Source organism: Filimonas lacunae (assembly GCF_002355595.1).
Classification (GTDB): domain Bacteria; phylum Bacteroidota; class Bacteroidia; order Chitinophagales; family Chitinophagaceae; genus Filimonas; species Filimonas lacunae.
In genome coordinates this window covers 3517958-3748643 of record NZ_AP017422.1, presented here as the reverse complement: position 1 = coordinate 3748643, position 230686 = coordinate 3517958, and the positions used below count along the sequence as shown (strand labels likewise).

Genomic DNA, 230686 nt, shown 5'->3' with positions numbered 1-230686 from the left:
CTCCATCAAAATCAGCCGTATCGGTCACTTCCCGGGCCTGGATGGCATTTTTAAAGCCAGCGGCTTCAAATGCTTTTTGCCAGTCGTGAATGCCGGCTATAATGTATGTACGCCATTGCTTAGGCGTAGCAGGATCTATATAATATATAATAGGCTTTTCCGGCTCCACCAGTTCGCCACGCAGGTAACGTGCGCGGTCTGCTGCACGCGGCTCCATACGCCAGCGGGTAATGAGTTCGCGGGTTTCCATCTTTTGCTGGGTATCTGAAAAATACCAGCGGGGAGTGGAGAAGTAGCCAATACGTTTATCCGAAAAGCGTGGCTGCATGGGTTTTTCAGGCAACAGCAGCAGGTTGGTGGTAACGGCCACACTCACAGCTATGGTGGTTTCTCCTTCTGTAACCGAGGTACTTAACAACGAGCGCACTACCACATTCTGCGGAAAGCTTTTGATATGTTCAATGCCTGATAAGGCTGTACGGGCACTGGTGCCTAAGCCTATATCGGTAAATACATCGTTAAAGCTCTTTTCTGTACCGTCAAACACTTTATTCACCTTAATTACCAGTGCGGATGAATCGGGTGAATAGGTTTCTATTTTAAAGTTTTCTATTACCGATCCGGTGAAGTTGTCCTGTACCGATTGGGCAATAGCATCACCGGCAGGCACTTCCACCTGTGGTACAATGGTTTTCACCCAAACAGTACCGGCCTGTTTATTCTGGCTGAAACGAATCACTTTGTTATTCGTGTTCATGCCCTTGTTCACGCCTGCTTCATTAATAGCCAGCGGAACAGACGATACCTTGTTCACTAATAGAAAGTCTTTCTCCAATAATACCAGCGGTATTTCAAAGTAATAATCCATACCCACTTGGTGTACCGTAATCAATCCTTTGCTGGTAATGGCTTTTTTAAACAGGGTTTGATAGCTTTTCAACGTAGATGCCGGTGTGCTATCGGGTGCGTCTTTTTTGTTCTTATCCTGTGCATGCACTGCAGCGGTAGTTATAAAACACAGTGCAGTCAGTGGTAAAACCTTCTTCCAAATCATCACCTAAAATGGCGATTAATTCAAAAACAGGAAAGCGGCCAGGCGTGAACTGGCAGGTTCTGCGGAGTGAAACCGCAGATAGAAAGAGTGAATTTTAGGGCAACAAGGGAAGATAACAGGTGTAAGTATCTCCCTCCACACCATGCCGGAAACCCGGAGTGTCCAGGTAAGTATAGGTGCTGGCCAGGTACTGCAACCCTTGTTTGCCGGAATCCGGCACATCTTTACGCGGTTGCAGGTTGTTGCTTACTACAATCCAGTTGCCTTCGCTGCGTATGCTTATCTGCAAAGGTGCTTCGCGGGAAAGCGCATTATGCTTCACCGCATTTTCTATCCCGGTTTGCAGGCTCATAAAAGGGAGGTGTTGCGCCAGGTGTTTATCAGCTATCTCTATCTGTAAGGGCTCCAATGCCTGCCCAAACCGTATTTTCAGCAGAAAGAAGTATTCATTGGCAAACTGTAGTTCTGTAGCCACCGTTACCAGTCCATTTGGATAATCGTCCAGCACATAGCGGTATACTTTGGAAAGTTTCATTACAAACGACTTCGCCAGTTGCTGGTTCTGATCAATCAGGGCGTTTAACGAGCTGAGGGAGTTAAACAGGAAATGCGGGTTTACCTTTTCTTTCAATGTGTTCAGCTGTAACAAAGCGTTATGCTTTTCCTGCCGTTCTGCTGCCAGGCTCAGGGCCTGCTTTTCTGCCAGTAATTCCTGCCGGTTTCTTTCTGCCTGTTCACGTAATAAAAACTCGTTCTGCCACTTCGTTTGCGCCCAGGCAATCAGCGATAGTATAATGATGGCTGTAGACACAAACAGTATCAGCATATACTTCTCCACCGCTTTTACATCCTCATCCACTGCCAGCACAGGCGTATCTACCACCAGTGTCCAATGTTGCCCCCACAGGTGCAAAGGTGTATAGTATCTGATCACCGGCAGTTGCAGGTAGGTGGAGTTTACCGTTTCGTAGCTGGTAACACTGTCTCCTAAAAAATGCCTGCTATTAGCTGGCTGGGCGACAAGGGATAGCTTTTTACCCAGCTGGCTTTCATCGGGGTGGGTAATGCAAACACTGTCTTCATTCAATATAAAAGCATAGGCGCGGCCGGTAGTGTCAACACTCCATAAATAGTGTTGTAGTTGCACCAGGTTAATATCCAGCCCTAACGCAAGCTCTGTAGCGTTCGCCAACTGGATTTTATGGGCGGTCATCCAGTGAAGCGAATCCGCTACGGATATAATGCCCGCTGTTTGCGCAACGCTGTCTGTTTGTGCCAGTTGCCTGCTAATCCAGTTTACTTGGTATGACTGCAAGGGGGGATGGCTATAGCTGGTGGATAGCTTCTGTACTGCACGCATCAGGGTATCGCCTCCGCGTACAATCGCGTACCAACCATTGTTTATAGCAGGGTGATTGAGCAGCAGCGTTTCAATAAGCGGCAGCTGCTGTTGAAACACCTCAGCAGAAGGGGCCTGCGCTATCACGGGTGCTACCTGGTGTATACCCTCCAGGAAATGGTTAAATTCATTGCGCACTACAGCCGACTTTAACTGGTACACTTTAGTGGCCATATCAATACTAATCTGCCGGGTGCGCTTACCGGATTGTACAGAAATGAAAATGCCGATAACAGCAAAGCAGACGAATAATAATATGCCCGTAAAAATGAAATACCTCGATCTGTAAATGCGGAAGGTCATTTTGTAAAGATAGGGAGCGGTATATTATAGGGAAAGTGATACAGAATCATAATCAGAACATGAGATGAAAATAATCACTAAAAAAAACGGCCATTACGGCAAAGTCATTCTAACATGGCTGGGGAAGCCTGGCCCCAAAATAACCATCGTCCCTCACTGTTGGCTTCATCTTTGCCTGTATTCCAAACTTATATAAAGAAGTTGTTTCCCAAAGCTTCCTTATCCGGGTCAGGAATTTTATTTAAGAAGCTAGAGCACAGGTCATTATGGCAAGTCCAAAAAAGAAAAACATACTCACCAAGGCATTAACAGGCATTTCTGGTTTTGATGAAATAACCCAGGGCGGATTGCCGGCCGGGCGTCCTACGCTTATCTGCGGTAGTGCCGGAGCAGGTAAAACCCTGTTTTCTATTGAATTTATTGTTCGCGGAGCGGTTCAATTGGGCGAGCCGGGTGTTATTATCACGTTTGAAGAGAAAGCAGAAGACCTGGAGTCCAATGTGTCTTCGCTGGGGTTTGATTTAAAGAAACTACAGCGGGACAACCTGTTGCGGATTGATTATGTACACATTGACCGTTCTGAAATTGAAGAAACCGGCGAATACGATCTTTCCGGTTTGTTTATCCGGCTGGATCACGCTATTAACCAGATAGGCGCTAAACGGGTAATGCTGGATACCATAGAAAACCTGTTTGGCGGATTAGGCAATAATGGTATACTGCGGGCAGAACTGAGGCGTTTGTTCGGATGGCTGAAAGAGAAAGGAGTAACCGCCATTATTACCGGTGAAACAGGCGAGGGGCAGTTAACCCGTCACGGACTGGAAGAGTATGTATCGGACTGTGTTATTTTCCTCGATCATCGCGTCATCAATCAAATATCCACACGCCTGCTGCGGGTGGTAAAGTATCGTGGTTCGCTGCATGGCACCAATGAGTATCCTTTCCTGATAGATGAAGAAGGTATTTCTGTATTACCGGTAACCTCGTTGCTGATGGATGCCCAAATATCTTCCCAGCGGGTGTCGTCCGGTATTCCGGCGCTGGACAGGATGCTGGGTGGAAAAGGTTTTTACCGTGCAGGCAGTATACTGGTTTCGGGTACGCCGGGAACTGGCAAAACAAGTATTGCCGCCGCCTTTGCCAAGGCCACCTGCGAAAGGAAAGAACGTTGTCTTTATTTCGCATTTGAGGAATCTGCTCCACAAATTGTTCGCAACCTCCAGTCTATTAATATTGATCTGGGGAGCTATATAGAAAAAGGTTTATTGCAAATACATTCTTCCCGGCCTACTTCTCATGGCCTGGAAATGCACCTGGTGGTGATGCACAAACTGGTTAAAAAGTTCAAACCCCGAACGGTGGTTATCGATCCCATTACCAATCTTAGCACTATAGGGTCAATGCAGGAGGTGAAGTCGATGCTCACCCGCCTGATCGATTTCCTGCAAGGCGAAGGCATTACGGTGATGTTTACAGCGCTGGTGTTTGAAAACCAGACAAACCTGCAAACAGATGAAGGTATTTCTTCGCTGGTTGATGCGTGGATATTAGTGAAGGATATAGAAGCCAACGGCGAGCGTAACCGGGGACTGTACATTATGAAGTCGCGGGGTATGAAGCACAGTAACCAGGTAAGGGAATTTGTAATTACCGATAGTGGTATAGATTTAATAGATGTATACCTGGGTGCCGATGGGGTGCTGGTGGGTTCGGCCCGCGAAGCACAGCAACTCAATGAGGTTACCGGAATTGAACTGCGTAGCCATGCATTGGGTAGAAAAGACCGGGAAGTAGACCGGAAGCGGCTGGTGTTGGAAGCAAAAATTGCTTCCCTGCGTGAAGAATTTGAATCGGTGCAGGACGAACTGAATAAATCCTTCCTGGAAGAAGACTTAAAAAAAGAAATTATGGAGAAAAACCGCGTTGCAATAACACAAAGCCGTAATACAAAGAGTACCGGAAATGCTAAAAAGTAAAACAAAACAAAGCAGGCCAAAGGAAGAACGATGGCAATTGCGGTTGTATATAGCCGGCAACACGCCCAAATCAAGCACGGCTTTAATCAATTTAAAAAGGTATTGCGAACAGCATCTGGCTGGCCGTTACGAACTGGAAGTGGTGGATTTGCTCATGAACCCACAACTGGCGGCAGGCGATCAGATATTGGCAATTCCTACCCTGGTGCGAAAAGTACCCGTTCCGGTACGTAAAATTATCGGAGACCTGTCTAACGAAGAAAAGGTGTTGGTCGGCCTTGATATAAGACCGATAAAATAATACCATGCAAAACAATCAACATGCAACAACAACAAACAGGGAAGAAGATAGCAATACCTACGTGTTAAGGCTGTTTATTACCGGTGCCACTCCCAATTCGTTGCGTGCGGTTACTAACCTGCGGGAAATTTGCGAAGCACATCTTCCCGGGAAATATACGTTGGAAATAGTAGATGTATACCAGCAACCGGCAGTTGCCAAACAAGAACAGTTAATAGCACTACCTTTACTGATAAAGAAATTTCCCTTACCGGAAAGGCGTATGATCGGCGACCTATCAGACAGGCAAAAGGTATTGAATGCATTAATGTTGAATGGCTAACAATGGATAATCCAGCAAAAACAAAAGACTTACTGGCCGAGGTGGAAGAGTTGCGCAGGCAGCTGGGCGAAGCCAATGATACCATAGAAGCTATACGCACAGGACAGGTAGACGCTTTTGTGGTAGAAAACGGTAATGGCCACGAGCTGTATACTTTATTAACTGCCGACAGGGCTTACCGCATGTTCATTGAAAAAATGAATGAAGGCGTGGTAAACCTTACAACAGATGGTATCATACTGTATGCCAACTCCCGTTTTGCAGAGATGGTGCAGCAGCAATTATCACATGTAATAGGCATGTCTTTTTACGACTATGCCGAGGCAGCTTTCCGCCCGCAGTTATTGGCATTAATGCAGGCCAGACAGGAGGGGGATAGCAAAGGCGAATTACAATTACTGGCAGGTAAACAGGGTATTCCCGTTCAGTTATCTTTAACCACTCTGGAGCAGGCAGAGGGGCATACGGTAAATATTATTCTTACCGATCTTTCCAGTCAGAAAGCTGCCCAAAAGCAATTGGAAAACGCCAACATACAACTGGCGCAAACCAATGAAACTTTGGAAACCCGTAATCACGATTTACAGCAATTCGCTTCCGTAGCCTCACACGACCTGCAGGAACCCCTGCGAAAAGTAATGTTGTATTCTAATATTATTAAAGAAAGCTTTGCTGCTGGTTTAGGCGGTAAAGGCATAGCGTATGTAGATAAGATAATCAAAGCCAGCGAGCGAATGAAAAGGCTGATTATTGAGATATTGAATTATTCCAAACTATCGGCTGGTGAAGGAGATTATATTGTTACAGATATCAACACCGTTATCACGGATATCCTGGAAGATTTTGAATTGCTGATAGCAGAGAAGAACGCCACGGTGATAGCCGGCCATCTGCCTACGCTGGAGGTAAACCCCGGACAGATACGCCAGGTGTTGCAAAACCTGCTATCCAATGCACTGAAGTTTGGCCGTAACAACGTGCCACTCACCATTACTATCACTGCCGAACGCTTGCAGGAAAAATCCTTTGAAAGCAGGCGACAAACAGATGGTCCGTATTGTTTGCTCAACATAGCGGATAACGGTATTGGGTTTGACCAGAAATATGCTTTACAGATCTTCTCCTTATTCGAAAGGTTGAATTCGAAAGATCAATACGAAGGAACCGGCATTGGCTTAGCCATCTCTAAAAAAATAATCGACAGCCACAAAGGGCTTATCCGCGCTGTAAGCAACCCCGATCAGGGGGCGCTTTTCCAGGTAGTGTTACCTGTCAGGCATACCTGACCGGTAAACTGTTAAAATCTTTCAATTATTGGCTAAAATAGATTTACTGAAAAGACCTGCGTATTCCTACTTTCATCGTATGAAAATGTACAAAAGGCTTTTTCGTATTATCCTGCTCGTAGCTGTTGGAATGCAGGAAGGGAATGTTGCCCGGGCGCAAAATGGAGATCAGATACTGGATGGCATTGGAGAAACAGGCATGATTGCACGCTATGTGTTTAACGGAGATACTAAAGACTGGTCGCGCAATACACTGCATGGTAAAGCACAGGGCGCCGGTGTTACATTTATAAACGACACTAAGTTTGGGAAGGTACTGTCTTTACCGGGGGATAGCAGTGCTTTTGTTACCCTGCCAGGGGAAGCATTCACCGACCTGGAATCGCTGAGTATATCCGGATGGGTATTGTTACGTTCTAAACAGCCGGGTCAGTATTTGTTTGATTTTGGAAAAGATGCCGGCAAGCATTTTTTTGCAGCGCCAACTGGTGCCAACGGAAAGGAAGGCTTTCAGGCACAGATAACAGCCGCAAAAACGGATAAAAGCGGTGCGGTAGCCCCGGCAATAGAGTTGAATAAATGGGTACACCTGGCTATTGTAATAGATGTGCCTACCCAAACCATGACAACCTACGTGAACAGCAAACCGGTAGCTAAGTCAAAAGATATTCCACAGGAACTATCAGCCGTATTCTCCCAGCAAGCGGGCGAAAAACCATTCCTCTATATAGGCAAATCATTGTTGCCGGGCAATCCTGGTTTAAATGCCTTACTGCACGATTTTCGTATTTACCGTGTACCGCTGAGTCATCAGCAGGTAGCAGGCATTTTCCGCAATGCCCAGCGTGGCGTTAACGATGGTGCGGTAAACACCACGGCAAAAAAGGAAGACGACCTGCCGCATTTTTCACCCACTACACCACAGCTGTATAATGCGTATTTAACTAAGGTGTCTGACGTAGCAGTGGAAACAGAAACAGGCAATCTGCCCCGCTTACCCAGTTATGTAACCGGTACTTATAAGGATAATAGAAAAGGGCCGTTGGTGCGTGTGCTGTGGCCGGAAGCGATAGATAATACGGCTGTGGCTACACCCGGACAATACACGGTTACAGGCCGTGTAGCCGGAACCAGTTTTCAGCCCAGGGCATTGGTTACTATAAAAAATGCAGGCCGACCCGCTCTGCCTGCTGTAAAGCTGGAACCGTTTGCCTTACAACAGGTAACGCTTACCGGGGATATACATGGACATGCCACCAAGTTTATTGAAAACAGGAACAAGTTTATAGATACATTGGCCAAAACAGATCCTAACTCGTTTTTGTATATGTTCCGCCAGGCTTTTGGCCAGCCGCAACCGGCAGGCGCCAGGCCTTTAGGCGTATGGGATAGTGAGGATACCAAATTAAGAGGACATGCTACAGGCCACTATCTCACTGCTATAGCACAAGCTTATGCCGGCACCGGGTACGATAAAGCACTCCAGGCGAATTTTGCCGCTAAAATGGAGTATATGGTCAATACCCTTTACCAGCTGTCGCAGTTATCCGGAAAGCCCAAAGAAGCAGGTGGCGCCTATGTGGCCGATGCTACCGCAGTGCCACCCGCACCCGGAAAATCAGTATACGATTCCGAACTGAGCGAGGCAGGCATCCGCACCGATTACTGGAACTGGGGCACCGGCTTTATCAGCGCTTACCCGCCCGATCAGTTTATCATGCTGGAAAAAGGAGCGAAGTATGGCGGACAAAAAACACAGATATGGGCGCCTTACTATACCCTGCATAAAATTCTGGCCGGCTTAATGGATATATATGAAGTAAGTGGTAATAAAAAAGCGCTGGACATAGCTGCGGGCATGGGCGATTGGGTGTATGCCCGTCTGAGCAAGGTGCCTGCCGACACGCTGATAAAAATGTGGAATACCTACATTGCCGGTGAGTTTGGCGGCATGAACGAAGCTATGGCCCGCCTGTACAGGCTTACCGGTAAACAGGATTACCTGAAAACAGCGCAGTTGTTTGATAATATCCGCGTGTTCTATGGCGATAAAGCACACACACACGGACTGGCTAAAAACGTAGACATCTTCCGTGGCCTGCATGCCAACCAGCATATTCCCCAGATAGTAGGCAGTATAGAAATGTACCGCGTAAGTCACAACCCCGACTATTACAAAATAGCCGATAACTTCTGGTATAAAACAGTGAATGATTATATGTACAGCATAGGAGGGGTAGCAGGCGCACGCAATCCGGCCAATGCAGAATGTTTTATCAGCCAGCCGGCCACCTTATACGAAAACGGCTTTTCCGGCGAAGGACAAAACGAAACCTGCGCCACCTACAATATGCTCAAGCTCACCAGCGATCTGTTTATGTTTGACCAGAAGGCAGAATATATGGATTACTACGAGCGTGCGCTGTACAATGATATCCTGGCTTCTGTAGCCGAGAACAGCCCCGCCAATACTTATCATATACCGCTAAGGCCAGGGAGTGTAAAGCAATTCAGTAATGAAGATATGACGGGCTTTACCTGCTGTAACGGCACTGCATTAGAAAGCAGCACCAAACTGCAAAACTCTATTTACTTTAAAAGCACCGATAACCAGGCCTTGTATGTAAACCTGTACATACCTTCTACATTGGAATGGACAGCGCGTAACATCACCGTAGAGCAAACCACCGATTTTCCTAAGGCCGATAACTCCCGCCTTACTATCAAGGGCAGCGGCACGTTTGATGTGTATGTGCGTGTGCCGGACTGGGCCACCAAAGGCTTTTTTGTAAAAATCAACGGTAAAGACCAATCCCTCACCGCCAAGCCCGGCAGCTACCTGAAAATAAGCCGCAGCTGGAAAGATGGTGATGTGGTGGATGTAAAAATGCCATTCCAGTTTCACCTGGCTCCGGTAATGGATCAGCAAAACATCGCCAGCCTGTTTTATGGGCCGGTATTGCTGGCCGCACAGGAGCCAGCGGCAAGAAAAGACTGGCGCACAATTACACTGGATGGAAAAGATATCAGTAAATCTATTAAAGGCGATCCACAGCAGCTGCAGTTTACCATTGGGGATGTAGCGTTTAAACCTTTTTACGAAACATACGGAAGGCACTCTGTGTACCTAGATGTGAAGTTGAAGTAGCAGGTAAGTTTACAATGATTAACGGGCGTGGTTGTTTACTAAAAACAATCACGCCCGTTAACGTTAATCCCGTTTATAACACATAGCATCAGTAGCTACCGGTGCTGCTTTTATGGGCTGTAGCAGCAAAAGAAACCACTTGTTACATAGCAATGGTAATAGTAGTATAATAAAACCCTCCAATAGAAGGCCCGCCAATAAACGAATAATAATATTGATTCAGCAAATTGGTTGCCCCCAGTTTTACCGTAAGCTTATTGGCAGTAGTATGATATTGCACCTGCGCATCCAGTGTATGATAGGCGGCTACCTGCCCGGTGGCCAGTGACGATTGCCACAGGTAACTGCTTTGCCAGCGGTAGTTGAGTTCAAAGCCTACATGACTGGTAAGTGCGGGGTTTCCGAAATTGATATTGTATATCCAGGAAGGCGTGTTAAAGCCATCTTCCAAACCATCGTTTTGCGAGGTGCGGGCCAGTTTGGCCAGTGTTACATTGCCGCCCAGTTTGTAAGTATGTGGCAACTGCCAGGTTGCGCCCAGGGTGCCACCGTAGTTATTGCTGATGGTTTTAGAGTTGGTCCACAGGCGGTAACGATCCTGACCCTGGCGGTTGTTGAGGTAATACAGCAGGCTGTCAGGGGTGGTATTGCGGGGTATATTGGCTTCTACCTGCGCCATCAGGTTGCTATAGCGGTTAAAATAAAAGTCCACATCCAGCGTTAATTTGCCATCCAGCAACTCGGTACGGTAGCCGGCTTCTATACCTTTTACCTCTTCCGGTTTCAGATAGGTATAGTTGTTCCGGCGCAGCAGTCCCTGGTTTTTTTCCATAGCCTGGTTAATGGTAAGTCCGTTGTTGTTTACATCATTGGTGTTGGCTGCTTGGAAAGCATCAATGGAGGCGCGCAGATAACTGTTTTCAAAAATACCATTGCTCATTACCGGTAAGCCACCTACACGTTTTACGCCGCCGCTGTTGATGTTGGAAAAGGCTTCAAACAGGCTGGGGAAGCGATAGCCCTGCTGCACAGCCAGGCGAAAGTTGTGTTGTGGCACGGGAGAGTATACTACGGCTATCCTGGGGTTAAGTTTGGCAGAATAGTATTGGTTTTTATCAACACGCAGTACGGCGTTTATTTTTAAACGTTGCTGTAGCAGGTATTGTGTCGCTTGTACAAAGCCGCCCACTTTCCAATAGGTGAGGTTGGCGCCGGCTTTTACGGGGTTGATGAAATAGTTGCCATCGGGCACTACTACATATTCGCGGTAATCAAGTCCATACATCAACGACAGTTTATGGCGATTGTATAATTCTTTTAATACATCATCTGTTAACGTGTGTTGCATTTCTGCATGGTACATGGTGCTTTTTACACGCAGGGCGGCACCTATATCCCAGTTGTTAATGTCACGCAGCTGGCTGATCAGTTGATTGGCTTTGTCTGAATGTGGCACAGGGCGTCCGTTATCGGCATAGTTCCTGGCTTCCTGCATGGCAGCGGTAACGGTGGCTCCGTTGCTGGTGGCGCTGGTAAACTGGCTGCTGAAATCGTTAAACCAGGTATTGTCCGATTTATAAGAGCGGTCAATGTTTTCGGCCATAGAGCGAATGTTGTACGAGTTGCCGGTGTTTTCGGTGTTCACATACAGTTTGGCCTGCAGGCTATTGGTTTTTAACGTAAGGCTATGCTGAGAGGTGATGTAGTTGTCCAGTCTGAAGCGATTGGTTCGCTGGTAGATAGTGTTGCTTTGCGCCATGCGAAAGGTATAGGAAAGCATGATATCCGGCTTTATGCGATAAGCCAGTGTTACATCGCCTTTGAGGTTTTGCAGGCGGTAGCTGGCCATGTCTTTTTCGGCATAGCCGGTGCGGCTTACTACATATTGCCTGCCGTTGAGCATAATGGTGCGTCTGTTGCCCGACTCATCGGCATAGTTGTTCACCTTATCCTGGCCCGGGTTGGCATTGCCGGTAAGGCCGGTAGAGATGTTGGCATTAGGGTTTAAATCGGTCATGTTGTTGGCGTACCAGTCAATACCATCGGCATAAGTAACGTTCAGCTTTACGGCAAATTTTGGGGTAAAGGCTTTGGCCCACCGCAGGGTAGATTCCGAATATACCGCTGCGCCACGTTCTTTATCGCCCACATGGTTTACGCCGGTTTTTTGCGAAAAGCTAAGGCCCTGTGAGTGAAAGGCGTCTTTGGTAATAAAGTTGGCGGTGCCGTTGATAGCGTTCATACCATAGAGTGCCGAAGCCGAACCAGGTACAATTTCCACGCTGGCTATATCCAGGTCGCTGGGGCCGAGGGCATTGCCCATAGGGGCGCCAATATGCGGGGCCTGTATGTCGGCGCCATCTACCATTTGCACAAAACGTACGTTGGTAGTGTTGGTAAAACCACGGGCATTAATCACTTTAAAACCCAGGCTGGGGGTAATCATCTGAACGCCTTTTACTGTTTCAATAGCATCAAAAAAAGAAGGCTGTGCATTGCTTCTGATAGCTTTGCCAGATAGTTTTTCAATGCTTACCGGCGCCTGTAGTTTGTTTTCTGTTTTGCGCGAGGCCGATACCACCACACTTTCCAGTTCCTGCGTTTGGGTACTGTCGGTTTTTGGTGTTTGCGTCCGGGCTTTGGATGAGGCAAGGGAGGCGAATAGTAAGGCTATTGGCCAACGGATAGGTAATGCCATCTTTGTAGTAGTTATGATTGGTGTCGGATAGTAAATACATGCAGTAGTGCCGGGAATAAGGCATCTACCGATTCCCGCACGGCGTTGGGCGAACCCGGCAATGTTACCAGCAAAGTATTATGCATAAAACCTGCTACACTTCTCGATAACATAGCCATAGGAGTACGTTGCATACCATAGCTGCGGGCAGCTTCGGCAATGCCGGGCACCGGCTGGGTTAACAGCGGGGTAATGGCTTCGGGAGTTACATCGCGTGGCGATACACCGGTGCCACCGGTAAACAGCACCAGGTCGTAACCCTGCGTTTGCAGGCTTTGTGCTATTTGCTGTATGGCGGCAATATCGTCAGGCACTACGGCATATTCTGCTACGGGCAGGTTGCGTTGTTCCAGCAGGCTTACCAGCAGCTTGCCCGATACATCTTCATATTCGCCTTTCGATGCGCGGTCAGAGCATACTACCACTGCACAGGTTATATTGTGGGGTGGTTGCAGGGGATGATCGCTTTTGCCGCCTTTTTTCTGTTGCAGTGTTACAGAGCCTATTTCTACACGCGAGTCAATAGGCTTTAGCATGTCATACATGGTCAATGCTGCAATCATTGCACCGTGCATCGCTTCTACTTCCACGCCGGTTTTGTAAATGGTATGCACCTCGGCGGTGATGGTAATTTGCAAACCGCTGGTTTGATAGGTGAAAGCGGCATACTCTACGGGCAGGGGGTGACAGTCGGGTATTACATCGCTTGTTTTTTTAATAGCCAGTAAGCCGGCTGCCCTCGAAAACTCGAACACATCGCCTTTGGGCACCTGCCGGTTGTGTATGGCCTGCATGGTGGCTTCGCCGGAAACCTGCACTATAGCCTGTGCCACGGCTTTACGTAAAGTGTTTTGTTTATGCGTGATGTTTACCATGTTGCTGTTACTGATTTACTTTCCACTGATAATCGTTTTCATTCAATATCTCTTTGCCCCATATGGGTACTTCGGCTTTAATACGTTCTACCAGCAGGTCGCAGGCCTGCATAGCGGCTTTGCGGTGGGGGGCTGCGGTTAACACCAGCAGGCAAATGCCGCCTGCTGCTACGGTGCCCAGGCTGTGCAGTACTTCCACTGCTGTAAGGGCATATTGCTGTTGTATTTGTGTGGCTATATCCCGCACAGCTGTTTCGGCCATTTCGCGATAGGTGGTGTATTCTATAGCTGTTACGGTGTTGCCGTTGACTATATCAGCACGTACCTGCCCTATAAAACAGGAGTAGCCGCCTATGCTTTGGTCAGTGGCGTATTGTTGCAGGCAGGTGGCTATCGTATCTGGCGTAATGGCTCCTTCCCGGAATATGGTGGTGGTTAATGACATCATAAATTACTGGGTTATGGTTTGTGTTGGTGCAGGGCTTGTAAGCCGCCTGCCAGGCTATAGGCTTTAGTAACACTGCTGGCATGCACCTGTTTAAACAGGGTTAAGGCCTGTAAGCTGCGCTTGCCGCTTTGGCAAATAAATACTACCGGTGTATCGCCCGCTTCGGGTAGTTGTTGTGCCAGCACCGAAAGGGGAATGCGCAGGTGTGCCCAGGTAATACCGGGCAGTGTTTCATGCAGCTCTCTCACATCCACCAGTAAAGGGCGGTCCTGTTGTAGCAGGGTGTGTAAGGTGGCGGCGTCTATTTCTCCTTCCTGCATCCTGCTTACGCCGCAGGCTGCGGGATAATCGGTTTGTACAAATGCTTCTCTGCTGGCAGGCAATGCGGCAGCCCCGGCTTCGGTGGCTGACAATTGTATGATAAACTGTTGATGGTTGAGTGCAGAATAGGTAAGCAGCTGGCCTGTTAACAGCTCGCCGGTGCCTGTTATCCATTTAATGCATTCGTTGGCCATATAGCCACCAATAATGCCTGGCAATACACCCATTACACCTGCTTCACTGCAATTTTCTATTTCACCGGCACGGGGTGGTTGCGCAAACACATCGCGATAGGTGATGCCGTTGGTAAACAGGGCCACCTGGCCTTCATACCGCGATACAGCGCCATAGATAAGCGGTTTGCTTAACAGGGCGCAGGCATCGTTGATGAGATAGCGGCTGGGAAAGTTGTCGGTACCGTCTATAATGATATCATAATTGCTGATTATTTCCAGTGCATTGTGTACAGTAATGGCAACAGGATAGGGGTGAACCGTTATCTGCGGGTTCAGTGCCTGCAATGCCTGTTGAGCGCAAATAACTTTTAACTGCCCTATATCTTCCATCCGGTATAAAAACTGGCGGTGCAGATTACTTAACTCTACAAGCCCATCATCTGCCACACCTATAAGGCCCACACCGGCTCCGGCCAGGCTCATCAGCACAGGGCAGCCCAGGCCGCCGGCGCCTATTACCAGCACACGCGCCTGTGCAAGTTTTTGCTGACCTGCCAGCCCTATACCGGGTAGCAGCATCTGCCGGTGATAGCGGGTATAATCAGCAGTATTATTGTTTGTCATTCCATTTAGTTTTAGCCCCCCGAAAAAGGAGGTAGTAAGGCCACCTCGGCCTGTGCATGTAACGGGGTACACTGGCTGATGATGATACGGTTAACGGTAATTATATACGTAGCCTGTTGCAGCAGCGGAAAGCGTTGCAGTAGTTGCTGCTGCAACGCATCGGTATCGTTGGCCAATGGCATTTGCAGCCGGCTGCTGCCAGTGATATCCGTTAACCGGCCAAAAAAATATACAGAAATCTGGCTCATAATAAATTAGGTAAAAACAATTTAAATGCCGCTACGGCCAGCACCAGTGCCAGCAACAGCTTAATGGTTTTTTGCGGAAACCGGATAGCGCCGAAATAAGAGCCCAGTAGTCCGCCACAAAACGCGATGGCTACATAGATGGTCATTTCGGGGCTAAAGGATATGCCTTTGGTGAACTGGCCCATCAGGCCCGACAAAGAATTTACAAAAATGAACAACGCGCTGATGGCTGCTGCCTGCTTCTGATCGGTCCAGCGCAGCAGCAGTAACACCGGTGATAGTATTACCCCTCCTCCAATGCCCAGCATGCCCGATAACAGGCCAATGGCAGCGCCTATGCACAGCAGGGCTATTACCGGCGGACGTGTGGTGCGGTTGACTTCTATATCGCGGAAAAAAAGAAAACGCGCCACCGGTATCAGTAAAAAGATGCCCAGCATTTTTTTATACAGGGTATCATGTATAGCCATGGCGCCACCCACATAAGCCATAGGCATAGAGGCAATGGCCAGCGGTAAAAACAGGCGCAGGTTAAAATATTTGCCCCGGTAATAAAATATAAAAGAGGTAAGTGATACAAACAGGTTTAACAGTAAGGCGGTAGGCTTCATTACGGCTGCTTCTACGCCAAACAATGCCATCAGGGCCAGGTAGCCGCTGGCGCCACCATGCCCTACGGAGGAGTATAAAAAAGCCACTGCTAATAACAGCGGGTATATCCAAACATGATTATCCATATTGCGGTAATAAATAAAGATGTACAAGGTCGTTTTCTTCGTAGGTAGCGGCGGGTTCCGGCAACTCTACCAGGCAGTTGGCTACGGCAAAGCTGCGCATGCGGTACGATTCCTGTGCGGGCAATAAGGTAACACGCCCGTTGGCATACTGGCCTTTTAAAAAATGCCGTAATGCATGGGGCTTCCTGTGCGGGCCTGCCAGTGGCGCTTGTAACTGCTGCAGCTGATCGTTGTGGCCGGTAAGCTTTCGTAACAGGGGCCATACATACTGGTAAAAACAGGTAAGCACCGATGAGGGGTTACCCGGTAAGCCTATTACGGTTTTCTCCAGCTTTACACCGGCGTATAAAGGTTTGCCGGGACGCTGCAGCACGCGGTGAAACAGTTGCTGCACACCGCAGCTTTGTGCAGCGCGCACTACAAAATCAAATTCACCAACACTTACCCCGCCGGTAAGCAGTATAATGTCTGCCTGCTGTAAGGCGCTGTCCAGTGCGGCAATAGTGGCATCCAGGCTATCAGGTACATAGGTGGTAGTTACAGTAATACCCATTTGTAACAACAGGGCTTCCAGCATGACAGAAGTAGCTTCGTACACCTGGCCGTATTGCAGCGGGGTGCCGGGCGATTGCAGTTCGTCGCCTGTTACCAGCAGGGCTATTTTAGGTGGGGCATATACCGGTACCTGTGCATAGCCCATACCTGCCAGAAAGCCGATGGTGCCGGGTGTAATTACCGTGCCTTTAGATAAAGCCAGCTGGCCTTTTTGTATTTCAGAACCTGCAGGGCGAAAGTTATCTCCCTTTTGCAGGGTAGGTTGCGTTATATAAAGTTGCCCGTTATTTATTGTAGTGTTTTCCTGCATTACCACCGTATCGCTGCCTTCAGGTAGCGGAGCGCCGGTAAATACCCGTGCTGCCTGGCCGGGCTGCAACGTAATACGCTCGCCGCTGCCGGCTGCTATTTTACTTACTATTTGCAATGAATGGTTGTAGGTGTCAAGATCGGCAAAGGCAAAGGCATACCCATCCATGCCCGATTGGTTAAAAGCAGGTATATCTATCAGCGCATGAAGGTCTTGCGCCAACACGCTGCCTGCCGCTGCCGGTAGTGAGGTAAGCACGGTTTGCGGGGTAAGCGGTAACCGGTTTATAATAGCTTTGGCTTCTGATACGGTAATCAGTTGGTTGGTCATGTTTATTTGTTTTATCCTCCTATGCTTATCATGCTCCTGTTTACAAGTTTGTCTCCTTCCAGGTGTTTATAAGCCTGCCCGCTAAACTGGCCACCCAGCTTTTCGGCTTTGCCCAATATGTTGGTTTGTATCAGTGGTAGCAGGGGCTTTCCTTCCCGTAAGGCTTGCAGCAGATTGGTTTCTTCTTTTGAAAATAAACAATTTTTCATTTTGCCATCGGCGGTCAGTCGCATCCGGTTACAGCCTGCACAAAAAGGTGTGCTCATGGTGCTGATAATAGCAAAAGAACCCTGGAACCCTGGTATCTGGTAAGGGGTACTGGTAGAGTGTGGGGGAACAGGCAGGGGAGTAATAGAGTAATGCTGTTGCACCAGTTCCAGTATCTCCTGCTTCGAAAACACCTGTGTGCCCGACCAGTGGTTGCCGGCAAAAGGCATGAATTCTATAAAGCGAACTTCTATGGGCGAATGCCGGGTCCATTCAATAAAGTCCGGAATTTCCGCTTCATTCACGCCCTTCATTACCACCATGTTTATTTTGGTTTGCAACCCTTTTTGCAAGGCCAGTTGAATGTTTTCCCTGGTTTGAAAAAAACGGTCGCGTCGTGTAAGGGAAAAGAACCTTGGGGCCTGCAGTGTATCCAGGCTAATGTTAAGGCTGCTTACACCTGCTTCCAGCAATTGATCTATATGCCGGTGCAATAAAGTGGCATTGGTGGTAAGGGTTAATTTTACAGGCAGTTGCTGTAAGCGAAAAAGAATATCGTCAAAGTCTTTCCGGGCCAGCGGCTCACCACCTGTTAAACGCACTTTGGTTACTCCTTCCGCTGCAAATATCTTTACTATCTCTGCTATTTCGGCCGGTTGCATCAGTTGCGCTGCGGGCATAAAAGGATAGTCTTCTTCGGGCATGCAATAGCTGCACCGTAGATTGCAGAGGTCGGTAAGCGATATGCGCAGGTAATCGTGTACTCTGTTATAGCTGTCTGTAATCATGCTTCTCTTTTGTCTGTTCTGCCGCTGCTATTAATTGCCAGTAAGCATTGTTATCGTCAATATCGTTGGCCAATGCGGCAAACGCTACCTGCTCCACTTCGTTACCCAGGGCTTCTATCAGGTGTTTGGCGCCCGTATCACCTTCCAGTTGCAGCAATGCAGCAAACTGTTGCTGGTGAAACAAAGCAGGTACGCCCTTACGGTTGGCGTAGTAACTGGCGGTGATAGCTGCCCCGGTACTTTGTTGCCGGTGCAGCAACAGGCGCAGGTGCTGTGTGGTAAGGTAGGGCTGGTCGCACAGCATTACCAGTATATGCTGCAATTGCGGATAGTGGCCGGTAAGGTATTGTACGCCTGCGCGTATGCTGCTGGCCATGCCTTCGGCATATTGTTCGTTCGGTATCACTATAGCAGGCATATCCTGTAGCTGTTGCTGTATACCGGCTGCATTTTCTCCGGCCACTACTACCGTGGCTGCGGCCTGTAAGGCGCAGGCTGTGCGGGTGGCATTTCTTAATAAAGTATCGCCCTTATACATCAGTTGCTGCTTGGGGCTGCCCAGGCGCTTGCTTTGGCCGGCGGCCAGCAGTAATACGCCGTAGGTTTCCAAAGGGCTGCTGATGCGGGTGTTGCGTTGATGAATGCTGCCCTTCTGGCTGCGCAGTGCATTGCCGTTGCGTTGCGCAAACACAGCTTTAATGCCGCTGATAATAGACAGGGCAATTTCTTCGGGTGTTTCTGCGCCTATATCCAGCCCCATGGGGCCATAAATGCGTTGCTCCTGTTGTGGTGTAACAGCAATGCCTTCTTCCTGTAATTCCTGCAATAAACGGTTGCGTTTTTTGGCAGGGCCAAGTATACCTATATAGGCAGCATTGGTTTGCAGGGCCTGTTGCAAAGCCGCTTTATCATACTGGTAGTTATGCGTCATTAGCAAAATAGCCGTATGCGCATCGCAAGGCACCTGGCCTAACGGATTGCTGGCGGGCGATACCTGTATGCGGCATGTGGGAAAGCGCGCCTGGCTGGCATAAGCCGGCCGGCCATCTACCAGGGTGATATCCCAGCCCAGTATCTCAGCTACCTGCACTACAGGTAATACATCGTTTCCGGCACCGGCTATTATTAAGGCAGGGGCGGGGGCTAAATATTCCAGGAAGGCAGTATAAGCCGCTGTGGTGGCGGTATCGGGGGCATAGGCTATAAATGCATTGCTTTGCAGGGCAAACACCTGCGCTATATCTGGTTGCAGGCGGTGTATGCCAATGGGGGCGGCAGGTAGGTCATCCCTGTTGTTACTGGCAGTTGTTTCAGCCTGATGATCGTTTTTGTTAACGGCAGGCGAATGGCTTCCTGCATGCAACAGCTGGCCTTCTTCATTACACAACAGGTATGTGCCTTGCTTCGTATGCCTGCTATCTTCGGGGGTATAGAAGGTGGCTATTACAGCAGGGGTGCGTGTGCTGATGGCTTTTTCCAGCAGCAGCACGGGGTTATGGGCATGGTTGCCCACGGGTTCCAGTAATATGCGTATAATGCCGTTACAGCCCAGGCTTACGCCAAGGCTGTAGGCATCTTCATCTTCTGTGGTATCGTAGGTGATGAGCACCGGTTGTTCTTTCTGCATTACCTGCAGGGCTTTACGCAATATATCGCCTTCCAGGCAGCCACCACTTACAGCGCCCGTTATGCGTCCGTCATCCTGCACCAGCATACGTGCGCCCGGCGCGCGGTAAGCGCTGCCCTCTATATGCACCACGGTAGCCAGCACCACTTTTCTTTGCTGCTGTTGGGCCTGCCGGTAAGCTTGTATAATCTGTTTTATTTCTTTCATTCCGTTAAGCCAGTAATATTTTATCCGGTGTAACAGGCAGGTTGCGCAGGCGTTTACCTGTGGCGTGATAGATGGCGTTGGCTATTGCCGCCGCAGAACCTATAATACCTACCTCGCCCAAACCCTTGGCACCACTGGGGTTGCTGTTGGTATCGGGCTTGTTAATAAAAGCCACTTCAATAATGGGGGCATCTGCATTTACCGCAAAGTGATAGCCTGCGAGGTCGTTACCCACCAGGCTGGCATAGCGGTGGTCAACGGCCTGTTCTTCCATCAGGGCCATGCCAATACCGCCTACTGCTGCGCCCGAAACCTGGTTGGCAGCAGCTTTTTCGTTTACAATCCTTCCGCCGTCCACCACGGCCACCATCTTATCTATTTTTACCTTACCTGTTTTAATATTCACTTTTACGCGGCAAAAATGTGCGGCAGAAGAGCAGAAGGCGTATTGCTGCCTTTCGGCACCGGGGCCTGCACTGGCTTCTACTTCTACTTCGGTAAGGTGGTTCTTTTCAAACAAAGAGTTATAACTGATAAAATGATGGTTATGGGTCTGGTAAGAAATGCCCGTGTCGGATAACAATATGTCTGCCGGCGCGGCGCTTTTATACACTTCTTCCTGCGTGGCGGCATAACCGGCCAGCTTTTGTTTTAAAGCATTACAGGTAGCTACCACGGCGCCACTGATGCTGGACAGGCCGGTGCTGCCTCCCTGGCTGGGGGCGGCGGGCAGGGTAGAGTGGCCCAGTTCTATTTTAATTTTGCTTTTGGTAATGCCGGTTTGTTCATGCGTAATATTTTGCATGGCGGTGCCTGTGCCCGTGCCTATATCCGTCATAGCCGTTTGCACAGTAATGGTACCGTCGGGCTGCATTTTAATGGCAGCGCCGGCGTTGCCGCGCCCTGCATTCCACATACCCGTAGCCATGCCGTACCCGATGGCCCAGTCGCCCTCTTTTTGTTGTGCAGGCTGCGGCTGGCGATCCTGCCAGTGAATCATAGCAGCCCCTTTTTCTATACACTCATTTAAAAAGTTAGTGCTCCAGGGTTTACCGCTTTCGGGATGCTGCGTCAGCGCCAGGTTTTTTAAACGCAAGGCCACAGGGTCCATTTTCAACTGGTAGCTTAACTCATCAATAGCGCTTTCCACAGCAAAAGCACCGGTGCAATCGCCCGGGCCACGCATCCAGGTAGGAGTGCTCAGGTTCAGGGGCACATTGGCGCTTTCCGTTTTTACGTTGGGTATCTGGTACACCATACGGGTAACGCGGGTAATGCCGTCGTTAAAATCTTCGTATAGGGAAGTGCTGTGTTTGGCCTGGTGGCGGATGCCGGTAAAGCGGCCGTTGCTGTCGGCTCCCAGCTGCACCTGTTGCCACGATTGCGGGCGGTAACCTACCAGTAAAAACATCTGCGGGCGTGTAAGCACCAGTTTCACCGGGCGGTTTACCTGTCTGGCTGCCATAATAGCGGCCAGTGCATGGGGCCATACGCGCAGGCCCGATCCAAAGCCGCCGCCTACAAACTCGCTGATTACTTCAATGTTAGCGGGCGGTATGTTCCAGAGTTTGGCAAATATGCGTTGTACGTTATTTACCCCCTGGTTTTTATCGTACAGCTTTAGTTTGTCAGCACTTTCCCAATGGGCTATGGTGGCGTGCATTTCCATCGGGTTATGCACTTCGTGCTGTATGTTGTAACTGGCATCTACTTTATAAGGGGCATCGGCCCAGGCGCTTACACTGCCGCGTTCTTTGCCGTCGGCTTTGGTGGCAACACCAGGGTGCAACTGGTCAAAGTTTACATTGGCTTCGCGGGTGGTGTACTCGGCCCACACCAGCGAGGCGGCATAGGTGGCATCTTCCAGTGTTTCGGCTATTACTACGGCTATGGGCTGCCCTTTAAAATAAACCGTATCGGTATGTAATATGGGCAGTCCAAAGCGGCTTTCTTTTATTTTGGCGGCATCAGCCATGCCGGGTACAATGGGTTTGTGCAGGTGGGTGATCACGTCCAGCACACCGGCCAGTTCTTTGGCTTCTTCTACATGAATGCGGTTGATGGTACCGGCGGCAATAGTGCTGCCCACCAGCACAGCATAGCATTGGTTGGCTACCTTATACTCTGCGGCATATTTACCGCTGCCGGTTACTTTGGCTACGCCTTCCACACGGCCTTCCGGTGCATTATTTACCAACGGCTGATTCTCAAAAAATCTCATACATGCGGGTGTTAAGCGGTTAAACAATTTTGTAAGGCAGTGGCAATAGCGCCTTGCAGCATAGGTACTTTAAAGCCGTTCTGCGATAAGGGTTTTGTACTGCGCACCGCTATGGCAGCGGCTTCGCTGAAGGTAGCTGCATTGGCTTCTTTGCCCTGTAAATACGCTTCGGCTTCCTGCCAGCGCCAGGGTTTGTGGGCTACACCGCCAGAGGCAAGGCGTGCGGCTATAATCCTGGAGCCGTTCAGTTGCAATGCAGCAGCTACCGATACCAGTGCAAACGCATACGAGGTACGGTCGCGTACTTTCAGGTAGGCGTAGTTTTTATAAAAAGCATTGTTGGGTATATCTACCGCCGTTATCAGCGCATGTGCGGGCAGGTTATTGTCTTTATCCGGCGTGGTGCCTGGCAGCCGGTGAAACTGTGCAAACGGAATGGTGCTGGTTTTGTGTGCAGCATCTGTTATTACAACAGTTGCATCCAATGCAGCCAGCGCTACACACATATCCGATGGGTGCACGGCCACACATTGTTCGCTGTAACCTGCAATAGCCTGCATCCTGTTTTCGCCTTGTAAGGCTCCGCAGCCACTTCCCGGTTTTCTTTTGTTACAGGGTAAAGTGATATCGTAGAAATACGGGCAGCGGGTGCGTTGCAGCAGGTTGCCGGCTGTGGAGGCCATGTTTCTGATTTGTGGAGAAGCCCCCGCCAGTATGGCTTTGGATAGCAGGGGAAAATGAGCCTGTATATCCGCATGCCCGGCCACATGGCTGTTGCGCGCCATAGCGCCAATGCGTATGCCGCCGGCAGTGGTTTGTATGGTATTGGAAAGGGCGGCGCTCACATCCAGCAGCGCCTCCGGTTCGGTAATATGTTTCTTCATCAGGTCTACCAGGTTGGTGCCGCCTGCTATAAACTGCTCGCCGCTTCTTTTGCCGGAGAGCGCCTGTTTTACATCGTTGGGTTTGCGTAAAGTGAATGGTTTCATCTGGCTACTTTTTGAATAGATTCTACAATACCGTTATAGGCGCCGCAACGGCAAAGATTGCCGCTCATAAATTCTTTGATCTCTTCTACCGAATGCGTATGTCCTTCGTTTACGCAGGCCACGGCCGACATAATCTGTCCGGGGGTGCAATAACCACACTGGAAGCCGTCGCATTCAATAAAAGCCTGTTGCATAGGGTGTAGCTGGTCGCCTTCGGCCAGTCCCTCAATAGTGGTAACAGGCTGGTGCTGCACCATTGCGGCCAGGGTAAGGCAGCTGAGTACTCTTTCGCCATTTACATGTACGGTACAGGCGCCGCATTGGCCATGGTCGCAACCTTTTTTAGTACCGGTCAATTCCAGTTCTTCCCGCAGCAGATCCAGCAGGGTAGTGCGGGTATCGGCTTTTACGGTGTACGTTTTTTTGTTAACGATTAAAGAAAGCGTTTGAATGCTTTTAACGGGAAGAAGGCGTGTTTTCAAATCCTGGTAAAAGGCTTTGATACCGCTGGGTACCAGCGCCAGGGCTGCCGCCATGGACGAGGTGCCTAAAAAGAATCGTCGGCTATACTTCTGTTTTTCCATAAACTATCATCAATTCATTGGTTGTTATTGCAATACAAGCAGAATTACTGGTTTGTTGCGGATGCTGCTACATTAAATAGGTATAAGACAGTTCTTGCATAAAACTATACAAATACAACAAATGCCTATTATGAAAAAAACACCATTCCTTACAAAATTCAAACATCTCATCAGTTACCTGCCATGCAGCCGGTATTGTAGGGTGCCTGCCGCACAGCCAGACAGATGCACAAATATCGGCCCATACTGTTGTTCGTATTTTATACATTTTACTGATACTTCTACCATAATCACTGATATAACTACCATTATTACTGATCTATAGCGGCGTTGAACAAAAGTTATATGGATGGTGTTAACTTTTAAACCGGTTGCTGATTTAAAGTATTTGATTTTCGTAAGTAACTGTTTGAATTCTATAAATAATCTTTTTACGGGTCTGTTAATTTTGAAGTATTGCCTGTAACAGCTGCGGTAACTATAAGATAGTGATAAACTGATTTTCTGATAGATTATAAATAATACACGCGTACATGAAACTAACCATCAACAACCACTCCTATACTGTGGACGTGGATCCTGCTATGCCCCTGCTTTGGGTATTGCGGGATGTACTGCATTTAACGGGTACCAAATTCGGCTGCGGTATGGCGCAGTGCGGGGCTTGTACGGTTCACCTGAATGGAGAAGCCGTGCGTTCCTGTGTTACACCGGTAAAGCGGGCCGAGGGCCAGAAAGTGATTACCATTGAAGGTATTGGACAACAACACCTGCATCCATTGCAACAGGCCTGGGCGGCTATGGATGTGCCGCAGTGTGGTTATTGCCAGAGCGGGCAGATTATGTCGGCCGCCGTGCTGCTGCGTGAAAACCCGCATCCCACCGATGAAGATATTGATGCGGCCATGAGCGGCAATATTTGCCGTTGCGGTACCTATCCCCGTATACGCCAGGCTATTCATCATGCAGCGCAACTGCAAAATAAAGGAGGTGTACAATGAGCGAAACAACATCGTATTCCCGTCGCAACTTTTTAAAAACCGGGGGCCTGCTCAGTGGCGGCCTGGTGCTTTCGTTTTTTATACCGGCCGGCGCCAAAAGGTTTGTGCCCGATGCCGACCCGTTGAGTAATGCTTTTCAGCCGAATGCTTATTTAAATATCCTGCCGGATAACACGGTGCAGGTGATACTGGCCCACGTAGAAATGGGACAGGGTATATGGACTACTTTGCCCATGTTGATTGCGGAAGAACTGGATTGCGACTGGAGCAAGGTTACCGTACAGCATGCGCCGCCAGGCAAGCCTTACCTGCATACAGCTTTTGGATTGCAGATAACGGGCGGTTCCAGCACCACTTATTCCGAATTTGACCGTTACCGCAATGCGGGTGCTACGGCCAGGGCTATGCTGGTAGAAGCAGGGGCTAAAAAGCTGGGTGTATCACCCGCTTCCTGCCGCACAGAAAATGGTTATGTAATAGCGGGTGATAAACGTGCCAGCTATGGCCAACTGGCCAATGCGGCGGCCGCCCTGCCGGTACCGCAAAAGGTGCAGCTGAAAGATAAGGCCAACTGGAAACTGATTGGTAAGGAAAAGAACCGGCTGGATGGTAAAGCAAAGTCGGATGGGTCGGCCATCTTTGGTTTAGACGTACATTTTCCCGGCATGCTGATAGCGGTAGTGGCGCATGGCCCCGTATTTGGCGCTAAAGTACGTTCCTTCGATGCCAGTGCTGCCAAAGCGGTGAAAGGTGTGCGGGATATTGTGCAGATACCCACCGGGGTGGCAGTAGTGGCCGATCATTTCTGGGCTGCCAAACAGGCGCGCGATCTGTTGCAGATACAATGGAACCTGGGCCCGGGTGAAGCTATTGATAGTAATTCCTTGCTGGAAGACTACCGCAGGCTGGCCAATGAAAAAGGACTGGTAGCGGAACAAACCGGTAATGCCGCGCAGGCGCTTGCAGGTAACGTAACATCAATACAGGCCGAATATACGTTTCCTTACCTGGCACATGCCCCCATGGAGCCGTTGAACTGTACCGTAAAAATCAGCGATGACCATTGCGAAATATGGACAGGTACACAATTGCCCGGTGGCGATCAGCAAGCGGCGGCTAAACTGTTGGGACTACCTGCCGAAAAGGTAAAGGTGAACACCACCTTCCTGGGCGGGGCATTTGGCAGAAGGGCCAGTCCTACGGCCGACTTTGTACTGGAAGCAGTGGAAATAGCCAGGGCCAGCGGCAAGTTTATTAAAATGGTGTGGACGCGGGAAGATGATATGCGCAGCGGTTATTACCGTGCTGCCTTTTTGCATAAGGTACACGTAGGCCTGGGTGCTAACGGCTTTCCGGCCGCATGGCAACATAGTATAGTGGGTCAGTCTATTATGAATCAATACACTTTGTTTGGTCCGCCCGACAAAAGCAAGCCGGATGAAAGCTCGGTAGAAGGTATTAAAGATTCTGCTTACCTCGCAGATGTGCCGGATAAGCTGATACAGCTGCAATCGCCCGAATTGCCGGTGCCGGTGTTGTGGTGGCGCTCGGTAGGGAATACGCATACAGGGTATGTAATGGAAACGATGATAGATGAACTGGCCTTTGCAGCAGGTAAAGACCCGGTAGCTTATCGCAACAGCCTGCTTAAAAGCAAAAGGCACCTGGCAGCGCTGAACCTTGCTGCAGAAAAAGCAGGGTGGGGCAAGCCATTGCCGGCAGGGCATTATCATGGTGTGGCGGTGCATGAAAGCTTTCGTTCTTATGTAGCCCAGGTGGCCGAAATATCCATTCAAAACGGACAGTTGCGGGTGCATAAGGTAACGTGTGCTATTGATTGCGGCCTGGCGGTGAACCCCGATGGCGTGAAGTCGCAAATGGAAGGCTGTGTCATTTTCGCCCTCACTGCTTTTTTATACGGCGAAATTTCGTTAGAAAAGGGCCGGGTAAAACAACGCAATTTTCACGACTATAAAATGGTGCGTATGAACGAAGCGCCGGCCATAGAAGTGCATATTGTAGATAGCAACGAGCAAATGGGCGGTGCCGGCGAGCCTGGTGTGCCACCGGTGGCACCAGCCATAGCCAATGCCATTTTTGCCGCCACCGGTAAGCGCGTAAGGCAATTGCCTTTGCAGCCATCCGACCTGGTGAAAGCTTAGATAGTGTAACAGATAGAATTACAAACGATCACGAAAAATGAATGATAGTTATGACTAACCGTTTTTTGTCATGGGCAAAACCCAAACGCATTACGCTGTTGTCCATGCTGATAATTGCGGGCTTTGCAGTGCTGATATTTTCTTTTAGGGAAGATGGGGGCAAAGGCGCGCGCAAAAAGGCCAGGGCTGCTACCACTGCCGTAGCTGTTGTGGAAAGCGACAGCGTGCTGTCGCAACAGGCCTTCCTGAAAGTATACAAGGTGTTTATGTCTCCACGGTGTATGAACTGCCATCCCACGGGCGATGTGCCTTTGCAGGGCGATGACAGTCATTTGCATACACAAGGTGTGCAACGCGGCCCCGAAGGCAAGGGCTTGTATGCTATGAAGTGTACCAACTGCCACCAAAGCACTAATACGCCCGGCTTAAACATGCCGCCGGGCGTGCCCAACTGGCATTTACCTCCTTCGCATATGAAAATGGTATTCCAGGGCAAAACTGCACGCGAACTGGCCCTGCAGATTAAAAACAGGCAAATGAACGACGGCAAAACGCTGAAAGACCTGGTAGCCCATATGAAAACCGACCTGGTAAAATGGGCCTGGGCGCCTGGCGATGGCCGCAGCTTGCCGCCTATGAGCTATGATGATTTTTATAATACATTCAAGTTATGGATAGATAAGGGGGCGGTAGCGCCGGCAGCGGATGTTAAATAAAATGGCATTCTTTACATAATAAACAGGGCGTCTCATTTATGAATGAGACGCCCTGTTTGTTTTAGCTGTTATACTATAGTATTTCCATCTTTAGCCTGTTGAAATAAGCCTGATGTAAGGTGATCTTTCATGTGCTTAATGTTTTACTTAAATTAATAAGTAAAACATATATAAAAACAACTTGTTTAATGAATATTTGAAAGTGTTTGTAGTCTGAAATGCTTATAAACAAAAGGCTCAAAGTAGAAACTTTGAGCCAACCCTAAACCCTTAAAAAAACATGTTAAGATACCTTTTGAAGAACTTTTACATGTCTCTTACAGATTTTGTAAACATACTTTATTCTATTAGGATAATATCATTTTTGGGCTAAAAAAATGATCGTGCAAAAAAGAAATCAGGCGGAGAAATGTAGGAGAAAACACTCCCGTAAGCGGTGTAAAAATAGATGTGTCATAATAGCTTTCTCTGTTTTCTCTCCTTAACCATAATCCTTGTTCCTGAGTCTTTCACCCCAACCTTTTTAACATCCCTTCCTTATACGTTAATCCAATAGCCAGCTGTGCACCGGCTACTGCCACATAATTCCCTTCTACATACTGTATAAAATCTGCATGAATAATAGTGCTCCTGTGTATTCGTATAAACCTGTTCGCGGGCAGCAGTGCTTCCATCTTGCCAATGGTCATATAACTCACCATAGTAGCGCCGGCTATATGTATTTTCAGGTAATCACCCATGGCTTCTATATAGCGAATCTCTGCAAAGTCCACTTTTACCAGGCGCTTATCTACCTTAATAAAGATATGTGATGCCGGGGGAGTGTCGGATGCTTCGGGCCGGGTGGGTTGGGTTATCTTCTGCACCGATTTTAAAAAGCGGTCAAACGATACGGGTTTTACCAGGTAATCCGCAGCTTCCAGTTCAAAGGCCTCTACAGCAAATTCCGCATGTGCGGTAATAAACACTACTTTAGGTATGTGTTTGATGCTGCGTATAAAGCTCATTCCGCTGATGCCGGGCATGTCTATGTCCAGAAATAGTACTTCTACCGGGTGGCTGTTCAGTGCTGCCAGCGCGTCCAGTGCGTTCGCGTAGCTGCCCAGGCAATGCAGGTTAGGCAGCTGGTCAATATAAGAAACAATCAGTTGCCTGGCCAGGGGTTCGTCATCTACTACAATACAATGGGTCATGTAAAGCTAATTACTAAGGTTACAGTAAAGGTCTCCGGTTCGTCGTGAATAACCAGGTCGTGCCGGCCAGGGTACAGCAATGCCAGGCGTTTGCGCACATTGGCCAGGCCAATGCCCCCGTAGGGGTTTGCTGTTTGCATGTGCGGTTGGTTTTGCGGGTTACAGGTTTGGAAGATCAGTTCCTTCTCATCTACCGACAATACCAGCTTCACCCATTTTTCTGCTGCGTGCTGATGCAGCGCATGCTTAAATGTGTTTTCAATCAAAGGCATCAACAACAGCGGTTCAATAACGGTGCCGCTGATAGTGCCCTGGATACTGAAATCAATTACATCCGTGGCGCTATGCCGTAGGTTTTCGAGGTGGATATAGTTTTTAATAAATGCCACCTCCTGTTCCAGCGGTACGGTATCGTGGCTACACTCATACAGCACATACCGCATAATAGCCGATAAGCCCTCTATCATCCGGGGCGCATCGGGTGATTGCTGTACGCTAAGGCTGTAGATATTGTTGAGCGTGTTAAAGAAGAAATGTGGCTGTACCTGATTTTTCAACTGGCCCAGTTCCAGTTGCAGCTTCTGCGTGGCTACGGTGTGCAGGTGGTGCTGGTTTTTAAACAACAGCTTTACCACATACAACGAAGAAGCTGCCAGCAGCACTAAACAGGTGTAACCGAGCGACTGGTTAAAATACCCCTGCGTCAGGTTCTCCGGGTGCGCACTGGCCAGCCGCTGGCGATAACCCTGCGGGATCAACGGCACGTGAATCAACAGGATACTGCTGAGCCGCGAACCCAGTTCATACACCAGTATATACAACGGAAACAATCCCACCCCCAGCCAGTACCGGCCCTTACCAATAGTGTAGGGGAGGTATACCCGGTAAAACAACACAATAGCGGGCAACTGGAAAATATTAAGCAGTACCAGGCTGAGGATAAATGACAGTTGAGGGTAGATCTGCCATCCTACTGCAAACGGACTTAACACCCCAATCACCAGCAGGAATACACACTCCGCCACCAGGCTTTTCTGTTGATAGGTAAGTACACGGCGTGAACGTTGCATGCGGTAAAATACCAATCCCCGGTAAATAGCCGAAACTTTTTGGGTGAACTTTTTATTTCACCCGTTGAAACAGGTAACCCGCCTGTTCAGCCAGCCGTTCACCAGGTTCATCGAACAAATATCCCCGCCACACCCGGCCCAACTAATATTGAACCATGAAAAGAATCTGCCTCGCGCTACTGCTGTTGATAGCTACCACCCACGGCAACGCACAGTCTAAAACACAAGTGCGCCAGCTGGCCGAACTGGCCCAGGTATGGGGACTATTAAAATACTATCACCCCACCGTTGCCAGCGGGCGTTATAACTGGGACAGTGTGCTGGTTTCCTCCCTGCAACAGGTACTCAACCCCAGGCATACCACACCCTTCACCACCACCATAGCCGCGCTATTGGCAGTACCCGGAAAAGATACCGCCGCCTGGTATGCCCCCCAGGCTGATAACCCTATGCGCTACAGAAACCATACGCTCCGCTGGATACACCAGTGCCACTACCTCACCCCAGGGCAACAGCAACAGGTTTACTACATAGCCACGCACCCCCATAGAGGCATGAACTATTATGCCCTTCCCGGCGATGGCACAGACAGCACTGTTACCACCCCTAACGAGCAGCCTTACAAACAGATGCTACTGCCCGATGTGCATTACCGCCTGTTAGCGCTGTTCCGGTTCTGGAACGTGATACAATACTATTATCCCTACAAATACGCCATTGGTCAACCCTGGCAAAATGTGCTGCGCCAGCTGATACCCGTTGTCATCCACGCCAAAGATACCCTTAGCTGGCACCAGTGTATCGCCCGCATGGCCGCTGCTATTAACGACTCACACGGAGGCTTGTGGCCGGAAGTGTACCACACCATCGCCGGTAAGTATGCACCTCCTTTTTATTTCCGGTTGGTAGCGGGCAAAGCCGTAGTCACGCAACTGACCAACAGTAACCTTACCCGCCCTTCCGGCCTGCAGGTGGGCGCGGTGCTTACGCATGTCAACGGCGTACCCATCCGGCAATTGATAAAAAAGTACTGGCCGTATGTGCCTGCTTCCAACGCTGGGGGAAAGCTGAAAACCATGCACGCCTTTGTGCTCAACACCTTTGCCCGCAAGGCCCATTACCGCGGTACCAATAAAGATGGAACAAAGATGAGCGCCAATTTACAGCAGGTAGAAAGGGATTTTTTAAAAGACTATCTCCATTTTTTTCACATGCGCAGCAGCGATACCTGCAAGATGCTGAACGGCAATATCGGCTATGTGTTTTTCAGCAACCTCACTAGCCGCAATCTGGATAGCATCATGCAGTTGCTGATGCCTGCCAAAGCCATTATATTTGATATGCGCAACTATCCCGCCAACGGAGCCGGCATCTATCGTGTACCCAATTACCTGCTGCCCCGGCCAGCGCTATACGCCCGGATTACCTACCCCGATTACAGCTACCCCGGCAGATTTCACTATACCGTTGCGAACGAAGGAACCAGCTACCACCAGGTAGGCAAGCCTAACCCCAACGCCTACAAAGGAAAGGTGCTGCTATTGGTAGACAGCAGAACCCAAAGCGCCGCGGAGTGGGCTTGCATGACCCTGCTTACCGCCAGCCACGTAATCGTAATAGGCACACCCTCCGCAGGTGCAGACGGCAATGTAACCCGAACCCTATTGCCTGGTGGCTATGCCATAGCGTTCTCTGGTCTGGGTATCTATTTTCCTGATGGGAGAGAGACGCAACGCTGCGGAATACCTATTGATGTGAAAGTGCCCTGTACGGTGGAGGATATGGTAAACGATCGCGATCCGGTATTGGAAAAGGCCTTGGAGCTGGTGGGGAGGGATGGAGGAGCAATACGTAGTTAAGTATATTGATATGAAAAAAGGAAAACATTATTATATGGCAGCAGGCCGAAAAAAGAGTGCTGCGAAAGTAACTGTGCAGGTAGCTACCAAAGTGAAGGCTACTTTGCCTGCAAATTGTCTTATAGGGTTTGAAAGCACCGCCCGGGTTCTAAAGTATTTTGTGGACAACGCCAAAATGTGTGCTGATTTCCAATGGATGAATGACTAATGTTACATTATAAAAACATTTGAAAATAGGTTTGCTACCATAAAAGTGAACAACAAAATAACTGAAAACAGTTATTTTATTTGTTAATGTAGAATATTAATTTTGGTTGCACTACAAAAGTGGAGATATAGTAATGCTGTGAGGTTAGTAGTATAGGTATTTATTTTAATATTTTATATACTCAAACAATTTTACATTAACAGCACTGTTTATGAAAAAAATAAGTTTGCTTGTAATTCTTATGATGGCTACGCAGTCGGGTATTACGCAGAAAGCTACACTTGATAAGCCACTTCCTTCTGCCGCTTTTACCAGGATGATTGTACAGGATATTACTTACGCCGTTGTAGGAGAAAGTACGCCCGTAAGTGGTGTAAAAGTGGATGTGTCAAAACCAGAAGGTACTATTTCCGGAATGTTTCCAACAAAAGACAAATGGTGGAATCCCTTTGATATTATAGGTTTTGAATTGAAAGGTGGAGTTACTGATCGTAACTTTAGTTTCTTTAAAGGGGGATTTAGCACGGGTAATTCGGCTTATGAAATAAAGCCTTCTTTTCACAGAATTACCTGGTGCAATAGCGCTAAGTATGGGACAAAAACAGAATCACATCCGAAATTACAGCTACTGCATGCAAAAAATACGCTTGCTACCGAGTATAAAGCCAGGGTAATTGATACAGTATTTGTTATCACTTCGCTATATAATCTTCATCTGAAAGTGTTAGGTCAACCCAAAAAGCTTCCCAAAGAAGTGAAGTCAATAAAGGATAGTCATAGGGCAATTGCTGCTTACTTCATTCCTAAAATTATCAAACAGTCAGGACTAACGATAGATACTTCCGGTAAAACCTGGGGACAAATTTTGAATTATTTGCCAGAAGCAGATACCGTAATAAAAGGATCGAAAGGGGAAGGGGCAATTATAATCGATACTTATTACGATGAAGTTACCGTCTTGTACAAGAAGTATGAAAAGGTATACAGTGGGTTATATGAAGAAACACTGGATAAAATGATAGTTAATTCCAGTTCTATCTGGACGAAGAAAAAATATTTATGGTGGACTTTTAGCCCCTTTTTTCGGTCGGATAAAGCGAATGAGTATTATACAAAATATGATGATATTGACTCCATGTACTTTAAGTCAGACTACCGTTTTTCATATGGCGCTTCCGCTTATCTGAATAGATATTGTGTAACTCCTAATAAATTCGCCATATTAGCAAGGCTGGGCGCTACAATCTCTCACACTAATAATTTAGGAAACCTTACTCCTTACAATTATGAAAATAAAACTCCGTTTTTCGAGTATGCTCCATCTGTAACAGAGAAGGTTGTCGCGGGATCTGCTTATAATAACAGTGATATAAAAACGGGATTGGAAAAGCAACTGGCTATAGAGTTATACATACTTCCATTAGGTAGCCTGATTCCTGGACTATATCTTTCTGGCACCATAGGTCAAAGTGATTTGTACAAACTGCCAAAAGTGGTGGGTAGAGCAGATGATACTTTTAAAGCTGGCGCAGAAGGAGGTTTTATTTTCAATATTAATAACCGGGATAAAGACAAAACCTTACTTTCTATTATTACCTATTTTAAATATGCCGATTTTACGGATAAACAACGCACATCCCTTGCGACAGGCATTGAAGAGTCAAAAAGCGATTTTGAAAAACGAAATATAAGTATTGGGTTAAAAGTAGGAATACCTATTACCTTACCTAAGAAGACTGAATAAGATAATAACAAGCACCTTCCTGCTGAGAAGGTGCTTGTTTGTTTTATTAGGGTGCCATTAAGTGGCTACACTACCTTACAGCGCTTCTGCCAAAGGAAAGTCTACTTCCAGGTGGGTAAGGTTATGCAGGTAGTTGCTGATGATTTTATCACCAATCACCATTACCACATCAATCATATGGTGCTCCTGGTAGCCGGCGGCATAAAAAGCGTTAATAGCGGCTGCGGTGGCTTTACCACGGTTTTCTACTACCGAAGCCGTAAAGCGGGCCAGGGCATCCAGTTTGCTGTCGAAGGAAGCATGCCCGCTTCTGATTTCCAGTATCTCGGCATCGCTAAAACCATTCATTTTGCCTAATACCGTGTGGGCCGATTGACAGTATACACAGCCGTTGATCTGGCTGGTAACCAGGTTTATTACTTCTCTTTCTTTACCTTTTAAACTGCTTTTGCGGTTTTGCAAAGCCAGGTAATCGCCCAGGGCTGTTTCATTTTTACCAAAGTAGGCATAGAGGTTAGGTACAAAGCCCAGTCCTTTTTGCAGGTTGTCGAAAATAGCCTGGTTGTTGGCGGATACTTCTGCACGGGTAGGTACGCTGAAGGTGGTGGTAGTTGCTGTGTTCATGAGTGTTTATATTTGTATGTTTATGTCGTTATTGACATTACAAAACTGCCTCAGAAAACAGGCGTGAACAATGAAGTAGATTAGGAAAGAAGCTTGAAGTAGTTCAAGATTTCCGAGACACCTTATTGTTCCTGATCTTAGATAAAAACTCGGTGGTCATGCCCAGGTAAGAAGCGATAACATATTGCGGCATCCGTTCGTTGATAAGTGGGTATTGCGCCATAAAATGATCGTAACGTTCTTCGGCTGATTGGGTAAGGTTGGTGATGATGCGGCGCTGCATAAACGCGGTGGAGCGCTCTGCCATTTGGCGGAAAAATGTTTCAAAGCGATGCGATGTGGCTTTTAGCTTCCATTCATCTTCATGACTTATCTGTAGCAGTTCGCAATCTTCCATAGCCATTACAAACATGGTGGCGGGTTGCTGGTATATGTAACTGTTGTAATCAGAGATCCACCAGTCTTCAATAGCCAGTTGAATGGTATATTCCTGGCCTTCTTCCCCAATCACGTAAGCACGTAAGGCTCCCTTTACCACAAAATAGCGATGACGCGCCACAAAGCCGGGTTGCACAATAAACTGCCGCCGCTTTGCCTTTACGGGGGTAAAGCTGCTTACAAACTGGTTCACTTCTTCCTCTGATAATGCTGCGGTGCGCAGTATATAGTCTTTTATTGTATCCATACCGTTGCTGGTGGTTGTAAATAACAAAAGTAAAGTATTGCGGGGTTGCGGTGCAGGGGTAAATGCAGGAAGTCATATGATCACAGGAGTTGCTCCGTCATCATATGACTTCAAAAAGCGTGTAGCCCAACCGCGTGGGGAAATAGCTTACCGCTGTCCGCCTGCTACGGCAATCACCTCACCATTTACCCAATAGCTATCTTCCGAGGCCAGGAATACAGCTACTTTAGCTATATCATCCGGCTGCCCTATACGACCCAGCGGTGTTTCTGATAAATGCCATTTTTCCGCTTCCCCCTTCATTACACCCGAAGCATAGGTGCCTTCTGTTTCAATTAAACCGGGATTGATGGAGTTAACGCGAATGTTTTTAGGCCCCAGCTCTTTGGCAAGAATGCGTGTGATAGCATCTACTGCATATTTGGTGGCAGTGTATACCAGGGAGGTGGGCATGTCAAGCGTGCTTACCACCGATCCTACATTGATAATAGTGCCGCCCCGCGTACCCATTAATTTTACTGCCTGCTGAATAGTAAGTATGCTGCCCAGTACGTTGGTGTTAAACATATTGTGAAAAGAGGTTTCGCTAATTTCCTCGATGCCCGCAAAGGAGTAGATGCCCGCGTTATTCACCAGTATATCCAGACCGCCAAAATGCTCCCGTGTATTTTCCAGTAGCCTTTTCACGGCTTCCGCATCCGCTACATTACCCTGCAGGGCAATGGCCTTGCCGCCATTGGCTACAATAGCCGCCACTACCTTTTCGGCTTCTGTTTTACTATTGGCGTAGTTCACTACTACCGCTGCGCCTTCTGCGGCGTATCTTTTGGCAATACCTGCGCCTATGCCCTTAGCGGCACCCGTGATAAGGGCTACCTTGCCCTGTAATTTACCTTTGCTTTCCATGATATCTTCATTTGATACAGCGAAGCTCCCGTAAATGGCAGGCGTGAAATATGAACTACATTAGGAAAAAAGGTTGAACCAGTTCAAGGTTTTACAAACGGCATGCCTTCACCGGTAAAGAAGACGGTTGCCAGGTGTTTATTAATGAGTCGATTTGTGCGCTAGATAAAGGTGTTTTTCTAGAAAGTGCATTTACAACCGTAATCCACTTATCGATGCGTAAAGTCATGCCTGATAACGAAGGCACGCTTTCTAAAACACTCAATGGATTAGTGAGGCAGATCTGGTGACTAATTGATGTATCCCCCCCCAAGTTTGGAAAAAAATAAATTTTGAACGAATGAGTCAATTTCATCGACTCATTCGTCTTTATACATCATTAAATCAAAATTCATAGCATGAACCTAAAAACCACAACCCTTATCCTCTTGCTAGCATTCACCTTACAAAACTGCAATAAAAAAGAAACGAGTTTTCACCATGAAACAAAAAATCTTGCCATTACATTAAACTATGCAGGTGCAGACTCTGCTATCCTCTCGATAGTTAATCAGCTTAACAACACCGCTTTTTTATCAAAAATGCAGTTGGAGGTTTCAGGAGATAGTAAACCGGAATTAAACAGACTCATCTGGTTTAACCATCTTGGAGATTCCCTTTATTACATGTTGGTTCCATTTATCAATAAACAAGAGATGCTAATAAGCTATCTGCGTGTAGGTATATCCCAAAAAACGGTGAAGGAAGTTGATAGAATTAACTACGAAGCGGATTATATCACTGGTAATGATTCCGTCAATAAAATTCGCAGGGGGGTAGAGCTGCTTGCTTTAAATAAATCAGGCATAAAGTTGCCTGAAAGTTTTTCTGCTAAAGTGGTAAATAATGCCATTGAAAAAGAAAATATTGACTTTAAAGAAGCATACAAAAAGAAGCAAAAACATGTAGCAGCCAGGAGTGATCAGCAATGTACTTCTTTTATTACCTGTGATTTCTTTACCTATTGCGATCCGGCTTTAGTAAACACTATGATCATGGAGGAGTTCAGAGTAAGGTTGGCCGCCTTAAGTACTGGAGCTGCTGTAAGTGGCTTTGGGCAGGTAATCGTAACCGGCCCTTCTGATATTGTAGGAGTGGCTCCTGGCATTTTAAATGAAGCTATCAATTTCGTTAGTGCTGTTTCAGGTTGCGACATTAGTGTACTTAACTTAATGGTAACTTCAGATTGTGTGTCATCTGATGGCGGTGGCGGAACTACACCGGAAATCCCCTGCGAAACTGCCTGTAATGATGCACTCAATGCATTGCAAAGTGGCGCAGAGGTGGTTGCTGAAATTCTTCCGGCTGAGGTAATTGAAGCAGGCTCTGCCTTCACTAAACCTAAAAATCCACGATGGACAGCTCTAAAAAATCTTACCTGGCGTTACGAATCCCAGGAAGAGGGGGTAGTAAAATTAATAGATGTAAGCAAAGACATATGGCAGTGGGAAAGTCTTAAACACGATAAACTGGTATTTGTAGGCACTGTTTCAGGAGGAGATGTAAATGTTTCCTCTCAAACTGGAACGGCTTCCTTTACTCCTGGAACTCCAAATATTCAATATGCAGGAATGAACCTGCGTTTTGAAATAAGGTATTCAACTGTTTGCGACTGTTTGCCAGGCAAAACCAATACCGTTACTATTCCTTACGTATCTAATGCAGTTTTTGATGCAAATCCAAAGCATGACCAGTAAAATGTTAATTATTGCCCTATTGGTATTGTGCCAGTTTCCTGTAAAGGCGCAAGGTCCTTTGTTGTCTTTGCAAAATCCGGAAAAGCTGGTCATTCACAGCTATATGAGAGGATTTCAGGTAATTGACAGCACTGTATATCCACGTGATATGTACGATACTGTATATGTTCAGTATGTTGACAGTTTTGTCATGTACCATTTCCCGGTGCGTGTAATAGATCTGTCCGCTGAAGATGGAGGTCCGTACAAGATTGTATTTGAATATTTTACGTTTATAAAAGGCCAGAAGAACGGATTGTTATTTAAAGATACTTCTGATTTTTTCTTACCGCTGAGAAAAGACGTTGATTCCATCATTAATGAAAGAGGACATGCTAATGTTATCGAGGAAAAAGGTATAAAGATGATTTCTTCAGAAAAAGGCGTCGGACATACATTAACAGAAAACTACCTTCCAGATGTTAAGAGGAGTGAATTTACTTTTGACACCTTTTTTTTACATTACGACTCCACATTAGTGAACAGTAATTACACGCTGGGGGCTACTTTGGATAGTAGCAGAAAAAGTAAGCTAAATGGCTTTGTTTTTTCCTTTAACGCGTATTATTCGGTAAATCAAAAATTATCGTTTCCTCCACGGGATATATCGCTAAAGTTTACAAGGCTGCCATTCACTGATGCAGATGCAAAACTGGCGAACCAACTCATAGCATTATTTCAAAAGCACCAGGAAAAGCTTCGTTGATCCGGTAGCTGCTAATAATAGATGATGTTTAAATTGGCTGTCTCCTGTTTTTAGTAATATAGGAGATAGCCAATTTTATTACAACGCGCTTAACACGCATTCCATCAATAGCCGGTTAGCGGCCGACTGCTGATTATAGCTGCCGGCTGTTACTACCGCTACCATGTGTATTTCGGGCCAGATAAAAATGCGTTGCCCGCCATTGCCCTTTGCCGCCATGCCCTGGTAAGTGCGTCCCTTTACGGTGAGCGGTTCCAGCCACCAGAAATAACCATAATCCATACCGTCTACTACTGAATGCCGGGTGAGGGATTGTTGTACCCATTCAGAGGATATTACCTGGCGTCCATTCCATATGCCGTTGTTGAGATACAGTAGCCCAAACTTAGCCATATCACGAGGACGCAGGTAGAGTTGCCCAAACGATTCCTGGTGTGTTTTGTCCGGAACAAACGGCCATTGAAAATGCGTAATGCCCAGTGGGGTAAACAGGTTTTCCTGCGCAAAGCGTGCTAAGGATTGCCCGGACACTTTTTCGGCTATCCTGTCTGTTATCATAGTGTTGCCGCTGCAATAACGGCCTGCTTTACCGGGCGTGTCAATCATAGGCAAATCCAGTATGTATTGCACCCAGTCGTTGGCCGGGTACATCTTTGTTTCATTGCCGGGGGAATTGTCGTTTCTGTCATCACAGGCCAATCCCGATTGCTGTGTGAGTAAATGATAAATGCTGATGTCTTTTTTAACGTTGTCTACATGTTGCAGCTGGTATTCCGGGAAATAAGGCAACACCTTTTGGTGAACGTCTGCAATCAGCTTTTTATCAATCGCTAATCCTATAATGGCCGAAGCAAAGCTTTTGGTGGCAGACCGTAGCTGGTGTAATGTGCTTTCATCGTACTCATAAAAGTATTCTTCCAGTATCAGTTTGCCGTCTTTTACCAGCAACACGCTGTGTATATCCGGGTAGGTATTGTTCACTATCCTGTTCATGAGCAGATGTATATTGGAAGTGTCCAGCCCCGAGCGGTATAACGAGCCGGGAATAAGCCCATCGTGTCTGTTAGGAGGTATTTGATACTGATAGGTGAAAGGCTGCGTGCCATTGCCTTTAGCAAACCACATTTTGTTAGAAAAACTAACCTTGCGCGTAAGTAAACGGTACAGACTGTCCCGCTGCCCGTTGGCCACTGTATAGCCGGTGAGGGTGTTATTGGTGTATTGAAATGTTACCTTTTGTTTACTGCCGTTTAGAAACACATCTTTCTGATGCGGGAAAAGCGGGTAGCGTGCTTCTCCTATAATGGCGTAGAGTAAGGTGTCTTTGGGCGATGCGGCTATCTGTAGCGTGGTGTGGTTGATGTACTCGTAGGTGCCCTCGTACTTTTTTAATTGCTGGTAGCTGGGTTTGTAGGCGGGCTGGGCGTACAGTGTGGTGAAGGATGCTGCCAGGATGCAGTGGAGTAGGATATGGCAATGCTTAAACATATGTTAGGAGTGTTATATGAATATAAGCTTAAATATTTGATTGTGGGGAGGGTATTCGTGTGGTGAGAGGTGTCATAATTCACCTACATGGGGCAGTAAAAAAGGAAAGCATTCCTGTTTTCCTTTCTATAATGTTGTATTTTATGCTATGAATTTACTAATTCTCTGTCATTTATAGGATAAATAATTATCTAAGTCATTTTGTCTTGCCATATAACAACAAAGGATTTTACGATATGGATTAAACGAGTAAAGCGCATAAAGGCTCTTTAGATTACTGTCGTATTATGTATTATTATATCTAATTAAGTTTTAAGAAATTAAAAAAACATTATTATATTACATTACGATTGTCAACCTAAACCTGATAATCTGTTGTTTGTAATCCCCGTATAAGGCTTTATTAGTGTGTATAAAAAGATTATGGTGCAATAGCGCCATGGATTTCTATTATATAAAATGTAAACCCTGTAAGTATGGACTTTAAAGACACAGTAAAACAGTTAGCTGATCGTATTTTAAAGCACAAAGAATTAGTGCATACAGAAGAAGCTACCAAACACTCTTTCGTAATGCCCTTCCTTCAAGCATTGGGCTATGATGTATTCAATCCATTAGAAGTAGTTCCTGAATTTGTTGCCGACTTAGGTATAAAAAAAGGCGAGAAAGTGGATTACGCCATCGTGAAAGACGGACAACCTGTTATTCTTATTGAATGTAAACATTGGTCGGCAGATCTTAATCCTCACAACTCCCAGTTGTTTCGATACTTCCATACGACAAAAGCAAAATTTTCCATCCTTACTAATGGTTTTGAGTCCAGGTTTTACACTGATTTAGATGAGGCGAACAAAATGGATGAGAAGCCTTTCTTTGTGTTTGATCTGAATGATATTCGGGATAATCATATTGAGGAATTGAAAAAGTTTCACAAAGCTTATTTTGATTCAGATACGATTGTTTCTACAGCTAGTGAACTTAAATATGTTGGGCAACTCAAATCTCTCATGCATGCTGAATTCAACAACCCCACACAAGATTTTGTGCGCCACTTTGCTAAGCAAGTATACAATAGTGGCATCCTTACCCAGCGTGTAATGGATCAGTTTACGCAATTGACTAAAAAGTCTTTCCAGTATTACATTAACGATATTATTACTGAGCGGCTAAAGTCTGCATTGCAAAAAGAAGAGATTGATCAGGCTTCTATAGCAGCTGTAGAAGTTGTTTCGGAACCTGATAATAAAATTGTAACTACAGAAGAAGAGCTGGAAGGTTTTAGAATAGTGCGTTCCATTCTGCGCCAATATGTACCTGTTCAAAAGATCTGTCATCGAGATGCCTTGTCTTATTTCGCCATCCTGTTCGATGACAATAACCGTAAGCCTATTTGCCGCCTGTATTTCAATGGTGGTAAAAAATATATAGGGTTATTTGATGCGGAGAAAGTTGAAACGAAAAAGGAAATCATCTCTTTAGATGACCTGTTTCATCATGCAGATACGTTGATACAGATAGTGCAACATTATAATTTGTCAAAAGTAGCTGAGGCATAAAAAAAGCCCACTTTAAAGTCGAGGGTAAACTTTTATGTTTTCACAACGGGATAACCTTTAATATCAGGACTCTTTTTAGGTGTTACTTCAATAGGTTGAGCATTTGTAAAAGGGGCTGAAAATGACATAGAGCAGTCTGAGATTGTAAAGTTGGGTGTTGGAGTAAATCCATTAATAACTGATGAGCAAATACTTTATGAAAACGGCCATTCGTACCCAAATGGCACCTGATTTTTTCGATTGCACCATTTAATCTAACAAACAAATGATAGATTTACCTACTAAACGGGCATAGATGAACACCTCATTAGCTCATTTGCCGGCCATTATTTCGTTTTAGTAAGTCGTAAACGGGAATTGTTAATCTTATTTATTAAATGAGTTGTTGAAATAATAATTGTAATATATGAGAATGTTACTTCTTTTTGTGATTTACATGTCAGTTACTTTTTTTAAAACAATTGGGCAGCCGAGAGAAACTATAGAAAGTTTTAGATCAAAAATAGTTTCTTTTGGGGTAGTGAGCAAGATGAAAATATTTGATAGTTTAAATAACTTTAAGCTAAAAGAATTTTATGACGTTGTAGGGTCTGGCATAGTTTGTTATGTCCCTTATAAAGATGATCTAATGCTGTGTGTAGTGACAGCAAAACATGTATTGTATGATCCCAAAATAGGATATGCGCCTAGGTCGTTAAAAATTCGTTTTGCGAACAAAGATACTTTGAGTGTTACAGAATATTTAGGTGAAGATGTTATGTTGTATACAAGTAAAGGTGAGAGTTATTGGTTTCCACATCCAGATAGTACCGTTGATTTAGTGTGTTTACCACTTTCGGAAGGTGATAACTTTAGTTTTGTAAGAAATGGCCATACATCTATATCTACGCTGTCTTATTCTTCGTTTGCCAATGAGAATGATCTCTATGAAAGTAAATCGATTTTATGTGCTGGCTTTCCGGGGGTAGTGGGGAGTGATTATTTAACAAGGGCAATATTTAGAAATGGAATTATTGCGTGGACATCTCCTAAAAAGCCAGAGCTTAATAATTTTTTAATAGATTGTAATGTTTTTCCAGGAAATAGTGGCGGTCCAGTATTTGTAAATAATGGAATTCTTCCTTTGGGAGATTCTCTGAGTCTGCGTTTCGCAGGAATTGTTATTCAAAAAAGAAGAAAAATTAATAATGTTTTTAATGAGAAGATGGATGTTATTAAAGATGGGTTAGGTAAAGTTGTCTTTTCGGAAGAATCTATTGGGATTGGTATAGTTGTTCCCTATGGTCGAGTTCAAGAATTATTGAACGCATTTATGAACGCTATAAAATAGAAAAATTTGTATTTTTGTTAATTAAGGTTTTGGGTAGCATATATGTATGAAAGATTTTCTTTAAAGATTAGGATTGTTCTAGGGAAAAATTAAAACGACAAACAGCGTATCAAAGTGTGTACGCTGTTTGTTTTTTTTATTTTATTATAAATTTTGTCTTAGCCAATCTGAACATTCTTTGTTAAATCCTATCCAGGCGCTATTGTTATAAATTTGAGTAATGAATAATTCATCATTTGAATCGATAAATTGTTTGAGTTTCTCTAGAATAGAAACAGGTGTTGCATTTGATTTAATAAGCCATGTAGAATCTAAGCAATGCCACCAGGTTCCTAGTTTTTTTATTTCTGAAATTAGGGTTTCATAGTTTTGTCCTTTCTTATTTAGGTCGTATCCTATTAATATTGTGTTCATGAAGCGAATAATTTTAGAGTGAATTTTATTGGTAATCTTATTTATCTTCTGAATTGAGATTGGATCAGATTATAAGTCGTCAAATTCTTCTTTCCTTCGCTAGTTTCCAATAATGAGCACCTAAGGCTGTTAGTCTACAGGTTTTAGATTCCATTGCTGCAAAATACATATGGTCTGAATCTACGGGGACCACGAGACCTACACTTTGAAATTTTTGGAGATCCTTAAATTGCTCAACATTTTTCTCAATTGCATACGGTTCAATTATGTTGTGTTCTATCTCTTTTGAATTTGTGTATTCAAAGGAGGGGTCTAGGGGAAATTCATGTCCTGCACTGGGAAAATATGCTGCTAGCTTTCTTAAAGTTCTTTTGTCAACTTTAGCAGTAACATGTCGGAGGGGACAGAATTCGGTTACATTTGTTTTGAAAACGGGTCTTTGGTCCCATGCTCCTAATGCTTGATCTATAAAGGCATAAATGCTACCGGGTGTTATATCTCCCTTAACATCTGCTGCACCTCCCTGTAGAGCTGCTAATAGAAGGTTTGTGAATACTCCATGACCGTTTATCTCGATGGCTGACTCATTTTGTCGGCTGGCGGTTAGTATTGTTACTCCCTTTTTTAAACTTGAAATATTGCCTCCTGTTAACTCGGATGTTCCTATAGAACCTGAATTACAACAGTCAAGAATAATAACCCTGTTTTTAGCTTCTGATTCATTGGCTAGTTTAAGTAAGTCTTCCATTGATAATCCAGTGTCTAACCCTTTAGCGTCAGGTGTAACTAAGAAGGAGCCAAGTTTGTTAGTGTGCCCATGCCCGGAAAAGTAAAATAGCGCAACATCACATTCGCCTTTAAAAACATTTTCAGCTAAGTCTGATAATTGAGCCCTAGTCGTAATGTCAGTCCTTAATATAGCTTCAAAATTGGGTGAACCGTCGCCATTTGTTTGTATTGTATTACAAAAGGCGGCCGCATCGTTTTTGCATCCTTCTAATGGGACTCCTGGATATTCGTCAATTCCTATAACAATAGCTTTTCTCATAATATATTTTTTTTTATTTTAATTTTATTTCCACTGAGTCATGCATTGATCAATAGCTTTTGCTATTCCTTCCCAATTCCACGCAATTGTTCTGTTTCTTGCTAATCCTGACGGAAGGAGGGTAGACTGATCGGCTCCTCCCACGTATACGCCAAAAAATGGAATTCCTTTTTTTACAGCAAAGGATATTTCTTTGACAACTCCAATTGCTTTGCTGGTGTTTTTCCCTACAAGAATAATTGCGAGATCACATTTGTTGATTTTGTCCGCAATTAGTTTTTCCCACTCGTTTTGAGGTAAAGCTTCTTTGCTCGACCAGTCTTGGATGCTAAAAGGGGTTTTAGAATTGCATGATTGTCCTGCGAAAAGCTCTTTTTCATTTTTGTTGTTGTCGAAGTCAAAGCTGATAAACGTTCGTGGCTGTGCCATCTTTTTAGAATTTAATTATTAAAAAAAATTGGTGTACTTATATGTAGGTCTTTTGCCAGTTATCCAATCCTGGAATTCTATATAGTGATTAGGGCTGTCAACTGTCCATAATTTATCTCTAAATGAAGTGAGATCATTGGGTTTTTCTACGTATGGGTATAGGGTTAAATACTCTGTTCTACTAAATGACGTTCTTCTAATATTATCTCTAGATATAGGTATTAAAGCACATTGTTGTGTATGGCCATCAACTTGCCCTAGTTCCCATGGGACCCATTTTGAAATGGTTGCATTGTGTGATAATGCCAGTAACAAGGACTTTGAAGAACGGAGCCTTTTTCTGACTAGTTCTGCTGTCTCTTTTGTTACATTATTTCTGTCAAGCTGAGGGTCTATTATCCAGTCTACATATACTTTGAAATTTTGTCTAGTAAGTTCCAGGTAAAGCCCTTCTATTTCCTCTTTGTCTAAATAGCTGTGACATAGAAAAATGTCGAATACCTCGTTGGGTGTATTGGGCTGGTTAGATATAAAATTCCTTTCATTTAGAGTTTTGTTACGGGATTGTTGTTTTAGATAATCGCTAGTGTACAATGCCATGGTTGTTATTTTATTTGTCAAAACTATTTTGAGTATGGTTGGGTAAAAACCTGTTCTTGAAGGGAGAAGTCCTGTTTTTCTCAATTGATTGATTTTCAAATCGAAATATGCCAATTGGGATCCTTTTAGCTTCTAGTTCTATTAAAGGTTACGATGTTGTTGAGTTATATGATTAGGGTTTCGCCTGAATTAGCCAAGGGTTTTTCCTGATACTTTGATTTTTCAAAGCGTAGACTGTGATTTTTCGATTCGTGCGTTTCTCTTTCTATTGACTTTGCCCCCTTCTTGACTGTATAATTGTTCTCGATTTTTTAATCTTAAAACAATTTTTATGTTAGGACAAAATGAAGCTCCTTTGCCTTTCTTTTTCGTTGGTAAAACTGTAACTACGCAGAGAATTAATAGATTCCTGCAAACAAAGCATGTTGCATTGAGTGAACAACTGGGAAAACCAGATACTAAATCTGTATGGTATTCCAGAGAACATGTTTCGAAACTTTTAGACGAAATTGATCGTGCGGGAGCTGATGGACTTAGGATTTATTTTGGAACTTATGGGGAAGAGGAAGTTTATCCTGGGCAGACGTGTCTTCTTATGGTTATGACGAAATATGACCAAGAGAAATGTAGGCGCAGTGATATTACAATTGAGGATTCTTGCGATTTTCAAGCAAGAAGCATTGATTCGTCAAAGCCGCGAGATTTTAATGTTGGTTCACCTTGTCCACCAATTTGTGATGGATTAGATGAATAGATGTATCTTGAAGCATGCCTAGATTTGTTCATTATCTTTATTTAATTCCGCTGCTTTTTAGTGTAATTATTGGTTTAAAAAGTTCTAAAGGAAAATGGACAGATCCGTACAGTCTATTTGCGATATTTCTATTGGGAAGTTTAGCAGTTGAATTGTTTGCTATTTCCTGGAAATTGTCTCTGCATAGAACACGGTACTGGAGTTACTCAAAATCGAATTTGTGGATTTATAATTTGTATTTGATGCCCCAGTACCTGTTTTATTTTTGGTTTTATACCAAAGTTTTGGAAAGTAAGTTCTTGTGGAATTACAGACTATGTTTATTTATTGTTTATACTGTATTCGGATTGATTAATCTGTTATTTGTCCAGAAAATGAATCAGCTGAATACTTATAATATTATAGGTGGCAATATGTTGATAATTTTATGTTCTTTCTTATATTTTATGCAGGAACTAAATAGGGTGAAACCGAAAGTTGTGCAAAGAGATTCCCTTTTTTGGATATCATTGGGAGGTTTTATATTTAATACAGTTAGCTTGCCATATTTTATTTTTCTTAATTATATAGTTCGAGTAAACTTATCTATGGCAGTTGCATTGTTTAATATTCTACTTTTTTTAAACATACTCATGTATTCATTTTATTTAATAGCTTTCGTATGGCGCGCACAGTTTCCGAAGAAACAATTTTGACTATTGTAGTTTCAACTATTCTTTTGCTGTTTTTTGTTTGTTTGCTTACCTATTTCTTTTTTAGGTTGCAAAAAAAAAGACATCAACATGAGCAAGAGGTACTGATGTTACAAGAGTCTTTTAATAAAATTATACTCCAATCCAGGCTGGAGATACAGGAGAGGACTTTGCATCATATTGCAAAAGAATTGCATGCTAATTTTAGTCATATTGTTTCTTTAATAAACATTAATTTGTCTGCTATCTTGGTCCATAGTTCTGGTGATATAACTGAGCATGTTACTGAAACCAAATTATTGGCAAAGAAACTAATGGGAGATCTAAAAGCTTTGAGCGTTTCTCTTAATTCAGATGCTGTAATGAAAGCGGGTTTCGTTAGAATGCTTGAAAGCGAGTTGGAACGACTGAGGAAAACAAAAAAGTACGAGATTGTCTATTCTCAAAGTGGTTATCCTGATAAACTTTCCTCTGGAAAAGAAGTAGTGGTTTTTAGATTATGTCAAGAGGCTTTAAATAATATTGTAAAACATTCAAATGCTAAGAATGTAACTGTAATTGTTAGCTATTCTGATGGTTTTCTTACTGTGAAAATAAGTGATGATGGTGTTGGTTTTGATCTGATTTTAGCTGATCGGCTTAGCGTAGAGAAAGAAAGTACTGGATTGCACAATATGTCTAGTCGAGCCAAATTAATAGACGCTGAATTTAAAATTAAAAGCTTTCCTGGCAAAGGGACTGATGTCGAAATAATTGTTCCCGTTTTAACTCATTAATATATGTCCTATCGTAAACCGCCAATTAAAATAGCAATCGTTGATGATCATAAGCTTTTTCGGAAAGGACTAATTACTCTTATTGATCTAGCCTATAAGCAAAATTATCTTTTAGTTTTTGAAGCGGAGAGTGGAGATGATATGGTGAAAAAGATTGATAAAAAGGCTTTGCCGGATATTTTATTATTAGATATCGATATGCCAGATATGGATGGGTTTGAAAGTATGGTGTGGTTAAAAAAGCACCATCCTGGCATATCAGTTTTGGTGATATCCATGGTAGAGAGTGAAGAGTCAGTGGTAAGGATGCTTCGCTTAGGAGTAAAAGGGTACTTGTCTAAAGATATTGAGGTTGAAGATATACATCAGGCAATAAAGTCTATAAGTGAGAAAGGATATTATTATACAGATTTTATTACTGGGAAATTGATTGATGCCATTAAGCAAGAGTCGGTAGAGGATATTGAGGGTAGAGAGGGGGAAGTTGATGCTATATGGAAAAGTTTATCTGAAAATGAACGGATTTTCATTCGTTACGCTTGTTCAGAACTTAAATATGAAGAAGTTGCAGAGAAAATGTTTTTGAGCCCTAAAACAATAGATGGCTATCGGCAGGCTATATTTAATCGTTATGGTATTAAGAATAGAGTAGGGCTGGTTTTGTTTGCGATAAAGAACGGGCTCTTTAATATAAATGAAATTTGATATTTTAAATATTATTGTTATGCGAAAGCTTAAGGAGCCTGCAAAGCTGACACCAATGGAAAAGAATAAGCTCAGTAAGAGTATTTGGTTAAAAGATTGGCATTTTAATTTATTGATAAAGCGTCATTGCACGGAAATTTCTTCCCATTTAATCTGTTGGGATAATGATAAAGCGCATTATGCTTTTATTTGGGGGTTAAATGCTGTTAAAACTAATACTAATGATCCCTGTATTGCTAATTTATTTGTTAGATATGACTTTCGTCTTTATCAGTTTCATAGTATTTCTGATGCTTGTAAAATGATTGAGATGCTTAAAAAAGAGCATGAGTATGATGAATATGAAGAGAAGATGTATCTGCAGGAATCGGAACGTAAAAAGAATGCCAAGGAACGGTCCTCGAAAAGTAAAAATGTCAAGACTTTAAAAGCTAATAGTAAGGAAGATGTGGCAGCTTGATTTAATTGATGTTATTCCAATAAAAATCTTCATCTGGTTAGAATTGTAAAGTACAATCCTCTAAACTAGGTAGTGTTGTAAAGAATAGGGTGGGATACCATTATTTGTATGACAATTTTATACTATATATGTTTAGTTGTGATCGCTTATGAAATTGAATATATTTTCTGCTATCTCTCTCCCTGAGAAGCTTAGGTCGTCTAGTTCTTGTATTTGTTCCACTGCTATTTTTGCAAAATCAACTTTGTTGTATATCGTACCGCTCTTTTGAGAGTATTTCTTGGTTATTCCAGTCGCATTCTTTTCGATGAATGTTCCTAGGTATTTGTTTTTGTAGTCGGATTCTGAAAAGTTAAACTCGATTTCGCTAACGCCTTCTCTTGTTTTTATTATGTCTCTTATAATTTTCGGAGATAGTGTATTCTCAATCTCTCTGCAAGGGAGTATTATAAGTTGGTCTCCTAAATTTTCTTTGAGCATTCTTAGTCTTTCAGCTTTTTTGGATTTATTATTAATATTGGTGTCGTCAGAGTCTACTATTACTAAAATTTTATTGCTAATTCTTGTTGCTTTTATTTTTTCCCAATTGGACATTTCCTCGAAAGAATAATGAATAATGTTAGACCCGCCATATTCTACATATGAAAAGTGAAAGTCTTCTTTAAATCGTTTAGATTCATAATCTTTCCCCAGTTTGCTTTTTTGGTAAATCTCTAGGTACTTGTTTATGTAAAATCTATCGGAAATTCCTTCAATCCATATTGTACAATTACTAAGAAATACCGAAGAGTTTTTAACGCCTAAAGTATTTAGTATTTTAATGTCAGTGTTATTGGTATTTGTGATTTCAAACTTTTGCGATTCACTCACTTTGTTTAAGTTGTAAATGGAAATTTGATCATGATCCAAAGTCATATCAAGGAAATGGTTGGAGTGAGTGGATATGAAAAATTGAATATTTGAAAATTGATTACTTAGTATTGTGTCAAGGAATAATCTTTGCATTCCTGGATGTAGTGATAATTCTGGTTCTTCAATAAAGCAAAGGTGTGGTGTATTGTCATTGAAGTATATTGGATATAGTAGCAGTATTAAACTTTGTATTCCATCTCCTAAGTTGTATATGGGTCTTTCTTCGTTCCCAATTGTTACATGTAAAACGTGATCACTTTCCAATGGGATTATCTCAACTTCTTTCGAATCAAAGAAATTGATGCTTAGGAACTTATTAAATGCTTTTAGTTTATCACGGTTTTCTTTTGTGCCTGAATGCATTTTTTTTATGATTTCAAATAAGTCTAAACCCGTTGCTATTGTTGCTTTAGGAGGGAGTTTGAATTGGTCATTTTCGGTTTTTGCAAAATAATCTTTAATAGTTCTTGAAAGGTAGTTGTTGAAGCCGGTGGCAATATATGTGTTGTCAGAGTTTTGCAGCTGAATAGGCCTAAGTCCCCTAAGTATTGGTATGTATGTTTTCTTGAATTCTACAAATGAAGCGTTTTCGTAATTGGCCGTGATCTTTTCTGAATAAGAACTGCCTAGTGATTGGAGTTTTTTTGCTACTATGTCTGGAGTTGGTTGTTTGTTTCCATTTTTGCTATTGTACCCGTTAACGTAAAATTGCTTTAATGAGTTTATATAGGAAGTAAATTGTTGTGCTGCTTTAAGCTGTTCTCGAAGATTTGCTGTTTCTATTTGTGTTATTATTTCCTGTAATTTTTTTCTAGGGTCGCCGTTATTTCCGGATATGTCTATTAAGCCATGATCCTCCATGAAATTATCTATCTCACTATATAGAGATTTTATTTTTGTTAGAAAATCGTCAAAATCATATTCACTTGTTTTGTAATTAAAGTCGTCGATGAATAGGTTTCTAAGCAATCTGCTTTTCCCGGAATTATTAGGACCAATGAATATATTTACTCTACTGATTGATTTTAAAGAAGTGTCTTCTTCACGTAATATGTATTCTCTTCGGATTTCTGCAGGAATTGTTATTTCATTTATCATTGACAAACTTTATTGTAAGTTCAATTGAATTCTAGTTATTGTCTATCTAAGATCTTTTAAATGTTTTTCTACGGCATAATTTATAAAAAATAATGTCATGACTTGTTTATGTAAGGTGTTTTCTTTGTTTTATAGCTTGCGAAGAATGTTTAATTTCCTTTTTTAAGCTATGTTTGGCTATCATTAAAGTCCCATTGACCCAAACCACCCCCATAAAAGGCAAAAAACACCCTCTTCATAACTTCCACAACCCAATAACTTCGCCCACACACTACCACCCACCGGGGCCGTGACCAATTCCACCCCCGAACCTGGTAGCCCATTGCCATATGATCCAAACGAATCCCCAAAAGCCGAGGAAGCCCATAAACCTCCTCCTAACACTACTATTATGCAAAAGCATAATAGCCCAACCACAAATCCCACTCCCCACCCAATACCCCCAGGGCCACCCCCGCATGGAGGTACTAAAATCAAACCTCCCCAACCTAAAACAATACATCCAACAATCCCCCCAATCCCAACTCACGCTGGAAAAACTAACGGCATCCATAGCCCCCTACATAAAAAGTTGCCAAACAGACAGCACCTACATGCTATCCCGCTTGCAACTCTACTGGAAAACCCACGCCACGGAAGTCTACATCAAAGGGGGCGTTTTTGACCATACAGAGGGCCAGGCAGAAAAGCCCACCGTCCGTTTCCCCGGTGCGCGGGATCATATTACCCCTTACGCCGCGCCCAAACCGGAGAACCTGTTGCCGTATGCGGATGACACCAAAGGCGTGTACCTGGTAAATCGTTCCCGTCCTGGCGAGCCGATGGAGTGGGTGGAGGTGGCCAAAACCGGGCGGGTAATAGAAACCATCAACACCCAGCTCATGGGCATGGCCTATACGGCTGCCTGGCTGTACCAGTTTAAAGGAGAGGAGCAGTACGCCCGTTTTGCGGTGGGGCTGTTCGATACCTATATGCAGGGCATGTTTTACCGCAGCACTCCGCACGATATTACCCACGGTCACCACGAAACCATTGCCGGGCTGGCCACCTTTGAAGTGATACAGGAAGCCGCGTTGCTCGGTCACCTTACCGGCGTGTACGATCTGCTGTACGATTACCTCAGCCAGCACCAGCAAGCCAATATGCCCCTGTACACCACGGTGTTTCGCAAATGGGCCGAGGTGCAGATACACCACGGAGTAGCCTTCAACAACTGGAACCTGATAGAAGCCCGTAACGTGCTGAACATCGCCGCCGTGCTGGAAGATAACCCCGCCTATGCCGATGGCAAGGGCAGGCAGTACTATACCGATGCCATTCTCAACCACGATACCGAGCGCCAGTGGAGCCTGGCAAAGCTGCTGCGCGAAGGGTACGACAGCACCACCGGCATCTGGAACGAATGCCCCGGCTACAGCCTGAACGTGCTGGCCGATTTCACCGGTATTGTACAGCGTTTCGATAAACAATACCAACACGATATTCTCCCCGGTATGCCCGTGCTGGAAAAAGCCGTACCCGCTGCGGCGCAATACCTGTTTCCCAATGGTTGCTTCACCGCGTTTGGCGATTCGCACTACGGTCGCTTATCCCTCACACCCGCGCGCCAGTTGCTGGCCAATGCACAGCTGCACCACAAGCCCGCACAGGCCGCCACCTACAGCCGCTACCTGCGCACCCTGGAAGCCTTTTACACCGGCATATCATCAACAGAAGAAAAGAAAGAAGGCATAGCCGCCATGCTAATGCCCCCCAACGAAACCGAAAAGCAAAACGAATACGATAACAAAACCACCACACCAGGCCACATTACCGACTATGTAACCCCGGTGTTCAGCGCCCCCAAAGTAAGCTACCTGGCTGTGCGCAACGGCTTCGACAGTACACAGGGACTGATGGTGGCCCTCAGTGGCTCTAAAGGCAACCACATGCACGCAGGCGGCATTTCCCTGGAGCTATACGGCAAAGGCATGATACTGGCCCCCGAAGCAGGCATTGGCACCAGCTATTTTCAGCCGGACTATGGCGAGTATTACTCCCAGTTTCCCGCCCACAACACCGTGGCGGTAGATGGCATATCCGCCTACCCGGTCATGAAAAGCAACCACGGTTTTCAACTGCTGCACAGCTATCCCGCATCCGGCGTGGCCACCGGCTTTTTCCCGCTGGTAAGCATGGCCAATGTGTCGTTTATAGAACCCGAAACACAGGCCCTGCAAAACAGGCTCATCGCCATTATCCGCACCGGCAATACGGCGGGCTATTATATAGATGTGTTCCGCAGCGCCCGGCAGGATGGCAGGGATAAAATGCACGATTATTTCTATCACAACATGGGCCAGCAACTCACGCTACAAGATAGCAACGGTGCACCACTGCCACTGCAACCCACGGAGTCGCTCACCTTTGCAGGCGGACACCTTTCGGCCTATGATTATTTCTGGGATAAACAAAGCATCACCATCCCGCAAAACATACAAGCCGTGTTTCGCCTGCAAATGCCCCACCAGCCCGAAGTGCAGATGCACCTGTGGATGAAAGGCGAAAACGACCGCGAAATATTCAGCGTAAAAGCCCCCGCCTCCAAAGCCATCGACCGCATGGGCCTGCCACAGGAGATAGCCACACTGCCACTGCCCACCATAGTAGCCCGGCAAAAAGGCGAAGCCTGGAAGCGTCCGTTTACCGTAGTGCTGGAACCCGCTACCACCGCAGCACCCGCCAGCATTGCCACCATACAAAGCTTTACACCCCACACAGCCAACAGCACCGTTACCGGCATTACAATAACCACCCGCAACGGCGGCACCCAATGGATATTCGCGGCCGACAGCACCGCCAAAGCCAGCTACGGCCCTTACGCCAGCAACGGCACACTGGGCATCATCAGCCAGCAGCACGATACCTTACAATACCTGTTCCTCAGCGGTGGCACCCATATTAGCTGCGGCGCTTACCAGCTCACCACCCGCAAAGGCCCCGCCGCAGCCGCTTTGTGCCAAAAGGTAGATGGCTGGTACTTCACCGCATCGGCACCCGTTACACTCACCCTGCCGCAGCAGGTCATCACCCGCCACAACCTGCTTACCGTCACCACTGGCAACACCACCCAACAATACACCGGCAAACCCGGGCAAAGCCACAGCAGCAAAGGCAACACCGTAACCTTTACACTGCCCGCCATGCCCTACACTAAAATTCAATTCTGATGAACATACGCATTACCATAGGAATACTACTATTAACAGCCTGCCACACAGCGCCCACCTTCACCCCACAAAAAGCGCTGGACTACTGCACCCGCCAGGCCGCTGCCACCGCCGCACAACTACCCGGCTACGACAGCTTGCCCCGCAGCATAGCCACCAATGGCACCCGCTGGAAACTGGTGGATTACAAAGACTGGACATCCGGCTTCTGGCCCGGCGTGCTATGGTATGTATACGAATACACAAAAGATACCGCCTGGAAAAACAAAGCCGATACCTACAGCCGCACCCTTACGCCACTGGCCTACAACAAAGCCTACGATCACGATATAGGCTTTCAGCTATATTGCAGCATGGGCAATGGTTACCGGCTCACACACGATACCAGCTACCGCCGCATACTACTGGCCGCAGCCGATACACTCGCCACCCTGTTCAACCCGAAAGCAGGCACCATCTTATCCTGGCCGCGCAACGTGCAGCAACTGGGCGGACATAACACCATCATCGATAACATGATTAACCTGGAACTGCTGTTCTGGGCCGGCAAAAACGGCAGCCCGCATTGCTACGATATAGCCGTGCAGCACGCCACTACCACCATGCACAACCATTTCAGGCCCGATCATACCTGCTACCACGTAGTAGTATATGATACCCTCACCGGCCAGGTGCTGCGCCGCCAGACGCACCAGGGCTATGCCGATAACAGCGTGTGGGCACGCGGACAAAGCTGGGCCATTTACGGCTACACCCTTTGCTACCGCGAAACTCATCAACCGCAGTTTCTCACCTTTGCACAGCAGGTTGCCGATGCGTACCTGCAAAGGCTGGGAGAGGAGTTAATACCCTATTGGGATTTTGATGATGCCGCCATACCACAGGCACCCAGGGATGCTTCTGCCGCTGCCGTTACCGCATCCGCCTTACTGGAATTGTCAACACAGGTAACCGATAAAGTCAAAAGCAAACACTATTACGATAAAGCCGTAGCCATGCTGGCCGAACTAAGCACACCGCGTTGGCAAAGCAGTGGCTACAACACCGCCCTGCTGCAACACAGCACCGGCCATAAACCCAACGGCAGCGAAATAGATGCAGCTATTATTTATGCAGATTATTATTATATTGAGGGCCTGCTGCGATTGCAAAAACTACAAAAAGGAAATCCAATTTTCTGATATACTATCAATGCCCGTAACGCATTCGGTTAAAACAGCCATATGACGCAAAAAACTGCTTTTACAGAGAAGAAGTTCATCGTAACATTTATATTCGTTACCTCCCTGTTCCTGCTATGGGGCGTAGCCCATTCTATCAGCGATGTGCTGAACAAGCATTTTCAAAATGTATTACAACTATCCAAATCGCAATCGGGCCTGATACAGTTTTCCGTGTTTGGCGCGTACTTCTTCATGAGCATTCCCGCCGGTTTGTTTATGAAACGCTTTGGCTATAAAAACGGCGTAATGCTGGGCCTGCTGCTGTTTGCACTGGGCGCCTTCCTGTTTGTGCCCGCTGCCAACCGCGTATCCTTTCCCTTTTTCCGCTTTGCCCTGTTTATACTCGGCTGCGGCATGGCTACACTCGAAACCGTTGCCCATCCCTTCATCGCCGCCCTGGGCCAGCAGCAAACCAGCGACAGGCGCATCAATTTCTCACAGTCGTTCAACGCACTCGGCACCATGATAGGCCCGGCACTCGGCAGCAACCTGCTACTGGCAGGGGCCACCGGCACCGGCAACCTTACCTCCGTTAAAACCTTATACACCGGCATAGCCGGGGTGCTGGTAGCCGTAGCGCTGGCCTTTGCCTTTGTAAAAGTGCCCGCACTCAGCGCCGCACACGAACTGCATGCCGATGAAGCGCAGCCCGATGCCGCACCCGGTAAAAAGCTGCTGCACCACCACCACTTTGTATGGGCCGCCATAGCACAGTTTTTCAACGTAGCCGCACAAGCCGGCACCTGGGGCTTCTTCATCAACTACGGACATGATGTAATGGGCTTTAGCGATGCCCGCGCCGGTAACTACATGATACTGTTTATGGCCATGATGGCCCTGGGCCGCATAGCAGGCACCTGGCTCATGAAGTTTATAGCCCCCAACAAACTACTGGCGGCCTTTGCCTTTGGCAGCATGGTAATGTGTTGCATAGTAGCGCAGGGCTGGGGCTGGGTATCGTTCAGTGCATTGTTAATGATTAATTTTTTCTTTAGCATCATGTTCCCCACCATATTCAGCCTGGGTTTAAAAAGCCTGGGCCGGCATACACAGCAGGCCAGCTCTTTTATTTCCATGGGCGTGGTAGGTGGTGCGTTCTTTCCCTTTGTAATGGGACTGATAGCCAACCACAACGTAGCCACTGCCTACTACCTGCCCGTAGTATGCTACTTAGTCATCTTTTTGTTTGCAGTGCGTTTTTACCAGGTAAAACAGGGATAACAAACCCCTGTTATTATTAACGATTTTGATTACCGTTTATGTGCCAGCCATTGTACCATATATCCAAAACGTTGCTGCACACAGCAGCCCTGTATTGCCTGGCCCTATGCCTGCTATGCCAGCCCAAAGCCAGTGCCGCACCCATGCCGCAGCTGGGCTTCCTGGATATAGAACAAGGCCTGAGCAATAACACCGTGCGCTGCGTGTTTCAGGATCATAACGGCTTTATGTGGCTGGGCACTTTTGACGGACTCAACCGGTACGATGGCTACGACTGCAAAGTATACCGCAACAGCCTGCACAATGCCCACTCACTGGTACACAACATAGTGCTGGCCGTAACAGAAGATAGTCTGCACAACATATGGGTAGGCACCCGGCAGGGCGTAAGCCGCCTGACCCCGCTGTGGGATGCGTTCAGCACCGTATACCTCAAAAGCCATCCCCAGCAACCCCTCAACGCCGTTATCAAAGAGGTGCGTGCCGATAAAAACAACAACGTATTCCTGGCCACCGAAAGCATGGGCCTGCTGCTATGCCGCAATGGCGCTTTGGCTGCTGAACCCGTGCCCCTGCTGGAAGCCGGTCACCTGCAGGCCGACTACACCGTAAAAGGTGTGCGCGTAGATGCCGCCGGCAATGTATGGGCGCTGGTATACAAACACGGACTGGCCCGCTATAACTACACCACCAGCCGCCTGGAACTGGTAAGCACCTCACTGCCCGATGCCGCCTGGCTGGGCATACAAGGCAGCAACCTGGTAATAGGCAGCGGTGCCTCCCTCTACGGTTATAACCCCGCCACACCCGTACCCGCCGTCATGCTCAACTACGCACAAACCTATCCCGATGCCGGCACCCTGGCCACTTTTTCTATTGACGAAGAAGGCCGCTACTGGATAGCCACCGTTACCGGCAACCTGCTATCGTGGAAGCCCGGCGCACCACCCGTGCTGGTGCTGGACAGAAAGGATGCCAGCCAAAGCCTGAGTACCCTCGGCTTTCACGCCCTGTTTATAGACCGGCAAAGCCGCAAATGGATAGGCACCGCCACCAGCGGCGCAGCCATCATAGACCCGCTCAAAGGCCGCTTTCAAATGCTTACCCAGCAACCCGGCAATCCCAATTCACTGGCCGATAAAGTAGTCAGCACCCTGTACGAAGCCACCGATGGCAACGTATACATAGGCACCGATGGTGGTGGCGTAAGCATCTGGAACCGGCAAAACAATACCTTCACCACGCTGCAAAGTGGCCCTGGCAATGCACACGCCTTATCCGACAACGCCGTTACGGCCATCACTGCCGACCATACACAACATATCTGGATAAACACTTTCCGGCATGGCGTTAACCGCTACACACCTGCCACCCGCAGCATAGAACACTACACCCTACTCAACCCCGTTACCCATGTAGAAGACCGCGTAACCTACGGCCTGCTGGAAGACCGCGACCACCGCCTATGGGTAAGCACCCTGCGGCAAAACGGCATTTATGGTGCCCTGTACACCTTCAACAATACCACCAACACCTTCGACCTGTTCGATGCCACCCTCAGCGACCTGTTTACCCTATACGAAGATGGCAACGGCGTGCTATGGGGCGGCAACCTGCACCAACTGGTAAAAATAGATCGTGTAACAAAAAAACATACGTATTACAATATCGGCTATGCCGTGCGCAGCATTTATGAAGATAGTCGCGGTAACCTGTGGGTAGGCACCGAAGGCGGCGGCCTGCAACTGTTCGACAGGATGCGCCAGCAGGTAACCGCCCGCTACGCCACCGCCGAAGGCCTGTGCAACGATGTAGTACTCACCATGCTGGAAGACCACAACGGCCACCTGTGGCTGAGTACCTTCAACGGTCTTGCCCGGTTCGATATTGCCAAACGCACCTTTCGTAACTACTACCAGGCCGATGGTCTGCAAAGCAACCAGTTTCACTACAACAGCGCACTGGCGCTACGCAGCGGCCAGCTGGCCTTCGGCGGCATCAAAGGCTTAAACCTTTTTTACCCCGAAGACATACGCGGCAACCACACCATGCCTCCCTTACAGCTTACCGGCCTGCTTATGAACAACACACCCGCCCGCGCCGATACCAGCTACGTAAAAGCCGTAACAGACGGTACCATCACCGCCATCACCCTGCCATATAACAAAGCCACGCTGGCCTTCACCTTCACCGCACTGGAATACACCGTGCCCGGTAAAATTACCTACGCCTATTATATGGACGGGTGGGATAGAAGCTGGAACAATGCCGGTAACACCCGCACCGCCGCCTACACCCACCTGGATGAAGGCAGCTATGTGTTTCGCGTAAAAAGCACCAACGGCGAAGGCGAATGGAATGCACAGCAGATAGCCGTGCGCGTAATAGTGCTGCCACCCTGGTACCGCAGCTGGTGGGCCTACCTGCTGTACAGCGCCTGCGCCATAGCTGCTATATACCTGTTCATTGCTTACAAAACCCGTCAAACCCGCCTGCACTACGAAGTAAAAGAAGCACAGCTGCAAACCAAAGAAGCACAGCTACATGCACAGCAGGAAAAAGAAGTACACGAAAAACGCTTAACCTTTTTTACCAACCTCAGCCACGAGTTTCGCACACCGCTTACCCTTATCATAGACCCCGTAAAAGAAATGCTGGAAAGGGATAACGAACCCGCGCCCAAAGAAGGCCTGCATATGGTATACCGCAATGCCCGCCGCCTGTTAAGCCTGGTAGATCAGCTATTACTGTTTCGCAAAGCAGAAACCGAAGCCGACACCCTGCGCGTAACACAACTCAACGCAACCGAACTGTGCAGCGAGGTATTCTACAGCTTTATACAGCAGGCCCGCATTAAAAAACTCGACTATCAATTCAACAGTCCTGCCGAACCCATCACCCTCTATGGCGATAGGGAAAAGCTGGAAATTATTGTATACAATCTCCTCTCCAACGCCATTAAGTTTACCCCCGCAGGCGGTAAAGTGCAGCTGCACCTACACGAAACCGACACCCAGGCCACCCTGCAGGTAACCGACAGCGGCATAGGCATACCCGCCGGCACGGGCGATAAACTGTTTCACCGTTTTTACCAGGCCGCCAATAGCGCCACCACCGGCAAAACCGGCTTTGGCATCGGCCTGTTTTTAGTAAAGCATTTCACCACCCTGCACCACGGCCAGGTAACCTACCAAAGCCAGGAAAACGAAGGCACCACCTTCACCATCACCTTACAAAAAGGGCAGGCCCATGTGGCGCAGTACCCGCTCTACACCGCTGAACCTGCCGCCCCCGCCGCCATACCCGTGCCCGAAGAAGTAGCAAGCACACCCGACAAAGGCAAAGAACTCACCGCCCTGGTAACAGAAAAGCCCACCCTGCTGGTAGTGGATGATGATGACGATTTACGCAGCTATGTAACCAAAGTGTTCAGCAACGAATTCACCGTGCTGCAAGCCGTAAACGGTCAGGAGGGCCTTACCCTGGCACAACAATACCTGCCCGACCTCATCATCAGCGATATTACCATGGACACCCTGGGCGGGCTGGACCTGTGCAAACAGGTAAAAGAAAATAATTTATTATCACACATACCCGTAATACTGCTCACCGCCAGCACCGCTTCCGAAACCCGCCTGCAAGGCATAGAAGCCGGGGCCGATGACTATATTACCAAACCGTTTGAAAAAGAGTTGCTGAAAGCCCGCGTAGTAAGCCTGCTTAAAAAACGCAACTCGCTGCAACAATATTTCTACAACGAAATAACCCTGCAACAGAACGATGGCAAGGTATCGGTAGAGTACCGCGAGTTCCTGGATAAGTGCATCCGCATAGTAGAAGACCACCTCGATGATGAAACCTTTTCCATCAAAACCCTCACCACCGAAATGGGCATGAGTCGCAGCAGCCTGTACCGCAAAGTGAATTCCGTATCCGGCCAAAGCATCATCGGTTTTATCCGCTTCATCCGTTTACGCAAAGCCGCCGAACTGATGATCAACACCGAAAACAACGTGACCGAAATAGCGTCCATCACCGGGTTTAACGACATCAAATACTTCCGCAATCATTTTGCGCAACTGTTTGGCATGAACCCCTCGGAGTATATCCGCCGGTTTAGAAAACCCTTTCACAACAACCTGCAACTGAACAAAAACATACGCAAACCAGAATAGGGGGGAATGGACAGTTATCCCCCCTTATTTGGTTTAAAAAACCACCCCCTTCGCAATATGACCCCTCTACTTTTGGTGTGTTCAATAACTAAGATTGCTATGTCACTCTATTTCATTCATTCTTCAACAATTGCTGTATGAGAACAATCAAACCTCTATTCCTGTGCGTACTGGCCGTGCTGCTATGCAGCATACAGGCCTGGGCGCAAACCCGAACCCTGCGGGGAAGGGTAACCGATGCCGTTAACGGACTGCCACTGGCCAATGTTACTATTGCGCTGGAAGGCAACGGCGGCGGGGTGGCCACCGATTCGGCCGGACGCTTTACCCTGCATGCACCAGCCGGTGCAAAACTGGTGGTAACCCATGTTGGCTATGCCACCCTGAAAATAACCCCGGATGATTCCAACACCCTGGACATTCTGTTACAGCCCGCCAACGCTGCCGACCTGGGCGATGTGGTAGTGGTAGGCTATGGTGCCCGTAAAAAAGCCACCCTTACCGGCAGTATTGTGCAAGTAGGCGAAGAAGTGTTTAAAGATCGTCCCCTGGCCAATGCCGCCACCGCTTTACAAGGCTTTATACCCGGCCTGCAAATCACCCGTACCTCTACACGCCCCGGTAACGAAGGGCTGAGTATTGTAATGCGCGGCGCCAGCTCCGTATCGGCCGTTGACCCGCTGATCATAATAGATGGCGTGCCCCTGATAGGCACCTGGGAGTTTAACCAGATTAACCCGAACGATATAGAAAGTGTAACCGCGTTAAAAGATGCTTCTGCCGCTATCTACGGCGCACGTGCGCAAGGCGGTGTAGTGCTGGTAACCACCAAACGCGGTAAAGGCGGTAAAATGCAGGTGAGCCTCAACAGTAACTTCAATCGCAATACCATTGGCATTACCGTGCCCTGGGCCAGCATGAGTCAGTGGGCCAGCCTGTACCTGCAAACATCCACCTCCGATAAAAGAGATGTAGCAGGCAACCCCGTGGAGTGGTTTCCGCAATGGACCAAAGACAACCTTATCAAGATGGCCGCTGATTCCTCTTTCGATTATACCGATCCTTCCGGCATTGTACACCACTATGCCAATAACAACTGGCAGGATGCGCTGTACGGCCCTTCGTGGAGCAACCAGCAAAACCTGAGTGTACGCGGCTCCAACGGCAAAACCGCCTATATGTTTTCACTGGGCTACTCCGATAACAAAAGCCTGCTGAAAACCGCCTACGATGGCGAAAAGAAATACACTACCCGCTTTAACTACGACTACAATATCAGCGACCGTGTGCGCCTGGAAACAAGCGTATCGTTCGATAACCGCACGGTGCAAAGTCCGCGCAACGGCGTAGGCAATGGGTACTTCGATGCGCCCATCTTCCCCGTATATAACAAACTGGGCCAATACTACGATGATTATGGCTTTCGCAATCCCGTAGCCTTTACCCAAAGCGGTGGTACTACCAAAAACCGCGAAGGCATTGTGCGGCTGAATGCCAAACTGATAGCCGAAGTGCTGAAAGGATTAAAACTTACCGGTAACGCAGCCGTGGTAAAACGTGATGGATGGAACACCGCCTATAACCAAACCTTTAACCTGTATAACTGGCTGGGTACAAAAGTGAACTCCATACAATATGGCCCACCCAACAACCCCGCTATTACAGAAACCATTGGTAACACCGTATACCAAACCTATAGTGCCCAGGCCGATTATATAAAAACAATCGCTAAGCATCACAACATAGCCGTGATGGCAGGTACCAGCGCCGAACTTTCCGAAACCAAAGCCCTCAGCGCTTCCCGCTCGCAATTGCAATACGATGGCTTATACGATATCAACACCGCTATATCGCCCACCACAGCTTCGTTTACCGGCCTGAACTCCGGCGGTTCCAGCCACTGGGGACTGGTATCTTATTTCACCCGTATCAACTACGACTATAAAAGAAAGTACCTGCTGGAAGTGCTGGGCCGCCGCGATGGCTCGTCCCGCTTTGACATAAGCAGCCGGTGGAGTAACTTCTATGGTATCAGCGGCGGATGGCGTATTACCGAAGAGCCGTTTATGAAACACATCAACTGGCTGGATGAATTAAAGATAAAAGGCGGCTACGGCGAAACCGGCGGACAAGCCAGCCTGGGCAACTACGATTACCTGGCGCTGATAGGCACCGGCACTGCGTTGTTTGGCAGCACACCCGCCTTACAAACCACCGGCTACCTCAATGGCATTACCACCAACCAACGCACCTGGGAAAGAATGGCCAAAAAGAACATCGCCCTGGAGTTTGGCATGCTTACCAACCGCTTAACCGGTACGTTCGAAATGTTTGAAAACAAGAACACAGGCATGCTGATTCGCGTGGTATATCCCAGCATTCTGGGCGGACAAGCGCCTACCACCAACAGCGGCACCCTGCGCACACGCGGCTGGGAGTTAACCCTTAACTGGAAAGACAAAATAGGGGCCGTGCAGTACAATGTAGGCTTTAACCTGTTCAATGCTAAAAACACGGTACTGTCATATGCAGGAGCCAACACCTGGGCCGAGGGCAAGTATACCACCCCACGCGAAGGCTACCCGCTTAACAGCATTTATGTATATAAAACGGATGGCTATTTTCAAACACAACAGCAAGCCAACGACTACTTTACCAAATACGGCGCTTCGGGCCGCGTAGCCACCTATAACGGCGGTGCAGGTGCCACCAACGTACTGCGTCCCGGCGATTTGAAAGTGGTAGACCTCGATGGCGATGGTAAAATAACGCCTACCGGAACCGGCCTCAAAGGCAGTGGCGATTTGTATTACTATGGCGATGCCGACCCGCATTACCAGTTTGGTATTAACCTCGGTGCCCAATGGCGCGGCTTCGATTTTGGTGCTTTTATACAAGGCGTGTACAAATGGAACATCCTGCGCACCGGCAACGGTCGTGCCCCTTTCTTCCGCAACTACCTCAACGTAAACACTACTTATATAGGCAAAACATGGACGCCCGATAATCCTGGTGCGCAATATCCCCGCCTGTCGTTCGATAACAACGTCAACAACTGGAACTGGCAGTTTAACGATGTAAACGTGCAAAACCTGCGCTACGCCCGGTTAAAGATGCTGGTGATAGGCTACACACTGCCCAGGTCGGTAGCCAACCGCATCAAAGCCGATAAGCTGCGCGTGTACTTCTCCGGTAACGACCTGTTCGAGCTTACCTCTGTGCGCGATGGCTTTGATCCGGAACGCGGTGAAAGCTCTGATAACAGTTATCCTTTTTTCAGAACATGGGCGTTCGGACTCAACCTTACCTTTTAGATTGTTTGAAAGTTAAAAAACGATGGTTATGCCAACAATAAAAAAACTAAGTATACTCACTGCCGCCGCCTTGCTGGGGCTGTTGCAGTCGTGCACCAAAACCTTTCTGGATCTTGATCCGCTGGATCAGGCTACAGAAGCCGTGTACTTTAAAACACCCGATCAGTTTAAAGCAGCCGCCAACGATTTCTATAATAAAATGATTGGCTTTCGTCCCGTCAACAGCAGTAATATTTATAACTGGATGGATGGGGGGAGCGATCTGCTGAGTCCCGGCTACGGCTGGCCTTCGGCACTGAACGCCGCAGATGTATACTGGAACAATGCCTACAGTTATATACGTGCCAACAACATTCTCATAGCCAAAGTGCCGCAATATCCCGGCGACTATGCCGGCATTAAACCCTACGTAGCGGCTGCTTACTTCTTCCGTGCCTGGCACCACTTCTTCCTGTTAAAACGCTATGGCGGTGTGCCTTTGGATACTATTGTAGCCGATGTAAACAGCGGGCTGCTGAGTGCACCACGCAATAGTCGCTACGAAGTCACCCGCCAGGTACTGAGCGATCTGGATGTGGCGATAGACGGCCTGCCACTGGAAGCCAGCATTGCCGCGGCCGACAAAGGACAGGTAAGCAAACAGGCCGCTATGGCTTTTAAAGCAAGAGTATTGCTGTATGAAGGCACCTACGAAAAATATGTAGGCAAAGCCACCGATGGCGATGGCTCCACCACCGGAGCAGGCAGCAAAGGCTATGATGCCGGTAACGTTACTAAATACCTCACCGAAGCCGCATTGTTATGCGAACAGGTAATGAGCTATCCGGACTATACACTATTTACCGGCGTAGACTCCCTCAGCTACCGCTACCTGTTTATACTGGACGATGCCGCTTCTAACCCCAAAGGCCTGGTAAAAACCGCCAACAAAGAATACCTGCTCAGCAGCCGGTACGATTACACCCTGCTGCAAGGCAATGCCAACCTTACCCACACCGGCGGTGGCAGCATATCGCGCAAGCTGATGGATATGTTCCTGTGTAAAGATGGCCTGCCTTACAGTGTATCGCCATTGGCCAAAGGTTATGCGCTGATGACAGACGAGTTTACCAACCGCGAATCGCGCATGACCTGCATTACCGGCGCACCCCGCCAGAAATACTGGGGCTTCGGTTCCGCCTACGGCGCCAACTACACGCTGGCCAACTACCTCACCGTATTCAACTGGCCCTCTTACATCAACGTAGCGTACCCCGACCTCAGCAACGGCGGTAGTGGCTACGGCAGCCGTAAATGGAGCAGCGAAAGCGCCAACCGTAACGACTACCAGGAATCGTACGACTACCCGCAAATTCGCTTAGCAGAAGTATACCTTACCTATGCCGAAGCCAAATGCGAACTGGGCAATGGTAACATATCAGATAATGATTTAAACATCTCTGTCAATAAAATTCGCGCGCGTGCCGGTGCAGCCCCTTTAACCAATGCGTTAATAGCGCCTTACCCATCGCTTACTATGCTGGGCGAGATACGCCGCGAACGCACCCTGGAGCTGCTGAGCGAAAACACCCGCTTTACCGATCTGTTCCGCTGGGGCATAGCCGAGCAGGAACTCAACCAGGTGCCACTGGGCATGGTAGTACAGTATAAAGGTCAGCCTACCGAAATAGCCACCTTTACCAACCCGTACACCAACAAACCCGCTTATAACCCCGCCACCTATGCCTTTGGCGTAGATGCCACCACCGGCGCGGTAATACTCAGCGGCCCCCCTGCGGTGCCCATGACCAAAAAGAATTATCTCACCTCTATTCCACAAGACCAGGTAACCCTGAATCGCAACCTGTTGCAAAACCCGGGCTACTAACATGTTGGATGATAACTGATGCGTGTATGAACGTTAAGAAATGGAATTGCTTATTCATAGGAATGATCACCAGCTGTTGCGCTACTGCGCAGCAGCTGGTTACTTACCCCGCACCCGCTGCGGTAACCTATGCCATGCACAACGACGACTATACCGTGCGTGTGCGCCAACCGGGCGGCCAGTGGCAGGACTTATACGAGTATAAAGTAAAAGTAGATCTGGACAAAGTGCAGGACGCTTCGATGGTATACTTTGACATGGAAGGCCCGGTAGAAGTGATGGTGCGCAAGAACAACGACAATGTGCGGGAAGTGAAGATACGTCCCCAGGCCTACGGCATACAGCCCAAAGTGCAAGGCAATGTCATCACCTTTACACTACCGCAACCCCGCAAAATATCCGTAGAGTGCAACGGCGATAAACTGCATAACCTGCACGTGTTTGCCAACGAACCGGAAAAGGACAAACCCCGGCCCGGCGATACCAATGTGATCTATTTTGCGCCCGGCCTGCACCTGCCCAAAGACACCGTACAAAAAGAATTTAGCATACCCTCCGGCAAAACCGTATACATAGCAGGCGGGGCTGTAGTACGCGGCAAACTGGTATGCGAAAACGTACACAACGTACACATCAAAGGTCGTGGTATTATAGACCAGGCCCCCGAAGGCATATTGGTTGACCATTCCAGCCATGTAACCATAGAAGGCATCACCTTTATTAATCCGCGTCACTACACCATCTGCGGCGGCGCATCGCAACACCTCACCATCCGCAACGTTAAATCGTTCAGCAGTCAGGGTTGGAGCGATGGCATAGACCTGATGAGCTGTTCCGACGTAGTAATAGATGATGTATTCCTGCGCAACTCCGACGACTGCATCGCCCTCTACGGCAGCCGCTGGAACTTTTACGGCAACGTGCGCAACTGCACCATCACCAACGCCATACTATGGGCTGATGTAGCGCATCCCATTAACATAGGCTTGCACGGCAACGCCACAGCAGGAGGGGACACCCTGGAAAATATCCTGTTTAAAAACATACATATATTGGAGCAGGACGAAGATGATCCCGATTACGAAGGCTGCATGGCCATTAGCTGTGGCGATAACAACCTGGTGCGCCAGGTGCGTTTTGAAAACATCTATGTAGATGATTTTGAAGAAGGGCAGTTACTGAACATACGCGTAGTATACAACAGCAAATACAACGCTGCCCCCGGCCGGGGTGTGCAGGATATATCCTTTAAAAACATACAGTACACCGGAAGCAATACCACTTACCCGGTAATAAAAGGACTGGACGCCAACCACAAAGTAAACGGCGTTACATTTGAAGGCCTGCGCATTAATGGCAAACCAGTGCGCAATGCTACAGAAGCCCATATAATAACAGGCCCCTTTGCAGAGAATATTATTTTTAACAACGAAAGCACTGCTAAATGATAAAACGCTTTATAAAAGATACCTGCCTGTTACGGGTATTGCCTATACTGATGCTGATAATATTCACCAGCAAGGCAGCACAAGCTCAGGTACGCACCAACCGTCAAGCCAGGCAGCAAGCAAAAGCTCATACCCAGGCCCAGGCCACATCGGGAGGTTATGCTAAACCCATCACGCAGGTAACCATAACATCACCCGATGATAACACCCGCTGCGAAATAAGCACCGCCATCCAAGGCCGCATCCTATACCGTGTATGGTATAAGCAACAACTGGTATTACGCTGGTCGCCATTAGGCCTGCGCGTAAACAACAGCAACATAGGAGAACGGGCGCTTATACAAAACGCTACCCGCAAAAGCATTCACCAAAAGCAATACTGGCCACTAGGCGAAAACGATACCCTGGTAAATCATTACCAGCAACTCACCCTGCAATGCCAAACCGGCACACAACCCTGGAAACTGATAGCCCGCGCCTACAACGGCAGCATCGCCTTCCGCTATGAGTTGAATGGCAACGGCGAGGTACAGCAGGAATACACCGGCTTCTATTTCACAGCCCCCTACACGCTCTATCAATATAACGAAGAGTCGGAGTTTACACCCACCGCGCTCGACACCTTTACACGCACCTGCGATTTCCCCGCTACCTTACAAGGCAGCAATAAATACCTGCACATAGGCGAAGCCGCCAACACCTGCTATACCAAAGCAGAACTACATAAAAGCCAGGCCAAAGACGCGCTGGAAGTAATATTTCCACGCGATAGCGCTGTGACGTTTCAGGATTCACTGGTAACACCCTGGCGCACCATAAGCGTAGCCTCCACCGCCATAGCCCTGCATCACTACAGTCAGCTAAACCTGCTACTGGCACAAAACGACACCCCGACACCTACACCCAACTGGATTAAACCCGGCAAACTGATACGCGCACAGCTCACCACCCAAAGCGGACTGGAATGTATTGACTTTGCCGTAGCCCATCATTTCCAATACATCATGTACGATGCCGGATGGTACGGCGCAGAGTTTAGAACCACTTCTAATCCCACCACCGTAATACCCGCCATAGACATGCCCAAAGTAATAGCCTACGGCAAAGAAAAGGGGATAGGCGTCATACTCTATGTCAACTACGTAGGCCTGCGCCAGTGGCTGGATACGATATTACCCCTCTACAAACAATGGGGCGTAGCCGGCCTTAAATTCGGCTTTGTAGATGGCTTAACACAGCAAGGCCTAACCTGGCTTTCCACCGCCATGCAAAAAGTGTATGAACACGGTTTTATACTGGACATACACGACAACTACAAGCCCACCGGTTTAAGCATTCGCTATCCGCAGCTTCTAACACAAGAGGGAATAAGAGGAGACGAAAACTGTCCCGATGCCTTTCACAATACCTTATTACCCTTTACCCGCTTCCTGGCCGGCCCCGCAGATTTCACCTTCTGCTATCCCAACGCCACCAGCAGCTACAGTAAACAGTTAAAAGTGAGCAAGGCCCAGCAGTTGGCATTAACCGTAGTCTATTTCAGCCCACTACAGGCCATATTCTGGTATGGCAAGCCCAAAGAATACACCAATGACAAGGAAATAGCATTCTTTACCAAAGTACCCACCGTATGGAATGAATCGCACTACCTCAAAGGCGAGCCCGGTAAATACATATCGGTAGCTCGCAGGCACGGCAATACCTGGTTTATAGGCAACGCTGCCGGTTTAAATGACTGGAAGGATACCCTGACACTGAACTTTTTACAACCCGGTAAAAACTACACCGCCACCGCTTATGAAGATGATGGTAACGGTAGTATTAGCATCAGAACCTTTGCCGTGAAAAAAGGAGATATACTACCGGTAAGTATAGCCGCGAAAGGAGGGCAGGCTATTATAATAGAATTACCCATCTCCCGAATCCAATAACAAACCCAGTATTCCAAAGGGGAGGCCTAAAAACCTCCCCTTTTTTTGATCGTTTTTACCCCCGCCATCCCTGCACCCGGTACTTATTTTAGCAGGGTTAACATTTTTGATTGCTGCTTATCATCTAACACTTGCCATTATGAAAAAAGAACTGAACAGGGGCGCGATGCCCTTGTGCCGCTACCTGCTTGTGACCGTATGCACACTAGCTATGCACCTGCTATGCCTGCATACCACCACTGCACAACGTTTCCAGCATCCGGGCATGCCCTTTACCACGGAAGACATTACCCGGTTAAAACAAAACATTACACAGGAACCCTGGCTATCCGCTTACAACAGCTTTAAAGCCAACGCCGCATCCAGCTTATCCTACGCGCCCAAAGGCCCGTTTGCCACGGTAACCCGCGCCCCCGACCTGAACAACAACGCCTGGAAAAGCGATATGATAGCCATACACAACCTGGCGTGGATGTGGTTGTTCACCGGCGACAGCGCCTATGCCCGCAAAGCCACTAACCTGCTGGATAGCTGGGCTGTAACCAACATCTCATGGGGCGGCAATGAATCCATGCTGGACATTGGTGATTACGCCCCTTACTGGGCTTCCGGCGCAGACATACTCAAATCTACCTTCCCCGGTTGGAGCATCGCCAACACCACACACGTCAACAGCTATTTTGCCAACGTGTTATGGCCTACCTCGTATGTCCCTAGTCCCTTACGCGACAACAACAAAGGCGCTATACAACTAAAGATAGCCTTTGCTGTAGCCGCCTTCCTCAACGATCAGCAGAAATGGAACCAGGCCATAGAAGTATACCGCATGGACGCGGGCGGCGGTTTACGCAACAGCCTGCCCAACGGACAGGTAGGCGATGCCGGTCGCGATGATCACTGGTTTGTACAAGCCGATGCATTAATGTGGAGTGCCGAACTGGCCTGGAAGCAAGGCGTAGACCTCTATGCCGAACTCAATAACCGCTTGCTGGCCATCGGGGAATTATACGATCATTTCAACATAGATACCACCGGCCTGCGCTTCATCCCTTACGGTGGCTATTCCGCTTACTATACCAATTGGGGCATCAGCGGCGGCATACGCAGGCAAAGCTATTTTCATAACATCATAGAAGGAGCCTATGCACTACGCAAAAGCATCCCCACACCCTATACCACACAAATGCGCGCATTGGTAGGAGAAGGGGCCAACACCTTCCTCTTCCTGAAATCAGCCGATACCTCCACCGCCACACCCTTGCTACCCATCGTATATCCTGCTACCCATCCTGTAACACAGTTAAGCAGCGTTACCATCGGGAATCCAGGCATAGCCGGCAATTACACTTACAACAATGGCATCTTTACCCTACAGGGAGCCGGCACCAACATGGCCGATGCCGTACAGTTTATATACAAACCCGTAACAGGCAATGCCAGCGTAGTAATGAAAGTGAACAGCAATTCCCTCACCACTGCCACCACCGGCATAATGATACGCGAAGGCCTGACCACCTCATCCAACTACGTTGCCGTAAACCTGAACAACGGCACCGTTAGCATGACCTCCCGCGGCGACACCGCCCGAACCGCCTATGTACATTACGGCCCCGCCACTCCCTGGTGGTTAAAGCTGGAACGCGTAGGCAATCGCATTTTCTCTTTCCACTCACAGGATAGCATACATTGGAGTAACAACGCCCTATGCCTGGGAGCCTGGAAAGACACCATGTATATCGGTGTTTATACCCTCTCCAATAACACCTCCGCACTCAACACCGCCATACTCAGCCAGGTAGCCATTACCAATACCACCCCAGCCGGAGCACCGGTAATTACCAGTCCCCTGGCATTACAGGCAGTACGTGCAGATAGTATTCACTATAGCATCACCACTACACCCACAGCCACCCGCTATAAAGCAGAAGGCTTACCCACCGGCCTGCTACTCGACACCCTTACAGGTTGCGTAAAAGGCCGCGTAGCCACACCCGGCACCTGGCAGGTATTATTAAAAGCCACCAACGCAGCAGGCTCCGGCATGGCTATGCTGTCAGTGACCATTACCGACAGTGCAGCCCCCGTTAAACCCGCAGGCATTACCGCCACCGCCAACAGCAACGGCACTATCGTATTAAACTGGACTGCATCTGCCAACGCCACCGCTTATGCCATCAAACGTGCCCTGGTAGCAGGCGGCCCCTATACGGTGATAGCCAACGGCGTTACCGCAGCATCCTATACAGATGCCAAACCCGTTCCCGAAGTGCGCAACTATTACATTGTAACCGCCTGGGCGGGCAACCTGGAAAGCCCTGCATCCACAGAAGTATCTGCATCCGTACCACCCGCCACACCCGCAATACCCGTTGTTACCATGCTTACCAACAGCCTGCGCCTGTTATGGTCAACAGCAGACGGAGCCGTTACCTACAACATCAAACGCAGCACCACTATGGCCGGTCCTTATAGCACCATTGCCACAGTTACAGATACCAGCTATACCGATACCAATGTAGTCAGCGGCAATGCTTATTACTACGTAGTTTCCGCCAAAGGCAACACCCTCGAAAGCGGTAACTCACCCGAAGCATTTGGCGTACCCGGCGCAACCGTAACCACCTGGAGCCCGCAACCCGTGCAGGATATATGGAGCGATACCACTAGCTGGATAGAAAAACGAATACCCGCCAGCCCCGCCGTAGTATTGTTCGGAGCCACCAGCGATAGCACAATACAAAACGACATCACCGGCCTGCAGTTATCACGCCTGCAGTTTACCAGCAACGCCAGTGCCTACACCTTAACCGGCAATGCCATCACCCTGAACAGGGATGTAGTAAGCAATACCACCAAACCACAACAGGTAACCATGCCATTAGCATTGAATAACCCCATAACTATATACAACCCCTCCGGCGATATCACCCTTACCAACACTATCACCGGCACCGGTGGCATTACCAAAACCGGTAGCGGCATCTTATACATCACCGGCTCTAACACCTACAGCGGCAACACAATCATCGGTGGCGCTGCTGGTGGATGGCCTGCCAACACAGGCATTGCCATCAGCGGAGCAGGAACCGGCACCACCGGCGCACCCACAGCAGGCGCACTCGGTATCGGCAAACTCATTATGAGCGGCGGCGCTTTGTTTTCAGCTGGTAGCGATGCCACCCTGTATAACGATATAGAAATAGCCGCCGGTACTTCCAGCTATTGGTTCCAAACCACCAACGCCCTCAACCTCTATGGCAGAATCACCGGCAGCGGCACCTTACGCAACGACGGAAACGTATATGCCGGCCTGCACTTGTATGGCGATAACAGCGGCTTCACCGGTCAGTTTATCAACGTACTACGCAGCGGCAACGTGCGCCTGCGCTTTGAAACACCCCAATCCGGCAGCGCCAACGCCAGCTGGTTACTGGATGCCCGCAGCGTAGATTGCCAGAGCCTGCAATTTGCCACCGGCACCATTTCGTTCGGCGCCTTAACCGGCCGCGGCTACTTCCGCAACAACGGCGGTGGCGCCCCCATCATCAGCATTGGTGCGTTAAACACCACCCACACCTTTGAGGGCACCATCAACGGCACCATCGGTGTAGACAAAGTAGGCACCGGCACACTCACCTTCACCGGCGAACACACCTACAGCACCGCTACCACCATTAAAGCCGGCAAACTGCAATTAAACAACAACGCCGCCACCGGCGCATTCAACAGCCCCGTAACCGCCACCACAGGCGCTTTCGGCGGCACCGGCAGAAGCGTTAAAAACATCACCATAGGCACCGGTAGCGGCACAGGGGCCGCACTGGAACCCGGCAACCAGGGCATTGGTACGCTTACCACCACCGCCACCCTTACCCTAAACCAGGATGCTGTTTGGAAAGAAGAACTCAACTACAGCACCCAACAAGCCGATAAAATGATAGCCGCTAACATCATACTGAACAGTCCGCAACTGGTGTTAAACATTACCACAACCGATACGCTACCTGTAGGTACGTCCTTTGTAATAGCCAGCAACACCGGCACATCGCCCGTTACCGGTACCTTTGCCAACCTGCCCGAAATGAGCACAGTGTCAGCAGGCGGCTATACCTTCCGCATCACCTACCAGGGCGGCGATGGAAATGATATTGTGTTATTGGACGATCGCACCGTATCCTTATCACTCACCAATGCTTTAGCCAATACAACAGGGGAGAAGGATACGTTACATAATGCCACTACCATCAGCATATGGCCTAACCCCACCATCAGTATATTGTACATCACAGTGCCTTCAAACCGCAACCGCACAACACTAAGCATTACCGCCGCCGATGGCCGTTTGCTGCTCAACCGCCCCTTACAAAATACACGTGAAGCCATTCCAGTGCATACCTTCCCCGCAGGATTGTATTTTGTAACCGTGCGCACCGGCAACCAGGTCATCACCCGAAAAATCATCAAACAATAAATTCCATTACCTATCACAAACACTTACAACAATGAAAACGATTACAATGATAACAAGTGCAGTACTGGCCCTCACCACGGCCGGTACTGCCCATACACAGGCCTTTATACACCCCGGCCTGCTACATACCGAAGCCGACTTCACCCGCATGCGCACCAAAGTAAACGCCGCCGCCCAACCCTGGAAAGGCAGCTGGGATATACTGGTAGCCAACGGCCGCTCGCAACTCACCTACACTCCCAATCCCGTAGATACCGTACGGCGTGGCGGCACCGGCGAAAACTACTCCCGCCTGTTTAACGACATAGCTGCAGCTTATCAAACCGCCCTCCGCTGGAAAATAACCGGCGATGCCGCCTACGCCGATAAGTCCATCGCTATCATGAACGCGTGGAGCAACACCCTGCAATACGTTACAGGCAACGCCGACCGTTTCTTAGCTTCCGGCATCTACGGCTACCAGTTTGCCAACGCCGCCGAAATCATGCGCACCTACAGCGGTTGGGCTGCTACAGACTTCACCCGTTTTCAAAACATGTTGCTTACTAAGTTCTATCCACTTTGCGATGATTTCCTCCTCAACCACAATACCGCCTGCATTACCAATTACTGGGCTAACTGGGATTTATGCAACATGGCCGCCATACTGGCCATAGGCGTACTATGCGACCGGCGCGACCTCTACAGCCGCGCCATCGACTATTTCAAAACCGGCGCTGGCAACGGCTCTATCACCCACGCCGTATGGTATTTACACAGCAGCACCCTGGGCCAATGGCAGGAGAGCGGCCGCGACCAGGGCCATTCCACCCTGGGCATCGGCCTGCTGGCTTCCTTCTGCGAAATGGCCTGGAACCAGGGCGATGATATGTACGGCTACGACAGCAATCGCTTTATGAAAGGCGCAGAATACGTAGCCCAATACAATACCGGCAACACAGTACCCTACACTACCTACACCTGGGGCAACGGCCAAAACTGCGCACAAATGTCACAAACCATTATCTCCGATGCTTCCCGCGGCAACCTGCGCCCCGTATGGGAAATGGTATACAACCACTACGCCAACCGCATGGGCCTGTCCGTACCCGGCATAGCTGCCTACGCCACCCTGCACCGCCCCGAAGGTGGCGGTGGCAACTACGGCACCACCAGCGGCGGCTTCGATCAGCTGGGTTTCGGCTCCCTTACCTTTACCCGCGACCCATTACCCACCACAGGCCCCGTCAACGGCATATACAAAATCTTTGCCCGGCATAGTGGTCAGGCTATGGATGTAATGAATAACGGTACAGCGAATGGCACTAATGTAAGGCAGTGGCCTGCCAACGATTGTGTTTGTCAGCAATGGACACTCACTAATGCAGGAAGTAACCAATACACACTGGTAGGCGTAGGTAGCGGTAAAAACCTCGACATTGCCAGCAACAGCACGGCTGATGGAGCTAATGCGGCTATATGGCAGTCCACCGGTGGCAATAACCAGAAGTTCACCTTTACGCCCGTAGGTGGCGGCTTCTACCGCATCACCCCCGTACACAGCGGCAAATGCCTGGATGTAGATGGCGCTTCCCTCACCAACGGCGCTAATATCTTTCAATGGACTTATCAGAATGGTAAAAACGAACACTGGCAATTGGTACCTGTAGGCGGTGCAGCAGCTGTTACTGCGGCAAGGATAGCTGTATCAAAAGAAATTGCTACCGATACCACCAACACCTCAAAGAATGAGGGCTATGCACTATATCCCAATCCCGCACAAAACGAGTTAACGGTTTTATTACCAGGTAAACAGGCTGCCAACAATACGTTAGCTGTATTACAAAATGTGAGCGGTCAGATTATACAACAGGTAAAGATTTCCGGAAGCAAGTATCTGTTTCATCTGCAGGGAATGCCTAAAGGCGTGTACTGGTTGCGAATACAGGAAGGAGAGCGTACCGTATCACTGCCTTTTGTAAAAGAATAGCAGTAAGCGAGCAGCGGGCAATAACCTATATCTATCCATAGCTCCGGCCTTTTATACCACCATATTGCCTTTCAGTGGAAACAAAGGGGCGGCATGTTGATTTTTTATCAACTTGTAGCTATGAAAAAGAACAAACTGCTATCGCATTGCCTGCTGCTGCTTATTATTGCCCCAGGCATCCCCGTTATTGCCCAGGAAAAAGACGCTGAAATTGCTGCCATCATCAAACAACAGGATAGCCTTTTCTGGCAGGCTTATAATAGCTGCGATACCACAGCTATGGCCAGCTTTTTCTCTGATGATGCAGAGTTTTATCATGATAAAGGTGGCCTGACCGTAGGCTTGCCCGCCCTGAAAGCTTCGTTCAGTGCAGGCATGTGTAAACCCGACAGAACTTTCCATTTAAGACGCGAAGAAGTGGCTGGTACTGTTAAAGTATTTAGTTTAAGAAAGAACAACGAAATATACGGCGCCATCATCACTGGAGAACATGTATTTTATCTGACTGAAAAAGGAAAGAATGAGTACCTGGATGGCCACGCACTTTTCACGCATACATGGCGCAGGTTAAACGGCAAATGGCTAATGACAAGAGTATTAAGCTACGATCACGGCCCTGCCACCTATGTGAACAAACGTGTTGCAGTAACTGTACCCGATAAGATATTGAAGACTTATGAAGGCTCCTATGCTGGTGCTCAGAATGCTATCACTATCACCGCAGGTTCCAATGTGCTAAACATGAAAATAGGAGAGAAGCTATTTGTACTCTATGCCGAAAAAGAAAACCTGTTCTTTTCCAAAGACCGCGATCTCACGTTTGAGTTTGTAAAAACAGGTGCGGTTGTAATCAAAGTGCTGGTTCGTGAACGTGGAGAAGTAGTGGAAGTGGAAGAAAGGAAGGTGGCAGCTAAGTAAAGTGTATTGGTAATCCACGGCTCATCCGTACTGCTGAGCCATCCGGCAGTACGGATGAGTCATTGGTAAGTACGAATGAATGGTGGCTCTTATCGGATGAATGACCCGGGAGTACAGATGAGAGATTCATCCCACCTGCTGGTTGATCCCTGTGTGCTACCGGTAGTTTGCTCCCATAGGAGGAGTGTTTCGTGCGTACAATCTGAAGTCTCGTACGTACTGATAATTCTTCGGTCGGTACGGATAGGGGACCGCTCCTATGGGATGGAAGTCCTGGCTGTACGGATGTGGCTTTCATCCCACCTGCTGACTCTTTGGTACGTACTACCGCGAGTTTGTTTCCATAGGAGGAATGACTCGTGCGTTTTGCTCGATAAAGAATTCGTACGAACGAGCGTTCGGAATACACAAAAAAGGGGCAGATTCTATCTATAGCAGCACACGGTGTTACTACACTACAGGCAGGAAGTAAGAAGAAAGGAGCTATTCTTACTTTCTGAAGGCTCATCCGTACGGATGGAAGGTCCGTCAGTACGCACGAAGGAGTCAGCAGGTGGGAGGAATGACTCAGCAGTACGCACGAAACTCCCGTCGGGTGGGAGAAATGGATGCGTTTTTTCGGGAACAATCAAAAAATCATTGAATTACATTCTTTTTAGACAGCTCCAAAATAGCATAACGGCAATGCTACTGCCAGTTATAAAGGTTATAAAATACAATTCGCTTATTTTTCATTTGGCTGCTGCCCATTCTTGACCACATAATAATGCGGCGACATAATTTCAATACCCGCATCCACCGACAAATCCAATATTCTTTGGTACAGATCAGAATAAATGCCTGCCTGCTTATTTGGATGCTTCGTATAGGCATTGATTTCGTAGGATACATAAAATTCATCCAATGCCACCTGTAGCACAAAAGGTGGTGGTGTATTTTCCAATAACGGAGTGGCAGCCGCAGATTTCAATAACAAATCATGCACCTTGCTCCAATGTGTATCATAGCCTACCGTTACGGTAGCATGAATAATCAGCCCTTTATCCGGTGCATCGCTGCTATAGTTCACCGTATGGCTATTCATAATGGTAGCGTTGGGTATAGAAATGATTTCATTCTTAATAGTACGCACCCGCGTAACCAGTAACGATTTTTCAATCACATCACCTGTAACATCTCCAATCTTTACCCGGTCTCCAATTTTAAACGACCGCATGTAAGTCAGCACTACACCCGATACAATATTCCCCAGCGCACCTGCCGAACCAAAGGTGAACAGTACACCCATAAACACAGATACACCTTTGAATACAGGAGAGTTAGAACCCGGTAGATAAGGAAAGATAACAATAAGCATAAAGGCCAGTGCCAGAACCCGTATGATCTGGTAAGTAGGAGCCGCCCAGTCAGCATAAAAACCAGGCAAACGCAATACGCCTGTTTCTACTTCTTCTTTTAAAAAGCGAATACCTTTTAATACTAGCCGGAATACAAAACAGATAACAGCAATGGTTACCAGGTTAGGCAGGTAATGCCAGGTGCCGGTTACGATTTTGCGTAAAGGCGTAAGGAAAGAGCTGAGTAAGGAATCGGCCAATTTGCGTGTCCACGGAAATATTCCAAACAGCAATAGTAACGTAATATACAGTACAATCAATAATATCACCCACCGGATGGTATTAGCGGCAATAGACAGAAAAGAAACGGCTCTGTCTTCATTGAATATTTTATACCCTTTAATGCTGATTCCTTTAATCCGCTTTCCTTTTTCCGCATGAATCTTTCCCTTTAACCAGCGCAGGCCTTTACCGGTAGCATAAAAGATAAACACTACCACCACTATAACCAGCACAGATAAAGCTATTTCACGGACGATGGTTTGCCAGCTGGTAGCTTGCCGGTAGGCTTTCACCTGCTGGCTTATACGTACTTTGTATAGTTGTGCCAGTTCAGCCGCCGGCATTTGCATCCACAAAGCATCATTTTCGGAAATCCCCATAATCACCAGCTCGTTATACACCAGGTCTGTAGTGGCATCAGAAGCCATCACCGCAATAGAATCAGGCTGAAAAAAGTAATCATGTGCGAGCTTATCCAATCTATCTGCAATGGCCACCGCACGTTCACGGGGCGAAAAGCTGCCTTGCCTGTCATATATCACCATAATGGTATCCTGGAAAAAGATAACCGGAACGCCCTTTACAAATCTGCGTAATGAATCAATCTTTTGTTTCTGCTGTGCCAGTTGAATGGAATCCTTCTTTTGCAATGCAGCCAGTTCCTGTAGCAGTTCATTCTTTTTCAGATTGTCTGATAAATGAAGGCTACTGATCTGTTGCTCCAATTCCGCTTTTCTTACCGAGTCTGCAATACGTAAGGCTGTTATCTGCTGTAACTGCTGCGATTTCTGTATCAGTAAACTGTCCTGCCGGTTATTGTCTTTTTGCCGGGACGAATCATTTTGAGCGGGTAAAATGCAAGGTAAAATGAGCGATAAAAGGAGTACGATTCTTTTCATGATACACGGGCCTTTCTGGTAAGGAATACTGTAATACAGGTAATTACACCTATATAGCCATATTGTTCGCCATCATTACAGCTTTAAAAGCTTATATTGCCAATGCCAAAAACATCCCATGAATATCAAACCATTGCTCGTCCTTTGTTGCTTTACCACTATAACCGCCTTTAGCCAGCCACAACCTGTTTCCATCACTATCGATGCCAATCAGCAAAAAGCCGCCCTGAAACCCATCTGGGCTTGGTTTGGTTATGATGAGCCCAACTATACTTACATGAAAGATGGCCGCAAGCTACTTTCTGAACTGGCTGCATTAAGCCCGGTGCCGGTATATGTACGCGCCCACAATCTGATGAACACCGGAGACGGCTCCGCAGCACTCAAATGGGGCTCCACCAACATGTATACAGAAGATGCCAATGGCAACCCCATCTATAACTGGACAATCGTAGACTCCATATTCGATACCTACATCACCCGCAAAATGAAACCACTGGCACAGATTGGTTTCATGCCCGAAGCTTTATCTACTAATCCCACGCCATACCGCCACTACTGGCAGCCGGGCCGCAACTACAAAGAAATTTGCACCGGCTGGGCCTATCCACCCAAAGATTATAATAAGTGGAGTGAACTCATTTACCAATGGGTAACCCACTGCATACAACGCTATGGCAAAAAAGAAGTAGAAAGCTGGTACTGGGAATTATGGAACGAAGCCGATGGTTATTACCTGATGGTAGATGATAAGTTTAAAGTGTATTGCAAAATGTATGATTACGCTTCTGCCACGGTAAAAAAAGCCTTACCTACTGCCAGAGTAGGCGGCCCGCATGTAACAGGCGGTGCAGGCGAATTCATGCGCAAGTTCATCAACCATTGTCTTAACGAAAAGAACGAAGCCACCGGCCAAACAGGCGCACCATTTGATTTCCTGGCCTTTCACGCCAAAGGCTCACCCGTGTTTACCAATGGCCGTGTACGCATGGGCATGGATCATCAGCTAAAAGATGTAAACAGGCATTTAAAAGTCGTATCCTCGTTTCCACAGATAAAAAACATACCCATTATCATAGGAGAAAGCGATCCCGAAGGTTGCGCCGCCTGTGGCATGAAAACCGATCCGCAAAACGCCTACCGCAACGGCACCATGTATTCCAGCTATACTGCCGCTTCCATTGCCCGCATTATGGATTTAGATGAAGCTTATGGTACCAATATCATAGGTGCTGTAAACTGGTCTTTTGAATTCGAAAACCAACCCTGGTTTTACGGCTTCCGCGAACTGGCCACCAATGGTATTGACAAACCGGTATTGAATGTATTTCGCATGCTGGGCATGATGACAGGTAACAGGCTGGCTGTATCCGGAAATCTGGCTTATAATGCGCAAAATATTATCGATTCAGGTGTAAGAGGTCCACTTACGGATGTGAATGCATTGGCTTCAAGAGATAAAAAGTCTATAGCAGTAATGCTGTGGAATTACCATGATGATGATATTAGAGAAGGAGAGGCGGAAGTGGAGTTGCAGTTAACCAATATTCCCACCCGCAAAGCCACCTTGTATCATTACCGTATTGATCAGGAACACAGCAACGCCTACGAAGTATGGAAAAAAATGGGCTCGCCGGAAGCACCTACAGCGGAGCAATACGCTACGCTGGAAAAAGCAGGGCAGTTGCAGTTGTTGTCATCACCCGAAAAGGTAACTATTCAGAATGGAAAGCTTACAACCAAAGTACGGTTGCCGCGTCAGGCTGTTTCACTGATACGGCTTGTATATGAATAATTGTCACGGTTTTAGTGATTCTGTTCTTATGCGATTAAAAACTTGTATACTTTGGATGATGTTTAATACTATAGTGAGGATATGTATAATCTTTCAAACACGTAAATGGGTAAAATAAAAGTTGTTTATTTATTAGTTACCGCCCTTTTCATGCTAACATCCTGTAACAGGGTTATGAAAGGTGATGAACTGAAAAATACTGATATTAAACGTATGCGGGCATTGCACCTGCTTGACGAGAAAGAATGTGTTATCAGGTTTTATTCTGAATATGAAAATAAATATGCGGGGAATTTTTATACCGACAAAAGAATTGCAAGCTATTGGATAGATCCTGGCAATGCTTCAAAAAATAAGGTATTTTCTGCATTGTATACAGAGGTGAAGTCTTTGGATACTGTTTATGATGCCGGACTTACTTATTGTTCATATATACGTGTTACCAGGAAAGACGGTACCATTTTTCAGGTTTGTGCTGGTGAGCGGAGGAATGATGTTAGTCTGTTTTTTGAGGGCGTTTTTAAGCAGTGGAAAGCACATATAAAACAGAATTGATTCTTCCTGTAAGCTATTGCGATAGAAGCGTTGTATTTATGTATGAGGTACTATAGTACAACAGGCACTGGTGTGCAATCAAAACCGCAGGCATGAAGCGTATGAACAATTTTATCTGAAATATCATTGCTATATTCCACCCGTAGAACTTTGTCACAATCGTCCAGATCAACAGACCAGTTACCATTACCAACAAGCAGGTTTAGTAAGGGAGATATAAATGCTTTACTAAGTTCATCGCTGATTCCTGTGTAGAATATTAATATCATCATACTGCCGGATTGGATAGTGGTTATCAAGAGAGCGACCTGTTAATTATACAAAAGAAAGCAATGAAACAGCGCAAGACAATGGCTAAATTGTGGTTTTTGTAGGATAATTCGTGGTATTTGAGCTACCTCGATGCCATTATTGAGCATATCAGGCAGTTTTTCTAACTCAATCGCTTGCCCATTACTATACTCGTTACATAGCAAAGGAAACGCCTCCAAAATCAATGACTTTGGAGGCGTTTCTTAGTGAGCACTTCACTGTTTTATCTGGCCTGAACGGGTAGGAGCCTTCAAATAAATAAGGGTTAAAATCCGCCGCCAATGGCTAAACCCGTAATCTTATTAGGATACTCACGTACACTAACTGCAGCGCCGGTAGTAGTATTTACAGTATATAATTTCGTAGTACCTCCGGAAGTCAATAAAGCATATCCCTGGTTAGATGTTCCTCCTATATCAAACCCGCTTTGACTTTCGGCAGTAATACCTAATGGGCCTATGTCAGTAAGCAAACCATTATTGGGAGGGTCTTGTTTAAATAATCTGGTGCTGTTTAATACAAACAGAGTGGTAGTAGTAGCACCGGCAAAACTATTGGTATAGGCAGCTCCGGTTACAGCAGGGGTGCCAGGATTCAGTGCCACATCAGATCCCGCGATAGTTGCATCGGCAGGGTTCAGACGCATGTTTTGCCCAAGGTTGGTTACCAGTCTTATTTTGTCTACCGTTGGATTGAAATCGAATCCTACAGCTGTAGTGCCGGTGGTAATACTCAATGTGCTACCTACAGCCGTAACCGCGCCAGTGCCCAGGTTAAAGGTATAGATACGGGCCACATCTCCGGTTGATGTAAGCGAAATGCCATACAACTGGCCATTAGCTGGTCTGAAATCAATACCTGCAATAAACTCGCCAACGCCTAAACCGGCAATTGTTTTACTGGTAATCTGTGTGTTGGTAAGTGGATTAAAAATCTGAAGGGCCTGTGCATCGCTAACAGCATAGGCCACTGCGTTGGTGGGGATGGCGATATCTATTAATGATGTGGACGTAGTGCCAATGAACGCAGTGTTGGCATTGGCTGTGTCCAGTGTATACATTTTTGTAGTTCCATCTGATGTAGTAAATGCAGCTAATATGCTGCTATTGTCTGCATTGATATCAAAACCTGCCTGACCGGTAAAACTGGCAGTAATACTACCTACTTCAACGAGCTTGCCATCATTAGGTGGACTTTGCTTGTATAGTTTTTTGTTGGTAACATCAATGTCAAATAAACTGGTAGTAACAGCGCCGGAAATACTGTTGGTATAAGCCACACCGGTTACAGAGGCTCCTGTAACACCGTTAATGGCGATATCTGTAGCTGCTACAGCCCCGGTTTCGGGATGCAATCGCAAATTTTGTCCTGTATTTGTTACCAGTCTGATTCTGTCCACTGTGGGGTTGAAGTCAATAGAAGCGATAGTACCGCTAACGGCAGGTGAAAATGCTGCTGTACCTAATGCTGTAGCAACGCCCTTGTTTGCCCCCAGGTTAATGGTATACAACCTGCTACTATTGCCCAGCGCATATAATTGTCCGGTGGAGGGTCTGAAATCAATGCTCATTAATTTTTCACCGCTGGTTAAGCCGGAAACTGCTACTGTTTCAATAGGGCTTTGTGTGGCACTGGTATTATACCGGATAAGCTGGTTGTTAGAGGTAAGGCCCCAGAATACAACATCAGGTTTCGGGTTAACTGCATCATCATTGTTTTTTTTACAGGCAAACAAAAAAGGCACAACAAAAAAGGGCAGGAATCTCTTCATATATTTTGTCCATAAGAACGTAAATCAGGCACCTTTGGTTTGTTTTTGTTGCTTTCATTTATTTCCTGCTACTAATTTCTTTATCGGCGTTCCAGCTTTCTGTTGTAGCACAACTGTTTCCTGTTTCCTGTTACAGTGGGAAACTTTCTTTACCCCAACTGGTTACGCAATTCTTTATACCGGGATCGCCCAACCGGTAATAGCTCCCCGTTTTTCAATTGCAGTGAATACCTGCCTCCGGGTTCAATCAGCAGCTTTTCACAATCCTGCCACCGCGTAATGTACGAGCGGTGTATGCGCACAAACTGATCGTGGGGCAGCAGTTGTTCCAGGGTGTCCAGGCTTTTGTCGTGCAGCTCGGTGTGGCCATTGAATAACAACAGTTCTGAATAGTTACCAGCTCCTGTAATGCGTTGCACACTGGCCAGCGGTATCAGTTTAAGCGTACCTGCTGTGCGTACGGCCAGGTGTTGCAGCGCTTGTTCCGGCGCAGGTGTGGTGTTACGTAAGCGGTCAAAAGCTTTAAACAAACGCGGGACATCAAACGGTTTGGGCACAAAATCCAATACACCATAAGCAAAAGCAGTAATGGCTTTATCGGTATGGGCCGATACAATAATGGTGTGAAAAGAGCGGGATACCATGGCCTGTAACACATCAAAGCCATCTTCTCCATTCAGGTTCAAATCCAGTAACAACAGGTCTACCGGGTGCTTTTCCAGGTAGGCCAAACCTTTTGGCAGGGCGTCGCACAGCTCAATATGAGCCGGCTGGTATTCAAAATATTGTTTGGTCATGCGGGTAAGCCTGCGGGCTATGCGCATTTCATCTTCCAGTATTAGTATGTTCATAATGGCAAATGAATGGTATTCCGCCATCCGCCGGGAAAAGGGTGAGAACTGAATTGCCATTGGGTGCCATAGCTTTCTGTTAGCCTGGCCTGTATATAACGAAAGCCATTGCCGCCTGCTTTTTTGATTGTTTTCCTGTTTTCTCCATAGGTTTCCAGTATATACTCTTTGCCGGTGGCGGTTCGGTGAAAATGTAATACAAACCGGATGCAGTTATTCACCGGTATGCTATGCGTAATGCCATTTTCTACCAGCGTAAGTAAAACGGCCGGGGGAATCGTTTCTGTAGGGTCTATATCAGCATCTTCCCAGGTGTAGCTTACTTCTTTCCGGTATTGCATAATAGCAATGTGTTGTTTGCATAAGGTTATTTCCTGTTGAATAAGCACCAGTGTTTCGTTTGACATTTCCAGCATACTGTCAAATTCATCGGATAAAGCCTTGATAAAAAGAACGCCTTCTGCTGGTGAATCTTCCACCCAATCAATAAGAGAGGTAAGCGTATTGCGCAAAAAATGAGGTTGAATATTTTTCTTCACCAGTTCCAGCTGCAGGCGTGCTGATAATAGCTGGGAAGATTGATGTGCCTGTTCCAGTTGACGTGCACTAACAGTTTGCAGGTACAGAATGAATAGCAGGATGATGGTAAATGAAATGTATAATCCATAATCGTAAAAGATATACTGATGCACAATCATAGAAAGACCAAAACCCGTCAGCATGAGCAAGGCGCTTTTCTGTTTTTTTATAAGGTTGTATAATAAAATAAGCACAGATGCAAACCATAACACAATACTATACATATGAGCGGTATAGTCGTATTGTTCGTAGTATATGCCGTGCACTACCAGTAATGTTATTATCAGTAAAAGCGTAATGGCAGTAATGTAGGGGGTGCGATAGTGAATGGCAAAATACAGTGGCGTTAATACAGCAGTAGCAAAAGTAAGCCACCCTATAATAGAAAGCCGGGTATAGAAAGATGTATAGGGAATGTTTACATAAAATTTGATGTATTCTGCTGTTAGCAGCAAAAAAAACAACAAACAAATAAGGGCAAACAGAATAGTGGTGCCTGTTTTTGAATGACTGTTAAAGTACAGGAAGGCATAATAGAACGCGGCCATTAAAAAAGCCCCGGCCATCAGGTTTACCATGGATAGGTTTTTCAATGGCCGTTGCAGCATTTTCAGATAGCTATCGGGCTTGGCCGCAATCCGTTGGTATTCCTGTGGCAAAAAAGCTTGCGTGCCCTTAACGGTTACCAGGTGATGGCCAAGGCCTGAGAGACTATCAGGTACCTGGTAATAGCTGGTTTCAGTACCTGGTACTTCGGGGCGGCCATCTAATGCCGGGGTACCGTTTTGGCCCAGCCGGTAACTATCCCAGTATACTTCAAATGCGCCAAAGCCATGCATTTCCACACCTAGTGGGGTAGTGAATTTTTTCTCCTGTATATCCAGAGGTATCTGCGCATGAAACCGGTTACCACCAGTGGTTTCAACATGTGGGTCAGCGGTGGTATACCTTATTTCCTGGTTACATGAAGCGAATATTATTACAAAACAGAAAAGCAGCCGTATTTGCATATTGTAAATGTAAGTGGAAACGGGAAGGTTTTCATGTTGTTCACAAGAGGATAGTGCAGTTGACGGAAGAGATAGAAACTGCCTGTTACTGTTGTTTTATTCTTGTTACATGAAACCCATAAAAACATACCTAATGCTCATTCTTTGTTGCCTGGTGGCTAACAGAAACTATGCCCAAACTGATACGGTTAAACGTGCACTGCCTGATAGCCAGCAGGTAATGACAGGTAAAAACCTGTTGCCCGGTGTGGTGGTTACGGGCCGCAAAAATGCGTTAACACTACTGCCGGATAAAAAGGTGTTTGAAGTGGGAAAAGACATACTATCGCAAAACGGTAGTGCCAGTGATGTATTAAACGGACTGCCTTCGGTAAGTGTAAGTCCGCAGGGGCAGGTGCTGTTGCGCGGAAACCCTGGGGTAACGGTACTGATTAACGGCCGCCGGTCAGGTTTAACCCAGGGCAACATGCTGGAACAGTTACAGGCGGCACAGATAGAAAGGATTGAAGTGATTACCAGCCCCTCTGCCCGTTACGATGCTGCTGGTGCTACAGGTATCATCAATATCATTCTGAAAAAGAACCATAAAGCAGGTTTTAACGGACAGGTGCAGATAACCGCAGGTTTCCCGAACGATACCCGTTTCAATCCCAGCCTTAACTATCAATCAGACCGTTTCAACTTCTTTTCTACACTGGGCATCCGCAAATCTGATTACCGGGGATTGTATGCTTCTGAACAGGTTACACCTGCCTATACTTTAGCGATGGATCAAAAAGAGAACAGGCACGACGATGGTAAAATGTTGTATACCGGGATGGATTACCGGCTAACGGATAAGCAAACGATGACGCTGGCTTATTTATGGAATGGTACACATGACCACGATAAAACCTGGCTGGATTACCATTATTACCACGAGGTGACAGATAGTATACGGCAACGCGAAGGGGAATCATGGGAACATCGTAATTACAATCAGCTGGAATATAATTATACACGGTTGTTTAACCAGTCCGGACGAAAATGGACGGTGGATGTGCAGTATGACTGGTGGAACAGCCGTAAAAACTGGCAGCTGTTCACAGGTAAAATTTACCCGGAGCGTGTGGCTTACCCGGCTATGCGTACGAATAATGATAATGCCAGCCATGATTTACTGTTACAAACAGATTGGGTGCAGCCACTGGGTACCAGCAGCCGTCTGGAAGCAGGTATTAAAACAGAAGCCCGGAATGTACGCTACGATTTCCTGGCCGAGCAACAGCAGGATAGCGGCTACAAAGTGTATGATGGTATGAATAGTGGTATACGCTACCGGGAGCACATACAGGGAGCTTACCTGCAGGGTAACCATAAGCGTGGTAAATGGAATTACCTGGCAGGTATACGCCTGGAATATACGGCTATTGGCCTCAGAGGGGCTGGTGAAGTATATGAAGAACATAAAAATTACCTGCGTGTTTTTCCTTCTCTGCATATTGACTATAGTGTGAATGAGATAACAACTCTTCAGGTGCATTATAGCAGCCGTATCAGCAGACCTGCTTTGGCACAGTTATCACCCTTTGCAGAGCTTACAGATATAACTTCACGCTACACAGGCAACCCGCAACTGAATCCTTCTTATACTTCCTTATGCGAACTGGGATTGCTGAGACGTAGCGGGAAATTTACCGTTAATCCCACCTTGTTTTATCAGCATACTATGTCGCCGTTTGCTGAATATACCTGGCGTAATGCTCATGGTGTTTTTATTACTATGCCGGTGAATATTTCCGGGGAAAGTCGTGTGGGACTGGAATTAACCATGCAATACAGCGCTGTATCTGCATTACAGCTAAGTATGGATGGCAATTTGTTTTATTTCCGGCAATCGGGCCAGTACGATGGATTTGATTTTGCCTACAATGGCTTTAATTGCAGTGGACGTATAAGCGCGCAGGTAAAGTTGCCTTACGGTATAGGAATGCAGGTGCGCTGTAATGCCAGGGGTACAGACCCTGCCGCGCAAAGTGTAACCCGCTCCTTGTATTGGGTAGATATGGGTTTGAATAAAAAACTATGGAGCGACCGGCTTTCCCTGGTGGCAGATGCAACCAATATCTTGGATACCCGGCGTTACTATACGCGTATGGAGAAAAAGGATTATCTGCTGAATACCATGAGCCGTTTTAACGGGGCGCGATTGCGTGTAAGTGTGGTGTATAAATTGACCAAAGAAGCGGCCGTACGCCAGGCTAAAACGGGTAATCGTAGTTGAGGTTTGTATAAAATAGAAGGTATGGCTGATGCAGTAATGGGAGCGTTTTGCTAAAAAAGATGCTTATATGTATAGGGATATGCTTATTTTTTCAGACTAAAGAAGAGAACCCCAAAACTGCTTTACCATGGATTTATTGAATGCTACCCTGGATCATAAAACATTACTTAAAAATGTAGAATACCACTGCTGGAATTTCAAGCGAAATCATGAAATAGAAGTTTCGATAACTTTCGCCACCTGTTTGGATCAGCAATTGACGCGGTATTTTGAGCTACATACCGGTATAAAAGTAAATAAGCTGATAGAATTAAACCTGCCTATGCGTGCCCCGGAAGGGTATCCGCCCATGTTAACTTTTACACCGGGGGAAGTTTCCAGGTACAATGCCAACATTTATATCAGTCATAACTGGAACCCGGTTATGGTAGCCTGGAAATCGGCTTCGGGCAGAATCTATGCTATGGAGGATACAGATATTGACTGTGTGGATATTGAGTTTTGGTTGGAAGGGATGGATCCGTTGTTATATCATCAACAACTACATCCCAAAGAAGAATTGCCTTTCCGGCTAAAGAATCCCGGTTACGAACTGGTGATTCATCGTTTGCATATGGATATGGAGATGACGATTTGGCTGAAAGATAACACCAGAGCGGACGATTTGCTACAGGGAATATATGATGTAGTAGCAGCTTTTAATGTAAAGTCGGAGAAAAAAGGCGGTGATGATGGTGTAGTGCATAGTGTGAGAGGTAAAGTGCAGGAAAACCGACTGATACTAGAGATAGATACCGGTTCGGCAGGCCCGGTGTTTTTGAAAGCTTTACTGAAATACCTTTCCAAAAGCAATGGGGTGACCAAGGTGGAAATCGGAGAAAACCCCGAAGTTTAGTGAGAATGCCACTACCGGGTGATTTACTTTTCCTGCTGCCGGATGTATAACTAACGGCAGTCTGCTCGCAGAATGAAGAACGGCCTTTATATTTGCACCAAATTACTGTTTTGTATGGCAGAGCCAAATCCAGAATTGTGGAGTGAAAACGAACATGGTGTTTTTTACAAATGGCCTTTATTGAACATCGGGGTACAGTTGCAACCCGTAGTAGCCCTCAAAGATGCGTTGAAGGAATTTGAAAGTTTACTCATCGAAAAAGAATCTTCCGGCAGGGTACTGGCCCGTATTATTGACCAGGGAGCCAAGGCGGGTATCGCTATAAGCCTGAATGTGGAGGATATGGATGCAGCGTTGGAAGAGCTTTCCGAAAAGCATCGTTTAAAAACTTCGGTTATATCATTAGAAGGAAAAGGAGCTATCCGTTCCGGTAAAGTACCTAAAGCAGCCTATAGCAAAAGTAGTCTGCGCCGCCTGTTTGGGTTATCATAAGGTAGTTTTCTTCGATCGCTTCTATGGTATACATTATTTATACAGGACTTTATAAACAACAAAGCAGCCCCAACCGGTGCTGCTTTGTTACGGTAACACCATTGCCGTATGGATAATTATTCCATTACCAGTGTAAAGGTGGCTGTAAGGCTAATATCATTGGTAGTGATGGCTTCCACCGTTAAAGAATAATTACCGATAGTAAGTGTGCTGTTACTGGCTACTGAAACCGCCCCGGTGCTGCTGTTGACACTAAACAACTTGCCGGTATCGGTAAAATCCGCACCATCTTTAGTAATACTGCTTATCCGGAAACTGCCTTTGTATTTGGCAGGATTGAAAGCAGGAGCGGGTGAAGTATACGCATTGCCCAGGCCAATCACCACACGGTTAGTGATCACAGATAAGTCATAATCGGCATAGTAAGTACCATAAAAGAACTTCGGTTTAGGCAGCAATACGGCCCTGAACTGCTTGCGGGCGATGGTGTAACCATCCTTGCTCAGGGAAGGGATAAGGTCATAAGTCCATTCCGCTTTTTTAGCCGGATCGCCGGCAGCGGCATTAATCACCACCTGGTTGCCCGATAGCCATACGTTGCTGTCTTCCCGTCCGTTTTGAAACAGTTCCAGGGTGGCTTTGCTGGTATCGGTGCCTGAAAAGTCTACGGTATATTTCACCCCCGCATCACTATACAGGCTGTAACCATAGGGAATGTTATCGGTGCTGTTGATCTCTTTAATGCCCAGTGATGCAGGCAGCACTTTCAGTTTAAAGCTTTTACTCACGCCCTTTAAACCATTGCTGGTGGCTACCAGTAACGTTATATCATAGGTATCCGGAAGCCTGTTCCCGTAAGTAGCAGAATACATATTGTTGGGATATAACAGGCCGGTTCTGATGGTCATTTGCTGAGAGGTTAACACAATAGCCTTACGTATCAGCGCGTCCAGCGAATCGGTAGCCTGTACCTTCTGGTTGGGCGTATTCAGTTGCAGGGAAAGGGTGATGCCTGCATTGCGGGCATAATCGTCCGGTAGGGCAAACCGGAGGGTATCACCATATACGGCTGTAATAGAGTCAGGAAGCGAAACGGGCGCTACATACCCATTTATCGCATACTCTTTCTTGCAGCTGATAATAGTGAATACTAAAAGGACATAAAGGGCCAGTACGTTTCTGGAACGAAAAACGCTAGTCATTGTTTGTTGTTTAATGATGTAAATAGAAATGATGTGCAGCAAGAAGGGGTTAGCGAAAGGGTAACTTCTTTTTTGCAACTCTTTTGCAAATGTATGTTTATTGCAATTCTGTTGCAAAATATTGATGGGTATTTTTATCAGTGTTGCGCAACCTTACCGGTGAAGTGGTGGATTGAGTGGATGTCTTTGCCGCGGTAACAGAAGTTACGAAATGGTTAATTCACAGCCCTGTTACGTTTTCATGAACCGCTTCTGTGAGCTTTGCGTAATTCTCATTATTCAGAAAGGGTGATCACATGAAATATGGCGTAAAAGGTTGGAGTTGGCTGATAGTTACTTGTTTTTCCCTGTTTACTGGTGTACAGGCGCAAACGGGTAAAAAGGATGCCATGGTGCAGATAGCTTATGTGTCGGATCTGCACTATGGCATTGCCCGGAAAACATTCGAAGGAAAAGAGGATGTTCCCAGCTACCAGGTAAATGCGGTGATGCTGAAGAAAATGAATACGCTGCCATCACTGGTGTTGCCTAAAGATGGAGGCGTAGGGGCGAAGCAACAGGTAGGGGCTATTGACTATCTGGTGGTAACGGGAGATATAGCCAACAGGCAGGAGTATCCCATACAAAGTGCCACTGCCTCGTGGCAGCAGTTTCAGCATGATTATCTTACCGGGCTTACTACTTATAACCGTCAACAAGAGAAAACAGTGGTGCTGTTAACTCCGGGCAACCATGATGCTTCCAATGCGGTAGGGCATTATAAAAACTTACAACCTGCTACCGATGCCACCTCTATGGTGAACATCTATAACCTGATGATGCATCCTGCGCAGCCTAAAACGCTTGCTGATTTTAATTACAACACCGATAAAGTCAATTACTCGCGAAACATTGCGGGTGTGCATTGTATGTTCCTTTGTTTATGGGCTGATTCTGTAACACGGGTTTGGATGGAACAGGATTTGAAAAGCGTGAGCCCATCAACCCCGGTGTTGCTGTTTGTACATGTGCCGCCACAGGGAGAACCCAAACACTTTACTAACCCGCATATCCCGCATACTATCAACGCAAAAGACAAGTTTGAAAACCTGATGCCGGAATACCTGCAGGATACTACACTACTAGATGGAAAGCCCCAGGATCTGATAGAGGAGCGGGCGTTTGCTGCATTTATCAAAAGGCACCCGAATATCAAAGCCTACTTTCATGGTCATGAAAATGCCAACGAATTTTATACCTACAAAGGCCCGGATAATGATGTATCACTTCCGGTATTCCGTGTAGATTCTCCGATGAAAGGCAGGGTGTCGGCAAAGGAAGAAAAGAAATTATCCTTCCAGTTGATCTCTATTGATCCCCATAAGAAAAAGCTGACGGTGCGGGAATGTCTCTGGAATAAAAAAGCTTCTAAGAATTCTCCTATAGTCTGGGGGGAATCTATTACTATCGATTTGTAGTAGCATTCGCCATACCCTGTTGCATTGTCAATACAGGGTATGGCGAATGTTTTATATTAACGTCCAAAGAATTTCGTGAAAAAGCCTTTCTTCTCAATAGGCTGTTTGTCTGTACGTGGTTGTCCGTCCGTAATAATATCCTCAATAAACTCATTGTAGCTCTTGCCAATATCTTCCAGGTAGCCTACCAGGTATTTTTCGCTGGCTGCTATGCCGGTAGCGGTTTCTATCTGCAATAACTTTTCATACAAAGGTTCAATGTGTCTTTGAACAATTTCCATAGGTGCAGCACGACGGCGGCCATAATAATTAGTGATGATTCCCTTTTCGTTTGTCTTCACATCAAAATCGGTAATCACCCAGTAGAAGCGTCCGCTACTACTCATGTTTTTTACAATGGCATGAATGTTCTTTCCTTTTTTCAGGTAATCCCACAGCACTTTAAAAATAACGCGGGGCATATCGGGGTGACGAACAATATTATGGGGTTTGCCCACCAATTCATGTTCTTCATAACCTGATACTTCAATGAAAGCATCGTTGGCATATTCAATAACGCCGTAGGGATCTGTTTTGCTCATCAAAATCTTCGACTTATCCCATACTACTTCTTTGTTAATAGGAGTGGGTCTTACCGACTCCTCCATGGCACTGGTTAGATTGATCATGCGGCGAAAATAGAGTCCTGAATATCCTCTTAAAATGACGGTTGTTAACCGGCATATGATTTTCGTCAGTTTTTTAGAAAAACTGACTGCTTTCGTAACGCTTTTTACCGCAGATGGTGCTTATTTGACAGAATTTAAACCTATTCCGTTAATATTTAAACTGCCGGAGTTCTTCCTGCTAATACATTTGCCTGGATATATGACTTATTGAACAGGCTACGATTGATTGTACATATAAAGTTTGCTTATGGAATTTCCTTTCAGGTCGCTCTTGTCAGGGCTGGCATTTTTCAGTGGCTTATTTTTTAGTAAAGCAGCAGCGCAAACCGGACGAACGGTAATGGACCTGTCTGGCAATAATTGGAGTTTATGGCTGGATACTGCGGCTAAATGGCAGAACGATTCCCTGTATACGCCACCCGTTCATATCCAGTCTATACCTGTAAACATACCTACAGGCGGATGGAAAACGCTTGCTACCGGCTCCTCCAAAACTGTTCATTTACCAGCCACGGTGGAGCAATATTATTGGGGAAAGAATGGGAATGCTTTTGGTGTTTCGGGCAATTACCTTGGGGTATCGTGGTTTACCACTAAAATAATGGTGCCTGCTACTTTTAAAAATAAACATGTGGTTTTGAAGTTTGAAAGCGTCCGTTTCCGGGCCGAGGTGTTTGTGAATCAAAAACTGGTGGGGTACGATTTGGTGAACAGTACTCCTTTTGATGTAGATATCACCAGCGCGGTTACTCCTGGCGCGGTGAATGAAATAGCGGTACGTATTACTGACCCTAACGGCAATTTTGATTGGCGGGATAGTCAGAATTTTATGTGGGGCGAATATCGTACCCAACCAAGCCATGGGTTTGGGGGCATCACTGGTAAGGTGTGGTTACAGGCTACAGATGCCGTTTTTATCAGCGACATTTTTGTAAAGAACAAGCCGGATGTATATGCCGCCACTTTTGAGATAACCGCAGAAAATGTAGGGGCAACTTCTGTTAGCGGTAGCTACGATATAAAAGTGTCAGATATCAAAACAAAGGAGGTGCTGTTTACGCAAACGAAAGCTACTTCTATTGCTGCCGGAACCCATACTATTGAAATAGACGCCTATGTGCCCAAAGCAAAACTATGGGACGTGGATCATCCTGATTTATATGAGGTAAGTGTACAGTGGCGGGGTGTAAACGGTACTACTGATAAAGATACACGGCGGTTTGGATTTCGCTGGCTGGAAGTGCGGAACGTGAATGGCGATAATCAGTTTTATCTCAATAATAAACGTATCGTGTTGCGAACTTCCATTTCGTGGGGCTTCTGGCCTGTGAATGGCATAGCACCTTCCAATCAATTGGCTTATAAGCAGGTAGCTGATGCCAAGCGTCTGGGTTTGAACATGCTGAATTTTCATCGCACCATCGGGCAAACCAATGTGTTAAACGTGGCGGATGAATTGGGCTTGTTGTATTTTGAAGAGCCGGGTGGCAATCAGTATCCCGATCAGCTGTTTACTCCCAAAAACGACCTCGAAAAGAAACAAACCGCTTATTACCTGGCAGTACGTACGGAAAAGCTGTTGCGTATGATACGCCGCGACCGCAGCCATCCTTCGTTGGTTATTTATAACATGCACAACGAACGGGGTGCTCAACCACAATTACAGGATGATATAGAAATGAGGGCAGGGCATAGTTTAGATCCTTCCCGTATTATGACCTATAACTCCTGCAATGGCGCTATTAAAATAAACGAACCTGACCCTAAATACAAAAGGCATCTGTTACCCTACGATACTACTTTTTACAACTACGGTTGGTTTGATCAGCATCATGCCGGTGGGCCGGGTGTATATCATGATAATGTGTATTCCGGCCCGGATAAGTATATTAAATACACCGATCATAAAGATGAAATTGTTTATTGGGGTGAAGAGGGTGCTATTGGCGCGCCGCCACGCTTACAGCTAATAAAGGAAGAGATTCTGAAAACAGGCAAAGACCAGGGATGGGAAACCGATGCTTATCTGAAATGGTACGATGCATATGATACTTTTTTGAAAGCCCGTGGTTTTACCAAAGCATTTCCCAATGTAGATAGCCTTACACGCCAAATGGGTAACGTGGCTTATTATTACCAGGGCCGGGTAATAGAAAACGTACGTATTAATAATGTAAATGACGGTTATGCGGTGAATGGCTGGGAAAGTATGAAACTGGAAAATCACTCCGGCATAGTAGACAATTATCGCAATCTGAAAGGAGATGCGGAATTGATTGCGCGTTATAACCAGCCGCTGTATGTGGCGGTAAAACTAAACCATAAAGTAGTAGCCACAGGCAATGCTGTCACTGCCGACTTTTTCATCGTGAATGAAAAGGATGTAAAAGGGGAGGCCACATTGGAGATAACCGCTACAGCATCCGATGGTTCTGCTACTTTTACTAAAACCGCCAATGTTGCCATTGTAGGCGGTGTTACATACGGTCAATTACTGTTAAAGGGAGTAGAGATACCCATAAATAAAGCTGGATACACTACTATTAAAGCTGTGTTACGTCAGCAGCAAAAACAGGTGGCTACAGGGGATGACCAGGTATTTGCGGTGAAGCTGAATGCTACAAAAGTTACAGATAAACTGGTGGTGGCCGACACCTCCGGGCTATTTCAACAATATTTCCATTCTATTGGCGTTCCGTACACATCTTATCAATCTGGCAGACCGGCTGGTAATGTAATGGTAGTGAGCGGGCTTGCCACACTGCAGGGTAATCAACTGGTAACAGATATATTGGAATGGGTAAATAATGGCAATACCCTTGTAATTGCCGGCGGTGCAGAAAACTGGGCAACCTTCCTGTCTAAGAAAGAGGTGATAGACTACAGGGGAACTCAACCCCTGGGTGTAACCTGGTATGGTGGCAACTTCTTCGTAAAAGAACATCCATTGTTTGCAGGTTTGCCCCAGGCATGTGTGTTCAATTGGGAGTATCAGTGTTTTGCTGCTTATAACAAAAGCCGTTCAGGCATGCGTATGTTGAATGGAGAAACAGTGGTAGGTTGTGTGTCCGATCATAAGCAGGAAGTATATTCCGCTTTAAGTATCATCCGGCATGGCAGGGGGGAAATTATATTGAGTACGCTGGACTTTACCTCCTGTATCGCTGGTGTGAAATCCAAAAGCATGGCAGAAGGAGATGGAGAGAATGCGGCTATGAACACCTTTAATGCGCAGGCTACCAATCCTGCTAACGTGGTAGGACAGCAGCTGTTGTTGAATATGTTGAATGGGAAGTAATCATACTTACCTGATAAGTAAGGGGGCTTTTTCGTACCCGGTAATTTTGAACTTCTTGATCTCTCGCAAGAACACGCGCATCGTGTCAGAGGGTTGTAGCATGCTTCCAGCCAGTACTTGCAACTGCTGCGGAAGTTCCGGCGTTTACCGGAAGAACTTTCAGAAGCCTTCCAAAAGTACTGGCATCATTCCAGAGAGTACTTGCATAAGATGCCAGTACTCGCCAGACTTTCCAGCAAGTTCCGGCATTTGCCGGACAAGTTTTCTGAAATAATCCCAGAACTTGCCGGACACATGCACCAACTTATTGGGCAAATCCATGAACTCTTGCGGCAAATTTTCCAACCTTCTGACCATTCCAGGGAGTATCCTGGAATGGTCAGACAACCTTCCGGGCAAATCAGGGAACTCCCCGAAAGAATGCCACAACCTTCTGGCCATTTCAGGGAGTTGTCTGGAATGGTCAGGCAACCTTCCGGACAAATCAGGGAACTCCCTGAAAGGATGCCACAACCTTCCGGGCATTTCAGGGAGTTCCCTGGAATGCTCAGGCAACTCCCTGGCGTGATGGACCAACCTTATGGAGAAAATCTAAAGTGCCAAAATCACAAATATTGACTCAATTTTCATTTTTGAAAGTATTTGACTGTCGCAATTAATGTAAATTGAGCTATTTGACGCCGAAATCGATAAAAAATGGAAATTTTATATTAGAGTTGCGCAGCTGATAGCTGTTGTATTTTAGTTCCCGAAAGCAGCACTTGCATATCCTTCATATAGTACGAAGCTCCATAAGGGGAGCACTGTACAGACCCTATGTAAGTGACTTGTTGGAGTTTATTATATGTGAATCATACTTTGTATACGTGCCTGGCTGGTATTGATATTTGCTTTCAGGTCATTTAAAATAGAATACAGGCCAAAGTAAGTGCGATTAATATACAGGGAATGTCTCGATCCCCTGGCCACCTTACTTTCCCGCACTTCTTTCAGGTTGTAGAGGTAATCTACATAATCATATATTTCACTAAAATACATCTCATCGCCAAAATCAAAACTGTCCACCGTAAAAGGAAGTGTCAGCAGGTCTATCATTTTCTGAAACAGGCCTGAGAAGAAGACGATTTCTTTTTCTGTGTCACTGGGGTGAATCATTTCCAGGTTGGTGTAAATCTCTTTGCGTCTTACTTCATCCTTTAGTACTTCCTTATTGGTAAGCAGGAAGTAGTTGATGTAAAAGTCTTCCGGGATTTCTTTGATACAGCCAAAGTCGAACACAGCAACGGTTCCATCTTCTCGCATGAGAAAGTTGCCGGGGTGTGGGTCGGCATGTACTCTTTTCAGAGCATGCACCTGAAACTGGTAAAAATCCCACAAGGCTTGTCCAATAGCGTTACGTATTTCCTGTGAGGGATTATGTTCCAGGAATTCCTTTAAATGAAAGCCTTGCAGCCAGTCCATTGTAATAATCCGGTCACTGGATAGCTCGGGGTAATAGGCAGGAAATACCAGGTTAGGAATATGAGCGCATTGAGCAGAGGCTTCTATGGAACGCTTGAGTTCTAATTGATAGTCGGTTTCTTCTAATAGCTTGCCTTCTATTTCATCAAAATACTTATCCATGTCCACTTCGTTCATACCTACAATGCGTATAGCAAAAGGCTTTACAATGCGGAGGTCTGACTTCACACTATTGGCTACGCCGGGGTACTGTATTTTAACAGCCAGTGCTTTATTCCATTTCTCGGCTTTGTGAACCTGACCTATGGAAGCGGCGTTGGAAGCCTGCATATTAAATTTGTCGTACAACTGGTTGGGTGTTTTACCCAGTGTTTTTACGAACGTGTTAATGACAAGCGGGCCGGAAAGAGGCGGAGCGCTGTATTGCGACATCGCAAACCGGTTGGTATAAGCTTTGGGCAGCATGCCCTTATCCATACTCAGCATCTGCGCTACTTTTAAGGCACTGCCTTTCAGGTTGCTGAGGGTTTCGTAAATATCTTCTGCATTATCTGCATGTAACTCTTCCTTACTGAGCGAAGGGTTCATTAGCTTTTTGCTGTAGTGCTTCAGGTAGTTGGTGCCTACCTTTAAACCGGTGGTTACAAATTTGCCGGCACGTTCCACCTTGCCGGTAGGAATGTTGGTTTGTTCTTTCATTGCCACGTTTCTTATTTCCCTGCAAACATAAATTTTCCAAAGTCTAATAGGCCGTCCAGTGTGTTAGAGCTGATGAATTGAAAGCTCAGGTTCACGGCTTTTTCTATAGCAGCGTCTGTCATTTCAAAACGGTCGCTGCTGTCTTTTATCCAGTAACGAAGCACAAATAGCGCCTGTAGCCAGAAGCCATGTACATATTGATCGGATATAAATTTGCGTTCTTTTACCTCGCCCGTTTGATAGCCTTCTTTTAATAACTCCCGTATGTAGTCGTAAAAAGCAATGCGAAAGTTTTCCAGCTTACGTAAGTGCGTGGTGGGGGCGAGGTATTGCTCTTTCTGTAAAAGAATAAAGCTTCTGTTTTCGCGCAGCTGCTGTACCCACACAAAATAAAACGTCAGCAACTTTTCGCGCACGGAGTAATTGCGGTAGGTTTCATCTTCTTTCAGCTTATGCAGCGTGTCTTCAAAGAACGAAAGCCAGATGTCTTTGTCCACTGCTTCAAAAGCGGAGTAATTATCATAAAAAGCTGTTTCTGTGATGTTTAGCTGCTGGCAGAAAGTGTATACCGATACCGGCTTTTTACCATTTTCCAGCCAATAGGTTTTGTAAGCGTCGCGTATTGTTTTTTTATCCATAGTATAAGGATTTGAAGTGAAGTAAACGCCATCCTAAAATTACCTAACAAAGGGGGGAATAAAGTGTTTCATATGTTAATGTTTGTTTATGGCGGCAGGATATTAATTACCGGCAAATGGGGTTCCAAACACGCCTACAGCCAGTTCGGCCCATACCAGCAACAAAGCAATAAAAACAGCCGCACTCAGCATCAGCCTGTAGCGTAGCGTGGTTACCTTTCGCAACACCAGCTCCAATAATAAACCTGCACCTGTAAGCAGTACGCCAGCCACTAAAAAGTCAAACAGGCTCCAGTTCACTTCCTGGGTAAGCTGCATGGCAATAAAAGGTATCAATAGCAAGGCTGGTACTGATAACATAATCAGAATGAGTCTTTTGTTGGGCAGTGTCATACTGGTTTGTTTTGTGTATGGTAAAAGTGCTTTGGAATTCAAAGTTAGTGGTAATTTCTTTACCGCCAAATCATTTTCTGTCAAGGCCTTTTCTTAACAACATTTTAATGTGGGAAGAAAGAAAGGGGGAAAGTGGATATTAGTTCGTCAGCAGTTTGATATGGGGATGTTCTGCAATGATATCGAGTATCAACTCAAAATAGGTTTTGCCTTCGCCGGCTTCCAGTGCCTGTAGTTGTTGATCTATCCAGGGAGTTCCAAATACATGAGGGGTGTTGTCAAACTTACTCAGGTAGTATTGTGCAGTAGCTTCTTTGCCCAGTGCTTCCCTGCTGGCATCTATATTGTCCCACCTGATAATAGTAGGCTTGCCTGCTGTAATGGCACCTATGCCGCCCCGTAACAGTTCACTCAGGGCATCCAGATGCTGATCCAGCAGCCAGTCTTCCTCCGACATAAATACACGGTTGATCTCATCGTAAAAAGAGGGGATGTCGTGAATGTTATTACCGTTAATGATCAAGAGTTTTTCCATACAATATAGGAGGGGCAATATAAAAACATCTTTGTATAGTAATAGGGGCAAATGTTGCTTTTCTTCCTGAAAATAGGCTCTCCGGTAAAAGTTGTTTGGTTCCAGTAAAGCTAAAGGAATAAGAAGCCGGGATTACCCGGCTTCTCTATGATAAAACTCAAGGGGAACGAGCTATTTTAGTTTATGGAGATCTTTAATTTTTCTTCAACTGCCCAAACACATACAACATTTCTGTAGCAATTTGCAGGCAACGCTCTTTATAAGCTGCATCCTGCCGTGGTGTGCCATCAAATGCTTTAGGATCTTCATAAGGAATAGCTATACGGCCATCTGCACCAGCTACAAAGGGGCATGATTCATCTGCATGCGAACAGGTCATCACTGCTGCAAAATCTTTAGCAGGATTAGGTTCGTCCATATACTTTTTAGAAAAGGCAGGAATAGCAGGCAGATTATTGCCCAGCTTAACTTCAAATACAGGGTTCTTGCCTGGTGTGGCTACCTCTATAGAAAAACCTGCATCGGTTAAAGCCTTAATGGCACTCAGGTTAAAGGCAGTTATTTCTGTACCGCCTGAATAGTTGGCAACGCCATCCACTCCGTAATAGGCAGCTGCTGCGGCGGCCCATAGCTGGGCGGTATGGCTTCGGCGTGAGTTATGGGTGCAAATGAAAATAAGGTTGGCGATTTGGCCTTTGTTTATCTTCTGTTTTACGTAGGTGGTAATGCTGTCCAGCTGCGTTTTTCTTTCAGCAGGAATGGCTGCAATGCCTTTTTCGGCTGTTTGAATATAGGCTACAATAGCCGGGTACAGTTGCATTTTTGTTGTTTTAGATGATTGAAAAGAAGACAATATAATCAGGGAGCTTATCCCTATAATCAACATCAATGATTTCATCAGTGGAAAATGGTTTATGAATAGAATGGTTACGTAGTGGTTGGGAATGGGTAATATTTTTTTCTGAACCAGAACGCCAGGTTTACCAATGCTATCAGCGCCGGCACTTCTACCAGCGGCCCAATAACACCTGCAAAAGCTTGTCCGCTGTTCATGCCAAATACACCTATAGCTACCGCTATGGCCAGTTCAAAGTTGTTGCCGGTAGCAGTGAATGCAATAGAAGCGTTTCGCGCATAATCGGCCCCCAGTGCTTTGCCCATAAAAAAGCTCAATACAAACATGACAATAAAATATATCACTAAGGGTATCGCTATGCGAACTACATCCAGTGGTATTTGTATAATCAGTTGTCCTTTCAGACTAAACATCACTACAATAGTAAAAAGCAATGCTATCAGCGTGATAGGAGAGATAAAGGGTATGAATGTTTGTGTAAGCCATGCTTCCCCTTTAAGTCGTAACAGCGCGTAGCGGCTGATGATGCCCGCAGCAAAGGGAATGCCCAGGTAAATAGCTACGCTTTGAGCTATGGCCGGCATGGTAATGGAAACGTTGATGCCTTTCAGTCCAAACAAAGGAGGTAGCACGGTAATAAAAACATAAGCATACACACTGTACAGTAATACCTGGAAGATGCTGTTGAATGCTACCAGCCCGGCAGCATATTCCCGGTTCCCTTCTGCCAGTTCATTCCATACTATTACCATGGCTATGCAACGGGCAAGACCAATGAGAATTAAACCCACCATGTATTCGGGATAACCATGCAAAAATGCAATGGCTAATACAAACATCAGTATAGGGCCGATGATCCAGTTGAGTACTAATGAGGCTCCCAGCACTTTGGTGTTGTGAAATACTTCGCCCATTTTTTCATAACGCACTTTGGCCAGCGGTGGATACATCATCAGTATTAAACCAATAGCTAATGGAATATTGGTGGTACCGCTTGACAGTGCCTGTATATGGGCAGGAACAGCCGGCATATAATACCCGACTGTTACGCCTACAGCCATCGCTAAAAATATCCATAGCGTTAAATACCGGTCTAAAAAGCTCAGTTTTTTACGTTCCTGCGCAGGAGCGCAATGGTTTGCTGACATATGGGAGTGGTTATAATATTGTACGGAAACGGTTATGGCTATTTACAACAACCGGGAGGGCAGCATGCTTCCGGTTTTTCGGCATATACCGTAATGCTGTAAATGCCAGTGCTGCTGTTGTTAAAAGCCGTTATTTGTTCAGCAGATAAATAGCTGGAAAGGATGTCATCTGGTATGGTAATTACCTTTTCTTTCTGCACGGTAACTTGCGTAAAGCCATTGGTATGTATCAGTTGCAGGTACACCTCTTTTTGAATAGCACCGGCTACACAACCCGCATACATTTCGGCGGCTTGTTGAATACCGGCAGGTAAATCCCCTTCCAGCACTATATCAGAAATACTGAAATGTCCACCAGGTTTCAGCACACGAAAAATCTCTTTCAACACTGCATCTTTATTCGGTACCAGGTTTAATACGCAGTTGCTTACCACTACATCGGCTATATTGGCAGCCAACGGCATGTTTTCAATATCGCCTTGTATAAAGTCTACATTCGAAAAGCCCCTTGCGGTTGCATTGTTGCGGGCTTTATCAATCATAGCGGGTGTAAAATCAATGCCTATTACTTTGCCCGTTTCACCTGTTTCATTACGGGCTATAAAGCAGTCGTTGCCGGCACCACTACCCAGGTCAATGACCGTATCGCCTTTTTGAATGCGGGCAAACTGAGTGGGTAGGCCACAACCCAAACCCAAATCGGCATCGGCATGGTAGCCTTCCAGGGTAGTGTAGTCATCGCTCATAATATTATACACCTCGGTAGAGCAGCCACCTGCACCACAGCACGATGCTGCGTTGGTGTCTTTATCCTGTAAGGCTATGTCACTATATTTCTGCCTTACCAGTTCTTTCAGTTCCTGTTCTGTTGCCATGGCATGTACATTCATTGTTTAATTGCAATATTGCGATGGGTGGCTGCAAAAAAAATCAGCAGCACTTTTGACCGGCCAGGTTCACTTCTTTGAAGAAACCGGCAAATAATTCTTTGTATTCGTTCCACACCTTTGGGTTAATACAGTAACAAACATTCACGCCCTCAATAGCTCCCTGAATAATACCGGCATTTTTCAGTTCTTTTAAGTGTTGCGAAGTAGTTGCCTGCGCTAATCCCAGTTCCTCCACCAAATCACCACAAACACAGGCGTTTTTCTTTACCAGGTATTGCAGGATGGCAATACGGGCAGGATGCGCGAGTGCTTTAGCCATATTGGCTATCTGGTTTTGCTGTTGGGTGAAGAGATCTGATTTTGTAGCTCCCATATCGCAATATTACGATAGATTGGGGAGCTGCAAAAATCTTTTTTGAAGAGGGGAGAGGCGGCAACCTGGGAAATAAGAGTGGGTAAAAGCCTTTTTTCTCTATCTGCTGTTTGTCTTCACGCAGTTGGCCGTGGGTGATAATGTCTTCAATAAATTCATTGTAGCTTTTGCCAACATCTTTCAGAAAACGAATGAGGATATTTTCACCGGCTGTGATGCCTGTTGCTATTTCTATCTATAATAATTTTTCATATAAAGGTTCTATGTGTTTGTGCAAATTTCCATAGGCGCAACACGGAGATGGCCATAGTAATTGCTAATTAAAAACAATGCGAGGTATATGCGGGTGGCGTAAAATATTTTGGGGCTTACAAACTCACCCATTGCTGTGGTTAAACTGATCATGGTGCGAAAATAGAAGGGGTACAGGTCGTTAAAATGGTGGTTGTTAACTGGTATATGATTTTTGTCATTTTTTTAGAAAAATATCCCCGTTTTCAGTTATTTCCCTGTCTGATTTTACTTAATATCTTTCGTGTCTCATGAAGATAGCAATACCCTCACTCTGGTTGAGTACAGTAACAGAATTTGCCGGAAGCGATAAGTCTATAGCTAATATTATTGACAAAACAGCTTATTTATTTGATATTGACAGTTTAAAGAGTAAAGAAATTACCGCATGTCACCATCACTAAGTTTCGTAATAATATGGTTTAACGTTTTAAAATGACCAAGCTATAGTTTGTTTCTGTAATGTATTGATTTGTTTGTTGTTCATTTTGTTTAGAGTGACGTGGGGTATTTACGAATGAGCTTTCGCGCCATCAAAGAAATGGGGGTATAAGCTTGTTAATAATGCAGGTGTTTTAATTATTTATTGGGGTTATAATTATGGTTTTTATGTTAATAAAATAATTTATGAATACAATGTTGGGTAGCGATGCTTGTAGAATGATATTGTTTTTCTATTCTTATTAGATGGGAATAAAAAATATATTAAAATTTGTGTTAAATAATTATACTGAATTGCTAATATTGCTGTGCTGTAGTAAAAGTGACGGTTGGATTGCGGTGTTTGGCTAGCGAAACCTTTGCTCATAAATAATCAATTATATGAAAAAAGCAACCATCCTGCTTATGGCTGTTATTGCTGCATTTGCAGCATCAGCTCAAACCAATGTGAATATCCTTTCCACGCAATCATCCATTAATTATTTAAAAAGTGTTGCTGGTGGTAATAGTCTTATTGTGCAAGATATAAAAGTACCGGTAGAGTTTTGGGGTGCAGCCCCGACTGCTGATATGCCGGTAGTTTTTACGGTAACAAATGTTAGTAGCACTGCCTGTGGTGTGCAAACGGGACAGGCTTCTATTGTAAACCTGCCTGTGGGTGGTTATGTAATTCCTAAAGCTAGTTTTAGTAATAACCGGGATACTATTTTCTTTGTAGTTCATATCGCAACACAGGCAGTGGCGCCACTTGCTTTAGATGAGTATTTTGATATTAAACTTGCTTCAGCTGTGGCAGCTGCCGATCCTTTACATAGGGTGCTTATTCAGCCAGTTGCATGGTCTGCTACTACTAATACACCTAAGGCTTTGCCTGCTCCTATTATTGAATTTGTAGGTGATGCCAATGTACAGAAATCATTAACCAATGGCTCTGGATTGCCTGCTAACACAGGTATAGGTGTTATTTATAGAGAGGCTTTGCCTGCCAGGTATGGAATTTTGCACAGCATTGAAGTGTCAATGACAGTGAATGTAGCTTCTACAGCAGATACTTTAAAAACAATATATAATGATGCCGGTACTATTACCAATAAATCAGAGTTTGGTAATAGTGTATTACTGCCTACTAATTCCGGTCAGGCATTTGGTTTTTCGCTTAGGGGGTATCTTACCAAAAGAGATGCTGCAGGAACTTTTAATAGGGGAGATTGTCCAGAAGCTTTATGGGGATTCATTTCCGGCGGTTACATTTCTTTTGAAGGTTCTAATCGCAATTGGTATGACACAAAAACGGCTACGGCTACCAAAGGTGCTAATATGTCATTGCACGCTGGCATTTTTCATGAATTCATGAAAAGAGATGTGGAAATAAGAAGGGATTACTCTATTACATTAGGTGTTGGTTATACCCAAAGATGGCTTGCAGGTGATGTTGCGCGCAATGAGGCTGATGAGTTAAGAAAGCAGATTCTAGGTTCTACGCAGTTAAATTTTTCAGGAATGGAGATTTCATTGGGACTTAGGTTGAAAAACATAAAGGCAGAAATATGGATTCCGATTTTATCTAAAAAAGGACAGGTGCCTGGATTGTCAGGAGCGCAGCCTTATACTTATATCGGATTTACAGGTGGTTTTCCTTTAAAATTAAATTAGTGATATGCAAGCGCCGTCTATAGAGTTTTTCATCGATTTGCACTGTCATCCCACTTATAAACCGGTGGGGGCTTCCTATAAACAGGATGGTAAACAGTCGTCTAATCCAACTGCGGCTTCCAGTATGTGGCATTATGATCCACCGCATTTGCTGGATAAAGCGTTGAATAATCTGTTGGGGCTCACTAAGTTTTCGCAAACTAATTTCACCGCATCTTCTTATGGACAGTTGTTGGTAATAACTGTTGCATTGGGGTGTATTGAAAAATGGTTTTTTAATAACAAGCTAGGTACAGGGCTCTCGGCAGATTGGATAGAGGATTTTTTAGTGGAGATTGGTGGTAAGAGAATCGATGCTATTCAAGGAATGAATGATTATTTCATGGATTTGAAAGCGGAGATTGAATTTCTGGAGAAGATGAATGGACAGGTTGTTACCATTGATGGCAAGAAATTCGCTTATCGGTTAGTAAAAAACTTTGCAGAGTTGAACGAGGTGATGCTTTTAAACGAAGAAGCCATGCGTAATGCAGAAGCAGGTGATAGGAAAGCATTACTTACCATCGCTGTTATTCCTTCTATTGAAGGGATGCATGTACTTAATTGTGGTTTGGTTTATAATAAGGAAGATGGTCCTGAAGAGCCTGCTAATATAGAGGAGATTTTGGCAAATGCTCAGGTTTTAAAGAGCATGAAGTATAGACCGTTTTTTGTTACTTTTTCTCATCATTTTTATAATCAGTTATGTGGTCATAGCAAAAGCCTGAATAGTACTGTGGCTAAAGTTTGTGATCAGGAAAGGGGATTTCGTTATGGCTTTACGGATACAGGTAGAAAAGTGCTGGATATTTTATTGAATAATCAGAATAATGACAGAATTCTAATAGATATTAAACATCTTAGCCCGGAAGGACGCATTGAGTATTTAAAGATCCGTGAATATAAATATCGAGATGTGCCAGTAATAGTAAGTCATGGTGCTTGCAATGGACTGCCTACATATGGGAGAAATGTCTCGGACTATCCTAAACTGGGCAATGACTTTTTTCAGGAAGAAATCAATTTCTACGATGATGAAATATTGCTGATAGAAAAAACCGGAGGCATTTTTGGTTTGCAATTGGATGAGCGAAGAGTGGCAAGTAAGGAGAAGTTGAAGCACACTCGGCATTCCATATTCAGAAATAAAATTATGCATTACCGGAGTGAATTGCTTTGGTTTCAAATTCAATATGTAGCTGAATTATTGGATGCTAATGATAGATATAGCTGGGGTACTTTAGCGATAGGATCGGACTATGATGGTATTGTGGATCCTATAAATAGTTTTTGGACGGTGGAAGATTACCCTGCTTTAAAGGCTTATCTGGAAAGGCATGCGTACAATTATTTGAAAGATGCTAATAACCTGAAGCAGCCTCGTAATAGGGATATTAGCTCGGATGAAGTAGTGCATAATATTTTTCAAAATAATGCCTGGGAGTTTTTCAAAAGGTGGTATTAATGGTGTGCATGCTGTGATTTTTTATACTTTTCAAATTCCAGGTAATGCCAAATGCCTGTAAATAGGAAGCGTACGGATTTAAGCCCATTGTAGCCCGTCGTTTATCTAAATTGTCTGGATCTATAATGGGTAATAGTTGATAGGTATTTGTTTTGAAATTCCAGGATAGCTGGGAGTCATATGTTTGGCTGCGGCCCTCTTGAATATTAATTCTGTCTTCCAGCAATGCCAAATGCAGGCATTTGGCATTGCTGTTATTGATCTTCATAATCAACCTGTATGAGTACTTGTTGGATGGAATCATACGAGGAGCAATTGCATTGGATTTTTTTGTGGTTTGTGCCGTTAAGTACTTGTGTTGCATTGGTAGTGTATCCACTGCTTTCTTTTGTTATCATAAGCAGCAAACTCCAATAGATAACCCCAGTAGGAATTGTAAAGGACTGGCTGAAATCATATAGCTCAAAGAAAGCATATTTTTTAGTTCCCCTGACCAACAAGTTTAAATCAGTGATTCATTTACTGGGCTACTGCTTCAAATACAATAACTTAGTAGGCATGAGAAAATTGATAGTACCGGTTTTTCTGCTGCTGACTGTAATGGCAAAGGCGCAAAATTTTTCAACTCCTTTTGAAAAAAGTGCTGGTAAACAAACGACTACTTATGAGGAGTGTATTCGTTTTTACAGGCAATTGGATAGCTATTCCAAACGGGTGGCTATGAAGGAAATGGGTAAGAGTGATGCCGGTTATCCACTGCATGTAGTGCTGTATGCTAACAATGGAGTTGCTAATCCTGCAGAATGGCATAAACAAGGTAAAGTGGTGATATTGATTAACAATGGCATTCATCCCGGAGAACCGGATGGCATTGATGCGAGTATGCTTTTGCTGCGTGATTTGGCTACCGGCAAAGCGCGTATTCCGGATAATGTAGCATTGGCTGTAATACCCTTATACAATATTGGTGGCGCATTAAACCGTAACAGCTATTCACGTGTAAACCAGGATGGGCCGGAAAATTATGGTTTTCGCGGTAATGCACAGAACCTGGATTTAAACCGGGATTTCACTAAAAATGATTCGTGGGAGGCGCGGGCATTTGTGCAAATTTTTCATTGGGTAAATCCTGATATTCAGATAGATAATCATGTTAGTGATGGGGCTGACTACCAATATACCATGACGTTGCTTTGTTCACAATGGAACAAACTGGGAGGTAGCCTGGGGGTTTTTCTGCATGATGTTTTTCAACCAGCTTTGTTTGAGGGAATGGAAAAAAGCGGCTGGCCGTTAACGCCGTATGTGAATTTTGAAGAAGGGAATCCGGATAAGGGATGGGAGGCGTTTTATGATCCGCCGCGCTTTTCAAGCGGATATGCTACCTTATTTCATACTATTGCCTTTATGCCGGAAACGCACATGTTAAAAGCTTTTGCAGCACGGGTAAAAGCTACTTATGCTATGATGGAAACCATTATTGCAAAAGGGGCAGCATATGCCATAGATATATTGGAAAAACGCAGGGAAAATATTATCAATTATGTAGGGAATGGCCAAGGGGCTTTGCGATGGCAGGTGGACACTACGCGCTGGGATAATATCTCTTTCCGGGGGTATGAAACCGGAACCAAAGTGAGTGAGGTAACAGGCATGCACCGTATGTATTACGATCATACACGCCCTTTTGAAAGAAAAGTAAAATTCTTTAATTACTATACACCGGTACAGGGGGTAAGCGTTCCAAAGGCATACGTGATTCCGCAAGGTTGGCATGCTGTGATAGAGCTACTGCGTTTAAACCAGGTAGATATGCGTCAAATTACGCACGACACCATTATGAAGGTGGGGGTATACCGGATAGCCGATTACCGTAGCAATTCCAGACCTTATGAAAAACATCACAAAAACGGATCGGTAAAGGTGGCTCGTACTTCGGATGCTGTTGTTTTTAGAAAGGGAGATTACCTGATTGCAACAGCCCAGCCGGCTTGCCGTTTTCTGGTGGAGATGTTAGAGCCCGAAGGGGATGATTCGTATTTTGCGTGGAATTTCTTTGATGCTGTTTTGCAGGAAAAAGAAGGTTATAGTGATTACAGATGGGAGGACGTGGCAGCCGAATGGATAAAAGCACACCCGGAAGTAAAACAAGCATTGGACGATAAAAAGAAAACAGATAGTGCCTTTGCCGGAAATGCATCTGCACAGCTGGAGTTTGTATATAAGCATTCCCCTTATTACGAACCGGAGCATATGCGCTACCCGGTATATCGCATAGAATAGGTGGCTAATTCATATTCCTGAACTCCACGGGTGTTTTTCCGGTTTTTTGTTTAAAAAGTTTATTAAAGTATTGAGGATATTCGAAGCCCAATGCATAGGCTATTTCACCAATGGATTTGTTGGTGCTTAATAATATGTTTTTGGCTTCTTCAATCATATAAAAATGAATATGCTCCTGTGCATTTTTACCGGTTTCTTTACGTAGCAAGTCGCTCAGGTAGCCGGGGGAGAGGTTTACCTGGTCGGCCAGGTATTTCACCGTTAATAAATTTTTATCACTGGTATCGGGTCGGCCAAAGTAGTCGCTTAAAAATTGTTCAATTTGCCCTACTACAGAGCCATGTGTGCTTTTGCGGGTAATAAACTGCCTTCCGTAAAACCGGGTGCAGTAGTTCAGGAACAATTCAATATTGGATACAATGATAGATTGACTATGTATATCAATGTTTTCCTGCAATTCCGTTTCAATCTTTACAATGCAATCCTGTAGTACCTGCTTTTCTTTATCTGATAAATGCAGGGCTTCGGCTGTTTCGTAAGAGAAGAAGGTATATTCCTTCATTTTATGATTAAGTGTGGTGGCGCGTATCAGGTCGGGATGAAAGAAAATGCCCCAGCCGCGCATCTCTTCAAATGATTCTGCATCCAGTTCAATCACCTGGCCTGGTGCCATGCAAACAAGGCTTCCATCTTTAAAGTCTATCACTTTACGGCCATATCGGATGCTGTTGTTGCAATAGTCTTTAAAAAGAATGCAGTACAGGTCGGTGAGTATCCGGGTTTCTTCATCAATACGTTTATCCACCTTGCTAAAATCCACTACAGCTATCAACGGATGCTGAGGTGTGCTATGCGGTTCAAAAAAGGTAAACAAGTCAGGAATGGTTTGCAGATGAAGATAGGCACTCATATAGGAATGATTAAGCGGTACAATAAAATTACAGCGTTATTGTTTGGCAATAACGCTGTAAGGAGAATAAGGGAAATTAAATACCAAATTGCGCTTTAATACCGTTGATAAAAGTGGTGTCGTCCAGTTGCTGACGACTATCAAGCAGGCTTTCCGCATCTGCGCCGACGCGGTAACGCAACTGATCCGTTCCATCTGTAGCAGCGGTGTAAATTACCTCCGCTACCACACTGGCAGGAGAAGCGTTTTCGAACATGCTATTCACTGCGCCCAGTACCTTATTCATCAATGGTTGATATTCCGGAAGGTTTTCGTCGTTGTGCAGGTCGAACGAGCGGCCGGCAAAGTCAGTGGCAATAGCACCCGGTTCTACAATCTTTACTTTCGCTCCAAATGCACCCAACTCGTAGCTTAAGGCTTCTGAAATACCTTCCACGGCAAATTTAGTTCCGTGGTACAGCGTACCGAATGGGAAGGTCATTTTACCCCCGATAGAGGATATATTGATTACTATACCGCTTTGCTGACTGCGGAAGTGCGGTAACACCGCTTTGGTTACATCTAATAACCCGATAACATTGGTATCGAACTGACGGATGATCTTTTCGCGGGGAAATGATTCCAGCGGACCGTAAGCGCCATAACCGGCATTATTCAGTAACACATCAATTTTACCAAATTGTGTAATGCCTTTGTTAACGGCTGCTTCAATAGAAGCTATATCCAGCACATCCAGTTTGGTAACCAGCACGTTGGGTAATGTGGCTAATTCAGTGGCTTCTTCCGGTTTGCGCATGGTGGCTATTACATTCCAGCCTTTTGCCTGAAACAACTGTGCGGTGGTTTTACCTATTCCGGTGCTGGCTCCTGTAATTAAGATGGTCTTATTCATTTTTTGTGGCTTTTATTATGATGTAAAGGTCATGTGTAAGGGCTACCTGCTGATAATACGAATTGCGGGAGGTTGTATACTTTTTGAGGAATATTCTCATATATTTAAAAAATATTCCATTTAGGATAACGGTTGTTTGTTTCCCATATGTGTGCATAGGGCAACATCTAGTATATAATTCATGTATTCTTCATTTCGGGAGGATGTTTGCCTTTGACAGCTATTGCGATAAGGTGGGCCTGCCTGGTAAAATTGATGTATGGTAAAACAGATCGCTGGTTTGTTGCTGTTATTGCAATGCTATGTTGCGGTAGCCCAACGTGCAGAATGGCGCACAGGGGTGAGGGATACTTCCTATAGCAATGCATCTGATTATGCGCATAATGTAAAATCTTTTCCTTTTATCCGTTTGGTGCCCGATTCGTCTGTATCGTCCGTAGAAGAGCAACGCAACCTGGTGTATGCGCAGGTGGGCGACCGTGCTTTGCATCTGGATGCTTTTACGCCCAGCGCTCCCCATAAAAACACACCGGCTATCGTAATAATACATGGCGGCGGCTGGCGCTCTGGCAATCGCTCGCAGCACATTCCACTGGCGCAGCATCTGGCAGCAAGGGGCATTGCCTGTTTTACGGTAGAATATCGATTGTCTACCGAAGCCTTTTATCCTGCAGCTGTATATGATATAAAAGCGGCTGTAAGATGGGTACATACGAAGGCGGCCGTTTATGGCATTGACCCTCAGAAAATAAGCATTCTTGGTTTTTCTGCCGGTGGAGAGCTGGCTGCTTTCACAGGTGTTACCAATGGTTTGCAGCAGTTTGAAGGAGTGGAGGGAGGAAGCAATGGCACCAGCCTGGTGAATGCAGTAATAGATATTGACGGCACATTATCTTTTGTGCATCCCGAATCGTGGGAAGCACAATATCCTGATAAAGCGGGGGCTTCTGCCCAATGGCTGGGCTATCCACGAACAGAACAGCTGGAGTTATGGAAGGAAGCATCGCCCTTTTCCTATGCAGATAGCAATAAGGTGCCATTCCTGTTTTTAAACAGTTCTATAGAACGGATGCATCCGGGGCGTAATGATTTTAAAAAGAAGATGGATGCAAAACAGGTATATACAGAGATTATAGAATACCCTAACACGCCTCATTCCTTTTGTTTATATGATCCGTGGTTTCCGCAGGTGGTAGAAGCGGTGAGCCGGTTTATACAAAAGATAAACAATGCGCAATCCCTGGTACCCCTAAAAAACTAATAGGGCGCGCGAATAATTTTTAAGGCATCCTTCAACAGCCCGGAGTCTGTTGTTGTTATAGGTGAGATAGTTTTACGCATCTGCTTTAGTCTGTGTAGAAAGCTTTATAATCCGAAGCCAGGAAAACAATCGTATAACAGGATATACCGGGTCAATTTCGTGCCAGCGCTTTCCAAAGTTGATGGAGGCCGGATTTTTATGATGATTGTTATGGTAAGATTCTCCTAACATCAACACATCCACAGTGAGTAAATTATGTGCTGTGTTTTTGAGTTTGAAATTTACATAGCCATATTTATGCGCAAACCAATTAATAATGGCTCCGTGAAAAGCACCCATTGCAATCATAACAGGTAGCAATAAAAGAAACCACCAGGCAGGTGAGAAAATAATTACAATGCTGGTGTATACTGCCACCCACAAAAGCCGGGAAATAGAAGAACTGGCCAGTTTATCAAATGTGTGCCAATGGGGCAGATTTTTAGTAAACCGCTCTTCTACCTGCATTTTACCTGTAAATATGTTGAGATAAAACTGTCGTGTGCGCCACATCATACCAAATATGTTTTTGGAGAATTGAGGTGAATGCGGGTCTTTATCAGTGTCTGTATAAGCATGGTGCATCCTATGCATAATGCCATAAGCAGCAGGGCTCATGTAGGATGAACCTTGCGAAAGGTAGGTGCAGATATAAAAGGTACGTTCCCAGAACCTGTTCATTTTAAACGCACCATGTGCTGCATATCTATGCTGGAAAAAGGTTTGAAAAAATAGAGAGGTGTACCATAGGGCAACGAAGAATAGTAAAACAGCCATACAATAATGATTTAATAACGGAAGAGAGAAATCGCGTGCAATGAGTTAACCAGGCCCGGGTGCTTGAGGTGCTATTGGGAATAGAAAAGAGATGAATGCGGCTTCTATTGAGTGTAAGGTAAGATAATACTTGTTAAGTAAAGGGTAATACTTGCTTTTTGACAGATTTAGTTTTTAAATGACAGGGAATGATTCTTTTATTATTAAAAGAAAAAATTATGAAAGCGCTGGTAATTCACGGAAAAAAGGATGTGCGGATTGATACGGTAGCTGACCCGGTGATAGAACACGCCCGGGATGCCATTATCCGTGTTACATCTACCGCTATTTGCGGTTCAGATTTGCATATATACAATGGTATGTTTCCACAGCCCCGCCCAATGGTGCTGGGGCATGAGTTTATGGGCATTGTAGAAGAAACGGGTAGTGGAATAAGCAATCTGAAAAAAGGCGACAGAGTGGTAGTTCCTTTCCCCATTGCCTGCGGCCATTGTCATTTCTGCAATATGGAACTGCACACCCATTGCGAAAACTCCAATCCGGAGCATTATGGCCCGGAAGGAGGATTGATGAAAGGCAAAGGTGGTGCCTTGTTTGGCTACACCGACCTGTATGGAGGTTATAACGGCGGACAGGCTGAATACTTGCGTATTCCTTATGCTGATATTGGCCCCCGGAAAATATCCGACAAACTAACAGATGCACAGGCGTTATTCCTGACAGATATATTTCCAACAGGATGGTCGGCTATTGAGTGGGCGGGTGTAAAAGGGGGAGAAACGGTAGCGGTATTCGGATGCGGGCCTGTTGGTTTAATGGCTATGAAAGCTGCCTGGATGCATGGTGCTGCACGTGTAATAGGTGTTGATATTGAACCTTACCGGTTAGAAAAAGCAAGGGTAACGGCTTCTGTAGAAACGATCAATGCCGCAAAAGAAGACGCTGTGGAAGTTATCCGGCAAATGACCGGAGGGTATGGTGCTGATGTATGCGTAGATGCGGTAGGTATGGAAGCGCATCAGAACTTCGGTGAAAAAATGATGAACATCATCCAGATGGAGAAGGGCTCTATGAAGGTGTTGGAACGCTGCCTGGATGCGGTGCGCAGGGGAGGACATGTAAGTGTGATGGGGGTGTACGGATCGCCTTACGATAATTTTCCTTTATACCAGTGGTTTGACAAAGGTATCACTTTACGTGGTGGCCAGGCCTGGGCCCATCACTATATAGATAAGCTGATTAACCTGGTAGAAACAGAAAAAGTAGTGTTGGATGATATTATCACGCATAGTGTACCACTGGCTGATGCAGCTAAAATGTACAGCATCTTTAATAACAAAGAAGACAATTGTGTAAAGGTGGTTTTGAAGCCATAAGCAGCAGGGGGAGGCAGCATTCAATAGGCTGCTTTCCTTATCTTTGATATTACCTTTACCCTGCCAGGGGAATGGGGATAACTGAATATGAGGGATCTGCAACATTTGAGTGATGAGGAACTGGTTCATTTTCTGAATGAAGGAAATGAATGGGCATTCAGTGAAATATACAACCGTTATTGGATGAAATTACTGGCACAGGCTACGTACGACCTTCAGAATGAGGCAGAAGCGGAGGAATGTGTGCAGGATGTTTTTGTGAAGATCTGGAAAAACAGGGCTTCCCTTACTTTACGTTACCAACTCTCTACTTATTTATACCGCGCCATTAAAAACCAGGCTATTAACGTGCTGGAAGCGCGCTATGCGAAGCGCAACCAGCTTTTACCCTTACCAGCCCATGTACCGGGAGGTGCCGCGCCTTCGGCCGATGCCGCTTTGCTGGAAAAAGAGCTGATGGCAGCACTGGAAGCGGCCATTGCTGCTTTACCCGAAAAATGTGCGGTAGTGTACCGCATGAGCAGGCTGGAAGGAAAAAACAACCAGCAAATTGCCAGTGAGCTGGGCATTGCCGAAAAAACGGTGGAAGGGCATATTACCAAAGCTATCAAGGGTATCCGGGAAGGGCTGGACGGGCCTGCATTCGCCTGCTTCTTTGTCTGTTTCGAGCTATCCCATCATACACATCTGTTGCATTAATCTGTATTTTTTCAAAAAAAAGCGCACTTCGGGCAAGGGGTAGGCATTTTTTCCCTGTCTCATAGCAAAAGTTGCCCCATGCATCCATTTTCCCAAGAAGAGATAGAACTGCTTTCCAGGAAATATAAAGAAGGGACTTTAACAGTAGAAGAACGAATTCGTTTTACGCAGTGGTATGCCCAGCTGACAACTACGCTGGAGCATTCCGGGGCAGAGAACACTGCAGATATTAAGGAGCGTATATTTAAAAATACGTATGCTGCCATACATGCCGGCGAGCAGTTACCGCAACAGGTAAACGGGCCAAAGGGATTGCTGGTAAGGTATCGCTATGTTACTGCGGCGGCAGTGCTGTTACTGCTGGCTGTAGCAGTGGTTTATTATATCATACCGCCAAAAACGGATGTTGATGCAGCATTGGTAAAAGCCCATGTAATGCCGGGCTCAGACAAAGCCATCCTTACTTTAGCCAATGGCAAAGTAATAGACCTTACTACCGCACCTGAAGGCGAACTGGCTATCGATAATAATGCGGTAGTTAAGAAACAGAAAGGCGGGGAAGTGCATTTTTCCGGTACAGGCCAAGGGGCAGGTACAACGGCTAATGTTTACAATACGATACATATTCCCAAAGGCGGGCAGTGGAAACTGGTATTGAATGATGGAACCAAAGTATGGTTGAACGCTGCTACTTCCCTCAAATTTCCTGCTGCTTTTGCGGGCAAAAACCGTGAGATATTCCTGGAGGGCGAAGGTTATTTTGAAGTGGCAGAAAATGTGGCGCATCCTTTTATCGTGCATACAGGTCATCAAACTATTGAAGTACTGGGTACACATTTTAATGTCAATGCTTACACAGAAGAAAGCAACACACAAACAACACTGTTGGAAGGCTCGGTGAGAATTAACGGATCTGCATTGCTTACGCCCGGACAAAAAGGAGTAAGCAATGGCTATGCCTTAGAGGTGCAGAATGCCGATGTAGAACAGGCTGTTGCCTGGAAGGAAGGCAATTTTATGTTCAATGGCGAAGACCTGGCTGGCATTATGCGGCAGATAAGCCGCTGGTATAAAGTAGATGTGCGGTTTCAGTCGCCTGAATTAAAAGAGATCACTTTCAGCGGAAGCATATCCCGGTCGGTACCTTTTGATAAACTCATACACCGGTTGTCGTTAACCAAAGAAGTGAGTTTTACAATTGAGAATAATACCATTATTGTTCAGCCTTATCATAACCCACGTTAATCCCTTTATTGATCACTAAAACATGCTTATGACTAAAAAATGAAACTGTAAACAGCACACATAACCAAAACAAAAAACCGGAGGTGCTGGTAACACCATCCGGCGGATGTTTCAGAGTTAATCTTTCCGGTTACCCGGAAAAGGTATTTGCAATATTTATTAACCCGAACATTACAAAAGTATGAATTTCTCTGCTTATCAGGCGGGCGCTACGCTATGCAGGCGTGTGTCTAAACTATTTCTCATTATGAAATTGACAATTGCCATCATAATGTGCACTTTGTTGCAGGCAAATGCTGCTGGTTTTGCGCAGCAGGTAACCATTAAAAAGAACGGGATCAGTCTCAAAAGCTTTTTCCGGGAAATTAAAAGACAAACAGGTTATGATGTTATTTATGCGGACAAGGTATTGAACGATAAAAAAACGATCAATGCCGCTTTTCAGAACACCTCTTTGCAAGCTGCGCTGGAAAAGGCGCTGGAAGGGCAAACGGTTAGCTTTGTGGTAGAGGACAAAAGCATTATTGTAAGCCGGAAATTGAATGCGGCTTACAATAACTATATTCCCCCACCACCCGGTATTGAAATACAGGGAAAAATAGTGGATGAGCATAATCAGCCGTTAGCAGGCGTAAATATTAAAGCGGCTATTACCGGCAATCCTGCCCATGCAGAATGGGCTCCGCTGGTAATTACAGGTACTACTGCTTCCCGTGCAGATGGTTCTTTTTCAGTTACCGTAAGTGAAGCTGCCCGGTATCTTATTTTCTCCTATGTGGGATACGATACCAAAATAGTGGAAATAGACAACCAGCATTTTATCACGGTAGCAATGGTGGCTGGTAAAAACGCACTGGATGATATTCAGATAGTGGCTTACGGCACCACCACCCGGCGCATGGCTACCGGATCGGTAACTTCTGTAAAATCTGAGCAGTTACAAAAGCAGCCTGTATCTAATCCGTTGCAGGCATTAGCCGGAAGGGCAGCAGGGGTGTATATTACGGAAGCGGCTGGTGTGGCCGGTTCTACCGTTTCCTTGCAGATAAGGGGACAAAACAGCATTAGTGCAGGTATCAATCCATTATATATTATAGATGGTGTTCCATATAGCTCTGCAGCCACTGAAAATTCCAGTGGCACCTATAGCCCCACTGCTATAGTGGGTGGAGGGCTTAGTCCTTTTGATAACATTCCTACCAGTGACATTGAAGCCATCGAAATTTTAAAAGATGCGGATGCTACTGCCATTTATGGTTCCAGGGCTGCCAACGGTGTAGTGGTGATCACTACCAAAAAAGGAAAGTCTGGCACGATGAAGATAGATGCCAATGTGTATTCCGGTATCAGTAAAATAACACGGGGTATTCATATGCTTTCTACAGAGCAATACCTGGCTATGCGTAAAAAGGCTTTTGCGAATGATAATATTACACCTACTGTAGCCAATGCGCCTGATCTCATCAACTTTGGTAGTGGTGAAACTGATTTTCTGAAATATATTATGGGTAACAATTCCCATTTTACAGATGCTACGGTAGGTATTTCGGGCGGCGCTAAAAATACGCAATACCTTATCAGCAGCAACTTCCGGCATCAATCAGCCGTAGTGCCTGGCAGCTATTCCGATAATAAAGGCACGGTGCGTTTTAATATTCAAAGCCAGTCGGAGAAAAATATTTTCAGTATTAATTTATCTGGCGCTTATACAAAAAACATCAACAATCTTCCCAATGCTTCTGTGAGCGGCGTGTACGCACTGCCACCTAATTTGCCCCTGTATAAAGCAGATGGAAGCTTTTATTGGGATAACAACTATACCAATCCGGCTGCAGCCTTAAAAGGGCCTATGAGCTTTACCAGCGATAACATTATAGCCAACAGTACTTTGAAGTTCAACATCCTGCCTGGCCTGAGTTTTAAAACTGACCTGGGCTTTAACAGGCTTACTGTGAGTTCGGTAAAAGCAAGCACCCGTGCTTCCCGCAACCCCAATACCACCACTACTGGTAGTGTTACCTTACAAACCAACTATACCCAGGTATACAATATTGAACCGCAGCTGAATTACACGCGCAGAATAGGTTCAGGTAAGCTGGATGTGCTGGCAGGAGGCACCTACCAGCGTACCAAATTTGTAGAGCCATATTTTATTACAGGTTCGTTCACCAACGACTTGTTATATAATGATCTGTCATCTGTAACACAGTTATTATCAGGTAGTGGTTTTCTCGATAATAAGTACCTGTCCATGTTTGGCCGTATTACCTACAGCTTGTCCAGCAAATACATCCTCAATTTTAATGGCCGAAGAGATGGATCTTCCCGTTTTGGGCCGGGTAAGCGCTTTGGTAACTTTGGAAGCGTTGGCGGAGCCTGGATTTTCACCGAGGAAAAATGGGCCAGACATCATTTGCCATGGATAAGCTTTGGTAAACTACGCGGTAGTTATGGTACGCTGGGTAACGATCAGGTAGGAGACTATGCTTATTTATCGCTTTATTCCAGCTTTAGTTTATATCCTTCTTACAACGGTGTAAGTGCTTTAAATCCTGTCAGGTTGTCTAATGATAAGTTCAGCTGGGAGGTAACCAAAAAGCTGGAACTGGCAGCAGATGTGAACTTCTTAGACGACAGAATTTCACTTACTGCGGCCTGGTATCGCAATCGCTCTACTAATTTATTATTAAGTGTTCCGGTGCCTACGCAAACAGGTTTTACTTCTTATGTGGGTAATTTACCTGCGCTGGTGCAGAATACCGGATGGGAATTTACCGTCAACTCAAAAAATATAATAAAAGGTACATTCAGCTGGAACACATCTGTAAACGTTACTATACCTAAAAACAAATTGGTTTCGTATACCGGGTTATCCAGTTCTTCTTATGCTAACTCATTAGTAATAGGTCAGCCCCTTTCCGTATTGCAGGCTTACCATTTTACAGGGTTTAAAGAAGGGATTGCCCAGTTTCAGGATCTGGATAAAAATGGCGCTATCACTGCCGGATCATTTACTACCACCGGAAAAGGAGATTATGGTGTAGCAGGAAGCACGGCTCCCAAATACATGGGCGGCATTAATAACACTTTTACTTATAAAGGCTTTCAGCTAGATTTTCTTTTCCAGTTTGTAAAAAAGCAAGGGTATAATATTTATTACAATACTTCCATTCCTGGCAGAAGCACGAATGTGCCGGAAGATGTGTTAAGTAAACCATTTACTTATACTACACTTACTGCTTCGCCTGCGGCTACTGCTTTTAATTTGTATAAGTTATCAGATGCAGCTATATCAGATGCTTCTTTTATACGCCTGAAAACGGTATCACTGAGCTACAATATTGACAATGCATTCATCCGTCGTATCGGGCTCAGGAATTTTAATGTGTATATGCGTGGTCAAAACCTTTTCACCATTACCAAATACCTGGGGCTTGATCCGGAGACAATGGGCACTGCTGTTCCTCCCATGAAATTAATGAGCTTAGGTTTACAAACATCTTTATAACAATCAGGATGAAAAAGAGTCTATTCATAAATAATGCCCTTACGCTAAAAATAATCCACATGGTAAAATATACAGGTCGTATTCCATTATTCCTTCTGGGTTGTATAGGGGTGATGACGATTACAGGCTGCAAGAAATTAACAGAGGTAGGCGTGCCTAAAAACCAGATAGCTTCCTCCGGTGTTTTCCTGGATCAGGCAGGTGCAGAAGCGGCCATTGCAGGCATGTATGGCGGCTTGTACTCTTCCAGTAACAGCACCAGCAGCAATATCCCTACTTATGGGGCAGGAATAAGCCTTTTAAATGGCTTGCTGGCCGATGAACTAACGTATAATGGCACAACCTTCGATCAATATACCACCAACGGACTGGTATCTAATGAATCGAATGTAGCCAATGTATGGACCGATTCTTATGCTGCTATTTACAGGGCCAATGCTATTATAGAGGGTGTGGCTGTCAGCAGCTTTCCCACTGCTTATAAAAACCAGGCTACAGGCGAAGCTTTGTTTATCCGTGCCTTTTGTCATTTTTATCTGGTGAACCTGTATGGTGATGTGCCTTTGATGACCACTACAGTAGTGCAGGATAATCAAACCGCTTCACGTGCAGCCGCTTCGCTGGTATATAACCAGATTATTACTGATCTGGAGCAGGCTGTAACGCTGTTAACAGAAACGTATCCATCGGGCAGCAACCGTACCCGGGTAAACAAATATGCGGCCGCTGCATTGCTGGCACGTGTGTATCTGTATCATGGCGACAATGATAAGGCAGAAGCAGCCGCCACCCAGGTGATCAATGCGGCAGCATTATATACCTTGCCAGGTGATCTCTCTACTGTGTTTTTAACATCCAGTACAGAAGCTATCTGGGACTTTGATACGTCTGTATTTGGCTATCCTTTTGTAGGGGCGCAAACGGTTCCTAATGCCGGTGTAATCCCTTATTTTGTAGTGATGCCGAATCTGTTAGCGGCATTTGAAGTGAACGATAAGCGTAAGGCCAGCTGGGTGAATATTTCTGCTGATTATTATTATCCTTATAAATACCACACTAAAACGAAAGTAAACCAGGAGTATGACGTTGTGCTAAGGCTGGCAGAGCAATACCTGGTAAGGGCAGAAGCAAGGGCGCAACAGAAGAACTTAACCGGCGCCACAGAAGATATTAATGTTATCAGAAAACGTGCAGGCTTAGGTAATACACCAGCAGCCACGCAGGGCGAATTGCTGGCAGCAGTGGCACAGGAAAGAAGAGTAGAGCTTTTTTCAGAATGGGGCCATCGCTGGCTGGATCTGAAACGTACCGCTAAAGTGGATTCTGTTATTACTGCGCTTAAACCCGGATTGTGGGAAACAACAGATGCGTTGTATCCTGTACCCAGCGCGGAAAGAACGAAGAATGTAAACCTGTCTCAGAACTTAGGATATAATTAAACAAAAAAAATATGAAAATTTCCATAGTAACCATCGTAGCGTTATCCTTAACGGGAGCTACCATTGCACAAACTCCTTCTGGCAGCACACCCGCTTCCAAAGAGAAGACGCCGGAACAACAGGCTTATGACAATTTATATGCAGGCGTGAACAAACAACGCGATTCACTTACGCAGGAATGGACAAAGCTTTCGCCGGAACAAAAAAAGGATACTGCTTTTTCCAAAGCTTATATGAAGCAGTTTGATGTGTTAAAAGAGCAATCGCATCAGATTAGCCGGATGTATATTGATCAGCATCCGGAATCGCCTTATGCTTTGAATGCGATTAAGGATCTGGATAATGGTGCTTTTATCATTCATGCAGAAGTGGTAGACCCTCTGTTTAAAAAGCTGTCGCCTGCTGTGCAGCAATCCGAAGCAGGCAAAGCATTTGCAGCCAGAATTGAAAAAGCCAGGCTGTTGGGTATTGGCCAGATGGGCCCTGTTTTCTCTGCACCTGACACAACAGGGAAAGCAGTATCAACCCGGGATTTTAAAGGTAAATATGTGCTTGTTGACTTTTGGGCCAGCTGGTGTAAGCCCTGCCGTGCCGAGAACCCTAACGTGTTAAAAGCGTATGAGAAATACAAGGATAAAAACTTTACCGTATTAGGCGTGTCGCTTGACAACGAAAAAGCAAAAGAAGCATGGCTGAAGGCCATTCATGATGATGCCATGCCCTGGACACAAATTTCAGATCTGAAAGGTTGGAGCAGTCCGGCTGCCGAGCTGTACGATGTACATGCTATACCACAAAACTACCTTTTAGACCCATCTGGTAAAATTGTGGCCAAAAATATTCGTGGGGAGCAACTGCATACTGCGCTGGAAACGATTTTAGGTAAGTAGGATAGTGGCTGGATAAGGTTCATTGTCATGTTTTGGCAATGAACCTTTTTAGTAAGAAGATGGTTGCCCATTAAATTATTTTGAGGGATATTTGATAGCAGATGTATATGAAATTGGGTTTCATTGCATTGTGTTGGGAGATGTTTAACCCCCTTTAGCAACTCTAAGTACAAACAACACAACTGCACAAATCCCCAAAACACCCTACTTTTACGCTGTTGACTGATACTGACTATAGCGAAGAGAAGAGCGGCAAACCCCATCCGTTACCCCAACCGGATTTGCAGCAACAAGCCACTGGCGGCAGCCGGGAGGCCTTTAAAGCCATTTACGATAAATACTGGCCCGATTTGTTCCAGGCCGCCTACAAGCGCACCCGCAATGCCGATGATGCGCGCGACCTGGTGCAGGAGCTGTTTATTGCCCTTTGGGATAATCCCGACCGGCTGCTACAGGAAACCGACCTGGGTGGCTACCTGTTTGTGGCCCTGCGTAACCGCATTTTCAACTATTTCGAAAAGCAAACTGTGCGGCTTAATTACCTCATGGCGCAGCCTTTTAAGCCGGTAGAGTCGGAAGATGCCATTTTCAGCACCATCCGCACCCGCGAAATAAAAGCTTGTGTGGCAGCGGCAGTAGCAGCCATGCCGCCACGTATGAAGGAAATTTATATACTCAGCCGCGAGCAACAACTGAGCATTGCTGAAATTGCCGGCCTGCTGGGTATAGCGCCACAAACCGTTAAAAACCAGTTGCATACGGCGCTGGAAAAAATACGCACCCACCTCGACAGCCATAACCTCGGCAGTTTTTTCTTTCTTTTTTAATTTTTTTCCATCCGGCATAGTACTACCCGTTTAGTTACCTGTTATAGTATATAAACAGGCATACTGCAACGTGAGTTCAACACAATATAATATACAGGAATTGTTGAAGAAGTACCGGGAAGGTACTGCTTCGGCAGAAGAGCGCGCTTTGCTGGAAGCATGGTATCATGCACTGGAATACGATGCCACCGCTTTTGCCGATGAAGAAGCCATGCAGCAGATGCAGGCGGCCAGTTGGGAAGTGATTACAGCCGGAAAACGTCAGCAGGCGCCTGTTGTGGGGCTGTTCAGGCGCTACCGGATAGGAGTTGCTGCTGCAGTAGTGCTGGCAGTGGCAGGCATCACCTGGTTTACTATCAACAGGCAGCAGCCTAAACAGGAAACCATTCCAACAGCCCAAACCACACCAGCAGCACCAGCCAGTGACAAAGCTGTGTTAACCCTGGCCGATGGGCGACAGATAGTGCTGGAACAGGCAGATAGCGGGGCTATTGCCGAGCAAAATGGCATTCGTATTATCAAACTCAATAACGGCCAGCTGGCTTACGATAAAGCGAATAAATCCGGCGCGCAAAAGCCATCGGCTACAGCAATGTATAACACACTTACCACGCCGCGCGGGGGACAATATAAAATAGTGCTACCAGATGGTACTGTGGTGCAGATGAACTCGGCCTCTTCCATCACTTATCCCACTGCTTTTGCAGGTAAGGAAAGGGTGGTAAAGCTCAATGGCGAAGCCTATTTTGAAGTGGCCCGCAATGCACAGCAGCCTTTTAAAGTGGAGGTGAATAAAACTGTGGTGGATGTGTTAGGTACGGCGTTTAACATACATGCCTATACCGATGAACCGGCTGTTACTACCACGTTGGTAAACGGGAGTGTGCGGGTAACACATACGATGGCGGCAGGCAGTAAGTCAGAGCTGTTAACACCGGGCCAGCAGGCAGTAGGGGCCGAAACCTACCTGGTAACCCGCAAAGCCAATATGCGCCAGGTGTTATCGTGGAAGAACGGGCTGTTCATTTTTGAAGACCGGAAGCTGGAAGATGTGCTGCGGGAAGTTTCGCGGTGGTATGATATAGATATTGACATGCAGGCTCCGGCAGATGATACGCGGTATGGTGGAGTGATTAACCGCAACAGCGATCTCAAAAAGGTTTTAGAGCTGTTGGAGCGCAATGGAATCAGGCATTTCAAAATAGAAGGCCGCAAAGTAATCGTACTTCCTTAATCCATATAATATGTAAACAATCACTGCTTATGACGTAACAAAAAACTGACACAAGCCCGGAAAACAAAAACCGGAGATGCTACGAACATCCCCGGCAGGCGTTTGATTTTGGGCTTCCCTCTTGCTGAAAGAATTCCATTTAAAACCAAAACATGCTAAAGTTATGCATTTTATCCTTCGCAAAAGGATAGGGCCAGTCCTTTGCCTTTTGCAGTCCCGAAAAATAATGCTGTATATGAGATTAACTGCTTTGCTTCTTGTGATTTGTATGCACGTGAGCGCTACCGGCTTATCGCAGAAGGTAACCCTTTCGGTGCATAAACAGCCGCTGCATGAAGTGATTAGTGAAATAGCCGCCCAAACAGGAGTGAGCATGATCTTTAACATGGAGCAGTTGCGCACAGCCGCACCGGTAACCATTGATTTAAAAGATACCCCGCTGGAAGAAGCGTTGAAAGCGGTATTTAAAAACCAGGCCTTTCAATATGAAGTGAAAGAAGGTACGGTGATTATTAAAAAACAAAGAACCTTGTTAATGGATTTGCCTGTTGGTGCCGCGCCCGATAACCGCCAGGTAGAACTGATGGTGCGGGTAATGGATGAAAGAGGTGTGCCAATGGCGGGTGTAACAGTAGCTATTAAAGGATCCAAACGAACTTATGTAACCAATAGCAATGGCTTGCTGGCTTTACAGGATATGCCTGGTGAGTTTGTGATGATTATTTCCAGTGTAGGTTATGAAGAGCAGGTGATACATGTTTCTCCTGAAATGCAGGCAGTGGCGGTGCATTTGAAAGTAAAGGTGAACCAGCTGAATACATTGGAACTAAGCACAGGTATGGGCGTACGTAAAAAGGAAAGTTTTACCGGTGCTGCAGCAGTATACAGCGGCCAGGATTTGAAAACCGTAGGCAACAGGAATATCCTGGAAAGTCTCCGAAGCCTGGACCCTTCGTTTATTAAGGTAGAAAACAATCTGCAGGGCAGTAACCCTAACAAGCTGCCCGATTTTGAAATAAGAGGCAGAACCAGTATCAGCACTATTAACCTGAACGATCAGTTCAGTTCTAATCCCAACCAGCCCTTGTTTATACTGGATGGTTTTGAAACTACACTACAGGCTATTTACGATCTGGATATGAATCGCGTGGCCAGTGTTACTATATTAAAAGATGCGGCTTCTACAGCGCTGTATGGCTCTAAGGCGGCGAATGGTGTGGTGGTAGTTGAAACCAAACGACCAACACCGGGTAGGCTACAGGTAAGTTATAATGGCGATTTCCAGGTAGATGTGCCTGATTTACGCAGCTATAACCTGATGAATGCCGCAGAGAAATTGCAGTTTGATAAACTGGCCGGCCGCTATTCCAGCACCGGGCAGCTCGGTTGGGAAAGTGAGGCTGTGTATAATGCACGCCTGGCCGAAGTGCAGAAAGGGGTGAACACCTATTGGTTAAGCGAACCGGTGCAAACGGGTTTCTCTAACAAGCATTCGGTGCAGGTTACCGGTGGTAGTCCTGATTTGATGGTGAATGCAGGTATCTTATACAGCAAGCAAAATGGTGTCATGAAAGGTTCGGGTCGCGACAACTGGAGCGGTAATATCAACCTCAGTTACCGTAAAGGCCGCGTGAATATTTCCAACCTGTTCACTGTGCGTGGTAACACGGCTATAGAATCGCCTTATGGTTCATTCTCCGATTTTGCCAATGCCATTCCTTACTACCGTAAGCGAAATGACGATGGTTCTATTCCCCGTTATCTCGATCCCTTATATGACACCTCCATCCTTAATCCTTTATACAATGCCAGCATATACAGTAAAAATCAAACGCAGCAGTTTGCTTTTCAAAACAACCTGCAGGCGATAGTTACGCTTTCCCCTTCGTTTCGCTTACAAGGTGCTGTGCTGGTAGGCAAAGGCAACACTACTACACTGGTGTTTATTCCACCTGATAACTCCGCTTTCCAGGGCTTACCTGCCAACCAGCAGGGCAGCTACCAGAACACACGGCTGGAAAACAGCCAGTACAATGCCAACCTGATGCTTACTTACGCTAAGTTGGTGAACAGGCATCAGTTCACTGCTTCGGTGCGTGGCGATGTGCAGCAACAGAAGAATAATACCGTAGGATTTACCGCCGTAGGCTTTCCCTATGGCACAGATGGCAGCCCCGCTTTTGCTTATGGCTTTATGCCCTACAGCACACCGGTGGCCAGCAACATCACCACCCGTAGTGTAGGTTTTTTAACCAACCTCAACTATGTATACGACCGGCGCTTTATGCTGGATGCCGTATACCGCCTGGATGGTACCAGCGTGTTTGGCAGCAGCCGTCAGTTTAAGCCGTTCGTTTCGGCAGGGTTGGGCTGGAACCTGCATAATGAACAATTTATGAAGCAGCTGAAATGGGTTAACCTGTTAAAGCTGCGTGGCAACATGGGCTATTCGGGTAATGAAAATATAGGCACTTTCAGCTCGGTATCGTTATACAATTATATCTCCGGCAACACCAACAACTTTGGCCAGGGACTTACAGTGGCTTCGTTAGGTAACCCGGTGCTGGACTGGCAAAAAACTTTACAGGAAAGTTATGGGGTAGACTTTAACCTGCTCAACAACCGTGTAAGTGGTTCCGTGGAATATTTTCACAAGAAAACAGATCCGCTGGCAGTAGGTGCAGCAGGTACGTTGCCTTCCTCTGCCGGAGTAAATGCCAACTATGTACTCAACCTGGGCTACCTCACCACCAAAGGCTGGACCGTGAACGTGCGCGTATCGCCAGTGTATAACCTGAAAGACCGTATTATATGGACTATTGGTGTGATGGGCAGCAACTATACCAGCCGTTATGGTGGCTTTAGTAACCGTTTAAGTGAACTGAACAAGGCCGAGCAGGATGCCAATGGGTTAAGCAGGTATTATGATGGATACAGTCCGGATGATATGTGGGCAGTGGTATCGCGGGGTATAGACCCGGCTACAGGGGTAGAAGTGTTTCAGAAGAAGAATGGTAAGCTCACTTACGACTACGATCCGGCAGATATTGTAAAGGTGGGCAATACACGACCTACTATTGAAGGCACTATGAACACTACACTGGCCTATAAAGATTTTACACTGGGCGCTGTAGTGCGTTACCAGGTGGGTGGTTATGTGTTTAATAATGCTTTGTTTAATAAGGTAGAAACCAACAGCAGTGCAACCTTTAATAATAATATGGACAGACGGGCCTTGTACGACCGCTGGCAAAAGCCGGGCGATGTAGCGCAGTTTGCAGGCATCGGCACTTATGCAAGCAGGGTAATGTCGTCCCGCTTTATTCAAAAGGATACCCATTTTACAGGTGAGTCGTTTTCTATTGGCTACCGCGTAAATGGTGGCTGGGTGAAAAAAATGCAGTTGCAAACGCTGGGCATCAACTTATACCTGAATGATATATTCCGTATAGAAAGCATCCTTACCGAAAGAGGTATCGACTATCCTTATGCCCGCACTTTTTCTTTCAGTATTAACGCTTCATTTTAATTCAAATGCATTGTATGTTACAGAAATATAAATTGTTACTGTGGTGCCTGTTACTGGTGGGTTTATGCAGCTGTAAAAAATACCTGTCGGTACAGCCCGAAGGCTCGTATTCCGAAGACCAGGTATATAGCAATCCCAATGCGATGCAACAGGCTTTAAATGGCTTGTACATCAGCCTGGCAGATAGCACGCTGTACGGACAGTTTTTAAGTAATACCGTAATAGAAATGATGGGGCAGCGCTATACGCCACCTGTTACTACCACACGCGTGGTACGACCTTTCCAAACCTATCAGTATACCGATGTAAATGTGATGAAGGCTTTTGACGGCTTATGGCAACAGGCCTATAATACGATACTGGCTGCCAACCTGTTTATTACCAAGGCTAATAACGCTATCAGTAACAATGTGGTTACACCACAGCAGGGGCAGCTGATGATAGGGGAAGCCACGGCTATACGTGCCATGTTACATTTTGACCTGTTGCGTTTATTTGGCCCCGTGTATGCCAGTGAGCCCAATAAACAGGCCATACCTTATTATACCACTGCCGATGGCAAAACGCAGCCCTTGCTTACCGCAGCACAGGTAATGGAAAAGGTGCTGGCAGATTATACTACTGCAGCCAGTTTGCTGGCGGCCGACCCGGTAATTACACAAGGCGTAGTGAATAATAGTAATTTTTATAGCGGTTTACGTAACCAGCGCCTGAACTATTATGCAGTGAAAGGCCTGATGGCCAGGGCTTACCTGTGGGCAGGACAAAAAACTCAGGCACACCAGCAGGCGCAGGAAGTGTTAACACAGGGTGAAAAATGGTTCCCGTGGACTAAATCAGAAACGATAGAATTCTTACAGGATAACCCGGATCGTATTTTTTCCAGCGAAGTGTTGTTCAGCATCTACAATCCCAATATGTATGTAGGATATTATGCCTGGTTTAGCCCCGATCTGGGTACGGATATAGTATTAACGGCCGATGGCGACCGTTTGGGAATGTTGTATGAAAATATGGATAACGATTATCGTTATAATATCAATACCTGGCGCGCTACCACACTCACGAAGAAATGTTTTTTCAAGTTTGCCGATGTGCCCGATATCCGCCAGCCCTTCCGCTTTTTGCAACCGGTGCTGCGCAAAACAGAATTGTATTATATACTGGCCGAAACAGAAAGCGATGCGCAGCAGGCGCTTACCTTGTTAGATACGGTGCGTTATCATCGCAACCTGCCTAACCTGGATGCCACGGCCAATGTACCCAACGAAATACAAAAAGAGTATCAGAAAGAGTTTTGGGGCGAAGGGCAATTGTTTTTCTATTACAAGCGCAATAATGTAAGCGACGTACCCGGCGGCGACAGCCCATGGAGTACGTATACACCCAATTATGTAGTGCCGCTGCCGCTTTCTGAAACCACACCGCGATAAACCAAGGCAATCACTTAACAAGTAAAACATGCGTACAGCTTTTTATAAACTTTTACTGGTGGCCGCTATACCGGTTGTATTCGCTGCCTGTAAAAAGGAAGGGATAATGACCTACAATGCCAGCGATAATATTTTTTTCAATTATAAAACAGGAGTAGACCCCAGTCGTGATCAGTTAGGTTTTGTGATAGACTCACTTGACTTTACGTTTGCCTATAGTGCCGCAAGTGTTACCGATACACTGTTTCCCATACCTGTAGGCGTATCAGGCGCACCCGCTGCCACTGATCGCACCTATAAAGTGGTGATAGATGCAGGCGCTACTGCTGTAGAAGGTAAGCATTACAATTTTACGCCACTGGTAGTAAAGGCTGGCCGTGTAACAGATACGCTGTGGATACATTTTAACAGAACGGCAGACCTCATGCAGGGAAAAGTAAGTATGACACTGCACCTGGTGCCGAATGAAAATTTCTCTACAGATATAGAACGCCGGCTGGAACACTCGGACAAAGACACCATCAATATTATCCAGTTTCGCCTGTCCCTTTCAGATATGCTTACGGAAGGGCCTGACTGGAATAGTTACGAAACCTATTTCGGCACTTTTAGTGAAAAGAAAGTGCGGCTGATGAATCAGATAGTGGGCCTGCCATTGGATTTCTGGGCTTATGGCAACGGGCTTAGTGGTGCCGACATTGCCAACGCCGTGTATTACGCCACCTCTATGTCGCGCTACCTGAGCCAGCAGGCGGCTGCAGGAAATACTATCTATGACGAAGATGGCGTAACGCCAATGAAGATGGGCACCGATTATCAATAATTAAATTGAATGTATGATGCAAAAGAAATTTGCTTATTTCATAGCCTTGCTGGGCATTTGCTGCTGTACGGCCTGTTACAAAGACAAAGGCAATTACAATTATCATCCCATTAATGAAGTGGCTGTAAGCCAGTTTGATACCGTACAGGGATACCTGGTATATATTGCCGACACTTTGAAGGTGAGCCCCGTTGTTACCGGCACATTGGATAAAGAAGGCACTGCTGGCTACAGTTACGAGTGGTCGTACGAAACACAGGATTTTGTATCCACAGTTATTAGCACCGAAAAGAACCTGCGTTATGCTATCACGCTTTTGCCCGGCAATTATTCGCTTCGGTTAAAGGTTACCGACAATGCTTCTGGTGTGTTATACCATTTCAGAGCCAATTTGCAGGTAAGCACGGCAGTATATGAAGGTTACCTGGTATTAAATGAGGTGAATGGTCATTCCAGGCTGGATATGTTATCGTATCAAACGAATACACAGCAGTTTACACAAATAACGGACGTGCTGCAAAAAATGGCCTCTTCACTGCCGCAACAAGGCTCGCCGGTGAATATCTTTTGTATGCAAAGCAGCGTTACCGCAACGGCCGATGGTAACTCTTATAAAATATACTTGTCTTCCTCATCGGGTACCAATAACCTCAACTCCGAAACTTTTGATTATGAAGCGAAGCAAAATATCAGCTATGAAATGATTGGTGATGTGCCACAGGACTTTACAGCTTCTAACTTTTTCGGCACTTTCCGCTTTGGCGTTATTCCCACGATGTATATGGTGGCTGATAATAATGTATATATCCGCACCAATAGTTACCCGGCTTTTCCCTATGTACCGTTAAACGCATATGCCGGTGCACTGCCTTTTAAAGCATCGCCTTACATAGTGGGTGATCCTAACTATTGTATGATATTCAATATGGACAAGCGTACTTTTACACGCACGCCCTCTTTTAGCGCCAACTACGTGGAAGATATGGCCCCAGGGCTGAACTTTCCCACCGGTAAAGACCTGGTGTATATGGAGATGTCGTACAGTGGCGTTATTCACGCTATCTTAAAAGATCCATCTACAGGTGCGTATTCAATTATCCGTTTTTTACTGGGTACAACACCTACGTATAATGATGTTATTACCGCTACCGATTTTGATAAGGCTACCCATTACGCTATGAGTCCCGATCGCGGTTACCTGTTTTACAGCGTTGGAGGTAAAGTGTATGAATACGACCTGTCGCTGAAAACTGCCAAGCTGATGCTGGACAGGGGTAGCGAAGAAGTTACTTACCTGGCTTTTCCCAACTTCTTTTACCGCACCACCAAAACTACCTATACCAGCTGGGCCAACCTGCTGAATATAGGCTGGTACAATGCTGCCGGAACAGCCGGGGCTAATGGTACTTTAGAACAGTACAATGTGCCGCAGGTAAACGGACAAATAACACTGGCCAATCAATGGACAGGATTTGGTAAAATAACCAGTATCGCCTACCGCGAAAGAAGATAACAACATTTATTATATCACCATTTAGATAACAGGCAATGCAGGATTCGATTGTCAGGATAGAACATTTGTCGCACCGGTACTCCAATACCTGGGCTATACGCGACATTAACATGGAAATAGCCAGCAGCGGCATAGTAGGCCTGCTGGGTTCCAACGGGGCAGGTAAAAGCACTACCATGAATATTTTGTGTGGTGCGCTTAACCAAACCGAAGGCGATGTGTTTGTAGGCGGCATTAATATGCGCCGGCAACCAGAAGAAGCCAAAAAGAACATTGGCTTTTTACCACAAAACCCGCCGTTATACATGGACCTTACAGTGGACGAATACCTGCACTACTGTGCAGGTTTACGACTGATACCGAAGCAAACCATGAAGGGGGCTATACAGGAAGCCAAAGAACGTTGTGGTGTAGCGCACTACAGTAATCGTTTAATCCGCAACCTCTCCGGCGGTTACCGTCAACGTGTAGGTATTGCACAGGCTATTGTGCATAAACCACGCCTGGTGGTGCTGGATGAGCCTACCAACGGGTTGGATCCTAACCAGATACTGGAAGTGCGTGCCTTGATTAAAGACATTGCTACCGAAAGGGCAGTGATCTTTTCATCCCATATCCTTTCCGAAGTGCAGGTATTGTGTAAAGAGATTGTGATGATTGAAAGCGGGCGCATTGTGTTTTCTGATACCATCGATGCTTTCAATAACTATGTAGAGCCGCACAGTATGCTGCTGCATATGGAAAACCCACCAGCCGCTGCTGCGCTGGAAAAGATTGCCGGCGTAACCAGGGTGGAGTTTTTAACCGAAAGACAGGCACGCATATACTTTAGCGGCGACCAGGAAATTACCGAAAGTGTAATAGCTACCAGTGTGCAACAAGGCTGGCGTTTACGCGAGTTAAGCCTGGATAAAACAGCACTGGACGAAATATTTAAACAGTTATCCTCAAAACAAAGCAATTAATTATACAAGGATGAAAACGATATTAAGGGTAGCCAAAACAGAATTAAAGCTATTGTTTTACTCACCCATCGCCTGGTTTTTACTGGTGGTGTTTTTAATACAATGCGGTGTAGTATACTTTAATGCTATAGAGTCGTTTGCCCGCACACAGGAGCTGGGCGGCCCCGGCTTGCGCTATATGGATGCACTTACCAATCGCGCGTTCCTGGGCAAGAGCGGATTGTTTGGCAGTGTGATGCAAAACCTGTTCCTGTATGTGCCATTATTAACTATGAGCCTTATTAGCCGAGAAACCGGCAGCGGCACTATCAAGTTGTTGTACTCTTCGCCGGTAAAGGTGTACCAGATTATACTGGGCAAATACCTGTCTATGGTTGTATACAGCTTACTGCTGGTGCTGGTAATAGGCTTGTTCCTGGTATGCGCTTCGTTACAGATCGTGCATCCCGAAACAGGCATGCTGTTGACTTCGCTGCTGGGCTTCTTCCTGTTGCTGTGTGCCTATGCCGCCATCGGATTATTCATGAGTTGTTTAACTACCTACCAGGTGGTTGCGGCTATCTGTACGTTTGTAATGATAGGCATTCTCAGCTATATCGGGCTTTTATGGCAGCGCATTGCGTTTGTAAGGGAATTAACTTATTTTCTTTCTATCAACGGTCGTACACAAAAGCTGCTTTCAGGCCTCATTACCACCAAAGACCTGGTATATTTCCTGGCTATTGTATACATATTCCTGGGCCTGAGCATTTATAAACTGAAAGCGGGTATGGAGTCAAAGCCCGCGCTGGTAAAGGCCGGCAGGTATGTAGCTGTAGTGCTTTCTGCCTTGCTGATAGGCTATGTAGCCTCTATACCATCGCTTACGGGTTATTACGATGCCACGTTTAATAAAAGCCGTACCGTGGTACCCGCTGTGCAAAAAGTACTGGCCGACCTGGGCGATGATCCGCTGGAAGTTACTTCCTATGTGAACCTGCTGGATCAATATGCTTACCTCGGTGGCCCCGATTCTTATAACGATAACGAATCCCGCTGGGAACACTACCGCCGTTTTAAAAGCAATATTCATTTACATAAAGTATCCTATTACGATAGTGCTTTCGCTAACACGTACAGTTTTCTGCCGCACGAAGCTAAAAACCTGAAAGAGGCAGCAGAACAGCTGGTAAAGATGAATGGCACCCGTTTAAGTGATTACCTTACCCCGGAGCAGATTCAAAAACAAATTAACCTGCGCTCGGAAGACAACCGCTACGTGATGCAGTTGAAGTGGAAGAATAAAACCACCTGGCTGCGCATCTTTGACGACCAGGAGGTATGGCCCGGCGAAACGGAAGTTGCTGCTGCTTTAAAAAGACTGGAACAGGCTAAACTGCCCGTGATAGGCTTTGTAACAGGCAACCTGGAAAGAGATATCAATAAACTGGGCGACCGGGAGTATAAAGGTTTAACTAACCTCAATGGCTTCCGTTATTCGCTGGTAAACCAGGGTTTTGATGTACAAACCGTTTCTCTGGAAACAGATGAGATACCACAGGGTATAGCCGCGCTGGTAATAGCCGATCCGCGCCTGGCATTACCACCCGCTACCTTATCTAAACTACAGCAATACATTAACAATGGCGGTAACCTGCTGATTGCAGGGGAGCCGGGCAGACAGGATATCGTAAACCCGCTGTTAAGTCAGCTGGGCGTGCAACTTACGCAGGGAACCGTACTGGAAGCCAACAAAGAAGAAATGCCGAATAAAGTAAAAGCATTGTTAACTCCGTTTGCGGGCGGCTTTTTCAAGCCGGTGGCTAAAGCGGTGGCCGATAGCCTGCCTGTGCATATGCCAGGGGTGGCAGGTGTTAGCTGGAAACCTTCCGGTGCATTTGCTGTACAGCCTTTACTGGTTACCGATGCTCAAAACAGCTGGAACCGTGTAAAGCCTTACGATGCAGAAATGATGACCAGTGGTGTGGCAGTAGAAGGCAATGGGGCAGTTGCACAGGGTGGCGCTGTAGTAACTACAGTAGTATCAGGTGGTGGCAGACCTTCTCCTGGTGGCCCGCGTGCTGCACAGGGTATGGACAGAGATAAGTTAGGTATGGTGAGTTATTCCCCGGCCGATGGCGATGTAAAAGGGCCGCTTACTACCGCTGTTAGCCTTACCCGCAACATCAACGGCAGGCAACAACGCATTGTGGTGGCAGGCGATGCCGATTTTATGAGTAACAAGCAACTATCCGGTGGTGGTGGCAAGGCCAACTTTGTATTCAGCCTATCTATATTCAGCTGGTTAAGCTATGGCGAGTTTCCTATTGATGCTACCCGCCCCGATAACAGGGATAAAAGAGTGAAGGTGACGCTGGATGACGTGAACACCATACGCACCCTATTCCTCTGGATCATTCCTGCTTTAATAGTGGCCTTTGCCAGTGTATTATTAATCAGGCGCAAAAGAAGATAATCATGCCTTTTACAACAGATAAACAAACGCAGGACGATTTAAACCTGTTTGGCAGGCATGGCACAGATGCCATTTATCACCTGTTTCAGCGGTGCAGTACCCGTGGCGGTGCGGCCCTGCTGGAAGAGATGTTCCGCAATCCTTTAAGCACTGCCGCGGCTATTAACCAGCGTAGCAGCAGGTTCCGTTTATTTGCGGAAAGCGGTATGGCTTTTCCTTTTAACACAGCGTTGTTTGATCCGGCCGAAACTTACCTGGGTAATACAGACGAGCGTACACGGTTGGCCGATCGCGTAGCTTCTGCCGGCAGCAGGCTGGGTAAGCTGGTGGGGAATGATATTGAAACACAACAATTGTATCAAGGCATAGAAGCCCTGGTGCAATTGCTGAAAGAAGCGCGCAGGTTTATAGACACCCTGCGTGCTGCACCCGCTACCACCGGGTATGAAGCAGAAGTGGCGGCCATTACCGCCATACTGCAACAGCCGGAACTGGCAGTGGTGTTTGAAACCGGGAATAAGTTACCGGCCAGTGCTATGGGGTCGCTGGATACACTGTTACGTTTTGGGCATTGGGATAGCTTATTGCAGTTGCTACGGCACCTGTACCTGCTGGATGTGTATATCGCTGTGGCGCAGGTAGCCCGTGAGCGTGGTTTTTGTTTTGCCGAAGCCTTGCCGGAGAAAGGGGGCATGTTATCATTGGAAGGCGTATTTCATCCGCAGTTGAAAAAGGCTGTGCCCAATACACTGCATATGGATGGTAACAGCAACCTGGTGTTTTTAACCGGTGCTAACATGGCTGGTAAAAGCACGTTTATGAAAAGCGTGTGTATTGCCTTATACCTGGCGCATATGGGTTTTCCTGTTGCAGCTGCCGGCATGCGCTTTAGTGTGCTGGATGGCATGTACACTACTATTAACCTGCCTGATAACCTGGGCATGGGTGCCAGTCATTTTTATGCCGAAGTATTGCGCGTGAAAAAGATGGCGCAGGAACTGCAACAACAGAAAAAACTGTTTATCGTATTTGATGAGCTGTTCCGGGGCACCAATGTAAAAGATGCCTGTGAAGCTACTATTGCGGTGGTAGCAGGCTTTGCCGCCAAACGCAACAGCCTTTTTATTATCAGTACACATATTATGGAAGCAGGCGAGGTGTTACAGCAGCGGTGCCCCAACATACAGTTTGTATACCTGCCCACCGGTATGCAGGATAACAAGCCTGTATATACCTATACGGTTACAACCGGCATCAGTGATGACAGGCATGGCATGGTGATTATACAAAACGAGCGTATACTGGATATACTGCACAATGGCAATAAAAAACTGATTTAAATACCACCGTACATGAGTTTTATAACGGATAAGCAAACATTGGATGATTTGAACCTGACGGGTAAGTATAAAGCCAATTCGCTGTTCAGCCTGTTTAACCGGGTACAGACAGCCGGAGGAGAGCGCCTGCTGGAAAAGCTGTTTAAAGAGCCGCTTACCGATGCTGCTGTTATTAACCAGCGTAGCCGGTTGTTTCAGTACTTCCATCAAAAACAGTTTCGTTTTCCTTTTGCCACCAGCAGCCTGGCGGATGCAGAATATTACCTGTCGCTACCCGGTAACGCAGTAAAACCTTTTGCAGCAGCAGGTTTGTTGAAGCAAAAACTGTTAAAGTCATTGGTGCATGATGAGCAGTACGATAAAACCATCACCGGGTTGCAGGCTGCCATAACCCTGCTGCAAACAGCTGCACAGTTTTTACAGCAGCTATCTGGTTACCCTCAACCGGAAACCTTGTTGCCGGTGAATCAATTGCTCAACGATAGCCGCTTGCAGGGATGGCAACAAATACAGCCACAGCAGCTTTCAACGCAACAGGTGGCCCGTTATCATCACCTGCTGCTGCATGTGTTTCGCCACGAAATGGATGCCGTGCTGGAACTGGTTTATCACTGGGATGTGTGCATAGCGGTGGCCGGAGTGGCGCAGGAAAGAGGGTTGCATTATGGGCATGCATTGCCCGCAGGTGCGCATACCTTTAGTTGCGCGGGGCTTAGCCACCCGGGGCTTACCAAAGCCGTTGCTAACCCGATGGCTTTTCATCCCCAACAAAACCTGTTGTTTTTAACCGGTGCCAACATGGCGGGTAAAAGCACTTTAATGAAATCGTTTGGTATAGCCATCTACATGGCCCATATGGGTTTTCCTGTAGCGGCACGTGAATTACGGTTTTCGGTAATGGATGGGTTGTATACTTCCATTAACGTACCCGATAATCTAAACCAGGGCTATAGTCATTATTATGCCGAAGTACTGCGGGTGAAAAAGGTAGCTGAAGAGGTAAGTCGCGGACATAACCTGGTGGTGATATTTGACGAGCTGTTTAAGGGCACCAATGTAAAAGACGCCTACGATGCCACGTTAGCAGTAACAGAAGCGCTGGCAGACTATCGCAATTGCTTTTTTATCATCTCTACCCATATTATAGAAGTAGGCGATGCCTTACAGCAGCGTGGGGCAGCAGTGGCTTTTGGTTACCTGCCCACCGTAATGGAAGGTGCCGTGCCCCGTTATACTTATACACTTACCACCGGCATTACCAACGACCGGCAGGGAATGATGATTATACAAAATGAAGGTATTTTATCCCTGCTGGATACACATTCAAATTAAATAGCAATGAACATACAAACATGGTTTCACAGGCCAGCAGTATTGCTGGCTACAGGCAGCGTATTGCTGGTGGCCAGCGCCGGTGCGCAAACGGTAGCCCACACTGCTTTACCGTTAGACACAGCGGTACGTACCGGTAAGCTCAGCAATGGATTTACGTATTTTATCCGCCACAATGCTACTCCTGAAAAAAGAGTGGTGATGTACCTGGCCTGTAAGGCGGGGTCTATACTGGAAACAGAACAGCAACGCGGGCTGGCGCATTTTATTGAACACATGAGCTTTAACGGCACCACGCATTTTCCTAAAAATGAACTGGTAGATTATCTGCAAAAATCAGGTGTGCGTTTCGGGGCCGATTTAAACGCCTACACTTCGTTTGATGAAACGGTATACCAGTTGCCATTGCCTGCCGATAACAAAGCGCTGTTGCAGAATGGCCTGCAAATTATGCGCGACTGGGCACAGGAAGCCACACTGGAAACACAGGAGATAGAGAAAGAGCGTGGTGTGATACTGGAAGAAGCCCGCCTGGGCAAAGGGGCGCAAAAACGCATGCAGCAACAGGTAATGCCTATGCTGATGAATAACTCCCGCTATGCTTACCGCCTGCCTATTGGGTTAGACAGCGTGATTCAATATGCGAAGCCGGAAACTTTACGGCAGTTTTACCACGACTGGTACCGGCCCGATTTACAGGCTTTGGTGGTAGTGGGCGATGTAGATGTGCAGGAGATAGAACAGCAGGTAAAAAAGCTGTTTGGAACCCTGAAAAATCCTGCTAAAGAAAAAGCGCGCACACAGTACCGCATACCGCTTACCGGTAAAAACCAGTTTAAAGCGCTTACTGATGCTGAAATTACCAGTAGCTCGGTTGATGTATATATCAAGCTACCTAACATCGAATTAAAAACGGCAGCCGACTACCGGCAGGCTATTGTGCAGCAGCTGTTGAACCAGCTATTATCGCAAAGACTTATCGAGGTAAGCAAACAGGCCAATGCACCGTTTATCAGTGCCACCGCCGGTATACAAAATTACCTGAACCAGTTGCAATTGTTTGCCGTGCATGTAGATGTAAACAAAGGTGCCTGGGAAAAAGGTGTTAAAGCTGCGTGGCGCGAATTGGAGCGTGCCAAACGTTTTGGTTTTACCGCAACAGAAATGAACAGGGCGGGTAAAGACTACCTGGCCAGTTTTGAAGCCGCCTGGAAAGAAAGAAGCAAAGCGCGGAGTGACCAATATGTAAAAGAATATGTTGATTACTTTTTACACGGCACCGCTTCGCCCGGCATAGAAAAAGAATACGAGTTGGTAAAAGCATTACTGCCACAGATTACTTTGGCCGAAATTCAGGCACGGTTGCTGTCTGCCCTAAAAACTACTGATTGCGATATGGTAGTAGCTGCGCCGGATAGTGAGAAAGAGAGTTTGCCTACAGCAGCTGTCATCACCAGCTGGCAACAGGCAGTACAACAGGAAACGCTGGAAGCCTATAAAGATGCTGTGGTAAATAAGCCGCTGCTGGCGCAAAAGCCTGTGCCCGGTAAAATTATAGCAACCACACAGCAGTCTGTGGCCGGGGTTACAGAATACACGTTAAGCAACGGTGTAAAAGTGGTGATAAAGCCTACCACCTTTAAAAAGGATGAAATTAGCTTTTCTGCCTTTGCAGCCGGTGGCACTTCCTTATATAACGATGCAGATTATCCTTCTGCTTCCTATGCTACCGGCGTAGTGGCTATGGGCGGTGTAGGCCCATACAACAGCACAGAACTGGGCAAATATCTATCCGGCAAACAACTGGGCGTAATGCCTTATATAGGCGAGCGAAGCCAGGGCTTTACCGGCAAAGCCACTACAGAAGAACTGGAAACAGCTTTGCAACTGGTATACCTGTATTGTACGGCACCGCGTGCCGATGCCGCTTTATTCACCAATGCCATTAACCGTTCCAAAGCCTCGCTGGCAAACCGCTTCAACGATCCTGCCAGTGTGTTTGCCGATACTGCCGCCGGGGTACTGGGTAATTACCACCTGCGCCGCACCGGGCCCAGCGAAGCCAAACTAAACCAGGTAAATATGAATCGTGCTTTGGAAATATATAAAGAGCGTTTTGCAGATGCTTCCGGTTTTACTTTTGTGTTTGTGGGCAATATAGATACCGCCACTATCAAACCTTTACTGGAAATTTACCTGGGTAGCTTACCAGCCAGTCATACAAACGAAACAGCCAAAGACCTGGGCATACGCATCCCTAAAGGCAACATCAGCCGTGCAGTATATAAAGGCAAGGAAGATAAAGCCACAGTAAGATTGTATTGCAGCGGCGATTACACTTACAACGAGGAAAACAACACGCGCCTGCAGGCATTAAGCAAAGTGTTGGGCATTCGCTTAATAGAGCGCCTGCGCGAAGAAGAAGGGGGCGTGTATGCGCCCGCTGCCAGTGTGTCGTTTGCCAAATATCCTGCTTCGGGTTATATGTTCAGCATCAGCTTTGGTTGTGCCCCTGCCAATGTAGAAAAGTTGATAGCCGCTACGCAGGACGAAATGCGCAAGTTGCGGGAAACAGGCCCCGACCAGGTAAACCTGGATAAGTATAAAGCAGAAACACGTACCTCACTGGCTACTGCCATACAAGGCAATGGTTACTGGATGGGCTACCTGGCTAACCAATACCAGCTGAATGAGCCGCTGGGCGATGGTATGGAGCAAGGTAGGCTGGTAGAAGCTTTAACAGTACCAGTGTTACAGCAGGCTGCTAAAGAATTTTTGAAAACGGATAATTTCATTCGTTTGGTATTATTACCTGAGAAGGGAGCGGAATAAGTATTCTACACCTCAACCGGTTTTACTGGTTGAGGTGTACTTTCAATAAGTAAATAGTACAAGAAAAGAGTAGTAAACAGAGCGTGTACCTTTTGTTGTGCGTTTAATTTTACACTATATGCGTATATATAGTTGTTCCACTCTATACTGTATCCCGATGAATGTATTAGCTGGTAGAATAAGGCAGTTGGGCATGATGTTACTATTGTTTGCAGTAACTGCTTATGAAAGTAATGCACGTTATAAGGGGAGTTACAATGTGGAGGATACTGCCGCGATAAATGCTACTTTGGCAAAAGCGTTATTATTGGTAAACAAGCCGGGAGAGGTTGCGGCAGATTTGGATGCTGCTCAAAAACTGGCAGAACAAGCATTACATGCATCTTTTGGCGGCAGGTACCGGTTGGGGGAAGGAGTAGCCTATACATTGTTGTCAAAGATTTACAGAGAGAAAAACGAGCGGGAAAAAGGACATCAATTTGCCAGTCGTGCAGTAGGCCTGTTTACAGGCAATGTACAGTATCCTGCACAGCAGGCGGATGCATTAATAGAACTGGCCGACTATAGTAGTATTGATGATTCAGTTGGTTTAGTCCATAAAATTGGATTGTACAGGCAAGCTACTGATATGATGGATAAGGCTGTAACCGGAGATTTGAAAAGCGCGGATGCCACCAAATTCCTGGGTGATTTATATATGTTATACCGCCGCTATGATTCGGCGAAGTATTATGTGCAAAAGTCTTTAGCTATTTATCAGGCAAACCGGTATGGGCAACTACAGGATGTGTATTCACTGTTGGGGGTAATTTATTATAACCAGTTTAACAGGCGCCTTGCTTTAAAGTACGAGTTGCTTGCTATGGAGGTAGCTGAAAAATTCAAAGATAGCAGTGCGTTGGTGGTGGCCATATATAACCGGCTGGGCATGTTGTACACCCGTATGGATCACGATTCTGTAGCAACAGCGTATTATTTAAAGGCTATTACGCTTGCGGAAAAAAATAACAACGATGATCGTTTCAGGCTATATGTGAATGTAGCACAAATGCATATCAGGTCACGCAGGCTGAAAGACGCCGAAATTCTACTGGAAAAAGGAATCAGGGAATATCCTCCCAGGGACACTATTCAAGACGATTATGCCGATTTGCTGAATACTTTGTTAGGTGTATATGCTTTAACCAGGCAATGTAAACAGGGAGAATTATTACAAAGCAGGATGAAAAAGATTGTAGAGCAGCATCCGGGCGAGCTGGATGTGATTACGCTACATAATTTTCATCATTTTTCTTCGATGCTTTTTATGGCTAACGGGCAGTATGATGAGAGTGGGGAGCATATTGATGCTATGGAGCAGTTGAATCAAAGGGATAAGTATATCACTTCCAGTAACAGAACAATTGCTTATCTCCGGTACCAGTTAGATTCTTCCAGAAATAATTTGGCAAGCGCTTTAATGTATTACAAACGTTTTAGTGATGAAAGAGATTTGCTGACCAAAAAAAATTATGATCAGGACTTAGCCGGCCTGGAAGTGGAATACGAAACAAAAAAGCGCGATCTGGAATTAGGAACAAGGGCAGAAGCGATAAAAAACCTGCAGGCACAGGCTCAGTTGCAGCAGAAGGCGCTGCAAAGCAGGCAACTAACCCGTAACCTGGCATTGGTAGGTATTATATTGCTGGGCCTGTTGCTGGCATTATTATATAATCGTTTCCGGTATAAGCAGCAGACTACCCGCATATTGAACAGCCAGAACGAAAACCTGAAACAGCTACTGGCTGAGCGGGAATGGTTATTGAAAGATGTAAACCACCGGGTTAAAAACAACCTGCAGATTGTGATAAGCCTGTTAGATGCACAAATGGCCGATCTTACCGATGATAAGGCGTTGCATATGGTGCGGGGCAGTCAGCAGCGTATGCATGCTATATCCCTTATTCATAAAAAACTGTCGCTGACTGAAAAATATACCAGCATTCCTATGCAGGAATATATACCCGAACTGGCAGAAGAATGCCGGAAAAGTATGGATGCTATCCGTGTAGCGGGTATTACTACAGAAGTAGATGCGGTATTGCTGGATGTTTCACAGGCCGTTTCGGTGGGGCTTATTATTAATGAAGCTATTACCAATGCCTATAAATATGCTTTTACAGATAGAAAGGCAAACGCGCGTATTGCCATCCGGTTGCGTGCTATCAATGAAACGTCGGTAAAATTAACTATTACAGATAACGGGGTAGGTGTTGCTGATACCTCATTGTTAGCACAGTCCTCTTCCCTGGGCATGACGCTGATACAAGGGCTTGCCACGCAGTTAAATGGTAAAGCCACGTTTGTTTCTGAAAACGGTTTTTCGGTACAGGTAACTTTTCAAAAGATGGCTGTGATGAATTTACAGCCTGCTGAAGTGGTTGCTGTAGCGGTGTAAGCTTAAAAATAGTGATGAAAAAGTGCCCTTGTGTATAAAGCAAGGGCACTTTTTGTTAAGCATATATGATATCGAATATGTCCAGCGAAACCAGCAGTGGCTCAGGGTAGAAAGAGCCGTCTGCATCATTAAGCGGATAAATCCTGTGTTTGGTAGGTGCTTTAATACCATTAAACTCTTTATAGTCAGAGTAGTAATGCGTAGCTGAATTATTACCCAGTACTTCCGGCCAGTAATCGTGGCGCTTTAATAAACCTTCCTGCGAAAAATAGAATACCTGTTTTTTGCTATGGGTAGGCACATGATCAGGAAAAATTACCTGTAATCTTCTCCATGTTTCTCCTTGTTCCTGCCAGGGATCCATTTCCAGGAAATGGAAGCCGGGAGTGCTGAACAAAAAAGGAGTGGTCAGGTAATTCCAGGTGGCATAGCTTACAAAGTATACCAGTTGCATGCGGTTCCACGGTGTGGTTAATTCATGCCCGGCAAAAGAGTCACGTGCATTCAACAGTGATTCCGTTATTGCTCCTTTGCTGTTGATAATAGCTACATCCCTGCCGTTGAACGAGGTTTTCTCTTCTTTGGCCTGCACATTCGTCCAGCTGTCGAAAGGGGCATGTAAGTTGGCGGTAAAAACAATATCGTCCAGTACACCTGGATGGCCTTTAGTTGGCCAGGTTACACCACCGATAGACAAATGTGCGGTAACGGTGTGTAACTGGTTCCACCTGGTTACGCCGCCATGAGCGTTTAATACCAGGTTTACCAATTCTTTTGCATCTTTCATCATTACTCAGTTTAAATGAATACAACAAAATTATAGTCCCGCTTTTTGCTGCTCATGTATCATGCCGGGTTGTTGTGGTACAATTAGCGGTTGTGTTTACTGGTAATGCTCTAATGCTTTAAAGTTGTTTTTGAAATGCGAAAAGGTGCTGCCCGATTGGTTTTTAAAGAAACGGCTGAAATGAGAGTTGTCTGTAAAGCCGAGACGGGATGCAATCTCTTTCATGTTCATCTCTTCACAAATGAGCATGCGTTTGGCTTCTGCCAGCACGCGCTGATGAATGATATAGCTGGATGGATGCCCGGTTTTTAACTTCACTACCATATTCAGATGATTAGGGGTAAGCGTCATTAATCGGGCATAGTCTTTCGTTAACCGGTAGGATAAAAAGTGCTGGTCAAGCAATGAATAAAAATTGCTGATATGGGTATGGTGCGTGTGCTGCGGGGGATCCTGCGCCTGCACTGCTTTGCAAATGCGGAACAGGAATACCTGGAATAAACTGCGTAACATGTCATCTTCATCATAATAACTGCTGTTAAGCTCCTTGCTTAATTTAGCGGCAAAGCTGCACAGCATGCTGTTGTCTTCGTCAGACACCAGCACACTGTTAATGTCCAGCGTTAACGTATGAAAATGCCGCACGGTAACAGCAGATAAGATAATAGAAAGCTCCAGGAAATCATACGAGAAAGAGAGTACAAAACCTGATGCCTGGTTTTCCCGGATATTGCTAACTACATCCATCGCTTTAATAATACCTGCTACATTTTTATGTAGGGTTACCTGCTTTTGTCCGCATTGATATTGCAGTGTTCCCTGGTTAATCAGCACCAGGTGATAAGTGTAACGGTTGGTGAGCCATTTTTGTAAAGGCGCACCGGGTTCAATATGGTGAATTGCCATTCCTGTTTTCATAATTTACAGCTTTTAAATGTTGGCGATTAAATGGCGGCAATCGTGTAGGATTATTTGTTGAATGTCTTTTTTATATGCAGACGCTTCATTTTTGAATACAGGGTAGTAGGGGGAACGCCCAATAGCGATGCCGCCCCATTTGTGCCACTTATTTTTCCGGAGCAAAATTTCAATGCCCGTATAATCAGGTCACGCTCGTTATCATCAATGGTTTTGATCGCGGAGGAATCGCCCTGCGTAGCAGCAGCCGGAAAAGCCTGGCGTAGCATTACATCCATTTGCCGGATGGTATTACCCTGTGCTAAAAGCACAGAGCGTTCCACATGATGTTCCAGCTCCCGCACATTGCCAGGCCAGTCGTAAGCCATTAATGTTTGAAGCGCACCCTGGCTGATGGTGTCAATGGCTTTACCCGCCTTTTTAGAAAACCTGTTTACAAAATGGTTGGCCAGCAGGGGAATGTCTTCTTTATGTTCCCGCAGCGGTGGCGCATAAATAGGAAAAGTGTTGAGGCGAAAATACAGGTCGCTTCTAAACCGGCCTTCCCTTACTTCCTGTTCCAGGTTGCGGTTGGTGGCGGTAACCACGCGCACATTCACTTTAATAACTGAACGGCCACCAATTCTTTCTATCTCCCGTTCCTGCAAGGCCCGCAGTAACTTCACCTGTAGCTCCAAAGGCATTTCGCCTATTTCATCAAGAAAAAGAGTGCCGCCATTAGCCAGTTCAAACTTGCCAATGCGGCGTTCTATAGCGCCTGTAAAGCTGCCTTTTTCATGTCCGAATAATTCACTTTCTACCAGGTTGGCCGGCAGGGCTGCACAGTTTACTTTCACCATTAACTTACTTTGCCGGGGCGAGAGGTGATGTATGGCTCTTGCTATCAGCTCTTTACCTGTGCCCGTTTCTCCCTGTATCAGCACCGTGCTGTCCGAAGGCGCTACCAGCGCTACCATTTCAAATACTTTCTTTACAGCATTGCTTTGTCCTACTATATCCGCATATTGATAGGCGGTTTCCAGTTCTTCCCGCAGGTAAATCTTTTCTTCTTCCAGGTGTTCTTTATAATGGCTGGTTTCTGTTAGTTGGCGCTGTATCTGTTCGGATGCCTGTAAGTTGCCAATAGCAACTGAAAGCTGGTCTTTAATGCTGGACAGCAGCCGCGACTTTTTATCAGAAACAGCGGGTGTGTTGGTGTAAAATAGCAGCCAGATGCCGGTTAGTTTACCGCTGTAGGTAAAGCTGGTAACCATTGCCTGTGCCGGTATACGTTCGCCGGTGATCTGCTGAAAGCGGATGATTTGTTTACTGGTGAGTGTTATTTCGATAAAAGAATCGCTGGTTAGCAGTGATTCGCCTGTTTCTTCGCCCAGCAGGTCAGAAAGGGTATAGGTATGCTCGCTGTAAGTGATTCCGGGGGTGGGGGAAGGAGGAAGCACAAACTGTATCATAGCATCCCGCTCCTGTATAATCCCTATCAGGTGATGTTCAAACAAAAATACCTCGGGTAGTTTAGCGGCAATCAGTGCTGTAACATCACCATAGTTTTTAGCACCGGAAATCATTTTACTGATGTTAAGCAGCAGTTCATTTTCCCGGTCGCGGTTAATGAGTTCTGTATTAGCGCGTATGTTTAACATAGCAGTGGAAAGCTGGTGCGATATAGCGCTTACCAGGTTAAACTGTGCAGATAAAATCTGGCCCCGTTCCTGGAAAAATAAAAACCAGTAACCAAACACGTTTATCCCATCGTAAAGCCGTGTGATGACCATTTCTTCTATGCCGCTTTCAAAGTTTACTTTGATAACATCGGGCAATTCAGAAAAGGCTACTGCATTATTCCTGTTAATCACCACAGGTTGCGATGCCTGGTGAATGTGTTGCAGAAAAGGATGGTCGTGCTGAAGCTCTTGCCGGAAAAGGCTATAATAGGAAGGATGCATTTTGGCACGCGAACCAGGATCGGCCAGGAAGGTGGTGATAACACCTGCTGCATCTTTTACCGCCAGTGCAAAATGAGTAAAACCCATAGGCTGCTGCAAACGTTTTTTGATGGTTTGCAATAGTTGTTCTTTTTCACGTATGCCGGCAATGTCTTTACTCAGTGTTAACAGCAATTCTTTTTCCTTGTCGCGCCTTACAATTTCTTCGTAATGTAAAATGGCAGAAAACGCTTTGGATGCGGGTAGGGAAATTTCTTTCAACAGGTTCAGCAGTTTTTTCTCCGGTTTTTCTACACCTTTAAAATAAACATGCAGGCAGGCGGCGGGCTCGTTTCCGTTTTTAAGGGAAAGAACAGCTATCCACTGCACCCCTTCGTTATGCAAGGCGGTAAGCTGTGTATTGTTGGCAGAGGTATGAAAAAGGTGTTCTATGCGTATAATATCAATTTCTGTGTTAGCCTTGCTTTCCTGCACCAATGCTACCGAATGATAACTGTTGCGTAACAGCAGCGGCAGGTGCAGGTGTAATGCTTCTTCCAGTTTTTGCCGGTCCCTTACATCTGCCAGTGCAAAATTGGCATCCAGCAGTCTTTCTCTTTCTTCCCTTTTTTCATGCAACGATTCGTTGGCAATGATATTGGAGATGGCTACAGATACCGGTGCCGCTATAGCTTTTATCAGTTTCAATTGCCGGGATAATGGTTGTTGGGTATGGGTAAATGCAATAGCCCATGCGCCAATAACTTTTTCATCTAATTTAAAAGCCAGCATAACCACCCATCTGATGCCCGATTCTGCATTTACGCGCAGATACATGGGGAGTGTTTCCCGCTTTTCCATTTCGGTAAGATCAAACACCGCTGGCTCGGATGATAGTAATACTTTATTCCAGATGCCATCCGCAATAGGTACTTTCATTGCTTTCACCGTTTCATAAAGCGGATGATACTGGGCGCAGGAATGCACATCGGTTCCATAAAGACTAAGTGTAGTGTCATCTTCATTTACCTTACAGATAAAGTGATGCGAAAAGGGAAACAGGGCTAATAACCGGGTGCGTACCAGGCTAAGAATATCCTGCCTGTTACGGGCTGCTGCCAGATCTATATTCAGCAGTTGCAGGCTTTCGCTTTCTTTTTTGTTGCTGTGTAATTGTTCATATAAAATGATCTTGTGTACTGCATTGGATAATTGCAGGGTAACCAGGTCCAGCAGCCGCGAAGGTAAAGCGGCTTTGGAAAGGTGTTCGGGCACAAGCATCAGCCAGTAGCCAATTACCTTACTTCTGCGAAACAAGCCGGCTATCAGCAGTGCCGCTGTGCCTGCGTTCGGAAAAGCACGTAGTGCGGTATCTGCCTGTATTTCTTCCGCCTGCCGGTTCCAATCGAGCCGGATATATCTTTCCTGTTCATTGATGCGGTTCAGCAAACCCAGTAACAGGGCATCCTTTTCTTTTTGCAGGATATAATATTCCTTTTGTTCCCTGGTAATCTCCGCAGGAGGAGTGTGCAGTAAATATTCATCGCCGTTATTACTTTCTTTAATGCAAGTGACATAGGACGTATGGATGCCCAGTAAGGGATGAACCTGCAGGCGTAGCAGGTATTCCAGTTGCTTAGGTTCCTGTACAGAGGTAAATGCTTCGCAAAGCGAAAGCAGTTCGGTGGCTGTGTGCATGCTTTGCAGGTAATGCTGTTCACTATCGTTATTTTCAGTTAAGGGCATAGAATGCATGGCCATTTAATTTTGTAGTTGTATTTCTTTTCTGAAGCTGGAAAACGATGTGCCTGCTACTTTTTTAAAGAAGCGGCTAAAGTGCGACATATCTTCAAAGCCCAGTTTAAACGCCACCTCTTTCATGCTCAGGTTGTTGTGTGCAATCAGCATTTTAGCTTCTGTTACAATGCGCTCCTGTATAATAGTGCTGGCTGTGCAGCCTAATGTGGTTTTAATAATATTGTTCAACTGGTTGGGGGTGATATACATCATACTGGCATATTGAAAAGGCTGCTTGAAAGAAGCAAAATGCTCATCCAGCAATGAATAAAACCGCATTAATAACTGGCTGCACCGTGCATTTTTTAAAGGAGCCTGTTTGGCCAGCAGCCGGCTTATTTCAAAGGCAAATACCTGGAATAAAGCATGTATGATGGGAGTGTCGGCTTTATCATGTTCATGATGCAGTTCGTGTGCCAGCTTCTCTGTCAGGGTGGTTAAATGTGTTTGTTCCTCCGTAGTTAACCGTATGTTCTGCGCCTGTTTTAAATGTATAGGCAACCGTTGCAGTTTAGGGGCCATGCTGGTAAGCAGGTGCAAAAACTGGTTACAAAAGGATATGATATAGCCGCTGGCTTCTGTTCCGGGCGAAACAGACAGGTATATATTGGGCTTTACCACGGCCATGCTTGTGTTGTCTATAGTAGTTTCCATTTTATCAATCTGGCAGTTACAGCTGCCGGAGTTTATTATTAATATCCTGTAGCTTTTACGGTTTACAGGTACTGGTAATGGTGTTAATGCATCAATATGAGTAATAGATAAAAAAGGAATCCCCGTTTTCGGATTCATATAATAAAACGCTTTCAAACTATTCCCGGCAGATATATTCATTGTAAGATTATTGGATATAATAAAATAGTGTTTACACTATAATTCCAATAATGTGCCACCTCGTAAGTGTTTGTAAATCAGTGTGTATTGCTTGTTTTGTTGATTTCAAACTCTCTTTATATCGTCAATGGCCGAAATGCTGATTTTATTCACTGTATATCGCCACTATTCATAGGGTACTGCCACTGATTATTCAAAATCAAACACTTTTTTTATGCCTAATTTTTTCATGCGCGACTGTAAAGTGGTTGCCGGAATACCTAAATAGCTGGCTGCGCCTCCTTCACCACGTATTTTACCTTTGCATAGTTTTAATATGCTCACCAGGTAATCAGCTTCATTAGCGGCGTTGCTGGTTGCTTTGGCATTGATGACACTAAAGCTGAAATCAGTAGCCAAAGGTTTTTGTGGCAGTATTATTTCACGCATCATATACCCGCGTGTTAGTAAAACGCTGCGTTCAATAGTATGTGCCAGCTCTCTTACATTGCCGGGCCAGGGATAGTGCATGAGTGTTTGCATGGCTTCACTGCTAATGGATACCGGCGGCTTTTTCAGTGAGGTGGAATACATTTTAGTAAAATGTGCAGCCAGCAGTGGAATGTCTTCCTGCCGCTCGCGAAGCGGGGGAAGAATGATCTGGTATACGTTCAGCCGGAAATACAGATCCAGCCGGAAGCGGCCGGCTGCCACGGCTTCTTCCAGTTTTCTGTTTGTGGCAGCTATTACGCGCACATCTACTTTAAAAGTTTTGTTGGCACCTATCCGTTCCACTTCTCTTTCCTGCAGCACGCGCAGCAGCTTCATTTGTGCAGCAAGCGATAATTCACCCACTTCATCCAGGAACAGGGTGCCGCCATGTGCCAGTTCAAACTTGCCTGCACGCTTGTCGTGCGCGCCGGTAAAAGCGCCTTTCTCGTGGCCAAACAGTTCCGGCTCTATCAGGTCGGCAGGCAACGCAGCGCAGTTGATCACTACCAGTGGTTTGTGTCTTCTGTCAGATAACTGGTGTATTGCTTTTGCCACCCGCTCTTTGCCGGTGCCACTTTCGCCGGTGATAAGAACAGAAGTAGGGGAAGGGGCTACCGTGGCTATATGGTCCAGTACCCGCAATAATGCCGGGCTTTTGCCAATGATGCCGGTAAACGATGGTTTTTCATCCTTGTGAGATGTATCGGGCATAACAGCGCCGGGCCCCGGTGAAGCAGCAGGTGGTAAAGGCTTTAATAAAAGTTGCAAAAAGGTTTGTAATGGTAGGGCATGGTTTTGTAAAAAAGACAGGTGTTCGCCTGTATAGGCGTTGTGGCTTCTGCTGTAAAAGCTGAGTAACACCTTTTCTTTATTTTCTAAAACAGTGTTCCAGGTGGTGTGTGAACAAAAGTTATAATAATGCATGAACTGTTCCTGCCAGTGTAGCGGGGCCTGTTCATCAATGATAGTCAATATATCCGCCTGTTCCAGCACCTGGTAATGGTTAAAATCTTTGCGCAGAAAACCATACCGGTGGCTATGGGTGCTATTGGGTGTGGTGGTGCTGATGTGCATATAATCAAACGGTATGGCGCTTTGAAAGAAACCCGGCACCTGTTTTATTTTTTCACAAACCGGGGTTTGTTCCCCGTTCAGCAGTTGCAGGTTTTGTTGCCAGAACATTTCGCGCTGTGCTGCCAGTTGCAGTTGGTGCTGGTGTTTTTGTATGGCTATTTCCAGCATCATCAGCAAATCCTGCTCTTTAAAAGGTTTTACCAGGAAGCCGTAGGGATTGGTAAGCCGGGCTTTTTCTATGATGTGTATATCCTGACTGGCCGAAAGGTACAGGAAGCCTATGTTTTTTGCCACCAGCTGTTCTGCCAGCTGTGTGCCCAATGAGCCGTCCATTAAAAAGATATCCAATATAGCCCAGGCCGGCTGATGCAATTGTATCAGCTCCGTGGCTTCTGCAACGGAAGTAGCTACCGCGCAAACCTCGTAACCCGCTTTGGTTAATTTGCGGGTGAGGTCAGTTGCTACGATGAACTCATCTTCTACAATTAAAATGGTACCTGTTATCATACACGTTTACTGCGCCTGCCGGATAATAGCGACTGTTATTGTATTACATGTTGTTTAATCATTGCTTTCAGTGTTTTGCTTATCAGTTTCATCCGGTTATTATTACCGGCAATCCTGCTTAATATATGCCCGCCTTCCATCATAGAAAACATTATAACAGCAAACTCTTTATAGTTCCAATCCGCATCAAATTCTTTCTGCTGTATCCCTTCTTTAATAATGCCTGCCAATGCATTTTCACACAACTCTATCATGGCATTTAGCTTAGTTGCAACGCTGGGGTGGGTGTCGTCAGCTTCTGTTCCAAAATTGAGTACCGGGCATCCGCCCTCTATAATGGGTGACAGCGGGGTGCCGAGCAGATCTATAAAAGCGAACAGTTTTTTAACTGCCGTTTTCTCAGGGCCAATGGCTGCTCTTATTTTGCCTGCATAAGAATGCAGGTTATAATCTACTACTGCCGACACCAGCATTTCTTTGTCCTGGAAGTGGTTATACATGCTGCCTTTAGATAAGCCGGTCACTTCCATAATGTCGCTCATGGCGGTGGCTGCCATCCCTTTTATATTAAATATAGGGGCAGCTTTCTCCACAATCATCTGTCGTGTAGCATCTCCTTTAGACATCGGTATATGTTTGAGAAAACAAAAATAAGACCGATCGGTCAGTTTTGTGCATTTCCGGTGATTTTATTTTCCATTACAGTTTTAAGGGGTATGGGCCTGGTGGGGATGGGTGGGCGATGTTTTCGTGGTATCGTGCCACAGTTTATAGCATAGAGTCAACCCTGCGGGTTTTAACCGGTATAGCTTTGTATCATAAAAAATATAACTATTTAATCATCCGATAAAGTCAGCAACTATGGATTTATTTGTTTCTGCGCCTACCCAATATATAGAAGTGGACGGCGTATCATTTGCCTACCGCCGGTTTGGTAAGCTGGGTGGTGTTCCGGTAGTAGGTTTTCAGCATTTTACAGGCACGCTGGATAACTGGGATCCTATTATTATGAATGGCCTGGCTAAACAACGGGAGGTGATTGTTTTTGATAACAAAGGGGTAGGTAATTCGGGTGGCGTAACGCCGGACAGTGTATATGCTATGACACAGGATGCTATCCGTTTTATTGAACAACTGGGCATTACGCAAATGGATGTGCTGGGCTTTTCGCTGGGTGGTTTTATAGCACAGCAGCTGGCGGTATTGCGTCCGGCGCTTATTCGTAAAATAATGATCGTTGGTGCTGCTCCGCAGGGGGCTAAGGCATTGCATTCTTTTCCTGACCTGATACAAAGGGCTATGCAATTAGCGCCGGCAGAACGTTTCCTGTTTATTTTCTTCACGCCTACAGAAGCCAGCCGTGAAAAGGGCAGGGCTGCGCTGGCACGTTTACAGTGGCGCGTGGAAGACCGGGACAAGGCCACTTCCGATGCGGCAGTGATGGCGCAGCTGAAGGCCATCACGGCCTGGGGCACAGATGCGGTAAGCATTGATGTTACGCGCATTAAGCACCCGGTATTGGTAGTGCAGGGCAGCAATGATGATATGATGGATAGCAGTAGTTCTTATACGTTGTTTCAGCAGTTGCCCAATGCGCTGTTGAGTTGTTATCCGGATGCGGCGCATGGATCTTTTTTCCAGTATCCGCACTTGTTTGTACATGAAGCGCTTTATTTTCTCGATCACTATTAAACTGATGATAATGTCGAAAGTTGTTTTTATAACCGGCGCTTCCAAAGGTTTTGGAAGGCTGTGGACAGAAGCGTTGCTGAAACGCGGCGATAAAGTAGTAGCCGCCGTGCGCAATATAGCAGCGTTGAAAGAACTGGTGGATAAATACCCGGATAACTTATTGCCGCTGCGCCTGGATGTAGACAAACGCGAGGATGTTTTTGCTACGGTGGCCGAAGCTATTGGGTGGTTTGGGCGTATAGATGTGGTGATTAATAATGCCGGGTTTGGTTTGTTTGGCATAACGGAAGAAGCTACCGAACAGCAAGCCAGGCAGCAGATGGATACCAATTTCTTTGGCTCGCTATGGGTGGTGCAGGCTATACTACCTATCATGCGCAAGCAAAGAAGTGGCCATATTATACAGGTATCCAGTTACCTGGGCATTACCACTTTGCCTATGCTGGGGCTGTACAATGCATCTAAGTTTGCTGTGGAGGGCATGATAGAAACTATCAGTAAAGAGGTGGGCCACCTGGGCATCAGAACCACGCTGATTGAGCCGAATGGTTTTGCCACAGACTGGGCAGGGGCATCCGCTGCTGTAATCAGCGGTGATATAACGGATTATGATGTGGTGCGTGCTTCTTCGGAAGATTCGGGTGGTGATCCCTCTTTTTGGGGAAAGCCTGCTGCTACTGTAGAGCCGTTGCTAAAAATAATTGACCATCCACACCCACCCGAAAGATTATTGTTAGGGCGTGTGGCCTATGAAAGTGTATACCGGTTTTATACCTGGCGCTTGCAGGAAATTGAGGCCTGGAAGCAGGTGAGTATAGCTGCTCACGGCCATTAATAGAAAGAAGTTATCTGTTTAGCTGTACTCTATGATGTGTTTTAAGAAGAACGGCAGCTGTTGAGCTGCCGTTATCTTTTTTAGTGGTAGGTGTTGTTTAAGGCTTTACCAGTATTTTGCCAATGGTTTTGCCGGTTGCAATCTGCAAGTGCGCTTCTTTCATCTGATCAAAAGAAAACGTTTGCGATACATGCGGTTTTAAAATGCCTTGCGTTAATAACGCAGCAATCTGTTGCATCTCTGCACCATTCGATTTTACCAGCATAAACTGGGCATGTATGTTTCTTTCTTTTGCTTTACTGGTTACATCTTCATGCAGGCCGGTAGGAATGCTGATAACAGTACCGCCGTTTTGGGCTACAGCTATGGAATTATGGATGTTATCGCCACCTACCGTATCCAATACAAAATCGTATTCAGGTTGCTGCGCCATCCAGTTATAGCCTTTGTAGTCAATATGATAGTCAGCGCCAATGCTTAGTACAAAGGCTTTATTTGCCTGCGACGAAGTGCCGGTTACGGTAGCGCCCAGGTGTTTGGCTATCTGCACGGCAATATGGCCTACACCACCGGCAGCTGCATGTATCAGCACTTTTTGTCCTTTCTGTACTTTGCCGTAGGTAACCAAAGCCTGCCAGGCTGTTAAAGCTACCAGGGTAGCGGCGGCGGCTTCTTCAAAAGAAATGTTGGCGGGTTTCAGCGCCAGGTGTTCGGCAGGTGCTGCTACATATTCCGCATAAGCTTTGCCATGTCCCGGAAAGTTTACCATGCCAAATACTTCGTCCCCTGCTTTATATAACTCGCTTTTACTTTCCGTTACTACGCCTGAAATGTCCCAGCCGAGAATTAAAGGATTGGCGCTTTTTAAAGCGGCATACACACCATGTCCTTCGCGCACTTTAATGTCTACCGGGTTAATACTGATGGCCTTTACTTTTACCAGCACTTCACCGGGTTGGATGGCCGGAATGTCCAGCTCGCGGTATTCTAATTGATCAGTTCCTCCCGGGCCTTTTAATACAATTGCTTTCATTTGATGTATTTTCTTGTGTAAACAAACTTTCCGGCAGGAATGTGTGCCGGAAAGAATAAAGTAGTATATGCTATTAGCTTGTCAGAGATATTTTCCCAGGTTTAATTCCACCTCTCCATGTTGTTGCAAACCCTTTCCAAACAAGGTTTTAATTCTTTGGTGGGCTTCCGGCCATTGCAGCGCGGCAAAGAATTGTGTTTGCGTATCCATAATATGGTCGTTCACGGGCAGCGTTGCATTGCGGTTCATGATAGACTTGATAGCAGTGATAGCTTGTTTATCAAAGGAAGCTATTCTGGCAGCAAAATGATCCACAAAGCTATCCAGTTCCGCGTCGGGGATAGCACGGTTTACCCAGCCATATTGAGCCGCCAGTTCCGCAGGGTAGTCTTCGCCACTTAGTATTATTTCCAACGCCCGTGCTTTACCTGTAAGCAGATGCAGACGCTCTAATCCGCCACCGCCGGGAAACGCACCAATGCCTATTTCGGGTTGACCAAAGAAGGCTTTTTCTTTACTGGCAAATCGGATATCAAAAGCCTGTATAAATTCGCTGCCTAACCCTCTGGCTCTTCCCCTGATAGAAGCAATGCTTACAAAAGGAGCCTGCTCAAGCCGTTTGGCCATATCGGGCCAGGCAATAGAAAGCCCTGTTTTCCCTGTGCCTTTAGGAAATTCATTGGCGTGTATCAGCTCCACATGCGCTACAAAAAAATCAGGGTTAGCAGTTTCAAAAACCACCGCCTTTAGGTTTTCGTTGTTCTCCATTTCATCCATCAATACCATCAGTTGTTTGGAGAATTCTGTGTCAAACAGGTTGATAGGTGGATTATTAATGCTGATTTTCCAATAAGCGTTGCTTATTTTATTGGTTGTAAAAATCATACGATATCATTTGTTTTATAAAATGTAACGGATCAATTTAATAGCGATTATCACCGGCTACTTATGTGGTAGTAACAGGCTTTTCTTTTTATGAGGTTAAAGTTAGTAGCGGGCTGATGGGAGGGGTTGACTCTATTGTAAAAACACTTGTACTTTTCACGGATTAGGGGAATGTAAAACAGGCATCCCGTGAGGTGATGCCTGTTGCTGAAATAGTAGCCGGGAAACGGTATGTTGTAGCGGAAGCGTTTGCCCGGTTGTTTGTATGCTATATTATTTAAAAGGCACGCCGGCAGCCAGTGGATGAAAACGGTAGATGTAAAACGGGGCTTTGGCTTTGTTTTGTCCGTTATTAAATACAGCGCCTAAATGCACCTGTGCGGCAGATACATACATGTAGCCGTCAACAGCGTTGTAGCTAACGCCATCAGGCCAAAGCAGGTTATCATCTGCTACCAGTTCATGTACGCTGCGGTCTTTGGCTAATATTACGGTAACGCTGTTGGTTTCCATGCTGGTGAGATATAAGTTTCCGTTAATGTCAATGCTCAGGCCGCCATTGTTGGGTTTGCTGGCATAGGTTTCCACTTTTGCATCCAGTGTGTTACTGTTGAGTTGTGTATTCAGCAGGTCGCTCATTTGCACACGGTATACTTTTGTGCCGTTGAGCGGCGCATAATACAGCCATTGAAAATTGGCATCGGCGGTAATGCCATCGCAACCCACCAGCAGGTCTTTATTATTGATGGCCAGGTGTTTTCCGTTGATGATGGTGGGCGTGTTTTCGGGCATGGTAGTTCGGGTGCCTTGCAGCAAACGTTTGGCAGCCCCTGTTTTCATATCTATAATAATCAACGCTGCTTTAGAGCCATCGCCGCCGTTGCCTATACCTTCATCGGCAATTACAAACACGCCATGTTTAGTGTCTACCATCATATCATTCGGCTGCGATTCCGGAACCAGTGCAGATGCCGGGATATAATAGATGCGTTCCAGTTGATTGGTGCGGGTATTCCAGCCCACCATTTTAGGAGTGATGTTATTACGCTGCCCCATGTCCAGCATCCAGATAATGCCGTTGGCATCATTGCGTATGCCTAGTACACTGCTCAAATACTGGTCGTCTGTGCTGCGGGGAGTGTTCCATTCCAGGTTAGGGAAGGGCACGCTGCTTTTGCTTTGGGCGTTATATTTCATTACCCGGATGTCAGGATTGAAAAAGGGGTGGTGGCTGTAAACCAGTTCGCCCTGCGGTGTAAAAGTGATATTGCCAACAGCATTGTTTACGGTGGCATACACTTCGGGGCGGGTGATTTTACCATTCCATGGCAGCGTATCTTTTTTTACCGGCGTTGCCGTATAATAATTATCGGTTCCTGCCAGCCAATCCATACGTGCCGGTGTGAAAAAGTCAATGTCAATAGTGTTGTCTTCCAGGGCTGTAAAGCTGTGTGCAATGTTGGGCGGTATAATAATGCCTTCTCCGGCTTTTACAATAGTTTCTTTTCCATTGACTAATACGCTGACACTACCCTGGGTAATAAGGGAGTACTGCTCGTTAGTGTGCTGGTGTGTGGGCACTACCGCACCTTTTTGATAAGTAAAGTAACCAATAGTGCCAGACTGGCCGGAGATAGTGCTTCGGGTAAGTAACTCGTTCATTTGCTTAGCTGGCAAACTTTGTAAGTTAAAATGCTGAACATTTTGCGCCCCGGCAACCTGCATAAACAGTAATCCAAAGCTTGTTATTATATTCTTCATGATTAGATTTTTAAACGGAAAATTTTAAAGGGTCTTTTTATTTCATCCTGTTGATGAAACCAGGGCATGTATTGTATTTGCGAACAGGATATGTATAGGTACCCGTCTTCTGAAATGCTATAACTGTCGGGCCAGCGCAGATTGTTGTTGTCTTGTAGCAATGTGTGCATGGTGAGGTCGGGTGTAATTTTTATAATGCTGTTTTGTTCCAGATCGCCAAGGTACAGGTTGCCGGCTTTGTCAAATATCATCCCGTCAGTGGTTACAAATTTTCCCAGGTCTTCTACTTTTTCGTCCAGTGTTTTGAATGGCGTGGTAAAATCACGCAACAGCGTAGTGCTTATCCGGTACAATTTGTTATCGGTAAGTGGTTTAAAGTAAAGCCATTGGTTGTCTGGTGTAAGGGCAATGCCATCAGAATTTACCGTTAATGCGGTGCCGTCTGCTTTCAGTAACGCTTTGCCATTGGGTGAAAAGTGATAGGAGGTATCTGATTTTACTGTGGATGAATTACCCAGTACGAAGCGTGAAGTTCCGGTTTGGATATTCAATACTACAATGCCACCGCCGGAAGAACTGGTCATATAGGCAAAGCCGTTGGTATTGTCTATTCTTATATCGTTTAAGTAAACATTGGCACCTGCTACATTTTCTGGAAAGCGGTATATCTTTTCTACCACATTAGTAGCCAGATTTATTTTAACTACTTTATTGCTATGGGCATATACACTGCTTAAACCAATGCCTGCCGCGTCTACTACCCACAGGTATCCTTTGTCGTCTGCTACAACAGACTGTACGCATACAAACTTGTTTTGTCCATTATCTCCTTTTTTAAAACTGTTCCATGTGGCATCAGGGTAGGGAACAGGTTGTCCGTTCACAACTTCTGCAACGGAGTAACTGTGTGTGTCAAGCCAGTAAGGATAGTTGGTAAATAATCTGCCGCCAGGTGCTACAGCCACACCAGTTAACTGATAGGTGCTATCTGCAAACACCTGCTCTAGTGTTGCGGAGGTTGGTGTGGTTTTAATAGTGTCCTGTGCCTTTTTTTGCTCAAGGGTATTGGTTGCTGTTGGATTATGGCAGGAGATGAGTAATAATACTATTGATGTTATACCTGCTAAATATGTACGTTTCATTGTTTTGTTATTTCATTATGTTGAATAAGTAGCATTGTTGGTGTATCGTTTTGTTGATAATGCTACAGCAAAGCTATACCCAAGTGCAGGGCTGCTTTTGGTATTTTCTTGCTATAAAATGGTAGATGTTTGTGGTTCGTTAACGTGCATATAGGAAAGAAGATAACCGGTAGCGATTATCTTTTTTGTCTTTTGTTTTAAAGTGCCGGTGCCTGTGGAAAGTCGATTGGTATTTCCGTAAGGGCATACACATAATTGGTGAAGGTACGCACGGTGATAAGGCCAATAAGATCTATAAGGTCAGTCTCTGTATAACCGGCATCAAAAAAAGCGTTTTTAATGGCAGTGTCTGCTGTGCCTTTGTTTTCTGCTATTGATTGTGCCAGCTGTAACACGGTTTGGAATTGGGTGTTTGTCGAGAATCCTTTTCTCATGTTTATGATTTCCTCGCTGTTAAATCCTTTAAGAGTTGCAAGCATGGTGTGAGCAGCAAGACAATAATCACAACTGTTCACCTGCGAAACAACCAGGTTAATGCCTTCGCGTTCTTTGGCGGTAAAGGTGCTATGGCTAAATGCTTCTTCAAATTCAAGAAGTCCTTTAAGGGCCGGTGCTGAATATCCTATAGTGGCATACAGGTTAGGTACTTTACCCATTTTTTTACTAATAGCTGCAAATAACTGCTGGGCGGGTTCACTTACCTGTTCTTTTGTAGGTACATGGATAGTTTTCATGATCGTAAATTTTATTATTGTTATTGGTCCTTTGATTTGATAGATCAAAGTTAGACGGTGTGATTACCCTTAAATTGTCCATTTGAGCGAAAGAATTGAACAGAAATACGTATAGCATCCCATCCCCGTCTTTTCAACAAAGTAAAATAAGACCGTACAACAAAGTGCCCGGAGCCATCCTGATAGAATTTTGTGGTATAAAATTCAAGGATATGACAGGCGATAAATATGTATTAGTTACGGGTGGAACTGGTTTTGTGGCTTCTCATTGCCTTTTGCAGCTTTTGCAAAAGGGGTACCAGGTAAAAACTACGGTTCGCTCTTTGAACCGGAAGCAGGAGGTGTTGGATATGCTTACCACAGGTGGCATTACTTCCTTCCGGAATATTCAGTTTATAGAAGCAGATCTTACCAGCGATAACAACTGGGCCGAAGCGGTGAAAGATTGTGCGTATGTATTGCATGTGGCTTCACCTATACACTTGCATCTGCCCACGCATGAGGATGAAATGATACGCCCGGCGGTAGAGGGTACGTTGCGTGTGTTGAAGGCTGCCAGGGATGCAGGTGTAAAGCGGGTGGTGATGACCTCTAATTTTGGCGCGGTAGGATATAGCCATAAAGACCCCTCCACACTCATCACCGAAGACAGCTGGACAAACCCCAACGAAAAAGGCTTATCAGCTTATAACAAATCTAAAGTATTGGCCGAACGGGCTGCCTGGGATTTTATAGAAAGAGAAGGCCGCCAGTTGGAGCTTACTGTAGTAAACCCGGTAGGTATTTTCGGACCATCCCTTTCGGGCAAGTTGTCTGCTGGTTTTGAGTTGCTTAAAAACGTGATGGATGGTACTATGAAAGCGATACCCAAACTGGAATTAGCCATTGTAGATGTGCGGGATCTGGCGGATTTACATATACGTGCTATGGAAGCCCCTGGTGCAAAAGGACAACGCTTTCTGGCCTTATCGGGTGGTACCATCACCTTGCCGGAAATAGCCGGGTTACTAAAAGCGAGAATGCCGGAAATAGGTGCTGGTATTTCTTCTAAAACATTACCGGATTGGGTGGTGCGTGTGGCGGCTTTGTTCAATGCAAAAGCCAAAGCGCTGGCTCCTATGTTGGGTATTAACCGCAAAGCCAGCAATGCGAAGGCTAAAAGCGTGTTAGGCTGGCAGCCGCGTAGTAAGGAAGAAGCTTTGCTGGCATCTGCCGGAAGCCTGATAAAATATGGCGCTATTAAAACAGTACATAAGCCGTAATGGATCAATAACCCTGATGAATGAATTATATTTGAATGATGTTAATGAAAGCCGATAAAATAGTATCCTGTTATATTGGGCCACAAATTTCGCCGGAGCAATTTGTGGAAGAGCATTTCTTTTTATACCTGATAAAAGGAACTATGCATGGCTATGATGGGCATAAACATTATACATTAAAGGCTGGGGAGTGCTGCGTGGTAAAGAAGAATCATTTAGTGCGGTATAATAAGCTGCCGGAGAATGACCACTTTGAAAAAACAGTGGTGATATTGGACAAAACATTTTTGCAACAGTTTGCGCAACGGCATCCGCAACAACCTGTTAGTAACACTTCCCACGCAGCATTTGTACCTATTTCTAAAAATGAAATGCTGCCTGCCTTCCTGCAGTCGCTTAGTGCTTACCTGGATAAGGACGGAAAGATAGATCCTGTTTTTGCGAATGTAAAACGCGAAGAGTTATTGCTGATACTATTGAAATATCACCCTGCTTTAGCGCATACACTATTCGATTTTGGCGCGCCTGAGAAAATAGACCTGGAAGCTTTTATGAACCGCAACTTCCGGTTTAACGTGGCTGTTCAGCGTTTTGCTTATCTCACAGGCCGTAGTCTTACCAGCTTTAAAAAGGAGTTTGAGCAAATTTTCAACACTACGCCGAGCAGGTGGCTGGTGCAAAAAAGGTTGCAGGAAGCTTATTTTCTCATGGATAAAAAGGGGCGAAGTGCTTCTGATGTGTACCTGGAAGTGGGGTTTGAAGACTTATCGCATTTTTCCTTCGCCTTTAAAAAGCAGTTTGGTTTTGCTCCCACAAAGCTGAAAGCGCAGCATCAGTAGCCAGCCGGTTGTTACTGATATATCAACAACGATTACGAAATATCCGAATGTGTTGCCATTTTATTTACTAACTGCTTGATTTTGAATACGTCAATAGGCTGGCCCTAAATTGGTTTACCACGCTGTAAATAACAAAGATGGGTGCTGTACTATCATTTTCACAGGACATAGATGGCTTTGAGTTACTGTTCCGGCACTGGGAAGCAAAGGCGGGCAGTGTATTGTATCCGGAAGAGCGTCTGTGTATTCGTGAAAAGTTGCAGGAGAAAAGGCTGCGCCGTCGCCAGTACTTTTTGCAGGAGGGAGATGTGTGCAGGTATATGGCTTTCCTGTTAAGGGGAGCAGCCAGGATGTTTTCGGTGGATGAAAATGGGTTAGAGCATACCATGGGGTTTTGGGTAGAGGGAGATTGGATGATGGAGGAAGAGAGTTTTTACCTGCAAACCAGTAGCATTTATAACATTGAGATGATGGAAGATAGCCGGGTGTTGTTATTGAATTATGCTGACCTGGGTGTGCTGATGGCTGAATTTCCGGTAGTGGGTAAGGCTTTGCGCATGGCAGAACTGGCCCGGCATTTTGCGTGCCGCAGCCGTTTGCATATGGCTATTAAACTGTCTGCGGCGGAACGTTATGAGGACTTCCACAACACGCATCCCGGCTATATTCATCGTTTTCCACAAACCATGATTGCATCTTTTTTGGGTGTGTCGGCCGAAACATTGTGTCGCGTGCGCCGGAAGAAAAAGATGCCGGTACCTGCATTATTATAACCAACCTGCCATAAAAACATTATATACTCTAACCTTTCTTTGTACAATGGATGAGCGATTGTCTGTCATTTACAAAACACTTGTCAAAAATTTTTACCGGTTACTGGAAGATCAGAACCTGCCTGCTGTAGTGGAATGTTTTGCAGAAGAGGGCTATTTCTGGGATGTGGAGCTATCCAGGCGTTACCGCGGAGGGCGGGAAATTGCAGAAGGGGTTGCCGTATATTTTACGGCCTTTCCCAATGCACACCGGGAGTTGTACGAAATGCATGTGTCGGGTGCACATAAAGCAGTGGTGGTGGTAGAGCTGTCGTTAAATGGAACGCAACAGGGGCCATTGGTGTTGCCCTGGGGTATTATAGAACCTGCAGGGAAAAACATTCATGTGCCGTGTTGCGAAATATTGTCGCTGGAAGATGGAAAAATTATCTCCTATCATTGCTACATTCCCTATAGCATGCTACTCAGGCAACTGGGAAAGTAGGATGTTACTTTTGCGTAATGCGTTTTTCAATGCCCAGCTTTTTCATTTTTGATTGCAGGGTAGAACCGTTTAATTCCAATAACTCTGCCGCGCCACCGGGGCCAAATATCTTCCATTGTGTTTTTTCCAATACGGCCAGTATATGATCCCGCTCGTTTTCGGAAAAGGTTTTTAGCGTATCGGATGATTTTATCCTTGAGGAATGCGTAGCTGCCAAAGGGATAGAGGGGATAAGGGTGCTGGTACATAACAGCACACTGCGTTCCATCATGTTTTGCAGTTCGCGGATATTGCCGGGCCAGTGGTAAGATAGCAGGGATTCTTTAGCGGCATCAGAAAGGCCTTCAATGTGCTTTCTTTCGCGGGCTGCCAGCTGTGCTACAAAATGTTCGGCTAAGGCAATAATGTCTTCGCGCCTTTCCCGCAAAGGGGGCATGTGGATGGGGAAGATGTTTAAGCGGTAATACAGATCCATCCGGAACCGGCCGGCTGCCATTTCCTCTTCCAGGTTGCGGTTGGTGGCAGCTATCACACGCACATGAATGGGCTTGCGTTTGCCACCAATAGGTTCTATTTCCCTTTCCTGCAATACCCGCAGAAACTTTACCTGCAGGTCTACAGGTAGCTCGCCCACTTCATCCAGGAAGATAGTGCCGCCATCTGCCTGCTCAAACTTTCCTATCTGTTTTTCGTAAGCACCTGTAAATGCTCCCTTTTCATGGCCGAACAATTGCGACTCAATCAGATTGGCTGGAAGCGTGCCGCAGTTGACAATGACAAAAGGCTTATGGCTGCGTTTACTCAGGCGGTGTATGGCATTGGCTATTAATTCCTTGCCCGTGCCGCTTTCGCCCAGGATAAGCACAGAGGTATCTGTTTGCGACACAATTTCCAATTGACTGAACACCGATTTCATCGCAGCGCTTTCGCCCAGTATGTTTTCGTAGCCGGGTTTGGTGCGGGCAGGTTGCCTGCGTGGGGCGGTAAGTGACTGTTCCTGCTTTTGCTGGTGCAGGTAAAAGGCCACATCCATCATTACCAGCACTTCCTTCTGGCGAAAGGGTTTTAACAGAAAGCCGTAGGGACAGCTTTCTTTAGCGAGTTTTAAAGTAGCGGCATCAGAATTGGCGGAGAGGAATATAAAAGCGATGTTGCGCGCGGCAAGCATATGTGCCAGGTCAATGCCCGTCTGGTTTCCTTTTAACTGGATGTCCAGCAGGGCCAGGTCGGGCTTTTCATTTTCCAGTATCACCAATGCCTGAGCTACAGATATGGCAATGCTGCAAACATGATAGCCTGCTTTTTGCAGGATGATTTTTAGATTATTGGCTTCTACGGATTGGTCTTCAACGATAAGGATTCTTGTTTTCATGTCTACATTTTATCTATATCCATCTTTGGCAATGGTGCTGCTATTGCTGCATCTTCGGCCTGAAAGGATAAGGTGATGACGGTACCCAACCGGTTATCAAACTGAATGCTGCCATCCAGGTCGCGGGCAAAGCCTTTCATCAATTCCATTCCCAGCGAGTTAATCTCTGCATTGCTGCCCTGTAGCATCATACCAATGCCATTGTCGGCTATGGTAAGGATGATGGTTTGTGCCTTTTGTACCAACGTTACATTGATCTCACCCCGTGTATGATCGGGGAAAGCATATTTCATCGCATTGGTAACTGCTTCATTGGTGATCATGCCTACGGCAATGGCGCGGGTTACATCCAGCGCTATGTTTTCGGTATGGGTGGAGAAATGGATATGTGATGGATTGCCAAAACTCTCTGCAAGGTACTGCACAAATTCACGCATGTACACACTCATGTCAATGGTGCGTAACTCATCCTGCCGGTACAGCTTTTGGTGTACCAGGCTCATGGCATATACGCGGTGCTGGCTTTTTTCCACCGCTTGCAAGGCTTCTTTATCTAAAAATGCGGCCTGCGATTCCAGCAGGCTTACAATGGTGTGCAGGTTGTTTTTTACGCGGTGGTGTACTTCTTTTAATAACCATTTCTTTTCTTCCAGCAGCTTTTCCAGTAAGGCGTTCTTTTGGGTGATCACTGCATTGGTGTTGCGTCTGTGCCTGCTTTGGCGATAGAGAAGAATGGCCAATAGCATTAATAGCAGCGATGCGGCTATTATCCAGTTACGTATAGTGCGGGCGCTTGACAACTGCTGGTGATCCAGTAACTGCTCTTTCTGTAGCAGCTGCACATCTTTCTCGCGTTCCTCGGTCTTATACTGGAAATTGAGTTGTTCAATCGTTTTGTCGCGGTCTTTATCGTACAGGATCAGGGAAATTTCATTGGCGGAGCGTAAATGCAGCATGGCCGACCGGAAATCGCCCAGGGCAGAATCGGTTTGGCAAAGATCTTTATGTATCTGTAACAGAAAATCCTGCCGCCCGGATGGTTGCCAGGTTTGCAAGGCGCTATCCAGGTACAGGTGAGAGCGTGCGTATTGGCCTGTATGGTAATAGATGATGCCCAGCGCCCGGTAGTCCGATCCTTTGGCATCGGTGGAATATTTCAATCCTTCCGCTATGCCATAATGAATGGCCTGGTAATATTGGGTTTCTGCCTGCTTATAGTTGCCGAGTGTAAAATATATTTTCCCGTATGTTTTATGATACAGGCGTTTGTCTTCGGCAGTTGTAATGGGTATATGGGGTACAATGCTGTCCATCATGCGCAAGGCCGCCGGGGCTTTTTTCAGTTCCAGCATATCGGCTACTATGGAACTCAGAATGGGCATTACTATGCCGTATTTTTTGGTCCACAAACAATGGTTCAGGGCTTTTCTGTTCCATATAATAGCTTGTTCATGTTCTTTCAGCACATAGTATATCCGGCATAGCAGGTTGTACGAATTGGTGATATAAGTGGTGTCGCCTGTGCTTACTTTAATGTGCTCTGACCGGAGGGAGTAGAAGAGGGCGCTATCTATTTTACCGCTGTTGAGAAAATAGGTGGCCAGGTGGTCGTAGGCGTTGGTTAACGGGCCCGGGTAAGGGGTGGCTTCTGTAATGATCTTTTGCAGCAGTATTTGCGCAGTGTCTCCTTTGTGTGCATCCAGGTACATTTGGGCAATGGAAGCGCGGCTGTGTAGTTCCTGCTCCTTATCGCCCTGCTGTTGTGCCAAAAGCCGGGCATGGGTATAAGCGGAAAGCTCGAGAGAATCCATTTGCTGGTTTCGGATGCTTTCGCCCAGCAGCTGCCAGGCCAGTCGTTCATTGGCTTTATCGCCTGTTTGCTGAAAGCGTGCAATATGTGCCTGGTAGGTGGTAGGGGACAGCGTGCCGCTATTGCCGTTGATAAAGGTTTTTAACAGCTGAATATGATTTTCGGCATAGGGGATATGATGGGCGAAATTCAGCAGGCGTGCCTGCTCCAGGTAATGTTGTGCAGAATCGTCCTGCCCGATAATATCCGCTTTAAAAAGATAATAGTCCGCTGCTTTAAGCAGGGCAGTTATCCGGGCGGTGTCGGTGGAAAGGCGTGGAATCTGTTGCAGGAGGGCAGGCGTTCCCGATGCCAGGCCCGACATCTGTGCGTTGCTGGTAAAAAAACAGGATATACCCAATAACAATATCATCAAACGTTTCCCCATATGCAGTAGTGCTAACGCGGTAAAGATAACCAGAATTGTTGCTGTTGATGCAGGTGATTGCCTGCGGTGTACGTGGTGCAGGATACCTGGCGGGGATAGGGGAAAGCCCGGGCACTATTGGCCGGGTGGCTGTTGCCAGCATGGGATAACGCCTGTGTTATCCCATGTGACAAAAGAGGTATGATGAAAATGGGATTCTGTTGCATATCCCAAATTTGGCGCAAGAGAACAAATTGTGCATTGACAAATGTCAATTACAGCCACTTATTTTGCTTTTGGCGCGGTGTTAATCACCTGCGACATATCTAACGCTTCGCGCAGCAGCTTTATTTTGCCATTTTCTGCTACCAGTCGGCCCATGTAGTGTTGTTGGTAAGGCTGCCCGTTGCGGGTGGCTTCTGCGTGGTATTCGCCAAATGCCTGAGTATCGGTTTCTATATGGATGACGATATCTTTAAAGTGGAAATTGGGAAAACTGGCTGGAAATCCCTTGAAAAAGGCTTGCAGGGTTTCTTTGCCCGCCCAGCGATGAGGAGCGCCAATGCTGTTAAGATAAGGCAGCTCTATTGCGCCGTCTTCGGCAAATAATTCAAAAGCCTGTTGTGCTTTGCCTTCGCTAACAAAGCGTAGGTAATCCTGTAGTAATTGTGATGGAGTTGACATGTTATATCGTTTTAATAGCTCAAAGTTCCTGCGAACAGGCGCTTTGAGCTATGATATTTGGTAAGTTATTATTTGATATAGATCAAGTGTGTTTACAGCTTATGTCGCTTATTTGGCAGCAGGCGGTAACTTATCCAGGAATACATTCAGGGTGCGTATTTTGCCACCTTCCAGTATAATCAGATCCATTCCGGAAATGAGGTTGGGTTTGGAAGCCGGGCCGTAGTTCCAGTAATATCTTACCATGTTATTGCTGTTGTCTATTTTAATAAGGCTGAATTTGAAACGGGCGTTCTGTTGTTGCAGTTTGCTGATGCGGGCGTTTAAGCTGGCAATGCCATTAGTGCTGCCTTCTTCATCAAAGAAAGCTATATCGTTCTGATATATTTCTTTGAGTTTGGGTAACCTTGCCACCGAATCTGTTTCGTTCCATACAGCTACCTGTTTTACAGCAAAGGATTGCAGAAATGCTTTGTTGTAGGTTTCGGTAGTGAGCTGTGCAGCGGTAGCGGGATTCCACAGTTTTACAGCGGGCTTTTGTTTCTCGTATCCTTTTCCGTTAGGATAGCTGTTCAGCTCAATAGAAGCGCCCCAGGGAGTTTCAAAGTATACCCAGCTTTCGCCTTCTGTATCAAACATACCTGCATTAATGTCTGTAAGGAATTGAATGCCTTTGGATTCCAGGAAGGCTTTGGTGGCTTTGATGTCTGTGGTGTACAGCGAAATGTGGGTGGCGCTGATATCATCGCGGTAAGGCTGCACGGTGCTGCCTACCGGCGGTGTATAGCCAAATAACTCTATGTTAGAGCCATCGCCTGCACGCATCATCACTACAGTTACTGCACCAGCATTATCATGAATATGGAAGTTTTTCTTCCAGTTGGCATCCATAGCAAAGGGGCCTAATTTGGTTACCTGCTCAAAGCCAAACAGGTCGTGAAAAAACTGAACGCCCTGTTCTAAGTTGGGCACGTTAATGCCAACGTGGTCTATGCCTACAATGCCGGGCGCTTGTGCTTTGGCAGATGTGTTGAAGCCGCCTACGGTTAAAGCCAGGGGAGCCACTATGCCGCTAACGATATTACGGCTGATGTTATTGATCATTTTCATGGTGATAAATTTTATATTGTTATCGATGTATTAATTCAAAAAGCGTTTTATCTCTGCTACTGCAACGGCGGGTTGCTCTTCCGGTACAAAGTGGCCGGAGTTTTCTACTTTCACCACTTTTACATTCGTTGCTTTTTTAGGCAGGGTATAGTTTAACCAGCCATACCCGGGGCCGCCCAATCCCAGCACGGGCATGTTTAAAGGAGCGTACTGTTTATAATCTTCTATGTCCTGCATAAACGTGCGGTACCAGTTGTTGCCTGCGCGAATGGTTTCTTTGCTGTTATAAGCGGCTGCATATACAGCGCGATCCAGTGTGGACAGAGAACTGTCGTTGTTTAACAGGTAATGGAATATTGTTTTTTGAAAAACAGCAGCACGGCCTGCTATCAGTTCTTCCGGTAAGCCATTTATCTGGTTAAAGGCAAACCACCATACATAAGGGCGGGCCGGATCCAGCTTGTCGGTAGGTGTGCCTAAAGCGGGTAACATAGGCATAGCGGCAAAGGTTTCGTCCGGGTGGGGTACATCTATCATCACCAGCTTCTCTACCATTCCAGGATGATTGGCCGCTAAACTAAATGCCACCTGTGCGCCAATGTCGTGTCCTGCCACGTAGGCTTTTTCATAGCCTAACTGTTTCAGCAGTTCGTACACATCGTTGGATACTGTTTTTTTATCGTAGCCGCTATCGGGATGTGCAGAACTGCCCATGCCCCTGTAATCAACGGCAATAACGGTATAGCTTTTTTGCAGCTCCGGCATCATTTTATGAAACGACCACCAGGTTTGGGGCCAGCCGGAAAGCAATACCAGTGGTTTGCCTGTGCCGCCCTTTACATAGTGTATGCGTATGCCGTTAACGGTAGCATAGCCATTGGCAAAGCCAGGTAATTGCTTTACCAGCGCTTCATCCGATAATGAGGAGTTGTTTATAGAAACCGGTAGATGTTGCTTTGGTTGCGCTATGGTGGCGGAGCTAAAGCCCACCAGTGTAAAAAGGGTGATGGCTTTGGCTGCCTGTTTTATCAGATTGTTCATGTTGTATTATTTTGGGGAGGAAGGAAAACACAAAGGCATGAATAAGGCCATGCCTTTGTGTGTAGTAAGAATTATAACTGAATCTTGTCCAGTAAGCCAATTTGTGCAAACAGGATAGTGGCGGCAGTATAACAATGGAACTGTTTTATCTTACCGTTTTCCAGTAAAAAGAAATCTGCACAAGGGGTATTGATGGTTTTACCTGTTGGAGGAATGGTTCCCAGCGGCAATTCCAGCGGGCCATTGTGGGTGCCGTTTAAAGTTAATTCCACCATAACCATATTCTCTTCATCTTTCACATACACCTTCAATAGTTCGCGGTGCATGTTGGGGAAGGCTTTGGCATAGATATCTACGGTGTTGCCAATGTCTTCACCATAATATTTCTTTCCTGCACTTACATCCCAGAAATAACCATCAGGTGTAAACATAGAGGTGAATAGTTTGGAGTCCTGTACCTCTGCTGCTTCATAGAGTGCGCGAACAATTTGTTCATTAGATTGCTGTGTTGCCATATTGTATAGATTATGTGTTACTGTTTTGATACCACAAAGTTGTATCACAGCGTGTTGACGAACATTGACATTTAATAAAAAACGGTATTGATAAATGTCAATAGAATGCCCGCTGTGTATGCCTGTAAAAAGCCCCGCCGTTATAGCGGGGCATAGACCGGACGAGCTAATCCGGCCTTAGTATTTCGTTTTATAGGTGCTTTTATTTACTTAAAGGAATAGCAACGCGTACTGTTGATCTAAAGCCGGCGGGCCTGTTTTTCACCGCTGTTTCAAAAAAGCCTTTCACTTCCATTAAGCCGCCACCGGGGAAAAAATAAGCCAGTCCCGGGCCATAGCCCAGCACCCGTTCGCGGGTATTGTTAATGCCGTATTGTGTAGCGTAGTAATCGCTATGTCCATCATAGCTATCCTGTTGCAGCTGGCCGAGGAAATAGGCTGCTGCTTCTATTCGTAGCGATGGCAGCAAGGCATAATCCACGGAGTAGTTGCCATTGTAAAAAGCGCCGGGCCTTGCCTTTGTGCCGATGATATGGGTATTGTAGTTAAACTGGTTGCGGGCGCTGATGCTAAACTGTTTGTTGAGCTGTAAGGTAAAAGCATGATACAGGCCGAAGGAGTATAAATGTGCCGAAGGGTTGATAGCGTAACTCTTGGTGTAAGCGCCTACCGGCCAGCTGATGTCCAGCTCTGTACGATGCGAGAATGGCTTGCCAAACAGTTTTTTGTCACTCCATTGAATGGCGGTGCCTGTAATGATATCGCCCCATGCTTTGGGATTGGTGGAGGGTGCATTGCCGGTGGTGGAAGAAGCACTTACCTGTGCTACAGGTATAATGGTGGTAAAGCCCAGGTTGCCACTCCCCACCTTTATTTTACTCAGGTAGATGAATTGGTGCAGGGTAACGAGGGAGTTTATTTTCAAATCGGTAGGCGCTTTGTGTCCGTTTTGATCGTAGATGGCCCTGGTTTGAAATAGCTGGGCATAGCCCTGGTACAGGAAACCCGGTTTGCCTGCTATGCCATCGAACACGTTGGCTAACCCCAGGTTGGTAGGGGGCAAAGTGGGGTCTTGCGCCTGTGCGTTATGGGGCTTGCCGGTGAATAGCGCCAACAGTAGTGTTAACTGTAGCAAAGAATAAAAAAGCGGTCTTGTGTTGTGAGGGCCGGAATTGCCGGCAAGAGTAGTTGCTTGCATGTTGCAAACCTAGTGGGCAGGCTATGGCCGGAAGATGACAAAAGCTAAAAAATAACTTGACAAATATCAATGCTGTTGAGTGGCAATTGTCAAGGTGCAAGTGAGGCTGATAACTCATATTTGTGGTTGGTTTTTTATAGCTTTATGTAGTAAACAGCTGACACCAACTAAATCTATTCCTGTGTTTGAAGCATTTAAAAAATATATTCTCGAAAAAGCCAACGTTACAGAAGCCGACCTGGAAAAGATTGAAGCGGTGTGCCAGTATAAAAAGCTGCGTAAACGGCAGTTTTTGTTACAGGAAGGGGATGTGTGGAAATACAATGCTTTTATTGTAAAAGGATGTTTACGTACCTACACTATTGATGATAAAGGCACGGAACATATCCTGAATTTTGCCATTGAAAACTGGTGGACGGGCGACCGGGAAAGTTTGCAAACGGGAAATCCTTCTATGTACAACATAGATACACTGGAAGATGCGGAGGTGATCCTGATTACCAAAGCCAATTTCGATCAGCTGTGCAGCACCATTCCGGCTTTTAATGATATGGTGAATGCCATTTTGCAAAGAAGCTTTGTTGCATCGCAAAGCCGCATACACACGTTTTTAAGCCTGGGGGCAGAGGAGAAATATCTGAAGTTCCTGGAAAAGTACCCGCAGCTGGCTACGCGTGTTCCGCAGGGCATGATTGCTTCTTATCTGGGCATTACTGCCGAAACGTTAAGCCGTGTTCGCAAACAAACCGCCAAAAATCAACGTTCTTCTTAACCAATTTTGATCTATGTCAATTTTGATTTTATGATACATCAATGGTAGCGCTTCCGGTCTGTTTCATCTTTGTATCCGTGGTTTTACTTACAGCCACCCTACAAGCATATGAAACGTTCTTTAGGTATAAAAACAATTCTTATAAGGACAAACGGACAGCAACGGCAAGGCATGGCTGCGCTGTTGGAAAATGGCATGGCAGCAAAAAAGGTGCTGGTAGATCCAGGGCTTACCGTGTATCAGCTGCCTGATGGCTGTACGGTAGAATTATATTGTGCCGGGTCGTGCTATCCGCCTTATTTATTTGCGCATGGCGATGTGGTGATCGGTTACCGTGTGCATAATCTGCAACAGTCAATGGAGGAGTTAACGGCTTCCGGTGGCAGGATGTTGGGGGAGGTAGTGGATTTGAGTGCAGACAACTGTTACTGCTTTATGGAGATGAATGAGGGCGGCGTAGTGGGGTTATACCAGTTGTCTGCTGCTGTTTCCTGAGCTAAGATGTTGGGCATTATATATACCAATTTGCTATTAAAAGAATAAGACGATGAAAAAAGCAATGATGATAGTGATAGGGCTGATTGTGGCAACAGGTGTGCTGCAACTGTTCCGGCCTGAAAAAGTACCCAGCACGCCCGCCGCTAATTTAGCCGGTGTGCCGCCGGAGGTGAACCGCATTTTGCGCACTTCCTGTTTTGATTGTCACTCCTCTGAGGTAAACCTGCGTTGGTACGATCAGTTGAGTCCTGCCAGTTTCCTGGTGAATAAACATGTGCTGGAGGGGCGTAAGGCGTTTAACTTTTCGGGCTGGGATTCGCTGCCTACGCCTGCGCAAAACAATATGTTGTATTATGCCTTAAACCAGGCGCTGGCCAATGAAATGCCGCTGCCTTCCTATACCATGGTACATGGTAGCGCCAGTTTATCGGCAGAAGATAAGGCGCTTTTGAAGCAATACATCTTTTCCCGCACACCCCGGAAAACGACGGATACAACGCAGCTCCACGTGGCTGATAAGCAATATGAAGCCTTTGTAAATGGTACTTTACAAGCAACAGGTAAAGTGAAGCCTGCACCTAATGAAATAGCATATATACCGGACTATAGAAACTGGAAAATGATGAGTACTACGGACAGGTTTGATAATGGTACTGTGCGTATGATCTATGCCAATGATATAGCTGTAAAAGCCATAGAAGAGCATCATACGAAAGAGTGGCCCGACGGCGCTGTTTTTGCCAAAGCAGCCTGGAAAGAGCAGGTGAATGCCGATGGTAGCGTTACAGCAGGTGCTTTCTGGCAGGTAGAGTTTATGATAAAAGATGCCGGAAAATATGCGCAAACAGCGGGATGGGGTTGGGCCCGGTGGCGTGGGGATGATTTAAAGCCTTATGGAGCCAATGCGGCCTTTACCCAGGAATGTGTTTCGTGTCACCAGCCTATGAAAGGCAATGATTATGTTTTTACCAAACCGTTGAACCTTTTCCGTGCCTTACAACAAAAAAGATAGTTATGAAAAAGCAATACTATTTATCCTTATATACTCTGGCAATGCTATGCCTGCTGATGGCAGGTTGTCATAGCCAGCAACCGCTGGGTTTGAATGAGCAGGCATCTGTACAACCGGCAGATGAGTTACCCGAAAATCCATTGTTGCTGCACGCGCTTACCAGCAGCCTGCAACCTAAAGACAGCATCATGTGCATTCTTTATGGTAATGATGCAGCCTTTGCCTATGCTGCCAAACATAGTGATGGCCGCTATCCGGTCGGAGCTGTATTATATAACGTAGCCTGGAAGCAGCAGCCGGATGAACAATGGGCCGGTGGCAATATTCCCGCAGCAATTACGACTGTAGAGCGTGTAGCTATCGATGCTGCCGGTATGCCGGTGTATACCCTGTATACAGGCAGTCCTTTAAAAAAGGTGGCTGTTAATGGTGCGGATAGTTTACGGCTGTCTGCTATTCTTCGCCTGAGAATGGCGGCTTCTCCCCGGTAAGTATGTAAAAACAAACAGGCATCACTTCTGTGATGCCTGTTTGTTTAAAAGCTTTTACGGTTATCATTAAAAGCGTAAAGTGATGTTAGCAGTTACCCTTGTTGGCATTTGCGGGGCCAAACGGAACGACCAGTATCTTTCATTCATAATATTATCCACTTTCACACCTACACGGAAGGTTGGACGATCGTAATAAACCGTAGCATCCAGTACTTTGTACGAAGGAATAGTAAATGTAAAGGTGGAAGTGTTGGTTTGGAAAGCGGAGCTTCCGTAGTTTCCACCTACACCAAAACCTAAACCTTTAGCGCCGCCGTTCATAATATGATAGCTCATCCACAGGTTGGCCAGGTGTTGCGGGCCGGCTTCTGCGGGACGTAAGCCTATCATGTTGGCTTTTGCCTGGATGTACTTGTTGTCGTTATAAGTGTACCCAGCCACAATGTTCAGACCGCCAAAAGGATTGGCAATTACTTCTGCTTCTACACCCTTGCTCAGTTGGGTACCGTCCTGCAGGCTAAAGTTTGCGTGGTCAGGATCGTCGCGCAGGGTATTTTCTACTTTAATATGGTAGTAGCTGATGGTGCTGCTTAAACGGTGGTGAAAGGCGTCCAGTTTAATGCCTGCTTCCCACTGGTTGGCGTGCTGTGGTTTAAAGCTGTTACCCGAAAAGTCCGTGCCACCCTGGTTGTTGAAGCCATTCATATAGTTACCGAAAAGGCTTACCTGGTCTTTCACTACCTGGTACACTAAACCAAGCTTGGGCGATAAAGCGTTTTGCTGGTAGGCCAGGGTAGAAGTGTCGTAATAAGGGGCGTAGTTGCCTTTGTCCTCGAAGTGATCTACACGCAGGCTTAACATAGCGCTTAACTGATCGGTGATGTTTACTACATCTGATACATAGGCACTATAAGTATATTGGTTGGTGCGATAGTTAGAGAAACTTCTGATAGGTAATCGTGCCGCAATAGAATCTACCTTGTCCACATTCAGAAAATAATATTCGCTGGGTTTTACATGCTGGTAGTTGATAGTAGGCAGCACAATAGTAGGGGTGTTCCTGTCGCTGCGCTGGTTGTAAAAATCAATACCTGCCACCATGCGGTTACGGATACCGGCTATGTGAAAGTCGCCCACAATGTTTTGCTGCAATTCGGTACCATTATAGGGAAAGTTCTCGCGCTGAAAAGTAGGGCGCAGCGTGCTGTCGGTAACTGCTGTCAGGGAAGATACATAGCCTTTGGTAGCCGAATAGGTGCGGGTAAAGAAGGTTTGCAGCTTCCAGTTGCTGTTCAGCTGGTAGTTGATCTGGCCGTAAAAGTTCAGTTGCTGAGTTTTGTAGTCCAGTGAATTATTGGTGAAGGATTTGAAATAATCAATGCCCATATCTTTAATGTTGGTAGCCTTGCCGCTGGCATAAGGAGCCAGGCGGATAGGCGAAGTAGCATTGTACATAGAGGCTTCCATATCAATGAGGAAACTCAGCTTGTCGTTGGCTTTGTAAATAAAGCTGGGGGCTATCATAGCGCTGCGGGTAAAGCCATAATCCTGGAAGCTTTGCTCGGTATGCAGGGCGCCGTTAATACGCATCAACACGCTGTTGTCGCTTTTGATAGGGGTGTTGATATCCCAGGTAAGACGGTTGAGGTTGTAGCTGCCGCCGGAATAGCTGATCTCTGTTTTCCTGTTTTCGTTAGGCTTTTTGGTAACACGGTTAAACAAGCCACCAAACGAAATCTGGCTGCTGTTGAACAGGGTGCCGGATGGGCCTTTAATGGCTTCCAGCGCTTCCAGGTTGGCGGGGTCAATATTGGTATATACAAAGCCGGAAATACTGTTGCGTATCAGGTTGGCAGTGGTAAATCCGCGGGATAACATGGCGCTACGGCCCTGATTGTACACTACCGGCACACCTGCACCGGGAATATTTTTAAAAGCGCTGTTGTAATCGGTAATCAGCTGCTCTTTCATCAGTTCTTTTGTTACCACGGTATATACCTGCGGGTTTTCCATGTTCTTTAAAGGTAAACGGGCCACATCGTCCGTTTCCTTTTTATTAAACCGGTTAAAGCCCGTGGTAATGGTCACCTCTGTTAACTGCTGCTGGGTAACAGACAATTTTACTGTTACAGCGGCTACGTGGTGCGGATGCACTTCTATATGTTCAGTAACCGGGGCGTAACCTAAATACAGCACTTCCAGCTCGTATTGGCCGGGATGTACATCCCATAAGGTAAATGTGCCATCTTCTTCCGTAATTGCCTCGGCATGTGTGCCTTTAAGGCGAACAGAAGCGCCGTCAACAGGTTTGCCATCGCTGGTAACCACACTGCCTTTTACTGCGGGACGGTGGTCGTTATCGCGGGCCAGGGAAATAGTACTGCATAGAAAAAGAGTAAATACAAGCAGGAAATGCCTGTAATATGCGAGTAAGTTTTGCATGTCTATCTATTAATAATGGGGTATGATTAGAGGATGCAAAGCTGGCGCGGTTTTACCGGTGTACCTACCTGTAAAGGGAAAAGCGTTTACGCAAAGCGGAAAAATACCGGTTGCCTGGAAAAGCTATATTTCTTTTACAGTTACTTCCATGCGTTGTAACTGTACATTTCCAAAATGACTGGCAAAAGCAACGTCAGCAGCGTCACGCCCGAAAGCCATAATAATACGTCCACCCATAGGCTCGGGCATCAGCGCATCAAAAGTGTACCAGCGATTACCCACAAATGCTTCAAACCAAGCGTGTAAGTCCATAGGGTTCAACTGGTGCAGGTAACCCACTACCATGCGTGCCGGTATATCCAGGTTGCGGCAAAGGGCTATGGCTGCATGGGTAAAATCCCGGCAAACCCCGTTTTTACTTTGCAGCACATCTAACGCGGAGGTAGAGCTGTTGGTGGTACCATACTGTCGTGTAAAATGCGTATGCACCCAGTGGCGTATGGCTTCTACTTGGGCATATCCAGGTGCGGCCCCCATGGTGATCTGGGTGGCCAGGTCGGTTACTTTGTCCGATTCGCAATATCTGCTGGGCAATAAAAACTGTAACACATTATCGGGCAGAAATTCTACGGGCGTATACGTAGCATCGCTATACACGTCTATGGTTGGGCTGCATTCCGCCACCACACTGCTTTCTAAAGTAAAAGTGCCGCCGGGTATCACCAGGCGTTGGCAAAGGTTGCCATACCCATCCACATACTCATTAACGGCTACTTGTGGGGACGTGACGAATGCTTCCTGCCTGATCAGCTGCGCAGGCCCGCTTTGGGAGCGTAGCATGAAAATGCTGGTAACGGGCGCGTCTGCGTACATCTCAAAAAAAGAAGAAGCCTGTAATAACATAAGTGAACCCTATTATATATGTGATTTTTATAGAGAGTGGTGGAGCAAGGTAGCATTATCTTTCTGCGCACCAAAATAACATTTCTCTTGTAAGATGGAACACCATAATTGTACCAGAAAAATCACCTGTTTTGGGTGGTCAGATTAAGGGAAAATAAAATATCTCAAATCGCTTTGAAATTCAAAGTTGTTTCCGACCTTAGCGTTGCATATGTGCTTTGCAACAATATTTACCCATAAAACAAACCTCTGCCCTTTATTATGAACACTCGTGTTACGGCGGCTCCAGCCCCAAAAGGCTTCAGGCAATACCTGTCGCTTGTGTTACTGTTTATGCCTGCTATCCTGTTTGCCTTGCTGCTGCTGATTTACAGGGATAATCCTAATGCGCATATGCTGGATCATTTTCCTTTTCTGCCCTGGCAATATTGTATAATGGCTGTTTGTGGGGTTGTGGCTACTATAGGTGGTGTGCTGGACTGGCAGTTTCACCGCGATCCGCTTAAGCTGAAAATACCTAAAAAAGAAAGGGACGCCGAAGCGGCTGCGCTTGGTTTGGGTGGTGTGCCCATGTTCCTGCTGATGTGGTTTGCTATGATGAGTGGTAGCCCTACTAAGTTCCTGATTCCTATTATGATCGTGCTGATTTATACAGTAGTGGCTATCAGTTATGATGAGTTTGTGTTTCATATTAAACGGTGTAAGCGGCTGGAGAATATCTACCATCGTATGCTGGTATTAGGCAATGGTATTGCATGGCTGGCGTGTTTTCATCTTATTTACTGTGCATGAATAGCAAAGCATTGATTCAATTGGCTACAGCGCAATACCAGCTGTATCTGCAGCCGGATGCGGCGCCGTGGCCGGATCAATGGTTTTCGGGCGGAGGTGCCTGGATGCAACAACAGCTCTGTTTTATGCGGGGAGGGTATGGTCGCCAATCAACTGTTACCCCGCCTTTTGGTCTTTATGGAGTGATGAAATACGGTTTGAGTGTAGCGGTTTTTATCCTTGCGCTGGTGATCTTTTATCGTATACATTTTTTATTGTCACCGCTGGCTATTGTTCTGTTTTACGTGGCGGAGGTACATTTTCTGTTCCTGTTTCCTTTGTTAATAGACCAGGCAAAGTATCCGCTATTGGCAAGTGTGCGGCTCACTTATAAGATAGGTGTTATAAAAGCCGTAACAACGGTGATGCCTGTTGCTGCTTTTATGTTACTGGGATTATTCAATAGGGAAGAACGGCTTAAAAACTGGTTTATTGGCTGCCTGGCTATATTAATATGGTATGAAAAAGAAATGGAACATAGGGTATAATGATGCTTTTGAAGTAAGGCAAGAGCGCTACTCCATGGGGGATGGTCCGGCTTTTTGTGTACTCTATTTATCCGACTTTCATTTTACCCGGTATAGCCAAAGTCTGGTACTCCGGTTGCTGCAAACTATTGAAGCGGTAAATCCGGATATTCTGTTGCTCGGTGGTGATTATGCCGATAGCAGCAGCGGCAGAAAGTGGCTGGAGTATTTCTTACAAACTATCAGGCATCGCAAAAATGTATTTGCCATCGCAGGTAATCATGACTATTGGAGAAGCATTGATACCATACAAACAATTATGCGACGCAATGGAGTGTGCTGGCTGGAAAAGGAGCCGGCTTATGTTCCGCTGACTGCCCGCTTTACTGTTCGTATAGATGGTGGTCAGGCGTATGGGCATGCGGCTCCGGCTAATTTTTATATACTCTGTTTGCATAAGCCTGTTCGGCCGTCTGTAGCAATCAAACATTACCACCTGGTGTTTGGTGGGCATTTGCACGGTACGCAGTTCGTGTTATGGCAAAACGATAAAGGGTTGTATCCCGGTCGTTGGCTGTATCAACAGAATTTTTTGAAAATGATTATGGGACGGTGTTTGTACCTCGTGAGCAAGGGGCTGGGTGATACTTTGCCTGTCCGGTTCAATTGTACTAAGGATATTATTTTAGTAAACGTAAACTCTCAACCTTAACTATATGAAACTATCTCTTTCACTTTTAGGTACTGTAGTGTATGGGCTTGTGATAAGACTGCTTTATGGCTCGCTCAGTTCTATACTGGAAATTATGAGCCTTTCTTTCCTGTTTCTGGTGCCGGCGCTGATAGGCTTTATTACCATCATACTAATCCCTTATGAAAAGATAAGGAGTCGTTCCCGTGCATTTTTTTTACCATGGTATCCATGCATTGGTCTGCTAATTCTTACTATTTATTTTGAGATAGAAGGCACCATATGTTGGCTGATGATCTTTCCCATTTATTCTTCATTGGCAGGCCTGGGTGGTATTATTGCTTATAGCATAAAGCGCTCCCGGAAAGAAAAAGATCAGTCGCCTAATAAGTTGCAAATATCCTTATTGGCCTTGCTTCCTATATGCCTGGGTTTTGCGGAAGGTGATCGTACCTCTGTAAGCAGGGAATGTGTTATTGCCTGTGAGCTTGTGATTGATGCAACGCCACAGGAAGTATGGCATCAGCTTACACATATTGATAGTATTAAAGCGAATGAACACCACGGGGGTGTCACCGGTCTGCTGGGTTTTCCTACGCACCAAAGCACCCGTTTAGATAACGTTGCTGTAGGAGGTAGCCGGGTGGCCACTTTTGAAAAGGGACTTGTGTTTTACGAGAAGGTAACGCAGTGTATTCCGGAAAAGCAATTGGCACTATCTATTAAAACATTGCCTGATCAGATTGCAGCAGACGTGCTGGATGAACATATTGTGATCGGTGGCAAGCACCTGAATATGCTGGGGGATGTGTATGAGCTGCAATCTATGCCCGGTGGCAAATGTAAAATCACCTTATCCAGCCGGTTTGTAATTTGTACGCCTTTCAACTGGTATGCTTCCATCTGGGCGCATTGGCTGATGAATGATGTGTTGCAAAGTGAGTTAAGCCTGATTGCGCAAAGATGTGCGGAACAGAAGAAGGACAGCTGACGGCGTATCGGTAGCACTTTTCTTTGAAAGCTGTAAACAACGGATTACCAGCAGGGCTGGCGTACAATGCCGGCCCTGACAGGTAACAGGCTATCGTTTGTGTTGGCTACTGCGTTTTTGATACACCCGCACATAATCCACTACCATGCTATCCGGCCAGTCTGCATCTGTTATAGCGCCACCCATCATGCCGCCAATGGCTACATTGAGTATCACATAAAATTTCTGATCAAAGGGCCAGTCTTTGGGGCTCCGGGTGTTTGGGTTTACAAAAGTGTAGCAGTGTATATCATCGTAGGTGAAGCGCAGGGAGTCGGCTGTCCATTCCAGTGCGTATATGTGAAAGGTGGTATCTACGTTGATGAGGTGTTTGTCACGGGTGAGGTTGCCGCCGTTCATCCAGTTCCTGTTTTCGGTGTGTACGCTGCTGAGTACGGTGCCGTAGTTGTTGCCGGTATGTTCCATAATATCTATTTCGCCGCTGCGGGGCCAACGGCCGTACAGACTTTCGGTGGGCATCAGCCAGATGGCAGGCCACGAGCCGCGGGCGCGGGGTAGTTTGGCGCGTACTTCTACTTTGCCATAGAGGAAGTCCATTTTGTGGCGGCTTACTAAGCGGGCGCTGCTCCACGGGGCGGCGGTGTCTTTGGTGGGGTAGTCTTTTTTACCGGTGATGATCAGGCAGCCGTTGCGAAGTGTGGCGTTGTCGCGGGTGTTATCGGTGTATACCTGTTCTTCGTTGTTGGTAGCGCCTTTGGGGCGGGCTTCCCATGTCCATTTGGTGGTGTCGGGTTTGCCGGTGCCGTTAAACTCATCGGCGTATACCAGGTGGTAGCCGGTGGGGGCTTTGGGCTTTTGCTGCTGCTGAAAGCGGGCATGTGCCTGCTTTGCAGGTAGCAGTTGTGTGAGTAGTAGCAGGGCCAATGTAAAGAAACGTCCATGTGGGGGATGGGGTGCTGTCAGTTGATTCATAATAGCAATCACGTTTTAAGTATGGTAATAATGTAAACCGGTGTTATAAAGATAAAGGCAAGCGGCGGTGTTTCCTGGGAAGAACCGCCGCTTGCGGGGGAATGGTTATTGTTTGATGATTTTAACTGACGCCGGGGCGGTGTTGCCCTGTAGTCGTATGATATAATTACCCACGGGTATATTACCCAGGTGGGTGGTGAACCGGGTGGCTCCTGCGGGCACGGGCCATTGTTGCAGCAGGCGGCCGCTCATGTCCAGTAACTGCATGGTTTTGTAGGGGCGGTTGCCGGTTTCTATGGTGATGGTTTCGTTTACCGGGTTAGGATACACCTGCAAGGTGTTGGTTGCTGGTGCGGTTTTGCCCGGCAAGGTGGCCAGTGTGTTTGCACGCAGGCTGCTGCTGTCGGGGGCAGGGGCGTTGGCGCAGTTGTCAATGGCAAACCAGTTAAACTTAAAGGTGCCGGAATGCTGTATCACATTGGCATAGCTGATGGCAGGTATGGTCATGGTATCGGTGATAGTGGCCCATTGTCCGTTGGTGTTGGGCAGGTTGATGATGCCGTATACCACGCCGGTGTTGGCCAGTTTTACCTGTGCGGGTGCGGTGGTAAGCACACGGAAACTGACGTTGTATCTGCCTTTTACGGGAATGCCCAGGGTGCTATAACCAAACCAGTGATTGTAGCCTATGCCGGTGAAGTTTTGGCCGCCGCTGGTGTCGGTAGTGGTTTCCAGGGTAGGCACGGTGCTGCGGCTGGTGCTGCTTTCGGCTTCTATGCGTTTTTTAAAGGTGCAGCCATAGCCGGTGGTAAACAGGGCGGTGCCGCTGATGCTGTCTTTAGTGGCGGTAACGGTATAGCTGCCGGTGTTGGTGGTAGCGGTAACCACGCCGGTGCTGCTAACGGTGTTGCCGGTGCCGGTTACACTCCATGTAGCGCCGGTAAAGGCAAACGCGCTGCCATACTGGTCAAAGCCTTGTGTGGTGTATTGTTGCGATGCGCCTAAGGGTAGGGTAAGGCTATCGGGTACCACTTTTATGCGCGCCAGTTTGGGTAGGGCCAGCACGTTTATTTTCGCTTTTCCGAACATACTGTTGTAGTGGGCTTTTACATAGTAAACGCCGGGTGTGTCGCTGGCGGTGATCACGCCTTTGGTGTCTATTACACCGGCTTTGGTGGGTACCGACCAGGTAAAGGGCAGGTCTATACGGCTGCTGTCGCTGGCGTAGGCGGCGGCTTTAAAGGGCTTGCGGGCATTGATGAATACGCTGGTGCTGTCGGGCGTTACGGCTATGCGGGCCAGGGTAACATCGGTGGCGCGTATCACTTTCAGCCAGTTAAAATTCCAGCCGCTGGTGGCGCTTTGCAGCACCAGTGTTTGATTGCCGCCGGGTAGTTGCAGGGGCGGGGTAGTTACGGTTATCCAGTTTTGCCAGCCACCACTGGCAGGTAGTTGCAGGGTGGTAAGCAGGCTATCGCCCAGTAGTATGCGCACGCTGCTGGCGGTGTTTACGGCCACGCGCAGTTGCAGGCGGTAGCTGCCGGCCCATGGGGTTTGTATATCGTATTCCATAAAACTGGTATTGGCTATATAGCTTACGTCCAGCACGCCGCTGGTGTCCTGCGCGGTTTCGGTACAGCAGGTGTTGCTGTAGTCGAATGCTTCGGCTTCTATACGGGCGGGCACGGGTTTATAGTTGGCGGCGCGTAGGGTGGCGTTGGCAGTGGCACGTATGGTATCGCCATTGTAGATAGCGGTGGCGGTAATGGTGCCGGGCTGTGCTACTGTGGCGCGTCCGCCGGTAGTAATGCTGTTGCCGGTGCCGGTAATGCTGTACACGGGTGTTACGGGCAGAGGAAAGTCGTTCTGATCAAATACTTTGCTGGTATACTGGTAGCTTTTGCCGGATATATAAGCGCGGTTGGCAGGGGTAAGGCTAATGCTGTCCAGTACGGGTGTGCCTATGCCCTGTTGGTATACGCGCACATAATCTACCAGCATACTATCGGGCCAGTCTGCTTCGGTAATAGCGCCACCCATACCACCGCCGATGGCTACGTTTAATATGATATGAAATTTCTGATCAAAGGGCCAGTCTTTCCAGTCGGTTTTCGGGTTTACATAGGTGTAGCATTTTACGCCATCGTAGGTGAAGCGTATACTGTCTTCATTCCACTCCATCGCGTATACATGAAACACGCTATCTACATTGGCCAGCACTTTACTGGCAGAGGTGTGGCTGCCGTTCATCCAGTTGTTGTTCTGTGTATGCACGGTGCTTAACACGGTGCCGAAGTTATTGCCTACATGCTCCATTACATCCAGCTCGCCGCTTTTGGGCCAGTCGCCATAGGCGCTGGTGGTGGGCATCAGCCAGATAGCGGGCCATGAACCACGTGCGCGGGGCAGGCGAGCGCGTACTTCTACTTTGCCGTATTTGAAGTCTACTTTGTTTTGGGTAATGACGCGGCCACTGCTCCACGGTTCGGTGGTGTTGTAGTTGGGATAGTCTTTTCGGCCGGTGATCACCAGGCAGCCGTTGCGCATGCGGGCGTTATCGTAACTGCTATCGGTGTATACCTGTTGTTCGCCATTGATCCAGCCTTTGGGGCGTGGGTCTATTGTCCATTTGGTATAATCGGGTTTGCCGGTGCCGTTGAACTCGTCGGCAAAAATGAGTGTGTAGCTGGGGTTGCCGGCGAACACTACAGTGCCTTTGGCCGTGTACTGTGCTGCGCCGGAACTATCCAGCTGATTGCCTGCAATAGTGAGTTTAGCTTCGTAGCGGGAATATACTTCGGTGGAGTTGCCGGCCAGTACAATGTTCACTACAGAATCGTTTACGCGTTGCAGGCTGTCGATGCTTACGCCGGAGGGCCAGCGGGCTGTCCAGCTGTTTTTGTTGAGGGCATGTGTAAAGGTGTTGCCGTGTACAGTGGCTTGCAGCACGGTACCTTGTTCCTGCCCCATGGTAATGCGGGTGTTGGCTACGGTAATGGAAACAGGGTCTGGGCCTTGCACCAGGTCGAAATACAGGATGCCGTTGGCTTTTTTACCATCGGCATAATGCACTTCTATGCGGTTGAGGTCGGTGCGGGTGCGCACACTCTGGAAGTCGAAGCTGGCTTCTTCCCAGGTGTTGATATTTTTAATGGTATAGGTGAAGTATACGGCTTTGTTATAGTTGGTGCCGGGTTGTAGTTTAAACAGCACGGCTTCTTTTACATTACTATACACCAGTAGTTTAAATACGGTGTTGCCGTGCAGGTCAAAGCTATCGGGCAGGCTGCATCCGGCGCTCATCCATTCAAAGCTGGTAGTGTCTTTAATAAACTGGGCCACTTTGGGGCTGGTGTTTAAACCGCCGGGTGCGGGGTTGTTTACACCATACAATACTTTGCCGGTGGTGGTGTTGCCTGCGTAATAATCCCATTTGCCGGCGCAGGGGCCGTTGCCTTCCATATCATCCAGCAGTAAAAACTGCGCGTGTAACGAACTGTGGAACAGGGTGGTGAGTATCATTAGTAGTACTATCGGGATAAGCCGGGGCATAACAAGGTTACGCCCGTTGGGCTGCGTTGTCATTGGTTTCATATAGCTGCATTTAAAATCGAAAAGCCGTTATAAATTGGGATTCATTAAGGCATCTGCGCCAGGAATAGGTAATAAATAATTCTTTTTAGTAATGGTGCCGTTAGGCTGTAAATCGTCCGGGTTTTTATTGGCGTTGGCGGCTTCTACCTTTTCCAGTCGCACCAGGTCAAACCAGCGGTTCCATTCACCGGCAAACTCCCAGGCCCTTTCATCCACTACGGCGTTGATAAACGCATCGGAGCTTAGTCCCGTGGGCAGGTTGCCCAACCCGGCACGGGTGCGCACGGCGTTAATGGCGGCATAGGCTTCGGTGCTTACGGTGCCGCTGTGGGCCTGTGCTTCGGCGTATGTCAGCAGCACATGGGCATAGCGTATCATAATCACCGGGTTGGCCGACATATAAGTGGCTTTGGTGCCCGATTGTATGGTGAACTTTTTATAATACGGATGTTTGGTGGTGGTGCTTTGCCAGGGGATGGAATCGCCATTCACCGCAAAGCGGGTAGAGAAGGTGGCGTCTTTACGGCTACCTTCGGGAAAGTTGTAAAAGAAGTTGAGTTCCGGGAAGAAGTCACTCCAGCCGCCTTCATCTTCGGGCATGGTGCTCAAGCCGTAGAAGGAGTTGTAGGTGATCCATTGTCCGCGCGTGTACAGGGCAAATACATCTTCTATGGTGCCGCCGGCAAATATCTTCAGGAAGCCGCCCTGGTACAGGTCTATGCCGTAGGTGGTTTTGTTGTCTATCACTTCTTTGGCTTTGGCAGCTGCCAGTGCATAGCGCGAAGCATCTTTTACCGGCCATCCGCCTTCGGTAAGGTATACATCAGCCAGCAGTGCTTTTACCGAACCTTTGTTGGGCCTGCCGGCGCTGCGGCGCGTATTGGGCATCCAGGCTTCTGCTTTTTGCAGGTCGGCTTCTATCAGCTTATACACTTCGGCAGGGGCCGTTTTGGTGAGGGTAAGCATACTGTTGCTAAACTTTTCCGATGGTATAACAGGTATATCGCCCCAGAAGCGGGTAAGCCAGTAATAACACAGGCCACGCAAGAAATAGGCTTCGGCTACAATGGGCTGTACGGTGGCTTCGGTGCCATCTGTTACGGCGGTGTAGTTGTTGATGATGTTGGTAGTGCTTTGTATGGTTTTATAACAGCCGCGCCAGATGGGCGTCATGCGGCTGTTGAGGTCGGCCACGCTAAAGCGGTCAAACTCGCGAAACTCTTCTTTGTTGCTGCCGGGGTGGGTGGTAAGGTCGTCGCCGCCCATGGTCATGGCTATCTGCGATACAGTGGTAAAGCCGCTTTCCCAGGGCACCATCAGGCTGCCATAGGCTCCGGTAAGGGCTGCTTCCAGTCCGGCCAGGTTGCTGATGCCTTCCGAGCCTATTACCAGTCCTTCCGGGTCTTCTGTCAGCTGCTTGCTACAGGAAACGGTAAAAAAACATATCAAAATAAAATAGATGTTGCGCATCGTGTACTGTTTGAATGGTTAAAAACTAAGGGTGCAGCCACCGGTAAAGGTTCTTACATTAGGGTACGAGCCATAGTCAATACCCTGCCGTATATCGCCCGATGCGGAGTTCGACTCGGGGTCGATGCCGCTGTAGCTGGTAACGGTAAACACGTTGGTGGCGCTGATAAACAGTTTCAGTCCTGCCTTGCCTTTCAGCACGCTGCGTGGCAGATCGTAGCTCAGGCTCAGGTTTTTCAACCGCATAAAATCGGCTTTCTCCAAAAAGCGGGTACTCTGCGTAAAGTTGCGGTTGGTGGTGCTGAAAGCAGGTATATCCGACGATTCGTTCACACCGGGGATATACCGGTTTTTAATATCCACATAAGTGGCTTCGCGTGCATCACCGCCATGATACATAGCGGCTGCTTTGTTATAGTTGAGTTTATCAAAGTGCAGCAGGGCATGTATAAAGATGTTCAGGGTAAAACCTTTGTAGCTAACGGTGTTGTTAAAGCCCAGGCTGGTAGTGGGTACGCCGGTGCCTATTACACCATAATCACTCGCGTCTATTACATTGTCACCGGTTTTATCCAGGTAGCGTGAGTCGCCAGCTTTGGCCCCAAAATCGCCCGCTTTGGTATCGCCGGGTTTCCAGGTACCCAGGTAGGTGAGTCCCCAAATAGCGCCCAGGGGCTGACCGGCTGTCACTACAAATTCACTCTGGGGCGACATGCCGCCGCCTATTTTGCGATTGTTAGGGTCGAAGATGATCTTGTTCTGACCGGTAGAGATCACGCGGGTTTTTACAAAGCTGGCATTGAACAAACTTGTCCACCGCAGCGCTTCTTTATCAATCACCGTGGCTTCAATGCCTATTTCAAAACCTTTGTTCTGCACTGCACCAGCATTGCGGGTAATGGGATTACCACCCAGGTACAGCGGCAGTGTTTCTGTCAGCAGCAGGTCGCGCGTGTCTTTGATAAAATAATCAGCGGTAACGGCTACACGGCCTTTGCCTAATCCCAGTTCTATACCTATGTCTTTTTGTTCAGTGGTTTCCCATTTCAGGTCGGGGTTGCCAATATTGCCCAGTACAATGCCGGTTTGGGAGGAGGTGCTGGTAAAGGAAGCCACGCGGTTAGAATAAGTAGAATAGGTGCTGTACGCATCAATACCCTGGTTGCCGGTAAGGCCCCAGCTGCCACGCAGCTTCAGGTTACTGAACACGGGCATATGCCGCAGGAACGATTCTTCGGATAATACCCAGGCGGCCGATACAGAAGGGAAGTAGCTGTATTTGTTGCTGCCTGCGAATTTAGACGAACCATCCCTGCGTAACCCGGCAGATAACAGGTATTTATCTTTATAACCATAGTTCACGCGGCCCATCAACGAAAACAGCGAAGACTTGCTGGTACCGGAGCCGGGCGTGCCGGGTGTGCCCAGGGCAATATTGTTCCACATAAACGATTCGTAGTTGAGGTTGGAGGCGCCGGCACTCATATAGTTATAGGTGTTCTGCTGGTATTCCATCACCGCCGTGGCATCCAGGCTGTGTACGTTGTGCAGCAGCTTGTGGTAGTTAAGCGTGTTGGTGCTTTGTAAACGAATTTCTTTATTAGAACGCAGGCTGGCTATAGAGCTGCCGGAGTTGACCACTTTGCCGGCAAAGCTTTTGTTTTCGTAACCGAGGTAGTTGACGCCATACTGTACATTCAGCGACAGCCCGGTAAGCAGTCTGAACTTAAAACCGCCGATCATATTGGCCAGCATTCTTTCTGTAACGGTCAGCTGTTCCGTAGTGAGCGCTACAGGGTTAAAGAATACCGAGCTAACGGGATCGGTAGCGGTATAACCGCCTACGCTGTTGCGCACCGGTACGGTGGGCGACCAGGTGATGGCCTGTGCCAGCGGACTGTGCGGCCCATCGGCCGGTATATCTATATTTTGCGAGCTGCTGTAACTGCCCTGTATGTTCAGCGATGCGGTTACCCAGTCGTTGAGTTTAGCGTTGATGTTCGAGCGCAGGTTATACCGTTTAAAGAAGGAGTTGTTGATAACGCCATCCTGATCCAGGTAATCGCCCGATATAAAGTATCCGCCTTTTTCCGTGCCACCCGAAACATTCAGCAGGTACTCTTTACCGCTTGCCTGGCGAAAGATCTCGTCCTGCCAGTTGGTGCCACCTACACGTTTAAACGAATCTACCTGCGCCTGTGTAAAAGGCGAAGCGGCCCCGGTAGCTACTGCATGGGCATTGGCTGTTTCGGCAAAATCACCGGCATTGAGCAGCGACAGCTTTTTCAATACACCGGAGGTAGATGCGCGTGCCGTGGCATTGACACGGGCTGCGCCTTTAGCACCTTTTTTGGTGGTGAGTATCACCACGCCATTGGCACCACGACTGCCATAGATAGCCGTAGCAGCGGCATCTTTGAGTATCTGTATGCTTTCCAGGTCGTCGGGGTTAATAGCGCTGAAATCGGCCCCTACAAAGCCATCTACCACGTACAGGGGACTGTTATCACCATTGATGGAGTTAGAGCCGCGTATGCGTATGCGCACGGCACCACCGGGTGCGCCGGTGGAATTGGTTACCTGCACGCCGGCGGCACGGCCTTGTAACACCTGGTCAAGTCGGTTTACAGGTTGCTCTTTAAACGTGCTGGAACTTACGGTAGTGATAGCGCTGCTTACGGCACCACGGCGCTGTTCGCCATAGCCTATCACTATCAGTTCTTTCATGTCGGCGGCAACGGCTACCAGGCTAATATCTATGTTGCTTCTGCCTTTCAGGGCAATCTCCTGCCGGTCAAACCCCAGCGAGGTAATCACCAGTATGGCATCAGTGCCGGCCACCTTTATTTCAAAGTTGCCGCTCTCGTTGGTAAGTGCGCCATTGCTGGTGCCTTTTTCCTGCACAGCGGCGCCAGCTACAGCATTGCCTTTGTCGTCGGTAATGCGGCCCTTTACGGTGCCGTCGAACGTGGCATTCAGCAGGGTAGTGGTCAGTGGTTTACGTTTGATGATAACGGTTTTGCCGGTGATGTCATACACCAGTGGTTGCGAGCGAAAGCATTGTTCCAGCACTTTGTCCAGCGGCTGGTTCTGCACTTCCAGCGTAACCGTTCTGGCAGTGGCTATCTGCTCATCGGTATACAGGAACAGGTAGCCGGTTTGCTTCCGTATCTCTTTAAACACTTTGTCTAAAGGCGTGTTGCGCATCGATAAGGTAATGTTCTGTGCATGGCCCCTGGCATGCACCTGTAGTGTGGCTATTAATAGCATTAGCATGGTTAGTTTCATCATCAGTAACCATTTGGCGGGTAATTGTAATGAATAGCGGGTGTGGAGGGCAGCACGCAGCGGCCCTCTTTGGCAAACAATCTTGAATGGCATACATTTGTTATAGTCGGCGTTACTAAATGGAGTATCAGTTAGTGAGCCTGATAGTTAGCCGGAAGTGGTACGAACACTTCCGGTTTTTTTAGGCTCCGGCGGCAAGCGTGTATATCGTTATCAGGGACTCATAGCTTTGGTATTAATTTTTATTAATCATTGATCAGGGTAATACTATAATCTTTCGCCCGCTTATTTCAAAATGTACTTCGCCTGTTTGTTGCATCATGTGCAACACTTCTGTTACGGCTGCATTACTGGATAAGGCTCCTCTGAAATGGGCGTTGGGTATATCGCCTTTGTATTCCACCTCCACATCGTACCAGCGTGCAATCATACGCATGGCAGCATGTATGTCGGTGCCGGCAAACTGCACCAGGCCATTCTTCCAGGCAATGGCTTCTTCTGTGTCCACGTTGTTTTGTACCTGTAAACTGCCGTTGCTGCGTTGCAGGCTGGCGCGCTGGGCGGGCTTTAGCAGTTGTTGCGCTGCGCCGGCTTTCACCTGCACACTGCCCTGTAGCAGGGTGGTGTGTATGGCGGCTTCCTCCTCGTAGGCATTGATGTTAAATTGTGTGCCCAATACATTCACCTGCATATCGCCCACCTTTACGCGAAAAGGCATGGCGCTGTTAGGGGCTATTTCAAAATAAGCTTCGCCGGTAAGCGTAACCTCCCGGGCGGCACCGGCAAACGTGGTAGGGTAATACAGGCTGCTGGCGGCGTTGAGCCATACCTGGCTGCCATCGGGCAGGGTGATATGATACTTGCCGCCACGGGGCGTATGTATGGTATTATATAAGCCTGCTGTGCCTGCGCCCTGCTTGTTTTGATAAGCGAGTTGACCATTGGCCAGTTTTACCACCTGTGTATTGCCTTGCCGGGCCAGTGTGCCGTTCTGTGCATCGTTTAAGGCAATCACAGAACCATCGGCCAGTGTAAGCAGTGCTTTGTTGCTACCGGGTTGTATAGGCTGGCTGCTGTCGGCACCATGCCGTGCCAGTGGTGTAGGGGCTTTATCCCGCTGTAATCCGTAATAAACGGTGGCTGCGGCGCTGAGTGCCAGTATAGCAGCGGCAGCATAACGCCACCACCGGCGCGGAGGCATGCCGGCCACGGGGGCAGGTGTTGCTTGTGGGGTGGTGGTTTGCAGGCGTGCCCATACTTCTGTAAAAGCTTCCCGGGCGCTGGTGTCGGCAGCCGGGTAATCCTGTTGTTTTTCGGAATATAAGGTGTGCAGCAGTTGTTCCAGCTGGGGCTGGTATTGTGTGTTTTGCACCAGTGCGCGCAATTGCGCCAGTTCGCCTTCCGTCATTTTCTGATCAGACAGGTATTTCTCCCATAGCTGGTTCAGCAGTTCCTGATTGTTCATATGGCTTGTTAAAGCACCCGTATTGGCTACCTGTAAAACGGGCTGTTACTAACAAGACGTAATTTAGAAGCGGGGGAATGCGTGGGTGTAAAAATATTTTTATCCCAGCAGTAAACACAGCAGCAGCGGCAGCAGGTATTGTTCATCGCTATACTGGCTTAAATACTGCCGTATGCCGTTGAGAGCCCGCACCATGTACGATTTGGAGGTAACACGGGTAATGTTCATCCGCAGGGCTATTTCGGCATGGCTTAATCCTTCAAAACGACTAAGCCGGAACACCTGCTGCATTTGCGGGGGCAGGCTGTTTACCGCCCGGTTCAGCAGGTGTTCCAGTTCTTTATATTCTGCTTTCTCCTGCGGTGTACCGGCATCATCGCTGAAATAGGCGGTTAAATACGCTTCGTTGCCTACGGTAAACACTTTGCGGCGCAGGTGGTCAATTACCAGGTGGCGCGTCAACGTAAACAGGAAAGGTGTAAAATGCGTAACCCCGGTAAGTTTATCGCGATGGTTCCATATTTTGATAAATGATTCCTGCGCCAGGTCTTTCGCCAGTTCGGGCTGTTTGCACAGTTTCAGGGCAATGGCATATACGGCATCCCAATACTGCTCAAAAAGGGCGCGGTAAGCATCGGGATCACCTTTGGAAAGGCACAATAGCAGTTCCGGTTCGTTATATGGTGGAACAAATGGCAAAGCGTGGCATCGTTAGGCTTCTAAAGTAGGAAAAAAAAGGATATATCTGTTACACTTACTTCTATTTACTCAGGCGCATTTTCCCCATTCTTCACAAAGTGTTGCTTTGTAGCGTCCTTATTGCCACGGTACGATTTTGTTGCGTTTTTTAATAATGTATATAGATGATAACAATCCGCTGCCCAGGGCGGTTATCCGTCCCAACTCATTTGTATTGCTGGACGGCGAATGGAAGTTTCAACCAGATACGGATAATAAAGGATTAACGGAACAGTGGCAACTGGCACATACTTACACACATACTGCCCATTGGCCGGGCAGTGTAGAAACCCATATGGCCAGGCTACAGCCTGCCCAGGGATATTGGAGCGGTTCCATTGTGGCCTGGTACGAAAGGGAGTTTCCCGTTCCGGAACAGCACGGTGCCAACAGAGATCCTTATTCGCTGCTGCAATTAACCCTGGGTGCCTGTGGATACGAAACGCGCGTTTGGTTAAATGGTGTTTTACTAAGCACCATAGAAGGGGAAGAGGTGCATAGGGGAGAGTATACTTCCTTTTCGTACGAGCTGGATGATAGTCTGCTACAGGCAGTAAGCCGGTTGACCATTCGTATTGAAAGTTCGATGGATGCTGATACGCCCAGGGGTAAACAGGAATCATTGGTATACAAACGGGGCGGCATCTGGTACCAGACCTATACCGGCGGCGTACGCAGCATCTGGCTGGAAACCGTAGAACGCAACCGCCTGCGCTCGCGCATGGGCGTAGTAAGCACTATTGAAGATAACCTGGTACGGTTCAACTTTACCACGCGCATTCACGATGCAGGAATGTATACGATCAGGCTACAGGTGTTTAAACAGGGGCAGTTGCCCGACCTGCCTGTTGCTACAGATGAATATTCGATGCTGATAGAAGCCGGGCAGAAAAAACAACGCCTGGTAATTGCCATACCCAATGCGCTGCACTGGACGCCGGAAAGCCCGCATTTATACAGGCTGGTAGCACTGTTACAGGATGCAGCGGGATACAGTGCAGAAATTGAAACGCTTTTTGGGCTAAGGAAGATAGAAGCCAGGGGAGGACATATTTACCTGAATAATACACCGGTGTACCTGGATGGCATATTGTACCAGCCCGGTGTGGCCGGGTATGAGCTCATTAAACAACATATGTATGCAATGAAAGCGCTGGGGTGTAACCTGGTGCGTATACATATAGCCGGTGTTGATCCGCGTATTTATGACCTGGCCGATAAGCTGGGTATGCTGTTGTGGGTAGAAGTGCCCAGTCCGCACCGGTCGTCTCCTAAAAGCCGCGAAAACCACCGGGCCGAGTTGCTGCGTATGCTGGCCTTAACGGGTACGCATCCTTCTATTATTATATGGAGTTTATACAATGAAGACTGGGGCGCGCAGGATATTGCTACTAATCCCGAAACGCGCCAGTACATAACCGATATGTATCATTTTATGCAGTTGGCGCATCCCGAATTCCTGGTGGTAGACAACGACGGCTGGCAGCATATTTCCTTTGAAGGGCGCTTAAAAAGCGATCTGCTTACTGCACATATGTATACTGCCAATATTACCAAATGGGCCGAGCTGCTGGACTTGCTTACCATTGGTAAACAATCGGGCGTAGTGGCTTTTCCGCTGGTAGTGGGCGATCCGTTCTTTTTCAGAAAACAGGTGCCATTGATGGTGAGCGAATGGGGTGGATTTGGTTTTGCCGATTATGGCGGCCCAAATGATAACAATGAACGTAGTAAACAGATAACGCTTTTTAAAGCGGAATTGCGAAAAAGACCTATTGCCGGTGATGTATACACACAGGCTACCGATATTGAAGAAGAGCGCAACGGGTTAATTGATTTTGCATCGGGTGCATTAAAAGTGCCGGCAGGATTGCTGGCATCTGGTAAATAAGCGAAAGGAGCATGCCTGCTGGCAGCGCCGTGAAAATGCGATGACAGCAGGCATGTATATTTACACGGCTACCGGCACCTGGGATAACGCGCATACTTCGTGCAGCTCTGGTATATGTACCTGCATAAAGCCTTTATGCTGTAATCGTTTCTGTAATTCTTCCTGCACTTTCGGCTCGCCATGTACCAGGAAGATCTTTTTCACGGCTGCCGGTTCCTGGCAGGCAAGGAATTGACAAAGGTTTTCATAATCGCCATGAGCGCTCATGCTACTCATACTTTTAACAGAAGCCATCACGGGGTATTCCTGACCGTTAATCACTACTTCCTGTGCGCCTGACAATAGCTGTCCGCCCAGCGAACCGGGAGCGCAATAGCCTACCAGCAATATCGTGTTATTGGCATCCTGTATGGTGTCTGCTATATGATGGCGAATGCGTCCGGCATCGGCCATGCCGCTTGCCGCAATGATAATAGCGGGTTCGGTAATGCCTTTGATCTTAATGCTGTCTTCTACACATCGTGTCCAATGCAGGCCCGGAAACTCAAACGGATTTTCATTGGCTTGTGCCAGTGCGGCAATACGCTCGTTAAAGCAGTTGGTGTACTCGGTAAATATCTCCGTTGCAGCCAGGCTCAGCGGACTGTCTACAATTACCGGGATATCGCCCAGCCTGTTTTCCAGGGTTAATTGTTTCAGGTACACCAATAGCTCTTGTGTACGTCCCAGGCTGAATGCGGGTATCACTAATTTTCCTTTTTTACGGATGCAGGTATCCTGTATCAGCTTCATCAGTTCGTCGGTAGTGCTGAACAAGGGATCGTGCAGACTGGCGCCATAGGTGCTTTCCATAATGATATAGTCTGCCTGCGGAAACTCCTGTGGCGGACAAAGCAGGGGATGGCGGTACCGGCCAATATCGCCGCTGAAGGTTACCTGTTGGGTAATATCGTCTTCTGTAATTTTCAGGTGTACGGCTGCACTGCCCAGCAAATGGCCGGCATCGGTTAGCAACAGCTCCACACCTGGCTGCAACACCGTCCAGGTATTATAGTCCACTACTTCCAGTAAGGGCAAGGTGGCTATTACGTCGTCTACATCGTAAAACGGATCGGAGGGTATTTCTTCTTTGCTGCCATGTGGTGTATGCGCTGTGTTTTTCTGAATATTAGCTGAGTCAAGCAACAGAATGCTGGCTAACTGTCTCGTAGGGGCGGTACAATAAATTTTACCCTTAAACCCTTCTTTCACCAGCTTAGGCAACAACCCGCTATGGTCAATATGCGCATGGGACAGTATTACAAAGCTTACCTGCGCTGCATCAAACCCGAAAGACTGGTTCAGGCTTTCCGTTTGTGCGCCCATGCCCTGGAACATTCCGCAATCGAGCAATATAGCGGTTCCATCTTCTAAAGTAATCAAGTGTTTAGAGCCTGTGACAGTTTGTGCCGCTCCATGAAAAGCAATTCTCATCTGTGGTGTTTTCCATTGGAAATCACTAATTGTGCCGGGAATTATTTACAGCTGCCATTAGCTGTAGTGTTGCTTGTTTTAGTGATGTATGCTTTATTGCTATGTAAAAAGCAATAGCCGCACCGGCGGGATTTAAAGAAGTGTTTATGTATTTCTACATAACGGAAAACCCAGCAGTTGGGTGCATTGAAACACGAAGGCCGTTTTTATGCCGCCGTAGGGCAGGTATGCATCAGCGCTGTGGATGTGAGGGATAACAGGATCATAAACTTCTATAAGTTGACGTTTGATGTTATGGGCACATGTCATTTTAGGCCATTATTGTTTTGTCTAATCTGTTTAATTGTGCGTTTTGCACATCATATATGAAAGCTTCGATTTCATCCTGCGACATGCCATTAACTTCTATATGCATATGACTTCCACTGTCAGAAGATGGAAATAACCTTTCTTCTGGTAATAATCCTTATGTTGTATGTATAATTGTGCAAGTACTTTATTAATGATAGACTTCCATTATATTGTTATAGTGGTACTAAGGTTGGCTTATGAACAAAATATCTAATGGAAAAAATATCATATAGTAGAATGTGTTGTTTTATAGGTCTTTTTCTTACTGCTGAGTCAATTTTTAAATGAATATGCATTGATGATTTTCTGCAAGTTATCCTTCTTCTCAACGATGTCTTTATGTTTTTGGGCTCCAACTCCCTGCGCACCATTTCCCCCGCTTCCACCAACAACACCCGCACTTCCTCCACCGTTCTACCTTCCTTCAACCACTGAATAGCCTTCCCCGCCAGCAATTGATAATGCTTGCGTTCCCGGTTTACCGGCAGCATCTTATGTACCTCAGAAGCCAATGGAGAAGCAGTAGCCAGCAATTCCGCATACTTACGTGTTTTAGCAAATTCCGGGGCGGTTTTCACACGTTTCCTGCACAATGGGCTGGGTATACGTCCAAGGGTAATTCCTTCTCGTATATATACCTGTAATTTTCCATACATACCTGGAGCAGGCGGATTTTCACATACGTATTTTGCCATAACAATCGTCTCTTTCTACGAAAATAATGTCTTCAAAATATTTACTACCTTAAAAAATCTGAACGCTTTAAAGGTGAACGCAGGGTATACTCACGATAGGGAGAGCGACTACCGGCCACTATATTACCAGCCCCTTACACACCCCAAAAAAACACAATTATAGCCGCCACAAGTCTGGTTAAGGCAAACGATGTGTTGACATTCAACTGATAACGTTCTGGCACGGGAATAGATAGGTATACTATATAACCTAAAACAAACACTATGTCAGACTGTACAAACACCGCCGCCACCACTGAAGAGCGCGTAAAGATCAACAAAGATGATCCAGAGGAAGTTGCCTATATGCACCGCCAGTTTCCGCTGATGCAGTATGAACTCATTGTGGAAGCCATTGAAGAAGCAGGGCCATATAAAGATGAAATAATGACGTATTTGAATTGCCGAAAATAATTTTTGTATGATCGCGCAAGTGGAATGAAAGATTCCTTTCTAAAAGCGTCTATAATAAAGACGTGGGTGTTACCTGAGATCAATGCTTTCAAAACAGCAGATAGGACAGGGTAGCACCCATTTTTTTATGTGTCAGTGGTCAAGAAAACTACTTTCCCACAGCTCATCCGAACGGATGGATCACTCAGCAGTACAGATGGATGGCGGCTCCCATGGGATGAAGGGCCTGTCCGTACTGTTGACTCATCCATCCCACCTGCTTACACATTCGTACGTACAGCCAGTAGTTCGCTCCCATGGAATGAATGACTCGGCAGGTGGGATGAGTTATTCATCCCACCTGCTGGCTCCTTCCGGTGTACCGCCGGGAGTTTGCTTCCATGGGAGGAGGCTCTGAGTAGTACGGATGAGTCATTCATCCCATCTGCTGACTCCTTCCAGCATACCGCCGGGAGTTTGCTTCCATAGGAGGAGAGTCAAGTGCATTCTGTCCAATGACTCATCCGTTTTGCTGAGTGATTCGTGCGTACGAATGAAGAACGGGAGGGTAAAAAGTGGAGACAAAACCTCTTAATAGAAGCATGGAGTAGTACTAACCAATAAGCAAAAAGTACACAACAAGGAGCCATTTTTACTTTCCCGGCACTCGTCCGTACGGATGGATGCTCCATCCGTACGGACGAAAGACGCAGCAGTACGCTGGAAGGAGCCAGCAGGTGGGAGAAATGGAGGGATTTATTAATAATGGGGGCTATTAGGAAATAGGATTCCATTCATATTAGTACAGTTGGGGAATACGACGGAATAAAAAAATACCCTGAATGATCACCAGCATGCTGCAGGTGGCCGGAACCGCAGCCGCTACATAATCCCCGGCAGTAAGTAAATCAAACCCGCCGTGCCATATTACAACCGGTATAATGCTATAGTTACTTTTTATATACAACCAGCTTAGCAGCACAGAGCCATAGGTTAAACTAATGCCCCAGCCAATAATACCCCAACCCATGCTGGTGAACGAAGCATGCAGCGAAAACCAGTAGCATACCATTGGGCACTTATGGCTGCCAGAAAAGGGCCGGCCGATGCCATAAAAAACTGGTAAGGAAGCGTTGGCCATTGTGTGTTACAAATATGGTTAAGCACAAAAGGCAGCCACAGTAGCCAGGAGGTGGCAAAGCAAACTGCCAGGTATATCCCTATTGCTTTTTTCATCAGGTTCAAAGTAGGTGTTGCTAAAGCTACTACAGGATGCGGGAACAGATAATGATTTCCGTCAGGTGGAATATCAGTCCGTGTTATGGAATAACTATTTCAGCAATCCTCAATTAGTGCATTGAATATGAGTGTATTATGTTTTGGCAACATAATGGAAGACTACCTGTAAACAACATACAATGGAAACATCCAATCCTGTAAAAATTTTCCTGGTAGACGATGATGCTTTTTGTTTACATGTTTACCAGCAGCACCTGACTAAATTAGGCTATAGCAATCTTTCTTTGTTTGAGAGTGGGGCCGACTGTCTGCATCACCTCACCGAAAACCCTGATATCATCTTTCTCGATCATGGCATGCGTGAATTAACGGGCATTGATGTACTCAAAAAGATCAAGCGCTTTAACCCGGATATTTACGTTGTTTTTTTATCGGGCCAGGAGCATATTGAAACAGCCGTGAGCGCATTAAAGTACGGGGCCTTTGATTATATAGTAAAGGGCGAGCTGGACCTGGAAAACATGACCAAAGTGCTGGCTAAAATAGCCGAGGTACGCGAAATGTTACGGAAGAATAATCCCAATTCATTCCGGCGCTTCTTCTCTTTAATATAATAACACTGCTATGAAAATCATACACAGTCTTGTTCCGGTAATACTTTGCAGCCTGCTGTTTACTTCCTGTGCCACACAAAACCTGTTAACCCAAAGCAGGCAGCAGGAGGTAAATACTTCCCGCGAGGATACGGTATTTGCTTATAATCCGCATTATGCTTATCAACTGCGTAAAGATGATAAAATAAACATCAGCGTTTGGGATAACGATGACATCAGTGTGGGGTCTGTTTACGGTATATATAACTCCAATGAAGTGTACGGTAAATGGCTGATGCTGGACGACTCAGGCTATGTGGCCATACCTAAACTGGGTAATGTAAACCTGTTGGGCCTTACAGTAGCGCAGGTGAAAGTGAAGCTGCAAAACGCTTTTAAAAAGTGGATCGTTAACCCCGTGATAGATGTAAAAGTGCTGAATAAAGAAGTAACGGTGTTGGGTGAATTAAAAACACCGGGTAAGTACACCTTAGATAAGGAAAACAATACCTTATTGGAGGTGATAGGCAAGGCCGGTGATTTTGATTTTTATGCCAACAAGAAGAAGATACAGGTGATTAGAATGGTAGATAGTTTGCCAGTGGCCTACACCGTAAACCTTACCGATATGCAGCAGTTTACTACCGCCAACGTGCAGATTCATCCCGGGGATATTGTATATGTGCCCAGCCGCCGGGGAAAGCATTGGGATAAACGGGCCGGCTCAACCATTGTGCCTATTGCTTCTGCTATCAGCTCGGCTGTGCTGTTAGGGAAAGTGTTTTAAAAAAACGTATTAATCCTGCCGTCATCATGAATTTACTGCAACCGTTATATCGTGGATTGCCCATTGTAATCATTACAATGATGGCAGGTGTAGGTCTGGCTAAAAAATACCTGAAATATGCTACACCTATGTATGAAAGCACTTCCAAAATAAAGCTGGCCGATATACACGAAGGTGTGCCTAACAGCAACCTGTTTAAAGATTTTGATGTGTTTGTAAACACCACCAAAATCAGCGCAGAAGTAGAACTGCTGAAATCGAAAGTGTTGGTGCGGAAAATGCTGGAACATCTTGATTTGCGCATCTCTGTTTACCGCGTGGGCGAAATTCATAAAACAGAATTGTATAACCAGGCGCCGTTTATAGTGCAGGCCAGTATAGACAACGCCAGGTGGTACAACCGGCCATTTGCCATACAAATTGCCAGCGATTCGCTGGTAACCTTACAGGCACCCACTGGCGATATATTTCACACAACGCTCAATCATGTGCTATCCGTAAAGGGGGCTACGTTTTTATTGCAGCGCAACCAGGTGCTGTTACAGCAACGGCCGGGGTTACCGGTGAACGACCGTTACGAATGTATAGTACATGCAGAAGACAAGCTGGTGAACAGTGTAATAGATGGATTGGATATTATGGCCGTAGATAAAGATGTGCCGGTGCTGCGCATCAGTTATAAATCGGCTGTTCCGCAAAAGTCGGCAGATGTGGTAAATGCACTGGCAGCCACTTATATTGCCGATTATATTGAGCAGAAATATAAATCGGCCGATACTACCGAGCAGTTTTTAACCAAGCAACTGGATACATTCAGCCATAAACTAAGTACCAGCGAAGGGGATATAGAAAGCTACCGCAATCGTAAACGCATTATCAATATCCGGCAGGAAACAGAAACCGACCTGCGCAAAATTGCAGATTTAAAAAAGCAACTGGCCAGTGTGCAAATGAGCCTCAATGCCATGGATAGTCTTAACCACTATATAAGTTTGGGAAAAGATCACTTCCTGGATCTGGCTCCCAATTTTGAAGCTTTTACCGATTTGCTCAGTACCGAGCTGGTAAAAAAAATAAAAGAACTGCAAAGAGATAAGCACGACCTGCTGGTAAAGTATACACCCGAGCATGAGAAAGTGAAAGTGATAGATGATAAACTGAATGATATTTTCAGTTACCTGCAGGAAAGTGTACAAAACACCGGGCGCAGTTTGCACATTCAATATACCGACCTGGAAAATACCATTAACGAATCGGAAAAAGTGTTTATCGGGTTGCCGGAGCGGGAAAAGAATATGACCATACTGGAACGCAACTTCAGCATGAATGAATCTATTTACCGTTTCTTACACGGGAAAAAAACAGAAGCGGAAATAGCCAAAGCGGCCACCCTTTCTTTTCACCGTATTATTTCCGAAGGCGAGGTGCCGGAAAAGCCGGTATCGCCCAATTACACTATTATTACGGTGCTGGCAGCCATACTGGGTATAGCGGCAGGTGTGGTGCTCATCTATTTGGTGCATTCGCTAAAAGCCAAAGTAAATAACGAAGACACTATTCAGCGTTTATCGGCAACGCCGCTATCCGCCGCGGTTCCCCTTTGCCGCAAGGCAGAGCAACGCATCACTTTTTTCAGAAAATGGGCGGTGGAACTGGAGTTGAAAAAACAACTGCTTCCCGGCACTGTTATTTGCATCTCTTCCTTTAAAGCGTTGGAAGGAAAGCATTATATCGCATCAGCGCTTCACCAGGCGATAGCCACGCTGCACGAAAAAGTATTGCTGATACAGGCAGGAGAAACCGTTACAGGTATGTTGCAAAACCCCGAAGGATGGTGCAGGTATTTACGCGAACAGCAGTTACAATACGATATTGTGATCATAGTCAATTTTCCGGTTCATGCACATGCCTCCTCGCTGGTGCTGATGTCGGCAGCTACCAGCAACCTGTTTGTGTTAGACAGCCGGCGCACGCCACAGCGCTGTATTACAGAAGCAGATGTATTGAAGCAGCAATTACAAATTCCTGCCATGCAGTTTGTATTGAACAGGGCAGGTTATACACCCAGCCTGCTGGTGCAATTGAAAAATTACCTGCTGCAGCTGGTGCAAAAAATACGCAGATGAAAATAGCAATTCCCATACAGGCAAAGTACCAGGTAATGGCCGATCAGCTGGTAGTAAGCGGCGCAGGCTTTTGTACCAGCCTGTTGCTGGCTAGGGCATTAGGAATAGTGGAGTTTGGCAGGTTTTCAGGTATAGTGATGATACAGCTTTTTATATTATCCATTACCATGGCCTTTACCACGCAGGTATACCAGGTGGTGCAGCCTTCGTTAAACGAGGGCGATGCCCGGTTGTTTACCAAAGGGCTGTTGGGCCAGCAGATAGGTTTTGCAGCGTTGTTGTTGCTGGTGGTGCTGGCAGCCTGTTTCGCTTTTCCTTTATCAGTAAACAGGCTGGGGGGCCATGCACAGGCTACGGTGTTATGGGCGGGAGTAGCTACAGTATTATACCTGCTGCAGGATTTTTTGCGCCGGGTTTTTATCACCTGTAATAAAACCAGTCATGCGCTAATAATAGATGTGCTCAACAATGCACTGCAACTGGCAGGCCTGTGCTGGGCCTGGTATTATCACCAGCTTACCTTGTGTGTAGCCTGGGCTATTATCGCTTTGTCATATCTGCCGGCAGTAGCAACAGGCATGGTGCTGTTAAATGCCGGCAAACTTACCAAAGCAGCAGCCGGCTTTACGTGGAAAGTGCAAAAAAGTAAAAGTGGCTGGTTGCTCGGTTCTTCCTTATTGCAGTGGGGGGCGGGGTATTTTTTTGTAATGGCAGCAGGCTGGTACATAGGTGCCGCCGCCTTAGGTGCGTTGCGTTTGGCGCAATATATTTTTGGTATTTTAAATGTTTTGCTACAGGCTATAGAAAGTTATGCCCTGCCAAGGGCAGCCGCCCATACCGCTCACCTGCAGCACTATTGGCGGGTGCTGTTACAGAAAAGCCTGTTGCTGATGTTGCCCGTTTTAATAGCCTTGTCTGTTTTTGCACGTCCTGTGCTAACGCTGGCGGGAGGTGTGCAATATGCACAATATGCTTTTGTCATGTATGGCCTTAGCCTGGTGTATGTGTTAATTACCATTGGTTATCCCGTGCGTATAGCCATCCGCTCCCTGCACCTGGATAAAGCCTATTTTATGGCCTATATACTGGCTGTGGCGGTGAGTGTTGCCGTAGCACCCTGGTTATTGCAGCACTGGCAGCTATATGGTGTGTTGTGCGGCCTTTTTCTTTCTCAATTCATTTGTATCACTTACTGGCTCATCATTCTGCAACGTAAAAAATCATTGTTATGGAAATCATACACCTGATACTGGGCAAAGCCAATCCTGACCGTATGAACGGCGTTAACCGGGTAGTGCATGAACTGGCTGGCAGGCAATGCGGCGCTGGCAAACAGGTAGAGGTATGGGGCATTACAAAAGTGCCCGTGCATAATTATCCGGCGCGTAATTACACTACCCGGTTGTTTGCCAGGCCGGCCAATCCGTTTTGTTTACATCCCGCATTACAAGCGGCTATCCAAAGCCGGCAACACGCCGTATTTCATTTGCATGGTGGTTTTGTGCCCCAGATGTATATGGCGGCCCGGTTGCTGAAGCGCCATGGCATCCCGTTCGTATTTACACCCCATGGAAGTTATAATACCCTTGCCATGCATAAAAGCAGATGGCAGAAGAAGCTGTATTTTCAATGGTTTGAAAGCAGGCTGTTGCAGGCTGCCAAAGCAGTGCACCTGCTGGGAAAATCGGAAATGGATGGTTTGCAGGAAGTGTTTCCCAATAGTAAATCGGTGCTGATACCCTATGGGTACGACCTGGAATGCCTGCCGCTGATTGGCCCGGTTACCGGCCAGTTTATTATAGGGTATTGTGGCAGGATAGATATCTACACCAAAGGATTGAAAGAATTGCTGGAAGGCTTTGCCGCTTTTGCTGTTACACATCCCGGCGCAAGGTTATGGATGATAGGGGATGGTGCAGAACGTAATCGATTAACCAGTATTGCTGCTATGCTGGGCATCACAGATAAGGTGGTTTTCTGGGGTGCTGTATATGGTAAAGATAAAAACAACCTGTTGCAGCAATGCCAGGTATTTGCTGCACCCAGCCGTAACGAAGGACTGCCAACCGCAGTGCTGGAAGCCGCCTCTCTGGGTATTCCCTGTATGGTAACAGAAGCCACCAATACCGGTAATTACATACGGCAGTTTGAAGCCGGCATAGTGATACAGGATACCTGTGGCGAGCAGATACAAAATGCGTTAACACAGTTATACCAGCGCATGCGGGAACCGGAAGCAGTAGCCGCATTTTGCCATAATGCCAGGCGTATGGTGGCAGAAGCTTTTAACTGGGAAAAAATTGTAATGGATTTTAATGCCTTATACCAATGTTAGCCAACACACCACTGGCAGAGAATACCCATCAGCTGTTTTTAAAAAGAACCGGCTGGATGCTGCTGCTGGTGTTGGTGGTAATGGTGGGTGGGTATTTTACCTGGAGTGAGAATGTGGTTATTACAAGGCTGATTAAAGTGGTGGGAAGAATGGGTATGACGCTTGCCGCCATTGTAATACACCACCGCATTGTGAAGCGGGGCGCGTTGGCTTCTTTTCAATGGAAAAACCATCTTTCGCCCTTCCTGTATTTCGGGTACCTGGTATTGGGTTTTATCTCTTTTTTGTGGAGTACAGATGTTGGCTATAGCGCACTGCAATGGTTTATGGATATAGAAGGATTGTTGTTCGCCTTCTATTATATCAAATGTCTGATGATGCTTGACATCTATTTCCCCGGCAATACTATCCGTTTTTATAACCTGATGGGCAATACCGTTTTTTTGTTGTTAAGTGTGTTTGTGATAGGCATGTTTGCCGATCCGGATGATTTTTTCAGGCTGGTAGAAGGCGGGGAAGACAAGCGGCTGGGTGGGTATATTATGAACCCGAATGAATTGGGAATGATCAGCGGTTTAGGTATTTCCTGCCTGATATTTGACTTATACCGCCTGCGGAAAAAAGTGTGGACGATAGTAAAGATAGTAATGATGGCCTATGTGCTTATCATGACCAAGTCGCGTTCGTCACTGATAGGGTTGCTGTTAATTGTGTTTTTTCATGTGCGGCGTTTACAAAACAAAGTGATCATTTACAGTATCTATGCCGCAGTGGCAGCTGTGATACCAGTTGCCATTGAAAAACTGGTGATGCGCAAAGGAGGGCTGGATGATGTATTATCTATGACAGGACGCATGCCCTTCTGGAAAGCGCTGATTAATGAAGGATTGCCGCGCGAACCCTTGCTGGGTTTTGGTTTTATGCGTATTGATTATAAGGACAAATTTGAAAGTGTACATACTTATGCCGGGCATATGACGCATAATACTTTTATGCAGGTGCTTATGAACCTGGGATTTGTAGGGCTTTGCCTGGTAGGCGTACAGATGTATTTTACCATACGTGGTTTTTTACGCGAATCCGAAGAAAAGAAACTGATGTTGATGGGTATTTTAATACCGGTAATAATAAACTCATTTACAGAGTTTGGCATCTTTGGCGAAACCAATTACGGCATCCTGTTTTACCAGATGCTTATCTTCTCTATCAGCCTGCAACCACACCAGCGTTGCACTACCCGCGAACTATTATATCTGCAAAGAAAGCGTGCGGGCGCGTTTGCTGTTAAGCCTTCTACCACGTAGAGCGGTTTTTCCGCCAGGTGGAAAAACCGAAAAGAAGGTGGTTTGTATAACCTGTTTATTATCAGCTATTACGGACGCTTTTTCTGGCTGGCATTATTCTGGAAAAATAATATACAAACCAGTTTGCCATGCATAAAGATATATTGCTTTTTATACAGTCGATTACCAAAGCAGGTATACCAGCCTCCTTACAGGAAGGTATAATAAATGATCAGGCAATACATTGTTATTATAGAAATAATCCCGATGGTAGCATTCGTTGGGTTTGGCCTGCCTGCAGCCGAAAACCCTGTTTCCTGAAATTTTATCATACTGCGGGTTTCAGGGCGTGGTTGTTTAGCATAACAGTGAAAATAGCTGCCTGGTTGGGCTGCCTGCGATACCTGGCCCATGGCAGCTTTCATTTTTTTACACATAAAGAGTTGGATGAGCCGGATGCGGTGCTGAGAAATGTACAGTGGGCCTGGTTTTCAGGTACCACAGGCCCCGATCGTAAGTCGATTCTGTATATGACACATGCGGACAATGAACAGGGTACTTTTATAAAAACAGCGCTTACCGCGCGGGCAAAAAGAAACCTGGCAACAGAATATCAGCAATTACAGGCTTTTCATGCCATGCACTTTACTTCTGTTCAGCTGCCTGGAGTAGCCTTTACGGGCAGCAATTGTTACCTGGAAGATATAGGGCAGCATGCCCGGCGAACCAACCGGTTTAGTAAGCTGCCGGCTGCTGCTGTACAACAATGGCTGCAAACGCATTTGCAACACATGCCGTATGGCGCAACTGACTTTGCCGCTGCCATAGAAAATAATCTGCAAAAACTTGCCTGCGGAGAAGATGAACGCATACCAGCTTCACTGCTAAAGAAACTGGTTTTGTTACACGAGGGTATACAGCAGGATGGCCTGCTGCCTGTAACCGCCGCTCATGGTGATTTTACTCCCTGGAATGTGATGTTTAAAAAGGACAAGCTGTTGATGATTGACTGGGAGCAAAGTAAAAACAGCATGCCTTTTCTGTTCGATCTTTTTCATTTCGTGTACCAATCTAACATACTTGTGGGTAATCGTGGTTATCGTGCCATCAGGGCCGAGCTGGATGCGTTGCAGGAGATGCCGGAATGGAAGGGGCTTATCCGTGAAAGTGGCTGCGATTTTGCCACGCTGGAAAAATATTATTTGCTCTATCAAATCAGCCACTATATGCAGGTATACCGTATGCAGCAATACTGGCACATACAGGTGCTGTGGCTGTTGCAAACCTGGAATGAAGCACTGGGCTGGCACCTTTGCCGCAATAAGGAAGTAGCTGCCAGAAAGCTGTTGTTGCAGGAATTACAGGATATGTTATCCGATTACCGGTATGCGCTTTTAAAATGGCGATACCAGGCGCTGGATAGCCTGCCCGAAAATGCCGATGCGGATATATGTATCAGTAAAGCAGGCTGTAACGATTTGCTGATACAATTAAAACGGCATCCCCTGGTAACGGTGATGCAGGTGCAGCGTAAAAGCTTTATGTGCCAGGTGGCAATGGTGCTTACAGATGGAAGTTTGCTGCACCTGGATCTGATACATGCTTTTAAGCGTAAGCACTTGCAGTTTATGAATGCATCCCGGGTGTTGTTGTATGCTCAGGTAAATGAATATGGCCTGAAAGTGCCTGCTGTAGCAGATGATTTTATGTATACCTGGTTGTTTTACTGGTTAAATAAAGCCAGTGTGCCGCTGCATTACCGGAAGCATTTTGAAGATAAACGAAACGCATCCGGAGGAAAAATAACCTGGCTGTTGCAGCATAAATACTTATTGCCGGTGCAGGATTTTACACAAGTGTTTGAATACAATGCGGCGTGGGAAAAAGATGTTCACCTGTTGCTGCATACCAAACATTACAATTTGGGGGTGTCTATGCTGCTTAACCAGGTGTATTATATCTGGGATACCCTCCAACACCTGTTTCCGCGCAGGGGCTTTGTTATTACTTTCAGCGGGGTTGACGGGGCCGGCAAAACCACCGTGATAGAAAATACCCGGGAACTGATAAGCAAACAATTAAGACGTAAAGTGGTGGTGCTGCGGCACAGGCCTTCCTTGCTGCCTATTTTAAGTGCCTGGAAACACGGCAGGCAAAAAGCGGAGCAACTGTCGGTTGAAAGGCTACCACGCCAGGGAAGCAACCACAACCGGTTATCGTCATTGCTGCGTTTTGTGTATTACTATACCGATTACCTGCTAGGGCAGTGGTATGTGCAATGGAAATATATTGACAGGGGCTATGTGGTATTGTACGACCGGTATTATTTCGATTTTATCAACGATAGCAAACGCAGCAATATTCAGCTTCCGCCTTCCCTGATGCAGCTAGGCTACCGGTTATTACTAAAACCCCGCCTGAACTTTTTTTTATACGCCGATGAAAACCTCATCAGTAGCAGGAAGCGCGAACTGGAGCCTGAAACCATCCGTGCGTTAACCGGCAGTTACCTGCACCTGTTCCGGCAGCTGGAAGCAGCTTCGGGTAAAGCTTTATATGTGCCGCTCGAAAACATTGTGCTGGCCAATACACTGCATATAGTATTCCGTTACATAAAAATGATGCATCATGAAAAAGTGGATTGAAAAACTGGTGCAGCAGCGTAATCCTGCATTTGTATTTGATAAGGATATGCAGGCTGCTGACATACTGGTATTTTTTAGCATGCAGGTAAAAGCATGGCTGCGGGGATGTAAGGTGGTAGGGCGTGGCCGTAACCCTAAAAACATAATGCTGGGTTGTGCTGTTCGTTTTCACTATATCCGCAGGATAGGCTGGGGCCGTTTTGTAAAACTGGGCGACCATGTAACCCTGAGCGCTTTAGGCAGGCAAGGCATTCAATTAGGCAACAATGTAGGAATCGGAGCATTCAGCAGGCTGGTAGTGGCTACCTCCTGCAATAACATAGGGCATGCTATAACCATAGGCAACAATGTAGGTATTGGTGAATATGCTTACCTGGGTGGAGCGGGCGGACTTACCATAGGCGATGATTGCATTGTAGGCCAGTATTTCAGCTGCCATCCCGAAAACCACCATTGCGATGATACTGCCGCGCTTATCAGAAACCAGGGAGTAAGCCGGCGCGGTATTGTAATAGGCCGCAACTGCTGGATAGGCAGCAAGGTTACCATTTTAGACGGGGTTGCCATAGGTGAGGGATGTGTAATAGCAGCCGGCGCTGTAGTAAACCGCTCTTTTCCGCCGGATAGCATTATAGGAGGTGTGCCGGCCCGTTTATTAAGAAAGCGTGGTGAAAAGTCTGTAAAGGATATAGCAGCCTGATTTACCCTGAAAAGGAATAATATGAAAACTGTGTTAATAACGGCCTACGCGGTACATCCCTATAAGGGATCGGAAGATGCGATGGGATGGAATATGATTATGCAGGCCCTCCGCCATCACTGTGTGATTGCGGTAACCAGGAAAAATAACCGGGCTGCTATTGAACAGTATATACAGGCACATCCGGAAAATGAAGCCGATTTTGCACGCCTGCGATTCCTGTATTTCGATTGGCCTTTGTGGATGCTGTTCTGGAAAAAAGGCCCTTTGTTAAGTATGGTGTATTACTATGGATGGCAGTTTACACTGGCATTGTGGTTACTTCACCGCAGGTTGCCGGTAGATGTGGTGCATAACCTGAATTTTCATAACGACTGGACGCCTTCTTTTTTGTGGCTGCTGGGAAAGCCTTTTGTATGGGGGCATGTAGGACATCATTCCAAAATTCCCCGGCAATACCTGTTACCCGTGTATGGAAAAAGGGCTTACCTGAAAGACAGGTTATTATGGGTTATTAAGCATGTGAGCTGGTATGCCGATCCTTTTTTATACCTGTGCCGGAAAAAAGCCGATGCTGTTATTTGTATGAACGGAGATGCCGTGCAAAAGCTACGATTAAAAAATAATTATATTATTCATCCATCCGTAGCTGCAGGAGAAACGCTGGCAGATACATCACCCCTTACAGGGGCTGCTTTTCATATACTATCCGTAGGCCGGTTTGTGACTTTAAAAGGATTTGATATTACCGTGTTGAGTTTTGCCCTTTTTTACCGTTCTCTACCTCCGGAGCAACAAAGCCAGGTAAAATTAACGCTGCTGGGTAGTGGCCCCTTAGAGCCGTTGCTAAGAAAAATGGTGCAGGACGAAGGTGTCAGCCATGCCGTGCAATTTATACCCTGGCTACCCCGCGAACAGGTAGATGCCGTTTACAAACAGGCTTCGGTGTTATTATATCCTTCGCATGAAGGGGCAGGTATGGTGGTGCCGGAAGTAATGCGTTATGCCATACCGGTGGTTTGTTTACGAAATAGTGGGCCGGGGCAATTGGTTCACCCCGATTCGCAGTTGATAGTAAAGCATGGAAGCTATTGGTGCACCACCCGCAAGCTGGCCAACAGGCTGCAACAGTTATTACAGGACAAAGCCTTTGCTGCAAACGAAAAACAACTGTCGGCAGCCCGGTATTGCCAGTTATTCCGGTGGAGTGTAAGAGGCGAGATGTTAAAAAATATTTACCATTATGCAATTGAAAAGAATAGTAGCCGTACACCTGCTTAACGATTTTAGTGGCAGTCCGCTGGTGTTACAGCAAATACTGGAAGTAGCCAGCGAACATAGCCAGGTACATGTGTTTACTGCCACCCCATCCGGCACAGGTGTATTAAGCAATATACCAGGGGTGCAATACCATAGTGTTTATTACCGGTGGCATGCCCGTAAGTGGCTAACCCTGCTGTATTTTATGTGGGCACAGGTTACCCTGTTTGGCAGGCTGTTATGTTTTTTGCGTGCCAGCGATACGGTATACATCAACACGCTGCTGCCTTTTGGGGCAGCACTGGCTGCCGTTTGCCGGCGATGCCGTATTATTTACCATGTACATGAAGTAAGCATACAGCCACGCCTGTTAAAGCAATTGCTGGTAACCGTAGCACGCATAACCGCCGATATGCTGGTATTTGTGTCGGAATATGTAAAACAGCAGTTCCGCTTTCCCGAACACAAAACAACGGTGATCTATAATGCTTTACCCGAAAGGTTTACAAGCCAAGCCATGCAAATGCAGCAAGGTAAAGCAAAAGAGCCGTTTACCGTAGTAATGCTGTGTTCCTTAAAAAAATACAAAGGAGTTTACCAGTTTATAACAGTGGCGCAGCAAATGCCCCATATACATTTTATGCTGGTGCTGAATGCGCAGGCGGCCGAAGTGCAGGCATTCCGCCAGGCTACCGCAGCGCCGGCTAACTGCGAAATATACCCGGTGCAGGCCAATCCGCTTCCCTTTTATAGCAGGGCACACCTGGTAGTAAATTTTTCGCTACCCGATACCTGGATAGAAACCTTTGGAATGACAATATTAGAAGGCATGTATTGCGGTTTGCCTGCTATAGTGCCCCCCGTGGGTGGCGTTACAGAACTGGTGCAGAATGGAGAACAAGGTATTTATGCAGATGCTCGCGACTGCTATAGCCTTACCCGTTATATAGCCTTGCTGGCCACCAGTGATAGCCTGTACTATACCCTGGCATCTGCAGCCCGTGAAAGGGCACAACATTTCTCGCAACAAAGGTTTAGCAGTGCTATCAGGCAGTTACTGGGGCATAGTGAAGGAGTAGCCTGCTAGTGTATGGGGTGGAAGCGGTATTCCACCAGGTGGAAGAGCGTAACAGCGGATGCGCTGTAAAAGAATTGATTATCAGTTGTTTTTATTCTGGCATGTAGATAGAATGCTTATATCAAATGCTGCTGAAATGAAAAAGAAAAATGTAGCCATTATAGGCACTGTGGGATTGCCGGCAAATTATGGTGGTTTTGAAACGCTTGCCGAGCATTTGGTGGAACAATTAAGCGCCACCTGTAACTTATCCGTTTACTGTTCCGGTAAAAAATATCCGAAAGAAAAAAGAACCGGCAGTTATAAAGGGGCCCGCCTTATTTACCTGCCCTGGGAGGCCAATGGTATTCAAAGTATAGTGTACGACAGCATTAGCATATTACATGCTTTATGGTATGCCGATGTGTTGTTGATACTGGGGGTAAGCGGTGGTTTTCTGCTGCCTTTTATAAAGCTGTTCAGCCGCAAGAAAATTATCATATCCATTGATGGCATTGAATGGAAAAGAAATAAGTGGAGCAAAGCAGCACGCCTTTACCTGTGGGCGGCAGAATGGATGGCAGTGAAATTTTCACATGCCGATATTTCTGATAACGAAGCGATACAGGATTATACCGCCATCCGGTACAAAACGCTCAGCAATATAGTAGAATATGGTGCTGATCACTGCCTGGCGGTAAAGCCGGAAAAAGAGGATGTAAAGAAATATCCTTTCTTGCACCGCCCGTATGCTTTTAAAGTGTGCAGGATAGAGCCAGAGAATAACCTGGATATGGTGCTGGCTGCCTTTTCACAACGTCCGGGTCATTTGCTGGTGCTGGTAGGTAACTGGAACAACAGCGACTATGGCAAAAAGCTGAGAGAGAAATATGGGAAGTATCCGAATATCATAATGCTGGATCCCATATACAACCAGCGTGAGCTGGATATGTTAAGAGGAAATTGTTATGTGTATGTGCATGGGCATAGTGCGGGTGGCACCAACCCTTCGCTGGTAGAAGCCATGTACCTGGGCCTGCCCATTATGGCCTACGGCGTCTCTTATAACAAAGCTACTACAGAAGGAAAAGCACTTTATTTTAATAATGCGGCCGACCTGCTAAAGCTCATTGATGCTAAAAAAAGAAACGAATTAAACGAGGTGGCCATAGCTATGAAAGAGATAGCCAACAGGCGTTATACCTGGAAGCTGGTAGCGGATAAATATGCCTGGTTAATTAACCATGTGCTATATAACCCGGCTAAAAAAACCTTAATGCCGGAGATTGCCTGGAAGCTGCATACTGCTCAATTGCTGGCCCACGGGATGGGGCATTTGCAAACCTCTGCGCTCTTTTATGAAAAACGATAACCCGTAAAATATACTGTATGAAACCCGAATTGATACAAGTGCTGTTAGCTGCCGGCTGTAGTTTAATAGCAGCGTTGATATTGTTTCCTTTATTCATTAAAATAAGTGCCCCGCTGGGGTTGGTAGATAAACCCGATTACCGGAAAATTCACCGGAAACCGGTGCCTGCTGTAGGAGGATTGGTAATAGCAAGCGTTCTGGTAGTAGCGGCTTTGTGTAGCAGTGCGCTGCGTAGTTTTATGATGAGCCAGGCAGCGATGGTGACTTCCATGTTTGTGTTAGCTGTTACAGGTATGGTAGATGACCGCTGCAACCTTCCGGCAATGCTGCGCCTGCTGATACAGGTGGGATGCGCTGTTGCCATGGCGGCTACAGGCATACGGCTGGAATCGTTACATGGTTTACTGGGCATACAACAGTTGCCGCCGGTGGCATCCTGGCTAATGACCATATTCATTATTACAGGTGTAACCAATGCGTTTAATCTTATTGATGGTATTGATGGCCTGGCAGGCAGCTTATCACTGGCCAACATGGTGTTGCTAAGTGTAATGAGCCTGGTAATGCACCGTTTAAACTGGTTGCTGTTATTACTGCCCCTGATAGCCGCTTTGCTTGTTTTTTTACAATACAACTGGCGGCCCGCAAAAGTGTTTATGGGCGATAGCGGTTCGCTGCTGTTTGGCTTTTTTATCGCTACTATGGGAGTGCATTTTATTAAAGAAGCGCAGTCGGTGAATATAGCCACCTGTAAGCTGTTTACGGTAGTGGTTACAGGGTATTGCATGATACCGGTGATGGATGCCCTGCGCGTTTTTTACGGAAGAATAAAAAATGGGGTTTCGCCTTTCCAGGCCGATAGAACGCATTTGCATCACTTGTTACTAAAACATCACCTGCTGCATTCCAGGGCAACCACTAAATTATTGTTCATGCATTTAGGGATGGTGTTATTATCGGCGCTGGCTTCCCGCTTCATCAGTGTGCAATGGATTATTGTAGCGCAGGCAATATGGGTATTGTTTTTTGTATGGGTAGTGAATACCATGTCGTGTTTTCAACGTTGGTATCGCTTTATTAAAAAAAGGGAGTTGGCTGTTGGATAAAAAGATAATAAAAAAATGTTTATCTTGTATCAGCACTATACGATTGGGTGTTTTATAGTACAAAACGATGCTTTATGAAAACTGCACTCTATTGCTCCAGGCCTGATGGCAACGGACTTATCCAGGTAAGAGAAGGCGGGGATGACGCCAAAGTGGCGCTTGTTTTATGTTTTGCAGCCAAATCGCGTTTACAGAAAGAAGAATGGTACCCGCTGTTGCGCAACAGGTTTCCTATAGCAGAAATAGTTATTTGTTCTACGGCGGGCGAAATATGCCATACCAGTGTAATGGAGGAAGGCGTATCTGTGGCTGCCCTTACATTTAACAACACGCCCGTGGAGGCACATACGGTAAATGTGGCTGATTACGCGGGCAGCTTTGAAGCGGGCAGGGCTTTGATGCATAGTTTTAACCAGCAGGGTTTGCAAAATGTGCTGGTGCTTTCGGATGGCGAACTGGTAAATGGCACTGCACTGGTAAAGGGTATGAATGTGGAAAGTGGTTCGGTGCTGGTAACAGGCGGACTGGCAGGCGATGGGAATCGCTTTCGCAGTACGCTGGTGGGGCTAAATGCCAACCCCGCGCCCGGAGTGATTGCCGGTATTGGATTTTATGGAGAGAGTATAAAAGTAGGGCATGGCTCAAAAGGAGGCTGGGAAACATTTGGCCTGGAAAAAACAGTGACCCGTTCCTCTGTGAACGTACTGTACGAAATAGAAGGGAAGAACGCATTGGAAATGTATAAGCATTACCTGGGCCCCGAGGCCGCAGCGCTGCCCTGGGCAGCTTTGTTGTTTCCCTTGTCAGTGACTGTTCCGGGCACGCAGGAATCGGTGGTGCGTACCATTCTTTCTATTGATGAAGCGGCAGGCAGTATGACGTTTGCCGGGGATATACCCGAAGGCGCCCGTATCCGCTTAATGAAGGCAAATTTTGACAGGCTTACCAACGCCGCCTCTGGTGCTGCGCAGCAATCACTGATGCGAAAAGAAGTGGTGCCGGAATTTGCATTACTGATCAGTTGTGTGGGTCGCAAGCTGGTGTTGCAATCCCGTACCGAAGAAGAAGTAGAGGCTGTAGATGAAGTGTTCAAACACCAGGCAGCGCTGGCGGGATTTTATTCTTATGGCGAGCTGTCGCCACTGGTGGCTGGCGGTTCCTGCCAGTTGCACAATCAAACCATGACTATAACTACCTTCCATGAAGTGGAATAAATTACTGGAGCGCCAGATGCAAAAACATCTGCCCGCTGCTATGCACGCCGATGAACAATTGCTTGCTTTTTTACAGGCGGTAAATGCTTCCTATCACTCGTATGAGCGCGATCACGATTTATCAGAACGGGCTTTTAAAATAAGTGAAGAGGAATTTATTGCAGTGAACAATCAGCTTACAGAAGAACTATCCGTAAAGCGCCTTTCCATTGAACAGTTAAAAGGCGCTATACTGGGTATGGCAGAAGAAGGGTTGTCGTTAGAAAGCGATAACCTGCTGGATATTGTACAGTTTTTGAAAGTGCAGATACAGCTGCGGAAAGAAGCAGAAGATACCCTCACCACCACCGCCAACCGGCTGGCCTTCCTTATCAGCAACATGCAAACCGGAATACTGGTAGGGGATGAAGACAGGCATATCGTGTTAACCAACCAGGTGTTTTGCGATATGTTTGGCATACAGGCCACCCCTGAGCAGTTGGTGGGGGCCGACTGTACCGGTGCTATTGAAGAGCATAAAGGGTTGTTTGCACAGCCCGAAAAATTTGTGCAGCGTATGGATGTGCTGTTGCAGGATAAAAAGCTGGTAGTGAACGAGCAACTGCGTTTGGCCGATGGAAGGATATTTGAACGAAACTACATTCCTATTTTTATAGAAGATGTATACAAAGGGCATTTGTGGAATTACAAGGATATTACCGAGCGTATTATGGCCGAGCAGGCGGTAAAGCGCCGGGAAGAAAAATACCGCAATATTATCGCCAATATGAACCTGGGCCTGCTGGAAGTAGATAACAATGGCATGGTGCAATATGCCAATCACCGGTTTTGCGAAATGTCGGGCTACGCACTGGACGAACTTACTTACAGGAAGGCTGCCTCTTTATTCACCTTTGGAGAAAACAATCAGCTAATAGAAGAAAAGGCAGCGTTAAGAAAAAAAGGCATTTCTGATGCTTACGAACTGGCAGTAAAAAACAAAAGGGGAGAACTGAAATGGTGGTTTATCAGTGGAGCGCCGTTATATGATGATGCGGGTGAGCTGGCAGGCTCTATTGGTATTTATCTTGATTTTACCGACCGGAAAAAACTGGAATTTGATTTATATGAAGCGCGGGAAGCGGCAGAACAATCTGCCCGGACCAAAGAAAATTTCCTGGCCAATATGAGCCACGAAATACGCACTCCCATGAATGCTATACTGGGCATGAGCAGGCAGCTGGAAAAAACATCCCTGGATAAAGATCAGCGCCTTTATCTGCAAACGGTACATACCGCTACCGATCACCTGATGGTAGTGATCAATGACATACTGGATATGTCAAAGATTCATGCAGGTATGCTTCACCTGGAACGAATAGGCTTTAATATGGAAGGCGTGATACGGCATGCGGTGCAGGTGATGATGCCGCGTGCCCTGGAAAAGAAAATAGACCTGACGGCGCATTTTGAAAAAGGGATATCGCCCGTGTTGTTAGGCGATCCGCACCGGTTAAACCAGGTGTTGCTGAACCTGCTTAGCAATGCTATCAAATTTACAGAAAAGGGACAAGTGAGCGTAATAGGCAGTATACAGGAGATGGGGCCAGGCAAACAAACTATAAAAGTGCTGGTGAAAGATACCGGGGTTGGCATGGACGCCGCTTTTTTAACCACCCTGTTTGATAAGTTTGCCCAGGAAGATACCAGTGTGGCCCGTAAGTATGGAGGCACCGGATTGGGAATGGCTATCACCAGGCAACTGGTAGAGTTAATGAAAGGCCACATCACAGTAAGCAGTGTTAAAGGTGCCGGTACGGAAGTAAGTTTTACAATTCCCTTTTCTACCGGTACCGTAGCCGATTTGCCAGACGCCCCAGAAAAAGCAACCAGCCGACAGGTGCTGCGAGATAAAAAAGTGCTGGTGGTAGAAGATTATGAAATGAACAGGTTGGTGGTAAATACGATGTTGAAGCAATACGGTATGCATATTACAGAGGTGGAGGATGGCGCACAGGCTATTGAACAACTGACATTGCACCCGTTTGACCTGGTGTTGATGGATGTGCAGATGCCGGTAATGGGAGGCATTGAAGCTACAGAGTATATCCGCAAACAGTTGCATTTGAATGTACCTGTAATTGCATTAACCGCAAATGCCGTAAAAGGAGAAAGCGAACGTTGTATGAATGCAGGCATGAATGCCTATGTATCCAAGCCATTTGAAGAAGAAGACCTGGTAAGCACCATGGCCGCCTGCCTGGAAGAAAACCTGCCGCAGAAGGAGCATGGTCAGTCGCTTTTATCTTTAACGGAAGACGCAATACCCTTATATAGCCTGGAAAAACTGAATAAACTGGGCGGGGGTGACACGGCTTTTATTCAAAAAATGACAGAATTGTTTTTAGCACAGGTGCCGGCTTCTGTGCATAGCATGCAGCATGCCCTGGATGCCGGCGATTACGATACCATGCGGGCATTGGCACATAAATTAAAGCCAGCCATTCATAATTTGGATATTCACACTTTAAAAGAAGTAGTGAGGGATATTGAAATTACGGCTGAAAAAGATCCCGGTAACGAGATGCTGCCGGTATGGGTGCATACACTGGTAACAGTAGTAGGTGAGGTGGCAGATGAGTTAAAGAAAATGGGCACATAACCACTTCTGCCCGGTTACTATACTTTTATTTTATCGTTATTAATGAGTTTGTAAATGGTACTCTTTCCAATTTGTAACACATCAGCCACTTTTAATACGTTGTTGTTGTATTTCTTTAAAAAAGCCTGGATAATATCTATATAATATTCTTCCATTGTTTTCTCTTCGGCAAATGCAAGTTGCTTTTGTTTAGTTACCGAAAACTTCATATCGGCAGGCTGTATCTCTGCGCCGTTGCACATAACGCAGGCCAGGTCAATAATGGCTTTCAATTCTCGTATATTGCCGGGGAAATGATATTTGAGTAATTTTTCTTTTGCTGCAGTAGAAAGTGTAACTACCGGGTGAATTTTATTTTCGTGGCAGGCTTCGGTAATAAAGTGGCTGGCCAGCAATAACGTATCATTTCCACGTTCGCGCAGGGGCGGTAGTTCAATAGGCAGGCCCATGATCCTGAAATAAAGATCTTCTCTAAAACGTCCTTGCTGTACTTCTTCTTCCAGGTTTTTATGCGTAGCCACAATCAGCCGCACATCCAGTTTAATTACTTCATTGCCGCCTACTCTTACTAGTTCTCTTTCCTGTAGTACTCGTAAAAGCTTGGTTTGTATATTAAGGTCTGCTTCTGCAATTTCATCCAGAAACAAAGTGCCTTTACTCGCTTCTTCAAAACGCCCGGTTTTTCGGGCAATGGCCCCGGTGAATGCGCCTTTTTCGTGGCCAAACAATTCACTTTCTACCAGCTCTTTTGGAATGGCTGCCATGTTCACTGCCACAAAGTTCTTTTTCTTTCTCTCCGAGTTGTAATGAATGGCTTTGGCTACCAGTTCTTTCCCGGTACCTGTTTCGCCGGTAATGGATACGTTAATCTGGCTATTACTGGCTTTTTCCATTAAGGCAAAAATCTTTTTAATAGCGGGTGATGAACCTTTAATTATTTTGTCAAATTCATATTTATGCCCTAGCTCTTCTTTCAGTTCTTCTACCTTTTGCTTTAACGCCTGGTGCTCGCGAATGCGTATCACCGAATTCCATAAAAGCTCTTTTGTATTATCGTCTTTTACAATATAATCGTTAATGCCCAGTTTAAGCAGCTCCACTGCAGTGCTTATATTTTCCTGGGCACTGATCATGATTACCGGTGTGTCGGGATTGGTTTCTTTTATTTTTTTAAATAAGGTAATGCCGTTCATGTCTGGCATTGCATAATCTATAGTAATTAAATCAGGTTTTTTATATAGGTTTTTCAGGCATTCCTGGGCAGTGGTAAATCTTTGAACAGCATAGTCGGGGTTGAGCGAAAGCTGGTATTCTAATATTTCACCATACCACGCATCATCTTCTACAACAAATATCTGATAAGCTTCCATAAGGCAGTATTGCATTGTTAAATGTAATGTAATAAAAAAAATGAGGAATGAGGCATTTTAGTGAAATGATGTTACCCTATAAATAAAAAAGGGGCCCTTCCTCAAAAGGCAGGCCCGTAAAACTAGGAAATGATTCAAATGAAAAACGACAATATTCAACTGGTCAGGTAATAATAAAGTTATGTTTAGTTAATGGTAGCTGGCGGTAGAGCCTGAATTCGGTGCATACCTCGTGTAGTATTTTAAGCATAGCACTGTAAGTAAAAGGCTTTACCACATAACGTGTAGCTCCATTTAGAAAAGCACTGTCGATATCTGAAGCTCTGTTAGAGGTAGATAACATAATTACCGGCACGTTGTTGAATTGTAAAGAGTTTTTTATTATTTCCAGGCACTGTTTTCCATCATAGCAGGGTAAATTAATATCCATAAATATAAAGTCAATAGGTGGCGACATGCCATCCTTTATAAATTTTTCAAGTGCTTTGCCATCCACAATTTCTACCAGGTGCGCATCAATATTTAATTCCTGTATGGCCGATCCAATAATTTCCCTGTCGTCAATATCGTCTTCCACTAATAGAATAACCAGTTTCTCCATTGTCAGCAGCGGTTTTAGGTTTGAATGCAATTAATACGCCGGGTTGGTTTTTACAGGTTACTGTAAACAGCATATCCCCGCATACTAATTAAGATTTAAATACTGGACTTTACCAGGAATGATGAAGGCCTTCGTTAACGACCCAACAGGTTATACCCGGTGGAATCAATCCCTCGAAAAACAAATTATTTTGGTATAACAAAGATGATATAAGTTTTGTACCTAAAATGGCCAATATTTATTCTCCAAAATGCCCATTGCTGTATAAGATTGTGAGAATGAATATGGTAGGTTTTTAGTCTACCAATTTGTAATTAAAATGCTTCATATATTCCCTTTGAAGATTGTGTACAGAACTATAGCCCAGCTTTACAGCTATTTCCTGCAAACTGGTGCCTTGTTCACGCATTTGAGCCGCTACCTTCATACGTTCAGACAGTTTAAACTGTTTCAGGGTTATACCAAAGGTATTTCTGAATACACGGCTTAAGGTTTTTTCTCCAATATAATATTGGCTGGCTATGATAGAAATATCCTGCCGGGGGCCTTTGGCTACGGTAGATATAATGTAATCACGAACATCATGTACTATTAATGACACGGGTTTATTAATGAAGCTATCGCCGCTTTTAAGTTTCTCTTCAAAACATAATATCAACGCCTGTATAATGCTTAATACCTCTGTTTCTAAAGCAATCCCGGTTTTAGTGCTACTTTGCAGCTCTCTTATTAATCGTTCAAATGCTGCGTCTATCCTGAATTGCAAAAGTTCGGTTTGATGAGCGCACAATTTCCAGTTGTAAAACAGGTTGTATAATAAGGGAATATTCATTTGCATTTCTTCAAAAAAAGAGGTTTCCATAATAAAATAAAATAGTACGGTTTTTCCTTTTCTAAAATGCATTTGATGTTTACCAGTATTAATAAACCCAGGACGGCAATAGTTTTCGCGCATGACAAAAAAATCTTTATTGCCTTTGTAGCGAACTATTATGTTACCCTGTAAAATATAACTGAAGCTTACATAAGGATAAAGTGCATCGCAATACATAGAAAAATCTTCCTGCGCATTTACAGTAAGCATTACCATCCGGAAATGCTTACCCTCAAATGTCTGTGAAAACAGGTGACCCTTTTCTTCAAAACAAACAAGGGTAGGAGTGGCGAATGGAATTTTATAGTCACATTTATTAGGCCAGTAGTTATGGGTGGTAATTTTACTGGACGGTATATCTGGCAAACTGAAATGATAGGGCGACTTCATAGTAATGCAAATGAATTATTAAGTGATACTTTTTAAAAATCAAGTAAGCTTAACAATAAAAGGTATGTATGGATAAATTGGTTATTTTTTGTGTCGGAATAGGTGAAATGGCCTATAGGACTGTAATTCAAATATAAAATATACCGATTCTTTTTACAAGAGGAGATGGTGAGTTTATGTAAACTTAAGGCGATTTTAATCGGCACTGACTTTGTCTTTATTTTATATATATATAATAAAATTATATTGTAAAATGTGTAAACTTGCTTTAAATGATTTGTTTTTTGATATGTATAAATGATATTTTTGCATTGTCTGTTTAAAAATATTATGCATAACGAATATCATTTAAAAAGTTCTGACACTATCAGGGATATTGTAATTGGCATGTCTGATGGGCTAACTGTGCCTTTTGCGCTGGCGGCAGGGTTGAGTGGTGCAGTAGCTGCTTCAAAAATTGTAGTAACGGCTGGACTGGCAGAAATTGTAGCAGGGTCTATTGCCATGAGCCTGGGTGGCTATCTGGCGGGTAAAACGGAGGAGGATCACTTTAACGCCGAACAAAAAAGAGAATACGATGAAGTAGAGAGGATGCCGGAACAGGAGAAGAAAGAAGTGATGGATGTATTTGCCGAAATGGGGCTTTCCGGTGAGTTACAACAGCAGGCTGCTGATGAGCTGGCAAGAAATAAAGACAAATGGGTAGATTTTATGATGCGTTTTGAATTAGGCTTGGAAAAGCCTCATCCCAGCGCCGCAACCCGTAGTGCTGTCACCATTGGTGCATCTTATATAGTTGGGGGGCTTATCCCGCTATCGCCTTACTTTATTATCAGCAATGCCAATCATGCGCTGGGTTATTCGTGTATTGTAGCTGTTATATGCCTTTTTGTTTTCGGTTACTTTAAAAGTAAGGTAACCGGTCAACCTGTGATGGCCGGAGCCATGAAGGTAGCTGTTACCGGAATGCTGGCTGCGGGAGCAGCTTTTGGTATTGCCAGGATGATTGGGGAACACTAAAGGCAAAACAGCCGTCACTATCATAGGTGACGGCTGTTTGCCCATAGATGCAGGCATTATTTAACACGTATATTCAACGTAATAATATCTGATTGCATTCCGTTACTTCTGTTATAATGTCCATAGCGTATTTCCAGCATATTAAAATGTTGCATGCCAAAAACGCCTTTAGGAGGCATGATTCTAAAGCCTGCGCCAAAGAAATGACTGTTAAATGCTGATAAGTCGTAACTGCTTGTATAATACCGATCGGTAGGATTATGTGCGCTATACGGCGCAAAATACCGCACGGCAGATTGTATATAATACCTGTAAAATGGAGTTACTGAGAAAAAGGGGGTGAGCTTTACTACTGTTTCAATATTGGCAGTATGTGCATCCAGGCCCCAGCTATCGTGGTAAAAACGATAAAACCCTCTCAATACAAACCGGTCTCCCAAAAAATAGCTTCCTCTTATTCCTATAGGAATTTTAAACCTGTTGCCAGGCAGGTTTTCTACTCCTTCCGAGGCATCGTTAAAATAAATACGATGGAAGGGAAGGCCCAGGTAGCCATGCTGATATACCAGGTCGGTAAGTATCATCAGCTGTAGTCTTTCGTTAACGATTTGTGAATAAGACAGGGAGGTGCTGAAGGAATTGCGTGAGGCGGTAGGATAACTGCTTTCATGCGTTTCCTGTTGTTCTGCCGCTGTTCGTAGCTCAAAAGGTTTGATAATCTTAAGATCGTCCAGGTAAGCCTGCAGCCTGGCGGTAAATTCACCATTACGGTTATGTGTTTTTTGTGCAAACGATACATTCATGCCGTAAGACTGGTAATCGAACTCGTGTGAAACGGAAAGACCGGCTGACAAAGTAGTGCCCTTTGTTTCGTTTTCCACTGAATAAGTAAGCGAAGGATAGATGCGTGTATCGGCATGCGATGCAGAAGATACGGTTTTAGGATCTATCTTATCAGAGGAGGCAGATGTATAGTGGTCGATGCCCAATTCTATATCCATCGTATGCTTCCTGTTATGTTTATCCCATCTGTTCAGCTTTACATCAAAAGAAGTGGATATATCGTTCAGGTTTTCCGTTCCTGTTCCCCCGGTAACAGCCGAATTGTTGCCATCTTGCTTATAATAGCTGGTTACCAGGTTGGCTTCATCAAACGTAAGTTTCCGGTTTTTATAATGGGTGCTGTCTGTTTTATTCTGTGAAAAAGCAGCCAGTAAACCTATATACAGGCCTACCACTGTTAAGCATATCTTTTTCATGGATTGTGTTTTAGTAGTCTTTAAATTAGTTACAACCACATCCTCCACCGGTTTTGCCGGCATTAGCACCGGAAGCGCCTTCGCGATAGGATTGAAAATTAAGCTCTGTTTTTTCCGCCTTGCGGTTGCTTAATACCATTTCTCCATCATTCAAACGGCTTTTCTGATACTCTTTTACTGTTGTACATGAGCTTACTACCACAATTAGTAGTAATGATAAGCAGGGATATTTTCTTTTCATTGTAAACGAATGTTTGCAGAAGTGAATAATTGGTTGTGGTCATTGATAATAAGGCATGCCATTCCTTTTATCTGGTTAATCATATGTAAACCCGCTTTTATGCCCATTATCATTACAGGCGTAGCCATAGCATCGGCCATTTCTGCGTTGGGGCAAAGAATAGATACACTTTTAATGCCTTGCACCGGCATACCGGTGGAGGGATCAATAGTATGGGAATATTTTTTGCCATCAATAACCACGTACTTTTCGTAATTCCCGGAGGTGGCAATAGCCATCCCGGATATTGTAAGACTGGAAAACAGCTGATGTGGGATATCCGGATTGGCTATGCCCACCGTCCAGGGGTGGCCATCTGGCTGCGTGCCCCAGGTGGTGAGATCGCCGGACGCATTTACAATGCCACTGGTTACACCTTTCTGTTGCAAAACTGCTTTAGCCCTTTCTGCGGCGTAGCCTTTGCCTATGCCTCCGAAGCCTATGCGCATGCCCTTTTCTTTTAAAAACAACGTGCTTTGTTCTTCGTTAATGACTATGTTCCTGTAATTGATGAGGCGAACGGAAGCAGCTGCGGTTGCTTTATCCGGCAAAGATTGCATGGTGGTGTCAAAGTTCCAGAATCGCTTGTCAACCGAGCCGTATGTAATATCAAAGGCCCCCTGGGTAAGCTTTGACAGTTTTACAGAACGGGATACCAGTTGCAGCATTTCTGCACTTACCTCTACCGGTTGTATGCCAGCCATACGGTTTACCTGGTTGGTTTCACTGTTATCCTGAAAAGTGGTAAGCAGTGTTTCTATTCGTTGTATTTCGGTAACTGCATCGTGAATGCAGGCCTCGGCCCACGATTCATCAAAAGCCACAACGGTTATCTCAAACCGGTTTCCCATCAGTTTCATGGTGCGTTTATACAAACCCGGTTGCATCGTACTATTTGCCATGTATTATAGTATTGATTTCGGTAATAAACCCGAATCCATCTTCTTTAGGAATGCCTATCCATTCTTTTACAGGCTTTCCTTCGGCGTTTAATAATATTGTCATAGGGAAATTGCCGGACGGGTTGTATTGATCGGCTAACTGGTTGTTAAGTTGCTGTTGTTGCGCAGTTAAACGGTTTTTCTTTTGTCTTGGAAAATCGGCGTTTAGTAACACCAGGCTGCTATCGGCAAATTGCACAAACGCAGTAGAGGAAAACAGCGTTTCCTTTAACCGTATACAAGGTCCGCACCAATCGGATCCGGAAAAATTAAGCAGTATGTATTTATGCTCCCGGGCGGCTTTCATTTTTGCCTTTTCTAAATTGGTTTCCCAGTCGGCACGGAATGCACATAGCAATATAATAGCCATGCAAACATTGAGTGTTGTTTTCATTACTTTAATAGTTGAGGTTCCGGCAGGTGCATGCACAACCTGTTAGAATTATCCATGCTTTTGCCCTGGAAATAATATGAGAGTAGGAATTGCTACGCAATCAGGGAGGTAGCGGTGGCAGGGGGCTTGAAGATTGCTGCCTTAAAAAGGGATGCGGGAATATTGTCGTTATAAAGAATATGCTTATAAGTAACTGGTTGCCTGTTTACCAATACTGATACAGGGGATGCTGGTAGCTGCCACGAAAAGGTTAAACAATGTTCGTCGGATTGTTTAAAAGGAAGTTGCATGTCCTGTTCGTAATCATTGTCAAAAGGCTGCGCCTCTATATAATGGATGGTCAGGAACTGGGCGATAGTAATATGGGGGTTCTCCGTCTTATGTGTACAGTAGTGTTGAATAAGCAGTGGAAACCTGAGCAACTGCTGTAATTCAGTAGCTCCTGCAGTATAAATACATAACAGCCAAACTGCTCCCCAACGCTTCATGGGCTGAAATTAAGAAAAGCAGGCTTAATTATGTACATTATCGGATTAAAAAGTGCTAAAGCTAAGAAGGAAAAGTGGGGGGGCGGGGGATGTATGTTTTTTAGATTAAATAGGTAAATTGTTCTGAATATTCTTAGAAAAGAAACAGCATGAAAAGATATGTCAGGTTTTGGGTAATAATGCTATCCTTGGGCCAGTTTTGGGAAACTAACCACGGCGACCATTTATTTCATACTATCTGGTTTGATATTACAGATCGGGATTAATGCAATCGTAGCAGTGAAGTTATTTTCATTTGTAGACCATTAAAATGATGGATGACACTGGTAGCAGTTAACCCGCTATTGTGATGTTTTATAACGGCGTATTTTTTTATACACCTCAATCCAGCTAATGCTGATAAAAGCCAGGACAATGCAAATAAATATTTGAATCGGATTAAGCGTAGTCATCATAAACAGGTGCTGAACCGGGGGAATGAAAAGTAGTACGGTAATTAACAGAAGGGAAGCTGAAACTATAACAGGTATAAGATTGTTTTTATAGTGCAGCGTGGTGAAAAAGGAATGCACAAAAGAGCGGTTAACGAACGTGAGAAACAGGTTGCACAATAGCAAGGTAATAAAAACCATGGTACGGGTAATGGCTACTCCGGCGTTTTGCTGCATCAGTACATAATAGGTGCCCAGTAAAGTAGAGGCAATGACAAGTCCCTGGCTTACACTTACGGCCATTTCCCTTTTCGTCATAATGGTGCCACCTTGCCTGATAGGCGGCAAATGCATGATACCTTCTTCGGCCGGTTCGTTTTCGAAAAACAGGGAGCAGGTAGGGCCCATGATCAGCTCAAGAAAGATGACATGCACCGGGCCAAACACATTGGCATATTGCCATCCTGCTATTACAGGAATGGCTGCCGTAAGGATAATGGGAATGTGTATAGACAGAATATAACGCAATGCTTTTTTAAAGTTGCTCAATACCTTTCTTCCTTCCTCAATGGCAGTTACCATGTGTTCGAGCTGGTCGTCTGTTACAATGAGGTCTGCGGCCTGTTGGGCGGTTCCTGTACCACGGCGTCCCATAGCAATGCCTATATCTGCGGCTTGTAGTGCAGGAGCGTCATTCACACCATCTCCGGTCATACCTATCAATTGCCCGTTTTTTTTAAGGGCTGTTATTACACGTAACTTTGCTTCCGGAAACATCCTGGCAAAAATAGCTTCGGTTTGTACTGCTTTGTTTAACGCATCTTCGTCCATATCCATTACCTGCTGCCCGGTATAAAAAGTGTTGTTCTGGCTTATCCCTACTTTCTTTCCAATAGTAACTGCAGTGGCACCATGATCGCCGGTAAGCATTTTAACGGCAATGCCTGCTTTGGTAAAATGGGCTATGCTACTTGCTACGCCAGGCTTAGGAGGATCGTACAAGGCCAGTAATCCAGCTAATTGCCAGTGATAATCGTCCTGGTTTTCTGGAAAGTTTTGATGGTCATGTACTGCATAAGCTACCCCCAGTACTCTGCACCCTTTATTAGCTAAACCGGTAGCTATGCCGGAAATCATGTTCTGGTGGGCCCCGGATAGTTTACACACACGGATAATACGTTCTACCGCGCCTTTGGCTGCTGCCATTGTCTGGTTGTGCAGTGTGTATACATGCGTCATCATAGGCGGAGTGCCACCCAAAGGATATTCATGGATCATGGCGGCGTTATCAAAAGCCGCGTCGTTATAATGCAGGTATTGATTACCAATAGCTATTTCCATGGCATCGAATGGCTGTTGTTCACTGGCAAGTTTTGCATACCTGATTACGTTGGCTGCCACAGAAGGGGTATGGGTACATTCTACCAGTTGGTAGGTGGCATGGTCATATACCCATGCCACCTCCATTTCATTTTGTGTAAGAGTGCCTGTTTTGTCAAAACATAATACACTTATTTCACCCAGGCTTTCCATCATTTGCGGGCGGCGGCATATAATACCCCTTTTGCTTAATTTATAAGCGCCGAGTGCCATAAAGGAGGAAAAAGCTACCGGTATTTCTTCGGGTATAGCCGACATAGCCAGGGTGAGCGCAAACAATAAACTATTGGGTAAATCTATACCCCTGAACAGGTTGGTAAAAAACAGGATGGCAAAACCTGCCATACCAAAAAATGACATCCGCTTTACAAATGTGTTTACCTGGCGTTGCAGCGGGGTGATAGCGGGATGATAAGCCATCACCGCTTTTCCCACCTTGCCCAAAACAGTATGGTTGCCGGTTGCTGTTACGCGGGCTACACATTTGCCGCTGTTAATGGTGGTGCCCTGGTATAGCTTGTTGGATCCTGCCTTTTCTGTTTTATCTACTGGCAATGATTCGCCAGTGATGGCAGATTCATTGATGGTAAGATCGTTGAATTGCAACACCACAACATCGGCGGGTATTGTCATGCCTTCTTCCAGTTGTATAATATCGCCTGGTACCAGGGCTTCCTCATCCAGGGACTGCACCCGGCCATCTCTTATTACATTTATTTTAGTGGCCGATAGCTTCACCAGCCGGCTCATGGCTTTATCACTTTTTATTTCCTGGTAAAGCGAAATAGCGGAAATGATGAGCAATGCCACAGACATCACACTTCCTTCCCAGGTATTGCCCAGTATAAAATACAGCAGGCAGGCAATGCTTAACAGCACAAACATGGGTTCTTTCACAGTGCCCCATAGCTTTTTTAACCACCTGTGTGAAGTGTTTGATTGTATTACATTGAAGCCCCATTGTTGTTGTAACAGTTGAGCCTGGGCAGTAGTTAACCCCTGAATACTGCTATTAAAATAATCATTACCTGTCATGAGGGTGCTATTGTTAATGCAAAGCCATTACAGGTACATCGCTGTTTAATACCAGTTGTTTGGTATGGCTTTTATGAAAAATACTTTCCAGCAGGTGGTGCTGTTTAGGTAATACCAACAGCAGTTGTATATGATTGTTTTTAACAAAATCAACCAGCGCTTTATCCGGATCGTGGTCTTTATCAGTTATATAATGAAATTCAGGATCCAGCCCGGAAAGCAAATCCTCTAATAAGGCAGACTCAAAAACAGTATCGGGATTATATTCAGAGCCGCTGCCTGAGTTTAATACATGCAGCTTTGCATGAAAATCTTTTACCAGCTTTCTAATACCGGATAACGGTGTGGTTGCCAGAATGTTTTCAAAGTCGCAGGCCAATCCTATCTGGGTAACAGGTGAAAATTTTGCCTGTGGTGGCACGGTAATAAGTGGCCATTTCAAATGCTTCATAGCATGTACGGTATGCCCGCCAAAGAAGAACCTTTCACTGGCGGTTGTGCCCTGGCTGCCCATTACTACAGCGTAAGGGTGTACACGCTCACAAACCGAAGTAAGTGTTGTAAAAAATGTACCCATTTGTATTTCGGTGGTAATGGATATATTGCCAGTGGTGTGCAGTATCAGCCTTTCCTGTAGTTTTTTAATTTCCATTTCACCCATCTCTGTCATCTCTTCCAGCCTGGTGGGAATAGGAACGTCTGCATAAGTTACCGGCAGCGTATCAATATAAAGTATCAGTAATTCCTTTTGTAATGCGTTTGCCAGTTCTGCAGCATATAAGGCCGCATTGGTGGCTGCATGGGAAAAATCGGTTGCGATAATAATGGTTTCCATATATGCTTTTTTATGAAGTCAAATCTAATTTGTACAATCATCGCCAAAAATGACAGGAGTCATTGCTGGCAGTGACAATGCTCATAGTATAATTTTTTGAAAGCATATAATTTTAAAGAAAGTATACCTCCATGGCTGCTATTGTTACTGTTACTTTAAATCCTGCGGTAGATGTGTCAACCAGTGTTGCTGCGCTCATTCCGGAAAAGAAACTGCATTGCCGGCTACCGGTATATGAGCCGGGCGGAGGTGGCATAAACGTGGCCAGGGCTATTCAAAAAATGGGCGGTGAAGCTACGGCCGTTTTTTTAAGTGGCGGAGCCAATGGCCAGTTGCTGCAACAGTTGCTACAGCAGGAGGATGTGCAGGTAGTGCCATATGTAATCAGCAACAATACCAGGCAAAACCTGATAGTAGTGGATAGTCATACACAGTTACAATACCGGTTTGGAATGCCGGGGCCCGAAGTAAGCGCTATGGAATGGGAGGGATGTATGCAACAGCTTTCTCAAATCAATTCCATAGATTACCTGGTAGCAAGCGGCAGTTTATCACCTGGCATACCTCCGGTAGTGTTTGCCAGGCTGGCGGCTATTGCCAGGGCTAAAAATGCAAGATATGTGGTGGATACTTCGGGCGAAGGACTGCTGCTGGCTGCTAAGGCAGGGGCTTATTTAGTAAAGCCCAATTTGGGCGAGTTAGCATCACTGGTAGGTAAGCAAGCATTGAATGCCGGGGAAATTGCGGCCACTGCCAGGCAGGTTATTCATCAATACCCGTGCGAAGTGCTGGTGGTTTCTATGGGGGCAGCAGGTGCCTTGCTCGTTACGGAAAAAGACTCTGTTCATATGGTGCCACCGCCGGTGCGTGTAAAAAGCACGGTAGGTGCCGGCGACTCCATGTTAGGCGGCATTTTGTTGGGGTTAACACAGGCCAAAACTCTGGCTGAAGCGGTGAGGTGGGGAGTGGCGTGCGGAACGGCTGCTACCATGAATGAAGGAACAGCTTTGTGTAAACGGGAAGATGCAGAAAAGATCTATGAGATGATACATAGCTGAAACTGTTACTAATAACGTTGTTTTTGATACACATCCGGGTAAAACCTTACGTGGGCCGCTGAGTCTACCCAGGAGGTATTATATAAAACCAGTAGGGGGATTTTGGAAGTGGCGGGAATGGTAACCGGTTGTTGATGCAGCAGGTTGCCTTTTTGAAGAATGGTATCCATGGCAATGGCATTGCCTTCCAATACCATGTGTGCCAGTGGTATTATTTTTTCTACCCGCATACATCCATGACTGTAATAGCGGTTGTAGGTATTGAATAAAATTTTCCAGGGGGTATCGTGCAGGTATACGCCATAAGGCGTATAAAAGTTTAGTTTAATAATGCCCAGCGCATTGTCGCAACCGGTTGACTGCCGTATGGTGTATGGGAAGTTTTTGCCTTTTAAAGCCTTCCAGTTAATAGAGGTTGGGGGTACAATGTTGCCGTGATCGTTTAAGATAGAAAAGTTGTTGGCTGCTACCATGCGTGGGTTCAATGCAAACATGGGAATCAATTCGCGGGTGGCAATAGAGTGGGGTACTGTCCAGTAAGGGTACATCACTACTTCGCTGATGCTGGTGATGAACAATGGGGTGGGAGTTGATTTTTTACCCACTACAATGCGCGACTCCAGTACAACTGTGTCGCATTCGTATACCAGCAAGTTAGCCGAAGGAATATTTACCACTACCACCCATTTGTTTTGCTGCCGCAGGCAATTCATCCAGCGAAAGGTGTTCAGTGCCTTTGCCAGTTGTTGTATTCTCACCTCCACAGGTACATTTAATTCTTTCATAAGATTAGGGCGCAATATACCATCTGCCTGTAAAGAGAATAATTGTTGTACCTCTTTTAGCTTCTGTTTCAGGCTATCATCAGGTAATGAATCAATAGGAGAAGTTAAATAACCGTATTGCCATAATTTGTACAGAAGGGGTTTGTTGGCGCAGGTTACAGCCGGCGAGCTAACGGGCCGCTGGCTATGAAAAGAGCTGTCTTGCTGTATCCGTAATAATTGCCCCAACCTGCTTTTGGTTGCTATATATCCGGGCGATGTATTTTCGTATAACTGCAATAAGCTGCCAAAATTACCTTCCTGTAAGGCAGCGGCCAGCAGTGTTGCCACAGAAATGCATCCCGGTGTATAATCCAGGCCATTGTAGCCGGTTTCTGGTGTGGCGTTTCCATATAATAATTCATCCAGAAAATGGATGCAGGCATCTGTTAGCTGTAGTTCGGCCATGATGGAATCAGTAACTGTGAACAGTTGTGTAGTGCTATGCCGGAATGATTGCAGGGTAGTATATTGATACAGGCTATCATTCAGGCCCAGCGCTGCTGATTGGGAAAGGTAAGCTAACAGTTGCGTCCTGGCGCTGTCATCGTTTATCCAGGCCGGGCGGTATTGATAACAATCATAAAATATTTTCACCTGGCGCAGATAGGGAAGCGCAATATGGCCAGGCAATACAGGCTGCAAAAGATATTCCCTAATAGTGGCAGGTGTAAGCTGTGCCTGGGTAAAGAAAGCCTGGGCCAATAAACTTGCTGCCAATAACCCTGTTTTTATATACTTTATCATAATAACCGGTTTATACCAGGCCCGACAA

The 230686-nt window shown here is 46.1% G+C and carries 177 protein-coding genes (2 of these 177 cut by a window edge); 91 read left to right on the top strand and 86 right to left on the bottom strand.

The genetic code is table 11. From position 1 onward, the window contains the following. Both FLA_RS14830 and FLA_RS14825 read right to left on the bottom strand, forming a co-directional pair. Positions 1 to 1054 carry the 5' portion of a zinc-dependent metalloprotease gene (locus FLA_RS14830; protein WP_084206138.1) on the bottom strand. Its footprint begins 1535 nt before the window's first position, so the window shows 1054 of its 2589 coding nt (coding positions 1–1054); its start codon is at positions 1052 to 1054; its stop codon lies beyond the left edge, outside the window. 94 nt (positions 1055 to 1148) lie between these two features. Next, entirely contained in the window at positions 1149 to 2756 is a 1608-nt protein-coding gene (locus FLA_RS14825) for a histidine kinase (protein WP_076377986.1), read from the bottom strand. Positions 2757 to 3022: 266 nt separating this feature from the next. Here FLA_RS14825 and kaiC point away from each other — a divergent pair, with 266 nt between their 5' ends. The 5 genes from kaiC to FLA_RS14800 all read left to right on the top strand — a co-directional run bounded on the left by kaiC (position 3023) and on the right by FLA_RS14800 (position 9792). Continuing rightward, on the top strand, positions 3023 to 4735 hold the full coding sequence (gene kaiC / locus FLA_RS14820; RefSeq protein ID WP_076377988.1) for a circadian clock protein KaiC: 1713 nt from the start codon (positions 3023 to 3025) through the stop codon (positions 4733 to 4735). Next, on the top strand, positions 4722 to 5036 hold the full coding sequence (locus tag FLA_RS14815) for a circadian clock KaiB family protein (RefSeq protein WP_076377990.1): 315 nt from the start codon (positions 4722 to 4724) through the stop codon (positions 5034 to 5036). Before kaiC ends, FLA_RS14815 begins: the two co-directional genes overlap by 14 nt. Positions 5037 to 5040: 4 nt before the next feature. Then, on the top strand, positions 5041 to 5358 hold the full coding sequence (locus tag FLA_RS14810) for a circadian clock KaiB family protein (RefSeq protein ID WP_076377992.1): 318 nt from the start codon (positions 5041 to 5043) through the stop codon (positions 5356 to 5358). Between the two features lie 2 nt (positions 5359 to 5360). Beyond that, a complete protein-coding gene (locus FLA_RS14805; RefSeq protein WP_076377994.1) occupies positions 5361 to 6644 on the top strand; it encodes a sensor histidine kinase in 1284 nt (427 codons plus the stop codon). 79 nt (positions 6645 to 6723) lie between these two features. Next, positions 6724 to 9792: a beta-L-arabinofuranosidase domain-containing protein gene (locus tag FLA_RS14800; protein WP_076378485.1), complete on the top strand. Its 3069-nt coding sequence runs from the start codon at positions 6724 to 6726 to the stop codon at positions 9790 to 9792. Between the two features lie 142 nt (positions 9793 to 9934). On the opposite strand, the gene FLA_RS14795 is transcribed toward FLA_RS14800, so the two are convergent. From FLA_RS14795 to FLA_RS14740, 12 genes are read right to left on the bottom strand one after another with little or no spacing between them, the layout of a single operon-like run. After that, positions 9935 to 12490, bottom strand: a complete 2556-nt coding sequence (locus FLA_RS14795; protein WP_084206139.1) for a TonB-dependent receptor plug domain-containing protein — start codon at positions 12488 to 12490, stop codon at positions 9935 to 9937. An 11-nt stretch (positions 12491 to 12501) separates the two neighbouring features. After that, the gene (gene moaCB, locus FLA_RS14790) at positions 12502 to 13404 is read right to left on the bottom strand and encodes a bifunctional molybdenum cofactor biosynthesis protein MoaC/MoaB (RefSeq protein ID WP_076377996.1); all 903 of its coding nucleotides are present in this window, start codon (positions 13402 to 13404) and stop codon (positions 12502 to 12504) included. A gap of 7 nt (positions 13405 to 13411) precedes the next feature. Further along, the gene (locus FLA_RS14785) at positions 13412 to 13852 is read right to left on the bottom strand and encodes a molybdenum cofactor biosynthesis protein MoaE (protein ID WP_076377998.1); all 441 of its coding nucleotides are present in this window, start codon (positions 13850 to 13852) and stop codon (positions 13412 to 13414) included. 11 nt (positions 13853 to 13863) lie between these two features. Beyond that, complete coding sequence (locus FLA_RS14780) at positions 13864 to 14973, bottom strand: HesA/MoeB/ThiF family protein (protein WP_076378000.1); 1110 nt, start codon at positions 14971 to 14973, stop codon at positions 13864 to 13866. An 11-nt stretch (positions 14974 to 14984) separates the two neighbouring features. Next, a complete protein-coding gene (locus FLA_RS14775; protein WP_076378002.1) occupies positions 14985 to 15221 on the bottom strand; it encodes a MoaD/ThiS family protein in 237 nt (78 codons plus the stop codon). Beyond that, a complete protein-coding gene (locus FLA_RS14770; RefSeq protein ID WP_076378004.1) occupies positions 15218 to 15958 on the bottom strand; it encodes a sulfite exporter TauE/SafE family protein in 741 nt (246 codons plus the stop codon). The genes FLA_RS14775 and FLA_RS14770 overlap by 4 nt, the downstream gene beginning before the upstream one ends. Beyond that, complete coding sequence (locus FLA_RS14765; protein ID WP_231940444.1) at positions 15951 to 17153, bottom strand: molybdopterin molybdotransferase MoeA; 1203 nt, start codon at positions 17151 to 17153, stop codon at positions 15951 to 15953. Before FLA_RS14765 ends, FLA_RS14770 begins: the two co-directional genes overlap by 8 nt. Before the next feature lie 11 nt (positions 17154 to 17164). Further along, positions 17165 to 18148, bottom strand: coding sequence for a GTP 3',8-cyclase MoaA (moaA, locus tag FLA_RS14760; protein WP_076378006.1), 984 nt, complete (start codon positions 18146 to 18148; stop codon positions 17165 to 17167). Continuing rightward, positions 18129 to 19982, bottom strand: a complete 1854-nt coding sequence (locus FLA_RS31485) for an XdhC family protein (RefSeq protein ID WP_076378008.1) — start codon at positions 19980 to 19982, stop codon at positions 18129 to 18131. The genes moaA and FLA_RS31485 overlap by 20 nt, the downstream gene beginning before the upstream one ends. A gap of 4 nt (positions 19983 to 19986) precedes the next feature. Then, positions 19987 to 22203: a xanthine dehydrogenase family protein molybdopterin-binding subunit gene (locus FLA_RS14750; protein ID WP_076378010.1), complete on the bottom strand. Its 2217-nt coding sequence runs from the start codon at positions 22201 to 22203 to the stop codon at positions 19987 to 19989. A gap of 11 nt (positions 22204 to 22214) precedes the next feature. Further along, on the bottom strand, positions 22215 to 23192 hold the full coding sequence (locus tag FLA_RS14745; protein WP_076378012.1) for an FAD binding domain-containing protein: 978 nt from the start codon (positions 23190 to 23192) through the stop codon (positions 22215 to 22217). After that, positions 23189 to 23776 (bottom strand): (2Fe-2S)-binding protein, encoded by a 588-nt coding sequence (locus FLA_RS14740; RefSeq protein ID WP_076378014.1) that lies wholly within the window; start codon positions 23774 to 23776, stop codon positions 23189 to 23191. The genes FLA_RS14745 and FLA_RS14740 overlap by 4 nt, the downstream gene beginning before the upstream one ends. Before the next feature lie 533 nt (positions 23777 to 24309). On the opposite strand from FLA_RS14740, the gene FLA_RS14735 reads away from it, so the two are divergent. Genes FLA_RS14735 through FLA_RS14725 form a run of 3 tightly spaced genes read left to right on the top strand, consistent with a single transcriptional unit; the run spans position 24310 to position 27655 of the window. Continuing rightward, positions 24310 to 24777 carry a (2Fe-2S)-binding protein gene (locus FLA_RS14735; RefSeq protein WP_076378016.1) on the top strand — a complete coding sequence of 156 codons (468 nt, stop codon included), beginning with the start codon at positions 24310 to 24312 and terminating at the stop codon, positions 24775 to 24777. After that, entirely contained in the window at positions 24774 to 26939 is a 2166-nt protein-coding gene (locus tag FLA_RS14730) for a xanthine dehydrogenase family protein molybdopterin-binding subunit (RefSeq protein WP_076378018.1), read from the top strand. The genes FLA_RS14735 and FLA_RS14730 overlap by 4 nt, the downstream gene beginning before the upstream one ends. Positions 26940 to 26989: 50 nt before the next feature. Beyond that, on the top strand, positions 26990 to 27655 hold the full coding sequence (locus FLA_RS14725) for a hypothetical protein (RefSeq protein ID WP_197705903.1): 666 nt from the start codon (positions 26990 to 26992) through the stop codon (positions 27653 to 27655). Between the two features lie 509 nt (positions 27656 to 28164). Here the strand turns inward: FLA_RS14725 and FLA_RS14720 are convergent. Together FLA_RS14720 and FLA_RS14715 are read right to left on the bottom strand one after the other, a co-directional pair. Next, complete coding sequence (locus FLA_RS14720) at positions 28165 to 28848, bottom strand: LytR/AlgR family response regulator transcription factor (protein WP_076378022.1); 684 nt, start codon at positions 28846 to 28848, stop codon at positions 28165 to 28167. Next, positions 28845 to 29918 carry a sensor histidine kinase gene (locus tag FLA_RS14715; RefSeq protein ID WP_076378024.1) on the bottom strand — a complete coding sequence of 358 codons (1074 nt, stop codon included), beginning with the start codon at positions 29916 to 29918 and terminating at the stop codon, positions 28845 to 28847. Before FLA_RS14715 ends, FLA_RS14720 begins: the two co-directional genes overlap by 4 nt. Before the next feature lie 155 nt (positions 29919 to 30073). Between FLA_RS14715 and FLA_RS14710 the strand changes: the two genes are divergently transcribed. The 3 genes from FLA_RS14710 (at position 30074) to FLA_RS14700 (ending at position 33729) form a co-directional block, all read left to right on the top strand. Beyond that, a complete protein-coding gene (locus tag FLA_RS14710) occupies positions 30074 to 31777 on the top strand; it encodes a S41 family peptidase (RefSeq protein WP_076378026.1) in 1704 nt (567 codons plus the stop codon). A 10-nt stretch (positions 31778 to 31787) separates the two neighbouring features. Further along, on the top strand, positions 31788 to 31985 hold the full coding sequence (locus FLA_RS14705) for a hypothetical protein (RefSeq protein ID WP_148666370.1): 198 nt from the start codon (positions 31788 to 31790) through the stop codon (positions 31983 to 31985). Between the two features lie 211 nt (positions 31986 to 32196). Then, on the top strand, positions 32197 to 33729 hold the full coding sequence (locus tag FLA_RS14700; RefSeq protein WP_076378030.1) for a hypothetical protein: 1533 nt from the start codon (positions 32197 to 32199) through the stop codon (positions 33727 to 33729). A 75-nt stretch (positions 33730 to 33804) separates the two neighbouring features. Here the strand turns inward: FLA_RS14700 and FLA_RS14695 are convergent, their stop codons facing one another. From FLA_RS14695 to FLA_RS14685, 3 genes are all read right to left on the bottom strand, one after another. Further along, positions 33805 to 34353: a carboxymuconolactone decarboxylase family protein gene (locus FLA_RS14695; protein WP_076378032.1), complete on the bottom strand. Its 549-nt coding sequence runs from the start codon at positions 34351 to 34353 to the stop codon at positions 33805 to 33807. 103 nt (positions 34354 to 34456) lie between these two features. Further along, the gene (locus FLA_RS14690) at positions 34457 to 35038 is read right to left on the bottom strand and encodes a Crp/Fnr family transcriptional regulator (RefSeq protein ID WP_076378034.1); all 582 of its coding nucleotides are present in this window, start codon (positions 35036 to 35038) and stop codon (positions 34457 to 34459) included. 147 nt (positions 35039 to 35185) lie between these two features. Continuing rightward, positions 35186 to 35944: an SDR family NAD(P)-dependent oxidoreductase gene (locus FLA_RS14685; RefSeq protein ID WP_076378036.1), complete on the bottom strand. Its 759-nt coding sequence runs from the start codon at positions 35942 to 35944 to the stop codon at positions 35186 to 35188. A gap of 398 nt (positions 35945 to 36342) precedes the next feature. Between FLA_RS14685 and FLA_RS14680 the strand changes: the two genes are divergently transcribed. Further along, on the top strand, positions 36343 to 37680 hold the full coding sequence (locus FLA_RS14680) for a hypothetical protein (protein WP_076378038.1): 1338 nt from the start codon (positions 36343 to 36345) through the stop codon (positions 37678 to 37680). Next, positions 37670 to 38425, top strand: a complete 756-nt coding sequence (locus FLA_RS14675; RefSeq protein WP_076378040.1) for a hypothetical protein — start codon at positions 37670 to 37672, stop codon at positions 38423 to 38425. Before FLA_RS14680 ends, FLA_RS14675 begins: the two co-directional genes overlap by 11 nt. A 78-nt stretch (positions 38426 to 38503) precedes the next feature. Here FLA_RS14675 and FLA_RS14670 read toward each other — a convergent pair whose 3' ends face one another. Then, complete coding sequence (locus FLA_RS14670) at positions 38504 to 39913, bottom strand: serine hydrolase domain-containing protein (RefSeq protein ID WP_084206140.1); 1410 nt, start codon at positions 39911 to 39913, stop codon at positions 38504 to 38506. Between the two features lie 476 nt (positions 39914 to 40389). On the opposite strand from FLA_RS14670, the gene FLA_RS14665 reads away from it, so the two are divergent. Together FLA_RS14665 and FLA_RS14660 are read left to right on the top strand one after the other, a co-directional pair. Next, a complete protein-coding gene (locus FLA_RS14665) occupies positions 40390 to 41469 on the top strand; it encodes a type I restriction endonuclease (protein ID WP_076378042.1) in 1080 nt (359 codons plus the stop codon). Between the two features lie 406 nt (positions 41470 to 41875). After that, positions 41876 to 42799 (top strand): trypsin-like peptidase domain-containing protein, encoded by a 924-nt coding sequence (locus FLA_RS14660; protein WP_076378044.1) that lies wholly within the window; start codon positions 41876 to 41878, stop codon positions 42797 to 42799. Between the two features lie 144 nt (positions 42800 to 42943). On the opposite strand, the gene FLA_RS14655 is transcribed toward FLA_RS14660, so the two are convergent. From FLA_RS14655 to FLA_RS14640, 4 genes are all read right to left on the bottom strand, one after another. Then, entirely contained in the window at positions 42944 to 43213 is a 270-nt protein-coding gene (locus FLA_RS14655) for a SinR family protein (protein WP_076378046.1), read from the bottom strand. Between the two features lie 79 nt (positions 43214 to 43292). Continuing rightward, on the bottom strand, positions 43293 to 44261 hold the full coding sequence (locus tag FLA_RS14650; protein ID WP_197705902.1) for a caspase family protein: 969 nt from the start codon (positions 44259 to 44261) through the stop codon (positions 43293 to 43295). Between the two features lie 24 nt (positions 44262 to 44285). Beyond that, positions 44286 to 44690: a TIR domain-containing protein gene (locus FLA_RS14645; protein WP_076378050.1), complete on the bottom strand. Its 405-nt coding sequence runs from the start codon at positions 44688 to 44690 to the stop codon at positions 44286 to 44288. Between the two features lie 18 nt (positions 44691 to 44708). Continuing rightward, on the bottom strand, positions 44709 to 45374 hold the full coding sequence (locus tag FLA_RS14640) for a TIR domain-containing protein (protein ID WP_144264002.1): 666 nt from the start codon (positions 45372 to 45374) through the stop codon (positions 44709 to 44711). Positions 45375 to 45621: 247 nt separating this feature from the next. On the opposite strand from FLA_RS14640, the gene FLA_RS14635 reads away from it, so the two are divergent. The 4 genes from FLA_RS14635 (at position 45622) to FLA_RS14615 (ending at position 48677) form a co-directional block, all read left to right on the top strand. After that, positions 45622 to 46044 (top strand): hypothetical protein, encoded by a 423-nt coding sequence (locus FLA_RS14635; RefSeq protein WP_076378052.1) that lies wholly within the window; start codon positions 45622 to 45624, stop codon positions 46042 to 46044. Positions 46045 to 46705: 661 nt separating this feature from the next. Further along, positions 46706 to 47512 carry a sensor histidine kinase gene (locus tag FLA_RS14625; protein ID WP_084206142.1) on the top strand — a complete coding sequence of 269 codons (807 nt, stop codon included), beginning with the start codon at positions 46706 to 46708 and terminating at the stop codon, positions 47510 to 47512. A gap of 3 nt (positions 47513 to 47515) precedes the next feature. Then, a complete protein-coding gene (locus tag FLA_RS14620; protein ID WP_076378058.1) occupies positions 47516 to 48217 on the top strand; it encodes a response regulator transcription factor in 702 nt (233 codons plus the stop codon). A gap of 19 nt (positions 48218 to 48236) precedes the next feature. Continuing rightward, positions 48237 to 48677, top strand: a complete 441-nt coding sequence (locus tag FLA_RS14615) for a hypothetical protein (RefSeq protein ID WP_144264003.1) — start codon at positions 48237 to 48239, stop codon at positions 48675 to 48677. 132 nt (positions 48678 to 48809) lie between these two features. Here FLA_RS14615 and FLA_RS14610 read toward each other — a convergent pair whose 3' ends face one another. Then, a complete protein-coding gene (locus FLA_RS14610) occupies positions 48810 to 50687 on the bottom strand; it encodes an AAA family ATPase (RefSeq protein ID WP_076378062.1) in 1878 nt (625 codons plus the stop codon). 593 nt (positions 50688 to 51280) lie between these two features. On the opposite strand from FLA_RS14610, the gene FLA_RS14600 reads away from it, so the two are divergent. From FLA_RS14600 to FLA_RS14550, 11 genes are all read left to right on the top strand, one after another. Next, positions 51281 to 53896 (top strand): heparinase II/III domain-containing protein, encoded by a 2616-nt coding sequence (locus FLA_RS14600; RefSeq protein ID WP_076378066.1) that lies wholly within the window; start codon positions 51281 to 51283, stop codon positions 53894 to 53896. Further along, entirely contained in the window at positions 53896 to 55077 is a 1182-nt protein-coding gene (locus FLA_RS14595; protein ID WP_076378068.1) for a glycoside hydrolase family 88 protein, read from the top strand. Before FLA_RS14600 ends, FLA_RS14595 begins: the two co-directional genes overlap by 1 nt. A 42-nt stretch (positions 55078 to 55119) precedes the next feature. Further along, positions 55120 to 56340: an L-fucose:H+ symporter permease gene (gene fucP, locus FLA_RS14590; protein WP_076378070.1), complete on the top strand. Its 1221-nt coding sequence runs from the start codon at positions 55120 to 55122 to the stop codon at positions 56338 to 56340. Positions 56341 to 56378: 38 nt separating this feature from the next. Then, positions 56379 to 60515, top strand: coding sequence for a two-component regulator propeller domain-containing protein (locus tag FLA_RS14585; RefSeq protein WP_076378072.1), 4137 nt, complete (start codon positions 56379 to 56381; stop codon positions 60513 to 60515). Between the two features lie 137 nt (positions 60516 to 60652). Continuing rightward, on the top strand, positions 60653 to 63829 hold the full coding sequence (locus FLA_RS14580; protein WP_076378074.1) for a SusC/RagA family TonB-linked outer membrane protein: 3177 nt from the start codon (positions 60653 to 60655) through the stop codon (positions 63827 to 63829). Positions 63830 to 63857: 28 nt separating this feature from the next. Next, complete coding sequence (locus FLA_RS14575; RefSeq protein WP_076378495.1) at positions 63858 to 65696, top strand: RagB/SusD family nutrient uptake outer membrane protein; 1839 nt, start codon at positions 63858 to 63860, stop codon at positions 65694 to 65696. 26 nt (positions 65697 to 65722) lie between these two features. Beyond that, a complete protein-coding gene (locus tag FLA_RS14570; RefSeq protein WP_076378497.1) occupies positions 65723 to 67144 on the top strand; it encodes a glycosyl hydrolase family 28 protein in 1422 nt (473 codons plus the stop codon). Beyond that, positions 67141 to 69075 carry a glycoside hydrolase family 97 protein gene (locus FLA_RS14565; RefSeq protein WP_076378076.1) on the top strand — a complete coding sequence of 645 codons (1935 nt, stop codon included), beginning with the start codon at positions 67141 to 67143 and terminating at the stop codon, positions 69073 to 69075. The genes FLA_RS14570 and FLA_RS14565 overlap by 4 nt, the downstream gene beginning before the upstream one ends. A gap of 139 nt (positions 69076 to 69214) precedes the next feature. Continuing rightward, complete coding sequence (locus FLA_RS14560) at positions 69215 to 73546, top strand: T9SS type A sorting domain-containing protein (RefSeq protein ID WP_076378078.1); 4332 nt, start codon at positions 69215 to 69217, stop codon at positions 73544 to 73546. A 31-nt stretch (positions 73547 to 73577) separates the two neighbouring features. After that, positions 73578 to 75515 (top strand): RICIN domain-containing protein, encoded by a 1938-nt coding sequence (locus FLA_RS14555; RefSeq protein WP_084206145.1) that lies wholly within the window; start codon positions 73578 to 73580, stop codon positions 75513 to 75515. Between the two features lie 120 nt (positions 75516 to 75635). Beyond that, complete coding sequence (locus FLA_RS14550; RefSeq protein WP_076378499.1) at positions 75636 to 76433, top strand: nuclear transport factor 2 family protein; 798 nt, start codon at positions 75636 to 75638, stop codon at positions 76431 to 76433. A 724-nt stretch (positions 76434 to 77157) separates the two neighbouring features. Here FLA_RS14550 and FLA_RS14545 read toward each other — a convergent pair. After that, on the bottom strand, positions 77158 to 78951 hold the full coding sequence (locus FLA_RS14545; protein WP_076378082.1) for a mechanosensitive ion channel family protein: 1794 nt from the start codon (positions 78949 to 78951) through the stop codon (positions 77158 to 77160). A 118-nt stretch (positions 78952 to 79069) separates the two neighbouring features. Between FLA_RS14545 and FLA_RS14540 the strand changes: the two genes are divergently transcribed. Together FLA_RS14540 and FLA_RS14535 are read left to right on the top strand one after the other, a co-directional pair. Further along, positions 79070 to 80746: a GH39 family glycosyl hydrolase gene (locus FLA_RS14540; protein ID WP_076378084.1), complete on the top strand. Its 1677-nt coding sequence runs from the start codon at positions 79070 to 79072 to the stop codon at positions 80744 to 80746. 105 nt (positions 80747 to 80851) lie between these two features. Then, positions 80852 to 81301: a hypothetical protein gene (locus FLA_RS14535; RefSeq protein ID WP_144264005.1), complete on the top strand. Its 450-nt coding sequence runs from the start codon at positions 80852 to 80854 to the stop codon at positions 81299 to 81301. A gap of 50 nt (positions 81302 to 81351) precedes the next feature. Here the strand turns inward: FLA_RS14535 and FLA_RS31180 are convergent, their stop codons facing one another. From FLA_RS31180 to FLA_RS14520, 4 genes are all read right to left on the bottom strand, one after another. Continuing rightward, the gene (locus FLA_RS31180; RefSeq protein ID WP_076378088.1) at positions 81352 to 81573 is read right to left on the bottom strand and encodes a hypothetical protein; all 222 of its coding nucleotides are present in this window, start codon (positions 81571 to 81573) and stop codon (positions 81352 to 81354) included. Between the two features lie 305 nt (positions 81574 to 81878). After that, positions 81879 to 83384, bottom strand: coding sequence for a DUF4394 domain-containing protein (locus FLA_RS14530; protein WP_076378090.1), 1506 nt, complete (start codon positions 83382 to 83384; stop codon positions 81879 to 81881). Positions 83385 to 83533: 149 nt separating this feature from the next. Next, a complete protein-coding gene (locus FLA_RS14525) occupies positions 83534 to 84235 on the bottom strand; it encodes a LytR/AlgR family response regulator transcription factor (RefSeq protein ID WP_076378092.1) in 702 nt (233 codons plus the stop codon). Further along, entirely contained in the window at positions 84232 to 85824 is a 1593-nt protein-coding gene (locus FLA_RS14520) for a histidine kinase (protein WP_076378094.1), read from the bottom strand. Before FLA_RS14520 ends, FLA_RS14525 begins: the two co-directional genes overlap by 4 nt. A gap of 133 nt (positions 85825 to 85957) precedes the next feature. Here FLA_RS14520 and FLA_RS14515 point away from each other — a divergent pair, with 133 nt between their 5' ends. The 3 genes from FLA_RS14515 to FLA_RS14505 all read left to right on the top strand — a co-directional run bounded on the left by FLA_RS14515 (position 85958) and on the right by FLA_RS14505 (position 89474). Beyond that, on the top strand, positions 85958 to 88087 hold the full coding sequence (locus FLA_RS14515; RefSeq protein WP_076378096.1) for an outer membrane beta-barrel protein: 2130 nt from the start codon (positions 85958 to 85960) through the stop codon (positions 88085 to 88087). 127 nt (positions 88088 to 88214) lie between these two features. Further along, the gene (locus FLA_RS14510; RefSeq protein WP_076378098.1) at positions 88215 to 88982 is read left to right on the top strand and encodes a hypothetical protein; all 768 of its coding nucleotides are present in this window, start codon (positions 88215 to 88217) and stop codon (positions 88980 to 88982) included. 114 nt (positions 88983 to 89096) lie between these two features. Further along, positions 89097 to 89474 (top strand): hypothetical protein, encoded by a 378-nt coding sequence (locus FLA_RS14505; RefSeq protein WP_096511031.1) that lies wholly within the window; start codon positions 89097 to 89099, stop codon positions 89472 to 89474. Between the two features lie 116 nt (positions 89475 to 89590). Here FLA_RS14505 and FLA_RS14500 read toward each other — a convergent pair whose 3' ends face one another. After that, positions 89591 to 90676, bottom strand: coding sequence for a hypothetical protein (locus tag FLA_RS14500; RefSeq protein ID WP_076378102.1), 1086 nt, complete (start codon positions 90674 to 90676; stop codon positions 89591 to 89593). A 296-nt stretch (positions 90677 to 90972) separates the two neighbouring features. Between FLA_RS14500 and FLA_RS14495 the strand changes: the two genes are divergently transcribed. Beyond that, positions 90973 to 92133, top strand: coding sequence for a metallophosphoesterase family protein (locus FLA_RS14495; protein WP_076378104.1), 1161 nt, complete (start codon positions 90973 to 90975; stop codon positions 92131 to 92133). Positions 92134 to 92189: 56 nt separating this feature from the next. On the opposite strand, the gene FLA_RS14490 is transcribed toward FLA_RS14495, so the two are convergent. Continuing rightward, a complete protein-coding gene (locus FLA_RS14490; RefSeq protein WP_197705901.1) occupies positions 92190 to 92801 on the bottom strand; it encodes a PAS domain-containing protein in 612 nt (203 codons plus the stop codon). A gap of 247 nt (positions 92802 to 93048) precedes the next feature. Between FLA_RS14490 and FLA_RS14485 the strand changes: the two genes are divergently transcribed. Beyond that, the gene (locus tag FLA_RS14485) at positions 93049 to 96099 is read left to right on the top strand and encodes a glycoside hydrolase family 2 protein (protein ID WP_076378106.1); all 3051 of its coding nucleotides are present in this window, start codon (positions 93049 to 93051) and stop codon (positions 96097 to 96099) included. An 840-nt stretch (positions 96100 to 96939) separates the two neighbouring features. On the opposite strand, the gene FLA_RS14475 is transcribed toward FLA_RS14485, so the two are convergent. From FLA_RS14475 to FLA_RS14440, 8 genes are all read right to left on the bottom strand, one after another. Further along, positions 96940 to 98259 (bottom strand): ABC1 kinase family protein, encoded by a 1320-nt coding sequence (locus FLA_RS14475; RefSeq protein ID WP_076378110.1) that lies wholly within the window; start codon positions 98257 to 98259, stop codon positions 96940 to 96942. 11 nt (positions 98260 to 98270) lie between these two features. Continuing rightward, a complete protein-coding gene (locus FLA_RS14470; RefSeq protein WP_076378112.1) occupies positions 98271 to 98897 on the bottom strand; it encodes a TetR family transcriptional regulator C-terminal domain-containing protein in 627 nt (208 codons plus the stop codon). Positions 98898 to 98999: 102 nt separating this feature from the next. Beyond that, positions 99000 to 99290, bottom strand: coding sequence for a hypothetical protein (locus FLA_RS14465; protein WP_076378114.1), 291 nt, complete (start codon positions 99288 to 99290; stop codon positions 99000 to 99002). 139 nt (positions 99291 to 99429) lie between these two features. After that, positions 99430 to 99825: a barstar family protein gene (locus tag FLA_RS14460; protein ID WP_076378116.1), complete on the bottom strand. Its 396-nt coding sequence runs from the start codon at positions 99823 to 99825 to the stop codon at positions 99430 to 99432. A gap of 193 nt (positions 99826 to 100018) precedes the next feature. Next, positions 100019 to 100723: a low molecular weight phosphatase family protein gene (locus FLA_RS14455; RefSeq protein ID WP_197705900.1), complete on the bottom strand. Its 705-nt coding sequence runs from the start codon at positions 100721 to 100723 to the stop codon at positions 100019 to 100021. A gap of 29 nt (positions 100724 to 100752) precedes the next feature. Beyond that, positions 100753 to 101829 (bottom strand): ACR3 family arsenite efflux transporter, encoded by a 1077-nt coding sequence (gene arsB / locus FLA_RS14450; RefSeq protein WP_076378120.1) that lies wholly within the window; start codon positions 101827 to 101829, stop codon positions 100753 to 100755. Between the two features lie 38 nt (positions 101830 to 101867). Then, a complete protein-coding gene (locus tag FLA_RS14445) occupies positions 101868 to 102704 on the bottom strand; it encodes an arsenite methyltransferase (protein ID WP_076378503.1) in 837 nt (278 codons plus the stop codon). 55 nt (positions 102705 to 102759) lie between these two features. Further along, positions 102760 to 103092, bottom strand: coding sequence for an ArsR/SmtB family transcription factor (locus FLA_RS14440; protein ID WP_076378122.1), 333 nt, complete (start codon positions 103090 to 103092; stop codon positions 102760 to 102762). A gap of 1113 nt (positions 103093 to 104205) precedes the next feature. Here FLA_RS14440 and FLA_RS14435 point away from each other — a divergent pair. Both FLA_RS14435 and FLA_RS14430 read left to right on the top strand, forming a co-directional pair. Next, positions 104206 to 105477 carry a hypothetical protein gene (locus FLA_RS14435; RefSeq protein WP_076378124.1) on the top strand — a complete coding sequence of 424 codons (1272 nt, stop codon included), beginning with the start codon at positions 104206 to 104208 and terminating at the stop codon, positions 105475 to 105477. 4 nt (positions 105478 to 105481) lie between these two features. After that, on the top strand, positions 105482 to 106981 hold the full coding sequence (locus tag FLA_RS14430; RefSeq protein WP_076378126.1) for an amidohydrolase family protein: 1500 nt from the start codon (positions 105482 to 105484) through the stop codon (positions 106979 to 106981). Here FLA_RS14430 and FLA_RS14425 read toward each other — a convergent pair. Next, a complete protein-coding gene (locus FLA_RS14425) occupies positions 106965 to 107249 on the bottom strand; it encodes a DUF6624 domain-containing protein (protein WP_076378128.1) in 285 nt (94 codons plus the stop codon). The genes FLA_RS14430 and FLA_RS14425 overlap by 17 nt on opposite strands. Before the next feature lie 290 nt (positions 107250 to 107539). Here FLA_RS14425 and FLA_RS14420 point away from each other — a divergent pair, with 290 nt between their 5' ends. Then, positions 107540 to 109264 (top strand): M14 family metallopeptidase, encoded by a 1725-nt coding sequence (locus FLA_RS14420; protein ID WP_076378130.1) that lies wholly within the window; start codon positions 107540 to 107542, stop codon positions 109262 to 109264. Positions 109265 to 109268: 4 nt separating this feature from the next. Here the strand turns inward: FLA_RS14420 and FLA_RS14415 are convergent, their stop codons facing one another. Both FLA_RS14415 and FLA_RS14410 read right to left on the bottom strand, forming a co-directional pair. Then, positions 109269 to 110174, bottom strand: a complete 906-nt coding sequence (locus tag FLA_RS14415; RefSeq protein ID WP_076378132.1) for a helix-turn-helix domain-containing protein — start codon at positions 110172 to 110174, stop codon at positions 109269 to 109271. 76 nt (positions 110175 to 110250) lie between these two features. Continuing rightward, entirely contained in the window at positions 110251 to 111066 is an 816-nt protein-coding gene (locus tag FLA_RS14410) for an SDR family oxidoreductase (RefSeq protein ID WP_076378134.1), read from the bottom strand. 259 nt (positions 111067 to 111325) lie between these two features. Here FLA_RS14410 and FLA_RS14405 point away from each other — a divergent pair, with 259 nt between their 5' ends. Then, the gene (locus FLA_RS14405; RefSeq protein WP_076378136.1) at positions 111326 to 112327 is read left to right on the top strand and encodes an alpha/beta hydrolase; all 1002 of its coding nucleotides are present in this window, start codon (positions 111326 to 111328) and stop codon (positions 112325 to 112327) included. A gap of 72 nt (positions 112328 to 112399) precedes the next feature. Here the strand turns inward: FLA_RS14405 and FLA_RS14400 are convergent, their stop codons facing one another. Further along, positions 112400 to 113143 carry an acyl-CoA desaturase gene (locus FLA_RS14400; protein ID WP_076378138.1) on the bottom strand — a complete coding sequence of 248 codons (744 nt, stop codon included), beginning with the start codon at positions 113141 to 113143 and terminating at the stop codon, positions 112400 to 112402. A gap of 188 nt (positions 113144 to 113331) precedes the next feature. Between FLA_RS14400 and FLA_RS14395 the strand changes: the two genes are divergently transcribed. From FLA_RS14395 to FLA_RS14310, 18 genes are all read left to right on the top strand, one after another. After that, a complete protein-coding gene (locus FLA_RS14395) occupies positions 113332 to 114519 on the top strand; it encodes a zinc-dependent alcohol dehydrogenase (protein WP_231940443.1) in 1188 nt (395 codons plus the stop codon). 87 nt (positions 114520 to 114606) lie between these two features. Beyond that, on the top strand, positions 114607 to 115218 hold the full coding sequence (locus FLA_RS14390; protein ID WP_076378140.1) for an RNA polymerase sigma-70 factor: 612 nt from the start codon (positions 114607 to 114609) through the stop codon (positions 115216 to 115218). 78 nt (positions 115219 to 115296) lie between these two features. Beyond that, on the top strand, positions 115297 to 116463 hold the full coding sequence (locus tag FLA_RS14385) for a FecR family protein (RefSeq protein WP_076378142.1): 1167 nt from the start codon (positions 115297 to 115299) through the stop codon (positions 116461 to 116463). Positions 116464 to 116710: 247 nt separating this feature from the next. Further along, positions 116711 to 119971: a SusC/RagA family TonB-linked outer membrane protein gene (locus FLA_RS14380; protein WP_159445085.1), complete on the top strand. Its 3261-nt coding sequence runs from the start codon at positions 116711 to 116713 to the stop codon at positions 119969 to 119971. A gap of 59 nt (positions 119972 to 120030) precedes the next feature. Then, positions 120031 to 121410: a RagB/SusD family nutrient uptake outer membrane protein gene (locus tag FLA_RS14375; RefSeq protein ID WP_076378144.1), complete on the top strand. Its 1380-nt coding sequence runs from the start codon at positions 120031 to 120033 to the stop codon at positions 121408 to 121410. Between the two features lie 11 nt (positions 121411 to 121421). Continuing rightward, positions 121422 to 122300, top strand: a complete 879-nt coding sequence (locus tag FLA_RS14370) for a peroxiredoxin family protein (RefSeq protein WP_076378146.1) — start codon at positions 121422 to 121424, stop codon at positions 122298 to 122300. A gap of 218 nt (positions 122301 to 122518) precedes the next feature. Beyond that, a complete protein-coding gene (locus tag FLA_RS14365; protein WP_076378148.1) occupies positions 122519 to 123127 on the top strand; it encodes an RNA polymerase sigma-70 factor in 609 nt (202 codons plus the stop codon). 70 nt (positions 123128 to 123197) lie between these two features. Next, complete coding sequence (locus FLA_RS14360) at positions 123198 to 124361, top strand: FecR family protein (RefSeq protein WP_096511025.1); 1164 nt, start codon at positions 123198 to 123200, stop codon at positions 124359 to 124361. Between the two features lie 235 nt (positions 124362 to 124596). Continuing rightward, a complete protein-coding gene (locus FLA_RS14355) occupies positions 124597 to 127890 on the top strand; it encodes a SusC/RagA family TonB-linked outer membrane protein (RefSeq protein WP_159445086.1) in 3294 nt (1097 codons plus the stop codon). Between the two features lie 14 nt (positions 127891 to 127904). Then, a complete protein-coding gene (locus FLA_RS14350) occupies positions 127905 to 129323 on the top strand; it encodes a RagB/SusD family nutrient uptake outer membrane protein (RefSeq protein WP_076378154.1) in 1419 nt (472 codons plus the stop codon). A gap of 28 nt (positions 129324 to 129351) precedes the next feature. Next, positions 129352 to 130146 carry a DUF4843 domain-containing protein gene (locus tag FLA_RS14345; RefSeq protein WP_076378156.1) on the top strand — a complete coding sequence of 265 codons (795 nt, stop codon included), beginning with the start codon at positions 129352 to 129354 and terminating at the stop codon, positions 130144 to 130146. Between the two features lie 13 nt (positions 130147 to 130159). Then, positions 130160 to 131659, top strand: a complete 1500-nt coding sequence (locus FLA_RS14340) for a PKD-like family lipoprotein (protein ID WP_076378158.1) — start codon at positions 130160 to 130162, stop codon at positions 131657 to 131659. A 35-nt stretch (positions 131660 to 131694) separates the two neighbouring features. Continuing rightward, positions 131695 to 132624 carry an ABC transporter ATP-binding protein gene (locus FLA_RS14335; RefSeq protein ID WP_076378160.1) on the top strand — a complete coding sequence of 310 codons (930 nt, stop codon included), beginning with the start codon at positions 131695 to 131697 and terminating at the stop codon, positions 132622 to 132624. 10 nt (positions 132625 to 132634) lie between these two features. Beyond that, positions 132635 to 135079, top strand: a complete 2445-nt coding sequence (locus tag FLA_RS14330; protein ID WP_076378162.1) for a Gldg family protein — start codon at positions 132635 to 132637, stop codon at positions 135077 to 135079. A 2-nt stretch (positions 135080 to 135081) separates the two neighbouring features. Next, entirely contained in the window at positions 135082 to 136419 is a 1338-nt protein-coding gene (locus FLA_RS14325) for a MutS-related protein (protein WP_076378164.1), read from the top strand. A 12-nt stretch (positions 136420 to 136431) separates the two neighbouring features. Further along, on the top strand, positions 136432 to 137751 hold the full coding sequence (locus FLA_RS14320) for a MutS-related protein (protein WP_076378166.1): 1320 nt from the start codon (positions 136432 to 136434) through the stop codon (positions 137749 to 137751). A gap of 6 nt (positions 137752 to 137757) precedes the next feature. Next, on the top strand, positions 137758 to 140583 hold the full coding sequence (locus FLA_RS14315) for a M16 family metallopeptidase (protein ID WP_084206154.1): 2826 nt from the start codon (positions 137758 to 137760) through the stop codon (positions 140581 to 140583). Between the two features lie 157 nt (positions 140584 to 140740). Continuing rightward, complete coding sequence (locus FLA_RS14310) at positions 140741 to 143020, top strand: tetratricopeptide repeat-containing sensor histidine kinase (RefSeq protein WP_076378168.1); 2280 nt, start codon at positions 140741 to 140743, stop codon at positions 143018 to 143020. Between the two features lie 55 nt (positions 143021 to 143075). Here FLA_RS14310 and FLA_RS14305 read toward each other — a convergent pair whose 3' ends face one another. The 6 genes from FLA_RS14305 to FLA_RS14280 form a co-directional block, all read right to left on the bottom strand. After that, a complete protein-coding gene (locus tag FLA_RS14305) occupies positions 143076 to 143810 on the bottom strand; it encodes a hypothetical protein (protein WP_144264006.1) in 735 nt (244 codons plus the stop codon). Positions 143811 to 143903: 93 nt separating this feature from the next. Continuing rightward, positions 143904 to 144725 carry an AraC family transcriptional regulator gene (locus FLA_RS14300; RefSeq protein WP_076378173.1) on the bottom strand — a complete coding sequence of 274 codons (822 nt, stop codon included), beginning with the start codon at positions 144723 to 144725 and terminating at the stop codon, positions 143904 to 143906. 50 nt (positions 144726 to 144775) lie between these two features. After that, entirely contained in the window at positions 144776 to 148393 is a 3618-nt protein-coding gene (locus FLA_RS31710; RefSeq protein WP_197705899.1) for a sigma-54-dependent Fis family transcriptional regulator, read from the bottom strand. A 15-nt stretch (positions 148394 to 148408) separates the two neighbouring features. Continuing rightward, positions 148409 to 149236 (bottom strand): helix-turn-helix domain-containing protein, encoded by an 828-nt coding sequence (locus tag FLA_RS14290; RefSeq protein ID WP_159445087.1) that lies wholly within the window; start codon positions 149234 to 149236, stop codon positions 148409 to 148411. 231 nt (positions 149237 to 149467) lie between these two features. After that, entirely contained in the window at positions 149468 to 151330 is a 1863-nt protein-coding gene (locus FLA_RS14285; RefSeq protein ID WP_076378178.1) for a sigma-54 dependent transcriptional regulator, read from the bottom strand. Between the two features lie 35 nt (positions 151331 to 151365). Next, positions 151366 to 151956: a TetR/AcrR family transcriptional regulator gene (locus FLA_RS14280; RefSeq protein ID WP_076378180.1), complete on the bottom strand. Its 591-nt coding sequence runs from the start codon at positions 151954 to 151956 to the stop codon at positions 151366 to 151368. Positions 151957 to 152191: 235 nt separating this feature from the next. Here FLA_RS14280 and FLA_RS14275 point away from each other — a divergent pair, with 235 nt between their 5' ends. Then, the gene (locus FLA_RS14275; RefSeq protein ID WP_076378182.1) at positions 152192 to 153022 is read left to right on the top strand and encodes an alpha/beta fold hydrolase; all 831 of its coding nucleotides are present in this window, start codon (positions 152192 to 152194) and stop codon (positions 153020 to 153022) included. A gap of 10 nt (positions 153023 to 153032) precedes the next feature. Then, positions 153033 to 153857: an SDR family NAD(P)-dependent oxidoreductase gene (locus FLA_RS14270; RefSeq protein ID WP_076378184.1), complete on the top strand. Its 825-nt coding sequence runs from the start codon at positions 153033 to 153035 to the stop codon at positions 153855 to 153857. Between the two features lie 97 nt (positions 153858 to 153954). Here FLA_RS14270 and FLA_RS14265 read toward each other — a convergent pair whose 3' ends face one another. From FLA_RS14265 to FLA_RS14245, 5 genes are all read right to left on the bottom strand, one after another. Further along, positions 153955 to 154890: an NADP-dependent oxidoreductase gene (locus tag FLA_RS14265; protein ID WP_076378186.1), complete on the bottom strand. Its 936-nt coding sequence runs from the start codon at positions 154888 to 154890 to the stop codon at positions 153955 to 153957. Between the two features lie 81 nt (positions 154891 to 154971). Next, complete coding sequence (locus FLA_RS14260) at positions 154972 to 155775, bottom strand: enoyl-CoA hydratase/isomerase family protein (RefSeq protein WP_076378188.1); 804 nt, start codon at positions 155773 to 155775, stop codon at positions 154972 to 154974. A 273-nt stretch (positions 155776 to 156048) separates the two neighbouring features. After that, the gene (locus FLA_RS14255; RefSeq protein ID WP_084206156.1) at positions 156049 to 157536 is read right to left on the bottom strand and encodes an L-dopachrome tautomerase-related protein; all 1488 of its coding nucleotides are present in this window, start codon (positions 157534 to 157536) and stop codon (positions 156049 to 156051) included. A gap of 2 nt (positions 157537 to 157538) precedes the next feature. Then, positions 157539 to 158678 carry an L-dopachrome tautomerase-related protein gene (locus FLA_RS14250; protein WP_084206157.1) on the bottom strand — a complete coding sequence of 380 codons (1140 nt, stop codon included), beginning with the start codon at positions 158676 to 158678 and terminating at the stop codon, positions 157539 to 157541. Positions 158679 to 158875: 197 nt separating this feature from the next. Next, positions 158876 to 159412, bottom strand: a complete 537-nt coding sequence (locus tag FLA_RS14245) for a carboxymuconolactone decarboxylase family protein (RefSeq protein WP_076378190.1) — start codon at positions 159410 to 159412, stop codon at positions 158876 to 158878. Positions 159413 to 159624: 212 nt separating this feature from the next. Here FLA_RS14245 and FLA_RS14240 point away from each other — a divergent pair, with 212 nt between their 5' ends. The 4 genes from FLA_RS14240 (at position 159625) to FLA_RS14225 (ending at position 162770) form a co-directional block, all read left to right on the top strand. Further along, positions 159625 to 160674 carry an SDR family oxidoreductase gene (locus FLA_RS14240; RefSeq protein ID WP_076378192.1) on the top strand — a complete coding sequence of 350 codons (1050 nt, stop codon included), beginning with the start codon at positions 159625 to 159627 and terminating at the stop codon, positions 160672 to 160674. 35 nt (positions 160675 to 160709) lie between these two features. Continuing rightward, positions 160710 to 161513 (top strand): helix-turn-helix domain-containing protein, encoded by an 804-nt coding sequence (locus FLA_RS14235; protein WP_231940442.1) that lies wholly within the window; start codon positions 160710 to 160712, stop codon positions 161511 to 161513. Positions 161514 to 161650: 137 nt separating this feature from the next. Then, positions 161651 to 162286 (top strand): Crp/Fnr family transcriptional regulator, encoded by a 636-nt coding sequence (locus FLA_RS14230; RefSeq protein ID WP_084206158.1) that lies wholly within the window; start codon positions 161651 to 161653, stop codon positions 162284 to 162286. 46 nt (positions 162287 to 162332) lie between these two features. Beyond that, positions 162333 to 162770, top strand: a complete 438-nt coding sequence (locus FLA_RS14225; protein ID WP_076378194.1) for a nuclear transport factor 2 family protein — start codon at positions 162333 to 162335, stop codon at positions 162768 to 162770. Between the two features lie 4 nt (positions 162771 to 162774). Here the strand turns inward: FLA_RS14225 and FLA_RS14220 are convergent, their stop codons facing one another. The 8 genes from FLA_RS14220 to FLA_RS14190 all read right to left on the bottom strand — a co-directional run bounded on the left by FLA_RS14220 (position 162775) and on the right by FLA_RS14190 (position 170906). Further along, a complete protein-coding gene (locus FLA_RS14220; protein WP_076378196.1) occupies positions 162775 to 164142 on the bottom strand; it encodes a sigma-54-dependent transcriptional regulator in 1368 nt (455 codons plus the stop codon). A 2-nt stretch (positions 164143 to 164144) separates the two neighbouring features. Then, positions 164145 to 166379, bottom strand: a complete 2235-nt coding sequence (locus FLA_RS14215; RefSeq protein WP_084206159.1) for a sensor histidine kinase — start codon at positions 166377 to 166379, stop codon at positions 164145 to 164147. 11 nt (positions 166380 to 166390) lie between these two features. Further along, entirely contained in the window at positions 166391 to 166585 is a 195-nt protein-coding gene (locus tag FLA_RS31175; protein WP_148666369.1) for a hypothetical protein, read from the bottom strand. A 58-nt stretch (positions 166586 to 166643) separates the two neighbouring features. Further along, entirely contained in the window at positions 166644 to 167042 is a 399-nt protein-coding gene (locus FLA_RS14210) for a nuclear transport factor 2 family protein (RefSeq protein WP_076378200.1), read from the bottom strand. Positions 167043 to 167150: 108 nt separating this feature from the next. Continuing rightward, a complete protein-coding gene (locus FLA_RS14205) occupies positions 167151 to 168152 on the bottom strand; it encodes a VOC family protein (protein ID WP_076378202.1) in 1002 nt (333 codons plus the stop codon). 30 nt (positions 168153 to 168182) lie between these two features. After that, positions 168183 to 169193 (bottom strand): alpha/beta fold hydrolase, encoded by a 1011-nt coding sequence (locus tag FLA_RS14200; protein WP_084206160.1) that lies wholly within the window; start codon positions 169191 to 169193, stop codon positions 168183 to 168185. Between the two features lie 71 nt (positions 169194 to 169264). Next, positions 169265 to 169708, bottom strand: coding sequence for a nuclear transport factor 2 family protein (locus FLA_RS14195; protein ID WP_076378204.1), 444 nt, complete (start codon positions 169706 to 169708; stop codon positions 169265 to 169267). Between the two features lie 202 nt (positions 169709 to 169910). Next, positions 169911 to 170906 (bottom strand): SphA family protein, encoded by a 996-nt coding sequence (locus FLA_RS14190; protein WP_076378206.1) that lies wholly within the window; start codon positions 170904 to 170906, stop codon positions 169911 to 169913. 181 nt (positions 170907 to 171087) lie between these two features. Here FLA_RS14190 and FLA_RS14185 point away from each other — a divergent pair, with 181 nt between their 5' ends. From FLA_RS14185 to FLA_RS14170, 4 genes are all read left to right on the top strand, one after another. Continuing rightward, positions 171088 to 171678 (top strand): Crp/Fnr family transcriptional regulator, encoded by a 591-nt coding sequence (locus FLA_RS14185; protein ID WP_076378208.1) that lies wholly within the window; start codon positions 171088 to 171090, stop codon positions 171676 to 171678. A 108-nt stretch (positions 171679 to 171786) separates the two neighbouring features. After that, complete coding sequence (locus FLA_RS14180) at positions 171787 to 172173, top strand: hypothetical protein (RefSeq protein ID WP_076378210.1); 387 nt, start codon at positions 171787 to 171789, stop codon at positions 172171 to 172173. 52 nt (positions 172174 to 172225) lie between these two features. Beyond that, on the top strand, positions 172226 to 173188 hold the full coding sequence (locus tag FLA_RS14175; RefSeq protein WP_076378212.1) for a cytochrome P460 family protein: 963 nt from the start codon (positions 172226 to 172228) through the stop codon (positions 173186 to 173188). A gap of 2 nt (positions 173189 to 173190) precedes the next feature. Beyond that, complete coding sequence (locus FLA_RS14170) at positions 173191 to 173679, top strand: hypothetical protein (protein WP_076378214.1); 489 nt, start codon at positions 173191 to 173193, stop codon at positions 173677 to 173679. A 66-nt stretch (positions 173680 to 173745) separates the two neighbouring features. Here FLA_RS14170 and FLA_RS14165 read toward each other — a convergent pair whose 3' ends face one another. Both FLA_RS14165 and FLA_RS14160 read right to left on the bottom strand, forming a co-directional pair. Further along, positions 173746 to 176121 carry a TonB-dependent receptor gene (locus FLA_RS14165; protein ID WP_076378216.1) on the bottom strand — a complete coding sequence of 792 codons (2376 nt, stop codon included), beginning with the start codon at positions 176119 to 176121 and terminating at the stop codon, positions 173746 to 173748. 123 nt (positions 176122 to 176244) lie between these two features. Next, positions 176245 to 177024, bottom strand: coding sequence for a transglutaminase-like domain-containing protein (locus FLA_RS14160; RefSeq protein ID WP_076378218.1), 780 nt, complete (start codon positions 177022 to 177024; stop codon positions 176245 to 176247). Positions 177025 to 177285: 261 nt separating this feature from the next. Here FLA_RS14160 and FLA_RS14155 point away from each other — a divergent pair, with 261 nt between their 5' ends. From FLA_RS14155 to FLA_RS14140, 4 genes are read left to right on the top strand one after another with little or no spacing between them, the layout of a single operon-like run. Continuing rightward, the gene (locus FLA_RS14155) at positions 177286 to 177816 is read left to right on the top strand and encodes a hypothetical protein (RefSeq protein ID WP_197705898.1); all 531 of its coding nucleotides are present in this window, start codon (positions 177286 to 177288) and stop codon (positions 177814 to 177816) included. After that, complete coding sequence (locus FLA_RS14150) at positions 177813 to 178343, top strand: hypothetical protein (protein ID WP_084206161.1); 531 nt, start codon at positions 177813 to 177815, stop codon at positions 178341 to 178343. Before FLA_RS14155 ends, FLA_RS14150 begins: the two co-directional genes overlap by 4 nt. Further along, on the top strand, positions 178315 to 179034 hold the full coding sequence (locus FLA_RS14145; protein WP_076378220.1) for a metallophosphoesterase: 720 nt from the start codon (positions 178315 to 178317) through the stop codon (positions 179032 to 179034). Before FLA_RS14150 ends, FLA_RS14145 begins: the two co-directional genes overlap by 29 nt. Before the next feature lie 4 nt (positions 179035 to 179038). Next, complete coding sequence (locus tag FLA_RS14140; protein ID WP_076378222.1) at positions 179039 to 180004, top strand: hypothetical protein; 966 nt, start codon at positions 179039 to 179041, stop codon at positions 180002 to 180004. Between the two features lie 90 nt (positions 180005 to 180094). On the opposite strand, the gene FLA_RS14135 is transcribed toward FLA_RS14140, so the two are convergent. From FLA_RS14135 to FLA_RS14110, 6 genes are all read right to left on the bottom strand, one after another. Continuing rightward, positions 180095 to 180976, bottom strand: coding sequence for a glycoside hydrolase family 16 protein (locus FLA_RS14135; RefSeq protein WP_084206163.1), 882 nt, complete (start codon positions 180974 to 180976; stop codon positions 180095 to 180097). Positions 180977 to 181081: 105 nt separating this feature from the next. Beyond that, a complete protein-coding gene (locus FLA_RS14130) occupies positions 181082 to 184570 on the bottom strand; it encodes a family 16 glycosylhydrolase (protein ID WP_084206164.1) in 3489 nt (1162 codons plus the stop codon). 27 nt (positions 184571 to 184597) lie between these two features. Next, positions 184598 to 186040, bottom strand: coding sequence for a RagB/SusD family nutrient uptake outer membrane protein (locus FLA_RS14125; protein ID WP_076378226.1), 1443 nt, complete (start codon positions 186038 to 186040; stop codon positions 184598 to 184600). Positions 186041 to 186058: 18 nt separating this feature from the next. Further along, positions 186059 to 189421, bottom strand: a complete 3363-nt coding sequence (locus FLA_RS14120; protein WP_084206165.1) for a TonB-dependent receptor — start codon at positions 189419 to 189421, stop codon at positions 186059 to 186061. 163 nt (positions 189422 to 189584) lie between these two features. Then, complete coding sequence (locus FLA_RS14115) at positions 189585 to 190793, bottom strand: FecR family protein (protein WP_076378230.1); 1209 nt, start codon at positions 190791 to 190793, stop codon at positions 189585 to 189587. 99 nt (positions 190794 to 190892) lie between these two features. Then, positions 190893 to 191492 carry an RNA polymerase sigma factor gene (locus tag FLA_RS14110; RefSeq protein ID WP_076378232.1) on the bottom strand — a complete coding sequence of 200 codons (600 nt, stop codon included), beginning with the start codon at positions 191490 to 191492 and terminating at the stop codon, positions 190893 to 190895. Positions 191493 to 191646: 154 nt separating this feature from the next. Here FLA_RS14110 and FLA_RS14105 point away from each other — a divergent pair, with 154 nt between their 5' ends. After that, positions 191647 to 193422 carry a glycoside hydrolase family 2 TIM barrel-domain containing protein gene (locus FLA_RS14105; protein WP_076378234.1) on the top strand — a complete coding sequence of 592 codons (1776 nt, stop codon included), beginning with the start codon at positions 191647 to 191649 and terminating at the stop codon, positions 193420 to 193422. 60 nt (positions 193423 to 193482) lie between these two features. Here FLA_RS14105 and FLA_RS14100 read toward each other — a convergent pair whose 3' ends face one another. Both FLA_RS14100 and FLA_RS14095 read right to left on the bottom strand, forming a co-directional pair. Beyond that, positions 193483 to 194895 (bottom strand): MBL fold metallo-hydrolase, encoded by a 1413-nt coding sequence (locus tag FLA_RS14100; protein ID WP_076378236.1) that lies wholly within the window; start codon positions 194893 to 194895, stop codon positions 193483 to 193485. 524 nt (positions 194896 to 195419) lie between these two features. Then, positions 195420 to 195941 carry a hypothetical protein gene (locus FLA_RS14095; RefSeq protein ID WP_076378238.1) on the bottom strand — a complete coding sequence of 174 codons (522 nt, stop codon included), beginning with the start codon at positions 195939 to 195941 and terminating at the stop codon, positions 195420 to 195422. A 264-nt stretch (positions 195942 to 196205) separates the two neighbouring features. Between FLA_RS14095 and FLA_RS14090 the strand changes: the two genes are divergently transcribed. After that, positions 196206 to 196394 (top strand): hypothetical protein, encoded by a 189-nt coding sequence (locus FLA_RS14090; protein WP_076378240.1) that lies wholly within the window; start codon positions 196206 to 196208, stop codon positions 196392 to 196394. 778 nt (positions 196395 to 197172) lie between these two features. Here FLA_RS14090 and FLA_RS31705 read toward each other — a convergent pair. Further along, the gene (locus FLA_RS31705; RefSeq protein WP_197705897.1) at positions 197173 to 197445 is read right to left on the bottom strand and encodes a hypothetical protein; all 273 of its coding nucleotides are present in this window, start codon (positions 197443 to 197445) and stop codon (positions 197173 to 197175) included. Positions 197446 to 197791: 346 nt separating this feature from the next. On the opposite strand from FLA_RS31705, the gene FLA_RS14080 reads away from it, so the two are divergent. The 14 genes from FLA_RS14080 (at position 197792) to FLA_RS14015 (ending at position 216731) form a co-directional block, all read left to right on the top strand. Continuing rightward, positions 197792 to 198226, top strand: a complete 435-nt coding sequence (locus FLA_RS14080; protein ID WP_076378244.1) for a response regulator — start codon at positions 197792 to 197794, stop codon at positions 198224 to 198226. Between the two features lie 10 nt (positions 198227 to 198236). Next, the gene (locus tag FLA_RS14075; RefSeq protein ID WP_076378246.1) at positions 198237 to 198992 is read left to right on the top strand and encodes a polysaccharide biosynthesis/export family protein; all 756 of its coding nucleotides are present in this window, start codon (positions 198237 to 198239) and stop codon (positions 198990 to 198992) included. A 26-nt stretch (positions 198993 to 199018) separates the two neighbouring features. Then, positions 199019 to 201118 (top strand): GNVR domain-containing protein, encoded by a 2100-nt coding sequence (locus tag FLA_RS14070; RefSeq protein ID WP_076378248.1) that lies wholly within the window; start codon positions 199019 to 199021, stop codon positions 201116 to 201118. Further along, positions 201115 to 202365, top strand: coding sequence for a lipopolysaccharide biosynthesis protein (locus tag FLA_RS14065; RefSeq protein ID WP_076378250.1), 1251 nt, complete (start codon positions 201115 to 201117; stop codon positions 202363 to 202365). Before FLA_RS14070 ends, FLA_RS14065 begins: the two co-directional genes overlap by 4 nt. Further along, positions 202347 to 203453, top strand: coding sequence for a glycosyltransferase (locus FLA_RS14060; protein ID WP_076378252.1), 1107 nt, complete (start codon positions 202347 to 202349; stop codon positions 203451 to 203453). The genes FLA_RS14065 and FLA_RS14060 overlap by 19 nt, the downstream gene beginning before the upstream one ends. Beyond that, positions 203447 to 204757, top strand: a complete 1311-nt coding sequence (locus FLA_RS14055) for an O-antigen ligase family protein (RefSeq protein WP_076378254.1) — start codon at positions 203447 to 203449, stop codon at positions 204755 to 204757. The genes FLA_RS14060 and FLA_RS14055 overlap by 7 nt, the downstream gene beginning before the upstream one ends. 128 nt (positions 204758 to 204885) lie before the next feature. Then, positions 204886 to 207381 (top strand): phosphotransferase, encoded by a 2496-nt coding sequence (locus tag FLA_RS14050; protein WP_076378256.1) that lies wholly within the window; start codon positions 204886 to 204888, stop codon positions 207379 to 207381. Next, a complete protein-coding gene (locus FLA_RS14045; RefSeq protein WP_076378258.1) occupies positions 207365 to 208081 on the top strand; it encodes an acyltransferase in 717 nt (238 codons plus the stop codon). Before FLA_RS14050 ends, FLA_RS14045 begins: the two co-directional genes overlap by 17 nt. A 21-nt stretch (positions 208082 to 208102) precedes the next feature. After that, positions 208103 to 209362, top strand: a complete 1260-nt coding sequence (locus FLA_RS14040; RefSeq protein WP_084206185.1) for a glycosyltransferase — start codon at positions 208103 to 208105, stop codon at positions 209360 to 209362. Continuing rightward, entirely contained in the window at positions 209325 to 210428 is a 1104-nt protein-coding gene (locus FLA_RS14035) for a glycosyltransferase family 4 protein (protein ID WP_076378260.1), read from the top strand. The genes FLA_RS14040 and FLA_RS14035 overlap by 38 nt, the downstream gene beginning before the upstream one ends. 127 nt (positions 210429 to 210555) lie before the next feature. Next, positions 210556 to 211770 carry a DUF1972 domain-containing protein gene (locus tag FLA_RS14030; protein WP_076378529.1) on the top strand — a complete coding sequence of 405 codons (1215 nt, stop codon included), beginning with the start codon at positions 210556 to 210558 and terminating at the stop codon, positions 211768 to 211770. Positions 211771 to 211787: 17 nt separating this feature from the next. Then, positions 211788 to 212876: a glycosyltransferase family 4 protein gene (locus FLA_RS14025; RefSeq protein WP_076378262.1), complete on the top strand. Its 1089-nt coding sequence runs from the start codon at positions 211788 to 211790 to the stop codon at positions 212874 to 212876. Between the two features lie 74 nt (positions 212877 to 212950). Continuing rightward, positions 212951 to 214090, top strand: coding sequence for an FIST signal transduction protein (locus FLA_RS14020; RefSeq protein WP_076378264.1), 1140 nt, complete (start codon positions 212951 to 212953; stop codon positions 214088 to 214090). Then, positions 214077 to 216731 (top strand): hybrid sensor histidine kinase/response regulator, encoded by a 2655-nt coding sequence (locus FLA_RS14015; RefSeq protein ID WP_076378266.1) that lies wholly within the window; start codon positions 214077 to 214079, stop codon positions 216729 to 216731. The genes FLA_RS14020 and FLA_RS14015 overlap by 14 nt, the downstream gene beginning before the upstream one ends. Positions 216732 to 216748: 17 nt before the next feature. Here FLA_RS14015 and FLA_RS14010 read toward each other — a convergent pair whose 3' ends face one another. The 3 genes from FLA_RS14010 to FLA_RS14000 all read right to left on the bottom strand — a co-directional run bounded on the left by FLA_RS14010 (position 216749) and on the right by FLA_RS14000 (position 219966). Then, entirely contained in the window at positions 216749 to 218116 is a 1368-nt protein-coding gene (locus FLA_RS14010; protein ID WP_231940441.1) for a sigma-54-dependent transcriptional regulator, read from the bottom strand. A 148-nt stretch (positions 218117 to 218264) separates the two neighbouring features. Next, complete coding sequence (locus FLA_RS14005; protein WP_076378270.1) at positions 218265 to 218702, bottom strand: response regulator; 438 nt, start codon at positions 218700 to 218702, stop codon at positions 218265 to 218267. 295 nt (positions 218703 to 218997) lie between these two features. Next, positions 218998 to 219966 carry a helix-turn-helix domain-containing protein gene (locus tag FLA_RS14000; protein ID WP_076378272.1) on the bottom strand — a complete coding sequence of 323 codons (969 nt, stop codon included), beginning with the start codon at positions 219964 to 219966 and terminating at the stop codon, positions 218998 to 219000. Positions 219967 to 220296: 330 nt separating this feature from the next. On the opposite strand from FLA_RS14000, the gene FLA_RS13995 reads away from it, so the two are divergent. Next, on the top strand, positions 220297 to 220986 hold the full coding sequence (locus tag FLA_RS13995; protein WP_084206166.1) for a VIT1/CCC1 transporter family protein: 690 nt from the start codon (positions 220297 to 220299) through the stop codon (positions 220984 to 220986). A gap of 56 nt (positions 220987 to 221042) precedes the next feature. On the opposite strand, the gene FLA_RS13990 is transcribed toward FLA_RS13995, so the two are convergent. The 7 genes from FLA_RS13990 to FLA_RS13960 form a co-directional block, all read right to left on the bottom strand. Continuing rightward, a complete protein-coding gene (locus FLA_RS13990; RefSeq protein WP_076378276.1) occupies positions 221043 to 222245 on the bottom strand; it encodes a DUF3570 domain-containing protein in 1203 nt (400 codons plus the stop codon). Between the two features lie 25 nt (positions 222246 to 222270). Continuing rightward, a complete protein-coding gene (locus FLA_RS13985) occupies positions 222271 to 222486 on the bottom strand; it encodes a DUF4266 domain-containing protein (RefSeq protein WP_076378278.1) in 216 nt (71 codons plus the stop codon). Beyond that, positions 222483 to 223427, bottom strand: coding sequence for an FAD:protein FMN transferase (locus tag FLA_RS13980; protein WP_076378280.1), 945 nt, complete (start codon positions 223425 to 223427; stop codon positions 222483 to 222485). The genes FLA_RS13985 and FLA_RS13980 overlap by 4 nt, the downstream gene beginning before the upstream one ends. Continuing rightward, on the bottom strand, positions 223417 to 223860 hold the full coding sequence (locus tag FLA_RS13975) for a thioredoxin family protein (protein ID WP_076378282.1): 444 nt from the start codon (positions 223858 to 223860) through the stop codon (positions 223417 to 223419). The genes FLA_RS13980 and FLA_RS13975 overlap by 11 nt, the downstream gene beginning before the upstream one ends. Positions 223861 to 223952: 92 nt before the next feature. Continuing rightward, a complete protein-coding gene (locus FLA_RS13970) occupies positions 223953 to 224348 on the bottom strand; it encodes a hypothetical protein (RefSeq protein ID WP_076378284.1) in 396 nt (131 codons plus the stop codon). Between the two features lie 341 nt (positions 224349 to 224689). Further along, entirely contained in the window at positions 224690 to 227194 is a 2505-nt protein-coding gene (locus FLA_RS13965) for a cation-translocating P-type ATPase (RefSeq protein WP_076378286.1), read from the bottom strand. A gap of 13 nt (positions 227195 to 227207) precedes the next feature. Continuing rightward, positions 227208 to 228029, bottom strand: a complete 822-nt coding sequence (locus FLA_RS13960; protein WP_076378288.1) for a universal stress protein — start codon at positions 228027 to 228029, stop codon at positions 227208 to 227210. Between the two features lie 131 nt (positions 228030 to 228160). Between FLA_RS13960 and FLA_RS13955 the strand changes: the two genes are divergently transcribed. Continuing rightward, the gene (locus FLA_RS13955; protein ID WP_076378290.1) at positions 228161 to 229087 is read left to right on the top strand and encodes a 1-phosphofructokinase family hexose kinase; all 927 of its coding nucleotides are present in this window, start codon (positions 228161 to 228163) and stop codon (positions 229085 to 229087) included. A gap of 8 nt (positions 229088 to 229095) precedes the next feature. Here FLA_RS13955 and FLA_RS13950 read toward each other — a convergent pair whose 3' ends face one another. Together FLA_RS13950 and FLA_RS13945 are read right to left on the bottom strand one after the other, a co-directional pair. Then, positions 229096 to 230658, bottom strand: a complete 1563-nt coding sequence (locus tag FLA_RS13950; RefSeq protein ID WP_076378292.1) for a L,D-transpeptidase family protein — start codon at positions 230656 to 230658, stop codon at positions 229096 to 229098. 10 nt (positions 230659 to 230668) lie between these two features. Continuing rightward, positions 230669 to 230686, bottom strand: partial view of a site-2 protease family protein gene (locus FLA_RS13945; protein WP_084206167.1) — the end only. The gene runs 1104 nt beyond the window's last position; only the last 18 of its 1122 coding nucleotides appear in the window; its start codon lies beyond the right edge, outside the window — the gene reads right to left on this strand; its stop codon occupies positions 230669 to 230671.

Excerpts from the sequence above, each read along its gene's own strand:
- FLA_RS14825 (WP_076377986.1), bottom strand. The coding sequence starts at position 2,756 with ATGACCTTCCGCATTTACAGATCGAGGTATTTCATTTTTACGGGCATA.
- kaiC (WP_076377988.1), top strand. The coding sequence starts at position 3,023 with ATGGCAAGTCCAAAAAAGAAAAACATACTCACCAAGGCATTAACAGGC.
- FLA_RS14815 (WP_076377990.1), top strand. The coding sequence starts at position 4,722 with ATGCTAAAAAGTAAAACAAAACAAAGCAGGCCAAAGGAAGAACGATGG.
- FLA_RS14810 (WP_076377992.1), top strand. The coding sequence starts at position 5,041 with ATGCAAAACAATCAACATGCAACAACAACAAACAGGGAAGAAGATAGC.
- FLA_RS14805 (WP_076377994.1), top strand. The coding sequence starts at position 5,361 with ATGGATAATCCAGCAAAAACAAAAGACTTACTGGCCGAGGTGGAAGAG.
- FLA_RS14800 (WP_076378485.1), top strand. The coding sequence starts at position 6,724 with ATGAAAATGTACAAAAGGCTTTTTCGTATTATCCTGCTCGTAGCTGTT.
- FLA_RS14795 (WP_084206139.1), bottom strand. The coding sequence starts at position 12,490 with ATGGCATTACCTATCCGTTGGCCAATAGCCTTACTATTCGCCTCCCTT.
- moaCB (WP_076377996.1), bottom strand. The coding sequence starts at position 13,404 with ATGGTAAACATCACGCATAAACAAAACACTTTACGTAAAGCCGTGGCA.
- FLA_RS14785 (WP_076377998.1), bottom strand. The coding sequence starts at position 13,852 with ATGATGTCATTAACCACCACCATATTCCGGGAAGGAGCCATTACGCCA.
- FLA_RS14780 (WP_076378000.1), bottom strand. The coding sequence starts at position 14,973 with ATGACAAACAATAATACTGCTGATTATACCCGCTATCACCGGCAGATG.
- FLA_RS14775 (WP_076378002.1), bottom strand. The coding sequence starts at position 15,221 with ATGAGCCAGATTTCTGTATATTTTTTTGGCCGGTTAACGGATATCACT.
- FLA_RS14770 (WP_076378004.1), bottom strand. The coding sequence starts at position 15,958 with ATGGATAATCATGTTTGGATATACCCGCTGTTATTAGCAGTGGCTTTT.
- FLA_RS14765 (WP_231940444.1), bottom strand. The coding sequence starts at position 17,153 with ATGACCAACCAACTGATTACCGTATCAGAAGCCAAAGCTATTATAAAC.
- moaA (WP_076378006.1), bottom strand. The coding sequence starts at position 18,148 with ATGATTACAGACAGCTATAACAGAGTACACGATTACCTGCGCATATCG.
- FLA_RS31485 (WP_076378008.1), bottom strand. The coding sequence starts at position 19,982 with ATGAAAGAAATAAAACAGATTATACAAGCTTACCGGCAGGCCCAACAG.
- FLA_RS14750 (WP_076378010.1), bottom strand. The coding sequence starts at position 22,203 with ATGAGATTTTTTGAGAATCAGCCGTTGGTAAATAATGCACCGGAAGGC.
- FLA_RS14745 (WP_076378012.1), bottom strand. The coding sequence starts at position 23,192 with ATGAAACCATTCACTTTACGCAAACCCAACGATGTAAAACAGGCGCTC.
- FLA_RS14740 (WP_076378014.1), bottom strand. The coding sequence starts at position 23,776 with ATGGAAAAACAGAAGTATAGCCGACGATTCTTTTTAGGCACCTCGTCC.
- FLA_RS14735 (WP_076378016.1), top strand. The coding sequence starts at position 24,310 with ATGAAACTAACCATCAACAACCACTCCTATACTGTGGACGTGGATCCT.
- FLA_RS14730 (WP_076378018.1), top strand. The coding sequence starts at position 24,774 with ATGAGCGAAACAACATCGTATTCCCGTCGCAACTTTTTAAAAACCGGG.
- FLA_RS14725 (WP_197705903.1), top strand. The coding sequence starts at position 26,990 with ATGACTAACCGTTTTTTGTCATGGGCAAAACCCAAACGCATTACGCTG.
- FLA_RS14720 (WP_076378022.1), bottom strand. The coding sequence starts at position 28,848 with ATGACCCATTGTATTGTAGTAGATGACGAACCCCTGGCCAGGCAACTG.
- FLA_RS14715 (WP_076378024.1), bottom strand. The coding sequence starts at position 29,918 with ATGCAACGTTCACGCCGTGTACTTACCTATCAACAGAAAAGCCTGGTG.
- FLA_RS14710 (WP_076378026.1), top strand. The coding sequence starts at position 30,074 with ATGAAAAGAATCTGCCTCGCGCTACTGCTGTTGATAGCTACCACCCAC.
- FLA_RS14705 (WP_148666370.1), top strand. The coding sequence starts at position 31,788 with ATGAAAAAAGGAAAACATTATTATATGGCAGCAGGCCGAAAAAAGAGT.
- FLA_RS14700 (WP_076378030.1), top strand. The coding sequence starts at position 32,197 with ATGAAAAAAATAAGTTTGCTTGTAATTCTTATGATGGCTACGCAGTCG.
- FLA_RS14695 (WP_076378032.1), bottom strand. The coding sequence starts at position 34,353 with ATGAACACAGCAACTACCACCACCTTCAGCGTACCTACCCGTGCAGAA.
- FLA_RS14690 (WP_076378034.1), bottom strand. The coding sequence starts at position 35,038 with ATGGATACAATAAAAGACTATATACTGCGCACCGCAGCATTATCAGAG.
- FLA_RS14685 (WP_076378036.1), bottom strand. The coding sequence starts at position 35,944 with ATGGAAAGCAAAGGTAAATTACAGGGCAAGGTAGCCCTTATCACGGGT.
- FLA_RS14680 (WP_076378038.1), top strand. The coding sequence starts at position 36,343 with ATGAACCTAAAAACCACAACCCTTATCCTCTTGCTAGCATTCACCTTA.
- FLA_RS14675 (WP_076378040.1), top strand. The coding sequence starts at position 37,670 with ATGACCAGTAAAATGTTAATTATTGCCCTATTGGTATTGTGCCAGTTT.
- FLA_RS14670 (WP_084206140.1), bottom strand. The coding sequence starts at position 39,913 with ATGTTTAAGCATTGCCATATCCTACTCCACTGCATCCTGGCAGCATCC.
- FLA_RS14665 (WP_076378042.1), top strand. The coding sequence starts at position 40,390 with ATGGACTTTAAAGACACAGTAAAACAGTTAGCTGATCGTATTTTAAAG.
- FLA_RS14660 (WP_076378044.1), top strand. The coding sequence starts at position 41,876 with ATGAGAATGTTACTTCTTTTTGTGATTTACATGTCAGTTACTTTTTTT.
- FLA_RS14655 (WP_076378046.1), bottom strand. The coding sequence starts at position 43,213 with ATGAACACAATATTAATAGGATACGACCTAAATAAGAAAGGACAAAAC.
- FLA_RS14650 (WP_197705902.1), bottom strand. The coding sequence starts at position 44,261 with ATGAGAAAAGCTATTGTTATAGGAATTGACGAATATCCAGGAGTCCCA.
- FLA_RS14645 (WP_076378050.1), bottom strand. The coding sequence starts at position 44,690 with ATGGCACAGCCACGAACGTTTATCAGCTTTGACTTCGACAACAACAAA.
- FLA_RS14635 (WP_076378052.1), top strand. The coding sequence starts at position 45,622 with ATGTTAGGACAAAATGAAGCTCCTTTGCCTTTCTTTTTCGTTGGTAAA.
- FLA_RS14625 (WP_084206142.1), top strand. The coding sequence starts at position 46,706 with ATGGCGCGCACAGTTTCCGAAGAAACAATTTTGACTATTGTAGTTTCA.
- FLA_RS14620 (WP_076378058.1), top strand. The coding sequence starts at position 47,516 with ATGTCCTATCGTAAACCGCCAATTAAAATAGCAATCGTTGATGATCAT.
- FLA_RS14615 (WP_144264003.1), top strand. The coding sequence starts at position 48,237 with ATGCGAAAGCTTAAGGAGCCTGCAAAGCTGACACCAATGGAAAAGAAT.
- FLA_RS14610 (WP_076378062.1), bottom strand. The coding sequence starts at position 50,687 with ATGATAAATGAAATAACAATTCCTGCAGAAATCCGAAGAGAATACATA.
- FLA_RS14600 (WP_076378066.1), top strand. The coding sequence starts at position 51,281 with ATGCTATCCCGCTTGCAACTCTACTGGAAAACCCACGCCACGGAAGTC.
- FLA_RS14595 (WP_076378068.1), top strand. The coding sequence starts at position 53,896 with ATGAACATACGCATTACCATAGGAATACTACTATTAACAGCCTGCCAC.
- fucP (WP_076378070.1), top strand. The coding sequence starts at position 55,120 with ATGACGCAAAAAACTGCTTTTACAGAGAAGAAGTTCATCGTAACATTT.
- FLA_RS14585 (WP_076378072.1), top strand. The coding sequence starts at position 56,379 with ATGTGCCAGCCATTGTACCATATATCCAAAACGTTGCTGCACACAGCA.
- FLA_RS14580 (WP_076378074.1), top strand. The coding sequence starts at position 60,653 with ATGAGAACAATCAAACCTCTATTCCTGTGCGTACTGGCCGTGCTGCTA.
- FLA_RS14575 (WP_076378495.1), top strand. The coding sequence starts at position 63,858 with ATGCCAACAATAAAAAAACTAAGTATACTCACTGCCGCCGCCTTGCTG.
- FLA_RS14570 (WP_076378497.1), top strand. The coding sequence starts at position 65,723 with ATGAACGTTAAGAAATGGAATTGCTTATTCATAGGAATGATCACCAGC.
- FLA_RS14565 (WP_076378076.1), top strand. The coding sequence starts at position 67,141 with ATGATAAAACGCTTTATAAAAGATACCTGCCTGTTACGGGTATTGCCT.
- FLA_RS14560 (WP_076378078.1), top strand. The coding sequence starts at position 69,215 with ATGAAAAAAGAACTGAACAGGGGCGCGATGCCCTTGTGCCGCTACCTG.
- FLA_RS14555 (WP_084206145.1), top strand. The coding sequence starts at position 73,578 with ATGAAAACGATTACAATGATAACAAGTGCAGTACTGGCCCTCACCACG.
- FLA_RS14550 (WP_076378499.1), top strand. The coding sequence starts at position 75,636 with ATGAAAAAGAACAAACTGCTATCGCATTGCCTGCTGCTGCTTATTATT.
- FLA_RS14545 (WP_076378082.1), bottom strand. The coding sequence starts at position 78,951 with ATGAAAAGAATCGTACTCCTTTTATCGCTCATTTTACCTTGCATTTTA.
- FLA_RS14540 (WP_076378084.1), top strand. The coding sequence starts at position 79,070 with ATGAATATCAAACCATTGCTCGTCCTTTGTTGCTTTACCACTATAACC.
- FLA_RS14535 (WP_144264005.1), top strand. The coding sequence starts at position 80,852 with ATGGGTAAAATAAAAGTTGTTTATTTATTAGTTACCGCCCTTTTCATG.
- FLA_RS31180 (WP_076378088.1), bottom strand. The coding sequence starts at position 81,573 with ATGATGATATTAATATTCTACACAGGAATCAGCGATGAACTTAGTAAA.
- FLA_RS14530 (WP_076378090.1), bottom strand. The coding sequence starts at position 83,384 with ATGAAGAGATTCCTGCCCTTTTTTGTTGTGCCTTTTTTGTTTGCCTGT.
- FLA_RS14525 (WP_076378092.1), bottom strand. The coding sequence starts at position 84,235 with ATGAACATACTAATACTGGAAGATGAAATGCGCATAGCCCGCAGGCTT.
- FLA_RS14520 (WP_076378094.1), bottom strand. The coding sequence starts at position 85,824 with ATGCAAATACGGCTGCTTTTCTGTTTTGTAATAATATTCGCTTCATGT.
- FLA_RS14515 (WP_076378096.1), top strand. The coding sequence starts at position 85,958 with ATGCTCATTCTTTGTTGCCTGGTGGCTAACAGAAACTATGCCCAAACT.
- FLA_RS14510 (WP_076378098.1), top strand. The coding sequence starts at position 88,215 with ATGGATTTATTGAATGCTACCCTGGATCATAAAACATTACTTAAAAAT.
- FLA_RS14505 (WP_096511031.1), top strand. The coding sequence starts at position 89,097 with ATGGCAGAGCCAAATCCAGAATTGTGGAGTGAAAACGAACATGGTGTT.
- FLA_RS14500 (WP_076378102.1), bottom strand. The coding sequence starts at position 90,676 with ATGACTAGCGTTTTTCGTTCCAGAAACGTACTGGCCCTTTATGTCCTT.
- FLA_RS14495 (WP_076378104.1), top strand. The coding sequence starts at position 90,973 with ATGAAATATGGCGTAAAAGGTTGGAGTTGGCTGATAGTTACTTGTTTT.
- FLA_RS14490 (WP_197705901.1), bottom strand. The coding sequence starts at position 92,801 with ATGATCAATCTAACCAGTGCCATGGAGGAGTCGGTAAGACCCACTCCT.
- FLA_RS14485 (WP_076378106.1), top strand. The coding sequence starts at position 93,049 with ATGGAATTTCCTTTCAGGTCGCTCTTGTCAGGGCTGGCATTTTTCAGT.
- FLA_RS14475 (WP_076378110.1), bottom strand. The coding sequence starts at position 98,259 with ATGAAAGAACAAACCAACATTCCTACCGGCAAGGTGGAACGTGCCGGC.
- FLA_RS14470 (WP_076378112.1), bottom strand. The coding sequence starts at position 98,897 with ATGGATAAAAAAACAATACGCGACGCTTACAAAACCTATTGGCTGGAA.
- FLA_RS14465 (WP_076378114.1), bottom strand. The coding sequence starts at position 99,290 with ATGACACTGCCCAACAAAAGACTCATTCTGATTATGTTATCAGTACCA.
- FLA_RS14460 (WP_076378116.1), bottom strand. The coding sequence starts at position 99,825 with ATGGAAAAACTCTTGATCATTAACGGTAATAACATTCACGACATCCCC.
- FLA_RS14455 (WP_197705900.1), bottom strand. The coding sequence starts at position 100,723 with ATGAAATCATTGATGTTGATTATAGGGATAAGCTCCCTGATTATATTG.
- arsB (WP_076378120.1), bottom strand. The coding sequence starts at position 101,829 with ATGTCAGCAAACCATTGCGCTCCTGCGCAGGAACGTAAAAAACTGAGC.
- FLA_RS14445 (WP_076378503.1), bottom strand. The coding sequence starts at position 102,704 with ATGGCAACAGAACAGGAACTGAAAGAACTGGTAAGGCAGAAATATAGT.
- FLA_RS14440 (WP_076378122.1), bottom strand. The coding sequence starts at position 103,092 with ATGGGAGCTACAAAATCAGATCTCTTCACCCAACAGCAAAACCAGATA.
- FLA_RS14435 (WP_076378124.1), top strand. The coding sequence starts at position 104,206 with ATGAAAAAAGCAACCATCCTGCTTATGGCTGTTATTGCTGCATTTGCA.
- FLA_RS14430 (WP_076378126.1), top strand. The coding sequence starts at position 105,482 with ATGCAAGCGCCGTCTATAGAGTTTTTCATCGATTTGCACTGTCATCCC.
- FLA_RS14425 (WP_076378128.1), bottom strand. The coding sequence starts at position 107,249 with ATGAAGATCAATAACAGCAATGCCAAATGCCTGCATTTGGCATTGCTG.
- FLA_RS14420 (WP_076378130.1), top strand. The coding sequence starts at position 107,540 with ATGAGAAAATTGATAGTACCGGTTTTTCTGCTGCTGACTGTAATGGCA.
- FLA_RS14415 (WP_076378132.1), bottom strand. The coding sequence starts at position 110,174 with ATGAGTGCCTATCTTCATCTGCAAACCATTCCTGACTTGTTTACCTTT.
- FLA_RS14410 (WP_076378134.1), bottom strand. The coding sequence starts at position 111,066 with ATGAATAAGACCATCTTAATTACAGGAGCCAGCACCGGAATAGGTAAA.
- FLA_RS14405 (WP_076378136.1), top strand. The coding sequence starts at position 111,326 with ATGGTAAAACAGATCGCTGGTTTGTTGCTGTTATTGCAATGCTATGTT.
- FLA_RS14400 (WP_076378138.1), bottom strand. The coding sequence starts at position 113,143 with ATGGCTGTTTTACTATTCTTCGTTGCCCTATGGTACACCTCTCTATTT.
- FLA_RS14395 (WP_231940443.1), top strand. The coding sequence starts at position 113,332 with ATGATTCTTTTATTATTAAAAGAAAAAATTATGAAAGCGCTGGTAATT.
- FLA_RS14390 (WP_076378140.1), top strand. The coding sequence starts at position 114,607 with ATGAGGGATCTGCAACATTTGAGTGATGAGGAACTGGTTCATTTTCTG.
- FLA_RS14385 (WP_076378142.1), top strand. The coding sequence starts at position 115,297 with ATGCATCCATTTTCCCAAGAAGAGATAGAACTGCTTTCCAGGAAATAT.
- FLA_RS14380 (WP_159445085.1), top strand. The coding sequence starts at position 116,711 with ATGAAATTGACAATTGCCATCATAATGTGCACTTTGTTGCAGGCAAAT.
- FLA_RS14375 (WP_076378144.1), top strand. The coding sequence starts at position 120,031 with ATGGTAAAATATACAGGTCGTATTCCATTATTCCTTCTGGGTTGTATA.
- FLA_RS14370 (WP_076378146.1), top strand. The coding sequence starts at position 121,422 with ATGAAAATTTCCATAGTAACCATCGTAGCGTTATCCTTAACGGGAGCT.
- FLA_RS14355 (WP_159445086.1), top strand. The coding sequence starts at position 124,597 with ATGAGATTAACTGCTTTGCTTCTTGTGATTTGTATGCACGTGAGCGCT.
- FLA_RS14350 (WP_076378154.1), top strand. The coding sequence starts at position 127,905 with ATGTTACAGAAATATAAATTGTTACTGTGGTGCCTGTTACTGGTGGGT.
- FLA_RS14345 (WP_076378156.1), top strand. The coding sequence starts at position 129,352 with ATGCGTACAGCTTTTTATAAACTTTTACTGGTGGCCGCTATACCGGTT.
- FLA_RS14340 (WP_076378158.1), top strand. The coding sequence starts at position 130,160 with ATGATGCAAAAGAAATTTGCTTATTTCATAGCCTTGCTGGGCATTTGC.
- FLA_RS14335 (WP_076378160.1), top strand. The coding sequence starts at position 131,695 with ATGCAGGATTCGATTGTCAGGATAGAACATTTGTCGCACCGGTACTCC.
- FLA_RS14330 (WP_076378162.1), top strand. The coding sequence starts at position 132,635 with ATGAAAACGATATTAAGGGTAGCCAAAACAGAATTAAAGCTATTGTTT.
- FLA_RS14325 (WP_076378164.1), top strand. The coding sequence starts at position 135,082 with ATGCCTTTTACAACAGATAAACAAACGCAGGACGATTTAAACCTGTTT.
- FLA_RS14320 (WP_076378166.1), top strand. The coding sequence starts at position 136,432 with ATGAGTTTTATAACGGATAAGCAAACATTGGATGATTTGAACCTGACG.
- FLA_RS14315 (WP_084206154.1), top strand. The coding sequence starts at position 137,758 with ATGAACATACAAACATGGTTTCACAGGCCAGCAGTATTGCTGGCTACA.
- FLA_RS14310 (WP_076378168.1), top strand. The coding sequence starts at position 140,741 with ATGAATGTATTAGCTGGTAGAATAAGGCAGTTGGGCATGATGTTACTA.
- FLA_RS14305 (WP_144264006.1), bottom strand. The coding sequence starts at position 143,810 with ATGATGAAAGATGCAAAAGAATTGGTAAACCTGGTATTAAACGCTCAT.
- FLA_RS14300 (WP_076378173.1), bottom strand. The coding sequence starts at position 144,725 with ATGAAAACAGGAATGGCAATTCACCATATTGAACCCGGTGCGCCTTTA.
- FLA_RS31710 (WP_197705899.1), bottom strand. The coding sequence starts at position 148,393 with ATGCCCTTAACTGAAAATAACGATAGTGAACAGCATTACCTGCAAAGC.
- FLA_RS14290 (WP_159445087.1), bottom strand. The coding sequence starts at position 149,236 with ATGAATCCGAAAACGGGGATTCCTTTTTTATCTATTACTCATATTGAT.
- FLA_RS14285 (WP_076378178.1), bottom strand. The coding sequence starts at position 151,330 with ATGATAACAGGTACCATTTTAATTGTAGAAGATGAGTTCATCGTAGCA.
- FLA_RS14280 (WP_076378180.1), bottom strand. The coding sequence starts at position 151,956 with ATGTCTAAAGGAGATGCTACACGACAGATGATTGTGGAGAAAGCTGCC.
- FLA_RS14275 (WP_076378182.1), top strand. The coding sequence starts at position 152,192 with ATGGATTTATTTGTTTCTGCGCCTACCCAATATATAGAAGTGGACGGC.
- FLA_RS14270 (WP_076378184.1), top strand. The coding sequence starts at position 153,033 with ATGTCGAAAGTTGTTTTTATAACCGGCGCTTCCAAAGGTTTTGGAAGG.
- FLA_RS14265 (WP_076378186.1), bottom strand. The coding sequence starts at position 154,890 with ATGAAAGCAATTGTATTAAAAGGCCCGGGAGGAACTGATCAATTAGAA.
- FLA_RS14260 (WP_076378188.1), bottom strand. The coding sequence starts at position 155,775 with ATGATTTTTACAACCAATAAAATAAGCAACGCTTATTGGAAAATCAGC.
- FLA_RS14255 (WP_084206156.1), bottom strand. The coding sequence starts at position 157,536 with ATGAAGAATATAATAACAAGCTTTGGATTACTGTTTATGCAGGTTGCC.
- FLA_RS14250 (WP_084206157.1), bottom strand. The coding sequence starts at position 158,678 with ATGAAACGTACATATTTAGCAGGTATAACATCAATAGTATTATTACTC.
- FLA_RS14245 (WP_076378190.1), bottom strand. The coding sequence starts at position 159,412 with ATGAAAACTATCCATGTACCTACAAAAGAACAGGTAAGTGAACCCGCC.
- FLA_RS14240 (WP_076378192.1), top strand. The coding sequence starts at position 159,625 with ATGACAGGCGATAAATATGTATTAGTTACGGGTGGAACTGGTTTTGTG.
- FLA_RS14235 (WP_231940442.1), top strand. The coding sequence starts at position 160,710 with ATGATGTTAATGAAAGCCGATAAAATAGTATCCTGTTATATTGGGCCA.
- FLA_RS14230 (WP_084206158.1), top strand. The coding sequence starts at position 161,651 with ATGGGTGCTGTACTATCATTTTCACAGGACATAGATGGCTTTGAGTTA.
- FLA_RS14225 (WP_076378194.1), top strand. The coding sequence starts at position 162,333 with ATGGATGAGCGATTGTCTGTCATTTACAAAACACTTGTCAAAAATTTT.
- FLA_RS14220 (WP_076378196.1), bottom strand. The coding sequence starts at position 164,142 with ATGAAAACAAGAATCCTTATCGTTGAAGACCAATCCGTAGAAGCCAAT.
- FLA_RS14215 (WP_084206159.1), bottom strand. The coding sequence starts at position 166,379 with ATGGGGAAACGTTTGATGATATTGTTATTGGGTATATCCTGTTTTTTT.
- FLA_RS31175 (WP_148666369.1), bottom strand. The coding sequence starts at position 166,585 with ATGCAACAGAATCCCATTTTCATCATACCTCTTTTGTCACATGGGATA.
- FLA_RS14210 (WP_076378200.1), bottom strand. The coding sequence starts at position 167,042 with ATGTCAACTCCATCACAATTACTACAGGATTACCTACGCTTTGTTAGC.
- FLA_RS14205 (WP_076378202.1), bottom strand. The coding sequence starts at position 168,152 with ATGAAAATGATCAATAACATCAGCCGTAATATCGTTAGCGGCATAGTG.
- FLA_RS14200 (WP_084206160.1), bottom strand. The coding sequence starts at position 169,193 with ATGAACAATCTGATAAAACAGGCAGCCAAAGCCATCACCCTTTTTACA.
- FLA_RS14195 (WP_076378204.1), bottom strand. The coding sequence starts at position 169,708 with ATGGCAACACAGCAATCTAATGAACAAATTGTTCGCGCACTCTATGAA.
- FLA_RS14190 (WP_076378206.1), bottom strand. The coding sequence starts at position 170,906 with ATGCAAGCAACTACTCTTGCCGGCAATTCCGGCCCTCACAACACAAGA.
- FLA_RS14180 (WP_076378210.1), top strand. The coding sequence starts at position 171,787 with ATGAAACGTTCTTTAGGTATAAAAACAATTCTTATAAGGACAAACGGA.
- FLA_RS14175 (WP_076378212.1), top strand. The coding sequence starts at position 172,226 with ATGAAAAAAGCAATGATGATAGTGATAGGGCTGATTGTGGCAACAGGT.
- FLA_RS14170 (WP_076378214.1), top strand. The coding sequence starts at position 173,191 with ATGAAAAAGCAATACTATTTATCCTTATATACTCTGGCAATGCTATGC.
- FLA_RS14165 (WP_076378216.1), bottom strand. The coding sequence starts at position 176,121 with ATGCAAAACTTACTCGCATATTACAGGCATTTCCTGCTTGTATTTACT.
- FLA_RS14160 (WP_076378218.1), bottom strand. The coding sequence starts at position 177,024 with ATGTTATTACAGGCTTCTTCTTTTTTTGAGATGTACGCAGACGCGCCC.
- FLA_RS14155 (WP_197705898.1), top strand. The coding sequence starts at position 177,286 with ATGAACACTCGTGTTACGGCGGCTCCAGCCCCAAAAGGCTTCAGGCAA.
- FLA_RS14150 (WP_084206161.1), top strand. The coding sequence starts at position 177,813 with ATGAATAGCAAAGCATTGATTCAATTGGCTACAGCGCAATACCAGCTG.
- FLA_RS14145 (WP_076378220.1), top strand. The coding sequence starts at position 178,315 with ATGAAAAAGAAATGGAACATAGGGTATAATGATGCTTTTGAAGTAAGG.
- FLA_RS14140 (WP_076378222.1), top strand. The coding sequence starts at position 179,039 with ATGAAACTATCTCTTTCACTTTTAGGTACTGTAGTGTATGGGCTTGTG.
- FLA_RS14135 (WP_084206163.1), bottom strand. The coding sequence starts at position 180,976 with ATGAATCAACTGACAGCACCCCATCCCCCACATGGACGTTTCTTTACA.
- FLA_RS14130 (WP_084206164.1), bottom strand. The coding sequence starts at position 184,570 with ATGAAACCAATGACAACGCAGCCCAACGGGCGTAACCTTGTTATGCCC.
- FLA_RS14125 (WP_076378226.1), bottom strand. The coding sequence starts at position 186,040 with ATGCGCAACATCTATTTTATTTTGATATGTTTTTTTACCGTTTCCTGT.
- FLA_RS14120 (WP_084206165.1), bottom strand. The coding sequence starts at position 189,421 with ATGCCATTCAAGATTGTTTGCCAAAGAGGGCCGCTGCGTGCTGCCCTC.
- FLA_RS14115 (WP_076378230.1), bottom strand. The coding sequence starts at position 190,793 with ATGAACAATCAGGAACTGCTGAACCAGCTATGGGAGAAATACCTGTCT.
- FLA_RS14105 (WP_076378234.1), top strand. The coding sequence starts at position 191,647 with ATGTATATAGATGATAACAATCCGCTGCCCAGGGCGGTTATCCGTCCC.
- FLA_RS14100 (WP_076378236.1), bottom strand. The coding sequence starts at position 194,895 with ATGAGAATTGCTTTTCATGGAGCGGCACAAACTGTCACAGGCTCTAAA.
- FLA_RS14095 (WP_076378238.1), bottom strand. The coding sequence starts at position 195,941 with ATGGCAAAATACGTATGTGAAAATCCGCCTGCTCCAGGTATGTATGGA.
- FLA_RS14090 (WP_076378240.1), top strand. The coding sequence starts at position 196,206 with ATGTCAGACTGTACAAACACCGCCGCCACCACTGAAGAGCGCGTAAAG.
- FLA_RS31705 (WP_197705897.1), bottom strand. The coding sequence starts at position 197,445 with ATGGTATGCTACTGGTTTTCGCTGCATGCTTCGTTCACCAGCATGGGT.
- FLA_RS14080 (WP_076378244.1), top strand. The coding sequence starts at position 197,792 with ATGGAAACATCCAATCCTGTAAAAATTTTCCTGGTAGACGATGATGCT.
- FLA_RS14075 (WP_076378246.1), top strand. The coding sequence starts at position 198,237 with ATGAAAATCATACACAGTCTTGTTCCGGTAATACTTTGCAGCCTGCTG.
- FLA_RS14070 (WP_076378248.1), top strand. The coding sequence starts at position 199,019 with ATGAATTTACTGCAACCGTTATATCGTGGATTGCCCATTGTAATCATT.
- FLA_RS14065 (WP_076378250.1), top strand. The coding sequence starts at position 201,115 with ATGAAAATAGCAATTCCCATACAGGCAAAGTACCAGGTAATGGCCGAT.
- FLA_RS14060 (WP_076378252.1), top strand. The coding sequence starts at position 202,347 with ATGGAAATCATACACCTGATACTGGGCAAAGCCAATCCTGACCGTATG.
- FLA_RS14055 (WP_076378254.1), top strand. The coding sequence starts at position 203,447 with ATGTTAGCCAACACACCACTGGCAGAGAATACCCATCAGCTGTTTTTA.
- FLA_RS14050 (WP_076378256.1), top strand. The coding sequence starts at position 204,886 with ATGCATAAAGATATATTGCTTTTTATACAGTCGATTACCAAAGCAGGT.
- FLA_RS14045 (WP_076378258.1), top strand. The coding sequence starts at position 207,365 with ATGAAAAAGTGGATTGAAAAACTGGTGCAGCAGCGTAATCCTGCATTT.
- FLA_RS14040 (WP_084206185.1), top strand. The coding sequence starts at position 208,103 with ATGAAAACTGTGTTAATAACGGCCTACGCGGTACATCCCTATAAGGGA.
- FLA_RS14035 (WP_076378260.1), top strand. The coding sequence starts at position 209,325 with ATGCAATTGAAAAGAATAGTAGCCGTACACCTGCTTAACGATTTTAGT.
- FLA_RS14030 (WP_076378529.1), top strand. The coding sequence starts at position 210,556 with ATGAAAAAGAAAAATGTAGCCATTATAGGCACTGTGGGATTGCCGGCA.
- FLA_RS14025 (WP_076378262.1), top strand. The coding sequence starts at position 211,788 with ATGAAACCCGAATTGATACAAGTGCTGTTAGCTGCCGGCTGTAGTTTA.
- FLA_RS14020 (WP_076378264.1), top strand. The coding sequence starts at position 212,951 with ATGAAAACTGCACTCTATTGCTCCAGGCCTGATGGCAACGGACTTATC.
- FLA_RS14015 (WP_076378266.1), top strand. The coding sequence starts at position 214,077 with ATGAAGTGGAATAAATTACTGGAGCGCCAGATGCAAAAACATCTGCCC.
- FLA_RS14010 (WP_231940441.1), bottom strand. The coding sequence starts at position 218,116 with ATGCAATACTGCCTTATGGAAGCTTATCAGATATTTGTTGTAGAAGAT.
- FLA_RS14005 (WP_076378270.1), bottom strand. The coding sequence starts at position 218,702 with ATGGAGAAACTGGTTATTCTATTAGTGGAAGACGATATTGACGACAGG.
- FLA_RS14000 (WP_076378272.1), bottom strand. The coding sequence starts at position 219,966 with ATGAAGTCGCCCTATCATTTCAGTTTGCCAGATATACCGTCCAGTAAA.
- FLA_RS13995 (WP_084206166.1), top strand. The coding sequence starts at position 220,297 with ATGCATAACGAATATCATTTAAAAAGTTCTGACACTATCAGGGATATT.
- FLA_RS13990 (WP_076378276.1), bottom strand. The coding sequence starts at position 222,245 with ATGAAAAAGATATGCTTAACAGTGGTAGGCCTGTATATAGGTTTACTG.
- FLA_RS13985 (WP_076378278.1), bottom strand. The coding sequence starts at position 222,486 with ATGAAAAGAAAATATCCCTGCTTATCATTACTACTAATTGTGGTAGTA.
- FLA_RS13980 (WP_076378280.1), bottom strand. The coding sequence starts at position 223,427 with ATGGCAAATAGTACGATGCAACCGGGTTTGTATAAACGCACCATGAAA.
- FLA_RS13975 (WP_076378282.1), bottom strand. The coding sequence starts at position 223,860 with ATGAAAACAACACTCAATGTTTGCATGGCTATTATATTGCTATGTGCA.
- FLA_RS13970 (WP_076378284.1), bottom strand. The coding sequence starts at position 224,348 with ATGAAGCGTTGGGGAGCAGTTTGGCTGTTATGTATTTATACTGCAGGA.
- FLA_RS13965 (WP_076378286.1), bottom strand. The coding sequence starts at position 227,194 with ATGACAGGTAATGATTATTTTAATAGCAGTATTCAGGGGTTAACTACT.
- FLA_RS13960 (WP_076378288.1), bottom strand. The coding sequence starts at position 228,029 with ATGGAAACCATTATTATCGCAACCGATTTTTCCCATGCAGCCACCAAT.
- FLA_RS13955 (WP_076378290.1), top strand. The coding sequence starts at position 228,161 with ATGGCTGCTATTGTTACTGTTACTTTAAATCCTGCGGTAGATGTGTCA.
- FLA_RS13950 (WP_076378292.1), bottom strand. The coding sequence starts at position 230,658 with ATGATAAAGTATATAAAAACAGGGTTATTGGCAGCAAGTTTATTGGCC.